This window comes from Bremerella sp. JC817, from assembly GCF_040718835.1.
Lineage (GTDB): Bacteria > Planctomycetota > Planctomycetia > Pirellulales > Pirellulaceae > Bremerella.
Genome location: NZ_JBFEFG010000266.1, coordinates 173,015 through 338,291, shown reverse-complemented (window position 1 = coordinate 338,291; position 165,277 = coordinate 173,015). Strand labels below are relative to the sequence as shown.

Annotated in this window: 133 protein-coding genes, 1 tRNA gene and 1 pseudogene (1 of these 135 only partly in view); 78 read left to right on the top strand and 57 right to left on the bottom strand. The window is 56.7% G+C overall.

The annotated features are described in order from the left end of the window. Window positions 1-246: 246 nt before the first annotated feature. The gene (locus tag AB1L30_RS08770; RefSeq protein ID WP_367013038.1) at window positions 247-2,223 is read left to right on the top strand and encodes a DNA methyltransferase; all 1,977 of its coding nucleotides are present in this window, start codon (window positions 247-249) and stop codon (window positions 2,221-2,223) included. A 174-nt stretch (window positions 2,224-2,397) separates the two neighbouring features. On the opposite strand, the gene AB1L30_RS08765 is transcribed toward AB1L30_RS08770, so the two are convergent. Beyond that, the gene (locus AB1L30_RS08765; RefSeq protein ID WP_367013037.1) at window positions 2,398-3,276 is read right to left on the bottom strand and encodes a hypothetical protein; all 879 of its coding nucleotides are present in this window, start codon (window positions 3,274-3,276) and stop codon (window positions 2,398-2,400) included. Window positions 3,277-3,823: 547 nt separating this feature from the next. On the opposite strand from AB1L30_RS08765, the gene AB1L30_RS08760 reads away from it, so the two are divergent. The 6 genes from AB1L30_RS08760 to AB1L30_RS08735 all read left to right on the top strand — a co-directional run bounded on the left by AB1L30_RS08760 (window position 3,824) and on the right by AB1L30_RS08735 (window position 10,368). Continuing rightward, window positions 3,824-4,534, top strand: a complete 711-nt coding sequence (locus AB1L30_RS08760) for a hypothetical protein (protein ID WP_367013036.1) — start codon at window positions 3,824-3,826, stop codon at window positions 4,532-4,534. Window positions 4,535-4,787: 253 nt separating this feature from the next. Beyond that, window positions 4,788-5,063, top strand: a complete 276-nt coding sequence (locus AB1L30_RS08755; RefSeq protein ID WP_367013035.1) for a hypothetical protein — start codon at window positions 4,788-4,790, stop codon at window positions 5,061-5,063. A 214-nt stretch (window positions 5,064-5,277) separates the two neighbouring features. Further along, a complete protein-coding gene (locus AB1L30_RS08750) occupies window positions 5,278-6,099 on the top strand; it encodes a hypothetical protein (protein WP_367013034.1) in 822 nt (273 codons plus the stop codon). Window positions 6,100-6,282: 183 nt separating this feature from the next. Continuing rightward, window positions 6,283-6,498, top strand: coding sequence for a helix-turn-helix domain-containing protein (locus AB1L30_RS08745; protein ID WP_367013033.1), 216 nt, complete (start codon window positions 6,283-6,285; stop codon window positions 6,496-6,498). Beyond that, a complete protein-coding gene (locus tag AB1L30_RS08740; protein ID WP_367013032.1) occupies window positions 6,488-8,926 on the top strand; it encodes a DUF3987 domain-containing protein in 2,439 nt (812 codons plus the stop codon). The genes AB1L30_RS08745 and AB1L30_RS08740 overlap by 11 nt, the downstream gene beginning before the upstream one ends. A gap of 143 nt (window positions 8,927-9,069) precedes the next feature. Further along, the gene (locus AB1L30_RS08735) at window positions 9,070-10,368 is read left to right on the top strand and encodes a phage integrase SAM-like domain-containing protein (protein ID WP_367013041.1); all 1,299 of its coding nucleotides are present in this window, start codon (window positions 9,070-9,072) and stop codon (window positions 10,366-10,368) included. On the opposite strand, the gene AB1L30_RS08730 is transcribed toward AB1L30_RS08735, so the two are convergent. Further along, window positions 10,331-10,403 (bottom strand) — tRNA-Glu (locus AB1L30_RS08730). The genes AB1L30_RS08735 and AB1L30_RS08730 overlap by 38 nt on opposite strands. Window positions 10,404-10,599: 196 nt before the next feature. Next, window positions 10,600-11,625 carry a bile acid:sodium symporter gene (locus AB1L30_RS08725; protein ID WP_367013031.1) on the bottom strand — a complete coding sequence of 342 codons (1,026 nt, stop codon included), beginning with the start codon at window positions 11,623-11,625 and terminating at the stop codon, window positions 10,600-10,602. Window positions 11,626-11,831: 206 nt separating this feature from the next. On the opposite strand from AB1L30_RS08725, the gene aroC reads away from it, so the two are divergent. After that, complete coding sequence (aroC, locus tag AB1L30_RS08720) at window positions 11,832-12,977, top strand: chorismate synthase (RefSeq protein ID WP_367013030.1); 1,146 nt, start codon at window positions 11,832-11,834, stop codon at window positions 12,975-12,977. A 45-nt stretch (window positions 12,978-13,022) separates the two neighbouring features. Further along, on the top strand, window positions 13,023-14,261 hold the full coding sequence (locus AB1L30_RS08715; protein WP_367013029.1) for a hypothetical protein: 1,239 nt from the start codon (window positions 13,023-13,025) through the stop codon (window positions 14,259-14,261). Window positions 14,262-14,395: 134 nt separating this feature from the next. Here the strand turns inward: AB1L30_RS08715 and ccsA are convergent, their stop codons facing one another. The 4 genes from ccsA to AB1L30_RS08695 form a co-directional block, all read right to left on the bottom strand. Next, entirely contained in the window at window positions 14,396-17,506 is a 3,111-nt protein-coding gene (gene ccsA, locus AB1L30_RS08710; RefSeq protein ID WP_367013028.1) for a cytochrome c biogenesis protein CcsA, read from the bottom strand. Window positions 17,507-17,520: 14 nt separating this feature from the next. Continuing rightward, window positions 17,521-20,649 (bottom strand): hypothetical protein, encoded by a 3,129-nt coding sequence (locus AB1L30_RS08705; protein WP_367013027.1) that lies wholly within the window; start codon window positions 20,647-20,649, stop codon window positions 17,521-17,523. 430 nt (window positions 20,650-21,079) lie between these two features. Next, window positions 21,080-22,465 carry a helix-turn-helix domain-containing protein gene (locus AB1L30_RS08700; protein WP_367013026.1) on the bottom strand — a complete coding sequence of 462 codons (1,386 nt, stop codon included), beginning with the start codon at window positions 22,463-22,465 and terminating at the stop codon, window positions 21,080-21,082. A 53-nt stretch (window positions 22,466-22,518) separates the two neighbouring features. Further along, window positions 22,519-22,857, bottom strand: coding sequence for a hypothetical protein (locus AB1L30_RS08695; protein WP_367013025.1), 339 nt, complete (start codon window positions 22,855-22,857; stop codon window positions 22,519-22,521). Between the two features lie 703 nt (window positions 22,858-23,560). Here AB1L30_RS08695 and AB1L30_RS08690 point away from each other — a divergent pair. The 7 genes from AB1L30_RS08690 (at window position 23,561) to AB1L30_RS08660 (ending at window position 32,731) form a co-directional block, all read left to right on the top strand. Next, window positions 23,561-24,889: a MotA/TolQ/ExbB proton channel family protein gene (locus tag AB1L30_RS08690; RefSeq protein WP_367013024.1), complete on the top strand. Its 1,329-nt coding sequence runs from the start codon at window positions 23,561-23,563 to the stop codon at window positions 24,887-24,889. Then, a complete protein-coding gene (locus tag AB1L30_RS08685; protein ID WP_367013023.1) occupies window positions 24,886-26,559 on the top strand; it encodes a hypothetical protein in 1,674 nt (557 codons plus the stop codon). The genes AB1L30_RS08690 and AB1L30_RS08685 overlap by 4 nt, the downstream gene beginning before the upstream one ends. After that, entirely contained in the window at window positions 26,556-27,641 is a 1,086-nt protein-coding gene (locus AB1L30_RS08680) for a hypothetical protein (protein ID WP_367013022.1), read from the top strand. Before AB1L30_RS08685 ends, AB1L30_RS08680 begins: the two co-directional genes overlap by 4 nt. 164 nt (window positions 27,642-27,805) lie before the next feature. Next, window positions 27,806-29,164 (top strand): adenosylmethionine--8-amino-7-oxononanoate transaminase, encoded by a 1,359-nt coding sequence (bioA, locus tag AB1L30_RS08675; RefSeq protein WP_367013021.1) that lies wholly within the window; start codon window positions 27,806-27,808, stop codon window positions 29,162-29,164. Then, window positions 29,157-29,882, top strand: a complete 726-nt coding sequence (locus AB1L30_RS08670) for a type 1 glutamine amidotransferase (protein WP_367013020.1) — start codon at window positions 29,157-29,159, stop codon at window positions 29,880-29,882. Before bioA ends, AB1L30_RS08670 begins: the two co-directional genes overlap by 8 nt. Before the next feature lie 271 nt (window positions 29,883-30,153). Then, complete coding sequence (locus AB1L30_RS08665; RefSeq protein ID WP_367013019.1) at window positions 30,154-30,804, top strand: hypothetical protein; 651 nt, start codon at window positions 30,154-30,156, stop codon at window positions 30,802-30,804. Further along, entirely contained in the window at window positions 30,791-32,731 is a 1,941-nt protein-coding gene (locus AB1L30_RS08660) for an ATP-binding protein (protein WP_367013018.1), read from the top strand. The genes AB1L30_RS08665 and AB1L30_RS08660 overlap by 14 nt, the downstream gene beginning before the upstream one ends. An 8-nt stretch (window positions 32,732-32,739) precedes the next feature. Here the strand turns inward: AB1L30_RS08660 and AB1L30_RS08655 are convergent, their stop codons facing one another. The 12 genes from AB1L30_RS08655 to AB1L30_RS08600 all read right to left on the bottom strand — a co-directional run bounded on the left by AB1L30_RS08655 (window position 32,740) and on the right by AB1L30_RS08600 (window position 43,621). After that, window positions 32,740-34,164: an amino acid permease gene (locus AB1L30_RS08655; protein ID WP_367013017.1), complete on the bottom strand. Its 1,425-nt coding sequence runs from the start codon at window positions 34,162-34,164 to the stop codon at window positions 32,740-32,742. After that, window positions 34,158-34,445: an adenosylmethionine-8-amino-7-oxononanoate aminotransferase gene (locus AB1L30_RS08650; protein ID WP_345087394.1), complete on the bottom strand. Its 288-nt coding sequence runs from the start codon at window positions 34,443-34,445 to the stop codon at window positions 34,158-34,160. The genes AB1L30_RS08655 and AB1L30_RS08650 overlap by 7 nt, the downstream gene beginning before the upstream one ends. A gap of 115 nt (window positions 34,446-34,560) precedes the next feature. Further along, window positions 34,561-35,370 (bottom strand): SAM-dependent chlorinase/fluorinase, encoded by an 810-nt coding sequence (locus AB1L30_RS08645; protein WP_367013016.1) that lies wholly within the window; start codon window positions 35,368-35,370, stop codon window positions 34,561-34,563. 314 nt (window positions 35,371-35,684) lie between these two features. Beyond that, the gene (gene gatB, locus AB1L30_RS08640; RefSeq protein WP_367013015.1) at window positions 35,685-37,157 is read right to left on the bottom strand and encodes an Asp-tRNA(Asn)/Glu-tRNA(Gln) amidotransferase subunit GatB; all 1,473 of its coding nucleotides are present in this window, start codon (window positions 37,155-37,157) and stop codon (window positions 35,685-35,687) included. 108 nt (window positions 37,158-37,265) lie between these two features. Next, the gene (gene gatA, locus AB1L30_RS08635) at window positions 37,266-38,804 is read right to left on the bottom strand and encodes an Asp-tRNA(Asn)/Glu-tRNA(Gln) amidotransferase subunit GatA (RefSeq protein ID WP_367013014.1); all 1,539 of its coding nucleotides are present in this window, start codon (window positions 38,802-38,804) and stop codon (window positions 37,266-37,268) included. Between the two features lie 297 nt (window positions 38,805-39,101). After that, window positions 39,102-39,395: an Asp-tRNA(Asn)/Glu-tRNA(Gln) amidotransferase subunit GatC gene (gene gatC / locus AB1L30_RS08630; RefSeq protein ID WP_367013013.1), complete on the bottom strand. Its 294-nt coding sequence runs from the start codon at window positions 39,393-39,395 to the stop codon at window positions 39,102-39,104. 130 nt (window positions 39,396-39,525) lie between these two features. Beyond that, window positions 39,526-39,801, bottom strand: a complete 276-nt coding sequence (gene rpmB, locus AB1L30_RS08625) for a 50S ribosomal protein L28 (protein ID WP_105329255.1) — start codon at window positions 39,799-39,801, stop codon at window positions 39,526-39,528. 109 nt (window positions 39,802-39,910) lie between these two features. After that, window positions 39,911-40,729: a histidinol-phosphatase gene (hisN, locus tag AB1L30_RS08620; RefSeq protein ID WP_367013012.1), complete on the bottom strand. Its 819-nt coding sequence runs from the start codon at window positions 40,727-40,729 to the stop codon at window positions 39,911-39,913. An 84-nt stretch (window positions 40,730-40,813) separates the two neighbouring features. Beyond that, the gene (locus AB1L30_RS08615; protein ID WP_367013011.1) at window positions 40,814-41,326 is read right to left on the bottom strand and encodes an Rrf2 family transcriptional regulator; all 513 of its coding nucleotides are present in this window, start codon (window positions 41,324-41,326) and stop codon (window positions 40,814-40,816) included. 548 nt (window positions 41,327-41,874) lie between these two features. Next, the gene (gene lspA / locus AB1L30_RS08610) at window positions 41,875-42,423 is read right to left on the bottom strand and encodes a signal peptidase II (protein ID WP_367013010.1); all 549 of its coding nucleotides are present in this window, start codon (window positions 42,421-42,423) and stop codon (window positions 41,875-41,877) included. After that, entirely contained in the window at window positions 42,416-42,826 is a 411-nt protein-coding gene (locus AB1L30_RS08605) for a TraR/DksA family transcriptional regulator (RefSeq protein ID WP_367013009.1), read from the bottom strand. The genes lspA and AB1L30_RS08605 overlap by 8 nt, the downstream gene beginning before the upstream one ends. 147 nt (window positions 42,827-42,973) lie before the next feature. Next, the gene (locus AB1L30_RS08600; protein WP_367013008.1) at window positions 42,974-43,621 is read right to left on the bottom strand and encodes a hypothetical protein; all 648 of its coding nucleotides are present in this window, start codon (window positions 43,619-43,621) and stop codon (window positions 42,974-42,976) included. A gap of 350 nt (window positions 43,622-43,971) precedes the next feature. On the opposite strand from AB1L30_RS08600, the gene thrC reads away from it, so the two are divergent. The 5 genes from thrC (at window position 43,972) to AB1L30_RS08575 (ending at window position 48,510) form a co-directional block, all read left to right on the top strand. Then, window positions 43,972-45,372 carry a threonine synthase gene (gene thrC / locus AB1L30_RS08595; RefSeq protein ID WP_367013007.1) on the top strand — a complete coding sequence of 467 codons (1,401 nt, stop codon included), beginning with the start codon at window positions 43,972-43,974 and terminating at the stop codon, window positions 45,370-45,372. Between the two features lie 196 nt (window positions 45,373-45,568). After that, window positions 45,569-46,363 carry a 4-hydroxy-tetrahydrodipicolinate reductase gene (gene dapB / locus AB1L30_RS08590; RefSeq protein ID WP_367013006.1) on the top strand — a complete coding sequence of 265 codons (795 nt, stop codon included), beginning with the start codon at window positions 45,569-45,571 and terminating at the stop codon, window positions 46,361-46,363. After that, window positions 46,363-47,178, top strand: a complete 816-nt coding sequence (locus tag AB1L30_RS08585; RefSeq protein WP_367013005.1) for a phosphatidylinositol-specific phospholipase C/glycerophosphodiester phosphodiesterase family protein — start codon at window positions 46,363-46,365, stop codon at window positions 47,176-47,178. Before dapB ends, AB1L30_RS08585 begins: the two co-directional genes overlap by 1 nt. 15 nt (window positions 47,179-47,193) lie before the next feature. Then, window positions 47,194-47,664 (top strand): hypothetical protein, encoded by a 471-nt coding sequence (locus tag AB1L30_RS08580; protein ID WP_367013004.1) that lies wholly within the window; start codon window positions 47,194-47,196, stop codon window positions 47,662-47,664. A 195-nt stretch (window positions 47,665-47,859) separates the two neighbouring features. Then, window positions 47,860-48,510: a hypothetical protein gene (locus AB1L30_RS08575; RefSeq protein ID WP_367013003.1), complete on the top strand. Its 651-nt coding sequence runs from the start codon at window positions 47,860-47,862 to the stop codon at window positions 48,508-48,510. 15 nt (window positions 48,511-48,525) lie between these two features. Here AB1L30_RS08575 and AB1L30_RS08570 read toward each other — a convergent pair whose 3' ends face one another. The 3 genes from AB1L30_RS08570 to AB1L30_RS08560 form a co-directional block, all read right to left on the bottom strand. After that, window positions 48,526-49,998 carry a sulfatase-like hydrolase/transferase gene (locus tag AB1L30_RS08570; RefSeq protein WP_367013002.1) on the bottom strand — a complete coding sequence of 491 codons (1,473 nt, stop codon included), beginning with the start codon at window positions 49,996-49,998 and terminating at the stop codon, window positions 48,526-48,528. Between the two features lie 251 nt (window positions 49,999-50,249). Next, a complete protein-coding gene (locus tag AB1L30_RS08565) occupies window positions 50,250-50,726 on the bottom strand; it encodes a hypothetical protein (protein WP_367013001.1) in 477 nt (158 codons plus the stop codon). A 57-nt stretch (window positions 50,727-50,783) separates the two neighbouring features. Further along, window positions 50,784-51,743, bottom strand: a complete 960-nt coding sequence (locus tag AB1L30_RS08560; RefSeq protein WP_367013000.1) for a DUF1559 domain-containing protein — start codon at window positions 51,741-51,743, stop codon at window positions 50,784-50,786. Window positions 51,744-52,198: 455 nt separating this feature from the next. Between AB1L30_RS08560 and AB1L30_RS08555 the strand changes: the two genes are divergently transcribed. The 5 genes from AB1L30_RS08555 (at window position 52,199) to AB1L30_RS08535 (ending at window position 58,392) form a co-directional block, all read left to right on the top strand. After that, a complete protein-coding gene (locus AB1L30_RS08555; RefSeq protein ID WP_367012999.1) occupies window positions 52,199-53,590 on the top strand; it encodes a sulfatase in 1,392 nt (463 codons plus the stop codon). Between the two features lie 294 nt (window positions 53,591-53,884). Beyond that, complete coding sequence (locus tag AB1L30_RS08550; RefSeq protein WP_367012998.1) at window positions 53,885-55,252, top strand: methyl-accepting chemotaxis protein; 1,368 nt, start codon at window positions 53,885-53,887, stop codon at window positions 55,250-55,252. Between the two features lie 93 nt (window positions 55,253-55,345). Continuing rightward, entirely contained in the window at window positions 55,346-57,538 is a 2,193-nt protein-coding gene (locus tag AB1L30_RS08545) for a hypothetical protein (protein ID WP_367012997.1), read from the top strand. A 112-nt stretch (window positions 57,539-57,650) separates the two neighbouring features. After that, window positions 57,651-58,010, top strand: a complete 360-nt coding sequence (locus AB1L30_RS08540) for a hypothetical protein (RefSeq protein ID WP_367012996.1) — start codon at window positions 57,651-57,653, stop codon at window positions 58,008-58,010. A gap of 40 nt (window positions 58,011-58,050) precedes the next feature. After that, window positions 58,051-58,392 carry a hypothetical protein gene (locus tag AB1L30_RS08535; protein ID WP_367012995.1) on the top strand — a complete coding sequence of 114 codons (342 nt, stop codon included), beginning with the start codon at window positions 58,051-58,053 and terminating at the stop codon, window positions 58,390-58,392. 3 nt (window positions 58,393-58,395) lie between these two features. Here AB1L30_RS08535 and AB1L30_RS08530 read toward each other — a convergent pair whose 3' ends face one another. The 5 genes from AB1L30_RS08530 to AB1L30_RS08510 form a co-directional block, all read right to left on the bottom strand. Beyond that, a complete protein-coding gene (locus AB1L30_RS08530) occupies window positions 58,396-59,361 on the bottom strand; it encodes an ROK family protein (protein WP_367012994.1) in 966 nt (321 codons plus the stop codon). Beyond that, window positions 59,358-59,966: an SIS domain-containing protein gene (locus AB1L30_RS08525; RefSeq protein ID WP_367012993.1), complete on the bottom strand. Its 609-nt coding sequence runs from the start codon at window positions 59,964-59,966 to the stop codon at window positions 59,358-59,360. The genes AB1L30_RS08530 and AB1L30_RS08525 overlap by 4 nt, the downstream gene beginning before the upstream one ends. Next, the gene (locus tag AB1L30_RS08520) at window positions 59,966-61,297 is read right to left on the bottom strand and encodes an MFS transporter (RefSeq protein WP_367012992.1); all 1,332 of its coding nucleotides are present in this window, start codon (window positions 61,295-61,297) and stop codon (window positions 59,966-59,968) included. Before AB1L30_RS08520 ends, AB1L30_RS08525 begins: the two co-directional genes overlap by 1 nt. 600 nt (window positions 61,298-61,897) lie before the next feature. Then, window positions 61,898-63,232 carry a phosphomethylpyrimidine synthase ThiC gene (gene thiC / locus AB1L30_RS08515; protein WP_367012991.1) on the bottom strand — a complete coding sequence of 445 codons (1,335 nt, stop codon included), beginning with the start codon at window positions 63,230-63,232 and terminating at the stop codon, window positions 61,898-61,900. 175 nt (window positions 63,233-63,407) lie between these two features. Beyond that, window positions 63,408-64,757 (bottom strand): cytochrome c, encoded by a 1,350-nt coding sequence (locus AB1L30_RS08510; RefSeq protein WP_367012990.1) that lies wholly within the window; start codon window positions 64,755-64,757, stop codon window positions 63,408-63,410. 195 nt (window positions 64,758-64,952) lie between these two features. On the opposite strand from AB1L30_RS08510, the gene AB1L30_RS08505 reads away from it, so the two are divergent. The 3 genes from AB1L30_RS08505 (at window position 64,953) to AB1L30_RS08495 (ending at window position 68,519) form a co-directional block, all read left to right on the top strand. Further along, on the top strand, window positions 64,953-66,206 hold the full coding sequence (locus tag AB1L30_RS08505; protein ID WP_367012989.1) for an NAD(P)/FAD-dependent oxidoreductase: 1,254 nt from the start codon (window positions 64,953-64,955) through the stop codon (window positions 66,204-66,206). Between the two features lie 82 nt (window positions 66,207-66,288). Next, window positions 66,289-67,365, top strand: a complete 1,077-nt coding sequence (locus AB1L30_RS08500) for a hypothetical protein (RefSeq protein WP_367012988.1) — start codon at window positions 66,289-66,291, stop codon at window positions 67,363-67,365. Between the two features lie 323 nt (window positions 67,366-67,688). After that, window positions 67,689-68,519 (top strand): CBS domain-containing protein, encoded by an 831-nt coding sequence (locus tag AB1L30_RS08495; RefSeq protein WP_345087458.1) that lies wholly within the window; start codon window positions 67,689-67,691, stop codon window positions 68,517-68,519. An 18-nt stretch (window positions 68,520-68,537) separates the two neighbouring features. On the opposite strand, the gene metH is transcribed toward AB1L30_RS08495, so the two are convergent. Next, window positions 68,538-72,248, bottom strand: a complete 3,711-nt coding sequence (gene metH, locus AB1L30_RS08490) for a methionine synthase (RefSeq protein WP_367012987.1) — start codon at window positions 72,246-72,248, stop codon at window positions 68,538-68,540. A 319-nt stretch (window positions 72,249-72,567) separates the two neighbouring features. Between metH and AB1L30_RS08485 the strand changes: the two genes are divergently transcribed. The 4 genes from AB1L30_RS08485 to AB1L30_RS08470 all read left to right on the top strand — a co-directional run bounded on the left by AB1L30_RS08485 (window position 72,568) and on the right by AB1L30_RS08470 (window position 77,519). Further along, the gene (locus AB1L30_RS08485) at window positions 72,568-73,857 is read left to right on the top strand and encodes a hypothetical protein (protein ID WP_367012986.1); all 1,290 of its coding nucleotides are present in this window, start codon (window positions 72,568-72,570) and stop codon (window positions 73,855-73,857) included. Window positions 73,858-73,949: 92 nt separating this feature from the next. After that, complete coding sequence (locus AB1L30_RS08480) at window positions 73,950-75,092, top strand: hypothetical protein (RefSeq protein ID WP_367012985.1); 1,143 nt, start codon at window positions 73,950-73,952, stop codon at window positions 75,090-75,092. A gap of 43 nt (window positions 75,093-75,135) precedes the next feature. Further along, window positions 75,136-75,960: an AAA family ATPase gene (locus AB1L30_RS08475; protein ID WP_367012984.1), complete on the top strand. Its 825-nt coding sequence runs from the start codon at window positions 75,136-75,138 to the stop codon at window positions 75,958-75,960. A gap of 50 nt (window positions 75,961-76,010) precedes the next feature. After that, window positions 76,011-77,519, top strand: coding sequence for a glycosyltransferase family 39 protein (locus AB1L30_RS08470; protein WP_367012983.1), 1,509 nt, complete (start codon window positions 76,011-76,013; stop codon window positions 77,517-77,519). Window positions 77,520-77,539: 20 nt separating this feature from the next. On the opposite strand, the gene AB1L30_RS08465 is transcribed toward AB1L30_RS08470, so the two are convergent. Beyond that, window positions 77,540-78,595, bottom strand: a complete 1,056-nt coding sequence (locus AB1L30_RS08465; protein WP_367012982.1) for a hypothetical protein — start codon at window positions 78,593-78,595, stop codon at window positions 77,540-77,542. Window positions 78,596-78,925: 330 nt separating this feature from the next. Next, window positions 78,926-80,131 (bottom strand): NAD(P)-binding domain-containing protein, encoded by a 1,206-nt coding sequence (locus AB1L30_RS08460; protein ID WP_367012981.1) that lies wholly within the window; start codon window positions 80,129-80,131, stop codon window positions 78,926-78,928. Between the two features lie 273 nt (window positions 80,132-80,404). Here AB1L30_RS08460 and AB1L30_RS08455 point away from each other — a divergent pair, with 273 nt between their 5' ends. Next, window positions 80,405-81,532 (top strand): chemotaxis response regulator protein-glutamate methylesterase, encoded by a 1,128-nt coding sequence (locus AB1L30_RS08455; protein WP_367012980.1) that lies wholly within the window; start codon window positions 80,405-80,407, stop codon window positions 81,530-81,532. 9 nt (window positions 81,533-81,541) lie between these two features. Here AB1L30_RS08455 and thiO read toward each other — a convergent pair whose 3' ends face one another. Further along, window positions 81,542-82,696 carry a glycine oxidase ThiO gene (gene thiO / locus AB1L30_RS08450; protein WP_367012979.1) on the bottom strand — a complete coding sequence of 385 codons (1,155 nt, stop codon included), beginning with the start codon at window positions 82,694-82,696 and terminating at the stop codon, window positions 81,542-81,544. Between the two features lie 72 nt (window positions 82,697-82,768). Then, window positions 82,769-83,053: a glutaredoxin family protein gene (locus AB1L30_RS08445; protein WP_367012978.1), complete on the bottom strand. Its 285-nt coding sequence runs from the start codon at window positions 83,051-83,053 to the stop codon at window positions 82,769-82,771. 301 nt (window positions 83,054-83,354) lie between these two features. On the opposite strand from AB1L30_RS08445, the gene AB1L30_RS08440 reads away from it, so the two are divergent. The 3 genes from AB1L30_RS08440 (at window position 83,355) to AB1L30_RS08430 (ending at window position 88,301) form a co-directional block, all read left to right on the top strand. Further along, complete coding sequence (locus tag AB1L30_RS08440) at window positions 83,355-85,133, top strand: serine/threonine-protein kinase (RefSeq protein ID WP_367012977.1); 1,779 nt, start codon at window positions 83,355-83,357, stop codon at window positions 85,131-85,133. A gap of 305 nt (window positions 85,134-85,438) precedes the next feature. Further along, complete coding sequence (locus tag AB1L30_RS08435) at window positions 85,439-86,155, top strand: hypothetical protein (protein WP_367012976.1); 717 nt, start codon at window positions 85,439-85,441, stop codon at window positions 86,153-86,155. Between the two features lie 211 nt (window positions 86,156-86,366). Continuing rightward, window positions 86,367-88,301 (top strand): c-type cytochrome domain-containing protein, encoded by a 1,935-nt coding sequence (locus AB1L30_RS08430; protein WP_367012975.1) that lies wholly within the window; start codon window positions 86,367-86,369, stop codon window positions 88,299-88,301. A gap of 89 nt (window positions 88,302-88,390) precedes the next feature. On the opposite strand, the gene AB1L30_RS08425 is transcribed toward AB1L30_RS08430, so the two are convergent. Together AB1L30_RS08425 and AB1L30_RS08420 are read right to left on the bottom strand one after the other, a co-directional pair. Beyond that, complete coding sequence (locus tag AB1L30_RS08425; RefSeq protein ID WP_367012974.1) at window positions 88,391-88,918, bottom strand: hypothetical protein; 528 nt, start codon at window positions 88,916-88,918, stop codon at window positions 88,391-88,393. Between the two features lie 165 nt (window positions 88,919-89,083). Further along, window positions 89,084-90,178 carry a tetratricopeptide repeat protein gene (locus AB1L30_RS08420; RefSeq protein ID WP_367012973.1) on the bottom strand — a complete coding sequence of 365 codons (1,095 nt, stop codon included), beginning with the start codon at window positions 90,176-90,178 and terminating at the stop codon, window positions 89,084-89,086. 205 nt (window positions 90,179-90,383) lie between these two features. Between AB1L30_RS08420 and AB1L30_RS08415 the strand changes: the two genes are divergently transcribed. Beyond that, window positions 90,384-91,454, top strand: coding sequence for a peptidase M42 (locus AB1L30_RS08415; RefSeq protein WP_367012972.1), 1,071 nt, complete (start codon window positions 90,384-90,386; stop codon window positions 91,452-91,454). Here the strand turns inward: AB1L30_RS08415 and AB1L30_RS08410 are convergent. Both AB1L30_RS08410 and AB1L30_RS08405 read right to left on the bottom strand, forming a co-directional pair. After that, window positions 91,373-93,034, bottom strand: a complete 1,662-nt coding sequence (locus AB1L30_RS08410) for a serine/threonine-protein kinase (protein ID WP_367012971.1) — start codon at window positions 93,032-93,034, stop codon at window positions 91,373-91,375. The two genes, AB1L30_RS08415 and AB1L30_RS08410, sit on opposite strands and share 82 nt — an antisense overlap. A gap of 190 nt (window positions 93,035-93,224) precedes the next feature. Continuing rightward, window positions 93,225-94,181 carry a hypothetical protein gene (locus tag AB1L30_RS08405; protein WP_367012970.1) on the bottom strand — a complete coding sequence of 319 codons (957 nt, stop codon included), beginning with the start codon at window positions 94,179-94,181 and terminating at the stop codon, window positions 93,225-93,227. Window positions 94,182-94,418: 237 nt separating this feature from the next. Here AB1L30_RS08405 and AB1L30_RS08400 point away from each other — a divergent pair, with 237 nt between their 5' ends. Further along, window positions 94,419-95,054 (top strand): hypothetical protein, encoded by a 636-nt coding sequence (locus AB1L30_RS08400; protein WP_367012969.1) that lies wholly within the window; start codon window positions 94,419-94,421, stop codon window positions 95,052-95,054. 443 nt (window positions 95,055-95,497) lie between these two features. Beyond that, a complete protein-coding gene (locus tag AB1L30_RS08395; protein WP_367012968.1) occupies window positions 95,498-95,872 on the top strand; it encodes a hypothetical protein in 375 nt (124 codons plus the stop codon). Window positions 95,873-95,896: 24 nt separating this feature from the next. On the opposite strand, the gene AB1L30_RS08390 is transcribed toward AB1L30_RS08395, so the two are convergent. From AB1L30_RS08390 to AB1L30_RS08370, 5 genes are all read right to left on the bottom strand, one after another. Next, window positions 95,897-96,367: a GNAT family N-acetyltransferase gene (locus AB1L30_RS08390; RefSeq protein ID WP_367012967.1), complete on the bottom strand. Its 471-nt coding sequence runs from the start codon at window positions 96,365-96,367 to the stop codon at window positions 95,897-95,899. A 4-nt stretch (window positions 96,368-96,371) separates the two neighbouring features. Further along, complete coding sequence (locus tag AB1L30_RS08385; protein ID WP_367012966.1) at window positions 96,372-97,265, bottom strand: PHB depolymerase family esterase; 894 nt, start codon at window positions 97,263-97,265, stop codon at window positions 96,372-96,374. Window positions 97,266-97,285: 20 nt separating this feature from the next. Further along, entirely contained in the window at window positions 97,286-98,263 is a 978-nt protein-coding gene (locus AB1L30_RS08380; protein WP_367012965.1) for a CNNM domain-containing protein, read from the bottom strand. 4 nt (window positions 98,264-98,267) lie between these two features. Then, complete coding sequence (locus tag AB1L30_RS08375; RefSeq protein WP_367012964.1) at window positions 98,268-99,524, bottom strand: CNNM domain-containing protein; 1,257 nt, start codon at window positions 99,522-99,524, stop codon at window positions 98,268-98,270. 67 nt (window positions 99,525-99,591) lie between these two features. Then, window positions 99,592-101,466 (bottom strand): ABC transporter permease, encoded by a 1,875-nt coding sequence (locus AB1L30_RS08370; RefSeq protein ID WP_367012963.1) that lies wholly within the window; start codon window positions 101,464-101,466, stop codon window positions 99,592-99,594. Window positions 101,467-101,738: 272 nt separating this feature from the next. Between AB1L30_RS08370 and AB1L30_RS08365 the strand changes: the two genes are divergently transcribed. From AB1L30_RS08365 to AB1L30_RS08330, 8 genes are all read left to right on the top strand, one after another. After that, on the top strand, window positions 101,739-102,275 hold the full coding sequence (locus AB1L30_RS08365; protein WP_367012962.1) for an RNA polymerase sigma factor: 537 nt from the start codon (window positions 101,739-101,741) through the stop codon (window positions 102,273-102,275). Window positions 102,276-102,296: 21 nt separating this feature from the next. Further along, complete coding sequence (locus tag AB1L30_RS08360) at window positions 102,297-102,881, top strand: hypothetical protein (protein WP_367012961.1); 585 nt, start codon at window positions 102,297-102,299, stop codon at window positions 102,879-102,881. A gap of 30 nt (window positions 102,882-102,911) precedes the next feature. Next, a complete protein-coding gene (locus tag AB1L30_RS08355) occupies window positions 102,912-103,601 on the top strand; it encodes a hypothetical protein (protein ID WP_367012960.1) in 690 nt (229 codons plus the stop codon). 68 nt (window positions 103,602-103,669) lie between these two features. Beyond that, a complete protein-coding gene (locus AB1L30_RS08350) occupies window positions 103,670-106,432 on the top strand; it encodes a DUF1549 domain-containing protein (protein WP_367012959.1) in 2,763 nt (920 codons plus the stop codon). Between the two features lie 138 nt (window positions 106,433-106,570). Then, entirely contained in the window at window positions 106,571-107,872 is a 1,302-nt protein-coding gene (locus tag AB1L30_RS08345) for a DUF1501 domain-containing protein (RefSeq protein ID WP_345087519.1), read from the top strand. A gap of 68 nt (window positions 107,873-107,940) precedes the next feature. Next, the gene (locus AB1L30_RS08340; RefSeq protein ID WP_345087521.1) at window positions 107,941-108,447 is read left to right on the top strand and encodes a hypothetical protein; all 507 of its coding nucleotides are present in this window, start codon (window positions 107,941-107,943) and stop codon (window positions 108,445-108,447) included. Window positions 108,448-108,694: 247 nt separating this feature from the next. Continuing rightward, window positions 108,695-110,257: a DUF697 domain-containing protein gene (locus AB1L30_RS08335; protein WP_367012958.1), complete on the top strand. Its 1,563-nt coding sequence runs from the start codon at window positions 108,695-108,697 to the stop codon at window positions 110,255-110,257. Next, a complete protein-coding gene (locus AB1L30_RS08330; RefSeq protein WP_367012957.1) occupies window positions 110,241-111,683 on the top strand; it encodes a GTP-binding protein in 1,443 nt (480 codons plus the stop codon). Before AB1L30_RS08335 ends, AB1L30_RS08330 begins: the two co-directional genes overlap by 17 nt. On the opposite strand, the gene AB1L30_RS08325 is transcribed toward AB1L30_RS08330, so the two are convergent. Next, window positions 111,684-112,106, bottom strand: coding sequence for a DUF1801 domain-containing protein (locus tag AB1L30_RS08325; RefSeq protein WP_367012956.1), 423 nt, complete (start codon window positions 112,104-112,106; stop codon window positions 111,684-111,686). Between the two features lie 263 nt (window positions 112,107-112,369). Here AB1L30_RS08325 and AB1L30_RS08320 point away from each other — a divergent pair, with 263 nt between their 5' ends. Continuing rightward, window positions 112,370-113,293 (top strand): sugar phosphate isomerase/epimerase, encoded by a 924-nt coding sequence (locus AB1L30_RS08320; protein WP_367012955.1) that lies wholly within the window; start codon window positions 112,370-112,372, stop codon window positions 113,291-113,293. A gap of 38 nt (window positions 113,294-113,331) precedes the next feature. Next, window positions 113,332-114,105 carry a deoxyribose-phosphate aldolase gene (gene deoC, locus AB1L30_RS08315; protein ID WP_367012954.1) on the top strand — a complete coding sequence of 258 codons (774 nt, stop codon included), beginning with the start codon at window positions 113,332-113,334 and terminating at the stop codon, window positions 114,103-114,105. Here deoC and AB1L30_RS08310 read toward each other — a convergent pair. Beyond that, window positions 114,099-114,812 carry a DUF1559 domain-containing protein gene (locus tag AB1L30_RS08310; protein WP_367012953.1) on the bottom strand — a complete coding sequence of 238 codons (714 nt, stop codon included), beginning with the start codon at window positions 114,810-114,812 and terminating at the stop codon, window positions 114,099-114,101. The genes deoC and AB1L30_RS08310 overlap by 7 nt on opposite strands. Window positions 114,813-114,977: 165 nt before the next feature. Between AB1L30_RS08310 and AB1L30_RS08305 the strand changes: the two genes are divergently transcribed. From AB1L30_RS08305 to AB1L30_RS08295, 3 genes and pseudogenes are all read left to right on the top strand, one after another. After that, window positions 114,978-115,331, top strand: a complete 354-nt coding sequence (locus tag AB1L30_RS08305) for an IS5 family transposase (protein WP_367012952.1) — start codon at window positions 114,978-114,980, stop codon at window positions 115,329-115,331. 13 nt (window positions 115,332-115,344) lie between these two features. Then, window positions 115,345-115,809 (top strand): annotated as a pseudogene (locus AB1L30_RS08300) (IS5 family transposase); the annotation flags it as partial. Between the two features lie 50 nt (window positions 115,810-115,859). Further along, window positions 115,860-116,870, top strand: a complete 1,011-nt coding sequence (locus AB1L30_RS08295; RefSeq protein ID WP_367012951.1) for a cytochrome c peroxidase — start codon at window positions 115,860-115,862, stop codon at window positions 116,868-116,870. A 6-nt stretch (window positions 116,871-116,876) separates the two neighbouring features. Here AB1L30_RS08295 and AB1L30_RS08290 read toward each other — a convergent pair whose 3' ends face one another. Further along, window positions 116,877-117,080: a hypothetical protein gene (locus tag AB1L30_RS08290; RefSeq protein WP_367012950.1), complete on the bottom strand. Its 204-nt coding sequence runs from the start codon at window positions 117,078-117,080 to the stop codon at window positions 116,877-116,879. Beyond that, complete coding sequence (locus tag AB1L30_RS08285; protein WP_367012949.1) at window positions 117,073-118,488, bottom strand: putative sulfate exporter family transporter; 1,416 nt, start codon at window positions 118,486-118,488, stop codon at window positions 117,073-117,075. Before AB1L30_RS08285 ends, AB1L30_RS08290 begins: the two co-directional genes overlap by 8 nt. 347 nt (window positions 118,489-118,835) lie before the next feature. Between AB1L30_RS08285 and AB1L30_RS08280 the strand changes: the two genes are divergently transcribed. Next, window positions 118,836-119,912, top strand: a complete 1,077-nt coding sequence (locus AB1L30_RS08280) for a phosphatase domain-containing protein (protein ID WP_367012948.1) — start codon at window positions 118,836-118,838, stop codon at window positions 119,910-119,912. Window positions 119,913-119,941: 29 nt separating this feature from the next. On the opposite strand, the gene AB1L30_RS08275 is transcribed toward AB1L30_RS08280, so the two are convergent. Further along, complete coding sequence (locus AB1L30_RS08275) at window positions 119,942-120,184, bottom strand: hypothetical protein (RefSeq protein ID WP_367012947.1); 243 nt, start codon at window positions 120,182-120,184, stop codon at window positions 119,942-119,944. Between the two features lie 231 nt (window positions 120,185-120,415). Further along, the gene (locus AB1L30_RS08270) at window positions 120,416-121,357 is read right to left on the bottom strand and encodes a tetratricopeptide repeat protein (RefSeq protein WP_367012946.1); all 942 of its coding nucleotides are present in this window, start codon (window positions 121,355-121,357) and stop codon (window positions 120,416-120,418) included. Window positions 121,358-121,560: 203 nt separating this feature from the next. On the opposite strand from AB1L30_RS08270, the gene AB1L30_RS08265 reads away from it, so the two are divergent. Both AB1L30_RS08265 and AB1L30_RS08260 read left to right on the top strand, forming a co-directional pair. Beyond that, complete coding sequence (locus tag AB1L30_RS08265; protein ID WP_367012945.1) at window positions 121,561-121,986, top strand: hypothetical protein; 426 nt, start codon at window positions 121,561-121,563, stop codon at window positions 121,984-121,986. Window positions 121,987-122,079: 93 nt separating this feature from the next. Further along, window positions 122,080-122,331, top strand: coding sequence for a winged helix-turn-helix domain-containing protein (locus tag AB1L30_RS08260; RefSeq protein WP_367012944.1), 252 nt, complete (start codon window positions 122,080-122,082; stop codon window positions 122,329-122,331). A gap of 56 nt (window positions 122,332-122,387) precedes the next feature. Here the strand turns inward: AB1L30_RS08260 and AB1L30_RS08255 are convergent, their stop codons facing one another. The 4 genes from AB1L30_RS08255 to AB1L30_RS08240 form a co-directional block, all read right to left on the bottom strand. After that, window positions 122,388-125,609, bottom strand: coding sequence for a hypothetical protein (locus tag AB1L30_RS08255; protein WP_367012943.1), 3,222 nt, complete (start codon window positions 125,607-125,609; stop codon window positions 122,388-122,390). 111 nt (window positions 125,610-125,720) lie between these two features. Continuing rightward, the gene (locus AB1L30_RS08250) at window positions 125,721-126,140 is read right to left on the bottom strand and encodes a biopolymer transporter ExbD (RefSeq protein ID WP_345087549.1); all 420 of its coding nucleotides are present in this window, start codon (window positions 126,138-126,140) and stop codon (window positions 125,721-125,723) included. Between the two features lie 80 nt (window positions 126,141-126,220). Beyond that, a complete protein-coding gene (locus AB1L30_RS08245; RefSeq protein WP_367012942.1) occupies window positions 126,221-127,135 on the bottom strand; it encodes a MotA/TolQ/ExbB proton channel family protein in 915 nt (304 codons plus the stop codon). A gap of 67 nt (window positions 127,136-127,202) precedes the next feature. Next, window positions 127,203-130,460, bottom strand: coding sequence for a tetratricopeptide repeat protein (locus AB1L30_RS08240; RefSeq protein WP_367012941.1), 3,258 nt, complete (start codon window positions 130,458-130,460; stop codon window positions 127,203-127,205). 412 nt (window positions 130,461-130,872) lie between these two features. Here AB1L30_RS08240 and AB1L30_RS08235 point away from each other — a divergent pair, with 412 nt between their 5' ends. The 3 genes from AB1L30_RS08235 (at window position 130,873) to AB1L30_RS08225 (ending at window position 134,276) form a co-directional block, all read left to right on the top strand. Continuing rightward, the gene (locus tag AB1L30_RS08235) at window positions 130,873-131,850 is read left to right on the top strand and encodes an SDR family NAD(P)-dependent oxidoreductase (RefSeq protein WP_345087555.1); all 978 of its coding nucleotides are present in this window, start codon (window positions 130,873-130,875) and stop codon (window positions 131,848-131,850) included. A gap of 287 nt (window positions 131,851-132,137) precedes the next feature. After that, window positions 132,138-133,805: a prepilin-type N-terminal cleavage/methylation domain-containing protein gene (locus tag AB1L30_RS08230; protein ID WP_367012940.1), complete on the top strand. Its 1,668-nt coding sequence runs from the start codon at window positions 132,138-132,140 to the stop codon at window positions 133,803-133,805. A gap of 69 nt (window positions 133,806-133,874) precedes the next feature. Then, complete coding sequence (locus tag AB1L30_RS08225; RefSeq protein WP_367012939.1) at window positions 133,875-134,276, top strand: hypothetical protein; 402 nt, start codon at window positions 133,875-133,877, stop codon at window positions 134,274-134,276. Here the strand turns inward: AB1L30_RS08225 and AB1L30_RS08220 are convergent. Continuing rightward, a complete protein-coding gene (locus AB1L30_RS08220) occupies window positions 134,230-136,140 on the bottom strand; it encodes a cation:proton antiporter (RefSeq protein WP_367012938.1) in 1,911 nt (636 codons plus the stop codon). The two genes, AB1L30_RS08225 and AB1L30_RS08220, sit on opposite strands and share 47 nt — an antisense overlap. Window positions 136,141-136,326: 186 nt before the next feature. Between AB1L30_RS08220 and AB1L30_RS08215 the strand changes: the two genes are divergently transcribed. Then, window positions 136,327-137,553, top strand: a complete 1,227-nt coding sequence (locus AB1L30_RS08215; protein WP_367012937.1) for a DUF1080 domain-containing protein — start codon at window positions 136,327-136,329, stop codon at window positions 137,551-137,553. 85 nt (window positions 137,554-137,638) lie between these two features. Here the strand turns inward: AB1L30_RS08215 and ispH are convergent, their stop codons facing one another. After that, complete coding sequence (gene ispH, locus AB1L30_RS08210) at window positions 137,639-138,577, bottom strand: 4-hydroxy-3-methylbut-2-enyl diphosphate reductase (protein WP_367012936.1); 939 nt, start codon at window positions 138,575-138,577, stop codon at window positions 137,639-137,641. A 190-nt stretch (window positions 138,578-138,767) separates the two neighbouring features. Here ispH and hpnC point away from each other — a divergent pair, with 190 nt between their 5' ends. The 4 genes from hpnC (at window position 138,768) to AB1L30_RS08190 (ending at window position 142,498) form a co-directional block, all read left to right on the top strand. Next, entirely contained in the window at window positions 138,768-139,715 is a 948-nt protein-coding gene (gene hpnC, locus AB1L30_RS08205) for a squalene synthase HpnC (RefSeq protein ID WP_367012935.1), read from the top strand. Further along, the gene (locus AB1L30_RS08200) at window positions 139,712-140,596 is read left to right on the top strand and encodes a squalene/phytoene synthase family protein (RefSeq protein ID WP_367012934.1); all 885 of its coding nucleotides are present in this window, start codon (window positions 139,712-139,714) and stop codon (window positions 140,594-140,596) included. The genes hpnC and AB1L30_RS08200 overlap by 4 nt, the downstream gene beginning before the upstream one ends. After that, entirely contained in the window at window positions 140,596-142,035 is a 1,440-nt protein-coding gene (gene hpnE, locus AB1L30_RS08195) for a hydroxysqualene dehydroxylase HpnE (protein ID WP_367012933.1), read from the top strand. Before AB1L30_RS08200 ends, hpnE begins: the two co-directional genes overlap by 1 nt. 67 nt (window positions 142,036-142,102) lie before the next feature. After that, the gene (locus AB1L30_RS08190) at window positions 142,103-142,498 is read left to right on the top strand and encodes a hypothetical protein (RefSeq protein WP_367012932.1); all 396 of its coding nucleotides are present in this window, start codon (window positions 142,103-142,105) and stop codon (window positions 142,496-142,498) included. A gap of 17 nt (window positions 142,499-142,515) precedes the next feature. Here AB1L30_RS08190 and AB1L30_RS08185 read toward each other — a convergent pair whose 3' ends face one another. Continuing rightward, entirely contained in the window at window positions 142,516-143,391 is an 876-nt protein-coding gene (locus AB1L30_RS08185; RefSeq protein ID WP_367012931.1) for a hypothetical protein, read from the bottom strand. 182 nt (window positions 143,392-143,573) lie between these two features. Here AB1L30_RS08185 and mnmG point away from each other — a divergent pair, with 182 nt between their 5' ends. From mnmG to AB1L30_RS08150, 7 genes are all read left to right on the top strand, one after another. Next, on the top strand, window positions 143,574-145,412 hold the full coding sequence (gene mnmG, locus AB1L30_RS08180) for a tRNA uridine-5-carboxymethylaminomethyl(34) synthesis enzyme MnmG (RefSeq protein WP_367012930.1): 1,839 nt from the start codon (window positions 143,574-143,576) through the stop codon (window positions 145,410-145,412). A 431-nt stretch (window positions 145,413-145,843) separates the two neighbouring features. Further along, complete coding sequence (locus AB1L30_RS08175; RefSeq protein WP_345087579.1) at window positions 145,844-146,422, top strand: response regulator; 579 nt, start codon at window positions 145,844-145,846, stop codon at window positions 146,420-146,422. 234 nt (window positions 146,423-146,656) lie between these two features. Next, window positions 146,657-147,226 (top strand): hypothetical protein, encoded by a 570-nt coding sequence (locus AB1L30_RS08170; protein ID WP_367012929.1) that lies wholly within the window; start codon window positions 146,657-146,659, stop codon window positions 147,224-147,226. 291 nt (window positions 147,227-147,517) lie between these two features. Then, complete coding sequence (locus AB1L30_RS08165) at window positions 147,518-148,075, top strand: hypothetical protein (protein ID WP_367012928.1); 558 nt, start codon at window positions 147,518-147,520, stop codon at window positions 148,073-148,075. Between the two features lie 175 nt (window positions 148,076-148,250). Next, complete coding sequence (locus AB1L30_RS08160; RefSeq protein ID WP_367012927.1) at window positions 148,251-149,006, top strand: HAMP domain-containing sensor histidine kinase; 756 nt, start codon at window positions 148,251-148,253, stop codon at window positions 149,004-149,006. Between the two features lie 4 nt (window positions 149,007-149,010). Continuing rightward, complete coding sequence (locus AB1L30_RS08155) at window positions 149,011-150,660, top strand: Na+/H+ antiporter NhaC family protein (protein WP_367012926.1); 1,650 nt, start codon at window positions 149,011-149,013, stop codon at window positions 150,658-150,660. 294 nt (window positions 150,661-150,954) lie between these two features. Continuing rightward, window positions 150,955-151,800, top strand: a complete 846-nt coding sequence (locus AB1L30_RS08150; protein WP_367012925.1) for a hypothetical protein — start codon at window positions 150,955-150,957, stop codon at window positions 151,798-151,800. A gap of 141 nt (window positions 151,801-151,941) precedes the next feature. On the opposite strand, the gene AB1L30_RS08145 is transcribed toward AB1L30_RS08150, so the two are convergent. Further along, a complete protein-coding gene (locus AB1L30_RS08145) occupies window positions 151,942-152,970 on the bottom strand; it encodes a dihydrodipicolinate synthase family protein (protein ID WP_367012924.1) in 1,029 nt (342 codons plus the stop codon). A 168-nt stretch (window positions 152,971-153,138) separates the two neighbouring features. Between AB1L30_RS08145 and AB1L30_RS08140 the strand changes: the two genes are divergently transcribed. The 4 genes from AB1L30_RS08140 to AB1L30_RS08125 all read left to right on the top strand — a co-directional run bounded on the left by AB1L30_RS08140 (window position 153,139) and on the right by AB1L30_RS08125 (window position 160,161). After that, a complete protein-coding gene (locus AB1L30_RS08140) occupies window positions 153,139-155,316 on the top strand; it encodes a hypothetical protein (protein WP_367012923.1) in 2,178 nt (725 codons plus the stop codon). An 84-nt stretch (window positions 155,317-155,400) separates the two neighbouring features. Further along, complete coding sequence (locus tag AB1L30_RS08135) at window positions 155,401-157,509, top strand: terpene cyclase/mutase family protein (RefSeq protein ID WP_367012922.1); 2,109 nt, start codon at window positions 155,401-155,403, stop codon at window positions 157,507-157,509. Then, window positions 157,506-158,627: an adenosyl-hopene transferase HpnH gene (gene hpnH / locus AB1L30_RS08130; protein WP_367012921.1), complete on the top strand. Its 1,122-nt coding sequence runs from the start codon at window positions 157,506-157,508 to the stop codon at window positions 158,625-158,627. The genes AB1L30_RS08135 and hpnH overlap by 4 nt, the downstream gene beginning before the upstream one ends. Window positions 158,628-158,781: 154 nt before the next feature. Continuing rightward, entirely contained in the window at window positions 158,782-160,161 is a 1,380-nt protein-coding gene (locus AB1L30_RS08125) for an SRPBCC family protein (protein WP_367012920.1), read from the top strand. On the opposite strand, the gene AB1L30_RS08120 is transcribed toward AB1L30_RS08125, so the two are convergent. Then, complete coding sequence (locus tag AB1L30_RS08120; RefSeq protein WP_367012919.1) at window positions 160,158-161,930, bottom strand: DEAD/DEAH box helicase; 1,773 nt, start codon at window positions 161,928-161,930, stop codon at window positions 160,158-160,160. The genes AB1L30_RS08125 and AB1L30_RS08120 overlap by 4 nt on opposite strands. Before the next feature lie 139 nt (window positions 161,931-162,069). Beyond that, window positions 162,070-162,534, bottom strand: a complete 465-nt coding sequence (locus AB1L30_RS08115; RefSeq protein WP_367012918.1) for a hypothetical protein — start codon at window positions 162,532-162,534, stop codon at window positions 162,070-162,072. A 340-nt stretch (window positions 162,535-162,874) separates the two neighbouring features. Between AB1L30_RS08115 and AB1L30_RS08110 the strand changes: the two genes are divergently transcribed. From AB1L30_RS08110 to AB1L30_RS08100, 3 genes are all read left to right on the top strand, one after another. Further along, window positions 162,875-163,342 (top strand): hypothetical protein, encoded by a 468-nt coding sequence (locus AB1L30_RS08110; protein ID WP_345087604.1) that lies wholly within the window; start codon window positions 162,875-162,877, stop codon window positions 163,340-163,342. A 225-nt stretch (window positions 163,343-163,567) separates the two neighbouring features. Beyond that, window positions 163,568-164,695, top strand: coding sequence for a hypothetical protein (locus tag AB1L30_RS08105; RefSeq protein ID WP_367012917.1), 1,128 nt, complete (start codon window positions 163,568-163,570; stop codon window positions 164,693-164,695). A gap of 105 nt (window positions 164,696-164,800) precedes the next feature. Beyond that, on the top strand, window positions 164,801-165,277 hold the 5' end (the start) of the coding sequence (locus AB1L30_RS08100) for an aldehyde dehydrogenase family protein (RefSeq protein WP_367012916.1). The gene runs 966 nt beyond the window's last position; only the first 477 of its 1,443 coding nucleotides appear in the window; it begins with the start codon at window positions 164,801-164,803; its stop codon lies beyond the right edge, outside the window.

The following is a 165,277-nucleotide window of genomic DNA, read 5'->3' as shown; positions in this document are numbered from 1 at the left end:
CCACCTTGGCCTTAAACGCCGCATCAAACCGCCGCCGCTTCCGCGCCATCTGAAACCTCCTGATGACGCCACGATACCCTCATCCACGAGCCAAAGAAATCCACCTTAACCCGTGGTCCGAAAATTGGGGTCCACTTCAGTGTAATCGCAGACAGGTTTGAACAGCTCCGGCAAACTCACGCCCAAAAGGCCAAGGGCACAGCAGTCAAGTCGTTAGAACAACCAACGGTCTACGACCTAGAGAAGTTGAAAAAGCCACAACGCGACGCCCTAGTGAAATTCTGGGAAGCCTGGCAGGACGAACTTGCCACGATTCGGATACTTGACCCTGCCTGCGGAAGTGGCGCATTCTTGATCGAAGCTTTCGACCAACTGCATTCCGCCTACCAGGCATCAAACGACCAACTTGAAGAATTACGAGGTCATAGAACATTGTTCGACCTCGATCGAAGGATTCTTCAAAACAACATATTTGGTGTCGATCTGAATGAAGAAGCAATTGAAATCTGTCGGTTAAGCCTATGGATCAAAACAGCTGAACGAGGGAAGACGCTTACGAGCCTGGATGAAACTATTCGCGCCGGCAATAGTGTTGTTTCGGATTCGCAAGTTCATACCAAAGCATTTAATTGGGAGGAATCATTTCCGGACGTCTTTGCGAACGGAGGCTTTGACGTTGTCGTTGGAAATCCGCCTTACATTCGGCAGGAATGGCTTGCACCTTACAAATCACACTGGGAAAAGCGTTTTAAAAGTTACTACGGAACGGCGGATATTTTTACCTATTTCTATGAGCTGGGGGTTGATCTGCTGAGTGTCGGAGGACGCCTAGGCTTCATAACATCTGGAAGTTGGGTACGCGGTAAGTTTGGTACACCGCTAAGGTCTTTTATATCTGAATCGGCTAAAGTTGAGTCGATCGTCGATTTCGGCGAATTTCAACCCTTTGATGGTGCTGAAATGATAAGACCGTCGATCACTGTTTTGTCAAAGCAGAATGCCGGCGGAAGCATGCGACTGTTTAAGTGGCTAACGAAAGGAATGCCGCCGACAAACCTTTCTGATGTGCTTACAGAGTCACCTACACTCTCAACTTCCCATCTCAGTGAAAAGGCATGGGAATTGGAAAGTGACGACGTATTATCACTCCGAAAAAAGCTCTTCAGTCAAGGTGTGAGCCTTAAGAAGTATGCGGGCAAGACGCTTTTATACGGGGTCAAAACCGGACTAAATGAAGTATTCTTGCTCCGAAATGAACAAAAGAACGCTATTGTAAAAAACGACCCGAAATGCTTAGACCTTTTCAAACCATTTCTTCGAGGTCAAGACATTAGAGAATGGCATGTCTCCTGGGATGGGTACTGGCTTCTTTGCCTAAAGTCGAGTGGAGATTTTGACTGGCCGTGGAAAGACGCTGGAAGCAACGCGGAAGCCATCTTCGAAGAGGAATACCCGTCAGTCTATGCGTACGTCAAAAAGTATGAGGATAGACTACGAAAGCGAAGCGATCAGGGAAAATACTGGTGGGAATTAAGAACGTGCAACTATTGGGATTCATTTGATGCCCCGAAGGTCTTTTGGCCAGATATCTGCAAGCAGCCCCGTTTTAATCTAGATACCCAACGTTACTATATCGGAGACACTGCTTTCATGGTCGCGCAAAACGATCCATTTTTGCTTGGAGTTTTGGCATCTTGGTCTACTTGGTTCTGTCTAAGCAAAACGGCTCAGCCGCTAAGACTTCGAGGAGATCGGTGGCAATATCGACTAAAAAAACAGTGGCTGGAGGCACTACCGATCCCCAATGCATCTCCCGCAGCTCGTGACTCGATTGGAAGCCTTGCAGAGTCTTGTAACCACCTTGGACAAGAACTATTCGATTTACAAGACAGTGTGCGGCAGAGACTCATATCAACGTTTGGAGAAACACCTGAGGGAACTCAGATAGCCAGACTCAACATCAAGTCGACGAGCTGGTGGACTCTCACGCTAAACCAGCTTGGGGAAGGCTTAAAAGCTAGTTTTGATCTCGATCGCAACCCCTTCCAGAACCCCAACTTGGCCGAGGATTGGGAACTTTATGTTTCTCAAAAAAAGCAAAAGGGCCGGCAACTAAAACAAATGCTGCAAGCTGCAGAGGCAGAGTTGAATGATCACGTTTATCGAGTCTTCAATCTAAACGAATCCGAAATCAAGCTCCTCCAACAAGAAGTTGAGCATTGATGGAGATACCTAAGAACATTAAGAAGTCACCGCACTTTAATAGACGGTCAAATAACTCACTCTAACCGGCCTAACTTGGCACAGACTTGAATTGCATATCGGTCGGAAACGTTGACAGTCAATTTCCTGATTCCAGAATCAGGCTTCACTAACCTTGAAACATTAATCATCGACTTAGTCACAGCGACTCTCAGACGGCAACGCGGCGAGCAGGCCTGACTCTCGCAAGTAATGAATGATTTTTTCAGTTTCACTAGAGGGAATCGCAACTCGACTTTCTCGTTCCAGTAGAACTCGGTCTTCGAAGAACTCATAGCCTACTGGCACTTCAGGGACAAACTTGCCCGGCGAAACCTTCAGCTCAACTAAATCTTTAAAATCCTTGGCACCAATGGGAACAATGGGGATTTGTCCAAAGTGATGGAACTCCATTGAATACCACCTCGCGATTGCCTTGGTATCTCTCCGAGCCGGCCAGTGTTGCCAGGGCCAAACGGTGTCCAGGAGCACATGACGGTATACTTCAGGCGCGTCATCATGATCAGAAAGAATCTGACGCGAGAAAACGATTGCGTATCGGTCTAGCGGCTCACCAAGTTCGCGACAGCCACACGCAACAATCGTCATCTTCAGAGAAGAATGAAGCCATTCTCCGACCTCTAAATACTGAGGGAGTTGATCTAAGTTCTTATAAGCTGGGAGCGGGCAAGCGACGGCCTTCTCTCGACCATCCAGCCAAGCTCGCTCAATGCCGAAGGTTGACGAGAGCCATTCCATTTGCTCTGAGCCCATTAACGAAGCAAGTCGTTTAGTATCGCCCACCCCTTCGGCCGTCCAGTTCCAACTACTCTTGGCAAAATAGAGCAATTCAAGGCCGGAAATTCGGTGCCATTCTAGGAGGTACTGCAGCCGCGCGGCTAAGCGGTCAAAGTCCGTTTCCTTTGCCGCTACATTCTTGCCACCTAACCACCTTGCTGGTACCCAATTATCCCAGAATTGGCTAACGGCCTTCCGTCCAATTTGATCCCACAACCATCCCTCGATGCTGATCATGACCGACACACCCTAAACCCATTTTCCGAGAACTCTCTATCTCTCAACCGCGAATACATTACCTACAATCAGTGGGGTACAAGAAGAGCAATTTCTGCGTTGTACGATTTACTCGAAATGCATAGAAAATCGACGCTGCGGGGCATTTCTCAACGGGTTTCAAATTCGCTTGCCAGGTATCCGTGAGCAATCTTGAATTCTGTTCATTCAGAAGGAAATGTCCGAATGCCGCCCTAAGATAGCTTCGCTGAGTTTTCGAGCTAGAATGGTGACCAACTTTGACCAATTGCCAAACGCAACATTAGTGAGCAACGCATGCTGTAAATCAGCGATAAACTGACAACCCGATATTCGTCGCTAGGTCGCAAAGCACTACCTAACGAGATGCACTTCTCGTCCGACCGAATTAGCACGGCGATGCATTTCCCCGGCCCATGGAGGCTCGGCGGAACGTGCATTTTTCGTGCTAAGCGGTGTAGTGCCCGCGCGACCGGAGAGTGTGGCGGCTGTCGGGCCTCCACCTTCTTTAGCATCGGGGAATTACGAGATGGGCAAGGCTAAAAGCGAATCAGGATGTTTGGGAACAAGTATGGGGTGCATGGCATTTGCTGGAATCGCATGCCTCATTTTCTGTGGTGGTGCCGGCTGGATTTTTAGTGGCCTATGGAATGAGGCGGCAAAGTTAGCTGAAGACAGCTATGCAGAAGCTGAAGCGTTGTACGAGGCCGGTGATACCCTCCAGGCAGTCGAGAAGTACAAACTTGCCTATTCACTGACTTTCGATCGGGCAAAGAGGAAACGGATCATTGAGCGCGTCTTACCCGTAGAATTCGAGCGAGGCCGAGATTCTGAAGCGACCATTTATTGGGCCGAAGAGGCATTAGATGGGAAAGTTTCGTTCAATAATGAATCCATTCAGGCGCTGATCGATGAACGGTCGAAACTCAAGCAAGAGCGTTTCGAGCAGTGGCAAGCGGAACGTGAAGAGAAAAAGGCCAAAAACAAGTTGGAGGTCGACACTATGGTTCGTCGCTCGGGCGACCTCAAGCGTTTTTTCGAGCACCCTAGCACTGTAAAGGTGGACTGGCTTCCCAATTCATGGTTTCTGGAAAATGGGGGTATCGCCTATTCGGGAACTGTGAAGGCGCAGAACTCTTTTGGTCTCGAAGTCGAGCAGCCTTATCACATTGAGTATTCGGCGTTGGGAGAACTGGTTTTCGTTGAGATCGGTGGAGAGGTTGTGTTGGGCAGCAAGTAAATCTGTGGCCCCAACTTCATCATCGTCAACCGCAGCAAACATTGCGGCAGTCTGTCGTGGATATCACCCGTCACTCTCCGAAACAATTCTCAACTGCAGACAATGCGACTTGCAAGGTTTTCTCTACTAATGGTAGAACCAACTGGAAAGGTGCCTTGCTCAAAACGCGATCTTCAGCGAGGTCCAGGGATGCGATGCGAAGGCCAATTCGCTATTCGCGCAGTGGATATTTTTCGTGATCGGGAAGAGGTTGATGGATGGCCAATCCACACGTGACACCAATCCGCTTCTCAGTAATGGTTGCAAAAAATATCGCTTGCTGAACGCCACAATCCGCCTTGGGTTGGATAGCATTCTCGCATCCGCAGGAAACGCGAAATCCGTAGCGGCCCTGATCATACCATCTGCGCGCGACCTTGAAGGTTTCGCTTTTTGGGAGGGGGTGGTGCGCACACTCGACACCTTTCCCACGGCTACGTATTTTTTTGAAGCAGTCACGGAAAAAATATCTTTAAGGCGGGCCGCATGACTTCCTGGCGAAGTTGGTTATGCTCAGTAGTGATCACTAGAGCGACTTACACTTTTTTCCGAAGCTCGCTCATTTTTTCCGACGATCGCAGATAGTCTTCGGGAAGGCTCGCTGGGTTGCAAACCAGCCTGCCAAGCGGCTTCGATCGGACTGGAGCGTTGTTGCCTTTCCCTCCGTCCGATCGTGGCCGGCCCGGTAAGTGAAAGGCAACTCAATGTCAGATACCTTCCAGACGGACTCCGGCGAGGATGATGCCGCATTAGCACTCTTTAGAATACTGGACGAATACGGTGACGAATCGGAGGAGCCTGGTCGGATTCACCGAGGCGATCCCTTGCATCACGCGATTTCTGAATATCGAAGGTCACTCGCTCCCGAACAGCTTCCAGACCCAGACAAGCGGCATATGCGATATATGCTCCGCTTCTCTCGCTCGAAGTCGCCGGCAAAACGCTTGACGACTCAGGATCTTTCTGACAGCTGGGCAGCGATACTCTGTAGGCGTTATCCACAAATTCGTAGCGAATACCCACATGCGTTTCAGCCACGAGAACAAGAGATGACACCTGAGCAATTCCAACGTTGGTTAATTGATTGCATAAAATCCAATAGCCAACTTGAAAATAGTCTTAGCGTTAGCACTAGTTTGACGAGTACAACGGAAAGCTCCGCGACCACTAGCCGTACCTCGGGAAAAGCTAAGCAGCCCAAGAGCGGTGTACGTCAGTATTCAGATGCGGAATTACGTTTAATCGCGGCGTTAACGAATTACCACGGATACGAGAATGGAGGCATTTCAACTTTCGAGCCGGTTGGCTGTCGTAAGTTAGGAAAACTAGCAGGTGTGTCAAGGACTGCTGCCTACAAGTTCTTCCGCAAGTACTTCGACGGTCACGATCGGTATAAACTTCAGTGCAATCAACCCGAGAAATTAACTGCTTCCATGAAGTTGTTTAACCTCGAATTTAGCCCGAAAGACTTCAACTCCGCTCGCACGCCGGCCGATCTTGAAGGTGAAGACGACCGCCTTGGTTAGGTGTCACCTGTCACCTATTCAAAGTGGTGACAACTGAGAAGATTCTTTTCTTTGCAATCACAGGCGAAAAGTGGCGTTTTCTTGCCATCTCCCAACTGTCACCTATGTCCGCTCAGGTGACATTCTCACAACAGGTATAGCGCCGCAAGTCGCGGTGAAACCTTCAGAAGTTGAGAGAAAGCTATGTCCAACCAAAAGGCCTCTGTCCCGCTCCTAATCAGCCCCCGAGAGGCCGCCAAGTTGCTGTCTGTCAGTCAACGCAAATTATGGGCGATGACTTTCGAAGATGAGCCGGCCCTACCGCACCTGAAGATGGGCCGTTTGGTCCGCTACTCGATGACCGAACTACAGCGATGGATTGAAGCCCAGCAACAGAAAGGGGGCAGCGATGCACGGTAGCGGACGGATCGATGCACAAACGGTCAAACAGGCCGCACGAGAACAATGGCCGGCGATACTTTCTCAGGTAGCCAGCATCCCATCAACGCACTTGGACGGCAAGCAACATGGCTGTCCGCTATGCGGAGGAAAGGACCGTTTTCGTCTGATCGACCTCAATGCCGGCGCTGTGCTTTGCAATCAGTGTTTCAATAAGGGCAACGGGGATGGGTTGGCGGCCGTAATGCACTTTCGCGGCGTCGACTTTCCCGAGGCGCTCCACTTGGTCGCAGAGTATCTGGGGATTTCCCCAGCTAACGGAAATAGGGACCCAGTCGAACAAGATTGGATTGGTCGCATGGCAACAGTGAAGAGTTGCCCGCGCCAATCCCTGGCTGTTTATGGAGCTGAGGGACAGAGCACGAGGAAAGCTGTTTCCTTTCCGGTTTATGCTCCAGACGGCCGGCAATGCTCCACCTTCACGGTTTGGCCATTGGCGAAACCAGGGTCGAAGGAACTGAAGGGAAAGCTTGCGCATGGCAAACCTTCCGGCGTTTTCCTACCGCATGGTGACGACAGAGAACCAATCGTCCCCAGGCCGGGGACAACATGGTTGGTTGTCGAAGGGGTCAAAGACGCTGCAGCCTTGCACGACTTGGGCTATTTCGTAATGGGAATGAATGGAGACAACTTTCCGCAAAAGTTCGTCCGCATGTTTCGGGGCGTTCATGTTTTAATTGTTCCCGACCGAACTACCTGTGCCGAAGCCAAGGCCCAAGAATCCGCGTCTCGGCTATCCGGGGTTGCCGCATCGGTCAAAGTCGCAAGCCTGCCTTTGCCTCTGGATGGGTCGAAGGGTGATGACACCCGAGACGCGTTAAAGCAGGCTGACGGGGAAAGCCTCCTCCGTGAGGCTATCGAAAACGCGCCGGCCTGGACCTCGAACAGTCGGGCTAAGAATACCATCGGAGAGTTTGTTCCCTTCCCCGTAGAAACTCTGCCCGAGCCCCTACGAGGATTCATTTCCAAGGGTGCTGCTGCTCTCGGCTGTGATTCAGCCTATCTGGCTCTACCGCTGCTGGCCGTCTTGGCTTCCGCTATCGGCAATACTCGGCGTATTCGTATCAAAGGTTGTTGGCATGAGCCGTGCATTATTTGGGCAGTCGTCATCGGGGAAAGCGGAACTTTAAAAAGCCCGGCTTTTGACTTGTCCGTAGCATTGTTGCGGAAACGACAAACGATAGCTTATCGCGAATACGAAGAGCGATTAGTACGATACGAACAAGACGAACAACTTTACGAAGCTGACTTTCTCGAATGGAAAAGGAAAGGTCGCAAAAACGGAGAGCCACCACCGGAGAAACCCGCACCGCCCCTGTGGGAGCAAATGGTTGCCGAGGACACGACGATCGAAGCCCTGGCGGAACTACTGGGAGACCAACCACGCGGACTACTGGTTGCCCGCGACGAACTATCAGGCTGGCTGGCTTCATTCGACGCATACAAGAAAACAAAGGGGGCGGACGTTTCCCATTGGCTGAGTATGCACCGAGGCGGGGAATTGTTGGTCAATCGGAAGGGAGGCAGAAAGCGAATTCGCATAGCGTCCGCATCGGTATCTGTCTGTGGGGGAATTCAACCGACTCGTCTTGCAAGTTTACTGGGTACAGAACACTTCGAGAACGGTTTGGCTGCCCGCCTGCTATTGGCCAAGCCACCGAGGAAACCGAAACGCTGGACCGATGATGACCTGACCCCATGCGATCGAGAACCAATTGAGCGGCTAATAGATCAGTTGCTCTCTCTCTCCATGTCCGAAGACGAATACGGTGAGCAGCAACCCATCAATATTCCCCTGACAAGCGAAGCCGAACAACGATGGATCAGTTTCTACAACGCCCACAACGAGGAACAAAACGATCTGTCAGGAGAGTTGGCGGCTGCCTGGTCGAAGTTGGAAGGATACGCCGCGCGTTTGGCTTTGCTTTGCGAACTGGTGAGCAATCCAGGCAGTGAAGTTGTCGGAGTTGATAACCTCAACGTGGGTATCTCGTTGGCCCGTTGGTTTGCAGATGAGGCGGCGCGTATCTATGGCGACTTAGGAGGTAGTGGAGATTCTGAAGCGGCAAGAGAGAAACGGGCACTGGATCGAGTTTCCGATTGGATAAGCAAACAGGGAGGTGAAGTCACCGCGCGGGATGTTCAAAGAAACCTTAGTCAATACTCGACCGCCAGAGAAGCGGAAGCCGTGCTCGATCGACTTGCAAGTACCGGCCTAGGCAAGTGGGAAGTGAGAGAAACGGGAGGGCGACCGGCGACGGTTTTCTGTCTGGCTGACATGACCGACACCGACACAACCCCCGAATATCCCCCAGAAATCGACCTTGCGTCTTCTGTCAGCACCGAGTCAACGGTCAGTTCAACAGAACAAGAGGTCCGTTCTTCGTAGGCGAATACTAACCTTCGATGCCGGTGACATTTCACGAATGCGTCTATCCTTCCACTCGGAACCCAAGAACGAAATTTGACTAGCTAGCCCGCACCAAGCGGCATACAATCGCATATATCAGCAACCAACGGAGATTTGAACAAATGGCGTCTTTAAGCACCGACAAAAACGGAAACCGAAAGATCCAATACGTCGATTCGAGCGAAGAACGAAGGACGATTTACTTGGGGAAGATTCCCAAAAAGACCGCAGCGACGATTAAGATCCGTGTGGAACACCTAGTTGTTGCTCAAAAAACTGGACTAGGTCTGGACTCAGAAACCGCCCTTTGGGTGGCCAACATCGACAATCGACTGGCTAAGAAGTTGGCCGATAAGGGACTGATTGAGCCACGTGAGAATTTTGTCGTGCCCAACTTGGAAGAGTTCTTGGATGGGTATATCGTCGGCCGAGCCAACTTGAAGCCCAATACGAAACGGAATTACAACGTCACTCGCGACCACTTGGTAAATCACTTCGGAGCCCAAAAGAAGCTGAAGGACATTTCCCCTGGCGATGCAGACCAGTGGCGAGAGTCCCTTCTCAAAACTCTATCGGCTGCAACCGTCTCGCGGGAAGTCAAACGGGCCAAGCAGTTCTTTCGTGCTGCAGTCCGTAAGCGATACCTGTCGGAAAACCCGTTCGCTGATTTAGCAACGCCGGCGCAGGTGAATAGCACCAGGGAGTACTTCGTTCCCAAATCAAATGTTTACAAAATCCTAGCCGAGTGCCCAGATAATCAATGGAAGTTAATCGTTGCCCTAGCACGCTTCGGCGGCCTGCGGACACCTTCTGAAACGTTGCTGTTGCGTTTCGGTGATGTCGACTGGGAGAAGGAACGAATCACCGTTCGTAGTCCAAAGACGGCCCACCACCCAGGCGGCGATCAACGGGTAATTCCACTATTTCCGGAGTTGAAACCCTACCTGAATGCTGTCTATCACGAAGCGGAGGATGGCCAGGAATTCTTTATCACAAGGTACCGAGACAAGGGGTCCAATCTCCGAACCCAATTCGAGCGGTTCATAGATCGGGCAAAGGTCGATCCCTGGCCAAAGCTGTTTCAGAATCTACGATCGAGTCGCGAGACCGAACTCACAGCGACCTTTCCCGAGCATGTCGTCTGTAAGTGGCTCGGGAACTCAGTCAGCGTTGCGCGGAAACACTATCTGCAGGTGACCGACGAGCATTTTTCCCAGGCTATCAAAAGCGACGCAAAATCCGACGCACTGATAACGCAGAATCCGACGCAGTCGGTAGCCGCTGAAGTAAGCAGCGACTCGCAAGAAACAAAAAAAGCCCGGAAAGACCGGGCTATTCTGCCGCCAGACACTGCTCAATGCGAGAGCACGCTGGACGGGCTAGCACCCCCTAGGGGAGTCGAACCCCTGTTTTCGGGCTGAGAACCCGACGTCCTGGGCCACTAGACGAAGGGGGCGTGGTGGTGCTGTTTGGTATCGGTTGACTGGCTGCAAAAGCAATAGCCAAGGGAACCAAAAGAGACTTAACCAAGTTATAACGGTTTTTCGCCTCTGTCTAGGGGCCGTCTGGCCCTTCAAGATTACCTGGTTTGAATCTTCATCCAACTCGTCAGACACAATCGGCGGTGGGCGGGTTCAGGCTCGGCGTTCTTTTCATTCGCTCTCGCCAGGCGAAGACTCAATCTTTTCGATTTCGGCGGCGATGTAGCTTTCGGCGACAGCTGTATCGAGAAGCAGTTGGCCGACGTGATAGGTCACCATCGGCAAGATCGCCAGGGGATTGGCGGTGTAGAACTCGGTGGCGATTGCCAGGCCGATCATCAACGTTTTCTGGCTCCCGGCGAATGCGATGGCAATCTCTTCCTGGCGTGGCAACCGAAGCTGCCGCGAGACACCGATCCCCAGCAGCAGCGTTCCGAAATGAAGTCCCAAAACCAGGACCATCATCACCGCGAACGACAGAATTGTCGGCATCTGATCGGTCGGTAAATTACGGAGTTTCAGGCCACAACTGATGCATCCCAGCAGCACCATGCATAGAACACCAAGCTGGGCGAAGATTCCGAGGGTGAACTTGTTTCGTGTCGCCCAATGGCCTGCGTACGGGATCAGCCGGGCAAGTTGTCCGGCCAGCATCGGCAGCATCACCAACAGCAGCAGCGAAGTCATCATCGAAACGAGTGAAAGCCCGCCGGACGCTTCATCTGGCCAAACTGTAATCGTGATCTGACTGCCTGTGGTCCAGAGCAGCCAGAACGGAGTGATCAGAAAGCAAAGCGAATTGGTCACGATCGTCACGATCAAGGCGACCGAGTCGTTCCCCCCTGCCCTCCGTGTCCAAACCGCCGCGGAGGCCAGTGTGCAGGGGATCGCGGCCATCAAGTTGATGCCGATGGCGAAGTCGCCGAAGGTCAGTAGCGAAACGATCCAGGCGAAGACCGGCAACAGACCGGCATTGATAAATGTGGCTAGCATCGCCGCCTTGGGGCGTTGAACCGCCTTATGCAGGTCGCCAAACGCCAGCGGGAATGCCATCAGGAACAAAACCGTCACCACGATCGTATTGCGAAGCAGCTTCAGCTCGGGCAGAACGCGAAGGTTCGGGGAGAACGTAAACCCTGATACCACAACCAGTAGCAGCGCGGCGAGAAACCAATATCGGCGAAAAATCGATCGCAATGGGGACTCGCTTCCTGATTTCCTGAGAGAGGATTGCCGGGCCGACTGTTTTGCCTAACCGATCTATCTGCCGATCGGGGTTGCGGTTAGAATCGAAGATCGGTTTGCACTTAACCTCGGTACCTGGGGTAGTCTATCCGATTTCAGCCCTTCCAACGAAGGCTCTGAAGGAGACCAGCTCAGGACCAAAGTCTTTATTTTGCATAATGTTGCGTTATTGGACAGCGGGCGAATCCCACGGTAAAACCCTTCTCGCCATGATCGACGGCTTCCCGGCCGGACTTTCGATCGACGAAGAACCCATCAATCGCGAGCTGGCTCGACGCCAGGGCGGGTATGGCCGCGGCGGTCGACAGCGGATCGAGACCGACAAGGTCGAGGTCATGACCGGGATCTGGAAAGGCCTGACGCTCGGCAGCCCAATCGCTCTGCAAGTGATCAATCGCGACTATAAACTGGAACGCCTGGACGATCTTCCTCGTCCGCGTCCTGGCCACGGCGACCTGACCGGTGCGATCAAGTACCTCGGTCCGATCCGGGCCATTCTCGAACGTGCCAGTGCTCGTGAAACGGCGGTTCGCGTGGCAACCGGTGCGTTGGCCAAACAACTGCTCGCCGAGTTCGGCATCCAGGTCTACGGTTTCGTGGACGAACTGGGTGGCGTCGCGATCGATCGTCCCAAGAACGTCGACGATGTCGATGCGATGATTACCAAGCGAGACGAGAGCATTATCTACTCGCTCAACCCAGAACAAGATCCGCAGTTCAAAGAACTGATCGACAAGACCGGCAAGGCGGGCGATACGCTCGGCGGAATTGTCGAAGTGCGCGTCGTGGGGGCCCCGTTCGGTTTGGGTACACATGCCCAGTGGGAACGCAAACTCGACGGCAAGCTGGCTCAAGCGGTCATGGCCGTTCAAGCGATCAAGGGTGTCGAGATCGGCATGGGCTTCGAGGCAGCACGTCTGCCAGGCTCGCAGGTTCACGATCCGATCCACTACGACGCCTCGCAACAAGATTCACCCAGCCTGGGCTACACACGGCCGACCAACAACGCCGGTGGCCTGGAAGCAGGTATGACCAACGGTCAAACGATCGTGGTGCGTGCCGCTAAGAAGCCGATCAGCACGCTGCGAAAGCCGCTGGAATCGGTCAATCTGGAAACCAAAGAGACCGACGCCGCGTCGTACGAACGTAGCGATGTCTGTGCGGTTTCAGCCGCCAGTGTGATTGTCGAAAGCGTCGTTGCTTTCGAGATCGCGGTGGCCATGGTCGACAAGTTCGGTGGTGACAGCCTCGAGGAAATGAAGGCCCGTTACCAACTGTTTCAAGAGATGGCTCGGAAGCGTTAATCCGCGGCCCACAACGTATTCGCACGCCAAGCAAGGATGTTCGGCATGCATGAATCAACCAGACGCCTGCTTTGCCGGTTCGCATTCCTGCTGGGATGCGTCTTGCCGACAATTTGTACGCTCAGTTGGATCATGTATCGCCAGTCTGCGTGGAGCGTCGATTCGGTCGAAGCGCGCTTGACCGATCTGATCGGCCTGAAGTGCCAGATCACGAAGTACTATAACCCCAAGCCCTCGAAGTGGGTCTTTGAAGACGTTCGCCTGGAAAGGGCCGGCACCGATGCGGTGACCATTCCGGTTCTGAAAGCGGAGTTGGTCGACGATACCTGGCAGCTTTCGGCCGACGAAGCCGAGGTCGACTTCACCTCTCGAGTCCGCCTCTGGGAAACGCTGCAGGAAGGCATCCTGCTTGATCGTTCCGGCGGACATTCCTTGCGACTTTGCGTCGGCACCATTCGCTTCCGCGACAGCTCTCTTCCGACGTTTCATCAGCTTGATGTGAAGCATCATCCTCATGCTCAGCCGGCACTCACCAGCAGCATGCTCGTCGGCAACGAGATCGATGCTCCGCCGCTGGTCGCGAATCTCGACACGTCGCATCCGCAGCACTGGAAGGTGTTTCTCGCGACTACTTTCGAGAAGCCAATCGATACCTATCCACTACGCGAAGCCTTGCCTGACCTGGCTGGGCTGGGTCCCGATGCTCGGTTTGCTGGGCAGATCACGATGGAACTGAACCATCCGACGCCCCACTTGGAGTTGGCCGGGAAGTTCGAGCAAATCGATCTGCAGACGGCGCTCGCCAGCAATCAGCAGCTTGGCTCCGGCAGTGCCGAACTGCACTTCCAACGCGTCGTCATTCGCGACAACGCTTTCATCGAGGGACGTGGCGGGATCTGGTCATACAACGGCTGGCTTTCCCGCAGCATGGTCGACCGGGCCATCGAGCACCTCAAGGTTCGCGTGGTACCAACCTTTCATCAGCAAGACATGGTGGCCTATCACAAGATGGCGATCGGTTTCGAGCTTGATCATGGCCGCATGAAGCTGACCGGGCTCTGCAGTTATGACATGACCGACATGCCGGTCGGAACGATGTTGGCCGGTCTGGAACAACCGCTGGTACTGGAAAGCGAAGTCGAACGCCTGCCGGCGACCAACCTGGTGAGCGTCTTCCACGACAACAACTCGTCGACCATTCCCGCCTCACAGCCGTCGGTCGACTGGGCTCGCTGGTTCACAGTGCCGATGTTGGCCGAACAGCCTAGCGGTACACGGCGATAGTCGTTCGCGTATAGTAAGAGCCCCAGCGGGGCGACACCTGCTGGCCGAATCTTGGCTGATGTCGCTCCGCTGGGGCTCTCGTTGTTCTTGCCATTCGCCAGGGGCGAATTCCCCTGGCGTCTCGTGAACGAAGGCTACGGGGCGTTCGCCAGCCCGGTGTCGTCCTTCGGCTCTGGCAGGTCGGTCTTGATGACCACTTCTTTGATCTCGTTGTCGTCGACCACTGACAGCTTGGATAGCTGGAATCGCAATGCGACTAGTCCCAAACCGACCCAGTTGGCAGCGACGAAACCCATCACCATGATTTCACTTCCCTTACCGCCACTGCCGTACGAGTGCAGACCAACGGCGTCGCCACCTTTGAACAGCGGCAACAGGAAGTTCACCCCGTACCAACTTCCGACGATCGCCGAGAAGCCGATGATCGTTCCCACGACCAGGCCGAAGTTGTTGAACCAGCCGGCGAACCGGGCATGCAGGATCGCGACATAGATCAACAGCGTCACCAACGCCCAGACTTCCTTCGGATCCCAGCCCCAGAAACGGCCCCAGGAAACGTCTGCCCAGATACCACCCAGAATCGTTCCCGTAGCCAGCAAAAGCACGGCGACCTGGATCGCTCGGTAACATTGCTGTCCGAGCGTGAAGCATTCTTCCGGCGGACGATAGCTCATCTGCGGTCCATGAGCATGGGCAGGTGCCAGGCCTTCATTCAGCGGGCTGGCCATGACCGGAGCACGATACTTGCCGAACATGTAATAGCCCAGGGCCAACCAACCAAGGCCCCATGCCAGGATCCCTGCCCCGTAGCTGGCGACGATGGTCAGCACGTGAATGGTCAGCCAGACGTTCGAGCGAAGCACCGGCTGAAGCGGCGAGAACTCGGTATTGAGCACGCGGGAAGAACCGGTGTCGACAATCGGAGCAATCGAAGCCACACATAGCAAAAACGTTCCGCACGCGGCGGCGGCCAGACCGTAGTAGTTTCGCTGATAGGTCTTCGAGAACCGATCGCCCAGGTTCTTATCGACGGCAAACCAGTCGTACACGCAGAACAGCGGCAAAGCCACGGCAGCTACCAGCAGACGCGGGATGTACCACAAGCTCAAGGCGAGCACTAAGACTTTCACCAGAAAGAAGATCGATGCATAGATCGGACCATGCGCACTCGACTGTTCCCAGAAGTCGGTCAGGTTGATGATCGGGCGATTACCATCGTAGACCGGCTGCATCGTCATGAAATTGAACATGCCGATCATCACCGGAACACGAATCAACGTTGAGCACCAATTGAAGATGCTCCAGACGCTCGGTGCGAACATCTCGAGTTGGCTACGTTCCAGCGGAGCGGCTTCCCAGGTGTAAGGAATCGCCGTCGCACGCCAGGCACCCAAGCGACCTCGTTCGATCAGTGGCAAAATCAGGAACACCAGGCCTAACGTGCAGACAACCCACGGCACGAAGATGACCGTTTCGTACATGTTGGTCACTGGTGCCCAACCAGTCACGACGACTCGCATGTAGAAGCCATAGCTCGACCAGATGATGCCCAGCACCAAGAACAGCACGCCGGTCCAGAACATTGGCTTACGCATCACGGCGAAAGCCAGACCAAAACCGATGGTCGCGATGAACGTGAAGACCCAGGCGTACATGAATGGGTCCATCGTGTTGTAACGAACTTCGGTCGCGATTCGATAGCTTCCGGCCGGCGGATACGCGGTATAGGCGAGGATGCCTGGATCGCGCTGGTCGGCCCCAATTGTTTCTTCCAACACGGCCACGCGTTGTTCGGTATCGACATCGCCCAGACGTTGCAGGCTCTGCGACAGCTTTTCCATCGGAGTACGAACGTCTTTGCCTTCCAGATAGGCCTGCTTGGTTGCCTTCCAATTGGCACGTACCGCTTTGATGAGCGACATGTCGTATTTGCTGAGCACCGCATCGGAACCATACAGCACGGTCGTCAAGCCAAGCCATGGCTGCGACAGGTCTTTCGGGTCACGCGACTTGCTCAGCGCGAAAGGGTTGAGCGAAGGCACGATCTGCAAGTGATTCCCGCTGCGATCCATAGCTGTCGACGAATTATTCGAGGCGGCGTTGGCGTTTTCATAGAGCCCCAAGTGGGTTTCCAACGCCATGTGTTCCAGATCTCTCACGCGAACCAGCATCGACTGAAACATCGGCTTGATGTTGTCATACTCGTCGTCGCTTAGCGTGGTGCTGTCGTTGACATTGTCACGCTGCTGCTCGAGGATGTCGGCCAGGTTATTGGCCGCATCCTGAAAACGCTGAACGACCGGCTCGGCTTCCTCGACGGTCGGTGGATGTTCGGGAAGAAAAATCTCTGGTGACTCATCTGCCAACAAATCGACCGGATTAACCCAGGCATCTCGCGATAACTGAAACAGCTCGTCGTACGATTCAAGCAGTTCCTTCGACGCAACACTCAATGGATGCGCGCCACCAAACTGCTGCAGCGTTTCTAACTGATCACGCAGAGTACGTTCTTCGCCAGGCTCGCCAAAGATAAGCTTACCAGCAACATAGACCTGTCCAACGAAACGATCACGATGACCTGGGGCAGGCAGTGGGCCGGTCGAGACGATGTCCTTCAGCGGATCAAGCGTCACTTCCCGGAATACTCCGTAGCGGAACAGCAGTTCTCGCCAGATGTGCGTATCCATGGCGGTCTCAACGAGATCGCCGGGTGTCTTTTGTTCCTCTCGCCGCTTGTTCATACCAAGCAGGTATTCCCGAAGCTTGACCGACGTCGCAATCTCGTGCGGCGAAACGAAGTTCAGCTTGATGCTGTTGGGACTGTTGATCGGCAGATCGAGTTCCTTGCGAACGTCTTCCCGGCCGAGGTAGATGAACGGAACGCGTTCCCACTTCTCGGGACGGACCAGCCAATCGTAAAGCAACTGGCTAGGCGTGAACTTGCGTTCTTTGCCTTCAGGGAAAATCTCCAGCGCGCCGGCCAGCTCAGGGCTCTTCAGCTCTTCAGCGGTATAGTAATCGACCAGATTGAACTTGGGCTTCGACTTGTTGAAGTCGGTGATCTTTTGGGTGACCTGGCGGGCATACGCATCCATCGGCTTCACGCGGCCGTGATGATAGACCGGGATCTGTCGCCAGATGTCATCCGGAAAGGCCTCGGCGGCGTTGACCGTGCTGCTTGCCAGCAAACTGCCACACAGCACCAGGGCTGCGATCCAGGTCGTTTGAAGGATACTGTTTTTCATTGCATTACCAGTCATTATCGCGAAACCACTTCTGACTCGATCTTGGCCGGATGAGCTTTCGCTCGGGCCTCGGGATCAGTCGAACGTTTTGTCTTAAAGAAATAGGCACGCATGTAGAACATGCACGCGATGCCCCCGATCACAAACAGACAGCCCCAATAACGAAGCGCTGTGCCCGGATCGTAATTGACCGAGAAGACCGACTTATAGACTTCTGGGTCGTTGCTGCGGCTCGGCACGAACTCGCGATACTGCGGCGTACCAGCCAGGTAAGGACCATCGAACGATTCCTGGAAGATACGCAGATCGCGTCGACCAGCCGGTTCCGTAAAGTCGTCCGGAGCGTTCATCGTGATCCAGATATCACGCTTCAACAGTGCGGTCTGCGTGAAATACAAATCGCCACTCTTGACATCGACCGCCAGTCCGTCCGGCTTGCTCAACAGCGAAGCTTCGTGCCGGGCGGGCTCGCGCGACTTGCCTTTCAAATCATACGCATAGATTACCGTGTTGATCTCTTGCGGCTTGCTGCGATCGAGACTTGGATCGCTCAGGTTCTTGCGAGCCAACGGATCGATGCCGTTCGGCGTATCGTCACTCCAGAACAGCATGTGGCGGTCGGTATCGATCGCGAGACTGTTGGGATGCCCCTTCTTGGTGTAGGTGTAGACGTACGACACGCGAGGCTCTTCGGTCGACGACTTGCCGATCGCGCTGTTGGTGACATCGGTGAAGTAAATCTGCTTGGCCGACGGATCGACCACCAGGCTGGTGACCACGCCGGTTCCCTTCAGCCATTCGACATCCATTTCGGTTCCGTCGGTCTTCATGCGACCGATCGACTTGGTAGCCGGATTGCCAAAGTAAACCCAGTCGGCCTGGGAATCGACGGCCAGCCCGCGCGGCGAACGCTCGAACATCGAAATCGCACGCAGACTACCGCCAGCGATATTGGCTTGCATCAACACGTCGACATCACCACGAGCCAGGCGGTTGGGCTGTTTCGACAACCACCACAGCTTGCCTCCTTCGACGTCGATGACTAGGTTCCGCGGATTCTTGCCTGCCGAGCGGATCAGTTCCGAGGCGGGCTCGGACGCGTCGCCCAGGTTCTTGGCGTAGATGGCCTGCGACTTCTCGGTATCGTCGATCCAATACAGAAACTCTCCGTGACGTCCCACGTAGGTTGGATTGCGGGAAGCAGGCACTTCGATCTTTTCCATCTGATCGCTGCCCTGCTTCAGCATCATCACATAGCGGTCGTGAAGTCGATCGATGTACTGCACGTCACTCGAGTAGTGCGACGGCTGCGACGTGCCAGGATCGAGGCGACGTTCAAATTGATCGAGATGAATGCGGAAACCGATCGGGTACGACTGGATCGGCATCGAGAGCTTCACCTGGCGATCGCCCACTTTTACGGTGTGCAGCGTCGAGCCTTCACCAAGGCCGACATCCGGTTCGTTCATGTGAGCCCGGAGCCAGAACTCTTCCGATTCCCCATCGACGGTCAAACGGACCTTCGCGGCCGGCGTATTGCCCATCGGACCCGAGACACCAAAGGCAACCGGCATCGGCTGCGGCTTCGGCTTATCGGAAGGGACGAAGCTTTTGACATACATCTTGAGCGTGGCGAATGGCATCTTGAATGCATCGACCGCGCTGGCTTCGGTTCCCTTTTCATCGAGCTCGCCGGAAGCGACAACCGCCTTACGATTCCAATAGCGATAGAAAACACGCTTCGATTCGGGGGCATCGGGATCGGTCGCATCTTTGGCGACACCTTGTATCACATCGATTCGCGAACCAGCTTCCCCACCACGCATCAACTCGGCCACGTCTTTCTCGCCGAAGTCGTACCAGTAGTGGCCATAGACATCCGACTCGAAGCCCTGCATGTTCATCTGCGGCATGTTCGCCAGCAGCGTCAACTGATCGACCTTTTTGTCCTCCTCGAAGATATCGACCACAACGGTCGGATTGCGTGGCTCGGCACCTTCTTCTTCTGGCACTTCCACCCAGGCAAACTCTTGCCCATCGACCTGATCGAGCTGGGCCGTCGGGTAGTAGGCTTTGATTTGATACTTGAGGTCGGTTCCTTCCAGCGGCTGCGGTTCTTTCTGTAAGTTCTCTTGAACCTGGATCACCGTTTTCTTGCCACCGGCGTACAGAATGAGCTGGCCGCTTTCGCCAATCGAACCTTCTTCCGGCACGCACTCGAGGAAGGCTTCCGTCGCGGCGCGATTGCCGGCCATGTGAAAGGTCATGTTGCCACCGCCGCTGCGTTGGCTATCGCCGATGCCGTACTTGTACTTCGGCTGCTGCGGTGCCTTGAAGACCGACATACGAATCGGAACCCACTGCTCGCCGACGGGCTTCATCGTTCCATCGGCGGCTCGTTCGGTGGTCTTGGGCATGCTCATCATCAACTGCACGGTCGGCGTGTTTTCCCACCAGTTGCAGTCGGCATAGTAGTCCAGCACTTCCAACTTCACGTCGTCCTGGTTGAACAAGACGTTGCCGGCACGATTCCGCATCGAGGAATACAAAACCGGTTTGAACCAGCGGGCCAGTTCCGGTTCGGCCACTTTCCAGTTGGCGAAGCCGTCGTCGTAGGCAGACCAGTTGAACATCCCAGGCTCGAAGTTGATCGTGTGCCGTTCGATCGTGGCTGGATCGGCCATCACCAGGGGATTCGATTGAGGATTGTCATCGATCCGCAGATCAAAGTAATAAGCATTGTCGAACGCAAGCTCTGACGAAGCGTGTTCCCAAACGTGAACCTGGGCGTCGATCCCCTTGGTCCGGCTGATGGCACCGCTCAGCAGCAACATCAGCAGACCGATGTGCGTGATCACGAAGCCGGTCTGATGCCGTTTCCAGGGATAGCGAATCGCTGCCGCGCAAAAAATATTGACCGCCAGCAGTCCGTAGATCAGCCCGAACCACCACGAGCGGTAGACGTAAAACTGCACGACGTCGGTATTGAAGGTTGCTTCGACAAAGGTTGCATAGATCAACGCAATTGCCATCGAGCTTAGCAGCACCACGGCCAGGCTAAGGGAAGCGGCAAACTCGTAGATATGAAGCAGTACCCGGATCGGCAGTGGTTGATCTGGGGAGACAAGTTTGGGTCTTGCCACGTTCTATTCCATGGAGGTCAGGAAGCACGCCAACGCCAGCGCACCGGCAGGATTGTGGTTTCGGGAATCCGAATAGGAAGGATCTTCACCCTTAGCCACGGCAGCGGCACCACGTTCGCGGCTTCGTTTGTTTATCAGGGGGTTGAACACCGGGAAGCGGGGCCCGATCTTCAGGTATCACTTGGCCAAAACGTCTCGTCAGCGAACGACTTACGCATAAGCGTATGTCGCTGCATGCCGAAACTATTCTCTATTATAGCGCCCCGCCCCCGGACGGATACATGGTCTTTGGGGTGGGATGGCCCAGAACAGCCGATTCGAGGTTCCGATTTTGCCGTTCCGGAACTTCGGGCAGAAACGAAGACAGCCGTGGATCGAAGAAGCTCGAACCACGGCTGTCTGGATTTCGATTATTTCCGCGACGAATCGCTTACGGAAGCATGCTCAGCACGCCATCCATCAGGGTGCTGCTCAGAGCGTAAGGCTCGTTGTAGCTCCACATGTTCCACATCAGGTCGGTGACCATCAGACCGCAACCGATCATCAGAACCGCGGTAAGCCCCAGGCTCAGGACGTTCATCAGCGAGTAAGGGACTTCCGCCGGAGCTGCTGCAACCGGAGCCGCCGCCCTGGAACTGGTGCCAGCCATCGCTGGCTCGTCAGCCTCCAGGCCATCGCCTGCATCGCCCAGACCACCGAAGTCGCCCCCTTCCAGGGTCGAACTACCGAATAGACCCGATTCCGACGACATCGAGTCGGAATCGAGGGCAATCACCTGCGATCCGCTGTCGTCGTCTTCCAGATCCCCTTCGATCGGCGTCAGCATGAAGTCGGCTTCGGCACCGCCGCCCAGGGCTTCGATACCATCGTCGTCATCGCCAGCACTTGCTGCCACAGCGACTTCTTCGGCGTCGTCGGCACTGATTAGTTCCAGGCCGCTGTCGCCGCTCGACAGGGAGAACTCGCTGTCGTCTGCCGAATCAGCCGCCAGACCGACGCCACTGTCGTCGTCGATCAGATTGATTTCGCTGCCATCGTCTGCCGAGACTTCGTCGTCGGCCAGACCGAGGTCGCTTTCGCTGACCAACAGGTCCATGCTGCTGTCTTCGTCATCTTCGATGTCGAGGGTCAGCTCGCCGCTGCTGTCGTTGTCTTCCAGGCCAATACCGCTGGTACCAAGGTCGAGCGAGTCATCTTCCAGACCGAGGCTCAAACCGCTGCCGGTGCCTTCTGGATCGGATGGTTCCGAACCGAGGTCAATGTTTGCGTCGCTGCCGTCGTCGACCAGGCTCAGCTCTTCGTCGTCGTCATCCGCCAGGCTGAATTCATCTTCGTCGACAGGCTTGTTGATCGACGAGCCTTCCAGAATGTCGGAACCTTCACCCAGCGAAAGACTGCTGAGGTTTGATTCGGCGGCTGGGTCGATGCTGCTGGAAGAGTCGCCCAGACCGATGTCGCTATCGAGGTTGAGCGAACTATCAGAGTCGTCGCCAATGATATTGGACGAGCCGGCATCGCCGTCACCTACGTCCGAGATCAAAAGGCTGTCCATCGAACCGGACGAACCTTCTTCAGGATCCGAAATACCGCTCAGCTCGAATTCCTGGCTTTCGCTGTCGCTGCTTCCGGCGTCCGAGATGCCAATACCTTCCTCGGCCATGATCGAGCGAGCTTTATCGAGATCGTCTTCCTTGAACTTCCAGCTGGAACCGTCACGGAAGGCACGAAGCTTACCACGTTCGCGCAGATCTTGAATCGTCTCTTCGGAAACGCCCAGCTTGGCGGCAAAGTCAGAAAGCGGAATATAGTCGGCCATGATGGCTCCCAAAGGTACCAACCTCGTAGAGAGCCACAGACCAACGCGGCGCCCTACGACTGATTGAGCAATGTGCGAATCTCACGCGGGCTAGGAGTGCCCCCGTTGAATTCCTCGATGAGTAAATCCCATTGTAAGTTGCGAACGCTGCGCAGGGAAACTTTTCCGTTGTTTCCATCGACGTGATATACGGCCATCACCCTCGTCTCAGGGTCGACCATAATCATCAACTGGCCACCGTCATCCGACTTCGCTGAATGCACGACCAAACCGGCCGAGACCGGTAGCCCGGCCTGCTTCTGGGCAAATACAGATGAGGTATCACGGAAAAGTTCTACGCAGAGCATCACAGCGACCATTACCACAGCCGCCGAGAGGATCGACTTCCACATAAATCACCTAGATCACGCGATTTACGGAATCGGACCTCTATGACCTATTCTAGAAGCCCATTTCCGAGATGCAACTATTTATCTGACGGTTGGTTAGGGAGATATGGGGGACCTCAACACCCGGTCGGGTGGAAAGCAAGCCCATCAGGCCCTATTTTCCGGAGAGTCGGGAGTTTACCAGCGGGCCGGAAACCGACAAACAGCGATATCGATGCATTGACGGCGGCGGGAGAAATCTCTGCGAGAAAGCCGCCATTTCGGGGAGAATGCTCGCGACGAGATTGCGTTGGCGAACGGGGGAGAAAAAACTTAGTCAAGAAAGAACATCGGCCGACGGACTAATCCGTCGGCCGAACATTCATTTCCCCCCCGGGATTTAATTCAAACACACTTACGTGCGTTGTCTTTTTAGGTAAGTCCGCTGTTATGCGGAGGTTATCGAGGTGTCATTTGCCCCGACGCTAAGAGTTATCGGCAGTCGGAGCGATCGTATTGAAGCTCTTTTAGCTTGAATCTCGAAAATTCCAACGGAGCCCCGCAACCCTCCCTTTCTACCCAGACCAACACCTGCAGCAAACGACTTGGAATTTTGTCTGATCTGTTGAGGGTCGAAATGTCGATTCTAACGATTAACGCGAGTTTCCCTATTGTTCCGCCTTCCTACCCCGGGACGAGCGGTGCCATATCGAGAAGGAGTTCGATTGTGCAACAGACGGACGCCCCCAAGATTTCCCAGTCGATTGCCGCAAAGCTCGGTTGGCCGATTCTGATCGGTTCCGCCCTGACGGTTCTCTTTTATGGTGCCATTCACTTTGGCGTCATTCCCCAACATTCGCTGCTGCGTTATGTCACCGCTCACCCGGTCGAATACGCGGAAGTCGGGATGTTCATGGTGGGTGTCGCCGCCTTGCTGTTGAAGGCAGGCCAGTTGGTTGGCGAGTTCCGCTCGTTGAGCCACGTCGATCTGCCTCCCCAAGAGAATGGCCGATCCAAGATCGAACATGCTCCAGCCTTGCTGGAATGTCTTTATCAATTGCCTGAGTCGCTTCACCCGACGCTGCTGTTTCAGCGGTTGTCGAAAGGACTTCGTCATGTCCATGCCAGCCAAACCGCGGCCGGCCTGCAGGATGAGATGAAGTACCTGGCCGATATCGACCAAGAAAGGTGCGAGCACGACTACTCGATGGTTCGGATCGTGATCTGGGCCACCCCAATGCTCGGCTTCTTGGGTACCGTTATTGGTATCACGCTGGCCCTGGGTAATCTGTCGCCAGAAGCCCTGGTGAATGAACCTAAGGTCGCGATGGAAAGCCTGCTGCAAGGCTTGAGTGTCGCGTTCGATACGACGGCACTCGCGTTGACCTTGAGCATCGGCCTGATGTTCGCTCAGTTCGTGGTCGGTCGCATTGAATCGGAAATCTTGAGCAGCGTCGACCAACTGGCCGCCGACGAGCTGACCGCACGCTTCGAAACCGAAGGCAGTGCTACCGATCCAAGTGTGTTGGCCGTGAAGAAGATGGCCGAACGCACCATTCAAACGACGCAAGATCTGGTCGTTCGCCAAACCGAACTTTGGCGAGACACCGTGTCGACCGCTCATCAGCATTGGCAACGCCTGCTGACGACGAGCACCGATCAAATGGAAACCGCACTGCACAACGCATTGTCGGAATCGCTGAAGACGCATGCCGAAGCCTTGGCCTCGGCCCAGCAGCATTCGATGCAGCGTTCGTCGGAGCAACTCAATGGCGTGGTCGACGCGTTGTACCAGGTCAGTTCCTCCATTCATGCCCAGCATGAACAAATGACCGAACAAGGCACGATCCTTTTGAAAGTCGTCGAAGCGACTGGCGAAGTGGCCAGCCTCGAAGACTCGCTCAACCGTAATCTTGCTTCGCTCGCCGGCAAGCAGCACTTTGAAGAAACGGTGCAAAGCCTGGCCGCGACGATCCATCTGCTTAACTCGCGTATGTCTGGCACCGGGCACAACGCGGTTCAACTCGATCGCAAGGACAAAGGTCAAGCCGCGTGAGTCGACGTCGTTCAGCACGACATACGGTCGAGATCTCGCTGTTTCCCTTCCTGGCCGTCCTGATCTGCACCATGGGAGCACTAATCGTGCTGTTTGTGGTGATGGTCTTGCAGGCCCGAACGGAAGCGGTCGCGGTCGAACTGCCGGCCCTTTCGGTCCCGGCTCCGGTTGAAGAACCTCAACAACCAGAGCCACCGGTGGAAACACCTGCACCGCAACCGCAGGTCGATTACACCGACAAGATGGCCGAACTTCAGCAACTGCGCGAGCAGCGTCTCGCTCAGTTGAAGGATGTCCGCTTGCAGTTGTCCGGTCTCGAAGACCATAGCCATCGCTTGACCGAGAAGATCAAGCGACTGCGAGGCGACATTGCCGTGCTGGAAGGGGAAACCAGCAACGTCACCGGTAGTGCCGACGACTTTGAAACCCAAAAGCAGCGGCTGCAGCAAGAGCTGAACCAGGCCCTTACCGAACTGGAAAAGGCTCGCAAAGACGCTGAAGGGCGTAAGCCAGCCTATGCCCTCGTTCCTTACGATGGCCGCAGCGGCACGCGTCGCCAGCCGATCTACATCGAGTGCACCGCCGATCGCGTGATCATTCAGCCGGAAGGCATCGGCCTGACCGGCAACGATTTCCAAGAGCCCCTCGGCCCTGGCAATCCGCTGGCGGCTTCGCTGCGGACGATTCGTGAATACCGACAATCGCAAGGCGTGCCAGGTCAAGGCAACCCTTACCCACTGTTGATCGTTCGCCCTGGCGGAGCCGAGTCGTATGCCGCGGCCCGCGAAGCCCTGGAAGGCTGGGACGACGAGTTCGGCTATGAACTTGTCGACGACGATACCGAACTGGCTTATCCGCCAGCCGACCGCATGCTGGGCAAACGTTTGATTGAAACAGTCGAGCTGGCTCGCCGACGCAAGATCGCCATCATCATGGCAGCACCGAAGAAATATGGCCGCGTCGAAGATCAGTACCTGGTCGCCAGCCGCAACGGCGGCTTCCAATCGGCCGGTGGCGACAGTGACGAACCGTTCCTCGAGAATCGTTTCGTCGAGGGTGCTAACGGCACCAGTGGCGTCGAAGGAGAAAAGTTCGGCGGGACTGGGCAGATGGGTACCGGCAAGGCAACCAACCTGCAAGAAGGCAGCCAGCCTCCGATGGAACAACAGGCCAACGGTCCTGGGTTCTATCCGCAGCAAGCTCCTCCTGAACAAAAGACCGCCGATGGCCGGCAGGGCTCGCCATACGCTCAACCACCAGGGCCTCAGGCACCACAAAATGTTTCTGGCGGCACCGGTGGAACGCGTTCGTCCACCAAGCCGATCGCGGCGACACGTGGTGGCAACTGGGCCTTGCCGAACGCTGGCCCGAAGAGCACAGCCATCACCCGTCCGGTCACCCTGGTGATTAGCGGTCAGCAGATGACCTTGGTTCAAGAACGTGGCGTACTGGGTCCTGCTGAAACCGTTCCGGTGGACGCGGATATGAAGGCAGCGACCGAGAAGCTGGTTCGCTTGATCCATACTCGTATCGATAGCTGGGGCATCGCCGGCCGAAACTTCTACTGGAAGCCAGTGCTGGAAGTGACCATCGAACCAGGCGGAGAGCCTGCGACTCAACAGCTCGAGACTTTGTTGTACGGTTCCGGTATCGAGGTGAAACGCAAGTGAGACGTCCAGCGAAGAAGTCGAGCGGCGATCAGAACGCCCCTAACCTCGATTCGTTTCTCGACGTGGTCACCAACCTCGTTGGCATTCTGATCATTTTGATCATGGTCGTGGGGATCACCGCGCGAGATGCCATCGTCGATGCCGCCGCAGGCAAGACCGAGTCGGTTGAACCGCCGACTCTTTCGATCCCTGCCCGATCCGCGACTCCCCCGGTGGAGCTCGCCCCGCCAACGCCACCCGAGCCCCGAGGTCCGTCGCTGGAAGAACTGAATGGTGTCGCCCAGGACATCGCTTCGATCCAGAACCAGATCATGCAGGCCCAAGAGCAGGCCAAGCTGGCGTTTGAAGAACGCAACCAATTGCAACTCTTTTTGACTTCGGCCGAATCGACGCTGGATCAAAAGCAAAGCGAGCTTTCTGACAGCAAGCAACGAGAGGTTATGCAACAGCGCGAACTGCTTCAGATCACGCAGCAGCTCGAGCAGATGTACGATCAAATCGAGAGCATCCACCAATATCAACCGGAAGTGAAAGAGCTGGCTCACTACCCGACGCCGCTGGCCAAGACGGTCTTCGGTCAGGAAGAACACTTTCGGTTGAAGAATGGACGAATCTCGTACGTACCGATGGAGCGTCTCGTGGAAGCGATGAAGAACGATGCACGCAACCATCTCGATCGCGCTCGCCGAGACGGCAAAGCGGTTTCACGCGTCGGTCCGATGAATGGCTTCATCATGGAATATACGTTGGTGAATCGTTCGTACGAAATGGATACAGCACTTGGCACCGCAACCCGCGGCGGTGTCGAGTTGCTGAACTTCACCCTCGAGCCAGAATCGGAAGAGGTCGGCTTCCCAGTGGAAGAAGCCTTGCGACCTGGTTCACGATTCCGCGACATCATCGCGTCGCTCGATCCAGGTCGCACGACGATCACGGTCTGGACGTATCCTGACAGCTATGCCAGTTTCCGTTCGGTCCGTGACGATCTGTACGAGATCGGTTTCACCACGGCGGCTCGTCCTCTGCCGAAAGACTACCCAATCGGGGGCAGCCCAAGCGGCTCGCGTTCGTCCGCTCAGTAGCTGCCTGCTGGCCCGTTGCCGCGGAATCGCTTGGGATTCCGTTAGAAAAATGGGGGCCGGACATCAAGGTCTCTTCTGGTTTGCGGCAGGCACCCGACTGACCTTCGCAAAGCAATGATCTACAATGATTGCTTTGCGAGACGCCTCTTTCCCCATCTTCTGGCATGAATCCGACCCCGCAGCAACTCATTGAATGGGACAAGCACTACGTTTGGCACGCCTTCACCCAGATGGCCAGTTACGATCCACTGATCATCGAATCGGCGGAAGGGTGCGAACTGATCGACCTCGACGGTCGACGGTTAATCGACGGCGTCAGCAGCATGTGGTGCAATGTGCATGGGCACCGTCATCCTGCCATCGATGCGGCAATCGTCGCTCAGATGGGTAAGGTTGCTCATGTAACCAACCTTGGCTGCTCGAACAGCACGACGATTCGCCTGGCCAAGCGTCTGGCCGACCTGACGCCTGGCGATCTCAATCACGTCTTCTTTTGCAGCGACGGCGCTTCGGCCCTGGAAGTTGCGATCAAGCTTGCCTTTCAGTATTGGCATCAATGCGACAACCCTCAGCCAGGCAAGACAAAATATATCGGCTTCGAAGACGCCTATCATGGCGACACGATCGGCACGATCAGCGTCGGCGGCGTCGACAAGTTCAACTCGGTGTTCAAGCCGCTGATGTTCCCGGTGCATCGCCTGCCGATCCCTGACCGGCGGACCCCTTCGTTGGAAACAAGCTGCGAGCATCACCTGCAAATTCTCGAAGACACGCTGGCTGAGCATCACGACTCGATCGCGGCTGTCGTGATCGAACCTCTCGTGCTGGGTGCCGCCGGAATGATCGTGCAGCCGCATGGCTACCTGCGCGGCGTTCGTGAACTGACACGCAAGTACAACGTGCTGCTGATTGCCGACGAAGTTGCGGTCGGGCTCGGCCGAACCGGGACCATGTTTGGCTGTCAGCAGGAAGAGGTCGTGCCTGATATTCTTTGCCTTGGCAAGGGTTTGACCGGCGGCTATCTGCCGATGAGCGCCGCGATTGCTTCCACCGAAATCTGGAACGCTTACCTTGGCGACTTTTCTGAGGCGAAGCAGCTTTGTCACGGGCACACGTTCGGAGGCAATCCATTGAGTGCCGCGGCGGCGTTGGCCACCCTCGACTTGTTCGATCAGGAAGCAACACTTGCCGGTTTGCCTGCCAAGATCGAGCGAATTGCTGATCACTTGCAAACCCTTGCCAACCATCCGCATGTCCGCGATGTCCGGCAATACGGTATGATTGCCGCGGTGGAACTGGTGAAAGATCGCACCACCGGCGAACCATTTCCTTGGACAGAACGCCATGGCCACCAGGTTTGTCAGTACGCGTTGAACCATGGCCTTTGGATTCGTCCGCTGGGCAACGTCTTGGTAATCATGCCCCCCCTGGCCATCTCTCTCGAGCAGATCGACACCATTTGTCAGGTAATCGGTGACGGCATCGACTTCGTGACTCGCAACAAGGCAGATGGAAATGAGTGAACCTCGCTACCTGCTGATTCAGATCCGAGATGCCGACGATCCGATTCGTCACCAAGAGATCGATTGCTTCGCCGCTGCCCTCGATTGCTCGCGGGACGCGATCACAGTGTTTGACCTACTCAAGCAGTCGCTTCAGCCAGCGGATTTAGCTGATGTCGATATGGTGATGATCGGCGGTTCGGGCCGATACAGCGTTACCAGCGATGCCCCATGGATGCAGGTCGCGCTAGGGAGCCTTCAGCGGCTTCTGGATGCAGGAAAGCCAACCTTCGCCTCATGCTGGGGCTTTCAAGCTTTAGCTCGGGCGGCTGGTGGCACGGTGATTCACGATCTTCCGCATGCGGAACTAGGAAGCAATCCGGTCTACCTGACCGAAGCTGGACGGCTCGATCCGATCTTCTCGCAGATGCCGCATCGCTTTCTTGCTTACATGGGGCACGAAGATCGCGTCATCGAAATGCCACCGGCAACGACCCTGCTGGCCAGCAACGACAACGTGGCCCAACAGGCATTCCGGTTCGACGATCGGCCGATTTATTGCACCCAGTTCCATCCCGAGCTGACGCTCGACTCGTTGATGGATCGCATAGCCGCGTATCCGGAATATTGCGAGAGGATTGCGAAGATTCCGTACGATGCTTTCCGTCAGCAGTGCCACGCAGCCCCCGAGAGCGAGACGCTACTCCGCGTCTTTCGCGATCACTTTCTAGGCAAGTAATTCGCGCACTGGTTCTTCCGTACACGAAGTTTCCCCCGCGCAGAGGGCCCCTGTTTTCAGGCCCCGTCTACGACAAAGTCGGAATGATCGGCAACATCGCTACAAAGCTCAGATGGTTACGGGTAACCCCGCCAGACGCGGGCTACGTCTCACTTGCTGCTAACCTAAGCTTTGACTCAGAACGTATTTTGATCCATTCGCGCGCCGAAGGGGCAAAAAGAAGTCGATGTTTGCAATCAGACACACGGGCAGTCCGTCTCCAACGACGGAAGTGTCGAAGAAATTCGGTTACGGCGGAGTGAATGAATTCATCACTCCGTTGATTGTGCTTGTATGGGGTTGCTTCATCGCGGTGGGGTTTATTGCCCTGCTCTTTTATCACAACACGCCGGGAACACGAAGTGATTCTAATCCGGTGTGGCAAGTGAATCGTCTGATCGAGTTAGATCCGTCGCGGGCCAACTTGCTGGTCTTCATTCACCCGCAATGTCCTTGCTCGACCGCCACGTTGGGCGAACTAGCCAGGATCCAAACGGCCTGTGGCAGCAACGTGTTAACCCACCTGATTTTGTATCAACCTGATAATGTTAAGTGGTCTACCGCTTCAATGATGGCCCAGGCAATCGAAATTCCGAACCTACATATCCTCGCTGATCCCAAAGGCAATTTGGCCAAGCAATTCGGGGCCGAGACTTCTGGCCATGTCATGCTGTTTGCGCCGGATGGTCATCGGATCTTCAGCGGCGGGATAACGGCCGGTCGAGGCTGCGAGGGAGACAACCCAGGCAGGCAAGCTGTCATCGGCTACGTGAACCAACACCAGGTGTTGTGCGACAAGGTGAATGTCTACGGATGTCCGATTGTTGAAGGCCTGACAGCAAAGCGGATGGAAACCAAGGAACCTGCTCGTGCCATTGAGTGAAGATCGCCCGATCAACGATCGCGCACTCGAGCTGCTCGAAGAGCACCGCGATGCGATTTATCGGCGAACCGATCGCATGTTTGCCTGGCTGATGCTGTTTCAATGGCTAGCCGGGATCGTGCTGGCGGTTTGGATCTCACCCTATTCTTGGGCCGGTCGTTCGTTCTTTGTTCATCCTCATCTGTGGTCCGCTGTGTTCTTGGGTGGGCTATTGAGCAGCCTCCCGATCTTCCTGGCGTATTTCCTCCCCGGACGTAACATCACCCGACTAACGATCGCGGTGGCCCAAGGTTTATATTCGGCACTGCTGATTCACCTGATGGGTGGACGGATCGAAGCACACTTCCACGTCTTTGGTTCGCTGGCGTTTCTCGCCTTCTACCGTGACTGGAAAGTGCTTTCCGCCGCGACGCTGGTGATTGCGACCGATCACATGGTGCGTGGCGTATTCTGGCCGGAATCGATCTATGGCATCTCGATGTTTGGCTGGCGCCGCTCGATCGAACATATTGGCTGGGTCGCATTCGAGGACGTGTTCCTCTTCTATTCGATCTGGATCAGTTGTCGCGAGATGACGATCATCGCCAACCGCCGTGCTGAAATGGAGCGAATGCAGACGGAAGTCGAACGCGAGGTGACCGACCGTACCCGGGAAATCGAACTCCAACGGCTTGTGCTGCAGGAATCGCACGAACGCCTGGAACGGCAAACCGTCGAACTGAAGAAAGCGATCGAAGCCAGCGAAGGGGCGAACCGCGCCAAGAGTGCGTTCCTGGCGAACATGAGCCACGAAATCCGCACGCCATTGACGGCGATCCTGGGTTTTGCCGATGTCTTGCTGGAATCGGGGGACATGAAGAAAGCGCCACCGGAACGTATCGACGCTATCGAAACGATTCGTCGGAACGGCTCGCACCTGATCTCGCTGATCAACGACGTGCTCGATCTTTCCAAGATTGAAGCCGGTAAATTCCAGGTTGAGAACCTGCCTTGTTCGCTGCATCGATTGCTATGCGATCTGCGGCACCTGATGCTCGTTCGAGCGGAAGAGAAGAAGCTGGCGATCAACATCCAATACGAAACCGCCATTCCCGACATGATTCTGACCGACCCAACCCGGTTGCGTCAGATTGTCATGAACCTGCTGAGCAACTCGATCAAGTTCACGCAAGAAGGCGAAATCAACTTGAAGGTCTCGTTGATCGGCAAGGGGGACCGGCGGCAAATTCAGATCGATGTCAGCGATACGGGAATCGGCATCTCGGACGAAATGCGCGATCGCTTGTTCCAGCCATTCACCCAGGCCGACGGATCGATGTCACGCCGCTTCGGTGGAACCGGTTTGGGACTGACCATCAGTCGCCACTTCGCCAAGCTCTTGGGCGGCGACTTATCGATTGTCGACACATCGCAGCGCGGCTCTACGTTTCGCCTGGTGATCGATCCAGGTCCACTACATGACGCGACGTTCGACCAACCTGAAATGTTGGAGAAGGCCCCTGCCGCGAAGCCAAAGGCCGAACCAACTCCGAAAAATGTTCTGGAAGGTCTGCGAATCCTGCTGGTCGAAGACGGCCCCGACAACCAGCGTTTGATTTCGTTTCTGCTGAAAAAGGCAGGTGCCCAGGTCGAACTGGCCGAGAACGGCGAGCAAGGCTACATGAAGGTGCACGAGTCGGAAGATCCGTACGACATCATCCTGATGGATATGCAAATGCCGATCATGGATGGCTACACGGCCACCTCGAAACTGCGTGCCGATGGATACGAGGTGCCGATCATCGCCCTGACCGCCCATGCCATGGCGGAAGATCGGAACCGCTGCATTGAAGCCGGCTGCACCGACTATTCGACCAAGCCAATCGATCGCACCAAGTTGATCGAATTGATTCGCTTCCACGTTCAACCGACGTGGGCCAATCCGTAGCGATCTCGTTACGACGCAGGCCGGGCACTTCTTCGTGCCACGAAATAAGCCACCGGCAAGCCCATCAAAATCGTCAGGATGCTGAGCATCGTCGTCGGCAACTGAGGCTCGTCTGCCTGGAGCCCTGAGATGTCTTGCATCACGCCGCTGGCTAAAATCCACGCGACCATCACCAGGTACAAGATTGGCGGCAGCGGATAAAGCGGCATTCGATAAGGATGTGGCAAGTCGGCCCTTCTTCGCAAGACGAAGACACTCGAAACGACCAAGCCAGAGATTACTGCCAGTCCGATGGCGGTGTAATTCAAGATCGATAGAAAGGGGCCGGACCAGATCATCACGATCGCGGTCAACCCTTGCACCAGGATCGCTGCGACCGGTGTCTGGCGATGGGCATGTAGTAGCGCCGCGAACTTCGGAAAGGCTCCGTCATGCGCCATGGCGAAGGCGATCCGTGGCCCCGACAACATGTAAGCACTCACGGAAGCCAACATGCCAAGCCCCAACAAAATCGAAACCGCATCGGCGACCTGGGTCCCAAAAAGCTTTTGAGCAGCAAGCTGAGCGACCGGGGTGACTTCAGGATAACTTAACTGCGTCATCTCGTGAGGATCGAGCGCGAAGACATACGTTAAATTCACCAGCAGATACAACAGCATCACTGAAGCACAACCAGCAATCAAACTTCGCGGCAGCAGACGCTCGGGATCGCGGACTTCGCCGGCGACGTAGGCAGCGGCGTTCCATCCGGTGTAGGCGTAGCTAACGTAAATCAATCCAACTCCCAGCGTGAAGAACTCGCTGGAGTCAGGCAGATGGCTGGCCTGGAAGTGCGACCAGTCGCCACTACCGAAGGTGCAGCCAATGATGACCAAGCTAACGAGAAAGCTGATCTTCAACAGCGTCGAGGCAACCTGCAGGCCGCTGCTCTCGCGGTGCCCCAGGCAATGAACCATCAGCAAGAAGACCACAAACAGCGTCGCCAAGGTTGGTTCCAGGTATTCAGTGAAGCCACCGAAGTCGATTCCCTGGGTCAGCGGGATCGAAAGATAGTTCGCCGCGAGTCTGCCGACAACCGCCGTGGGCGCGGCGAAACCGAGGACAAATGTCGCCCAGCCAACAACGATCCCGGCCGAGCGTCCAAACGCTTCTCGCACGAACAGATAGTCGCTGCCAGCGCGAGGCAGCATTGTGGCGAGTTCGGCAATCGTAACAGTGCCACACAGAGCGAGGATGCCGCCGAGCGTCCAGATGAACATCAAGCCGGCAGGATTGGCCGTGTCGTGAAGGGTGAAGCCGGAGGATGTCAGGATCCCGGCACCGACCATGCTGGCCACGACGAGAAAATAGGCCGCCCAGAAACCGAACTTCCGAGGTTGGTCCGGATGCGAAGTCGAGTCCTCTTCCTGAGGAGGCGGCGCGTCGTTTACCACTTGATTGTTACGCTGTCGTTGACTTTCAGGCCGAGAAACTTCGCCGCACTATCACCAATCAACGAAAGCTCCAAGCAACCACTGTTGCCCAGGATCGCAACGTAAGTCATCTCGGGCTGATCATGATCGGCCGGATAGATACCTAACGTCGTGTGGCCGCTGCATTCAATCGAAGTGCGATCATCCCCGGGCACGTCCACCAACTGGTCGTGCGTCAGATCGGTAATTGCGTCGCCTGACTCCGATATGGAGACGACTTTTCCGGAGATACGACTCGCCACGACTACAAATTCCTGATGTGGGGAAGAGAGGAATATTGCGAGCGATTCTAGCTATCTTCACTCAATTCGCCAAGCATCTTGTCACGGCTTATGGCGGACAACCTGCCAATCTCCGCTATTCATGCGTGATCTTAACGGGTCCTCCTGCCACAAACCCATACTTATGGGCCGCATCCCCTTGAACGATCGCCAGCTCTAATTGCCCCGTCGAACCAAACAGGGCCACCAGCGAGCCCGGCTCTCGATCGCCGTAAGTCGACACCACGCCGGTCAGCTCTTGCCCCAGTGCATCGATCCGGATCGTTCGCAGATTCCACTCTTCGGGAATATCTTCGGCGAAGATATTGGTGACCATGTTGCCAAACGAATCGGCGTAGACGAACTGACCATCGATCGTCTGGCCATCGCGTTTGGCCAGAATGTTAGCCGTGGTCACGGGCGAAACCAAGGGCGTGGTCAATGCTTCGCCCAGACTCTCGAGCGGAATTCCTCGCACCAGGTGCGCAGCGGCCGGGGCCATAATATCGCGACCATGAAACGTGCTCGAACGACGCGGTCCGAAGTAGACCTCGTTATTCAAATACACAGCCGCTTTGACCGGATAGCGCGAGGCGACGACATCGAATAAACCATTGTCCGGCCCGATGATCACTTGCCCATGGATGATGGCCGCCACGATCTTGCGATCGGTCCCGACGCCTGGGTCGACGACACAGACATGCACCGTTCCATCAGGAAACGATTCAATCGCGCGAAGCATCGTCCAACTGGCATGCCGCACATCTTGAGGCGGCACGGCATGCGTCACGTCGACAATCATGGCTTCGCGCGCCACCATGTGCGCCGCCACTTTCATCTCGGCCACATAGAACGAGTCGCCATGAAAATCGGTCGTCAGAGCAATGATTCCGCCAGGAGCAAACATGATGTGGACTCATCCGCGGGATAGAAGCCGTGGCCCTTGCCAGAGGAAGCCACCTTTCGGGAATTATACCTTATGGTATTTCGCGAGCGATGATCGACCACAATGCCGATCTTCGTTGCAGAGAATAGCCTGAAGAGCACCAGCGGTTTTGAATCGCACTGCTGATTGGCGAAAAAGAAGGTACCGCTCGCATGAATGCGACACTTTGCCAGACGTGCCACATCGGTCGAGAGATCCGACGCGGCTTTGATTATCCTTCGCGATCGCAGCAAGACACCCTATCAATCAGATTGTCTTGAACCTGCGATACCGGATTACATATCTTTGACCAACTCGATGCACTTCGCGCGGAACGTGCCGGGATCGATGTTGGGGTTCTTCTTCTTGGCCTGGCCGATCAATGCGCCCACGGCCTTCTGGATACCGTTCTTCAAATCTTCGACCGCCTTAGGGTTGGCTTCCAGGACTTCGCGAGCCAGGTCATCGATGGCCGAGTCGTCGACCTTTTCGATACCCATCTCAGCCATGATGGTCGGGGCGTCTTTGTCGCTCTCCAGCATCTGGGTGAAGACATCCTTGGCACGCGTCGTGTCGATCTCTTTGTTCATGATCGCCTTGAGCAGCGTTGCCAAACGCTCGGCAGTGATCGGGAACTGATCGAACTCAAGGTCGCGTTCCTTCAACACACGCAGCACGTCCTGCTGCACCCAGTTGCTCGACATCTTGGCGTCGCCCGTCTTGAGGGCGAGTGCTTCGTAGTAGTCGACAGCGATCTGACCTTGGTTCACGATCACGTCGGCGTCGTATTCTGGAATGCCGTAGCCATCGTGCAGGCGATCGCGAATTGCCATCGGCAGTTCGCACAAAGCGTTCTGAATCGCTTCGACTTCTTCTGCGGTCGTGGTCACTGGGGCGAGGTCGGGATCTGGGAAGTAGCGATAGTCGCTCGACTCTTCCTTCTCGCGCTGCGGACGAGTGATCTGGGCGGCATCGTCCCAACCACGCGTCGTCTTCGGAGCATCCTTGATCGTCTTGCCGGTTTCCTGCCACTCGTCGTACTGACGCGTCGCTTCGTAGGCGATGGCCCGCTCGACGGCGCGGAAGCTGTTCATGTTTTTGATTTCAACGATCGGCGTGGCGACCTTCTTCGGCTCTTCCGACTTGATATGCAGGTTCACGTTCGCGTCGACACGCAGGCTACCTTCCTGCATGTTACAGTCGGAAACCCCGAGGTAAGTCAAAATCAACTTCAGCTCGTTGAGGTAAGCCTTCGCTTCCAGCGGCGAACGCATGTCAGGCTGGCTCACGATTTCCAGCAGCGGTGTACCGGTACGATTCAAGTCGATTCGCGTGTCCGCCTTACCGGCGACTTCGTCGTGCATCGACTTGCCGGCATCTTCTTCGAGGTGGGCACGAATGATGCCAACCTTCTTCGGCTCGAACTGCCCCTTCGGATCGCGGATCAGCAGGAAGCCATCTTCCGACATCGGCAGATCGAACTGGCTGATCTGGTAACCCTTGGGAAGGTCGGGATAGTAATAGTTCTTGCGGTCCCACTTGGTGAAGCGAGGCACGTTCAAGTTCAGTGCACAGGCAGTCTTCAAAGCCAACTGAAAGGCTTCGCGATTCATCACCGGTAACGAGCCTGGCATGCCCAAGCAGACGGGACAGGTCTGCGTATTTGGCGAAGCACCAAACGTGGTACTGCAGCGACAGAAGAGCTTGGTCTTCGTCTGCAACTGCACGTGAACTTCCAGCCCAATGATGATGTCGTATTGGTCGCTCATGACTTTTCCTGATCTGCTACCTGATGCTCGATTGCCGAGCCAAGCTTCGTCCGCCCCTCCGGGGCTCTTCCACTTTTTCGCGTCGTTGGAACTTGATCGCGTCGAACTCTACATCGATGGCGACTTGGAGTGCCAGTCGGTTGCCTTCTGGAACATGTACGCCGCACGCAGCAGGCGATCTTCTTCCAAGGCTGGGGCCTGCATGTGGACGCCGACTGGCAGTCCGTCACTGGTCATTCCGCATGGAACCGAGATGGCTGGAATGCCTGCCAGGTTCGCGGTCACGGTGTACAAGTCTTCCAGGTACATCGCCAGCGGATCGTTGGTCTTCGATCCAGCAGCGAAGGCGGGATTCGGCGCGGTGGGTCCCATGATGATGTCGACCGACTTGAAAGCCTTGTCGTAGTCTTCGCGGATCAAACGACGCACCTTCAAGGCCTTCAGATAATAGGCTTCGTAGTAACCGGCGCTCAGCGTGTACGTACCGAGCATGATGCGTCGTTTCACTTCAGGACCGAAGCCTTCGGCGCGGCTCTTACGATACATACGGATCAGCGGGGTATCGAGCTTCTTCAACTCCGCTTCTTTGCCGGCGGCTCGCAAGGCGTCTTCTTCCGCCTTCAGTTCTTCCAACATGGTCGCTTCATCGCAGCGGTGTCCGTAGTGGGCACTATCGAAGCGAGCGAGGTTACTCGAAGCTTCGCTCGGGGCGATGATGTAATAGGTCGCGATGCCGTACTTGTTATGTGGCAGCGAGATATCGACGACCTTCGCACCCATCGATTCGTAGACGGCGACCGCTTCGCGAACTGCCTTTTCGACTTCGCCGTTGAGACCCTCGCCGAAGTGTTCTTTCACCAGACCGATTCGCAGGCCTTCCAGCGGCTTGTCGACCGTCTGGGTGAACAACGGGCAAGGAACATTGGCCGACGTCGAATCGTTCGGGTCGTAACCGCTCATCGCTTCCAGGAACAACGCGGTGTCTTCCGCGGTGCGAGCCATCGGACCGATCTGGTCCAGGCTGCTGGCGAAGGCGATCAAGCCGAATCGGCTAACGCGTCCATAGGTTGGCTTCAAACCGACAACACCACAAAACGAAGCTGGCTGGCGAATCGAACCGCCGGTGTCGGTACCGATCGAAAGTGGAACCATGCGTGCCGCCAGACATGCGGCAGCACCACCTGACGAACCGCCTGGCACGAGGCTGGTATTCCAAGGATTGCGTGTCTTGCCAAGGGCCGAGTTCTCGGTCGAACCACCCATGGCGAACTCGTCCATGTTGGTCTTGCCGATGATGACGGCATCGGCTTGCTCCAGCTTCTTGACGACGGTGCTGCTGTAAGGGGGCACGAAGTTTTCGAGCATCTTCGAAGCACAGGTCGTCACCTCCCTTTCGGTGCAAAGGAGATCTTTGACGGCGACCGGCACGCCAGCGAGCATACCGACCGACTCGCCTGCCTTACGCTTCTTGTCGACTTCTTCGGCCTTGGCCAAAGCCTTGTCGTCCATCACCTTCAAGAAGGCACCGACCTCGCCGTCGTGCTTGCGAATTTGCTCCAAACAGGCCTTGGTGACCTCAACCGAGGTAACTTCGCCCGATTCGAGCTGAGACAACAACTGGGTGGCGGACGCTTCGTACAAAGCCATCGTGCGTTTTGCCTTTTCTATCCGTCAGAGGTGCGAACGAGCCGCGTTTGCAAGTGGATATCACCGGACTATGCCAGTGCCGCATAAGCAGTTAAGTCTGCCAGACGACTATGATGGCGGAATTGGCCCGTGTTGACTAGTCGTCGTTGCGACATAGTTTAAGACACCGAGCCGCCAAAAGAGCGTAGCAGCGACGAAGAAGCCTGCGGCGAGAAGGTGACCCGCTCGATCAGACGCAGCACCGTAGCGCTACCGATATCGAAGGTCAGATTGATTCGCAAGCAATGGAGACGGCGACTAGTCGCCCAGCACAGCCGGCACGCGGAAGCATTCGCTGTCGCTCTTGGGTGCGTTGGCCAAAGCAGCCTCGCGAGGTAGCGACTGATGGGGTACGTCTTCCGCAAAGACGTTGTACTGCTCAACGGCGTGAGCCATTGGCTCGACGTCGTCTGTGTTTACTTCGTTCAGAAGTTCGACGTAGCTGACGATCTGGCTCATCTGCTCGGTCATCTTCGTTAGTTCGTCTTCCGACAAACGAAGGCGGGCCAGCAGCGAAACCTTCTCAACATCTTCTCGAGTCAACGAGGACATCGGACTTCTCCTGAATGATGCAGTGCCAGAACCCTCTTAGGCGAGAACTGCCTCCCATCAGGAAGCAGCCGATGATCTCGAAGCCATCTTGGGGTACGCCTGCTGGATTGTCCAGCAGAGCCGGCAAAGACTAGCGGCCGCGTTCTTCCGAAGGAAGCTTGAAGGGGCGATGACGCACAACCTTCTTCACGTAACCGCTGCGGATGCACTGGGTGCAAACCTTCAGCTTCTTGTGTTCGCCATCAGGCATCACTGCCTTGGCGGTCTGCAGGTTCGGCTTGAACTTGCGACGGGTGATACCCGTGATCTTGGTACCGACACCGCCCAGGTACTTCGCCTTACCGCGGAGGGTAACCTTATTTCCCATGCTGTGGCCCTTGCCACAAATTTCACACACGTTGGCCATTGCCAGCGACTCCTAGACGGTCGTCTATTGCTTGATACGAAACGGACTAGTTTACCGATTGACCCCTACTTACGCAAGGCACTGGCCCCGCGATCGGTCAATTTGGTAACTACTTGGGCATAGGGTACTTGCGGCAGACTTCCAGAATTTCTTCCAGCACCAGGCCATTCGTGCCGATGCCGTCGCCACTGTAAATCGTCGATTCTCCGGTCCAACTGGTAAAGGTTCCGCCCGCTTCTTCCATGATCGGCTGCAAAGCAGCAGCGTCCCAGATGCTCATCATCGGATCGATCATGCAGACGGCGCGGCCCGTCGCAACCAGCATATACCCGAAGCAATCGCCCCAAGTCCTGGTGACAAAAGATCTTTCTTCAAGCTCCAAGAAGCCTTGAACGGCGTTTCGCTTGTTGAAAGTACTGACCTGCGAAGTCACCATCACGCCATCTTTGAGCGAGGCGGTTTTGTTGACTTGAGCCTTCACTGGATCGTGGCCTGGCTTTTCGTACCATGCTCCCTGGCCTTCAGCGGCCGAGATCATTTCGTCCAGACCAGGAATGTAGACCACCCCCACACGCGATTTGCCATCTTTTTCGACGCCAATCATCGTGCCGAAAAGCGGAACGCCAGCAATGAATGCTTTGGTACCGTCGATCGGGTCGACGATCCAGTTGTATCCGGTGGTACCCTCTTCGCTGCCAAATTCCTCGCCGATGATTCCATCGTCGGGGAAGGCTTCTTTAAGTCCTTGGCGGATAATCTTTTCCGCATTCTGGTCAGCGACAGTAACCGGCGACTCGTCCTCTTTCTTTTCGAAAGCCAGGTCGGCACGCTGGAAGTGCTCCAGAGTGCTTTTACCTGCAACACGAGCCAGACGGCGGGCCGTTTCAAGACGCTTTTCGAGATCGGTTTGTGAGGTGCTCATGGACATGAGAATAGAACGGTGTCGCGCGGGGAACAAGCCCCCGCCACGACTTCACCGAACCTTAAACACAATCGCGATCCCTGCTACGCCTTAGGCGTGGTGGGCCCGGCTGGTCGCATGCGGAGCTCCGGCACCGATCGACTCGGTATGAGCCGGTGTCATCGCCACTTCCGCCAAGCTCGATTCTTCCTCAGCCGTCTCCAAAGCCGGGGCCTGGATCAGGTGAGCGATTTTGATCGATTCCAACTGAGTACGTGCGGTTGCGGTTACATCTTTAAGTGCCTGCTGAAGGTTCACTTGGGTGTGATCTTCAGGAGCAGCTGGCAGAGGCAACTTCGAGTCGAGCGGCCCTTCAATCGCTTCGATCACGTCGAGCAACGAGATTTCGTCTGGCGTGCGGATCAGCATGTATCCACCATCAACACCCCGCGTGCTACGCAGCACGCCGTGATTAACCAGACTACGGAGAACTTGGAGCAGAAAACGCTCCGGCATTTCGCCCTTGGCAGCAATCTGGCTGCAAGGAACGGGGGTATCCGAGTCGGATACCGCGAGTTGCATGGTCGCCTGCAAAGCATACGCGACGGTTCGAGAAAGTTTCATTCCACTGCCCTCTTGTTAAATGGAACGATCGTAAATTCAAACACACGAATGTCGGCCCTCCGGAACCTATCCCGATTCCAGTCAGCTCGACAAACAACACCTCATTGCATCAAAGTCCAACGATTTAACGCGACGCGAAATGTGTTTTCAGCCTAAATGTGCCACAGCCTCAGAGAAGCTTAGATCACATCTTGATACCAAAAGGGGGAGAAATTGACGAACATGAATCGACTATTTCACCCGCAGTGCAAAACGGGAAATCACAAACGATATTACTTACACCCCGAATGCGGTAAAACAAAGCTACACCCAAAATATGGGGGTTTCAATAGAAATCACTGGGGTAAAGGCTATTTTGCCGGAAATTATTCGACACCTATAGACGAAATGCCCAACAACCGTCCACAAAAGTACTTAGAACGGACAATGTTAGCCCGCTAAAAACCGAAAAACGCCAACTTTTGGTTACGCCGTACCCACCAGATCTTCGGGCGCATGGGCATGGGGCTCGAAAATGGCCAACTGGGGGCCCATCGAGCAAGGGCGTGCTAGGTTCCAGCTTCGGAAGAATCGGCCGGTTTCGACGCCTCGGGATTGGCAGTCAGAGAGTGCCAGAGCATCAGAGCAGCTCCGCAGACCAAAAGTGCGTCGGCGATGTTGAAGTTCGGCCAGACCCACTCGTGGTTGTACTGGAACAGGATAAAGTCGCGAACCGCCGGTTGGCCCCAGATACCGAGACGATCGTACAGATTGCCGAAGATCCCGCCGGTGATTAGGCCCAGGGCGATCGTCAGCATCAAGTCCTGGGCTGCCTTGAAGGCGAACAACCAGCACAGAATTCCGATCGCAGCGACGACCGAAAAAATGGCGAAGAGCGAGGTATACCCCTGCCCTAGCCCAAAGAGCGCTCCTTGGTTGAGCGATGTCTGAAAGCCGACGTATGGCTCAAGCAGCCAGAAATAGCGATTCTGTCCTGGCATTCCCAGCCAGGCGAACACTGCCGCTTTGCTCCACAAATCAACGCCACAGCCAACAATGGCCAGCCCGAAGAACCATACATAACGGTTGATCGGAACAGCGGTGGAAGGGCTATCCACGGGCTTCTTGGTCTCGCTCGCTGGCACAGTCGATGCAGTAGTGGGTGAAGGGGATGGCATTGAGTCGCGATTTCTTGATGCGGTGTCCACATTCAACGCAAGCACCATACTCGCCTGATTCGATTCGTGCCAGGGCAGAATCGATTTCGGCCAGTGTATCCTGCTCGGCGGCCAACAGGTTCAGCGAGAACTCTTGCTCGTAGTTGTCCGAGCCAATATCGGCCATATGGATCGGCATTTTCGATAGATCACCGGCCGCCTCGCTGCGTGTTCGATTCAAGGCGGACTCGGCCAAATGATTGGTGTCACCCACCAACCGGGCTCGCAAAAGCCGCAGCTTGTCGTGATAGGCTTTCGACTCTTCCGCCGAGTAGGCGCCTTTGCCTGCGTGTGTGCTTCCCATGGTGATTCTCTCAGATCATCAAGCCAGTGAAATTCATCGACACGTGCCGCTGAGGGCAGACTTGCCAGTGTAAAGCTTGGCCGAAGATATGGTCAAACTTTATCCACAAGTTTCCCCACCTCTGTGGAAATCATGCCGAGCGCCCAGCTAGAGGGAATAGCCGTTCTCCTGGATCACGTTCTTCACGTCTTTCCATGTCGACTCCGGAGCAAGCGACTGCCACTGCTCTTGGGAAAGGGGCTGATGCTCGAAGACCAGCTCGACGATCGCGGGTTCGATTTCCACTTCAAAGTTCTCTTCCAACCAATCAGTAAACGCCCCCGCATCCATCATCAGCTGCCCCATCAAGTAATCGGAACCATCTCCGCTCATTGAGTCAGGAAGCTCGATATCGCCCGTTTTCCAGATCGAATCCCCTTGTTCACGCCAGATGAAGAACGTGGTGCTGGGCACATCAAAGGCAGGTTCGTCGAGGGTCGATTGAAAGACCTCTGGAACGCTTTCCAGCAATCCAGGCCACAATTGCGGTGGATCGGTTCGATACGGGCTCATGACCGATTCGTGATCAAATCCGACGATACAACATCCCTGGGGTGTAAAGTGGCAGAAAACCTCGTCGCCAGCGCCGTTCTTGAAAGCTCCCATTTCCTCTTTCTCGTCCCATTTCGGATGGTATTCGTACGTGAAGTCGTCGTACTTGAGGCCAACGACCTGCCAGAGCGTCGCCATTTGCTGCAAGCGCTGACGAAATGCGTCGATTTCGGGCAAACCGGAGAGAATTCGAGGCGAAACCATCCGACAGGTTCCTTGGAAAGTTCGAGGGGTTTCCGTCGAGCGACGAGCAAACCAGCCAATTCATGGGATAGCTTACCCATCCCCCATTTGAATTGCACGCCCACGCGATCGGCTGCTTCCGCGTCCCATCGAACCTGGTCATCTGCGCGTTTTTACTTGCCCTGATCACGGTTTTTGCCGAAGTTGTCTGATATTTTTCCTGGCGAACCGTTCTTTTCGGAGGACGCTCTACTTCGGTAGAATCGCCAACATGTTCTAAACTCAAGGAAAACAACCATTCGGGCATACTGCGGCGCGGCGACGCGTCTCCCGTCACCACTGAAACCTCCTGACCCCAAGCAACTGTTAGCGTGACCACCACCTCAGCCGTGTTCCAACGCTGCATCTCGCCCGAGTGCGGCAGTACGTACGACGTTTCCCAAACCCTTGTTGCCTGTCCCTCATGTGGCGATCTGCTCGATATCGCCTACGACTGGGACCGCCTTGCTCCTCCCAAGACCTGGAAGGACATCGAAGCCAACTGGGCCAAACGCACCAACCCGCTCAACTTCAGCGGTGTGTGGCGTTTTCGTTCGCTCTTCCCTTTCGCCTCGGACGAACAAATCGTCACGCTGGGCGAAGGTCAGACGCTGCTGCAGCAGACCGACCATGTCGGCAAGTTCGTCGGACTCGATTCCGGCAAGCTGCATCTGCAGTACGAAGGGATGAACCCCAGCGGCAGCTTCAAAGACAACGGCATGACCGCCGCGTTCACCCATGCCCGGATGGTGGGTGCCAAGCGAGCTGCTTGTGCGTCAACCGGTAACACCAGTGCTTCGCTCGCGATGTACTGCAGCGTCACTCGCTTGATGAAGGCCGTCATCTTCATCGGCAGCGGCAAGATCTCGTACGGCAAGCTGTCTCAGGCACTCGACTACGGTGCGTTGACCCTGCAGATCGCCGGCGACTTCGACGACGCCATGGCCCGCGTGAAAGAAGTCAGCAAGGACATGGGAATCTACCTGGTCAACAGCGTGAATCCTTTCCGCCTGGAAGGCCAGAAGTCGGTCATGTTCCGCGTGCTGGAAGCCTTGCAGTGGGAACCGCCAGATTGGATCGTTGTTCCTGGCGGCAACCTTGGTAACAGCAGTGCCTTTGGCAAGGCCTTCGCCGAACTGAAAGAGCTGGGCCTGATCTCGCGTATTCCTCGCCTGGCGGTCATCAACGCCAGCGGTGCCGATACGCTCGACCAGTTGTACAACGTCCACAACGTTCGCTGGAACGATGGCAAGTATCCTCGCGACACCATCGGCGAATACTACTCCAAGATGGATGCCGAACAGCGCAAGGCTTCGACCTTGGCCAGTGCGATTGAAATCAATCGTCCGGTCAACTTGCACAAGTGCTTGCGGGCGCTGAACGACTGTGACGGCGTCGTTCGCCAGGTTTCGGATCAAGAGATCATGGATGCCAAGAGCCAGGTAGGTGCCGGTGGTATGGGCTGCGAACCAGCCAGTGCCGCGAGCGTCGCCGGCGCTAAGATTCTGCGGGAACAAGGGGTCATCGCCCCGAGCGATCGCGTGGTCTGCATCCTGACCGGTCACTTACTGAAAGATCCGACCGCGACGGTCGCCTATCACACGACCGACCAAGAGAACTTCAACAAAGTCCTCGGCAGTCGTGGTGTCAAACGAGCGACGTTCGCCAACCGCGCCGTTGCCGTGAAGAACGACATGAACGACATCGTCCAGGCCATTCAGCTTTACGGCTAATCTGGGCCGTCAGATCCACACGGGTGCGAGTCCGCTTGATATCTCGCACCCGCCAGATGGTTGGGCACGGGGGCGTATATTCGCCCCCGATCCTCGGTTGCCCGGTCTGTTGTAGAATAGTGTTCTGCTTTCCGGTGCGATCGCCTCTGCCGCGCGCACCTCTACCTTTGCATTTTCCGCACGAAAGTAATTCGCCATGGCTACTCGTATCGCCATCAACGGAGCTGCCGGACGCATGGGGCAACGCCTGGTTGCCTTGGGCAGCCAAGACAAGTCGCTTGATATCGTCGCCTGCTTTGAACACGCAGGGCATGCCAAGTTTGGTCAAGATGCCGGCGTCGTGGCAGGCATTGGCGAGTTGGGCGTTCCGCTGCAGGAAGAAACCGACGCTCAGTATTCCGCGATCATTGACTTCTCGGTTCCCGCCGGAGCCCATGCCGCCGTCGAACGCGCCGTGCATGCCAAGGCGGCCCTGGTGATGGCAACCACCGGTCTGGAAGAAGAACATCAGGCCAAGATTCGCGAAGCAGCCAGCGTGATTCCGGTCGTCTGGGCTCCGAGCATGAGCACGACGGTCAACTTGACCATGAAGCTGTGCGAGATCGCCGCGGAAGCCCTGAAAGACATTCCTGGCGGGGCCGATGTCGAAGTCCTGGAACGACACCATCGCTTTAAGGAAGACAGCCCGAGCGGTACCGCCCTGCGGTTCGGTGAACTGATCGCCGCGAAGATGGGCATTACCGAGTTCGTCCATGGTCGCGAAGGGCGCCCAGGCGCACGCCCTCATAACGAGATCGCCTACCATGCGATCCGCACCGGCGACAACCCAGGCGAACACACCATCATCTTCGGCCTGCTCGGTGAAACGATTGAAATGACCGTTCGCGCCAGCAACCGCGATTGCTATGCGACGGGTGCACTGCAAGCCGCCAAATTCGCTGCCGGCAAGCCGGCTGGCCTTTACAACATGAACGACGTATTGGGTCTGTAATGCTCTGCTCGATTGATCGAATCTTCAGCGCGGTGCTTCTGGCGACCGCGCTGTTTGCCGCTTCGGCTTTTGGACAAACGCCTCTGCCGCAAGCGCACGCTCATAACGACTATTACCACAAGCGTCCCTTGCTCGACGCCTTGGACCAAGGCTTTTGCAACGTTGAAGCCGACATCTACCTGGTTCAAGGACAACTGTTGGTTGGGCACGAACGCTGGGAACTGCGAACCAATCGTTCGTTGACTTCGCTCTACCTCGACCCGCTCAAAGAACGGATCGAGGCGAACGGTGGCCACGTCTATGAAACTCCGAAGCCATTCATTCTGATGATCGACATCAAAACGAACGGCGAAGAGGTCTACGCCGCGCTTGAGAAGTTGCTCGCCCAGTACGACTTCATCTCGGTCACCGAAGATGGCAAGCATCAAGAGAAAGCCGTGACCGTCGTGATCAGTGGCGATCGTCCCAAGAAAGCGGTCGCCGAGGCCAACCCACGTCGCGTCGGGCTCGATGGTCGCTTGTCCGACTTGAACGCCAACTGGCCTGCCGAACTGATGCCGGTGATCAGCGACAAGTGGGGCAGCCACTTCAAGTGGAAAGGCCAAGGCCCGATGCCGGATGCCGAACAAGCCAAGCTAAAAGAGATCGTCGAGAAGACACACGCCAAAGGTCGCCAGCTTCGCTTCTGGGGCACCCCGGAAGATCCGAAGTTCTGGGCAATGCTTCAGTCGGCAGGCGTCGACTTAATCGGCACTGACGACCTGGAAAAGCTGAGCGAGTTCCTCAATCACAGCGACTCCAGCACGCCTGAGTAGTCGACGGAGCGAACGATGGCGATCATTCACACGCTTGGTGTTGATTGTGCCTCGAACGCGGCGTTGGCAAGTCAGATCGCTCGACATTACGCTTCGCTGACGATCTCACTCGCAGGGATCGCCGACATCGCTTGCGAAGCATCGATTCATGAAATCGGGAAGCACCATCTGGTCGAGGTCTTCCCGGTCGGCATGGGTGTTGGTTTGCCGACGAGCCATTCCCCTTCGCGGCCCGAACTGCTTGAGCCAGCGAATGTCGTGGCGATTCGCGAATCCCTCTATCTTCCGCTGAAAAGCTTCCCTGGCTTTCACTACGCACGGTTCGATGTCGAAGCGGCCGGTCAGATGATGAGCCAGCTCGAAGACGAAGAGATCGACGTTTCGTATCCCTACACGATCTTCCACATCGACTTGGCAACAGAGCCTCACCAGCGGCCCGCTGCCAATTTCTTTATGACAGACTATCGCGTCGTGAACGCTGGTTGAAATCGGCTCATCCCGCATCGAACGCCGCCGCATGAACCTAAATCTGGTCGTAAGTTGAGGTATTCACGACCAGATTGAGGCGGATTGCAGGTCATTTCGCAGAAGAAGCGCCTAGGTCTTGGTTTTAGCCCTTAATGGCATAAGGCTTGCACTGACTCTTTTAGACGGAAACCCAACTTGAGAAGGAGAATAACGATGACCCCGCTACCTCAGAAGGCCATCGCCAAGGCAATTCTCAACAACCACGGACAAACCTACGCACAGCAAGCCGGTATTCGCTTACGCGATGCCCCTGCCCCATTGTTTCAATTGTTAAGTGCTTCGGTCTTGATGAGTTCGCCGGTCGAGAATGACAAAGCGCTTCAGGCGACCGCTGCGCTCCGAAAGGCAGCCCTCGATACACCGAAAAAGATGGCAGAAGCGTCGCGCGATACGCGGGCCGAAGTGATCGGCACGCATGGCTACGAGCAACTCAACCTGCAAGGCTCGAAGCAACTTGGTAAGACCGCCGAGTTCTTGCTGCGGCGATACTATGGCGATCTCAGACAGCTTCGAGCTGAAGCGGGGCACGATGTTGCGATGGAACACCGCTTGTTGCGGCAGTTTAATGGCGTCGGCAAATCGGGAGCTGATATCTTTCTCCGCGAGATTCAAGGCCTCTGGCATGAGGTCTATCCTTACGCGGACGACCGAGTCATGGCCGCCGCTCGAAAGCTGAATCTACCGGGTGACGCGTTTCGATTGTCGCGATTGGTTGCACGGGTCGACTTTCCACGGCTCGTTGCCGGCATTGATCGCATCGCGCAGTCCGACCACCCCAATCTACTGATCGCGGAAATGGGGTAAGCACCTCACCGTGGCCTAGTTCACCCAACCAGCGGCGCGGATCCCAGTGCCCTCGACGCCGTTGAGCGAATCCCCCAGATCAGCCCGGATTGGTTCTGCCAGCTTCTTTAAGCGAGCGACGACATCCGGATGCTGATCGGCGACGTTCTTGGTTTCGCCTGGATCGTTGCTGAGATCAAACAGGCTCAGTTCAATGTCTTCCACGCGGCCACCATGCCGACTGGCAATCCCACGGATGCCACTTTGGGTGATCGATTGGGCCTGATTGTTTCCCCAGTTCGAAGGCTTGCCACCTTTCCCTGGTTCGCCGGCTGGCGTAATGTAGGGATGGGGGAAGTGCAGCTTCCATTTGCCGCTGCGGACTGCCTGAAGTTCCGTGCCAGCGTAAAAGAACAACGCTTCATGCGGTGACTTCGCATCCGTTTTCGTTAGGACGTCGGTCACGTCGAGACCGTCGATCTTTTTCGTTGGCATCTGACCGCCGACAATCTGAGCAAGCGTCGGCAACAGATCGATCGCCATGATCGGTTCGTCGCAAACCTGGTCGGCTGGGATATGCCCCGGCCACCGCATGATGCACGGAACGCGAACGCCCCCTTCAAACGTGGTCAGCTTTCCTTCGCGGAAAGGCCCGGCATCGCCAGCATGCTCGCCGTAACTTGGCCATGGTCCGTTGTCGCTGAAGAAGATTACGATCGTGTCGTCGGTCAGCTTCAAGCGATCAAGCGTTCGCATTAATTGTCCCACCGACCAGTCGAGCTCTTCGATCACGTCGCCATACAAACCACGTTCGCTACGCCCCCGGAAGCTTTCCGACGCAAAGATCGGCACGTGCGGCATGATCTGGGGAAGATATAAGAAGAACGGGCGATTTTGATTCCGTTCGATGAACGAAATCGCTTTCTCGGTGAGTCGACGCGTGAACAAACTTTGGTCCGGGTCGAGCTCGATAACCCTCTCCCCTTCATACAACGGAAAAGGTGGCATCTCGTCGGCAAGCACCGGATGGTACTTCGTATTGTCGTTCGAGTAAGGCGTGCCGAACCACTCATCGAAACCGTTGCGTGTCGGCCAGAAATCGAGGACCGTGCCAAGGTGCCACTTCCCCATCCCGGCAGTCGCATAACCCAGATCTTTGAACATCTCGGGCAGCAGGTACTCGTCGGGATGAATCCCGTTCTTACTGGTATGGTTCAAGGCGCCCTGCAGACTGACTCGGTTTGGATAACAGCCACTCATGAAGGCGGCTCGGCTCGCGGTACAGACCGGCTGAGCAACATAAAAGCTGGTGAAGCGAGTTCCCTGGCCGGCCAGTTTATCGAGGTTCGGAGTGCTGAAGCCTTTCGCACCCTGGCTGCTCATGTCGGCGAAGCCCATGTCGTCTGGCACGATCAAAATGACATTGGGCAATCGGTCTGGCTTGCCTTCCGCAAAGCTAGAGGTCGCCAACAGACACAGCATTAACAGGGCACAGAAAGAACGCAGCATGGGTAGAGCTCGAGAATGGGGCGAGGAACAAGCATGGCTTGGTCCCTGGGGCGGGACGGGGAAGGCCCTCATTCTGGAATCTCAGCATCGGTGAGTCAACGAATCGCCCTGTTTTTCCTCGGTTCCGCTTGAAATCGAAAGCACCGCGCATAAATAAAGCGGACCGAGCGACTTTTCCTGTCTTCTGCCAGTTACCAGGAAAGGTGCTCGAGCCCGCTTGATGCTGATCGAGTTGATCAAAGCTCAGTCGTCTAGCGACGACCGCTCGTTTGCAAATTCATCTTGCGACGATCTTCTGCCGAGATACCGTTTTGCGGCTTCAGCTCTTCGCCATCCAGCTTGATATCGAGACTTGGGCTGTTCGCCGCGATATCGACTTCATACTTCGACTCCGAGTTGTACTTGGGTGGCACGAACTGAAACAGAATCGGCTTCGATTCCGGAATCCGTTCGGTTGGCTCGGTTTGGCCGATCACCTTTTCGGCGGTCACCTTCACCAGGCGTTTGCCAGGCGAGGTCTGCACGGTGAACTTTCCATTGGAGATCTCGGCGCTGGCAAAGTGCCCTTCGCCGATGGGCTGTAGTTCGATGTAGCCCTTTTCGATTGGCTCTCCATTCCAAGTAGCCGTCCCTTGGATCGCCACTTTGCCGTCACCGTTGCAGCCGACGAGGCCAACGGCAAGCAGCAGGGCCGCCAGGCTCAGGCTGCGTAGTGTGGTAGTTGCCATGACTATTGAACTCCGAATTTGATGATGGGCGTTTGAGGGGTTTAGGTGCCGTGTCGTTTAGAAGTCCGACAACACTTCGCCGCCGTTTCGGGTTCCCAGTCCACGCCAAACCGTCAGGTTGATCGTTTCAGGCATGAAGCGAACCGAGCCGTCCGACATGGCGACATTCACGCCGCCTGGATGCCAGCTGCGTGGCGCGACCACGTTGGCACCCCAATCCCAGTCGGCATGGGCGGTGCACTTGGCACCCAGGTTGCCCCCGAGGTTCAAGTGGCAACGATTGGTGCGATCGTTGGCGTCGGCATTTGGCGTCAGGTAAGTGGTGAAACCAGCACCCATCGAAACCTGCGTACGGCCGATGCTGCTCCAGTAGTCTTCTTCTGCTGGGGTGATGATTTCCGAGAACAACAGCGTGTTCGAGAGACCATCGGTGGCATCCCGCAGACCGGCTTGCTTCTCAGGAACGAACATGCCAGCCTTGCCCGCGTAGCCATCGACCTGATTCCATGGTGCGATGCCCGAGTTGAAGTTCGCATCGCCGTAGCACACCACATAGTTATGCAGCGAATTCTGCCAGTTGTCGGAACCTTGTTCCTGAATCTTCGAGTCGTCCGAGGGGCACAACATCGAGTCAAGCAGCTGCATACGAGCGTAGCTGCGAACCGAGGAACCGCCGTTGATCTTTTCGTTCAGGTTCAACTCTTCGTACATCGCGTTTTCTTCGATGAACGGCAGAATGAAGCAGTACCACGAGTACGAGTCGCGACCCCAGTCCGAGTTGCGGTAACTTCCGCCTGGCAACTTGCCGTAGGTGTCGTGATGGTTGTGCATGGCCAAGGCGAGTTGTTTCTGCTGATTGGTGCACTGCATACGTCGAGCTGCCTCACGTGCTTGCTGCACGGCAGGAAGTAACAACGCGATCAACACGCCAATGATGGCGATGACCACCAGCAATTCGACCAGAGTGAAACCGCGACGTGAAACACGTCGATTCCAGGTTTTCGTGGAAGCGCACATGGGATTGAACCTTTTGGATAAGAGGAGGCTGGACCACGACCAAGATTTATGAGGCGCTTAGTACGTGATTCATAAGGCCCGCTTATGCAGACCTCGATACGACAGGGAAGTAAAAAACGATACGGATAAGTCGTCAAATCGCATTGCGGGAATCAAGACAAGATAAGATGACCGACAAGGAGGCTGTCTTGCCGATTAAGTCTCGCTTACCGCGCCAAGCGATTTCTGAAGAATATCACCGGCTACGGCAAAATCCAATGAAACATTATTCATACAGTCCTTACTAATTTACATGTACATCCATAAGGTCTTTTGTTAAAAAACCGAGAGTGCCGATCTGATTCCCCCAATGCCAAGTCGGCCATCCACTTGCCTCTTTCCACTCTTCTGGGGAAGAATGCGTCTTTCTTCTCCACTACTTTCCACCTTTCTTGCTCCAAAGGGAAACTGCTCCCATGGCTCGTCCCTTCCTTGCCTGGATGCTGGTTGTGTTTCTTACCCCAACACTGGCCGCGGCCGATCGACCAAACGTGTTGTTTATTGCTGTCGACGACCTCCGTCCCGAACTCGGCTGCTACGGGAAGTCGCATATGGTGACACCCAATATCGACCGTTTGGCCGGCCAGGGAACCCTCTTCGAGCGAGCTTATTGCATGGTTCCGACCTGCGGTGCCTCTAGGGCGGCGCTGCTGACCAGCATTCGCCCTGCGCGCGATCGCTTCATCACGCACCTTGCCTCGGCCGAGGAAGAAGTGCCGAACATCACCACGCTGAACACCTGGTTCAAAGAGGCGGGCTACCACACGGTTTCCAACGGCAAGATCTTCCATCACCCGCAAGACAACGAGCATGGCTGGTCCGAAAAGCCTTGGCGTCCCAAGGGTCCGACCTTCAAGCTGAAAGAAAGCATCGCCGCGACGAAGACCACCACCAAAGGCTATGGTCCTCCGGTCGAAGCGGCCGATGTTCCGGACGACTTTTACCGCGACGGCAAGCTGGCTCGCAAGACGATTGAAGACTTGCAGCGTTTGAAAGAGCAGGACAAACCCTTCTTCCTGGCGGTCGGTTTCTTCAAGCCCCATCTGCCGTTCGTCGCCCCGCAGAAATACTGGGACCTGTACGATGCCGAGAAGATCGATCTTCCGGAAACATACCATCGTCCCAAGAATGCTCCGGATGCTGCGATCCACAGCTCTGGCGAACTGCGAGCTTACGCGGGGATCCCCAAGAAGGGCCCTGTCAGCGACGAAACCGCCAAGAGCATGATCCATGGTTACTACGCGTGCGTCAGCTATACCGATGCGAACATCGGACGCCTGCTGGACGAACTCGATCGCCTGGAACTGTCGGACAACACCATCGTGGTGTTGTGGGGCGATCATGGCTGGAACCTGGGCGAGCATACCCTGTGGTGCAAACATTCCTGCTTTGAAACTTCGATGCATGCTCCGTTGATCGTGAAAGTCCCTGGCAAGTACGCCGGACAAAAGACGGCAGCGTTGACCGAGTTCATCGATATCTACCCTTCGCTGTGCGAACTGTGCGGTCTCGATACTCCAGAACATTGCCAGGGCACCAGCTTCGTTCCGCTGCTGAAAGATCCGACCGCAGCCGGCAAGCCGTTTGCGATTGGCCGGTTCCTGGCAGGCGACACCATCCGTACCGACGGTTATCGCTACACCGAGTATTCCACCAAGCAGAACGGGGTTCACGCGACGATGCTGTACGACGAGAAGAGCGATCCGGCGGAAGACAACAACATTGTCGAGCAGGCCCAACAAAGCGCGACGGTCGAGCAGCTTTCCGAGCAACTTCAGAAGCAAATGGGCAAACCCACCAACCCGTAGACGATAGGTCCCCTCGCTAGAGGTTGCTTCCGATTGGCTGCAACCTCTAGCCTTACCCTGCACTTTGGGGAGAGTCACAAATCTCGTTTTTTCCAAGGAAACTTCACGCCTGAGGTTTCGTCAGACTTCTTCCGGTCATAGCGATTTTCTGGCCATTTTTCGGTGCAATTCGCCGCAATCATTCTTCTACACACTTCCAGCAGGCCCTGATCGTTCTAGTGTTTCGGGAACAAACGATGACACGCCGTATGCGGCGACAACACTCCGGTACTCTCACTGCGAACACGCCATACCATGTTTGGTTTGATCTCGACACGCCTTTACTCGTGGCGCAATAAGTCGGAACACGAAGCGAAAGCACGCCAGGCTGCACAGCAGTTGCACGAGGCACGAGCGATTGTTGATGCACTGCACCGCTCAAATGCGGTGATCGAATTCAATTTAGATGGCACGATCATCACGGCGAACGAGTTGTTCCTGCAAACACTCGGATACTCGCTGCCTGAAATCGTCGGCAAGCACCATCGTATGTTCGTGACGCCGGAGTATGCCGTCAGCGAAGAGTATCGGCAGTTCTGGGATAAGTTACGGACCGGAGCCGGCCTTCCCGGACGCTTCCTGCGGGTGGCCAAAGATGGCTCGAAAGTCTATATCCAGGCCAGCTACAATCCGGTCTACGATGTTGACGGCAACCTCTGCAAGATCGTCAAGTTCGCCACCGATGTCACCCAGCAGGTTGAAGCCCACCAAAAGGCAACTCGTCTGCAAAACATGTTGGAGCGTCTCCCGCTGAACATTATGTTCGCGGACCTCGACATGGTGATCCGCTACATCAATCCAGCATCGCTGGCAACATTTAAAAAAATTGCGGACTTGCTGCCGGTCAAGCCAGACAAAATTGTCGGAGCTCCGTTGAGTATCTTCCACAGCAACCCCCAGGTTCAACACAACATTCTCAGCGATCCTGGCAACTTGCCGATGAGCACAGAGTTCCGTCTCGGCCCAGAGGTGATTCGCCTGAACGTGAGCGCGATCTACGATGCCGAAGGCAAGTACATTGGTCCGATGGCCTGCTGGGGAATCGAAACGGAGAAGGCGGAGGTTCGCGGTCGCGTGAGTAACCTGGCCGAAGTCGGCAATTCAGTCGCGACCAGCGTCAGCGAAATGGCGATCGCCATGGACGAAATCGGGCTGCGAATCACCCGCAACGCGGAACTGGCCGAAGATACGAATCACCAGGTTTCCGATGCCGGATCATGGATTCGACAACTCTCGGAATCGAGCCAGGAGATTGGCGGCATCATCGGCACCATTCAAGAGCTGGCCGAACAAACCAACCTCCTCGCCTTGAACGCCACCATCGAGTCCGCTCGGGCTGGCGAAGCAGGTCGCGGCTTTGCGGTCGTCGCCAACGAAGTGAAGTCGCTCGCCAACAGCACTTCTGATGCGACCAAGAACATCGCGGAACGTATCAATAGCATTCGCGAAAACATCAATCGGGTGGTCGACACGAATACGCATATCACTGGTTCGATTTCGGAAGTGAATCAGAACAGCAACACGATCGCCGCCGCAGTGGAAGAGCAAAACGCGATCGTCCACGGCATGAAACAAACGGCGGACGAACTGGTGATGTTGGCGGACGAACTCAAGAAACTGTAACCGACGACCTGGGATACCGCGAACCTCTTTCCCCCTCCTACGGTCTGGTACATTCAAACAGAATGGTCACCAGCAGGCAGGGAGGGAAGTTCGATGGAATTGGCAGCAGTACTCGACGCCCTGCGTCCACTCGCCGACAAGTCTTCCGTCCGATGCCAGGAAGTCCTGGAAGGGCTCTGCCTGGAGTTCACCGACGCTTGCGACATCTTTGTGGTTGATCAGCGTCAATTTGAATCACTGCGTCAACGGATGCCTGCGACCGCTGCTCGGCATCTTGTCGCTCAGTTTCAGAACCTCGATCAGCAACGTTCTGCGGTCCTGCATGGCTTGCGACATTGGTGCCATGAAATGGAGATGACGGTCGAGCCCAGCCTGACCGGAATCTGGCAGGTCGATCGTAACGGCGGCATGTCCACAATCGACGTCGGACATCATCTAACGCGGCTTCTGCAGCGTCGATCACCAGCGGAAGCTCTTCAGACGCTCGCCCAGGGTCTGCACTTCGAGAAGCTCAGCCGATCGGAAGCAAAGCGTTTGATCGAGATTCCTGAGGCACCGCAACAAACGCCCGTTCACAAGAGGTCCGACGCAGAAACCATTTCACACTGGTCGGCTCAGTTCGAGCCACTCTTCACCGAGAGCTACGCCAAGCGAATGGCCCGGTATCGTCGAAAGAATCCGTGGTTCGATTTGTGTGAGCGACTGCGCGAACGCCTGGGCAACGAGAACGTCGGACCGGAGATTTGCAGTAAGAAGCCGGTCCTTTGGATCGAATTTCGTGATGGCTTCGATCAGATGAAGTTTCATTACGGCGGCCACTATTGGAAGCGTCTGTTGAATCGCTACGGTTCGCTGGAGGGCATCGAGGAGCATATCGTCCAGCAGTTCAACCGGCTTGATGCGGCACGAACGCAAACGATTGAAACCCTGGAAACGTTGCTGGCAGAATTAGGCTGCGTGAAGGATCGATTTCATTGGAATCGCTCCGGCTGGTGGTACGGCACGACGCACCAGCAGTTCCACTTCGATCCTCGGACGAGCCTGACGCGGCGACTCTATCGCCACGCACCGGTCGATTTTCTGAGTCGTTGGTTCCAGGAGCAAGGGCTTGGCGACCAGATCACGCCTTCCAAGATCAACGCCGCTGTGGCCCAGCCGAAGCAAGCGATCCCTGAACGGTTGCTGCCACCACAACCGTTTGAAAAGGGACCGCAGCTCGACGAGGTGGACGCCTTGGATTTCGAGGCAATCGATCGCATCGCCGCGCACTACATCGAAGCATTTCGCGAAGAGGCCCAATTGGAAAAGGTGCGGCGTCCCCTATTTACGCTTCCACCGATGAGCTTCTGGGAACTGCCGCAGTGGTTTGCCCGGGGACACGATACGTGGGTCGACGACGCGTGGTGGATCGATCAGGCCCGGACGCACTGGGACCGCTGGGAAGTCGAATCCAAACGTCGCAAGCGCCAGCCTCCTTTGGATCAGATGGTCGCGTTCATCTTGCTGGCCTACGGTGACGACAAACCGCGTGAGGCACTGGCCGACTATTACCCGGAAGGAAGCTTCTATCATCCAGAGGCAATCGACGATGGCTTATCGTGGGCGATGGAAGGGGAACTCCCGTGGTCGATGTTCGACTACGACGAAAGTATCTTTCCGGTTCAACTCGGCAAGCTTCCCCCTATCCTGGCACGGAAACGGGTCACGGAGTTCCGCGAAGAACAACGTCAGGCGGAACCACGAGAGTTGTTCGACGAAGATGGCCCGTTGCGTCTGATCGCTGCTCTCGATTCTGTTTCCGCGCATGAGTGGATGACGCCCACCGAGATCGCTGCGGTTCACCAGGTTTGCCTGCAGTGGGCATCGGCGACCGACGACATGACTCGCTTCTGGTTTCATGCTCCGCTGCAAATCGCGGCGAACTTTGGTTGGCGCGACGTAGTGGAACGCCTGGCTCAAAATCCTTCGGTCGCCACCTCGCTGACGACCGGCGTACTGGGGCGTTGGTACCACGCCGACTTCGTTTTGTGGGGAAGCCTCGTTTTGCCAGGGAGCTATATCGCCCGCTGGTCTGCCCGACTGTTGCTGCGAGATGAAGAAGCGGAAGCGGCCGCCGAGGTACAGCGGATCCAAAAGGATCTATTCCAAGTCAGCAACCGGAAGCTGTTTCCCAATCCAGAAGAAACCTTGCAGACGCTGATGGAAGGGCAAACGCGCGGGCAACGTCAACAGAAGCTGGCCGCAGCGGTCGCCTGGCATCGGTGCCGCGAAGCAGGCCTCCGTTAAACCGGTCTCCCAGACGGTGGGCTTCCCCCAAAAGCGACGTTTTCCTTTATACTGACCAGCGATGGGGCGTGGTACGTTCCCAGCAGTCGAGCCTGTTTCCCTGCGAATTTCTATGGCGAAGTGTGACGAAGGCTATCTGTGCGATGTGTGCGGGAAGCCAGTTGAACGGTTGTTCGAGAGCGACTTGTATCTGCGATACGTGATCGGCATACTCGATCCCGAGGTGCTGCATACCACGCCGGAACGCCATGTGAAATGCAATCCCGCGTTGGCCCAGTTTGTCGTGCACGAGAAGTTCGCTCCGGTCGAATGTGCTGGTGATTTTGACAAACGGAATCTCGACGCCAGCTTCGTGCAGCAGCGAGAAACGTTGGTGACGCGTGGCTACGAACGGCTACGCGAACTGGCCCGGCTTGACCTGCCGATCGTCGACTATCCGCTGCCAGAGTTCCGCGGCAAGTACGTGCGATAGGCTCTCTCTTTACCGATCTCCCTGATAAAGACCTCCTGGAATGAAATACTTCTTCTACGATCAAGAAACCCAAGAAGGCATCGATGCGGACGACGCCGCCGAAGGCACCGAAGTGGAAATCGTCGCGGCCTGGAACGCGTTGACACCCACCCCTGGCTCGTTCCTCGGAATCTTCGAGACCGACGACAAGCCGACCCTACAGTTCATGTGGGAAGAAGAAGAGGATGGTTTCGATAAGCCTTGGCTCGACATTCCGGTCCCCGATCGCCAAGGCTCTTATCGCAAGATCGTCACGCGGGAAGAGGCGGCCCAACTGCTGAAGCAAACGATCGAGGGATCCGATCCGATGGAGATCCCTGGTTTGGAATTTGAAGCCTGGTAACGACTAGTGCTGCGAAACGAATTGCTTCGCCAGCAACAGTGCCCCTTGCACGACGACCGCTTCGCCAAGCTGCGCCGGCACTAGTTGATAGCTGCCGGCCAGCGGCGGGAAGACATAGGTCGCGATCTGATCTTCCAGCGGCGTCCGAAACAACTTCTGGGGTATCAGCGACACGCCGCCGCCCAGGATCACGACCTCAGGGGCCAACAGCGTGATCACCTGAGCGATGGCCCAGCCGAGCGTCTCGACCGCGTCGCGCAGGACCACTTCACAGATGACATTGCCTGCCAGCGCTGCTTCGGCAATATCGCGGGTCGTCAGCTTTTCGAGATCCCCCTGGCAGCGAGCCAACAGGTCGCGGCAATCGTCGTCCCGTTCTTCCGGGGCGATATTCTTGATCCACTGGCGAACTTCGTTGGAGATGCCAAAGCCGGACGATTCCGCTTCGACGGTGTTGCCAGGTTCGGAATGCAACACGCCGGGTCGCAGATGCCCGATCTCGGCGAAGGCGGGGCGACTACCTCCCATCAGTTGTCCCTGATAGACATAACCGCCACCGATTCCACTGCCGATGGTCACGTAGAACGAGCTCTCTTTGCCCTGCCCTGCCCCGAGCGTCGCTTCCGCCAGAGCCGCCGTATCGCAGTCGTTGCGAATCACGGCTGGCAAACCGAACTGCTCCTGGCACCAGGCCACCATCGGAAACCGATCCCAGCCCTCGACCTGATGACTGGTGGTAATCACTCCAGCTGTTGCATCGAGCGGACCGCCGAACCCAATGCCGATCGCCGCGACGGTATGTTCAGACTGAAGCGAACGAATCATGCGCTGCAGTTGCTGCTGAATACCGGCTGCTCCGTTGGCCGGAACGATCTCTTCCCGGAGCGAAACGATCGTTTCCAGCGAGTCGGCATCGGCCAGGGCAACTTGAAGCTTGGTGCCTCCGATTTCAACGCCGATCACATTCATTTGGCGTAGCGGCCTTCGTCGTTGATCCGGGCAAAGACATCGTTCAGCACCCAGTGGAAGATCGCCAGGTGAATGCTCTCGACCATGCCCATATCGTCCAGCGGCACATGGAAGCTATGCTGAGCCATGTCGCGGAGCTTGCCGCCGCCGTAGCCGGTCAGGCCAAGCGTTTTCAGGCCATGCCGATTCGACCAGTCGACCGCCTTCAACACGTTGTCACTGTTGCCGCTGCCACTGATCGCCAGGACGACGTCCCCTTCCTGGCCGTAGTTCATCACCTGCTGCAGGAAAATCTGGTCGTAACCGATGTCGTTGCCAACCGCCATGATCCAGCCGACGTTATCCGTCAGGCTCAGCACCTTCAAGCGGCGGAGCGATTCGTCGCCGAGATCTTTCTCGCGGAGCGAACTCTTACCGAGATCTTCGGCCATGTGGCTGGCATTACAACCGCTGCCGCCATTGCCGAAGATGTACACGAAGTTGCCGCTCTCGTAGGCGTCGTAAATCAGGTCGGCCCACTTAGTGATTTGCGATTGTTCGAGCTTGTCGAGTTCTGTCTTGAAGCGATCGATGTAAGCCGCGATATCGAGAGATGCTCCGAGCATTAGTCGTCCTTTTCCGTGTCCAGCGCTTCCGACTTGGGGTGATATAACAAAGCCACCGGAAGCATGATGAGGAGGGTGAATCCAAACAAATAGCAGCGTGGCATGTTTCCCCAGATCAGAACCTGATCGAAGATCGAATACAAGAACCCTGACAGAAAGATCGCCAGCCAGTTGGCCCGCGACATCTCGGCGATCACTTGACCCTTCTGATCCTCGGGAGCCTTGGCCTGCAGATAAACTTGAATCGGAACCGAGAACATACCAGTGAAGATCCCCAGCAAAATCAGCACCGGCAAGCTTCCCCACAACCCAAGAAGCTGACCATGCTGTCCGCCGGGCAGGGCCATCAAACCAAGGCAACCGACAATGCCCCAGGCCCCGATTCGCACCAGCTTGAACTCGATCTTACCGCTGGAAAGCACGCCTGCCAGCATGCAGCCCAGACCGATCCCCAGACCAATCGCCCCGCCAAGCCAACTGGTCCGCGTATCGCTTAGTTCCAATTGAACCTTCCCCAGCGAGTTGACCGCCTGCTGCACAATGCCGGCACAAAGCCAGAACATGCACGAGGCCAACAGTGCCTTCAGGATCGCATGATCCCGCAGGAAGAGCTCACGAGTCTTCTTGGGAATGCCGGCGGCCTGGGGGGTGAACTTTACATCTGGCGTGGCTGGTGGCGTGTGCCGCATCGGGAGCGTTGTCAGTGTCCCGACAACCGCAACACCGACACACACGGTCGAGGCGATCCACAAGTTGTTGGGTAACCAGTCGCACAGGATGCCGGCCAGAACCGTGCCGAAGATGATCGCCAGGAAGGTGGTCATTAAAAACACACCGTTCACCTTCGGCAGATCGCGTCCATGAAACAGCTCGGGCAAGATTCCATATTTGGCGGGAGCAAACAGCGTGCTTTGAAAACCCATGAACGCCAGGACGATCATCAGCCCGGTCATGCCTAGCTGGTCGTACCAATAGAAGGCCGCCACGCCCAATACCATGGCAACGATCTCAAGCACCTTCGAGACGCGAATGATCGTCGTTTTGCTGAACTTATCGGCCAGGTACCCGGTCGGACCAGCGAATAACACGAAGGGGGCGGCGAACACCACCATCGCCAAACCTTGATAGTCGGTGCCGTCCTTTTCCTGTATGACCTGGTTCACCGCCACCAGCAGCAGCAACTGCTTGAAAATATTGTCGTTGAATGCCCCGAAGAACTGCGTGGCAGTCGTGGCATAGAACGAAGGATCGCCCGAGAGATGTTCCGGAATCGACTTGACCGAGGCGGCTTTGTTTCTCGGGGATTCGTAAGGGTTGTTGATAGCGTCCATAGCTGGGCATTATCAACGTTTCCAGCGAATGATCCTAGGCGAGTGTGTATAGAAATCGCGATGAAACGAGCGTCAGAGGACAAGTTTTCGCGAGATTCACCCCGCCTTCACCTTAGACAATAGGTGCCTTGCAGCCTGGGCAGCAAGTGACCCCTGGGCGAATACGCATACGTCGTGGTTTAAAGTTTTCACTACCGCAGTGCCAAAGCGATGTTCCACATGCAGGACAGCGGACACGAGGGATGCAATACCAGCGAGTCATCATCCACGAAACAAACAGTGGTAGCCCAAACATTCCCATGGTCCCCAACCACTCGAAATTCTTCGGCAGGATAAAAGCGAGAACCCCCGCAAAAATATCATCGAGGGAACGAAGCTCGCCATGGTTACGAGCGAGCGAATCTGAGCCGCTTTAACCAAGTCTTGCAGCAGCGATTGCGTGCTCAAACAAATTGACGGCTCAGGGTCGGTCGGCATGAGGAGAACTCTCATTCAGCGGCTGGAACTATTCCGCCAATCTTATCCCAGGCACGGACCGCGCACAAAAAAACGCGACGAACCACTTCGCCGCGTTTCTCTGATGAGTCGATCGATGCGGAACTAGCTCTTTTCGCTGTCCAAGGCGATCAGTTCGTCTTGCGAAGCCATCGCTCGGATTTCTTCGGTGATCTTCATGCTGCAGTACTTCGGACCGCACATGCTGCAGAAGTGAGCGCTCTTGAAGGTGTCTTGCGGCAAGGTCTGGTCGTGGTAGGCCTTGGCCGTTTCAGGATCGAGCGACAGACGGAACTGCTCGTTCCAATCGAACGAGAAGCGAGCCTTGCTCAAAGCGTCGTCGCGGTCACGCGCACCAGGACGATGGCGCGCCACGTCGGCGGCATGAGCAGCGATCTTGTAAGCGATCACGCCTTGCTTGACGTCGTCGGCTTCTGGCAGCCCCAGGTGTTCCTTCGGCGTGACGTAGCACAGCATCGCGGCACCATGCCAACCAGCCAGAGCAGCACCGATGGCGCTGGTGATGTGGTCGTAGCCTGGGGCGATGTCAGTCACCAGTGGGCCGAGCACGTAGAACGGGGCACCGTCGCAGACGTCCTGCTGACGCTTCATGTTCATCTCGATCTGATCCATCGGCACGTGCCCAGGACCTTCGACCATGACCTGGGTGCCATTGGCACGACCACGACGGGTCAGTTCGCCCAGCACGTCCAGTTCCGAGAACTGAGCGTCGTCGGAAGCGTCGGCCAGCGAACCAGGACGAAGGCTATCGCCCAAGCTCCAGGTCACGTCGTACTGACGCATGATGTCGCACAAGTCGTCGAAAGCGGTGTACAGCGGATTCTGCTTGCGGTGAGCCATCATCCACTTGGCAATCAGCGAACCACCACGGCTGACGATGCCGGTGACGCGATGCGTGGTCAGATGGAGATGTTCCAGCAGGATGCCACAGTGGATCGTCATGTAGTCGACCCCCTGCTTCGCCTGATGCTCGACCATGTCCAGGAAGTGCTGCGGGGTCATGTCTTCGATCTTGCCGCCCAGCTCTTCCAGCATCTGATACATCGGCACGGTACCAATCGGGACCGGGCTCTTCTCGATGATCTGCTTCCGGATCTCGTCGATGTTCTTGCCGGTCGACAGGTCCATGACGGTGTCGGCACCATGATGCACGGCGACGTGCAGCTTTTCGAGTTCGCCACCCAGATCGCTGGTCACGGCGCTGTTGCCGATGTTGGCGTTGATCTTGCACTTGGCAGCCAGACCAATCCCCATCGGTTCGAGCACACCTTGAAGGTGGACTTTGTTAGCCGGGATCACCATGCGACCGGAAGCGACTTCGTCCCGAACCAACTCAGGAGAAATGTTCTCCCGCTTGGCCACATACTCCATTTCCGGGGTGATCGTCCCCTCTTTCGCTGCAAGCAGTTGCGTCGACATGAAATTCAGAATCCTCGTTCAGGCCGCCGGCCTGTTTTGCGTGACGCGGTTTTGTGTCGTAACCGCTGGACTATCAATGGCTTTCGCTCTACGAATCATGGTATCGAGTCCCCCTACCGTGTCAATCTGGTAGCAGCGTAATCGTGGGGGCGGCAGCGTGGTTTTCGCCGCAAAATCAAAGGGTCTTCAAGTACTCAAGCACCGCTGATTTCTCCTCTTCGGTCAACGCGTTGGGGTAGTCGTGACCTGCCGCACTTTTCCCCAAACGAGTCGTATTAAATACCTCGCGCCGCTCCATTGCCGAGAGTCCCTGGGGGAACTCGTCCAGGGCTTCAGCATCGATCCCCATCCGTTGATGATCGTACGAACTGCCGGACCACCGCCAGATCTTCGGTCGCTGGTCCGGATGCAGCAAATGCCACAGCGTAGGGACCGATCCATTATGCAGATAAGGTGCCGTTGCCCAGACACCGTCCAGCGGAGGTGCCACGTAGCCTTCCGGGTCGGCAATCAGCCCTTCCTGCTGGCCATAACTGTTAAACCAACTGTCGCCATATCCTTGGCGATGGGCAGGAGTTAGCGAATCGAACCGGGCTCGATCGGTCTTAATTTCATCGATCGGAATCATCCGTTCCGGGTAGTCGGCCTGGTCGCCGTAAGTCCCATGGCACTCGCTACAGTGGCGGTTGAAAACGATCCGCCCAGTTTCCGCTTTCGCGGTATCGATCTTGCCGGGGTACTTGGGGGCTTCGAGCGAGGATAAATAGGCGTAAACGTCTCGAAAGTCGGCCTCACGGTCGCGGAAGGCCTGGGCGTCGTTTTCGCGGACGAGCGTGAACTGAAGCAGGCCGCGATGCCCCTTCGGAGCGAAGCCATCAAGGTAGATGTTTTCCTTCTTGGCGAAGTGCCACCAGGGTGGTGGTTCCATGTCGTGATGCAGCATTTTGGGGAAGCTCGCCCCCGGAACCACGTTCAAATCGGCATCACGCAGCGACATCAGCGCCACGCCAAAATTCACCGCATTCGTGGTCCCTTTGTTCTCGCCAAGGGGGAAGACCAGCGAGCTGTAGTCCCCGGGGATCAGCTTTTTGCCCAGCATCGCTTTGGTCATTCGGATTTCGTCGGTGATGCCGGCGAAGTCGAAACGATTGTTGGGGAGGCCAGGGATCGTCTTCCCTTCCATCTGCCCGCCATGGCACGAGAAGCAGTTGAGCGTCCACTCTCCATTTTTATCGACAACATACTGCAGCGGCTTGGTGGGGTCTTCTGGTCGACCTGTCAGGCCATAGCGATCGAACGCCATTTGGCGGCGTTCTTCCGGCGTAGCCTTCTCGGCCTGGCTCTTTAGTGGCTCGGGCCAGACTCGCCAAACATTGTCGAAGGTTTCCTGATCGAAGTATCGCGGGAGATACGGAGTATTGATCAGATGCTCGTAGCCCGCCTGAGGATCGCCGGCGGGACCTTCGGCCAGGACGAACGGCGACCAGGCCAGAAGCATCAGGAGTGAAAAAATTCGCCGTGTCATTCGTGATCTCGAAGCGTATTCGGGAAAATCGACTCGTCGCTTGTTTCCGAAAGAGAACCGCACCTTCCCTGCCGGCACAACCAAGAGTTCGATTATAGAAAATCGAACCAGCCGGCGACCAGTCACTCGTTTGCCACCCCTTGCCAGCATTCGACTAGGCCAGGACATTACACTGCTTGTTGGGGGAAGAACAACGTGAGCGACAATCTAGCGTCTGACCGAGCCGATGTGGCCATTGTGGGTGGTGGCGCTGCCGGTCTGTTCGCGGCGATCTGGGCGGCTCGAACCAATCACCAGCGACGCATTGTCATTCTCGACGGGGCACGCCGCATCGGTGCCAAGATCCTCATTGCTGGTGGCGGCCGCTGCAATGTAACGAATGAAAAGGTCACCCCGCGCGACTACTGGGGCAGTTCTACCAACGCCATCAAGAAGATTCTCGGCCGTTTCACCCAGCCGCAAACGATCGAATTCTTTGCCGAGCTCGGCGTTCGTCTGAAACGCGAACCGACCGGAAAACTCTTTCCCACCACCGACAAGGCCAAGACCGTCTTAGACGGGCTGCTTTCGGAAGTGGAACGCCTGGGAGTCGAGATCCGCATCGGGCATCGCATCGAGAACATCAAGTCGATTACGGTCGAACCCACACAGCCTTCCTTTGAACTGACTGGTCCCTGGGGACACTTGGTCGCCTCGAAGGTGGTGCTGGCAACCGGTGGTAAGAGCGTCCCCAAGACCGGCAGCGATGGGCATGGACTCGAACTGGTCCGCCGACTGGGGCATGAGCTGACACCGCAGATCTTCCCGGCCCTGGTTCCGCTTCAACTGGCTGACTCCGATCCGCTGACGCAGCTTTCAGGAATCGCTCTTCCGGTTCGCTTGGAACTGAACGAAACGAGCGGCAAGCGGATCGAGTCGATCGACGGGGACATGCTGCTGACGCACAAAGGGCTCTCTGGCCCGGCGGTTCTCGACATGAGCCGCCACTGGATCGCCGCTTCGACCGATCGCCCGGTCTGCCTGACGGCAAGCTGGTTGCCTGATCACTCGGCCGACAGTATTCAGGCCGAACTTCAAGCCCTGGGAAGACGATCGGTCCGAGCGATGCTGCGCGAGCGTTTACCTGATCGATTGGTCGAGCACCTGCTGATCTTCGCGGAAGTTCCGGTCGAGCAAACTGGCGTCGACCTGACCCGGGTTCAGCGAAAGAACCTGGTGACCGGGCTCACGGCGTATCCGTTGAACGTCAGCGGAACACTCGGCTTTAAAGTGGCCGAGGTCACGGCTGGTGGGGTCCCTTTGACACAGATCGATCTGAAGACGATGCAGTCGCGCGTCTGCCCTGGGCTGCATCTTTGTGGCGAGATCTGCGATGTCGATGGCCGGATTGGCGGGTTCAATTTTCAGTGGGCCTGGTCGAGCGGCTACGTCGTTGGAGTTTCCGTCTGAATTTGGAGGTGCCCTGCCATCAAAGTTCCCGATAGAATAGGCAGCACCCTGCTCGATTGATTTCTCCTGAGGACCTCCTGCCATGCGATCGCTGTTTCTGCTTGCCCTGGTTTTGCTGTTTGCCGGATGCCATTCCAGCGAAACGCCAGCGTCAACCAGTTCGGTGGCCGATACCGCTCCGACGCAGGATCAACTGGCCACCGAAGCGATGATCACCAATGCTGGCGGCCGGATCGAAAAGGATGGAGCCGGCGGAATCACGCTGGTCGACTTCGCTGGTAAGCCGATCGATGCCAACCTGATGAAGCGGATCGGCACGCTGCCGCGACTGCAAAAGCTTCTGCTGCGAGGCTGCCCGCTAACGGACGATATGTTCGCCAAGCTCGGCACGCCGGCCAGTGTGCAGGTTCTTGACCTGCGTGAGACCAGCGTCAGCGGTGCCTCGCTCCAGCAGATCGGCAAGTTCCCTGCCCTCAAGAATCTCCAGTTCCGCGGCAATGCGATCTCGGACAATCAGTTGATCTATCTGGCAGGTCTATCGAACCTCAAGGTCTTGGGACTGGATGAAACAGCCGTCGAAGGAATGACGCTTGAACAATTAAAAGGGCTGAAGCAGTTGGAAGAGTTGTTCCTGTTCGGAACTCCCTTTCGGGAAGCCAGTCTTCCGGGCCTCGCTCATTTGCCGAAGCTGAAAAAAATTCGCCTCCGCCGGACGTTGATTAATGGTCATGGCCTGGAGAAGTTGGACGAGCTGACCGCCCTAGAAGACCTCGACGTCAGCGAAACCGACTTCGATGACCAGGCAGTCGAACATCTGGCGGCGTTTAAGAACCTGAAGCGACTGAACCTGTGGGCGACCAAAATCAGCAATGATGCCGTTCCGAAAGTCGCCGAGATCACTTCGCTGGAATGGTTGAACCTCGACCGCAATGCGATTGGCGATGTCTACATCGGCGAACTGACCAATCTGGAAAACCTGGCCTGGCTGCATCTGGGGTCGACCTCGCTCTCGGATGAGGGACTGATGCAGCTTGCGCCTATGACGCACCTCAAAAATCTGATCGTGACCCGGACCGCGGTTACCGATGAAGGTGCCGCCAAGGTTGCGGCCAAGATGCCTGAAACCGAGCTCCAGCATATCTACGTCCCGGAAAACTGAGGCCGAATGCCGATCAGTCCTGGCGATCTGGCCATTCTCGCTCCCCCCTGCCCAACCAGCGGAGCCACTACAACCGGAACAAGCCGATTTCAGGTAACGGATGTCCGAATTGCGACCCGTTTTCCCAGTTTGCCGTCTCCGTCTATGTAAAAGTTTCGATGCTATAGTTTCACAAACCGACTGGGAGGTGAGAGGCGCAATTGCTGCGCAGGGCGCGACGGTCGGTTCTCATCGTGAAAAGCAATCAAGACGATAAGTTCGGGGACAGGTCGGGCTTACTGATCTCTCTCTGACCGTGGATTTTGACGAAACGCCAGGGAAGTATGACCGTTATCGAAACGATCTCGAAGCAACTACAAGGAAACGTCAAGGACGTGATGTCGGTCAAGGTTCACACCGCGACCGTGGGCACGCACGTAAATATCGTTGCTGATCTGATGGCTCGATATGCCTTGCGACGCGTTGTTGTGGTCGACAATACCAAGAAAGTGGTCGGTGTGGTCTCGCAGCGCGATATCGTTCGCGCGCTGATCACTTCTATGAAGACAGAAGAGACCGAAGACATTCAACACAAGCGTGTCGAAGAGCTGATCTCGGTTGAACGTCCCATCACCGTGGGTCCAGAAATCCCTTTGGCCCGCGCCGCGTACGTGTTGGCGACGAACAAAATTGGCTGCTTACCGGTCGTCGATCCTGAACTGACGCTGATCGGCGTGCTATCGATATCCGACATCATTCAGTTCCTGGCAGAAGACAACGTGGAAGGTATGGAAACCGCCTTCCAGATGTACTCGCCGAAGAACGATGCCAAGACACGCAGCCCGGCTTACGTCCGGAAGATGAATGGCGACCTGGTAATTCCGCTGAAGAACATCGAGAACAAGCGAGCCCGGATGGACTACGCGGTGCTCGGTTACGATCCGCCGACTGGTCGCATTCTGATCAAATTCGTGCGTGCCAATGCTGACGAAGCGATCGCCACCAAGGTCCAGGACGATAACTTGATCATCCCGGCCAAGGGGTTTGTACGGCACTTCAGCTTGATCGGGAAAGTGGCCGCGTTCGACGTGACCGACCACAACCAGAGCAAGTTCCTGGTGCTCTCGCCGAAGAATGCCGCTTCGGGCGCCGTAAATGCAGTGGGGACGACCTAAGCCGTCCCCTGGGCTTGCTTACGGATCGTACGACAGGTTCGGAGCAAGCCACTTCTCCATATCTTTCAGTGGCATGCCTTTGCGCTTGGCATAGTCTTCGACCTGATCGCGTCCCAGTTGATGGATCGCGAAGTAACGCGCGGCCGGGTGGGCGAAGTACATACCGCACACACTGGCTGCCGGCATCATTGCCAGGCTCTCGGTCAGTTCGATCCCGGTTTCCTGTTCAGCGTTCAACAAGCGGAACAACGTCCACTTTTCGGTGTGGTCGGGCTGCGCTGGATAGCCAGGCGCCGGACGGATGCCGCGATAATCTTCCTTGATCAGCTCTTCGTTCGACAAGTTTTCCTCGGCGCCAAACTTCCACTCGCGACGAGCTTCCTTGTGCAGACACTCGGCGAACGCTTCCGCCAGGCGGTCGGCCAAGGCCTTCGCCATGATCGAGTTATAGTCGTCGTGATCGGCGTCGAATTTGGCGGCCAGTTCGCTACAGCCGATGCCGGTCGTCACCGCGAAGGCGCCGAGGTAGTCGCGACGTCCGCTGCCCACCGGAGCGATGTAGTCGGACAACGCCCGGAAGTCAGACTGACCTTTGCGTTCCCACTGCTGTCGCAGTGTAAAGAAGCGTTCGATTTCTTTCTCAGGGTCGTTCGGATCATAGATAATGATGTCGTCGCCGTCGGAAGCTGCTGGCCAGAAACCAAAGATCCCGTTCGCCGTGAACAGCTTCTCCGAAATGATCTGATCCAACAGCACATTGGCATCGTGGAACAGCTTCTTCGCCTCTTCGCCGACGTATTCATCCTCGAAGATCTTCGGGTACTTACCCTTCAGTTCCCACGAGTTGAAGAACGGCGACCAGTCGATGAACTCGCGAAGCTTCTCGAGCGGGAAGTCTCGCAGCGTCTTTGATCCGGTGAACGATGGGGTCGGAATATCGACGTTCGCCCAGTCGGTCTCGAAGTGCTTTTCGCGAGCCGTCTTCAGCGGCACGAGCGTGATCGCTTGACGCTTGCGATACGACTCGGCCAGCTCGGTTTGCAGTTTGCGGTTCTTTTCCAGAAACGCTGGCGAGTTATCCTTGCTGAGCAATTGATCGACGACACCGACACTTCGCGATGCGTCGAGCACATGTACGACCGCACCTTCGTAAACCGGAGCAATCTTCACGGCGGTATGCTTGGCACTGGTCGTCGCACCACCGATCAACAGCGGGATGTTCATCCCGGCCGATTGCATTTCTTCCGCAACATGGACCATTTCGTCGAGGCTTGGGGTGATTAAGCCTGACAGGCCGATCACGTCGACGCCATGCTTTTTGGCGGCGGCCAAAATCTTGTCGCAGTGGACCATCACCCCCATGTCGATGATCTCGTAGTTGTTGCAGCCCAGTACCACGCCGACGATGTTCTTACCGATGTCGTGGACGTCTCCCTTGACGGTAGCCATCAAGATCTTGCCGCGGGCACTCACGTCGGTCGTGCCGAGTTCTTCCTTTTCTTTCTCCATGTAAGGAAGCAAATAAGCGACCGCTTTCTTCATCACGCGGGCACTCTTGACCACCTGGGGCAGGAACATCTTGCCGGCGCCGAACAGGTCGCCCACGATGTTCATCCCGTCCATCAACGGACCTTCGATAATGTGCAGACAGCGTTCCGCTTGCTGGCGAGCTTCTTCCGTGTCTTCTTCAATGTACCGGTCGATCCCCTTCACCAGCGAGTGAGCCAGGCGTTCGCGAACCGGAGCTTCACGCCACGCCAGATCTTCCACCTTCGGGCCAGCACCCTTCTGATGCTTGACCGTTTCGGCGAAGTCAACCAAACGTTCCGTCGCATCGGGACGCTTGTTGAAGAGCACGTCTTCAATCAGTTCTCGCAGGTCAGCAGGCACTTCGTCGTACACGGCCAACTGGCCGGCGTTGACGATCCCCATATCCAAACCAGCTTTGATCGCGTGATACAGGAACACCGCGTGGATTGCTTCCCGCACCACGTCATTACCACGGAACGAGAACGACACATTGCTCACGCCGCCTGAGATCTTCGCTCCGGGGCAGACTTGCTTGATCTTACGAGTCGCTTCGATGAAGTTGATCGCGTAGTCGTTGTGCTCTTCGATACCGGTGGCAACCGTCAAGATGTTCGGGTCGAAGATGATATCGGTCGGGTCGAATTCCAGCTTCTCGACCAACAGATCGTAGGCTCGTTTGCAGATCTCGACTTTGCGTTCTAGTTCGACCGCCTGACCAACTTCGTCAAACGCCATCACCACCACGGCGGCACCGTAATCGCGGCAGAGTCGGGCCTTATTCAGGAACTCCTCTTCCCCTTCTTTCAAGCTGATCGAGTTGACGATCGACTTGCCCTGGACGCAGCGCAGACCGGCTTCGATGACCGACCACTTCGAGCTGTCGATCATGATCGGCACTTTGCAGATGTCTGGCTCTGCGGCGATCAGGTTCAAATAACGAGTCATGGCCGCTTCGCCGTCCAGCAGCGCATCGTCCATGTTGACGTCGATCACGTTGGCACCGCTTTCGACCTGTTGCAAGGCGACTTCAATCGCGTCTTCGTACAGTTCTTCGCGAATGAGTCGAGCGAACCGCCGCGAACCAGTCACGTTGGTTCGTTCGCCGATCATCACGAAGTTGGTGGTCGGCGTGATCGTGAAAGGTTCCTGACCGCTCAAACGAGTCAGCTCTGGCTGCTGGTGCAAGCCACGTGGAGCATAGTCACGCATCACGTCAGCAATCGCCTTGATGTGCTGCGGCGTGCTGCCACAGCAACCACCGACGATGTTCAGCCAGCCATGCTCGGCGAACTCACGAATGGTCGACGCCATTTGATCTGGGGTTTGATCGTATTCCCCCATTTCGTTCGGCAAACCAGCGTTCGGATGGCAACTGATATAGCACGAAGCGATCGACGACAGTTCCTGCACGTAAGGCCGCATCAACTCGGCCCCTAAGGCGCAGTTGATGCCCACGCTGAGCATGGGGAAGTGCGAGATTGAATTCCAGAATGCTTCGACCGTCTGTCCGGACAACGTACGGCCCGAAGCGTCGGTAATCGTCACCGAGGTCATCACCGGCAGTTCGATTCCCTTTTCGCGGTAGTATTTCTCGATCGCAAAAAGGCACGCTTTCAGATTCAGCGTGTCAAAGGTCGTTTCCGGAAAGAGGATGTCGACGCCTGCATCGACCATCGCATCGATCTGCACCAGGTACGAAGCGACCAGTTGATCGAAGGTCACGTCGCGGAAGCCAGGGTCTTCGATCCGTCGCGAGATCGACGCCGTCTTACTGGTTGGCCCGATCGAACCGGCCACGTAGCGACGGTTGTCGGGATCTCGGTCGTTGAATTCGTCGACCACCTTCTTGGCCAGCTTCACGGCGGCCACATTGATATCGGTCGCCAGTGCGTCGCTCAACGAGAACTCGTCCATGGCGATCGGCGTCGCCCCGAACGTGTTCGTTTCGATGATGTGGGCCCCAGCTTCCAGAAACTGGCGATGGATCCCTTCAATAATGTCGGGCTTCGTCAGACAGAGAAGGTCGCTGAAGTTTCGCAGGTCCTTCTCAGCATCGGCGAACTGCTTTCCCCGAACATCCTCTTCGGTCAGCTTGAACTTCTGAATCATGGTCCCCATGGCACCATCGAGAATCAGAATTCGCTTTTGGATGTCGTCGAAGATTGGGTGCTGGCGGCCGGCGAATCGGGGACCTGGCATGAGTGGATTCCAGAAGACTGAAAGACCTGTCACAGCTTGGGGTTATTGCTGTCAGATAGCATGCTGTCTGACAGCGTCCCCAACTATGGCGGAAGGGATTTCTATAGTTCAAACCTGCTAAATATCCCAGATTTCCGGCTCCGTCACAACCAGCGCTCAATTGCCACTAATCGTCAAAGCTTGCCTAGCCCCGATTTCCGATTTTTCTTATCTAGAGCTAAAGACCGCTACAAACCGAACCGATGGATAGGACAACGGGCCACAACCAGCGCGTGGCCGCTGTGCGTCGATCTCAACGTCAGGCAAGGAAGCCGAAACGATGACGAAACCATTGGGAAACCCCAAATCACGTGAAAACCAAGACACTCAGGGCACCTTTTACGGACACCCCGTCGTGATCCGTGTGAAGGACCTGACCTGGGAACCTCCGGTTGAAGATCAACCGGCCGGCACCCAGGACTGGGTTTCCAACCTGCTTGGGGAAGACCCGACCGCCGATCTGGCGGAAGAAAGCCTTCTGGTCGAAGCGCCGAGCGCCCCGATCATGCCGCCCCAACCTGCTGCCGTGGCTCCGGCTCCGATGGAAGTCGCCTCTGCCCCAATGGCATCGGAGTCGACCGCTGCGCCGAGTTACATCCACCATAGAGGAGCAGAAACGCGACAGGCTCGTCGCGAATCGATCCTGAGTGGTCAGTGGAGGAATCGGATCTACCTGGCCGGCATGGCTGTCTCGCTGCTGGTGGCCAGTGCCTGGCTGCTCTCTGGCGATGACGATAGCATTCCACCAGTCGACGATGTCGATCAGGGATTGTTCGTTTCGACCGGCGAATTGGGAAGTGCTCCGAGCTGGGACGCGACTCCCGGGACCGACGCGGACAACGAGACCATCACCGTCTCGCCACTCGACACCGCCATTCCGATGTTGGCCAGCAAGCCCGACCGCACCGAGTTGACCAACCCAACGATGGGCAATCCATCGCAAGATACACAGATGACGAACATCGCTTCTGGTTACGAACCGGAAGGCTCGATCGCGCCACCTTTCAACAATCCAGCCTCGAACCATCAACTTCCACCTGAGCCAATGGCTCCGGAAGACGAGTACTACCAGTTCCGTCCTGAAGGGATGGAATCGGCTCCGACAGGTGCTGGTTCGTATTCGCCAAGTTTCAATCCAGCCACCGACGAAGACTACACGCCACAATTCGATGGTCGTCCGTCCGCTTCGCCTGGTATGCCTTCCGGCGGCCCCTCGCTGGAATTGAACGCTCCGGCTACCTCGCAGTATTCGGTTCCTAATGGCGATTCAGGTCGTCACTGGATGCAGCAGCCAACCGGCAACTTCGCCTATGAAGATGGCAAGCTGACCCAGCGAACCGCGGCCACCAATCCTGCGAATTCGCAGCCGCAAATGCCACAGATCCATGAAGGGTATCAGCCGCAGCCAGGCATGCCGATGATTGGCACGCCAACGCAGCCAACCTACTCGCAGACCGCTCCGCAAAATCCATCGCAGGGTGGCTTCGGGTTTACCCCTTACGAAAATCGCGAAGCGACTCCTCCAGGGGCCCGCCTGGGTAGCGTCGATCTCGATTCGGATATTCGGTAATGAGCCAGCTCGACCGCGCCTTTATTCGCGCCTACACGTCGGAAACAACCAGCACAGCGGCAGACGCCGTGCCCCCAACGTCGGATGCAGTTATGAATAAGACTCAAACTTCTCAGCAAACGTCTTCGACTCCGGTTCGCACGATGTCGCGTAAGCCGACCCTCAGCGAATTGCAGCACTGGAAGAACCAGGGAATCCGCATCGACATGCCTGGCTCGCCTCTGGTCGGCTCGTACGACGAGTCGGCCGCTGCCGCCAGCCTGGAAGATGGCCAGTCGCAAGACGAGTTCGAGCTGGCAGCGAAAAACACCGCCGCCGTCGCCGAAGCGCTCGATCGATTAATGTCGCGAGCCGGTCGCAAGCATACGCCAGTGCATCCAGTTTCGGCCTCGACTCCGAAACCGCAGCCTCAGCCAGTCGCTGAAATGCCGGCTCCTTCGATCGAAATCGAACCCTGGGAACCAGCACCGCTGAACGACCCCATCACGGAAGAAATCGAACAGCTGGCCACGGTCGCCCCTGAAGAAAAAGCAACCGACGAAGCTTCGGTTGAAGAGCCAGCCGAAACGATTGCGGTCGCTGCTCCTGCGAAACCAGCACCGGGCAGTGCGACCTATCGTCAGCGTCGCTTAGCGCATCCTAAGTGGGAAGCTGATTCGCTGAACTGGCCAGAAGAGATCGACATGATTCTGGATTTGCACCAGGATCAATGGCTTGGCCTGGCCGAAGGCATTTCGTCGAGCGTCAAATCGATGGCTCTCGTTTCGCTGGGCGAAGGTTGTGGTTGCACTACGCTGACCATCTGCCTGGCCAAGGTTATGGCCGAACAAAATCGCCGCGTCCTGATCATTGACGAAGGGGAAGGCAACGAAAGCTTGTCTGCCCGTCTCGGTCTGCAAGCCGACGCATTGCCAGTCGATGCCCACGCTTCGGACAATTTGTACGAAGCGATGATTCAGTCGGCCGCTCAGCCGATTGCCGTGCTGCCAGCCGGTTATCGAGCCCTGGGCGATCTTTCGACCAGCCAACTGCAGCAGTTCGCCAAAGACTTTGACGTCGTGCTGTGGGATGGTGGCGACCGTCCGGAAGTTTGGCAACGCCTTGCTTTGATGCACAGCGTGCTGATCGTCCGCGATGCCCGCGGAACCCACGACCACGAGTTGGGACAGATCCTGCCGAAGCTCGAACAACGTAAGATCAACGTGGTCGGTATCGCTGATAACTTCTGGCGATAACGTTCGTCGTGGCTAAATCAACGGGGCGAAAGAGACACTCTCGATGTACGAAGCGTACTGGAAACTGAAAACTCGCCCGTTCGAAAACACCTACTCGGAACTATTCTACTATCCTTCCGAGTCGGCTCAGGCCGCGCTGTTGAAACTTCGCTATGCGGTCGAAAATCGTCGCGGAGCCGCGATCCTGGCCGGAGCTTGTGGGCTGGGGAAAAGCCTGCTCGTGCGAACCTTGATGGTTCAATTGCCGGAGCAGTTTTCGCCAAAAGTCCATCTCGTCTTTCCGAAGCTTTCCAGCCACGACTTGATTCCCTATCTGCTGCTGAACCTGGGTCAGGGCAACCAGGCGAGTACCGCGCATCGCAACCCTAGCGAAACGATCTGGCAGCTTCAGCAGCTTCTGGCCGAGAATACCAGGGCCGGCAACCATGCAGTGATCGTCGTCGACGATGCCCACCTGCTGAGCGATCACGCTTCGCTGGAAACCTTGCGACTGCTCACCAATTTTGAAACCGACGGCAAGCTCGACCTGACCCTCATTCTGGCAGGACAAACGACCGTCATTCCAGCGGTCGAACGCTTTCCTTCGCTCGAAAGTCGGATCGGTGTGAAATCGCTGATGCGGAACTTCACGCCGGATGAAACGGCGGCCTACGTCACGCATCGACTTCGCGTGGCAGGCTCACAGGCAGAGATCTTCGCTCCCAACGCTTTGGAGCGATTGTTTCAGATCACTCGCGGAAATCCGCGTGAGATCAACCGACTGTGCGACCTTGCTCTGCTAATTGGTTATGCCGAGGAAATCCGCCAGATCGATGCCAACCAGCTCGAATCGATTCATGAAGAATTGGTCACCGTCGTTCCGGAATAGGGCTACCGCCAGGCTGGCGATCGAGCCGCTGCCGATTAGAATCAAGCAGCGTGAACGATTCTAACTCGCCAAGTCCGTCCTCCCCTGCTCCGTCGTGGTCGATCACGATGCTGCTGGGGCTTGCTCTGGCACTGCTGACGGTGATCGTTCGCTGGTCTTACCTGACCGAAAGTTTGTGGGTCGATGAACTGCATACGGCCTGGGTCGTTACTGATTCGGTAACCGACATTCCCCAGCGAGCCGCCATGGGCAATCAAGCGGCGTTGTACTTCTACCTGCCGTGGGCCTTCACGCAACTGGCCGGTCTGCACGAGTGGTCGCTCCGCTTTCCTTCGTTTCTGGGTGGGCTTGTCGCGGTCGCGTTGGTCACGATGACCGCTCATCGCTGGACGCACGACGTGGGGATCGCCCTGGCGGCCGGACTGGTCGGCGTGATCGATGTCGACTGGAACTTCTTCGGAACGGAAGCTCGCGTTTACGCCATCGCCCAAGCGATCGCCATCCTGCAAGTCATCGTCGCCTGGCAGATCCTGCAACACAATCGTCGACGCGACTGGGCTTACCTGGTCGGTCTGACCGTGGTGAACTTCTACTTTCACTACAGCACGCTGCTGTTTGGACTGTGCCTGGCTTTGGCGATGCTGATCTTGGCGAACGATCGTGCGACACGGATTCGCTTACTGGTGGCAGCGAGTTGCGTCGCGGCTCTTGGTGCGATCAGTGTGCCCCATCTGCTGACGATCTTCCAACGTCGCGAGAACTGGGCTAGGTTCATCACGGCCGACAATCCGAATGAATGGCTGCGTTGGCAAACCGTGTTGGCGGTGCTGCTGCCGATTGGTATCGCGGCGCTGTTAAGTTGTTGGTGGAAACGGGAGGCCCGGCCTGGTTCGGAAGGGAAGCGAATCGCACTGGTTGCCTTCGTGCTAATCATTCCGATCTTCGTGGCCTGGGCGAGCACCGCCAGCGGCGTGGCGGCACTGTTTTACGGTCGCTATTTGATCTCGTCAGAAAGCACGATTCCGTTGCTGGTCGCGGCGTTGGCGGCGGTCGTTTCGCCCAAGTGGCTGCGTGCCGGAGTGTTGGTGGTCGCGGTCGCGATCGTCTGGCAATGGCGAATGCCTACCGTTCTGCGCAGTGAGGACTGGCAGACCATCACCCAGGCCGTGGCTGCCGACATCGAAGCGAATAAGTCACCAACCGACGTGGTGATTTCGTCTGGTTTGATTGAAACCGATATCCTGTTGGACGAAGCCGCGACTTCGCCGGCCTGGGAAACGTATGCCCGGCTTCCGATCGAGTCGCTTTACGCTTTGCCCAAGCACGACGGGAACGACTTTGGTTTGACCTATTCGGACGCCGGCCAACCGACACCGCGCTACCTGGCGGAATCGAATCCCGAAGCAAGGATTGTCTTGTTGATCCGCGGAGGAAAAGCGTATGCCGATCAGGTCACGGCGACACTCCTTGAGTCATTGCCAAACCGCCAATACCAAATCGAGGAGCCAGAAACGCAAACAGCACTCGTTCAATGGCGAGTGCTGGTACCGCAGAATTAGTTTGGCTGAGAAGTGTTCGCTTACGAGGCTTCGAGCGTCGACTCGATTTGCTTCAGCGCTTCGTCCAGGCGATTTAGATCGACCGCATCGATGCCATCGAATTGCGGGTCTTCCATCTTCTTGAGCATCTCGCCCAATCGAACGCGAACTGCTTCCAACTGCTTGGCATGGGGTTCGACACGAATGACCTGGTCACGAGGCGGAGCGAAACGACGATCGAGTTGCTGCTGCATTTCGCCCAGCATTTCTTCGTGGCGAGCTCGCATCGCTTCGACACGTTCGGTAATATCCGAAAATGGATCGAAGCCCGCACGTGGTCGCGGAGCTCGAACATGGATCCGTGGCATCTGCTCGAGGCCTGGGATCCGAGCTGGACCGGCATCGGCGACTTCGCGAACATGATTCAGTCGTGCGAACGCTTCGGCATCTTTCTTCTTCAGTTCGTCTTCACTTGCTGCTTCGACCGTCTTCTGCTTTCCGTTGGGCAAGTCCCACGTCACGCGGATATGGCCATCGCGGGAAGTCCGAGTAACCGTTCGCTGGCCATTCTCAGAAATGTCGATCGTCTTTTCGCCATTCACGTTCGAGATCTGAACGGACTGCTGAACCTGACCATCCAGAGGTTGCCGCTCGACTTCGAGCTCGTCGCCAATGATTCGGTTCGGACCGATACGACGCTTCAAAATGGAAATCGCTTCTTTGGCGAGATGACTGGCCGTTTGATTGCCACTGGCGGCAAGTCGCTGGAGCGAAGATAACGCCATGGTCGCGGTTTCTTCCTCTGGCGATCCGGCGAACAGTTTCAACAGGTCGACCGAGCGACTGGCAACTTCACCACTGCCGGTGACCGCAGCGCGTTCGATCGCTGGGACAGCATCTTTACCGAACTTCGCCAATTCAGTCGCCGCTTGCTGGCGCTGGGCAAACTGATCGGCGTCCAATTTCCGAACCCATTGACGAATGAGCTGATCGCGATCGACACCTTCTTCGACAGGATCGGCGGCTCCGGTCGACACCATGCCGATCAACAGGAACAGTACTCCGAATAGTCGTAGCGATACCGCAGGCAGACTCATTTTCAGGCCTTCGTGGACTCGGTGAGGGACAACATGGTGTGAGGACAAAGGTAAGACGATCCCCGAAATATAAAGCATTCAACGCTCGAACGCACGCGAACCTTTACGCACGTTTTCGGGAAATGGTTGACGCTATCGGCGTGGAAATTCCTCGATTTTCCGGGGATTAATGCCGGATTGAACCAACGCTACCAGAAGTTTTGGTCAAGATTGACCAAACTTTGATCACAAATATTTGGTGATAGCTATGCAATTCCGACGTGGCGACTGCACATTGTTCTGGCGATATCCCGGGCCAATCACGGTCAACGAACAATCGGCCGGCGCCGCCTAGTTGGAATCGGTCGATGGGCGAGCGTACAGGTTCAAATTCTCGCGGTCCCCGATAATCGAAAAGACCTGCCGGATCTGATCGAATCCGTTACTCAGCACGAAGCCAGGATCGCGGCCAAAGCTCTTCGCGCCCAAGATATAAAAGTTGGGCTCCGGATGATGGACCGTCGCCGCGGTGTGCGATTCGTTGGCGTAGCTCGTTTCGATCTGCAATTCACGCAGCATATCGAGGTTCGGGCGAAAACCGACGTTCGCGACGATCCGGTCGAACGTATGGACGCCTGAGTGCTTCCCTTCCAGCGTGACATGAAAATGATCGTTCTGCGGTTCGTAATGAACGGCCTTGATTGTCGTTTCAGGCCAATGATCGATGTGCCCGTCATCCTCACATGCAAGTCGATTCGCCTCGGCAATCATTTTATTACGTTCCGGCAGGTTATCGTCGGGCGGCAATGCAATCGGCCCGCTCTCCCCTTTCGGCTCGCGAGTGATCCAGGTCACGTGCGTTTCCATCGATTCGCGAGCGAGCTTGCTGAGTAGGCACACGTTGGAAGCGGCGAGGTAACCGGCACCGATGACCAGCGTTTGCTGGTTCGCGAAATGCTGAGCATCGCTGCCTTCCAGATCGAGCACCCCGCAATGGATATGATCGCGGGCGGCGAGCTCTCCCAGGGCTGGATTGCCGCCAGAGCCGATGTAGTTTGCCTGACCGTAAACACCACTACAGTCGAGAACCACTTCGCTCTCGAACAAGTGTTGATGTCCATCGGCATCTTCCACCAAGGTCACCAGCGGCGTTTCCGCACGCTGCTCGCGATCTTCACTATCCTCGGTCTTGATCTTTTCTTTCCGGGCGATCGAAATGACCTTGTGGTTCAGCTTGAAGCAATCGGCCACCAGGTCAGTTTGCGACAATGGCTTCAGGTAGTGTTCCAAGAGCTGGCGACCGGTCAGCAGTTGCTCGTCGGCTGGCGGCTGATAGTTTTCGTCCTGGGCTTGCAGGGCCGACTTTCCCAACGGAGTGCTGTTCTGCTCGAAGGGAGTAAACAGAGGCACATGGCCCCACTTCTGCAGGTTGGCCCCCACTTCGCCGGAATCGAACACGATGACTTCGTAGCCGAGGAAGCGAGCGTAAAGTGCAGCTTCGATGCCAATCGGGCCGGCACCGACAACGATCACGCGAGCAGGAGTATCTACTGCCATAAGAAAATGGTTTCCGAGAGATCTACAAAGTTGGCTACCACCCACCCAAGAGGCATTGGGGCGGTCTTCTGGTGACGATTATACGGAAGATTCCGGTCTCTACGCCCTGCTGCGCCAGGGAAACAAAAAAAACTATGTGGTTTCGCGAGGCGCTCATTCCACTCCTTTGGTGTGACCTACATTTTCCCCGGGGCAGTGTTAATTAATTTGCATCGGATAACGCGTTTTCCCCAACCGCCTCGATGCGGATTTGGAACAGACTCAGGGCAGAACATGTACCAACGCACACTTCGAGTACTTGTCGTCGACGACTCGAAACTGATTCAGACTTTGATCTGCGATCTGCTGGAAGAATTGCCAGACATCGACGTGGTCGGGACTGCTTCGGATGGGAAGGAAGCGGTTCGACTCGCGAAATCACTGAAGCCGGACGTTATCACGCTCGACGTCCAAATGCCAAAGATGGACGGGCTCGAAACGCTCGACGCCATTCTGTCGGATCAGGCGATCCCGGTGATCATGGTCAGTGCCACGACACAGTTGGGCGGCCAAATCACTCTGGAAGCGCTCGACCGGGGCGCGATCGATTATATCGCCAAGCCGGAAGGGCTGAAGGAAGCGGAAACCACGCTACGCACCGAACTGGTTCGTAAGATTCGCCTGGTTGCCGATACCGACGTCAAGAAGGTTTTGACCATCCGCCGCGAACGCGCTGCCAAACGGAAAGAACGTCGCGGCAAGCTGGCCCTGAACCAGGAAGTCAAAACCACGCCACCACCGGTGGCACCGGCAGACCTCAAGGCTTCGGACAAGTGTATCGCCCTCGGTATCTCGACCGGCGGTCCTCCGGCCCTGGCCTCGATGTTTGAAGTGTTGCCGACCGGCCTCCCGCCGATCGTGATTGTGCAGCACATGCCAGCGAACTTCACCAAGGCATTCGCCGGGCGATTGAATTCGCTATCACGCGTTCAGGTCAAAGAAGCGGAAACAGGGGACATCCTGGTTCCGGGACATGCGTACCTGGCCCCAGGCGGCATGCACTTGGAAGTGCAGAAACATGGCCGCGATGGTGGCAAACTGCTGGTTCGCGAAGGGGACTATGTCAGCGGTCACCGTCCTTCGGTCGACGTGATGATGACTTCTGCCGTGAAGATTTATAAAGACCGCTTGCTCGGCATTATTATGACCGGCATGGGTCGTGACGGATCGGATGGCTGCAAAGAAATCCGTGCCGCGGGCGGTTTCGTGCTCGGACAAGACGAAGCAACTTCGGACGTCTATGGCATGAATAAAGTTGCCTACTCAGAAGGCAACGTTGATCGCCAGTTCTCGTTGGACGATGCGGCCACCACGATCGCATCGCAAGTTCGGCGTATGTGGGGTTCGGCCGCGGTTTCTTAAACCGACGGCCTAAGCCCGATTCACACGGAAGGGATGCAGATCGATCATGGTCTGCTCCCCACGCATCAACTGCGCGAGGACCACGGCCGTCGCCGGTGAAAGATGCAGTCCGCTGCGATAGTGCCCTGCCGCCAGGAAGACATTCTCGAGCCCTGGCAATTTGCCGATATATGGTATCCGATCAACGCTGGCTGGCCTTAGCCCAGCCCAGGCCTTGACCACCTTGGCATCTTCCAGCCGAGGAACCCATTGCCGAGCAAACTGGGTCAGATCTTTAACCGCCTCTTCGGTATTCGATTTGTCGAAGCCTGCTTCTTCCACCGTCGCACCAACCAGCACCAGGCCATCGCGGCGCGGTACCAGGTAACGAATGCCTTCGTTGACCGGGGCTTCAAAAAATCGCTCGCCGGCATCCAGCAGTACCATTTGCCCTCGAATCGGTTCAATCTCGGGACGTTGCATCCGTCCGGGAAAGTCTCCCTGATCGAGAACATGATCGGCGACCAATTGCGACCAGGCCCCTGTCGCCAGGCAGGTTGCCCCGGGCGAGATTGTTTCGTCCACGGTGCTGACCGACTGAAGCCGTTCGCCAGCGAAGTTCCAGGTCTGGATTTCGGTGTGCTCGACGATTTCAACACCTTGCTGACAACATGCCGTAGCCAGCGCTTGCAAGTGCCGCGGATTTCGCACCACTGCTTCGCCGGGCAGGTACATCGCCTCCAGGATCGAATGGCTCACTTGCAGATAAGGGAACCGCTGAGCGATCTGGCCAATCTCGAGCTTTTCGGCATCGACTCCTTCTTCTTCATATTGAACCCGAGCCATCCGCAGCGAAGCCGCCTCGCCTGGGTCGCGAGCCAAATAGATTCCGCCGGTGATCTCGAATTCGTTATCGATACCGGTCTCTTCCCGAAGCTGGGCAGACCACTGGGGGAAGAGGCGATGGCTGAGACCACGAAGCTGCTCTTGAGGATCCCAGGCATGCTGCTGATTCGCCGGTGGCAGCAAGCCAGCACCGGCCCACGATGCTTCGCGACCGACTTCGCCTTTATCGACCAGGGTCACATGATCGCCACGGCGAGCTAGTTCCAGGGCAAGCGAGAGCCCGATGACTCCGCCACCCACGATCAGAAAATCAGGACAATTCGACGAGAACGCCGGCACCGCAGCACACCTTGCAAGCAAGTGGTTGATAGCCCTGGCGTCGTTGCTCGATCGAGCCAGGCTCAAAGTCGCCTACAAGTTGGCGTCGGTCGGAATCGAGTTCGCTTCCGCTTCCAGGACACGCTTCAGTAGCATCGGTGAAACTTTGCCACGGAAGCGGACTTTGCCATTAATTTCGACCACCGGGACACACGTGTTAAACTTCTGAACCAATTCAGGCTCTTGATCGATATCGACCAGGCGAATGTCCGACACGAAATTTCGTACGAGCACCTCGGCATCGTCGCACAGATGACATCCTTGCCGCGTATAGATCACGACTGCCGCATCGTACTGAGGGTGAGAAGTTGGGTTCACCAATGGATTGCCTTATGAAGATTCGTTGAAGCTTCGATTCCTGACTTCCCCTGGCGTCCCCTACAAACTAGCGTAGGGACTCCATTTTTCCCATTGATTATGGGGGGACAGATTAGGAAAGATTCAATTCAGCGAAATTCCCCTTGGATCGTTGTTCAGGGGAGTTCGACTCTGTAGTCTATACCTTGAATCAGTCTACTGACTTTCCCTAACCTAGGGAATGATTGGCCTTTGCGAGACGAATGTACAGGCCGCCATTACTCGCCAAGTTCCATCTATTCCTGCCCCGTTTTAGGTTCGCATGCCCGCAGTCGTCAACTCCGATCGATTCATCGAGCTGATCGGTAAGAGCAAGCTCGTCCAACCTCCTGCCCTCGAGCAGGCCTTGGAAGAACTGCGCGCAGCTCACGATGGCGAGATTCCCAAGGACCTGGACGTTCTGCAAGAGTTCTTCGTCGGCAAAAACCTGCTGACCAATTGGCACTGCGAGAAGCTCCGTAACGGGAAATACAAAGGGTTCTATCTCTCGAAATACCGGCTGCTGAAGCACTTGGGCACCGGCGGGATGAGTAGTGTCTACCTGGCCGAGCACATCCTGATGAACCGTAAGGTTGCCATCAAAGTGCTGCCGCGCCGCCGCGTGAACGACGCCTCGTACCTGGCTCGCTTCCACTTAGAAGCCCAGGCCGCCGCCCACCTCGACCATCCGAACATCGTCCGAGCCTTCGATGTCGACAACGAGGACGACACCCATTACATCGTGATGGAATATGTCCCCGGTAGCGACCTGCAGCAGTTGGTTCGTGCCAACGGCCCGGTCCCTTTCGAGGCGGCCGCCGATTACATCGCCCAGGCTGCCGACGGATTGCAGCACGCCCACGACAAAGGGGTCGTACACCGCGATATCAAACCAGCCAACTTGCTGCGAGATGATCGGGGTGTCGTCAAGATTCTGGATATGGGCCTGGCTCGGCTGAAAGATGATGACTCCGCCTCTCTGACGATTGCTCACGAAGAAAACGTTCTGGGAACGGCCGATTACCTCGCTCCGGAACAAGCGGTCAACAGCCATCAGGTCGATCATCGTGTCGATATATATAGTCTCGGCTGCTCTCTCTATTATCTGTTGACGGGCCATCCTCCGTTTCCTGAGGGAAGTTTGGCTCAGCGGATCGCCAAGCATCAGAGCGTGATGCCGGAGAAGATTAAGAAGTCTCGGCCGAATTGCCCCCCTTCTCTGCAGCGCATCTGCGAGAAGATGATCGCCAAAGATCCCAACGACCGGTTTGCTCACGCTTCAGAAGTTGCCGCCGAACTTCGAAACTGGATGGAATCGCGGGGCCAAGAGCCTACCCTCGTTGACGAAAAGCCTGGCTCGGCTGTCCTTTCCAAAGCCGCCGTTGAGGCCGCCAACCGTTCGCGAGCCGTTCAGCAGTCGAATCGCAAGGGTCCTTCGCAGTCATCCTCGGACGATGTCGACGACTTGTTGCCGCCCGATCTGCGCGAATCTCCTTCCTCCAGCAACTTCGATCCTGCCATCGGCGATACGATCGCAGATCGCTCGAATGACACGTCGCCTCGCCCACGACCGAAGCCGCCAGAAGCGAATTCGTCGGAATCGCTGCCAGTCGCCAAGCCGCTTGAGGGTGATGACCTGAACGAGTTCCGCTCGGCGGAGATGTCGTCGACCTCGAGTTCGTCGCTATTCGACTCGAAAGAATTCACGGGCGAAGATCCGTTCGCCATGGATGTACCTACCTCGGAAGTCGCAGGTTCGCTTTTAGTGTCCTCGGCCACGCTTCGCCAACAAGCGGAAGTACGTCAGGCGGCTGCCGATGCGAAACGTAACCGAGCCGCGTCGAAAACAGATGGTGGTGGTTCGGCCTTGAACACAACGATCCAAGGCATCCCTGCGATCATTTGGATTGTCGTTTCAATTCTCTTCATGCTGATTGGCGTTCTGATCGCCATCAGCTATCAAACCGCCGAAGAAAACGCGGAACCAACCGATCCGAAAAAGGGTCGTCTGGAAGGACGGCTTTGGGATTCGCCCGGCCACACCCCTCGGGTTATTGGGTAGACAATACACCTGCAGAAGTATCTTGACATCCCCTCTTGCGCTCGCCTTGCAGGGGTTGGCCCCCTTCAACGCCCCTGACTGGACACACATAAGTCATTTCCAGGAAGCCACTTATGCAAATCGCTTGAAATCTCTTCGGACCGCGACGTAGGATAAGGTAGAAGACTAGAGGCTCACTCGAGCCTTCCTACAGAAGCGATGTGAAATGGAATTCGCCGTTCCGCGAGTCGCAGGACGATCGACACCAATCAACACCACGAGCGACGACTTATCGGTCGCCCGACAGGCCAGACTAAGAGAATTCCATGGCACGCATGTCTTATCGAGGCATTACGCATACGAAAGTGGCGAAGACGAAAGTCGCGTCACGAGATTTTCGTTTGCCGACGCAAGCTTCGCGACGCCGTGGAGGCGAGGCCGCTCGCACAACGAAGACGTGCGGGTACTTTGCTCCGCCGGAAGATTGGCACGAACCAACCGGTGAAACCGGCCAGAGCTACAAGTTCATCTATCAGTCGCCCGGTGAAGGCTTTCGGCACGTTTTGACTGAAGAAGAGATCCGCGCACGGCTCAACGAACTTCCTTCCTGGATGATCGAAGGGCTGGAAGTGGTTCAACTCAGTCGCCTGACGCGTAAGAAGCTGAGCTTTCCATGCTATGGCATGCAGTGGGGTGCGGCGATCTATCTGTACCCGATGGACGAGTCGCTGATCGAGTATTTCCCTCACCCGCCACGCCCGGAACAGTTGGTGGAAGCCAACATGTTTGGTGCAAACTGGGAAGAAGATGCCGATGGATACTGGCGACTCGAGTGGACCGAAGAGACGATCAAGGACTTCTACCTGAATAACGTCCTGGTGCACGAGCTGGGGCACCTACTTGATACACGCAACAACAGCTATGTCGCTCGCGAGCGATACGCCGAGTGGTTCGCGATCGAATATGGCTATCGTCCTAGTCGTCGCAAGCAGTTGGCGAAGCGAGCCACCCAAAAGGTCGTCCGTCGCCATCATCGCACCTAAGCCCGATCGATGGGCTAAGCTCTTAAATAAGTGCCGATGTAGATTAGGTTTACGCGGTCCAGACGCTGGGACTCAACGCGTTTTTGGGTACAAACGCCCCAATGTCACGTTCATTCCTAATGCATCGACTCTGGGTTATCGTTACCATGGCCTGCAGGCAGACACGATTCCCGGCTTCCCCTCGTTTCCAGAGATCAGACAGGGCCTGAAATTGAATTCCTTCAAATCCCTAACGACCGTCGCGATCGCCGTTCTTCTGGCTGGTCAGCTTGTTTCCACCGTCTTGGCCGCTCCGAACGACGAGCAGAAGATGCAGTTGCAAGCGTTGAAGCTCGATATCCGCAAGACGTCGAACTACCTGAAGCGGGGCATGGTTACAGAATCGGTCGAACTCGTGCGTGACATTCAGTCGCGCATGGAAAAGCTGGGCACCTCGGGCGATGCCGAAGTAGCCGCGGAACTACAAAGCCTGGCCGAGTCGTTGGCGGCTTCACACGGCTTTCTGGAAATCGAAGGGTACACCCTCAAGCCACTCGGGGCTCCGACCCCAGGTGCCGCCCCAGCCATGATGGCCAATGCCCCGGCTGGCCTTGGCACCCCTGTCCCACCGGCTGGTGCTCCGACTCCGCTGCCAACCGCGTTCCCTTCTGCCAATCTTAGCTTCACCAAGCATATTGCTCCGATCATCGTCGCTCGCTGTGGCAACTGCCACGTGACTGGCAGCCGGGGCGGCTTTGGTGCTCCGACCTTCGCCGCCTTGATGAAGGGCCCGGCTGAAGGGGTCGTCATCTTCCCCGGCGACGACATTGGTAGCCGCTTCATCGAAACGATTGAATCTGGCGACATGCCTCGCGGTGGTGGCAAGGTTCAGCCCGCCGAACTGGCAGCGCTGAAGACCTGGATCAAGGAAGGTGCCAAGTTCGACGGCACCGACCCGAACGCTCCGCTGAGCCAGTCCGCCCCTGCACCGAACCCAGCCGAAATGGTTCGCCTGGAAGTGACCGAAGCTTCCGGCAATGAAAAGGTGAGCTTCAGTATGGACGTGGCCGGCGTACTGGCCAACCGTTGCGTTAGCTGCCATAGCGGGAACAACCCACGGGGTGGATTGGGCATGGAGAACTTCGCTCGCTTCCTTCGTGGTGGCGACAGCGGTGCTCCTTTCCTGCCGGGCAAACCTCAGGAAAGCATGCTGGTCCGCCTGATCAAAGCGACCGGCAACGAACGAATGCCACGCAACGGTGCGCCGCTGACTGCCGACGAGATCGCCAAGATTGAAACCTGGATTCAGGAAGGTGGCAAGTTCGACGGCGCTTCGGCCCAAGATGATTCGATGCAGCGAACGCATCAGATTGCCCTGGCAAAGAAAGCAACGCACGACCAACTCGCCGCTATGCGAGCCGAAAGCAGCCAGCAGAAGTGGGACCTCGGCATGCCGAATGTGAAGTCGGCCAAGGTCGATTCGCCCAACTTCCTGGCTTACGGCACGATGGGGGAAGAGTCGTTGAAGGAATATGTCGCTACCGCCGACAAGGCAGCCGATAAGGTTCGTGGCCTGATGAAGATTCCGGCCAGCACTCCGATCGTCAAGGGGAAGATGACCCTTTACTTCTTCAAGCAGCGTTACGACTACGCCGAGTTTGGCAACATGATCGAACGCCGCGACCTGCCAGCCGACTGGAAAGGTCACTACCGCTACGATGTGACCGACGCCTACGGTTCGATTCAGGTTCCGGCAGAAGATGGCTACGACTTGGATGTGCTGCTTGGCCAGCTCATCGCTTCGTCGCACGTGGCTTCCCTTGGTAATGGCACCGTGCCCGAATGGTTCTCCGATGGCGTTGGCCGGGTCATCGCTTCGCGGATCAGCAAGAGCGATCCGCGCGTAGTGGCGTGGGACAACCAGCTTGAAGGGGCGTTCGCTTCGATGAGCAAGCCGGACGACTTCGTGAAGAATCGCATGTCGCCGGAACAGAACTCGGTAGTCAGTTACGCCTTCCTGAAAGCGATCATGGGACGCGGCAATTCGTTCGACGCCTTGATGAACTCGCTTCGCCAGGGACAAGACTTTGATGCCTCTTTCCAGTCTGCCTTCGGCATGGATCCATCGAAGCTGGCGGCTGCCTGGGCGATGTCGGGTCGACGTTAAACCAACCGGAACGAACGACGGAACATAAAAGCGGGATGCCAATTGGCATCCCGTTTTGCTTTTACTGACCAATCGAACTAAGTCGCGACTTAGTGATGGTGATGTTCCAGCGTACCGTTGTACGGCGTGCCTTCGATTTCGAGCACGACCGTCGCCTTGGTGTCTTCATCTTCGATCAAAGCGAACAAGTCCGCGTCGGCCGACTCGAAGGTGGCAGTCGTCGTTTCCCCTTCCTTGCGGACAGCAGGGATCTCGTACGGCTTGGTGTCTTCACCCACGGTGATATTCACCATGATCGCTTCAGCTGGAATTGCCACTTCTTCCTTGGCATCGGCGTCCAGAACATAGAACGTCAGCAACTTGGCTTCGTCGTCATGGGCCCATTCCAGGTGATACTTTTCACCCCCCAGCTCGATGAGGTGACCGCCGTGAGGACCTTCGTCATGGCTGTGGCCACCATGCTCGTGTCCGTGGTCGCCGTGATCATGATCACCATGGTCGTGATCGTGGCCATGTTCGCCGCTGGTGTTGTCCGCGGCTTTCTCGCTATTGCAACCGCTCAGCGTGAAGGGAACCGCCAGCGCGCATAGGACCAAAAGAAACTTCCCGATCTTCATAATGCCAGACTCCTGTAGTGGCAACGATGGATATCAAACAGGCAAGTCGCCTGGGCAGAGCGAACTTTCCGCCTCTCCCGTTTTCTACGCGGGAAAACGTCGATTATTCGGCAGGAAAACTTCTGCGCCAATCACAGACGCCCAAATCGGATGTCTGGTCGCGTTCTAAAGATCGAGCCCTTCGGCGGTTGTCACCGTCTTGTTAAGCTGCATCGCGAAGGGCTGAATGAACTGAGGATCGCCCCCGGCACGCTGGCAAGCGGCAAAAACTTTGGTCGCTTGTTCGTCATCGCCATCGAAGAAAAGCAGCACCGCCACGCAGAAAAGATACTTTGGATTTTCTGGATCCGTAACCGCGCGGCGGGCATTGGCCTCGATGATCGAGGACTTCGCCAGGCCGTTATTGCCCAGCATCCCCTGCAAAGTCAGCGAGGTATCGACCACCTTCGGATCTTGCTGGATGGCCCGCTCGATTGCTTCCACGGCTTCATCCGGGCGATTGGTCGCCAGGTAAGCCAACCCCTTTCGCAGGTAGGCTTCGGCAAAACCTGGTGCGGCCGCGATGGCATCTTTGTAGCGGCCCAAAGCTTCCTGGTATCGCTGCTGGGCGAACAGATTGTCTCCCGACTCGATGAAGTGAGCAGCCCGCTGAATCGCTTGCGGGGAAGGCTGTTCGATCACGACCGGCTTGGCCGACTCAACCTTCGACGACGTCGGCAGCGGAGTCACGAGCGAATCAAAGGTCCCCGTCCGCTGTGGCTGAATGGCAAAATCACGCGGCAAACCCATGAACTGCTTCATGGCTTGCGGACCATAATTCAGCTCGGCCGGTTCGGTTGGCGGCAGGTAGTATTCCAAATACTGATCGCCCGGGCGGTAGTACGTTCCGTAAGGGTAGATGGTCGAATAGCCTCCGCCGTAGGCGAACGGATAGGCATAGGGATTCACGTAACCGTAAGGAGGCGGCAGAACGCCGATCGACAAGCCAGCCCCAAACCAGTTGCCACCGTAGTACGGATAGTTTCCGCCCCAGTTGCCTCCCCAATTTCCGCCACCACCATGATGGTGATGATGTCCGCCATGGTTACCGCCGGAATGGTGCGATCCGCTCCAACCAGGACTGGTGACGTCGGCATAGCCACCTCGGCCAACCGAGATGTTGCCGCGGCTTTTGTATTGGTACTGCCCCAGTCCTTGGGCTTGCGCAGTGGTCGCCACAGCTAAAATTGAGAGACCGACCAGGTAAGTTAAGGTGCGCACTGCAATTTCTCCATCACATTAAGAAGCGATCTTTTGTATTATCTGCCCGATTTCGAAGAAGGGCAAAAGAAAAACCAGCTTTTCGTCCCGACTTACGCCTTCGTTCTGCTGAACAGAATCGGCTCAGCTCTTTCAAACGAGGGGGCTAAGAAATTACACTGAGCTTCTAAGGGATTTCCCTTTATTCATCGATATCGCCTGTTGAATGCATGCCGTGACCAAGTCTGACCTCGACGATTTTCTCGATATCCTGAAGCAACTGGTTCGGCACCCGGCCGTGGTCGGCTCCGAACATGCTTTCTTCCGCTATCTGCAACGAGAATTGGAAGAAACGCACGCCAAAGTCACCTTGTATGAAGGTCTTTTGGTTGCGTGCGGGACGAACCCCGATCGGATGCATATCTCGGCCCACGTCGATCGGCACGGGCTGATCTGTACCGGACCAAACGAGTTCCAGTACGCGGCCTTCGTCGCGCGGAACCGTGGCGACTTGCTGGGGGACTCGGTCTCGGAACAAACCTTCCAGACCATCGCCGAGCGTTTTCACGAACGTTTCGTTCAGGCCTATGTGCCTTGGAGCGGAACCTACCTGGGCAAAGGGACCATCAAGCGGTCCTACCTTTGCGAGCGTCGAGGGAACCTGGTGTTCGAGGTCGAAGGGCTTGATCATGTGCTGCCTGGCACGCCGGTCGCCTACCAGGATCGCCTTTCGGTGAACTATGGCCGGGTCTCGGCTCAACTCGACAACGTGCTGACGACCGCCATGCTGGTTTACTTGTTCCGTCATGGCTTCCAAGGCACGGTCCTCTTTACCGCTCAGGAGGAAGCAGGCCGAAGCTGGCGTTTCCTTTTGGAATGGTTCCGTCGCTGCGGGATTGAAACGCAAGACCTACTGGTGCTCGATACGAGCCCCTTCCCAGACATCCCGACTGCCGATGCCCAGCAAGTGGTGCTGCGTCGCCGCGATACGAACGCCATCTTCAATCCGCAGATGGTCGACAAGTTGGAAGCCGCGTGCAACAAGTTCGGCATTCGCTACAGCTTCAAAGACGAATACATCGCGAAGCAGAACGAAATACGCGTCGCAGAAGGCAAATCGCCGACGTCGCTCGGTAGTACGGAACTAGGTCGCGTGGCGTCTGCTTCCGGCGGAACGATTCAAGGGGCGACGCTTCAGGTCCCCACCACGGGTTATCACACGCCGGAAGAATCGGCCGCGTTGTCGTCGATCGAAGCGATGCTCGACGTTCTGTGCGAGGTCGCACTGGAAGACTGAGTCTGCCCGGTCAACCGATTACGGATGACCTCGAACGTCGCCAAGAATTCAGGGTCGGTCTTTCGCAGAATGTTGAGATACTCTTCCGAGGTCGCCTCGGCGGCAGCTTGTTCCGCGGCGGAAGTCTGGCCCATTTCCGAAAGGCAGATCGCCTTGCCGGCATAGCCGAACGCCTTGGCTTCGACCTGAATGACCGGCTGCGTTGCCATTTGCTCAAAGACTCGCAGGGCTTCGCGGTACCGCTGCTGATTGAGCAGCAAGACCGCTTCCTGCTTCATCGCCTTCAGCCCCCACATGCGATTCTCGTCACTCAGTTCCATGGGGAAATGGCGATAAACGCTGGCGAAGTACTCAGGCCGCTGATCGGGGCCGCGGTTCTTATTTTTGAACATCGCGAAGTCAAACTGCTCGCTGGCCGTCAGACCCACTTTCGCCAAGGGTTGCTCTTGCTGCTCTTGAGGCACTTCCAACAGGTTTGGCTGCTTCGAGGCCACCGCCAGTGCGCCACCCACCACCAGGCAAACCAGCATGACGCCGCTAATCGCGACGAAGCGTTTGCTCCACGACGGGCGACGATAGACCGTCATGGCCGATGTTTTCATCACCTCGGAGAGATCTTTGAGGCCGTCGCTACGGATGGCGGAAAGGGACGCCAGTTCCGCAATCGACCAGTCGGAAGGATCGCTCCCGAAAGCGTCGGTCCCCAGGCTCTTCTGAACTTCGCGAAGCTCTCGCAGCAGATCCGAGGCGTTCTGATAACGATCGTCCGGTTTCTTGGCCAGCATTTTATGAATCACGCGAGCCAGCGACGGCGGAACGCCTCCTCGAACTTTCTCGAGTCGTTCCGGCTCGGTGTTCAAGTGCTTCACGGCAACCGTCAGCGGATTGTCGCCCTCGAACGGAGGGCGTCCTGCGAGCAGCTGATAACAGGTCACCCCCAGCGAGTAGATATCGCTGCGTTGATCCAGCACCTTGCCTTCGGCTTGCTCGGGGCTCATGTACAGCGGCGTCCCCATGGTGATCCCGACCTGAGTCAGGTTCATCCCGTCAGCCCCTGGGGCAATCACACGGGCGAGGCCGAAGTCGGCTACCTTCACTTCGCCAGTCGCGGTAATCAAGATGTTTTCGGGCTTGATGTCGCGATGCACGATCCCCTGCTCTGCCGCCTTGTAAAGCGCGGCGGAAACCTGTCGCAAGATCGCGCCGACCAGCTTGACCTCGAGCGTGCCTTGCTTGTTGAGCAGTTGTTTCAGATTCTGCCCCGGAACATATTCCTGAGCGATGAAGTGCAGGCCATCGGCGTTGCCCACTTCGTAGATCTGGACAATGCTGGCATGGGTCAGTGCGGCGGCGGCTTGAGCTTCGCGATGAAAGCGCCGGACGTAGGCGTCGTCTTTGGCGAGTTCCGGCAGAAGAATCTTGACGGCGACGTTTCGCTTCAGGCTTTGCTGCTCGGCCAGAAAGACCTCGGCCATCGCCCCACGCCCCAGACGACGAAGGACTCGATAATCCCCGACGGAGCGTCCGGCTAAATCGAGTTCCGACGCGGCATCGCCGTTGCTGTTCTTCAGTTCCGTCACTGCGTGTCTCAAAGGGGCATCGCGGATAAAGGGCCGGGGCTGCGGAATTTTAGAACGTCTTCGCTGCCGAGGCCAATGGTTTTACCTCGCAAGGAGGCCGATTGATTCGTCGATTCAACCAGATTTAAGTATCGACCCCCTTTCGATGCTTGGCAACCGATCTGTCATCAGGACGGAATCATTTACTTGCCTATGCTTCCAAGTCTTCTAAACCCTTCTTCTGCTGGGTGGGTCGAGGCAAACGGGCATCGAGCCATTGCTGATCGACGAAGTCCCCCAGAAGTCGCCGCAGGCAACTCACCAGGGCATGCCGTACCTCATCTTGATAGTCGGGGTGAGAACCGACGATCTCGACCTGGGAAAAACCATTCCAGCCAAGCCATAACCCCCAATCAAAACGCACGGCGGACTCGTTGACGCGATACATGACTCGCGCTGCCCAGAACCCACCATAGCTGTCGCGGAAATCGATCCAGGCTCGATCTTCGGCGCGCATCGTCTCTGGCCGAGTCGGCCAGCCGAGCAGAACCATCATCATTCCCACCACCAACATCACCATCGAGGCCAAAACACCGCTCGATGTCAGGTCCAAGCCGGTCCCTGGCAAATACGAATAAGTCATCAAGACCTGGGCCGAGGCGAGGCACAGTGCGGTGCATCCGAAGCGGGTCGGTCCGTTGTTCAACACCCCTGCCAGGATCAAAACCGCCAGGAAGGTGCCCCAAAGAGGACCTGGGTTCATGTGCCCAGTCCCCGCCGAGAACCAGGCCCGCCAGACCGGCAGGCAAAGTATCACCCAAAAGAGGACCACCACCAATTGCCACAGAAGCGTCTGAGAGCGTTTCGCACCAATTTGGGATAGTTGCGGGCAAAACAGTCCCATGGCCGCCAGATAACGCCACTGCTCGTCGTTGACGGGGATCTGCAGCCCATGCAGCGTGCCGATTGCCACTTCGCTGCCAAACAGAGCGACCCAGGCCACAAAACACCACCCCCAGGGGGCAAGCAGCGTCGTTCCTTTCAGGCCGGACCGTCCCCGCAGCAAGATCACGCACCCCACGAGCCCCAATAGCAAGGCCGCGATGGCAGGAAGCCAGCCAGGATCGAGTTGCCATTGGGCCAGAAGCATCAGTGCGAGCGATTCCAAGGGTGTTTTCTGGGAAGTCTTTCCTGCCCGTCATTCTAGCGAATCGAGCCGTAAGGGTGCGTTTTCATCGGTTTGGAACGATTGTTCCGGTCAGGGATAGTTGATCGACCACGGAAGGACTAACGACGAGGCAAATTTTTTCGATGTTGCGTTTGCACAACGCGAAACGCGTGGCATGTTTCGGCAGTGCAACAAATACTCCCTCACTAAACTCCCCAACCCTAAGGAAACAGAAACATGATTCGCCTTGCCATTGCTTCGTGCTTTGTCGTTCTCTCGGCCGCTGGAACCGCTTCGGCCGGCATTTGGGACGCCATGACCGTCAGCTATCCAACCTCGCACACGCCCGTCAGCAGCGAATATGTTGCCGCCATGGGTGCCGCTGGCTGCGGTTGCAACCAGGGTGCCTACGCCGGCTCCAGCTGCTCGACCGGCAACTGTGCCGATCTGTGGAGCAACTACTGTGCTCCTCGCCCAGTTTCGAGCTGCCGACCTAAATTGCACACTCGTTACCACTGGTTTGGTTCGCCATCGTGCGGCTGCGAAGTCGAAACGACCATGCCTTGCTGCGGCGACTACCCCATGTGCGGTTGCAACCATGGTCGCATGGTCAAAGGCTGCGGCCATGCCTGCACCAGTTGCCTGGGCATGAACCTGCGTGGCTTCTGGAACAAGTGCAACGATTGCGGCATGTCGGGCTGCGACACCTGTGGTAGCACCACCGAAATCATCAACCTGGAACAATCGATGGAACACAACGTTCCTCAGGTTGCCCCAGCCATCGAACCAACCCCGGCCGCTGCACCGGCCAAGCCAGAAGCGAAAGAAGCTCGCCTTCTGCCATCGCTGCAAGCTCTGCTGCCGCGAAACTAACGCTCTCACGAAAAACGCGATGGCTCGACCAAGCTACCTGGGGAGTGTGGTTTGCCTATGAGCCCAAGCGTCTTGCGGGCGGATCCTGGATGGGGATCTGCCCGCATATTTTTGCTAGCCGCTTCAAATCGAACAAACGATGGTAGGTGCTAGCACGAAAATACCAGATTTTCAGTCCAGAACTTCTTCAGAACCGGACGATAAGTATTACTGATCGAACACCGGGAGGACGGGACGCAGGATGCGGCCCCGTGAGATCAAAGGTCAAAGTAGGCGATGGATCGACTACTTCTGGCCTTTTTTAATGCGCTTCTCGCACTCGCCAGGATTTTGCTTGCCACCCCCCAAATGGCAAATTAAAATCACCCTCTAACTGGTGAAGGACCACCCCCTGATTTGCCACGACGGCTATGGCCAGTTTTCATGTTTGGGGGAAAGCAGAAATGCCCACGAAGACTCTTGCGATTGCATCGTTGATGTTGCTGGGAATGGTGGCTTATTCATCTCTTTCGGCTCAGGAAGCCGAGCCCACCACCAAGTCGGAATTCAAAGGCCGTCTGCCGGCCTACTGGGGCGATATCGTCACCAATGATCAGCGTGCCAAGATCTACGAGATCCAAAAGGAATACGACTCGCAGATCGACAAGCTGAAGGCAGAAATCGAAAAGCTCGAAGACGCCATGAAGAAGGAATTCGCCAGCGTTCTGACCAAACCGCAGCTCGACCGCATCAAGGAAATGGCAGCCGAAGAAGAACTGCGTCGCCAGAAGAACGAAACCGCCAAAAAAGCTGCTGCCGCGGCCGCAGCCAGCAACTAAGGCTTACCATGCTAACCAGGCAGCCTACCCACCGGCAGGCTGCTTCCATCTTAGGTGCAACAGTGGAAATGGATTCCCCTGCCCATCCACTTCGCTTCGACCGAACCGCTCGAAGCCGAGAGCCTCATAAAAAACGATCGCCTGAGGATTCTGTTCGTTGACGTCGACTTCGTCCACCTTTTGTACCTGGACCGCGTAGTCGACCAGCAGTCGTCCGATCCCCTGCCGGAGGAAATCGGGATGCACGAACAGCATCTCGATTCGATTTTCAGCCGTACCAATGAAACCTGCGATGCGTCCTTTCGGCGAACGCACGCTCGCCAAGGTGACCGCAGCAAAGTAATGGTCGCGGATCAGCGGTCGCAGCTCGTTGATCTTGGCTTCCGGCAGAAAATCGTGCGTGGCCCGGACCGATGCCTCCCAGACTTCGATCAGTTGGTCGAACTCGTCCTGGCAAACGGGCGTGATCGCCAGCGATCCTTCACGCTGCGTCATGGGCTTAACCGTTCAATCGATACTGCTGAAAGAAGTTCCAGATCTCGGCATTCGCATCGAGATTGTGCGTGGTCGGGCCCAGCAGATCGAGCCGGCTTTCCTTGCCTGGCCAGGTATGCCCGCCCCCATGAATCTTAAGCAGCACCACCTCGGCCGAGCCTGGTCCAGTCGCCGCATAGGTGAACTTCTCGACGGAAGTTCCATCGTCGACGGTCACCGGAAGCTGCTCGACCGTCGGCGTTTTGTTGGCATGGTTGGCGGTTACCCAGTTTTCGATCGCGTGATCGACTGAGAAGAAATCGAGCTTCGATTTGCTTCGAGGACCAACGCCACCTTCCCAGCGAACAAACTGATCGTCGGTGCCATGCATGTGCAGCACCGGAACCGGTCGACTCGGGCTACAGGTATCGTTCCCCATCGTGCCGCCCACCGGGGCAATCGCGGCGAAGCGATCGGCCAGCCGGTCGCCCAGCAGGTACGACATCATTCCGCCGTTGGACATACCGGTCGCATAGATGCGTGCCGGATCGACAACCAATCGCTGCGGTAGATCGGCCAACAGTTCTTCGACAAAGTGGACGTCGTCCACTTCTTCGCGTTTGGCATAGCCGCAGCACATACCGGCATTCCACGTCTTCATCGTGGGAAGCCGACCGGTGCCATTGGGAAACACCGCGACGAATCCGGCGGTATCGCCGTAGTCGTTCATTTCGCAGAATCGCACCATCGTCGGGGCGTTCGACAGGCCACCATGGAAGATGAAGACAACGGGCCAGCCGTCAACCGGCTCTTCAACTTGTGTCGGAATGTAGACCCAGAATTCTCGCTCGCGCCCGTCGACATCGATCGTCAAACGATGCCGTCCCGGAGGCAGGGCTTTAATCGGTGTGGTTGCCATGGACTCTTTCGTGATCACTACTAAGCAGGCTGTTTCTTGGCGTCGAGAACGGCCCGTTGCAGTTGCTGCATGGTGACAATCCCCACAGCCAGGCCGCTGCGGCTGACGACTTTCGCCATCAATTCTCCGGAAGCATGCAGCTGGGTGATCGCCGAAATACAGGTATCGCTCGCCTTGATTTCAGGCAACGGATGATAGTTGCAGATGTCTTCTCCGTTCCCCATATACAAGTCGCAAATGCGAATGTATCCAATGGGGATCGTACGCTTCCCTTCCGTTTCGACAATAGGAATGACCGACAGCTGCTTCCGCTTGGCGACCCGCAGGATATTGTTCACCTTGGAACCAATCTTGGCGGTCCATACTCGAGAAAGAGGGGTCGAGACCGAGGTCACGCGGCGATTGGCGACTCCAAACACGCCCTGGGCGACACGCCGTTGGGCTTTATTCAAAATGCCAAACTCGCCTCCTTCTTCCAGGAAGTCTTCCAGTTCTGTACGTGCCAACGCCAGGCGAACTGTTTCCGGCGATTCCCCCAGAAGCTGCTGCAGCGCTCGCCCTAAAACCCACAGCAAAGCCGAGCAAGGCGCGAACAGCACGGTGAACAAGAAGAAGATCCAACCGGTGCGCTGTAACAAAAAGTTGGGAGCCCGATAGAAGAAGTACTTCGGCAACAACTCGCCATAAACAAACAGAACCGGGGCCATCACCAGCGGCAACACCATTTCCGCCGTCCCGCTGCCAGGGAAGACATCTTGCGTGAACAACACGATCGACAACGACACCATGTAGTTGGCCAGGTTGTTGCCAATCAGGGTGGTTGCCACAAACAGTGCCGGATGGTTGGTTAGGAACAATAAGAACCGAGACAGCCAGTTTCCACCCAGACCATCGAGCACCAACCGCACGCGCGTGACGCGATAAAACCCTGTCTCTGAGCCGCTAAAGAACGCACTTAAAAGCACGCCGAGGAAGAACAATATGGCAACCGTCATCATCCTATTAACTCTCCTCCGGTAGAAGCGTTAAACGGACGAGGATGTGTCCCTCGGAATATTGCTCGATCACCTCGAAGTGGAACGAGCCCCAGTCGACTTCGTCTTCCACTTCCGGGATGCGTTCCAGTTCTTCCTGCAGAATCCCGTTAATCGTGGCGTGCCGCGTTTCGGGAAGCTCTCGATCGAAATGCTTCGACAAACGGCGCACGCTGGTCATGCCAGAAACCAGGTAAACCCCTGGCTCGACTTCTTCAAACGTCTTCCGCTGCAAGATCCGCTCGCTGCGTCCATGCGAGTACGAGAAGATCGTCTCCATCAGGTCGCGAAGCGTGATCACACCGATCGTTTCGCCCAGTTCGTTGACGACGGCAGCGACTTCGTTCTCGGTCGACAGCATCTGTTGAAAAACTTCGGACGCCTTGGCACACCACGGGAAAACGAGTACTTCTTGGGCGAATGTTTCGAGGTTTTCTTCCGGCAACTCGGTCGCGTCGATCAAATTGATCGCGCTGACCACGTCATCCCCTTGCTCGTCGGCGATCAGCAAATAGCCGCTCGGGGTCATCTCGCTATCGAGATCTTTGAGCGAAACCGGCGGCTGAAACATCTTGAATCGCATACGTGGCCGCATCATTTCCTGGGCCAGCGAATCGGACAGACTGACGATCCCTCGCAGTGCCATCTCTTCCTGTTCGAGCACCGTGCTGCTTTGCATCGACATCTGAATCGCACGTTCGAGGTCCGATACCTGCATGTAAGGCTCCGCCTCGAAACGGGGCCAGATCAATCGCTGCGACAGCGTGCTCACGCCCCGCATGATTGGTCGAATCGGGTCGACCATCCGCACCGCAAAGGCGATCGGTACCGCCAGCAGCGCGGCCAGGGCTGGGGCTCGCAGCACGGCGAGACTCTTGGGCAACATTTCGCTGAAGAAGATGATCACCAGCAACGAGACTGACGAGAAAATCGTCGCGTAGGTAGTCCCGGCCATGTCGGTCAGACGTATCCCCACGATCGAAGCGACCGCGAAGTAGGCCACGTTGATCATCAGGTTCCAGAACAGCACCGCCGAGAGAAGTCGATCTGGATCGTTCAGCAATGCCGCGGCAGCACGCTGCGCGGTGGTTCCACGACGGAATCGCTTTCGGTCTTCCAGCTTCAGATAGAAGAACGCCGCTTCCGAAGCGGAGAACATTCCAGAGGCGGCGACCAACAGCAGCATTGCCACCAACCAAGGTGCAATGGCCACAATGACGTCCAACCCGCCGCTCCTTTCCGACTACATAATCCTGGTGCGAATCTACGACCTCCATGCGTGGGAGGCGTGACTAATCTTCGTCGTTGCCTGACCGTCGGCCAACTTCGATATCGAAATCGCTGAGGGCCGGAATCATCATGGCAATCGTGGTGAACCCGTAGGCAACGGCGGTGGCAATCGCCACTTCAAATCCCTTGCCCAGCAGGAAGCTGACAATCGCGAAGAACGAAATGCCCGGGAGCAATAACGTCGCCATCAAGATTGCCGGCGACGGATTGCGGTGCCCGATCGCCACGTACAAGCCCAAGCCACCCCCGGCGACAAATCCCAAAAACGGGAAGAGCTGGAAGTGGAACGACTCTGTAAAGCTGATCATCAGCAAGATACACGTTATCACGCCGAGAAACAAAAAGAAGACCGTCCCCAAACTCACACCAATGGCAGTTCGGCTGTTGGCGTAGGTCATCCCGCAGTGCAGCCCCAGCATCGTGACGAAGAAATTCATCACCGTCAGGCCGGCAAACAGAAACAGGAAACTATCCAGCTGCATCGCCCCAGCGAACCACAGATACCCGGTCACGAGCAGCGGAGCCAGGATCATCTCGCGGGTCACCCACATCACGCCCCACAGCTTGCCAAACGTGAATTCTTTCGGGGTCAGGTCGGTCACCAGCAACAAGTCGAGAGCTTGCCCGTCACGCTCGTTCGTCACCGAAGTTACCGCCAAAGCGTTCACAATCACCAGGCTGATCAGGTACAGCGGAACCACGCCCCAGGCGATCGGTGGAATGGTCGTCCCGAGTTGATCGCCTCGATAAACGGCGGTGCCCGAAGCGACCATCGCGTACAGCATATAGGTCGCCGCTGCCGCCAGCATCAAGTACACAAACTTGATGATCAGCACCTTGCGGCCATAGGCCCAGGTCTGTGTCTCGCGCCACAGAATCGGGTTTTCCCAGACTTTGCGGTGGTCTTGTTTGACTTCAGTGGTGCGGGCATCGACGTGCCCGGAGCGAAGTTTTTCGTTCGAAGCGTTCTGCGAGGCGGCCGCGTCGATCTTGGCCATGTCGTGTTCGGCGCCCCAGATGCTTTCTTCAAGCTGCTGGGCTTCCATATCCTTACCACGACGAGTCTCACGCGATGGATTCCAGACACGCACCAGGGCAATCGCGATGCCGTTCATCACGACAATCCCGATCGTCATGATCACCACGTGCAAGCCAATAATCCCACCAATCGCCGCTAAATTGCCAGCCGACGAAGGAAACGGATTGGCCGCTTCCATCACCGCCCAGATCGGATTCATCGCCGTGCCCCATTGGGCGGCGGAAATCCCGAACAAGCGATCAAAGAGAACTCGCTGCGAGACCACCACGCTGAAACCAAGCAGCACGGTGATCAGCATCGCGGTCAAAGCCAGCGTCTGGAACGTCTTTTCTCGCCACAAAGCGATCGTGCTGCCGATGCTTCCAGCCGCCAGGGCGGTGATGAAGGTCACCAGCAGGACGCGCAAGACCTGGCCGGTCGAAACACCGCCGAACAGAAACAGGGCACAAAAGACCGGGGCCGCGGCCATGATCAGCGCAAAAACGTTGATCAAACTGGCCAGCATCTTACCGAGAACCAGCTCGGAATTATTCAAACGAGTCATCAGCAGCAAGATCAGCGTCTTGCGGTCTTTTTCCTGGGCGACCGCACCGGCAGCGCTAAATGCCGCAAAGAAAATCACCAGGCAAAGCTGAATCGGGGCCAGAATATGGAAGATACTCGCTCCGAAGCGGGCCATATCTCCAACACTGGCAATGACTTGCGTTCCCGCCAAGACAAGCCAGGCGGTGCACATCAATAGAAACAGAGCCGCCACGTAGACAGCTCGGTAGACGTAAAACTTGCTGCGACGCGGAGTTACCGCCGCTTCGCGAGTAAAAACCGGACCAATAAACAAGTCCAGACTCCCAAAGGGGTTACGCACATGCGAGAAAAGGATCCATTATAACACGAGCCGCTTAAGCGAAACCCATCGCAACTTTCCCAGGTTCAATTTAAGCGAATCTTCCTATTCCGGAGGGCGGCTTAAACTCACCTTCCCTCCTCCATATTACTTGCTCGTAACTTTTTTGGATCGTCTGGCCATTTTTAGACAATAACCGATCCGGCTTATTCCTCTTATCTACAGAGCTGTCGCGGAACGCTCGCGGCACTAGGACTTACAAGGCTTTGACTTCACCTGCTTCTCACCGGCTCACCGAAGCCGACATCGCCGCACTGCACCAGTTGCATGCGGAAGAGCTGCGCAGGTTCCTGATCGGTGTGGTCGGTGAAGCCAACTTGGCCCAAGACATCGTGCAGATCGCTTTCCGCAAGCTGCTGGAAGTCGGGCACGAGACCCAGGCCGAGAGCCGCAAAGCCTGGCTGTTTCAAGTTGCTTACCGTGAAGCCCTCCATCATCGCAGGCGAAACGCGACGCAGAAACGCATTCTGCAGCAACTTCACCAACAGCCTCGCACCGCCCCGGAAAGTCCTGCGGCAGACGACTCGATCGTCCGCCAAGAGACTGCCGAGTCGGTCCGGCAAGCGATCGAGCAGCTTTCGCCAGATCTCCAGCAGATTGTGCGAATGCGAATATACGAAGACAAGACATTCGCCCAGATCGCCGAGGAACTTGGCATCCCCCTGGGAACCGCACTGGGCCGAATGCGAAACGCCATGAACCGGCTCCGCGAAAAGCTGGCTCGGGCACAAGGCGAAGATTAACCCCCAATCGGGCATCGATTCATGAATTCTCACGTCAACCAGAACGATCCTTCGGCGGACGACGACCGCTTCTTCGAGGCGGTACGCTACCTCCTCGACGAGATGTCGCCCCCGGAAGCGGAACAGTTCGAGTCGCAACTGGCCGAAGACCAGTCGCTGCGAGAGCTTCTGGCCGAAGCGGTCCTGCTGACGGAAACAACTTATCAGGCGATTGTGCCTCAATCCGTTCCAATGGAGCCCGTCCAGGTCGCCTCACCGCAAGATGCGGCTCCTTGGAACGGCTATGTGTGGGGCATTCTGGCCACGCTGGCCGCCAGCCTGGTTGTGGCAGTCACCCTGGGAATTTCGCACTTCGGTGGCGACACTTCGTCCGATCTGACCGCCCTTTCCCCCAACGAAATGAAAGACGTTCAGGTCGCGGCCGCCTGGGTCGAGAACATCGAGTCACAAACGACCGAACTGGATGGCTTGTGGGAAGAACCACTCGCCGACGAAACCGACTCGCTCGACCAGCTTCTGGCCGGCTCTACCGACAGCCCACCATCGTGGATGCTGAAGGCGTTGGCCGCCCAACAAGAAGACGATCCTATCGCCCCGGCGATGTAAGTTCCCTCGAAACATGATTTGCTTTTGCTCATGAAGAATGCCTCGTTCCTGCCACGATCTTTCGCCTCCTTCGGCCTCGCATTGCTGGGCACGATGTTGATGGCGTCGTTGACGATCGCCCAGGAAAAGACCGAACAGAAAATCACTTCCCCGGTTCGCTCGCGAACAACCCCTGTCACGTCCGGTTCTCCGAACGCGCTGCCACCACGCCAGATCGCTCAGGGTGCGGAAAGCAGCGACTGGAAGATCACCGCGGAAGAACGTAAGCGTCGCGAAGAAGCTGCGTTGGCGTTCGCTCGCAAACATCATCCAGCGCTCGAGAAACTTCTGCGTCAGTTGCGTGGTATGGATCAGAAGGAATACGGCAAAGCGGTCCGCGAGTTGTATCGCGTCAGCGAGCGTCTCGGCCAGATGGAAGAACGCAACCCATACCTGTACGACATCCAGTTGCAACTGTGGAAAGCGAGTAGCAGCGCGACGCTGTTGGCGGCTCGCCTGCAGTTGAATCCCGGTGATGAAGATCTTCGCGACGAACTTCGCAAGGCACTCGAGCATAAGCTCGCCACGCAGAAGCGAGTCAGCGAAGAAGAACTACGTCGAGCCGAAATTCGGGTCGAACGCTTGAAACAAAATCTTCAGCGACTCGACCAGGAGGGTTCAGCGCTGATTGAACGCCAGATGCGTCAACTCGATCCCAATCGTAAACCGGATCGCAAGTAAGTCGCGTCATCCACAAAGCCCCTATTCATCTCGTCCCATCACTCAACCACGCGAAGGATAGCAACCCAATGCACGCCACGTTCGCTCGCCACATGCTGGTAACGCTGACCGCTTTTGCGTTGTCCACTTCCGCTGCTCGGCTGCAAGCCGAAACGTTGACTGGCACCCAGCCAGGCGCCGAGATCTCGCCCAACATCATCGACCGCTATACACCGGCCGACGTGACCGAAACGCCTGACTTTCAGAAGCACGTGATTCCGCTGCTGGGACGCTTGGGCTGCAATGGCCGTAGTTGCCATGGTTCGTTCCAGGGACGGGGCGGCTTCATGTTGTCGCTGTTCGGTTACGACTTCAAGGCAGACCATGCCGCCATGACCGAAGGCGAAGCTCCACGTGTGGACCTCGAGAAGATCGACGACAGCTTGATCATCGCCAAGCCAACCGACGAAGACATGCATGAAGGTGGCCAGCGATTTGAAATCGATAGCTGGGAACACCGCATCCTGCACAACTGGATCAAATCAGGTGCGAAGTTCGACGAAAAAAGCGTCGCCGTGCTCGATCACCTCGACGTTTCGCCAGAAGAAATCGTCTTCAACAACCCGTCCCAACAAGCTCCGCTGACGGTGATTGCCGTCTGGGCCGATGGTTCGCGTGAAGATGTCACGCCACTCTGCCGCTTCACCACCAACGACGAAGCCGTCGCCGCGATCGACGAGAACGGCAAGGTCAGCAGTGGCGAGCCAGGCGACACGCACGTCGTCGTCGCCTACGACAAAGCAGTGGTTGCCATCCCGGTGATTCGCCCGGTCAGCAAGCTGATCGGCGACAACTATCCGGCCGTTCCCACCCCAACCAAGATCGACCAATTGGTTGTGCAGAAACTACGTAAGCTGGGTGTCGTGCCAAGTGACATCTCGTCGGACGAACAGTTCCTCCGTCGCGTAAGCCTCGACATCGCCGGCACGTTGCCAACTCCGAAAGAGATCGATCAGTTCCTGGCCGATCAGGATCCGGACAAGCGAGCCAAGAAGGTTGACCAGCTTCTCGAAACGCCTGCTTACGTGGCCAAGATGACCACGCTGCTGTGCGACATCACCGGCAACAACGATCAGCAATTGGTCAACGTTTCGCCGATGCGAACCGGCCCAGCTCAGGAATGGTACGACTGGATCTACGACCGCGTCGCCAAGAACGAATCGTACGACAAGATCGCGGCCGGCATCATTCTCGCTCGTAGTCGCCTGGAAGGGGAAAGCTACCGCGAGTACTGCGAAGAAATGAGCGACCTGTATCGTGATGGCGGCACGTTCGCCGATCGCGAGTACATGACGCACTATTGGGCTCGTCGCGAGTTCCGTCAGCCAGAAGAACGTGCGATTGCGTTTGCCTATGCCTTCATGGGCGTTCGCATCCAGTGTGCCCAGTGCCATAAGCACCCCTTCGATGTCTGGTCGAAAGATGACTTTGATGAGTTCAAGACGTTCTTCACCGGTGCCCGCTTCACGGCTCAGCCACCACGGTTCGATGCCGAAGCGTTCGCTGAATACACCAAGATGATCGAAGAACTCGACATCGACAAAGAACTGCGAGGCAACCAGCAGCGTCGCGAGTTCGCCAAGAAGCTGGAGAACGGCAAGACGGTTCCTTTCCCGGAACTGGTCGTCACGCCAGTTCGATCGACCAACGCCAACAAGAACGCCAAGAACAAGAAGAACCGCAACGGCATCGCCGCTCGTTCGCCAGAAGCTCGTGTTTTGGGTGAAGAAGCGATCGACCTTCGCGACTACGAAGACGTTCGCGAGCCGGTCATGGATTGGCTCAAAGAACAAGACAACCCTTACTTTGCTCGTGCGATCGTCAACCGTATCTGGGCAACGTACTTCAGTGTTGGCATCGTTCACCCAACCGACGACTTGAGCCTGGGCAATCCGCCGAGCAACGAACCGCTGCTCGACTACCTGGCCAAGGGCTTCATCGCCAACAACTACGACCTGAAATGGGTTCATCGCGAGATCGCGACCAGCCGAACCTATCAACTGTCGTGGACGCCGAACGAAACCAATCGTCTCGATACCCGCAACTTCAGCCGAGCGATTCCTCGCCGCCTGCCTGCCGAAGTTGCTTACGACATCATCCAACAGGCCATCACCGGTGATAAGGGTATGGAGAATTACCTGACCGATATCGACAACCGGGCGATCGCCATCCCCGGCACTCGAATCAATGGCAGTGCTTCCTACCCGCTGCAGATCTTCGGTCGTAGCGAACGGGCCAGCAACTGCGATTGCGACCGGAGCGAAGAAGCAACGCTGCTGCAAACGGTCTTCCTGCAGAACGACTTTAGCCTGCACAGCTCGATGGCGAACGGTAACAGTTGGATCGGTGAAGTCGAGAAGTCGATGAATCCGAAGCTCGACAAGCGTTCGACTCAGTCGCAACAGATCCAAGCCCAGATCAAACGTCTGTACGAAATGATGGGCAAGGGTCGCGATGCACTCCAACGCCTGGAAGCCAACGGCAATAAAGAGAAAATCGCGGAAGTTCGCGAACGTCTGGCCGCCGGTAAACGACGCCTGGAAGTTCTGCGGAAGCAACTCGCCAAAGCGAAAGCCAGCGAAGAAGAAGTCGCCCAGGCAGCTCCTTCCTCGTTTGAATCCCCCGCCCAGATGGTCACCCAGGCCTATCTGCGGACCCTGAGCCGTCAGCCCAACGAAAAAGAGATGACCATTTCGCTGTCTCACTTGAAAGAGGCAGACGATCCGGTCGACGGTTTGCATGACCTGATGTGGGCTCTGCTCAACACGAAAGAGTTCATCGTCAACCACTAGTCGGTTTGAACCGGTCGGTCTGCAACAGATCGGCCGGGCCCCGCGATAACCTCGACATGCCTCCGCCAGCGCCGGCATGCCCCGTAACTTTCGACGAAATCAAAACACCCAAAATCGAACTCGTAAGGATCACTGGTTATGCCGATCAATCAAACGTGTGACGGAGTACGCCGCCGCGACTTCCTGAAAGTCGGTGTTATGGGCGGTATCGGGATGAACCTGGCTTCCTACATGTCGATGGCCGAAGCAGGTGCCATCGCCGGCAGTGGCAAGGCGAAAGCTGGCATCTTCGTTAACTTGAACGGTGGCCCAACGCATATCGACACGTTCGATCCGAAGCCCAACGCTCCGAGCGAATACCGCGGTGAGTTCAACCCAATCAAGACGAACGTGCCTGGTATCGAGATCAGCGAGCATTTGCCGAAGCTGGCCCAACAGGCCGACAAATATGTGATTCTGCGTGGTGTTTCGCATACGCTGGCTGCCCATCAACTGGGTACTGAGTACGTCAATACCGGAACACGACCGATCGCTTCGCTGCAGTACCCAGCGTACGGTTCGATCGTTACGAAAGAACTCGATTCGCCCGAAGATCTGCCACCATTCGTGGCCATTCCACGAAGCTCGCATTCGGCTGGCTACCTGGGCGTGAAATACGCTCCCCTGGCCACCAACAGTACGCCCAAGCCCGGTCAGGCTTATTCAGTGCGCGGGATAAGCCTGACCGGCGGGCTGACTATCGACACCGTCGAACGTCGCCACAAGCTGCTGGCCCAATTGGATCAGACCTTCGCCGGTTTTGAATCGGACGATCAACTGCTGGATGGTCTGGATCGCTTCAGCCACCAGGCCCACGCGATCATCACCTCGAAGCGTGCTCGCGATGCCTTCGATGTCGCCCAGGAAAGCCCTGCGTTCGCCAAGGACTTTGAAGCCGACGACTTCAGCATGAGCTGCTTGCTGGCGATTCGTTTGATCGAGAGTGGCGTTCGCTTCGTCACCATCACCAATGGTGGCTGGGACACGCACACCGAGAACTTCACCCGTTTGAAGGATAACCTGCTGCCAAAGCTGGACAACGGCCTGGCCGCACTCTTCAATGGACTGCATACCCGTGGCTTGCTCGATTCGACCGGCGTCTTTGTAACCGGCGAATTCGGTCGTACGCCGAAGATCAACGGCCGTGGTGGTCGCGATCACTACCCACGCTGCATGACCATGCTGATGGCTGGCGGGGGTGTTCGTGGTGGTCAGGTGATCGGCGAGAGCGACGAGAAGGCCACGCTGCCCAAGGATGGAGAAGGAATCAAGCCAGACGATGCCGCGGCTTCGTTCTTCTACAACCTGGGTATCGACCACACCAAGGAATATCACACCAACACCGGTCGCCCGATCACGATCGTGCGCGACGGCAAGGTCATTCGCCAGCTCTTCTCGTAAGAGAACGGCCGGCCGCCCCCGCTTCTGACTTTGTTACTTTTCCCTACCCTATCGGAGTCCCGATCGTTATGTCCCGTTGTCACACCCTGTTGATGTTCGCCCTGGTGGCGATCCTGTCTGTTGGTACCGCCCTGGGTGCCGACGAAGCCAAGCCCAAAAAGAAGAAGCAGGAAGGGGGCAAAGCTGCCCAAGCCGGCATCTTCGCTCGCGTCCAGAAGCTGGACCTGACCGCCGAACAAAAGGAACAGGTCGCCGCGATCCAGAAGGAATTCGGCCCCAAGCTGCAAGAGCTGACCAAGGCCGTTGGCCTGACCAAAGAAGACCGCCAGGCCCGGATGGCTGCCATGAAGGAAGGCAACGAAAAGGGTCTCAAGGGCAAAGAACTGCGTGAATTCGTCGAGGCCAAGGCCCCGCTGACCGATGAGCAGAAAGAAGCCCAGAAGGCTGTCAACGAGCTGAACGGCAAGATCCGTGAGAAGCTGGCCGGCGTGCTGACCGAAGAACAGAAGAAAGAACTCGGTTTGGGCGGCAAGAAGAAGGGCCCAGGTCCGAACAAGAAGAAGAAGCCTGAATAGGCTCTTCCCCGAACCATTGCCTGACCGACGATGGCTAAATGTCGCAGTCGTTCAGGGTCGATCCCCAGGCGGACCGGACACGTTTCGGTCCGCTTTTTCGTTTCTTGGGCTTAATATTCCCAAGAACTGACAAAATCGGACCGAAACCGAGGTTGTCGGGGTGGCCCCCCGTTGGCGATGATTTCCCTCGACGCGTAACCTAAACTATTCCATGAATTTCCTTCGCCATATCCTCAAGCGATTCGCTATGCCCACCCCGTGGAAAAACCAGGGTCTTGGACTGATTGTGTTGCTGGTCCTGATCGGGCTGGCCATGATCTACGTCCCTGGCTGGGTTGCCGGAATCATCCGCGAAGGCAACGACCTCGGGACGGTCGGCAAATGGATCTACTTCTCGATCGTCGGCCTTGGTGCGGCAATCTTACTCGGCCTGGCTGGCTGGGGAATCTGGAAGCTGGTCCATGCCAAGATCCGCAAAGATCATCGCCGCGAAATGCGAAGCCGCAGTCCGCATGAACTAACCGCCGATCAGCGTCGTTCAGAACTGCAAGAGAACCTCGACAGTATCAACGATCTTCGCGACGAGATGTCCGATGGCGACTTCCGCGATCTGATCGATCCGATGATCGACCGCATTGAAGCCAAGCTCGAAGGTGGCAACCTCGAGATCATCGCCTTCGGCACCATCTCGAGCGGGAAGTCATCGCTCCTCAACGCCCTGGCCGGACGCGATGCGTTCAGCACCGACGTGGTCGGCGGTACAACGGTTCGTCGCAACCAGGTCGAATGGCCTGGCAACAACAAGATTCAATTGATCGACACGCCGGGACTGGGCGAAGTCGATGGCAGCCTGCACCAAGAGATCGCGACCCATTCGGCCGAAGATGCCGATGTCGTACTGCTGGTGGTCGATGGCCCGCTGCGGCATAGCGAGTTCGAGCTCCTTGAACTGCTCGCCAAAATGGACAAACGGGTGCTGATCTGCCTCAATAAAGAAGACTGGTTCACCGATAGCGACAAAGCGAAACTGCTTCAGCAGATCACGCAGCAAACCAAAGACTTGGTCCAAGCTGAAGACATCCTCTCGGTTCGTTCGCGGACGACCAAGCGACGTCGAATCCGCGTGCTGCCCGACAATACCGAAATCGAAGAAGAAGTCGAAGTACCGCTCAGCATCGAAACACTTGCCCGGCGGATGCTGCAGGTCGTTAAGAAAGATGGTACCGACCTTTTGCTGGCTAACCTGTTGATGCAATCGCGTGGCCTCGTCGAGAAGGCTCGGCTCGAGGTGGAAGCCGCGATCGATCGCCAGGCGAATCAGTTGATCAATCGCTATATGTGGGCTTCTGGCGGAGCGGGTGCTCTGGCCAATCCCCTGCCCGTCCCGATGGTCGACCTGGCCGCTGGCGTGGCGATCTCGACCAAGATGGTCATCGATCTGGCGAAGGTATATCGTCAGGATGTCGACCTCGACGTGGCGGTCAACTTGCTCGGTCAATTGGGTAAACAGTTGATTGGATACCTTGGCGTGCAGATGGCCGCCCCGATCGTGACGATGGCCTTTGCCTCGCTGCTGAAGACCGTCCCCGGGATCGGCACCATCCCTGGTATGCTGCTCAACGGCATTGTGATGGCGATCGTGACCCGCTGGATCGGTAACGTTTTCATGATCTATTTCAAGAATGGTATGCAGGAACCGGAAGGTGGCCTGGCGGGTCTGGCTCGTCGGGAATGGGCAAAAGTAACCAACACCGAAAACCTGCGTAAACTGGTTCAGGAAGCCCGCGAACGTTATGTCGAACGAAAGTAACGACAACCCAACCTCCGAACTGCCCACGTCGTCGGCTCCACCGACCGATCAGGCTCCTGCTTTGGATTCAGCAAGCAGCGATGCGCTTCACGCGGACGATCGCCGCTACCTGGATGCCTTGCAGTCGGTTCGTCATACGCTCGATCGATTCCGCGGCTGTAGCGAGCAGGAAAAGGAACTTCTGCGGCGCGACTTATCGCAGTTGCAGACGATGGAAACCAAGCTGACCAGTGGCCGCGTCGAGATCGTTGTCTTCGGCGAAATCTCGACCGGCAAGTCCGCCTTGATCAACGCTTTGGTCGGCAAAGCAGTCACCCAGGTCGATATCCAAGGTGGTTGGACCAAAGAAGTCTGGCACGTGGCCTGGGATGGTGCCGGCTATCGCATTCCTGGGCTGGCAGACAGCGAAGTCGTGCTGATCGACACGCCAGGGATCAACGAAGTTGGTGGCGCCGATCGTGGCGAGATGGCCCAAGACACCGCTCGCCAGGCCGATGTGATCCTGTTTGTCATCGACTCTGACTTGAACGAGACGGAGTACTCGGCACTGGTCGCCTTGGCTTCGGTCAACAAGCCAATCATCGTCGTCCTCAACAAGATCGACCTTTACTCTCCTCGCGAACGAGAACGGTTGGACGAGATCCTGGAACAACGTCTTTCCGGGATCATTGCCAAGGAAAGCATCGTCGAGACTTCGGCCCAGCCGAAAGAAGTTGAGTACATCATCCAACAGGCCGATGGCACCGAACGGAGCGAATGGCGGAATCCTCCGGCCAAGGTCGAAGACCTGAAGCTTCGCTTGCTGGAAGTGCTGGAAGAAGATGGCTTGGGTCTGCTGGCTTTGAACGCGGCGATGTACGCCGCCGACAAATCGGACCGGGTCGCTTCGTTGAAAGTGAAGATCCGCGATCACCGCGCGAACCAAACGATCTGGAGCTTTGCCGTCGTCAAAGCGACCGCCGTCGCAGTGAACCCGTTGCCGGTCTACGACGTGATCGGCGGCAGCGCCGTGGATGTCGCCATGCTGCGAGCATTGGCACACATCTATGGGATCGAGATGACCTGGTCGAACATCGAGAAACTGGTGACCAGTATTCTTCAAGCGGCTGGTTGGGCAATCACGGCAGAACTGGGCACCCATGCCATCAGCTCGGTCGTGAAGACATTGACCTTGGGCTGGGGCACCGTGCTGACAGCCCTGCCACAAGGTGGTGCGGCCGGTTATGGTTCGTACATTGTCGGCAAGGCGGCGAAGTATTACTTCGAGCATGGTGCCAGCTGGGGCGATGAAGGCCCTAAGACCGTCGTCAAACGAATCCTGGAAGAGACCGACAAGAAGTCGGTTGTGCAAGGTTTGAAAGACGAGATCCAGAAGAAGCTGCACCTCAATCGACACGCCAGTGGCGGCAACGAAGCGCGTCGTTAGTTACCGCTTGGGATAACGCTGCTCCACTTCTTCAATACCTCGCTGAATCAATTGCTCCAGCACGTCGCGATCGACTTCCGCCAGCTTGCGGATGTATAAGCATCCCTTGCCAGTTTTATGCGTCCCTAACTGAGCCAACAGATCGGCATGCTGCAGGATATCGCACGATAGATAAATGCTGATTTGTCCTTTGCGGGGTGCGAAGCCTAGAATGGGAGAATCTCCTTCGCGGCCCGACTCGTATTTGTAGTGATACGAACCAAACCCAATGATGCTAGGCCCCCACATGACGGCACGTTCGCCGGTTGCGGCCCGCATCATTTTCATCAACTGCTTGCAATCTTTCTTCTGCTGCGAGTCTTCCAGGGCGTCGATAAACTTCGCAGCACTCTCCTTGGTTGGTTGGGTCTTATTTTCCGACATCGCTTCCCAAACTCCGTCACGGCTGATCACATCGTCGGCAACGTCTACGCCACCGATCCGGGGTCAGGTTTATCGTTAGCAATCCCGCAGTGGCAAACAACGACCCCAGGAGGAATCAAGATACCCCCTCGGAAACGCCAATTCCAATCATTTTCACGGGCGACAGATCTTTCGTCGCAACGCGAATCGACCAGGAACGTTCGTTATACTGAACCGACGCTTGGAATCGATCGACGCGATATACCCCAAGAGGAGGTCACACCATGATGCAACTCGGATTTGTCAGTGCCATTTTGCCAGATGCGAACCTGGAAACCGTCTTTGAAAAGGGCGCGGCCTATGGCTATGACTGCGTCGAAATCATGTGCTGGCCCGACCAGGGCCCCAGCCGGAAGTATGGGGGCATTACCCATATCGATGTCGCCAACATCAGCGTGGCCAAGGTAGCCGAAATCAACGCGTTGATTCAGAAGTATGGAGTAAGCATCAGCGCACTCGGCTATTACCCGAATCCTCTTTCCCCGCGTGAAGAAGAAGCTTCCCTCGCCGCCGGTCATATCCGCCGAGTAATCACCGCCGCCGCCGAGCTTGGGATCGGACGCATCAACACCTTCATCGGTCGCGACTGGACGAAGTCGGTGGAAGACAACTGGCCACGCATGCTGGAGATCTGGGGGCCGTTGGTCGAATTCGCGGAAAGCCATCAGGTACGGATCGGCATCGAGAACTGTCCCATGCTGTTCACCAAAGATGAATGGCCCGGCGGAAAGAACCTCGCGATTTCGCCCGCAATCTGGCGGAAGCTATTCACCGATTTGCCGAGCCATAGCCTGGGCTTGAACTACGATCCGTCGCATCTAGTATGGCAACAGATCGATTACTTGTTCCCACTACGAGAGTTCGCCAGTCGACTGGTGCATGTGCACGCCAAAGATGTCCGGGTCGACTATCACGCATTGAACGATGTCGGAACGTTTGCCTTGCCGACGGCGTTTCATGTGGACAAATTGCCGGGACTGGGCGAAGTCGACTGGGGGGCTTTTGTCGCGGCACTCAGCGCGGCAGGCTACAACGGCCCGGTCTGCGTGGAAGTGGAAGACCCTGCCTACGAAGGCTCGCTCGAAGACCGTTACCTGGCACTCAAGCAAAGCAGCCATTACCTGCGAAACTTTATTCCGCAGCGATAACCCCACGGAAGCTCCCCCATCACTGCAAAGGATACCCTATGTCGTATCGCTACGAAGACCTCGCGAAGATGATCGACCATTCGCTGCTTCACCCCACGATGACCGACGCCGAGCTGGAAGCGGGCTGCCAGGCCGCCGTGAAGTATGGGGTCGCTTCGGTATGCATCAAACCGTATTACGTCGCCCGGGCCGCCGAATTGCTGCAGGGCACCGGGGTGCTTGTCGGCACGGTGATTGGTTTCCCGCATGGCAGCAACCTGACCGAAGTGAAGCGATACGAAACCGAACTGGCCTGTCGCGATGGCGCCGTCGAAGTCGACATGGTGATCAATATCGGCAAGGCGATCAGCGGCGATTGGCAATATGTCCTGAATGATATTCAAGCGGTTTGCGACGAAGCCCATAAGCATGGGGCCAAGGTCAAAGTCATCATCGAGAACGACTACCTGAATCAAGGTGGCGCCGGTCTCGATAGCGATGCCTTGAAGCAGAAGCTTTGCCAAATCTGCGAAGCGGCGGGAGCCGACTGGGTGAAGACATCCACAGGCTTCGGCTTCGTGAAACAACCGGACGGAGCCTACAACTATCTCGGTGCGACCGAACACGACTTGCAACTGATGCGAGCGACTTGCTCGGAGGCGGTCGAAGTAAAGGCGGCCGGTGGTGTACGCGATCTGCCAGGATTGATTCGCGTGAAACAGCTCGGCGCGTCACGCTGCGGAGCAAGTGCCACGGCGGCGATTCTCGATGCGTACGATGCCGACAACGTGGATAGTGCTGCCGAAGGAAAACTGGGAGGCGGCGGCTACTGAGCGGCGGCCACCTCGCGCGAATCCTGTTGGCGTAGTTGCTCCAGAAAACGAAGCGTTTCGTCTCGCTCGCGCACGGTCACTTCGCTGCCGACTTCGAACGAGCGGACGATCTGATCTTGAATGTCCGCCAAGGATAGCCAGTTCGGAAACGGCTTCTCGAACAAAGCGACATCGCAGGGCTCCATCCAGTGAATGTCGCTTTGCTTCAGTTGCAGAACCACCATTGGGATCCCTTGGGGTAGGTAGTATCCGATGTGACCATCAGCGTCGCGACCTCCATAAGGCTTGGCTTCCAATGGTGCTTGAACCAAGGCGACATAGATGGTGTCCCTAGAGTCACCAGTTCTCGGCTCGCGGTAAAAGGTACTTACCGAAGCAGGATCTGAACCTTTCTCGGTATCAAGTCGTCTCGTCCCATCCGCCAAATCCTGGTTCTGAGGGCTATCCCAGGCGGTCGTCAAATCGTACTCATCAAAGAACGAGTTTTGCATCACAAACGGTATGAGCAGACTCCGCCAGCTATGCAGTAGATTCCCGTCTTGATCCGCGACGACGATGGGTGGCCCCGCGTCGAGAAAGGTATCTCGATAGTTGGGGATGGCGTAGCTAAATATCTGAGCGGTCTGCTTAGCCCGCGCGGCTTCTCTTCCTTCGCATCCAACGCAGAAGGCTAAGAGAAAAGCACCGACAATGATGGGGCGAGACATGAAAGCCTATCCGATAGAGGAAAAGATTCAGCAGCCACATGCTTTCTGGCATTGTACAATCAACGTGACATTCTAGGCTCTGTCAGAAAACGGTAATTTGACTTTCAATTCCGGACCTCCAACCGTTGAAGAGCACATTCTCTTTTCAACACACAGAGGTCCATCATGGCACGCCATTGCCTTACCGATGATCAATGGGAATTGATTGCTGGCATCTTTCCGCCGCCTGCTCGTACCGGCCGACCGCGAGTCGATCGGCGGATGGTTGTCGATGGCATTCTGTGGATTCTGCGAACCGGGGCTCCCTGGCGTGATCTGCCGGAGGTGTTCGGTAAATGGGGCACGGTGTACGACCTGTTCGCGACGTGGAACCAGGATGGAACGCTTAATGAAATCCTGGATCTGCTGCGTTCTGCTCATGTCGACGCAGGAGCGATCGACACCGAGTTGTGGTGTGTCGATGGAACGACCGTTCGAGCGGCCAGATGTGCTGCCGGAGCCGTGAAAGGGGGCGGATGAAGAGGCTAGCTGTGAAGCCTTAGGCCGCAGTCGTGGGGGATTTAGCACGAAGATCCACCTGCTGTGTGACTCGCATGGCCATCCTCTACACGCCGTTCTTTCGCCCGGCCAAGCCCACGAGTCCACGTGCTTGCAGACGCTGCTGGAAACGTGTGAAGTGCGCGACGATGAGGCGGACGAGTTCATCGCCCCCGTCTTTCTCGCTGGCGACAAAGGATACCGAGCCGAGTGGATCGACGAGTACCTGATCGAGTTTGGCATCTTGCCGATCATCCCCAGCAAATCGAACGAAGAGCGAGTTGCTCGACTGGTCGAGTTCGATAAAGCCACGTACCGAAGGCGGAACATCGTCGAGCGTCTGATCGGCTGGCTGAAAGAATGCCGCCGCATCCTAACCCGCTTCGAAAAGCGAGCGAGAAACTTCCTCGGTATGCTCAAATGGGCATTCATTCAGCGGTACTTGAAAACCATGTGTTGATAGGGTTTTCTGACAGGGCCTAGTTGATTTAATGTGGCCTATCTTCGCCTATGCCTCGCCTGATTTTATTGCTGCTGCTCGTATTGCTGCCAGAACCGGTGGCAACTTATGCACAGTCGACCTTCGTCAGCGACGTTCCGCTGGGGATCGACTGGATCATTGTTCCGGACGACAACCCACAGTCCGCGGCGAAGGTTCAGCTCGGGAAGCAACTTTTCTTCGACCCTCGGCTGAGTGGCAATGGCACGACCAGCTGTGCGACCTGTCACGATCCTAACCAAGGCTGGGCCGACAATCAGCGTTTTACGGCCGGGGCCCATGGAGAACCCACCGTGCGCAATGTTCCCAGCATCGTGAACGTTGGTTTGCATCGCACGTTCTTCTGGGATGGCCGGGCCCGTTCGTTGGAAGAGCAGGCACTTTCGCCTCTGCAGAATCCGATCGAGATGGATATCGATCTCGGCGTGCTGGAAGATCGCTTGAAATCGATCGGCGGTTATCGCCAGCAGTTCGAGGCGATCTTTCCGGATGGAGTAACCGCCCAAAATGTGGCTCGCAGCCTGGCGGCGTTTCAGCGAACGATCGTCGCGGGCGAGACCCTGTACGATCGCTTCCGTGGCGGGCACGCCGATGCGTTGGATGGCGAAATCGGTATCGGCAGCGGCTTGTTCTTCGGCAAAGCGAACTGCGGCAACTGCCACATCGCCAAGGTCTATACCGATCATCAGTTCCACAATATTGGCACCGGGCTCGATTCGTTACCGCAAGATCGTGGACTCGCGGATCAGACAGGCCGACAAGAAGACGTCGGCAAGTTTCGCACGCCCCTGCTCCGCGACCTGGCGTTGACGGCGCCGTACTTTCACGACGGCAGCAAGGCGACGCTAGAAGAAGTGGTCGACTTCTATAGCGAAGGAGGCGGTAAGAACCCGAACCTCGATTCGCACATCGTTCCGCTGAAGCTAACGCCGGAAGAGAAGAAAGCACTCGTCACGTTCTTGCGCGAAGGCCTTCGCAGCAAGCAGTATCCACAGGTCGAGAAGCCACAACTGCCGGAGTAAACGACGTTACTTCTGCGAATCGTCCAGGCACTCGAGTTCGGTATAGAACATCGCGGCCGGATTGATGCGGTGGGCTTCGAGGAAAGCTTCTCGCTCTTGAACGACCTTGGTCTGGGCGACCCGGGGCAAGACGATCCCCCAGATGCCTGCCATCACCAACGTGATCGCGGCCAAAGCGACCCAACCTCGGTAGTTACTTTCCTTAGCCACCGGCAGCCTCTGGGAAGACAATCTTAAACGCAAAATAAGCCATTGCCAGGGTCAGAATCAGATTCAAAGTTTGACCGCAAACGTACAGTACCAGCGGTTTGCCACCATGAAATTGATGGGCCAACTGACGGAAGTTTAAGTCGATACCAATGCAAACAAATGCCAGGCAGAACAACCAGCCTCGCAGTCCTTTGGTAACCGACGTGGTCGCTCCGACGAGCATCTCGCCTTGATCCGAGGACGCGTAAAGAACCGAAGCGATAATCGACGCCGCGACGAAGCCGAGCACGAACTTGGGGAAGCGTTTCCAGATTTCGCCGAGGCCGATCTTAGGAGCTTCGCCCCCTTCGGTTTCCACACGAGTCGTCCAGTAAGCAGCCACCCCGAAGGCTATGACGCCAATCAAGATGTTCTGAATCATTTTCACCGTCGCGGCAACTTCCAGGGCGGTCTCGCCGAGCAAACCACCTGCCACGGCAACGGCCCCGGTTGCATCGATCGTGCCACCAATCCAAGCCCCACCGACCACCTGATCAAGTCCCATCACTTCAATCAACGGTGGCATCACCACCATCATCGCGGCCGTGAAGCAGAGCGAGAGACCAATCGCGACCGAGAGCTCTTCCTTCTTGGCGTTACATGCCGCGGCGGTCGCGATCGCCGCCGAGACACCACACACCGACATATCGGCCGAGATAGTCATGTTCAGCGAAGCCGATTTCATCTTCAGCACGCGTTGGCCAAACCAGAAGGTCGAGATCAGCACGATCGGTGTCACCACCCAGGCAATCATGATCCCTGGCATGCCAAGTTCCATCAGGCGGCTGAAGAGCACTTCGGCCCCCAACAGCACGAGGCCTGTCTTAATGTACAGCTCGGTACGCATGGCGGCCTCGCCCATGGAGCCAAATGCCGACTTGCCGATGGTGTTGCCGATGATCAATCCGACCAGCAGCGCCCATAGCGCGTACTCGAGGTTGTAATTCTTAATGGTTGCCTGTCCCGCCAACAGGTAAGAGAGCGCCGCCAGCGCAAACAGAATAAGGAAGCCACCAATAAAGGCTCCTGGCTTGGCGAATGGTCGCATCACTGGGGCTATGGCGGTCATGAAGACTCCCAGGATCAACATCGCGCCCAACATGCCTGGCCAGGTCGTCTTCGGCTTCTCGGCCGTCCCCACAAAGGACTCGACGGGGTTCGCCTTCCATCCGCCGGGCTTGTCGACCCAACCCTTCAGCGGGCTGGTGATAGCGGTGACCTGGTCCCCTTCCACCTTCGGTTTGCCCATGACCATGGCGGCCGTAAAGCACATGGCCAGCAGCAAGATACCGACAATAATGGCGATCACATCCTCGGTGAGGCCTGGTTTGACGCTAACGGGTTCTACGGCGGTATCCGAGTCGTTCATGGCGGGCATTGGTCGAGGAAGGCATGAAAGGCGGGAAAAAGGGAGCTACTGGGAAATATAACCAAACCCGTAGGACTTCCCAACCCAACCCCCATATCACCGTAGTCTTCGGCGTCGATCACCACCTAGAAGAAATAGATCGCAGGAAATTGAGAAGATGAATGCGGTCTCAATGGCAAAGAATCTCTCAGAGATCGCTGCAAGGGATGCCTCGAATGGAGTAGAATACGTCATGGCCAATCCCCCTCGCCAGGCTTATGGGATTTCCGCACATGGCCTTTGGACCATTTGCGAGGGAAAGTAGCTTTGTTTTCTGGTTCGGTCAGGAGGTCCTTCGTAGGCAGCGCATGGTTCCCGATGAGACTGCCCTCAGCAACTTGAAGGACAACGAGCGCGTTGTGCTCTATCCTTCGTATGCCTATCCGGCGCCGGACGAGAGCGGCTGGATTTTGCAGGTGCATGGAACGGTCTTCGAGGCGGTTCCCGAGAATCTTGCGCGCAAAATCATGATCCGCCTGCTGGCCCGTATGATGGGGGCGAACCAGGAACAGCTCGAGACCAGCATCTTTCGCCAGCGGATCCTTGGCTTCACCGTCTATCAACATGGCGGCAAGCAGATCGCCGTGAAGATTGGGGATAAGGTCTATCAGCTGCGCGATAAGACCAAGAAGAATGGTCAGTTCCGGGGGAATATCTTCATCCCCAAGGAAGACGTCGACACGCTGGCCATGACCCTTGGAGCGACCCGTCATGTGCGGTATGCGATCCACTCGAAGCATGATGTGGCCACCCCGCTGGAAGGCCTCGTCCGATTGATCGACGACCAAGGTGTCTCGGTTATCTCCGATATTGACGACACCGTAAAACATACCGAAGTCTCGACCCGCAAAGACATGCTAGCCAATACCTTCCTGCACGAGTTCGCCACCGTGCCAGGCATGGTCGAGCTGTACCAGAAGTGGGAAGAGCAAGGCGCCGCGTTCCATTACGTGACCAGCAGCCCGTGGCAATTGTTCGAGCCGCTGTCCGATCTTTTCCGCGAGAAAGGCCTGCCGGAGGGATCGTTCCACATGAAGAGCGTCCGTTTCCGAGACCCAACCGTGCTGCAGCTTTTCATTGCCCGCCGTTGGGGCAAGCGCAAGGCGATCAAGCAACTGCTGAAGACCTTCCCAGGCCGCAAGTTTGTGATGGTGGGTGACTCTGGCGAGAAAGACCCTGAGACCTACGGGGCAATGGCTCGCAAATATCCGGACCAGGTCGCACGGATCTTCATTCGCGATCTGGGAGGCAAGAAGTCGTCTCCACAGCGATTCGCCAAAGCATTTCGCCGGGTACCCGAAGAGAAATGGAAGTGCTTTACCTGCGCTTCAGAATTGCAGGATTACGACATCCCCGAAACGGCGCCGACCAGCAGCGCCGAATAGCGACTTCTCCAAGCGACGTCTTATGTCGCTTACGACTGGGTGTAACCCAGTGAAGTGATGATCTCGTACATTTCTTCGTACGTGATGAACCGACGACGATTGCGAAGCTTGTACTGATCGATGGCCAATGCCAACTCTTGAGCTTTCGGCGACAACCCCTCGTGGCTATTGGTGAACTGACGGCGTTCGAACACCGGCGTTTCTGCTGGCGGTCGAGTGCTACGTCGATCGACAAAGGGAGCGGTCGTCACAGTGGCAGTTTGGTTCATCATGGACATCTCCGACTATCTGTCGTTTGTCTAGGCGTGCTCGGAAGCTATTTCCGGGGCTGGTCTTGAAAAACCTAGATTGCTCGTCCGCCATGTCAAACGTCCATGTTCCGACACGACATGCAATGCGGGGGTCACCGATTTCCTAACCTGCATAATCGATATAACCGTTAGCCTTCAGCAAGGCAAAGCGGAAATGGCGCAAGTTCGACTCACTCCAACCTAGCAGCGCTTTTAGCGCCGCATCGCCTGTTGGGCTTGCTGCCGATAGGCTGGCATCTGGCCGACCAACTGAATCGCTGGGGCGTATTGCGGGTCGGTTTGCAGAGCCTGGTTCGCCGCGTACTCGGCTCGGGCCAGACGACCAGCGGCCAGTTCGCATTCCGCCCAGACACACAACAGGTCGGCCGGCAAAGGCGTGCCATCGGCGATCTCGGCCAAAGTGTCAGCGGCTTCAAGATTCCGTCCAAGGTCTCGATAGGCGAGGGCCTGTTCGATGCCGACTTCGCTTGGCAAACGCTGCCCGAATTCAATCTGTTCGACCAAAGAGATGCATGCCAGCGATTGCCCTGGCTGTCCGAGGCGGCGATAGGTCGACGCTAACTTGAGCTGCACATCGCGATCAGGCCCCTCGCTATGCGTGGCAGCTCGAATGTAGGAAAGCTTCGCGCCGTCGAGGTCCCCACGCAGTAAAGCGAGGTCGCCTTGAAGTTGCCAGGCCGGGGCATGCTTCGGATCGCATTCGATCGACTTGTTGGCCGCGATGTGGGCTCGGGTCGGTTCGCCGGAGTCGAGATACATTCGGCCCAGTCGAGCATGGAGCGTCGGATCGTCGTTGGCGAGAGGAAGCGTGTTTTCGATTTCTTTGATGGCTTCGGCCTGCTTGCCGGTCTTCCAGAGGGTCTCAGCATAGTGAACGCGGGCCTGCAAATCGTAAGGGGCGTTCTGCTTCGCTTCCGCCAGATACTTCTCGGCGTTCTCCCAGTCGTCGCGGTGCATCGCTTGGACACCACGCTGGGTAAGCTGCCGTGCTTGCACGACCCGGTCGTGAGAAGCCTTGGCCTGGCTGAAGGTGCTACATCCACTCAGCAGTGCTAGCATACAAAGTCCCAGGACGATTTCGCTTCCGCGAAATGCACCAGGGCGTGCTTCCTGCGAGGATGGCTTCGAGATCATAAAGCTTCCAGCGATTCCGTTCGCTGCTTTGGACCAACTGGCAGAGACTACCAAACTGCCTCCGTTCGTCCTAGATCAGGCTCGGCAGTCTGGCTCAACCGCCGATAGGCAAATAGGCCGAACGCGTTAAAATACGGGAAATAGAACAGTTACCGCCAAGGCAGCATGCCCTGGTCACCCCCTCTTACGCATCGAAGGCTGCCGTGGTTGCCACTTACGACAATTTGGGCGTCAAGTTTTCGTACCCAGAAAACTGGCGAGTCACCGAAGATCAAACCAACGCCTGGCCGCGCAGTGTGTCGGTTCATAGCCCGACCGAAGCCTTCTGGACGCTGATGATCTATGAACCAGGCACTGAACTGGAAGCCCTGGTCGACGCGGTTCGCGATGCGTTGAGCGAAGAATACACCGATTTCGAGTCGGTCCCAGCCACGCAAAAGCTGGACGATGTCGATCTGATCGGCTGCGATCTGAACTTCTACTGCCTCGACTTCCTGGTCCAGGCCAAGATCCGCGCCCTTATGCTAGGCGTACGTCCGTGTGTGATCCTTTATCAGGGGGAAGATCGCGAATTTGAAGATCTCGATCCGGTCTTCAACGCGATCACTTACGACCTGATTCGTTCGTAGGCGAATACTGGAAATCGCACCTTTGGGTTAACTATAATCGACTCTGTTGGCGGATCCTTACATCTACGATTCTCAACTGAGGAGAGCCTCTCGATGTCGATTTCCACCGATCTCCACGACGATACGATGCAGAAAATCGGGGAAACCTCGGGGCTGGTCTGGTCGTATCTTGCCACCGAAGGTCCTGTCACCATTACCAAGCTGACCAAAGAAGTGGGCGAAAAGAAAGACATCGTCCTGCAAGCAGTCGGCTGGTTGGCCCGCGAGAACAAGCTGTTCTTCTTTGAGCAGGGCCGTAACAAGCTGATCGGCCTGATTGACGAACATTCGTCGAGCGAAGCCTAACCTGCCGCTCGATCTCGGCAGAGTTGTCGACCCGAAAGCTTCTGGACGACGTCGGCCTAGTTAGCCACGTCGTCGTAAATTGGCAGATGACGGTGATAGACTTCCAGCGAGAGCAGGTTCATCGTCGTCACATAGATGCGACCGGCGAAGCCACCCCACCGATCAGGTACCTGTCCTTTGGGATCCCAGCTTCCGGCCGTGGGGCCTTCCAGTTCCTGGGTTTGCTCTAGCATGACATGCAGCTTGCTGTCCCATGCTTCCCAGTGCTCGCCCCGCATGTGGAACATAACCTGGGTGGCGTAGTACCAGTAATACGTATCCCGCAACGGCATCTGAGGCGTCCCAATCGCCGGCAGGTTCTCTTTCAAATAGTCGGCACTGTCTTGCAAGATGCGGCTATCACGACGATTACCCAAATAAAGCTGAATCAACGCCCCAACCGCCGTCATGGTCTGCGTCGGCACACGTCCATGTCGCTGTTGATCGTTGTCCGGGGCATGCGGATTGTAAACATAAACCGCTCGGCCATTGCGTCGTGATTCGGCCGAAGCCAGCCAGCGGCGAATGCCATCGAACGTGCCAGGATCGACCCGCAGGCCTGCCAGTTGACCACTCTTGAGCGCCAAGGTCATCCAGCCGGTTACCGAGGTATCGGTGCCATGTCCTGGCGTATATCGCCAGCCGCCAAGCTGCCGATCTTGCGACGCTTCAATGAAGTCGAGTGACTTCTGCGCGGCGACACGTAAGTTCTCGTCCTGCGTCATCCCGTACGCTTCGCAGAGCGACAAAGCCGCGATCGCATGGCTGTAGAGCCGGCAACTCGAGTTCGACGCGGCATCCATTTCGATGTATAAGTCGCCGTTGGGCTTTTGATTTTCGACCAGGAACATCACACCATTGCGAACTTCGTCTTCGTACTTGTCGCTCAGGTGATCGTAGCCAGCGCCGAGAAACGCCAACAGTGCCAGCCCAGTTGCGGCGGTGTCAGAATTCAAGGTCGCCAGTTCATCCTGATAAATCGGGAAGTTCTCAGGGTGAACGGCTGCGAAGCCACGCAAGCTCCACCGTCCGTCGGCCGATTGATGTCGTGCCAGGAAGGCTAAGCCACGTTCGATTGCTTCTTCCGTTTCGCGGCTAGGTCGGACTGCTCCGTCCCCTGCCCCGCCCCCTTTTCGCATCGCTCGGCGGCTGAAGGCTTCGGTAGGAACCGCCGCTTTGGTACTTAGCAGCGGACCTCGTCGACCGGGCGAACGCACCGGAAGGTTGGCCATATTCGTGGTGATTTGTGGAGCGTCGCTTGTTCGGCGACGTCCGATGAATCCTGGCTGGGCCGACGTTCCGATCGGAGCCCCGGCCAAGTCGTTCACGCCTGGGCGTCCCGATGGCATGGCAGGTCCGCCGAGGTCACGCCGTCGGATCTCCGGCACATTGCCAATGCCTGGCAAGTTCCCCACCAGATCGCCACCGCCAGCAGGCATGCCGCCACCAGCTCCGCCAGGGATACCTTCCGCACTCGCTTGCGTTCCGACCATCGGCCCGGCAGCAGGCGTTCTTCCTCGTCCACTGGGCAGGCCCTGGGTTCCAGAAGCCATTTCGGCCAGCGATTCACCATCGTTGCCGCGGTTTCCGGTCCCGCGCGAGAGGGCCGAGAAATCGGTCCCAACGTTCGCTCCCGGCGAACCAACATCGGCAGCACCGACCTGACCGTTGCCGTACTCATCGTTCGCGTTGCCGGTGGCTTTGCCAATGTTCATCGAAGGAGTCGAGAACTGACCGGAAGCCAATGCGTCGGCATTGGCGGCCGCTTGATTACCGTTGGCTGGTCCCTGGAATTCGATCCGCGAGCTAGGGCCGACCATTGCCTGGGCTCCGGTGGCCGGCGAGCGACCGATCGAAGGATTCGACAGATCGCTGGTCACGATCCCTTCGTCACGCGAGGCAGCACTGCGTGTTGCCCCGTGACGTTCGACCATCTCGGCCGTTCGGGCCGCGGTGGCTGGCTTCGCCCAAAGTTGCCCAGGGTTCACGGCATTGGCCGCCACGCCATCGCCACCCACATCTTGCCGTGCGATCGATCCGGCGGCTGGTCGAAGCTGCGAACTGTTGGCCTGCCCCACCGTCGGTCGAGGAAGGTTCTCACTGATGTTGGTCCGAATCGTCGGCATGTTGCTGGAAGCGGCGTTGCGAGCGAGATCGTTACTCGAAGCGGATGGCGCGATCTGCTGATCGTTCTGCTGCTGGCTACGCGTTAACGCCATGCTGGCGGCCATCGCCGTCGACGTGGGGGACTGAACCGATGCCCGCGGCTGATTGGCCGGATTGGCGGCTTCCTGACGGGCCAGATCGGCAGCATTGGCCTGGGCTCGAACACGCTGCGGATTGTTTCGCTGGACATCGATGGCATCGGCCTGGGTGCGAGCCGGGTTGTTGGCTTGCATCTGCTGACGCTGGATTTCTTGAGCCTGGCTAGGAGAAAGCTGCGGCATGTCGGCGGCCGTGCTTCGACGCTGCACTTCGGTGGCGCGCTGCACGGCATCTTGAATGTTCGATTCCTGCCGCTGCATTTCCAGGGCCTGGGCGGCTCGTTGAGCGGCCGCTTGGGCGGCGGATAGCTCGACCTGGCGATCCTCTTGCTGCTGGACTTCGATCTGCTGGGCTTGCTCCAATTCGCGTTGCATTTCACGCGACTGCTTGGAAAGTTCGGAAGGAAGTTCTTTCAGCGATTCCTGCTTCGGTTGCTCGACTTGCTGCTCTCGCTTTTGAATCTTCTCTGGTTCGACTTCCCGCGGCAGTTCTTCCTGCGAGACGTCGTTTTCTTTCATCTTGGGCTGTTCGTGCTCGATCTTTTCCTGCTCCAGCGGGTCGACTTGCGCTTCGGCCTGTTTGGTTTCGATCGGCTGTTCGTACTCTTTTTCCGATTCGCGATCTTCGTTGATCTGGGCCGGGCTGTAGTCAGGGATGACCACCGGCTGCCGCTTGGGGCTTTTCTCGCGGTTCTCGTTCAGCGCGGTGTCGTTCACATTACCAACATCAATCGCCACCATGCCGAGAAACATGCTCAGATGCAGCACCAGGCTAAGCACGATCGAAAGCTGAATCCCGCGTCGCACGCTGCCCAGATCAAGCAGCGGAATGATCGCCAGCCCGACGAGCCAGGCAACCGCAGCCGCCAGAATGTAGGTCTGGGCGTTGTAGTACCACAGCTCGTGTTCCCAGTCGAACAACAGATAGCTGGCCGCACCGAAGTAGAGCATGAAGAACGTGTACGCAGTGTACACCGGCCAGGCCTTTTCCTCGGTGGAAACGGTCGGTGGGCGAGGTTCGTCAGATCTCCAAATTTGGGCCATAAGGTTTCCGCTGAGCTCCTGAATGAACGGAGCAGTTGCTACTTAGTTTGGCTCAATGGCGGCGGTGCTAATCGAGTAATTGCTGAGCTTTGCCTTGTTGCAGGCATTCATCACTTGGACACTGAATTCGATCTTACTGTTTTTATCGGCTCGAATGATGACCGAACTCTCTGGATTGTCGGCGGCAGTTTGTTCCAGCAGGGCTTCAATCTCTTCGATCGAACGCTGATCCCCCCGGACAAAAAAGCGACCTTCTTCGTCGATGTTGATAAACAGCTCGCGTGGCTGCGAAATTAACGGCTGGGCTTCGCTAGCAGTCGGTAGGATGACATCTAGCTTGTAATCTTCTTCATCAAAGCGAGTCATCACCATAAAGAAGATCAGCAGCAGAAACACGATATCAATCAACGGAGTGATATCGAGCATCGACCGAGCGCGACCGCGATTTAGTTTGACTGACACTAGTGGCTACTCTGCAAGGAACGATGAACGAAAGGAATCCAGCACGGCAAGCGGACGATATCAACTTCGCCCACGATCGATCATTGCGACCTCGGCAAGACCTGGGGCGAGGAACCTTCCAGCGGACCTCCTGGAGCGGCTCCGTGCGGAACGTCCTTCGGCCGAGCGCTGGTAGCGGAAGGCGTATCGTACGTGCGATGCTTGGCCCGTAGCTTTCCTTCGTAATGCTCGAAACCAGGAATCAGGTCGAACAACACTTCGTCCATCTCGTGAAACAACGCCACGATGCGGCTCTCAAAATACTGCGCGAAAATCATCGCGGGAATCGCAATCGTTAAACCACCGAGGGTCGTCACCAGGGCCACGAAAATACCGCCTGCCAACTGGTCGGCTCGGTCGGCTCCGATCTCGAGTTGGGTCGTTTTATAGAACGTCCAGATGATCCCCCAGACCGTCCCCATCAGCCCTAGCAGCGGCGCGACGCTTCCCATCAGCGAGATCCAGCGGACATTGCCATACAGCCGATCCGCTTCGCGTTCGGTCGCCTCGGCCACGGCGTGTTCCACTTCTGACTGCGGCCGCCCAATCCGGTGCAGCATTGCTTTAACCACATTGGCCATCGCCGACGGATACTTCTTGCACAGTCGATATGCTTCGCGTGGGTCGAGCCCTTTTTCGCTGAGTCGAAGTTGCGATAGCTCCCGCTGCAGCTTGTAAGGCAGGATGCGTCCGCGTCGCAGAGCAAACAAGCGTTCGAGCGTCAACGCGACGACGATCACCGACATCACGCCGAGCGGAATCATCATCTTGCCGCCGCGCAGCACGAGGCTGACCAGTGTGAGTGAGTCGGTATCGCTCAAGCGCTGTTCGATGATGGCCGGAGCTTCTTCCGGCTCTGGCTCGCCTGCGGCAGGACCGGCATCTTGAGCCCAGACAACAGCCGACATCGCCAGCCAGGTAATCAGCACGAGCGAAAGGCCAGTGGCACGTTTCATAAGGGTTCGCGTTTCTTGCGAGGATGAATCATTCATATCGAACGGTCGCTTTGCCTCTTGCAGGCGTTTAAAGTTTCGCCAGGGCATCCAGCCGGGCTTGAGCCAGTTTCGCTTCGGGTGCCTGCGGGTATCGCTCGACAACCATCGTGTAGAACTTCTTGGCTTCTTCAATGAATTCTGCCTTCTTGGCCGCTGCCGCCTCGCGGATCTGCACTTCGTTGCAGCGTCCCACTTCATAGGCACACTTGGCTTGCCATGGCTTTACGCTGTCGAGCGATTGCTCTCCGCCGAAGCCAAAGACCACGCGTTTGAACTGCCCCAAGGCATCTTCGTACTTCTTTTGCTCGAAGTAGATTTCACCCAGCATGAAGCGGGCTCGAGCACCTGCTAGGCCGCGAGACTGCTCGGCAGCTTTCTCGAAATCGGCGATCGCCTCCAGCGTCTTGCGTTCGTTATAAGCGGCCCAGCCTAGCTCGTAATAGGTTTCGCCCAACAGCGGTGAGTCAGGCAACTGATCGACCAACTGCGAGAACCACTTTCGCGATTCGGCCCACAGCTTCTGCTGGCTGGCCGATTGGCCGGCGTGCAGAAACAAGAGCGAACGCATTTCGTCGCTGGAGAGGCGTTTGGGATCGACGCGGCCGTAGCTATCCAAGGCAGTGTCAAATGCTTTGTCTTTGAAGAAGCATTCCCCCTGCATGAAAATCGCATCGGATGCGAGCGGGCCATTGGGATACTTCATCATCTGCTGGCCGAAGCCATCCAAGGCCTGCTGCGTCTTGCCTTGCTGATACAGCGACCACGCCTGCTTGTAGATCGCCTTCTCGCCGATCTCGGCCGACTGGGCCTGATTCGCGGACCGCGTATACCAGGTCTCGGCTTCGGCGTAGTCCTCTTTTCCATAGAACGCTTCGCCGACGTGGTACATCGCTTCCGGCGCCAGTGGGCTTTCAGGATGCGCCTTGGCAAGTTGCTGGAAGGTCGCGACGGCGGCGTCTCCTTTATTTTGAGCTCGTTGAGCCCAAGCCAACTCGTACAGCACCTTATCGTCGCTGGCGAAGTTCGGGTTCTGCTGATGCAAGGTAGTAAAGACCTTCTCTGCTTCCGCCGGGTTCTTGCTATCGACCAGGCTCACCCCTTTCAGGTACTCCGCTTCCTGACGCTGGCCAGGGTCGGTGCTCTTGGCGATGACGGTGTTCAAGTCGTCGATCGCTTCTTTCAGCTTTCCTTCGGTTCGCCGCGCGATCGCTCGACCGGTGTAGGCATCGACAATCAGTTCATGCTTGGGATGGCTGGTGATCAACGCACTGAACGCCTGATCGGCCTTCGCCGGGCTGGGCTGCTTGAGGAAGGCCCATGCCTGGCCGTACAACGCATGCGGAACCAACGCCGACTGCGGCGACTTGGCCAGCACCTCGGCATAAGCCGCGGCCGCATCAGGATAACGCTCGGCAGCGAAAAGGAACTCACCGAGTCGGAAGTTGACCTGATCGAGAATCTGACTCGACGGATACGAGGTGATGACCGACTGCGCCTGACCGATGGCGGACTCGGTCTGGCCGAGAGCGAACAGCGTGCGAGCGAGCATCAGTCGAGCTTCGTCGGCCTGGGCCCATTTACTGGAAGCTTTCACCGAGGCTTCCAGCGTTGCCTTGGCTTTCTCGAACTGTTCTTGCTGGAACGCGCTGGCCCCGACCAGGTAATTGGCCTGGGCGAGCAGTTCTGGATCTTTCAACGTCAATTGAATCGCGGCGACCGTCGTTTCGACATCGGCGTACTTGTTCTGGAGGTATTGTGTCAAAGCCAAACGCATCTGCCAGCGAGCGGCCTCTGGGCGGCCTTTGCCATCTTTCAGAAGTATCTTGAGGGCTTGCTCGGCTTCGGCCAGTTTGTCGGTTTGCAGCTTGGCTTCCGCTCCGACGTACATGGCATCGAGACGCGATTCATCCTGCGGATAGTTCTTGGCGAACTGGTCCGACAACGCGGACGCCTTCGCGAAGTCGCGGGTCTCGAGCGCAGCGAATGCCGCGTTGTACAACGCTTGTGGAGCTTCGACCGCTTGGGGGTGATCTTTGGCGATGCTCTCGTACAGCGCGATCGATTCCTGACGACGGTTTGGCTGTTCGTAGATTGCGTCGGCCAAGTCCATCTTCAAGTCGACCTGAAACTCGCTATCCTTCGCCTTGGGCAGCAGGGCTTTGGCCAGGTTCTCGGCTTCGGCTGGCTTACCTTGTTGCAGGTAGACACGCGTCAGCCAGTGAGCCGCTTCGACTTCGTACTTGCCCCCCTGACGCCCTGCGGCGGCGAGCCAACGTGCGGCATCGTCGAGGCGACCAGCACGATAGAAACAGCGCCCCGCCAACATCGTCGATTCGGGAGCATAGGCCGACTTTGGAAAGGTCAACGGGATTTGAGCATATGCGTTGCCCGCCTTCAGCAGTTCGTCCCGCTGCAAGGCACAGAAGGCAAGACGATACATCGCATGGTCGGCCAGTTCAAAGCCTTGCTTCTTCGAGGCAGCCTCGAACAATTTCTCTGCAGCTTCATACTGATTTTGCTGCAGCAGGGTCTCCCCTTTTCGCATGGTGACTTCGGTCGCCAGCGGATTGTTTCCGTAGCTCGTCAGGAACTGATCGAAAGTCTTCTGGGCGTCGGGATACTTTTGCAGTTCTTCCTGAGTGACCCCTTTGGCGTAGAGGGCATCCGGGGCGAGCGGACTTTGAGGGTACGCTTTGACGAGTGCTTCGTACGCGGCGATCGAAGGTTCCTTCTGGCCGGACAAGTACAGCGATTCGCCGAGGAAGTATTGAGCCTGATCGGCGAACTCGGTCTTCGGGAACTCTTTCAGTAACGCGGTGAACCGCTCGGCGGCGTCTTTATACTTCGCCGGATTGCCATTCTGTGCCCACGCATAGTTGGCCGAAGCGAGGTTCAACATCGCTTCTTCGCGGAAGTCGGCTTGGGGGTACTTCTTCAAGACCGTCTCGAAGTTGGCGGTGGCATCCGAAAACTTCTTCAACTGCAACTGGCAGACGGCCAGGTAGTTTTGTGCTTTGGCGGCGAGCGGATCGTTGGGAAACTTCTCGACGAACTTCTTCCATTCGTCGGCGGCCAACTCGAACTCGCCGGCATTCTGGTAGTTGACGACGTCGGAAAAGAAGAGGGCCGCTTCGCGCGAGGACTCTTGGCCGACTGCGGGAAATCCGCAAATCAGTACCAGCAACAAGGCGACGCTAACAACGCGACTTGCGAGATGCTTCCGCGGGGCTCCCTGAGGTGCGCTTCGTGCGGACAGGGAAACTTGGCCTGGGAACAGAGACAGCATGGAACAACGGTCCTCGTTATGGTTCAGCACGATGCAGGCAGTTGGGGTGGGTCTTGATGTCTATCTATCCACTTCCATTGTGACGGAAATTCCGGGAAGTTTCATTATTCCGCCTTGGTAAACCTTTTCTAAAGCTAAATTTGCGTGCCGAAAAGGAGTTTGCAGCAAATTTGAGCGCATTGTCGATCATGATAGAAAGAGTCGCCGAACCACCCAAGGGAAAACGTTGTAACATGACCAATGGCTTCTCTTAGGCGTGAAGTCGCGACATGGCGTGCCTGGCAGGTGATACTCGGCCCAGCTTTCTAGGGAGCTGCCCTCCCCCTAAGGTTCGCATCACTGGGGCATACGCACTACGCAAGATTTCGAGGATGGATCGCGCAACGCGGTCTTTGAGCAAAGCAATTCACGAATGGCAACTTCTCTTATCACTGGCGGCGCTGGCTTCATTGGATCGCATTTGGCGGAAGCCTTGCTCGATGCTGGCCACCAGGTGATCGTCGTCGACGACGAATCGACCGGCTCGAAGAAGAACATCGAACCGCTCTTGGATCATCCCAGCTTTCGCTTCGTGCATGGCACCGTTTCTGATCGCGACCTGGTGAAAGACCTGGTCAATCAGTCGGACGAAGTTTACCACCTGGCGGCTGCGGTTGGGGTGGCCTTGATCAATCAAGAGCCGATTCAGACGATCGAACGCAATATTTATCCGACCGAACTGCTGCTGGCCGAAGTGCAGCGACGTCACGCCGAAGGAGACAACGTGCGGCTCTTTTTGGCCAGCACGTCCGAAGTCTACGGCAAAAACCCGAAGGATAAGTGGACTGAAGAAGACGATTTGGTCTTTGGAGCCACAACCCGACCACGCTGGAGCTATGGAGCGTCAAAGGCAATCGACGAGTTCCTGGCACTGGCCTATTGGTACCAAAAGCAGACTCCAGTCGTGATTGGCCGCTTCTTCAATGTGGTGGGGCCGCGGCAGACTGGGGCCTATGGGATGGTTCTGCCTCGCTTCGTCGATGCCGCTTTGGCGGGCAAATCGCCGACGGTTCACCACGATGGCAGCCAGATTCGCTGTTTTGCCCATGTTGCGGACGTGGTGGGTGCCGTGATCCAACTGATGCGGACCGATGCCGCCGTGGGCCAGGTCTTCAATATCGGAAGCGACCGCCCGGTGACTATTCTGGAACTCGCCAAGATGGTGATCTCGCAGGTCAATCCGGAACTGGAAGTAACCTTCCAAACCTATGAAGAAGCTTACAGTTCCAACTTCGAGGACATCAACCGCAGGGTGCCTGACCTGACGAAGATTAAGAACTGTATCGACTACGCTCCGCAGTTCACCCTGGAAGACATCGTCGCTGACGTGATTCGGCACCAGAAGGGTTAGTTTCCACCAAACCTAGCTTCATGCCACTACAATTGGGGGCATGCGAAGCCGCAATGGTCAAATTGCTTGACCTGCCGGGCGTTTCCCGGTGGAATATCCTTTCGCGACGCAATATACTTAAACAGCTGGAATATCAACGAGTTCCAGCGATTCTATCGCCAGCTAGTCGACACGCAACTTATCTCCATTCGCTCGCATGGGCCGCCGTTCGGCCAGTGAGAAAAGGTACCTGATTTCAGCTTTGGGCAAGCTGAGAGGTCAGGCGCAACCAACAGGACGCACTCCGTATGTGGAATACTCCCAAACCGCTGTCTGCGATGAAAGCGCGCGGGCTGACGCTCGTGGAAATGTTGATGGCGACCGCCCTCACATTGATCATGTTCGCCGCCGTGGCTCAGATCTTCGGCATGATGGGGGCCAGCATGCGAGACGCCCGAGCCACCATCGAGCTCTCTGGCAACTTGCGAACTGTCGCCAATACGCTGCAGCAAGATCTCGATAACATCTCGGTCGATGTGCTGCCTTGGGTGCAGCCAGGAGCGAACCAAGGTTACTTCGAGATCATCGAAGGCCCAGATCGTGAAGTTGACTTCGCCACGTTGAGCGTTGTTCCAGCGGTGACCGATTCCGGATCGATGTGCGGCGATGCCGACGACATCATCTGTTTCACCGCTTACAGTAAAGACCAACCATTCACCGGCCGCGTTTACGGCACTCTGGCGACACGCCCCGCCGCGAATATCACTCCCGATCGTCCAGAGAAGTTCTACATCGATACGTCGTCGGGCAACTTCAGCACGATTGAATCGCACTATGCGGAAGTGGTCTACTTCACCAAGCTGACCCCGGCCGACGACCGTAATTTGGAAGCGACCGATACCGTCGACTATCGCGACGCGACGGAAACAGTCACGCTCTACCGCCGCGTGTTCCTGATTCGCCCTGATATCTTGATTGGCGACTCAACCGGTTTTAGCGGCCTTCAAACTTCCAATGCGCTGTCGAATGCGGAAGCTCGTAACTACTACGATCTTTCGCTTCGCAACGGCACCGGTGCCAACAATCGATGGCAGACGAACTCGCTGGAAGACCTGCAAAGCCGCGAGAATCGAATTGGCCGAGCGTTCGTGGGCCCCTCGACACCCCCGCATATCTTTCAACCAGCAACCTTGCTGACGTTCGAGCAGTTGAACGGCTCGCTGGGTGCCGGCAACTTGCTGAACCGTACCGGCGAAGATGTGATCCTGGCGAAAACCCTCGCGTTTGACGTAAAGGTCTACGACCCACGGGCCGTAGTGCTGGAGGAGCTCTCGGCCGGTACCATCGCGATCACACCGAACGATATCGGCTACGACGGGACGGACGCCACGAACTACAGCACCGTCGACTACATGACCGGTACGTTTGTCGACTTGAACTGGCAAAGCCGAGCCAATGCGGTGGCCGGTTCTGGCAGTGTGCTGGGTGGCATCCCAACCACGAAGTCGATGCTGAACAACATCGAGGTCAATTCGGCTTCGCTATACGGAACGGCTCCGACCACGTTTGCTGACCTGCAGACGAGCTTCCCAGGCATTCCTTCCCGCCTGACGCCTGCTACTCCGGGCGTTCCTGCTGCGGCCGGTACTGGTCCCGATCTAACGCTGACGTATGCCTATTACGACACTTGGCCGTTTCTGTACGAGATGGACGGGATCGATCAAGATGGCGACGGCGTGGTGGATGAAGGGACCAACGGTTTTGACGACGACGGCGATGGCGTGGTCGACGATAAGTACGCCACCGACTTAAACGGCGACGGCGACACGTTAGACGCCGGCGAAGCCAGCGAACTGGAAACCTCGCCGCCCTATACCGTGCCGCTGCGAGGCGTTTCTGTCATGATTCGGGCGATCGAACCAGCAACGCGTCAGGTTCGCCAAGACACTGTGGTGGCCGACTTCATTCCGGAATAAGCCAATCTCAGACAACTCGATCTTCAACGATGGCGGGCACACTCATCGAAGCGTGCCCGCTCTTTTTTTATGACGCCAGAACCTCACCTCATTCGCTTGAACGGCCCTTGGGAAATGCTCGCTGGATTGCCAGACGAGCCAGCACGGGTCAAACTTCCCGCCGATTGGCCACAGATCGTCGACGCGGCCCAGCAAGGCCCAGTGGTCTTACAGCGTTGGTTTCATCGTCCGACCGGTATCGATGATGGCAGCCAAGTGCAACTGCGGCTCGAGAACTTCCCGTTCGGGGGCAACGTGTCAGTTAACGATGTCAGTCTTGGGGCCTTTCCAGCTTTGGAAGAGCAAGCAATGGCGATCGAGATGCACCTCGAGGTACGCAACTGCCTGACGATCACCGCCGGCACGATGGCCGACCTGGAAGGCCTTACGAAGATTCCGCTGGTTTCGCTGGCGATTCTTCCGGCGGGCTAGAATCGCCGTCACCATCGCTCTTCGGCGGAAGCTTGATCGGTTCCGGGCGAGCATCGATCAGCGCGATGATCGTCTGGCCAGCCTTCGGCACGAAACTGTCGTCGGCCGTCACCATCCGCAAGCGGTTGGTTTCTGTGATGACAAATAGCAGCGTGGCCGACTCGCCATGTGTCTGCTGGAAGTCGTGGTAGGTGAACTCTTCGGTGATCGACGTCTTCTTGAACTGAGCACCAGCGGTCACGCGGCGAGCGATCTTATAGAAGTCGAGCCCGTGCCCGAAGATCACGCGGCCCCGCAAGTGATCCGAAACCGACTGACGCTTGCCAGAACCGGAGTCCCAGGGGCTAAGCTGGAACACTTCTTTGCGTCCGAACAGGTGCGTGAACTCCATACAGGCGAGCGAGTTCACCTCGTCATTCGGAGTCGCGGCCAGCAGTCGACCGACACCACCAAGGTTGAGTTCTTCGCTAACAAAGTCGGACAGAATACTCGCACACTGGGCGGAAAGCCCCTGCATACGTGCGGCAGTGATGTTGCGGAAGTTGGTATCGACCAGCACGACATGGAAGCCGGCGTTCTTAATCATCACCGCCAGTTCGCGGATCCAACGATCCGCCCCGGCGATTAGCACCCCCTGGGGTGCCGGACTGGCCAAGCCGAGCCACCGCGAAACGGGCGCCGCCGTAAGACCGTAGAAGGTCACCGTGCCAACAATCACCATAAAGACGACCGGCACGACCAGTTCGCCTTCGTTCAGGCTTCCGATCTGCTTCAGGTCGAGGTTTTCAGCATGGTGAGTCAGCTCGAACGAGAAAATCGAACCGACCGCAGCCGCCACGATCCCGCGCGGAGCCATAAAGCAGAGAAACGTCTTCTCCCGCCAGTTCAAACCACTTCCGAAGGTCGACAGGAAGACCGAAGCCGGACGCACCACCACAATCAGCAGTGCGACAAACAGCAGGCCAACCCAGCCCACTTCGATGAGTGTCGACAGCGGAATACGAGCCGCCAGAACGATGAACAAGCACGAGATCAACAGAACGCGGAGGTTCTCTTTGAATTCGAAGATATGGCGCACCGGAATCTGCTTTTGATTGGCCATCAACAGACCGAGCACGGTCACCGTTAACAGACCTGATTCCGATTGAATGTAGTTCGAGGCCGCGAACACCAGCAGCAATACCGCCAGGATGAACGCGTTGTGCAGGAAGTCGGGAATCCAGTAGCTCTTCAGCGAGAAGATCATCATGTAGGCGGTCAGCACACCCAGCACCACGCCGACCAGAATGGTCATGGCGATCGACCAGAGAGGCGTCACCCAGGTCGCCCCTTCGCCCGTCTTCATGATGAACTCGAACACGAGAACCGCCAGGACGGCCCCGATCGGGTCGATCACGATCCCTTCCCACTTGGCCAGCGAGCCAATCTTTCGAGAAGGCCTGATATGACTTAACAGCGGCCCAACCACCGTCGGACCGGTCACCACCACAATCGCCCCCACCACCGCGGCAATGGCGGGCGAGAAGCCCACGACGAAATAAGCCGCCAAAGAGGCGAGCCCCCAAACAATGAGCGCACCAATGGTTACCAGGCCGCCTAGGGCTGGGCCCACTTCACGGAGTTCCGCAAAGCGCAGGCTCATCCCTCCTTCAAACAGAATGACGGCGACCGAAAGCGAGACGATGGGAAATAAAACTTCCCGCCCGATCATTTCGTCTGGGTTTTGAGGCAAGAAGCTGGCCAAAAACCCAAATGCCAACAGCAGCAGGATGGAGGGGAGTCGCAATCGCCAGGAGAGCCACTGCGCGCTAATGCCCAGGGCCAAAATACCGGCAAAATAAAGCAGGTAAAGCTTTTCTTCCACAACACCATCTCCCGATCGCCGGCGCAATAGAGGGCGCTGGCATCCCCACGGACCTTTAACCTACCTTACGCCCCGCTCAGAGCAAACCCCGCGGATCTTCCCAAACCCTAATCATTTCTTTAGGTTAGAGACTTCTACCTATTGGCCCGATTAGGTCCTTTTATTCCCGCCCAGGAACGACACGTCATGCCTTTTGCCGCTCGCTTTTCCTCCAAAGCTCCGTTTTTATCGATCTTGCTGCTTGGGTTGATCGGGAGTGGCATCGCTCCGCAGGCCACGGCCTGGGGTCAAACGCCGGGACTGACGCCGGAAGAAATCGAAGATGGCTGGATTTCGCTATTCGACGGCGAAACCCTCTTCGGATGGAAAGCCATGGCCAAGAATGACTGGAAAGTGGTCGACGGTACCATCCAGGTCACCAGCGGCGATGTCGGCTTGCTCTGCACGACGACCCAGTTCGCCGACTTCGATCTGAAGGTCGATTTTAAAGCGGATAAGGATACCAACAGCGGGATCTTCCTGCGGTCGAGCCCCAAGCCGAAGAGTCCTTCCTACGACTGCTATGAACTGAACATCGCCCCGCCCAGCAACTCGTTCCCGACCGGCAGCCTGGTGGCTCGAGAGAAGGTCACGCCGGAATGTAAACCTGGCGAGTGGCATACCTTCGAGGTCCGCTGCCAGGGTCCGCTGATCGAAGTGAAGCTGGACGGCGAAGTTGTCTCGACGCTCGAAGACCGAGATTACCTGGGCAAAGGATTCATTGGCTTGCAGCATAACGGTGGCAAGGTTCAGTTTCGTAACATCGCCTTGAAACCGCTCGGGCTGAAATCGATCTTCAACGGCAAAGACCTCAGCGGCTGGAAGACTTACCCGGAATACGCCACCAAGTTCAGCGTCACCGAAGAAGGCGAGATCCATGCCGAGAACGGTCCTGGTCAGCTCGAAACAGAAGGCGTCTACGCCAACTTCGTCTTGCAGATGGATGCCAAGACCAACGCCGAAAACCTGAACTCAGGCCTCTTCTTCCGCAGCATCCCTGGCGAGAAGATGAATGGCTATGAAAGCCAGATCCATAACGGCATCGAAGGGGACGATCCGACCAAACCGCTCGATAGCGGAACCGGAGCGATCTTCCGCCGCTGTGTCGCCCGAAAAGTGGTGAGCAAAGACAAAGAATGGCTCACCAAGACGCTGATCGCCGAAGGTGCCCACATCTCGGTCTGGGTGAACGGTTACCAGGTGACCGATTGGACCGACGATCGCAAGCCTGACGCCAACCCTCGCAAAGGCCAACGCCTGGAAGCGGGCACGATCATCCTGCAAGGGCACGACCCCACCACCGACGTTCTGTTTAAGAACTTCGAGATTCAAGAACTGCCAGAACGCTGGCCTTTGAATCGCGTAAGCGAGTAATCCCCGAACAGAAAAAGCCCACGATCACGTGGGCTTTTTTTACGAATGGATTTCGAGCGGATGGCTCGATTTCGTGCCGTTCGTGCTACGTAATCGAAACCAACTTTCGCAGTTCCTTCGGCAGTGGGAAGTGCACTTCTTCTTCGCGGATCGAACGGGTTTCGATCGTGGCGTCGAACTTCTCGACCAGGTAATCAAGGCATTCCTGAACGACATCTTCCGGAGCACTCGCGCCGGCGGTCACCAGAACGTTTTCCACGCCCTCGAACCATTCGCGCTGAATGTCGTTGGCGCCGTCGATCAGGTAGCCAGGAATGCCTGACTCTTTGGCCAGTTCTTTCAGACGTTGGCTGTTCGAGCTGTTCTGGCTTCCCAGAACCAGCACCAGCTGCGCTTCCGATCCCAGGATTCGCACGGCTTCTTGGCGGTTCTGGGTGGCGTAGCAGATGTCGGCCTTCGGTGGGCCTTTGATTTCGGGGAAGCGGGCCTTCAGCCGATTGATGATGCGTGTCGCGTCGTCGACCGACAGCGTCGTCTGCGTCAGGTAAGCCAGCTTTTCAGGATCGGCGATCTCGAGCTTGTCGACATCTTCTTCGGTCTCGACCAGGACGATCGCTTCCGGCGCTTCGCCCATGGTGCCGATCACTTCGTCGTGGCCTTCGTGACCGATCAGACAGATCGTGTAACCCAGCTTGGCGAATTTGATCGCTTCCAGATGGACCTTGGTCACCAGCGGGCAGGTCGCATCGATCGCCGTCAGATCGCGATCTTTGGCCGCCTTGCGGATCTCGGGCGAGACCCCGTGAGCGCTGAACAGCAAGATTGACTTCGGAGGGACCTCTTCCAGGTCGTCCACAAAGATCGCGCCCTTCTTTTTGAAGGTTTCGACCACGTATTTGTTGTGGACGATCTCGTGATAGACGTAGACCGGCGCACCAAACGACTTGAGGGCCAAATCGAGGCACTCGATGGCCATGTTCACCCCGGCACAAAAGCCGCGTGGACTTGCTAAAATCACTTTCATGGGTCTGAGATCCTCCTCCATACCTTGCATCTTACCGCAACCCTTCTAGAGGGAATAGAGCGGCGGTCGCTGGCCAATGCCAGCACCCATCAAGGAATCGGCCTTTCTTTGGTGGGTAAATTCCCGCAAAATTGGAAGTTTGCGATCGCCCCCAGGACAGCAACCGACGGCCAACCTTTCCGGATAACGCGTGACTCCTTTCTTATATCAACTGGTGAATTACGGTCCCCAAGCCAGTTGGCAAACGCCCAGCACGCAGGACGCCTACGCCTATTGCCAGGACTTCACGGCCTCTTCGTACGAGAACTTCTCGGTCATCAGTTGGTTCCTGCCGACCGAATTGCACCCCCATTTTGCGGCCATTTACGCGTATTGCCGCTGGGCAGATAACCTGGCGGACGAGATCGCTGACGATGCCGAAGGGCTCAAGCTGCTTGCCTGGTGGGAAGAACAGCTCGAGTCATGCTATCAACAGGAAGCCCACCACCCGGTCTTTGTGGCCCTGAAACGAACGATCCACGAGTTCAAGATTCCGATCACCCCGCTCCGCAATCTGCTGATCGCTTTCCGGCAAGATAAAACCAAGAAACGCTACGCGACTTATCGCGACCTGCTGGCTTATTGCCGCAACTCGGCCGATCCGGTCGGCCGGTTGGTGATGTACCTCGGGCGATGCTATACGCCGGAAGCGGTCGTTTATTCCGATCGCGTTTGCACTGGGCTGCAATTGGCGAACTTCTGGCAAGATGTTCGCCGCGACTTCGAGATGGGACGTATCTATATCCCGGCCGAAGACTTCCAGCAGTTTGGTCTTTCCATCGACGACATGCCGAAGTGTGCCGAAGACGAGGCCTTCCAACAGTTGATGGAGTACCAAGTCCGCCGAGCCGACCAACTGCTGGCCGCTGGCGCACCGATCGTCGATTACTTTCCCTCGAACCTCAAGGTCGACATCGCCTTGTTCGTTCGTGGTGGCCAGGCCATCTTGAAGCAAATTCGCCAATACGAATTCGATACCTGGAATCATCGTCCGAAGGTCAGCAAGGCGACCAAGGCGAAGCTGCTCATGCGTTCCTGGTGGGACATTCATGTCCGAAAGAAACCGTTTGGCAGTCATGCCTACGAGGTGCCGGCATGACGACAACGCTCGCCGATAGCTATGCCCTGTGCCGACAGCTTTCACGCCAGTCGCGATCGAACTTCCTGCTATCGTTCTGGTTCTTGCCGCGTGCGAAACGTCAGGCGATGTACGCTTTATATGCATTCTTCCGTCACACCGACGACCTGGCCGATGCCGAAGGAACCGAGCAGTCGATCCAGCTCGAAGCCTGGCGTCACCAACTGAAAGCGGCCCTCGCCGACGATTACCTCGATGCCCGCCTACCAGCAGTCGTCGACACGGTTCGGCGGTACGAGATTCCACCGCAGTACCTGTTCGAGTCGATCGATGGCGTGGAAAGCGACCTGACCCGAACCCGCTTCGCCGACTTTCCGGAACTGAAGCACTACTGCTACCAGGTAGCATCGGCGATTGGCCTAAGCTGCTTGCCGATCTGGGGCATCCGGCCCAACTTCAATCGCGAGGCAGCGATCGCTGCCGGCATCGCGTTTCAATTAACGAACATTCTCCGCGACATTCGCGAAGACGCTCAGCGTGGCCGCATCTATTTGCCGCAGGACGAACTGGCACAGTTCGAGGTGTCCGAACAATCACTGCTGGAGGGTAAGCTGTCGCCGGGGTTCGAGCCGATGATGCGGTTCCAGATCGAGCGAGCCGAAAGTCTCTTCGCCCAGGCCCAGGATTTATGCGGCGATTTGCAACCTGATGGCCGGAGCATCTACGATGCGATGACCGAAACGTATCATCACCTGTTGGTTCAAATTGCTCGGCAACCGACGGAAGTCCTTCGTCGCAAGATCCAAGTTGGGTCGTGGCGTAAGGTCACCTTGCTGGCCCGACTGGCCATGTCGCGAATGCCGCTCGGTTCGCGTCGAACCTTATCGACGGAGGGAACCTGATGGACTTCAGCGCCATGCGAGGCCAACGCGTCGCGATCGTCGGAGGCGGCCTGGCCGGGATCGCCGCGGCGGAAGCGTTGTCTCGTTTCCCGTTCGAGATTCATCTGTTCGAGGCGAAGCGTTCGCTCGGAGGTCGCGCCGGAGCGTATCGCGATTCAGACCATCCCTCGCTGATCGATCGCTGCCAGCATGTGGCGATGGGCTGCTGTACCAACTTCCTGGGGCTTTGCGAACGCCTTGATTTGAAGTCGTGCTTTCGTCGTGATACGAAGCTGCACTTCATCGACCGCGAAGGACGCGTTCATCCATTCTCGGGCAGTAACTGGCTTCCTGCCCCGCTGCATCTGGCATCGGCATTTCGGCGGCAGAAGTATCTTTCGCGTCCAGATCAGAAGCGGATCGCGGCCGCCTTGTGGGAGATGGCTCCTCCGTCGGCAGTTAAAAAGTATCACAACTACAAGATGTACGACTGGCTGAAAGAACAGCTTCAGTCGGAAGAAGCGATCAGCCGATTCTGGGAGATCGTGTTGGTCAGTGCCTTGGGAGCTCCACTGAGTGAAGTCTCGTTCTCGGCGTCACGGAAGGTATTCGTCGATGGCTTTCTGCGGAATCGTCAGGCGTACCAGATCTACGTCCCGCGGATTCCCCTGCAAGATGTCTTCGACGTGCAAGCCGCCCAGCGTCTCGGCGAAAAGGGCGTGCAGTTTCATCGCCAAGCGACCGTGCGTCAGGTCGCTTATTTCAACTCTCGGTTCAACGTTCGCGTTGGGCAGGGTGGCGAAGGAACCTACGAGAATTTCATTGCGGCCGTCCCATGGCATCAATCGCCCAAGCTGTTCTCGACCGTGCTGAAGAACCTCATCCCGAAGCTCGACAACGTCGACGAGATCGACTCGTCGCCAATTTCAAGCGTTCATCTTTGGCTCGATTCACCTTTAACGAAGCTGCCCCATGCCGTGCTGCTCGACCGAACCAGCCAGTGGGTCTTCAACCATGGTCCTCGCCAACTGAAAGACACGACCGGCTATTACTACCAGGTCGTCATTAGTGCCTCGCAAGATTTGGCCGGCATTAAGCAGGAAGAACTGGTTCGCAAAGTTCTGGCGGAATTAGTCTCGGCCTTCAATGTGCCGCAGTCCCCTTACCTGCTCGATCAGCAAGTGGTTACCGAGAAGCAAGCGGTCTTCTCGGCCACGCCCGACCTGGAACGACTCCGCCCATCGCAAGGGACGATTTTGCCTGGTCTGGCCTTGGCAGGCGATTGGACGAAGACCGGCTGGCCTTCGACGATGGAAGGAGCCGTCCGTAGCGGTTACCTCGCAGCGGAGGCGATTTTGCGAAAATATGGCTATCACCAGCGGGTGATGGACGCCGATCTTCCCACCAGCTTGCTCTCGAAAATGCTCTGGGGGCTTCGGAATAACGACGACATCCGTTAGCTTCTGATTTCTTTTGCGGTTCTACTCTGCTGGGAGCTTTGTTTCCAGGCAACTCGAAAGGACCGCTATGTTTCTCGCTCGTATATTTCTGGCCGTCGTTGGCGTCGCTTACATGTTTCTTGGAGTGTGGTGCGCGTCGGCTCCAGGACAGACCTCCAACTCGGTCGGATTCGACCTGCAGAAAGGGAGCGGCCAGTCCGAATTCTTCGTGGTGTATGGAGGTGTCGAGCTTGCGTGGGGACTGATCTTCCTGCTGCCGCTCTTAATGCACGATGCCACGCGTCCGCTACTGATTGGCTGCGTTTTGATCCACGGTTTATCGGTGATCTTCCGTGCGATCAGCTTTGGACTCTTCTCCGACATCGGCACAACGACCTACGTTCTGGCCGCAGTCGAATGGGTGATCTTCCTTGCCTCGGCCGGACTTCTGGCTTACGTCGGTTTCGGTACGAAAACTACGTAGGCGACAGAAGCCATTGGCTAGTCATCGTCACGAACGGCGAAGTCGAGCTGCGGAACAACTCCTTCGAGAAAGCCGGCCAACTTGTAGCTGGCTTTATTGGCCATTGTATTCAAGTTCCACATATCTTTGATGCTGCCCGGCCGATTGAAGATAGTCGCGGCAGCGGCGCCGATCATGCCGGAGGTGGTCTTCTGGCCCATTAGCTTTTCCAGATCCTTCGGAAGCGGCTGATCGACCGTGTCGGAAATGATCCGCACCGAAAGCATCTTCGTATCTTTCTCCTGGCAGACCTGAGCGATCGCGAGCGTTTCCATCTCGACCGCGACCACCCCATGCTCTTCCCCCAGTTGCCGCTTCTCTTCGACCGTTCCGATGATCCGGTCAACCGTCAGCAGCTTTCCACTCGCCAGTCCTTGGGTCGCCTCGATTTGTTCTGAGGTGAGGTTCAGCGGGATGGCGACTTCGCCCCCTTCGATATCGCGGACGCAGTTAGCCATCACGACATGTCCCCGCTTCAGTTCCGACACGAGACCACCGGCGAACCCGGCCGAGACAATCCACTTGGGCTGGATGATATCGATAATGTCGCGGACCGTTGCCCCGGCAGCCTTTCGGCCGACACCTGACTCGACGACACCGATCGCATGCGGACCAAGCTTGCCGACCGTGACCGTTTTCCCCTCCATCTTCACCGGAGTGGCCGACTGAAGCCGCTCTTTGAAACCGGCCGATTCGACCCCCAAGGCAAACACGACCACCACATCTGGCTTCGGAATATCTTCCGGCGCAACCTCGGCCGTGTTGTGCTCGGCAAGCTGCTGAGTCACCAGATCGCGAACCACGGTCTGGCCCTGTTGTCGAAGAAAGTTGGAAACGAGGTAGCGTAACAGCATGATGGTCCAGGATGATGGTCAGAGGGAATTGGCAGGCCCAGGCAGGGCTACTTCGTGCGAAAACAGGGCCAAACGCCGAGGAAATCGGCCTCGTTTGCGGGATTCGCCCCTTCGCGAAGGTGGCCTGAGGGATCTACAATACCAGCTTCGCTTAAACAGCAGGTCGATTGCAAGGTGATTGAATGTCGGAGTGTCGTTATCAATATGACGTGATTGTCGTGGGAGCCGGGCACGCAGGTACCGAGGCCGCCCTAGCGGCTGCACGCCTGGGTGCGAAGACCGCTCTGCTGACAACCAACCTCGACACGGTCGCCCAGATGAGCTGTAACCCAGCAATCGGCGGGATCGCGAAGGGTCAGATCGTGCGCGAAATCGACGCCATGGGTGGTGTCATGGGGCAAGCGATCGACGCGACCGGCATTCAGTTTCGCTTGCTCAATCGCCGCAAAGGCCCGGCGATGCACAGCCCGAGAGCCCAAGCCGACAAGAAGGCTTACCAGTGGTGGGTCAAGTTGGCGGTCGAAGATCAGCCAAACCTCGACCTGTGCCAAGAGATCGTCAGCGATCTGGTCACCGAAACCGTCGACGGTAAGCAGCGAATCATCGGCGTCAGCGTGCACGGGGGTGCCATCTATGCTGCATCGCGCGTGGTGCTGACTACCGGTACGTTTCTCGCCGCGATCATGCACATCGGCGAATCGAAAACGCCAGGCGGTCGTGGTGGCGAAGGAACCAGCAGCGGCATTAGCAACGCCTTGAATCGACTCGGCTTTCGGCTCGATCGCTTCAAGACCGGTACGCCGGCACGGTTGAACTACAACTCGATCGATTTCGATAAAACCGAACTGCAGCCCGGCGACGACGATCCTCAGCCATTCTCGTACCTGACCGAGAAACTGACGCTCGAGCAGATGCCGTGTCATATCACGTACACCAATGAAAAAGTCCACGACCTGATCCGGGCCAACTTGCATCGGGCCCCGATGTATAGCGGTCAGATCGATTCGCGCGGGCCACGCTATTGCCCGAGCATCGAAGACAAAGTGGTTCGTTTCGCCGACAAAGATCGGCATCAGCTCTTTCTGGAACCGGAAGGCCACAACACCCGCGAAGTGTATGTGAACGGCATCTCGACGAGCCTTCCACGCGACGTTCAGGACGAGATGTTCAAGCTGATCCCAGGGCTCGAAAACGCCCAGATCATGCGGTATGGCTACGCCGTCGAGTACGACTTCTGCCCGCCTGATCAGTTGTGGCCTTCGCTGCAAACCAAGGAAGTGACCGGGCTCTATTTCGCCGGACAGATCAACGGAACAACCGGCTACGAAGAAGCTGCCGCCCAAGGGCTGATGGCGGGAATCAATGCCGCCCTGGAAGGTCGCGGGGAAGAGCCGCTGATCCTGGGCCGCGAGCAGGCTTACATCGGCGTGCTGATCGACGACCTGGTGACGTGCGGCGTCGACGAACCTTACCGCATGTTCACCAGCCGGGCCGAACACCGCTTGATGCTTCGCCAAGACAACGCCGATCGCCGCCTGACGCCGTTGTCGAACGAGCGAGGACTAATCACACCGCAGCGTTGGGAAGCCTTTTCAAGCAAGCTGCAGCAGATCGATTCCGCCCTGGAAACGCTCTCGACGACCCGGCACCAGGGAACGCTGCTCTCGAATATCCTGCGTCGGAACGATTCGACCTGGGAACAAGTCTGCGAATTGGCACCGCAATTATCGGGTATCTCGGACGAAGCCTCACTGCAGGTCACCTACGACCTTCGGTACGAAGGCTACGTTGCCCGGCAACAGGTCGAGATCGAGCGTCAAAAACGGCTCTCGTACAAGCGAATTCCGGAATCGTTCGATTTTACGCGGCTTACCCAGATGCGGACCGAAGCCCGTGAGAAGCTGGGGCGAGTTCGCCCGACGACGGTCGCCCAGGCCGAACGGATCAGCGGCATCACCCCTTCTGACATCGCCCTGCTGCTGGTTTATCTTGACGGGCGGATGGGGTCGAAGACCTCCTAACCTGGGGATTCCCACGGCGTTGCTATCAGTAGCATGCCACCAAAAACGGCCCTAAATTCAGGGCCGTTCGCTCTTGCATCTTCCCAGATTGTGATTAGGCAAAATATTGGCCAGCCGACCCCTTTGTGCTGCAAAGTGTTGTCCTGTTTAAGTTTGCGCATTCGACATCAATCTTGACGTGGCAATCTGGGACGATATAATTCCGACATCTGGCAAATTCGGTAAATGGGGTATATCCGGACGAACAGCGGAAATACTCATTTATCGTGGGGTGCAGCGATTACACACCTTCCAGAAAATCAGAGTTTTAAACGGGATGTACTCGTTTGACACGGATGCGCAGAGCGCGAGGATGCTCAACATACTTGGCGGCCCTCAACAGCCACTCATCGCATTGGTTGCCAAACACGCTAGGGATAGGATGACAGCAAATGAAAACAGTCTTTACGACCGGTGAAGCGGCGAAGATCTGCAAGGTCAGCCAACAGACCATTATTCGTTGCTTCGACTCGGGGCAGTTGAAAGGATTTCGCGTCCCCGGCAGCCGGTTTCGACGCATCCCGCGTGATCAGTTGTACAACTTCATGCGAGAGAACGGCATTCCGACCGACGCTCTCGAGAGTGGCAAGCGTAAGGCCCTGATCGTTGACGACGACGTCGATCTGGTGGAACTGCTGGTTGACGCCTTCGAACGCGATGGCCGTTTCGAGCTGCGAACCGCCAACAACGGCTTCGACGCCGGTATGCTGGTCAAGGAATTCCACCCAGACATCGTCGTGCTGGACATCATGCTTCCCGATATCAACGGCAAGGAAGTCTGCCAGCGGGTCCGCATGGACAAGACGATGGAAGACGTCAAAATCCTCTGCATCTCGGGCATGATCGAGCAGGACAAGGTCGCCGACCTGATGGCTTGCGGTGCCAACGAGTTCATGCAGAAGCCATTTTCGGTGGAAGCCCTGGTCGACAAGGCTTGCCACATGCTGGACATGGAATCGGTCAACTCTTAGACCGCCCTTCCCTATTCCTGGCACATCTCTTCACCGCGCAAGTCGGACTCCCGTTGCTTGCGCGGTGCCGCGTGTCGTTGACCATACGAGCGACTGCTTCTCCACGCGCCCCCCTGTTTCTTCGGCGGCTTGTTGACTTCTCGTTGCCAGCAGGTATCCTGACTGCCTTAACCCACCCGCCAGAGGTGGCCGCGATCGCGACGTCATGTCGATCCTCTCCTTACTGAACGAACCATGGCTAATCTTCGATTTGTGCTTCTGCTGCTTGGCGTGATGCTCTGCTTCAACTCGTGGCGCGAATTTAGTCTCTATTCGACAGGCACATCCGAACCAGAAATCATCCAGCTTGATGCGCTCGGCTCGAACGAGGACATCAGTAACATCCACCTGACAGTGACCGATTTCATTTTTGCGGATGAGTACGTCTTCGAAGAGGAAGAGGACACCGGCAAGGTTACTCGAGCCTGGATTCCATTGCTGCTGGAAGGGGACATGCAGGAACTGAAGCAACCGAAGTTCCCGGTCGTCGCTCGCGTGAGTGGTCTTAAAGGAAACGAACAAAAGCTTCAAAGCGTCTTCCAACGCCACCAACTCACGGGCGTCGTGGTCAGCAATATTGCCGGCCTGAAGTCGGACGAGAAAAAGCTGATGAGCACGATCGTCCCAGGCAGCGATCTCAGCAAGGCGGTGATCTTCGATGTCGATCGCTCGTTTCCGACTGCCGGCTCGATCGCCGGGTTCTTCTTCGGCGGACTCGCGTTGATTGGCGTCTTCGTCTGGTGGCAGTTCTTCAGCGGCCGGTAATCGCCGTGGGATAGAGATCCTCACCAGTCCACTGCGCCAATCGCGCCACCTGAGATGGCTTCATAACAGAAGAGAACCGACCTGAATCTCCTGAAAACAGGCCTGGGCGAACGAGCAAAGCCCCCTCTAGCGAATTAATTTGACCCTCCACATTCATGGGCCATATTTCAGATGGCCTTGCGACGAAGCACTGCCCTGCGGACCGCTTCGTCTGCCGGGCCGGTCTGCTGAATCGTGCCATGATCCAGCATTCTCGTCTTCGCCCCTGCTCTTCTCGTGGAGTCTCTTTCCATGCATTGGCTATCCGACTTTCGTTTCATTATCGTCGTCGCGGTATCGGCGGGTTGGTATGGCTATCAAGAGGCAACGCTGTGGTGGGACTGTGGTGGTCAGCCTCAAGAGGTCACCCTGTTTGAACTGACGCAAGAGAGCGTCAACAGCGGCAATCGCCACGTATGCATCTACGACTACGAACTGGCGGAGGACTATGTTTATCTCGATGAAGACGACGACGGCGAATTCGAGGAAATCGAAATTCCCTTACTGACGCTGCAGGGCAACTTCACCAAACGCCCGGTCATTGCTCGTTATTATTGCCCGCCCGGCGCGACCGAGTATCTCTTCGACGACCCGCTCGTGGGCGTCGTCACCAGTGGCGTGAAAGGGATCGATATCGAGACACGTTCACTACTAAAGTCGAGATTTCCGGATGTCTCGTTCGACGATCCGTTGGTGATCGAAGTGAATCGCTCGCTTCCCAATCCCCTCCTCTTTGTGCCAGCACTAGGCGTCGGCCTGGCCAGTATTGGCTGGGGCTGCGTGGTCGGGCTCCGCAGTATGGTTGCTTGAACCCGCGTTCCCGACGATTCCGAAACGTTTCGTTTTTTGGCTGACAGCAATCAAGCGAGTTTTGAGCCGGTTTCTCAGCCAGAAACGCTGAAACACGTAGGATTCCAGGCGGAATCGCACTAAGATAGGGCACTTCAAACCAGATTGATTGTTGCCTCTTGATTGCTCCCCTGGCATGGCTTCTCGCGAAATCGATTCCTCGTCTTCCCAATCGTCGTCCGCTCAGGACGAGCGTCGTTTGCGTAACGAGAAGCTGCAAAGTCTTCGACGACTGGCGTATGGTGCCAGTCACGAAATCAACAATCCTCTGGCCAACATCGCCAGCCGTGCCCAGGCACTTCTCAATGGCGAAACCGATCCAAATCGGCGGCACGAACTCGCGACCATCTACGCGCAAGCGATGCGTGGTCACGAGATGATTGCCGACTTGATGCTCTTCGCTCGGCCATCGCAGCCCCAACTTGCCGATTGCCGCCTCAGCGAAATTGCCCAGGCCTGCTTCCACCAAATGAACGAAGCGGCCCGGCAACAGCAGACCTTGCTGAAACTGGAAACTCCCCATCCCGACATTCGCTTGAAAGCCGACGCCAATCAATTGGTGTTGGCTCTTTGTGCGATCGTTCGCAACGGACTGGAAGCCCTCAAACAAGAAGGGCAGATCGAAATCAGCCTTGCCCAGGCCGACCACATGGCCACCGTTTCGGTTCAGGACGACGGTCCTGGCATCCCGGATGAAATGGCCGAGCTTGTCTTCGATCCATTCCATAGCGGACGTGAAGCTGGTCGAGGCCTTGGATTTGGCCTCACCAAATGCTGGACGATTGCCCACGCCCATGGCGGCGATGTTTACATCGACACCGCCTATGGTCCTGGGGCGCGGATCGTTCTCGAGATTCCAATTTCACCAAGTTCCACAAGCCCTAACGAGTAGCTGGATGGATCCGCATCCCTTTGGATGGTTGAGTCTTGTTCCTCCGTTGGTTGCCATCTTTCTGGCGATCTTAACTCGGCGGACGTTGTTATCGCTTCTCGTTGGCATCGTGGTTGGTGCGTTGATCCTGCACCATGGCAATCCGATCGCTGGCCTGCAGTCAGCTTGGGTCGACTACCTTTGGGCCAAGCTGATCGACGAAGATAAACGCCAGGTCTATACCTTCACCCTGCTGACCGGCGGGATGATTGGCGTCATATCGGCATCAGGTGGCATGCGAGGCCTGGTGAACTTGATCGTTCGTTTCGCCGACACGCGTTTGAAAGGGCAACTTACTGGTTGGCTGATGGGGTTAGCCATCTTCTTCGACGACTACGCCAACATGCTGTTGCTGGGCGGAACGCTGAAAGAAGTGACCGATCGCCTGAAGATCTCACGCGAGAAGCTAGCGTACATCGTCGACTCGACCGCCGCCCCTGTGGCTGGCCTGGCGTTGATCTCGACATGGGTCGCAACCGAAATCAGCTTCATCGACGAAGGCATCAAGCTGATCGATGGCGACGCCAAGCCGGATGCGTTCCTGCTGTTCGTCCAAAGCATTCCCTACCGCTTTTACACCTGGTGGGCGCTGCTACTGGTGCCACTGATCGCGATCACTCGCCGCGACTTCGGCCCGATGCTCAAGGCTGAGATCGACATGCTCAGTTCGCAAAAGCCTTCCAACGAAGAGGTCGCCTCCGCCGAACAATTGCCCGAAAGTTCCAGTTGGCTGAATGCCGTCATCCCGGTGATGACCATGCTGGTGGTTGTGGTCGGCGTGCTGTATCAAACCGGCTATGCAGCCGCGATGGGGGAAGGTGAACCACCGTCGCTGCTGGAAATCATTGGCAATGGCAACTCGTACAAAGCACTCGTCTATGGTTCCGCGGCCAGCCTGGTGGTGGCCTTGCTGCTGATCGCTCCGCAGCGGCTTCTTTCCGCTTCGCAGTTTGTAACCGCGATCCTCAAAGGCTTCTACGCGATGATGCCAGCCTTGTTGATCTTGTGGTTTGCGGCGGCGCTGGCAGCCCAGACCGAGCGCCCCAAGTTCGATAAGGATATGCAGATGACTCAGAATGGCTTGAACACGGCCGGCTACCTGGAACAGGTACTCGAGCCAAGTCTGCCGATCGAGATGCTGCCGACGACCATCTTCCTACTCGCCGCCGCGGTGGCATTTTCGACCGGCACAAGCTGGGGCACGATGGGCATCCTGGTGCCGCTTTCCGTTTCGCTGACTGCCGCGATGCTGACGGCCGGTGGCCAGGCCCTCGATATCGCCGATCCGATTTTGTTGTCGGTGGTCGGAAGCGTTCTGGCCGGAGCGATCTTCGGTGACCACTGCTCGCCGATTTCGGACACGACGATTCTTTCTTCGCAAAGCTGTGGCTGTCATCACATGGCCCACGTGCGCACGCAGATGCCTTACGCACTTCTCGGCGCCGGACTTTCGGTCGTGGTGGGTACGGTGCCGGTGGCGTTTGGCGTGCCGGTTTGGTTGTGTCATGTGCTGGGAGTGGCTGCGTTGATCGGCACGCTTTTCCTGATTGGCAAAGTCCCAGAGCAGATCCTGCAAGAGGCCGATGCCCTGCGAGCCAACGAGACCGCCGAGTGACCGATCTCCCCTTTTCGATCGCAGTCGATTTGGGAAACGTGTTGCAATTCTTACAACGATCGCCAGACGAAGGGTGATGGTGTCATGCTGGCACCAGGCAATCGCTGACGAAACTTTCGATTTCTTCGATCGACTTGAAACCTCGATTGCCGCTGGACTTAAGCGGTTATGCTGGCAATGCCGTCTGGCGATGCTGTCAGGGACATTTGGCGAATTGTTTGCCTTCTCGGCATAGCGGTTGCACTATGGAAGTGCGTTCCCCAAATGACCCTGTTAAAGAAATGAGGCTTTACGATGTTCAGGAAGACCACGCTTGCCGCCTGCGTTATGTTTGCGGCTCCTGCGGCGATTTATGCCCAGGCACCAACTTGGAAGTGGGTCGACGCCACGTACAACGAAGGTCGCCCCATCACCCAGATGGCCGCCCCTGGCGACCTGAAAGATCCAAACGCGATCGCTCTTTCGTCCTCGAATGGTACCGCCGACCAGACCGGGACGATTCAGCGAACTTCCGCCATGCAAAACATTGCCGGGCAGCCAACGCCAGCCCAGCGAAATCCCACCATGCGGACTTATGTTGGCGAACCGATTCAGTCGTTGACTCCGACTGCTTACACGCCGCCAAGCTCGCAGGAAACGATCGTGCAGTATTCCAATGAGCCGCGAACGGTCATCTACGACAACCCTCAACCACTGCAGCAGCAGACGACTGTTCAGCGTGTTGAGTACGGTACCTACCCAACCGAGTCGACCTACTATGTCGAACCTGTCCAGCCGAATGCGTGGCATACAATCAACAACTCGGTGCAGCGAGTTCAGTACAACACGCCGGCGGCTTATTCGACGCCGGTCTACAGCACCACGGGCACCCCAGTAACCGTTTATCGCCCGGTTACTCAGGTGACCTACAACAATCCGCCCGTCGGTACCGCTCCAGTCCTGAGTCCACCGATCGTGTCGGCCCCGGTCGCCGTTCCTCCGGCCGCGGTCTACCCGGTCGATCGCACATCGTTCCGCCCGGTGTTGCCGATCTTCTCGATGAGTGACAACTCGTACGTGGGCCGGGGCCTGTTGGGCCAGCCAAAGGTGTACACCGAAGGCCAACCAATCCGTAACAGCCTTCGCTACGTCCTCCCATAACCATCCAATTCCCAGGAGGGCAATTAAGGGCGTTCCCACTTCGGAACGCCCTTTTTTGGTTCTTGCCTCTCATATATTCCGCCACGAAAAAAGGGTGCCACTGGGGCACCCTTCTGTTTTGGAATTGGCTGGCGAAAAACCTTAGGTGGTCATGCCCAAGCGGCGCAGCTCTTCGACCACGCCGGCCACAATTCGGGCAACATCGTCGGGGTTGGCATCGGTCTGACCGGCTGGGCAGCCACCGACCGGTTCATCGACAAAGCCTTCTGCCGAGAGCAGGCACTGCAATTCTTTCCGCAGGATCTCGACTCCCATTTTCTGGCTATCTGACTGCGGCTGACGACCACTACCTGGCTTGAATCCACGCAGCGCGAGTGCGGCCCGGAAACCTTCTGGAAACTCGCAGTTTTGAATCATCGCATCGAACAACGTCAGCAGGCGATATTGCAAGTCGCGAGCTTCTTCGATTCGGCCCAGCAGCGTCAGGTCGTACAGACGACGGGTGATCTCGGGCACCACGCCACTGGTCGCGTTCGTTCCACCATCGCAGCCAATCAGCAGCATCGGCATCAGGGCGGCATCCCAGCCGGTCATGAAGCTGAAATCTGGACGCAGGGGCCGGACCGCCGAGATCATTCGCATCATGTGTGGCAGATCGCCTGACGAGTCTTTGATCGCCACGATCTTCGGGCATTCCTCGGCCAGCCGCTGGACGGTTGGCACGTCGATCGGCGATGCGAACATCGGAATGTTGTACAGCGTGACATCGATCGGCGTGTTGTCGCCGATCTCTTTGAAGTAAGCGTAAACGGCCGAAGGGCTCAGCTTGTAATAGAACGGCGAAACGATCGCGACCGCTCGGCAGCCCATCTCGTGATACGCCTCACAGGCCCGGAGAGTTTCTTTGACATTCGCTTCCGCCGCACCAGCCAGAATCGGCACTCGTCCGCGGGTCTGATCGGCGATGATGGCAATGATCCGTCGACGTTCTTCCACGGTGAACCGGAGGAACTCGCCGGTCGAGCCATTCGGATAGAGCCCGTGAACTCCCTTGGCAATCAACCAATCGACGTAACGTCGCAGTTCGGCCTCGTTGATGTCGCCAGAAGCGTCCAGAGGCACGATGTTCGGGGTAAAAATGCCGGAAAGTCGCGTCGATTGAGGGGCCATTGGCACGTTCCAAGGGGCATGGGGAAGGCGGGGCGGTGGGAAACTGGTTAGAATCTACAGGCCGTGCATGTCGCCGGAAACCGTTGATTCCACAAACTTAGCATAGTCCGCAGTCGAGGGCGCGTCAGCTACTCTCCTGCCTGCTTCTCTTATCGTCACTCAGCCATCGTGTCTCGTAAGAAACGTACCGAACGCTCAGAACCTTCCCAGTCGCTCGTGGGGGACGCCACGCTGTGCGTCTGGCTGTTGATCGCCGGTGCCCTGATTTACGCGTACTGGTACTTCTCGCTGGCGATGCCATGGCCTGCTCCGGGTCCCGGCGAAACGGCCTATGCCCCCACACGGGGCGACCTTGTTCGCGATGGCTTGCTGCTGTTGCCCGAACTGCTTGGCCTCTGGTGGGGCGGCGGTGAGATGCCTTTGGGAATCTTCGACCGCGTAGGCATCCTGGCAGGCGTGGTGGCGATGCTGCTCTTCGCGTATGCCCTGGGCGAGTTCCTGCTGTGCCGCTTGAAGCTACTGAAGTTCTTCGGCCAGATCGATGGCGCCGTGCTGCGACTCGGCATCGGCCTGACACTGCTCTCTTGGTCGACCTGCATCCTTGGTCTTTGTGGCCTGCTGCAACGTCCGCTGGCCATCGTGCTCTCGCTGGCGATCTTGTTTGTCTCGCTGGGGACTGCCTGGAAGAAACAACTGGCTCGTGGAAGCGACCCGAGCGAAGCGACTGCTCCGTCGTCGGTTGCCGATGTCGAATCGCGCTGGTGGCTGCTGGCCACGGCGCCGCTGCTGATATTCATCGTGGGCGTGTCGATCGTGCCACCTTACGAATACGACGTCGTCGAGTATCACCTGGAGGTTCCCAAGGAGTGGTACCAGGCAGGCCAAATCAGCGTCTTACCAGGCAACGTCTACAGCGGCATGCCGATGGGTGCCGAGATGTGGGCTTTGCTCTCGATGGTCTTCGTGCCGAGCGAAACAATCTGGTTCCATGGATCCCTGATCGGCAAGACGATAATGGGCCTATTCACCTTGTTCATCGCTGGCCTGCTCTATGGTGCCGGGAAACGGCTGGCAGGGCCTTGGTGCGGAAGAGCCGCCGCGTTGTCGGCGATTGCCGTTCCCTGGCTGACCTATCAAAGCGGAACCGGACTGGTCGATGGTGTCTGGGGCTTCTTCACGCTCGCCGCGGCCTACCCCGTTTTGATCGTGCTGACGACCGACAACGAAAAACGCGCGGCGCTGCCTTGGGATGGCCTGGCCATTCTGTCGGGCATGATGGCGGGCATGGCTTTCGGCGTGAAGTACCCTGCCCTGCTGCTGGCGATCGTTCCCGTATTTGGCCTGTGGGTTTACGCGGCGCGGACCGATTGGAAAGTGCTTGGCCTTCAGGTCGCTGCCGTTCTCGTGATGACCGCCCCATGGCTGGTGAAGAACACGATCGACACCGGCAACCCGGTTTACCCGCTCGCCGGGAATCTGTTTCCGACCGACATTCGTACTGCCGACCAAATCGCCCAGTGGAATCAGGCACATCAGGTACCCACCAATGCCGACGGAAGTCGCTACTCGATCTCGCAACTGATGCATGGCATCACTACCTTGATCGGTGGCAGCCCCTGGGCTGGGTTGGCAATCGTTCCGCTGGCGATTTGTGGACTGTTTTCGGCTCGGCGGCGACTCGTCGTTCCAGTCGTGATTTTACTGGTCGTCTGCTGGGTCGTTTGGTGGGGAATGTCCCATCGCCTGGAACGCTTTTTGATTCCGGCCATTCCTTTGGGGTGCTTGTTGGCAGGAATCGGAGCCGAGATGGTCTCGCCGTATGCCTTGGGACGTTACGCCCTGCGGGCCTGGCTGGGACTGAGCTTGCTGGTCGGCTTTGTCCTGGTGAATCAAAGCCAGTCGATCAAGCTCGATCCGCGGATCTTCGTTTCGCTTGAATCGCTGGCCAATTCTCACACCGCGCAAGGCGTGCAGTGGCTCAACGAGCACGTTCCAACGGGCGATACAGTTCTGGCAACCGGCGACGCTGCGTTGTTTTATTTAGAGCCGCCGGTGATGTATCACACCTGCTTCGACGATCCACCCTTCCAACCGCTGGTAAAGATGACCGCCGACGAACGTCGTGCGTGGCTTGCCGAGCGGGATATTGGCTGGCTGTATGTCCATTGGGGTGAGATCGATCGTTTCCGCAGTCCTGGCAACTACGGCTTTCCTCGTGATGTGACCCGCGAGTTGTTTTCTGAGATGGAAAATCAGGGGATTCTCGAGGTCACCGAGTTCCAAACTGGCAATCCCGAAGCCCCCACGGTGGTCATTTGTCGCGTGCATGAAACGAACCAGCCATAGGTCTGACTTGCTCCATTTGCCGATCTGGCATAGGCTGACGATTCCAATGCACTAATTCTCCCCCTAGTTCGCAAACAATTAGTCATGATGGATGGATCCTACTCACTCGCCCGAGATCGGCGGCCCGGCCAAGATGAAACCGGCGCCAACGGCGATGCCCCTTCTTTGACAACCGCCATCGAGCGGACCTCGAACTGGTTGCTTTCGCAGCAAGCCGACGAAGGTTATTGGTGCGCCGAACTGGAAGGGGATTCGATTCTGCAGAGCGAATTCCTTCTGCTGTTGGCGTGGGCTCGACGCGAGAAAAGCGAGATTGCCCAGCGTGTCTCCAAGCAGTTGCTCGCCCAACAACGAGCCGACGGTACGTGGGCTCAGTACCCGGAAGGTAAGCTCGACATCAGTTCGTGCGTGAAGGCTTACTTCGCCCTGAAGCTGACCGGGCACGAGCCAACCGCTGACTATATGGTCAAAGCTCGTGACGCGATCCTGGAAGCAGGCGGCGCCGACGCGGTGAACAGCTTCACGCGTTTGTACCTCGCGCTGCTGGGCCAGATTCCGCTAGAGATCTGTCCGGCGATTCCGCCTGAGATGATCCTGCTGCCGAACTGGTTCCCCCTGAACATCTATCGCATGAGCAGTTGGTCGCGGACGATCTTCATTCCGCTGGCGATCTGCTGGGCATTGCGTCCGGTCGTCGATCGCTCGGAAGAATGCTCGATCCAGGAACTGTTCATCAACCAGCCCGAGAACTGGCCGGAACTGCGTTGCCCAGGGCAAGAGAAAGCGACCGGCCTCTTCACGTGGGATCGCTTCTTCCGCACGGCCGACAAAGGCTTGAAGACCCTGGAAGCATATCGCTTCCGTCCGCTTCGCAAACGAGCCCTCAAGGCGTGCGAACAGTGGATCCTGGCCCGCATGCCGAAGAGCGATGGCCTGGGTGCGATCTTCCCGCCGATCTTGTGGAGCATCGTCGCGTTCAAAGCGTTGGGCTACGACGACAACGATCCTGCCGTGCTTTCATGCTGGAGCGAGATCGACAAGCTAATGCTACACGACGACGAGAACCAGACCACACGGATTCAGCCCTGCAAGAGCCCGGTCTGGGACACGACGATCACGCTTCGTGCGATGGCGGCGGCTGGTCATGGCAGCGATGCCCCGCGCATGCGAAAGTCGATCGACTGGATTCTGTCGAAAGAAGTTCGCGACAAAGGTGACTGGACTAACAATGTCCGCTGTGCCCCAGGGGGCTGGTTCTTTGAATTCAACAACGAGTTCTATCCAGACCTCGACGACACCGCGATGGCGTTGATGGCCTTGCAGGAACAACTTGGCGAGGCGGGAGTCGCTCTGGAAGTTCATCCCGGTCAATCGTGGGAAAACACCACGATCGTCACGACCTCGAACAAGGTCGCGGCAGAAGACGCCGTTGGCCAAGCCATGCTGCTCGACAAGGTCACCAGTGCCACCAAGCGAGCGTTGGCCTGGAGTGCCGAAATGCAGAACCATGACGGGGGCTGGGGCGCGTTCGATAAGAACAACGACGCCGAGTTCCTCTGCAAGGTTCCCTTCGCCGACCATAACGCGATGATCGATCCCAGCTGGCCCGACTTGTCGGCCCGCGTGATCGAATCGTTCGGGCAACTGGGCGTTCATCACCAAAGCCGCGGCAAGCTGGGGGATGTCGTTCGTAAAGCGGTCGACTACATCCGCGATAACCAATACGAAGATGGTTCGTGGTATGGTCGCTGGGGCGTGAACTATATCTACGGCACCTGGCAATGCCTGGTCGGCCTGGCCGCCGTCGGTATCTCGCTCGACGATCCGATGATTCAAAAGGGAGCCGAGTGGCTGATCGGTTGTCAGCAACAATCAGGTGCGTGGGGCGAGACCTGCGACAGCTACGAGAACCCGAACCTGAAAGGGATCGGTACCCCGACACCTTCGCAGACGGCATGGGCCATCCTGGGGCTGATTGCCGCCGGCAAGGAAGATAGCGAAGCGGTCCGCAAAGGGGTTCGCTACTTGCTGCAAACGCAGAAGGAAGATGGCACCTGGGACGAAGAGCCTTACACCGGCACCGGCTTCCCACGCGTGTTCTATCTGCGTTATCACTATTACCGAATCTATTTCCCTCTGTTGGCTTTGGCCACGTGGGCCAAGAAATCTAACAGCACCGAGGGTTCGCGATGAGTGTCCCAGTTTCCCAAATGTGGACCGTCGCGTCGTACGTCCTCAAACAAAAGATCCTCGGTCGCAAACGCTACCCGCTGGTCTTGATGCTCGAACCGCTGTTTCGCTGCAACCTGGCCTGCGCCGGCTGCGGCAAGATTCAGTTTCCGGTCGAGATCTTGCGGAAGCAGTTGACCCCGGAGCAATGCTTCCAGGCCGTCGATGAATGTGGAGCCCCGATCGTTTCGATCCCAGGTGGTGAACCACTGCTGCATCCGCAGATGCCAGAGATCGTCGAAGGTCTGGTCAAACGCAAGAAGTACATATACCTCTGCACCAACGCGCTGCGTCTGGAAAAGGCGTTGCCGCAGTTCAAGCCGAGCAAGTACTTGACCTTCTCGGTTCATATGGATGGTCCGCGTGAAGAGCACGACCATGCCGTCTGCCGCGAAGGAACGTACGACATCGCCGTCAGCGCGATCAAAGCGGCGCTGAAGCAAGGCTTCCGCGTCACGACCAACACCACCCTGTTCGACGGAGCCCAGCCGGAACGTATTCGTGGTTTCTTCGACGAGATGATGGAGTTAGGCGTCGAGGGGATGATGCTTTCGCCAGGGTACAGCTACGAAAAAGCCCCAGACCAGGAACACTTCCTGAAGCGGAATCAAACGTACCGCTTGTTCCGCAATATCTTGTCGTCGCCTAAGAAGCTGTGGCAATTCAACCAGAGCCCACTCTTCATCGAGTTCCTCAAGGGGAATTACGACCTGGAATGTACCCCGTGGGGCAACCCCACGTACAACATCTTCGGCTGGCAAAAGCCTTGCTACCTGGTCGACGAAGGTCACACGAAGACATTCGCCGAACTGTTGGAAGCAGTCGAGTGGGACAACTACGGGACTCGCAGCGGCAACCCCAAGTGTGCCAACTGCATGGTGCATAGCGGCTATGAACCGAGCGCCGTCGACGCGACGTTTTCTTCGCTGAAAGGCCTGCTGAAGACGGCGCGGCTGACGATGTTTGGCGCACCGAAAACGAATCGTCCGCTGCCGCAGTTGGAAAGCGACGACCGGATCGACGATGCCGAGTCGCCGCAGCGACCCGGTCGAAAACAAACCGAGCTGCCTGTCTTACAGTAACGGCAATTGTCGCCTATTTGCGCGACAAGCACGGAAGTTTCCTCGATCGAATCGGCGATCGAGGTATTTTCTGAAACAATCGCGATCGCCAGTTACCAGGCGTTGCGTTTCTCAGTTGGGCTGAAGTCCTGACCTTCAACCCGGAGAGATCCGCATGACGCGACTCGACTCGCGTGGGCAGCTTCTACTGCTGCTGTCCACGCCTCTTAATCGCACGCAGTACCTCGGCTATGGTTTTCTGCTGATTGGCCTGAAGTATCTCGTCGAGACGATACTGGTTCGCGTAGTGACCGGCAAGTTCTTTTCAATCTTCGAGTTCTTCAATCCAGTCCTGACGACGCGCATCGAAGACTTCGCCGACTATCCGATCTTGGCCTGGGGGATCTTCCTCTGGTCGTTGCCATTTCTCGGTTTGGCTTTGAACCTGTCCGTTCGACGAGCGATCGACAGCGACGGTATCAGCCCCTGGATGTCGCTGCTCATTCTGGTCCCAGGACTCAACTTCGTTTTGGTAATCGTCCTGGCTTTGACACCTTCCGACCCGCGACGTGCCTATCCCAACGAATTCGCCGACGATCAAGACGACCTGATCCATCACGAAACCTCGGTCGTTACGGCAATTGTGGTTGGGCTTGGTATCGGAGCGATGATGATGGCGGTAAGCGTGCTTTATTTGAAGACCTACGGCAGCGGACTCTTCGTGGCGACACCAATCGTCATGGGTGCCGCAACCAGCTTCTACTACAACCGCCGCAAGCTTCGATCGCTGGGAGCTTCCGTTGGAATTGGAGGCCTGGTGATCGTGATCGGCTCGGTCGCCTTACTGCTGTTCGCCCTGGAAGGTGCCGTTTGCATTGTGATGGCATTGCCACTGATTGTGCCGCTGGGTGTAATCGGCGGGCTGATCGGAATGTTGCTTGCCCAGGTCGCCATCGAAGATGATCAGTTCCCCCACATCTCGGCCGTAGTGATCTGCTTGCCGATCTTCGCCGGCATTGAAACGTACCTTAATCAACCTCGCGAAACGGTCGTGATGACCTCGATCGAGATCGATGCACCGCCAGAGAAAGTCTGGGAAAGCGTCGTCGCATTTCCCGACATCGATTCGCCGCCGCCATGGTACTTTCATCTCGGCATCGCGACGCCGCTTCGGGCTCGGATCGAAGGGCATGGACCAGGGGCGATTCGCTACTGCGAGTTCACCACGGGAACGTTCGTCGAGCCGATCACTCAGTGGGATCGACCCCGGCGTCTTGCCTTCCAGGTAACCGAGCAGCCAGATCCGTTGATTGAAATGAGCCCAATCGGCCACATCCATCCGCCGCACCTCGATGGCTACATGCAGAGCAATCGAGGCGAGTTCCGGTTGATTGAGTTGCCCAACGGACGAACGCGTTTAGAGGGTCGTACCTGGTACGAACTGAAGATGTTCCCTCAAGCGTTCTGGATGCTTTGGAGCGATGCCATCGTCCATCGCATCCATCAACGCGTGCTCGAACATATTCGAGACCAGGTGGAACCAGCGACAGACTAAGCGGCCAGGCGAATCGGTCCCTTGGGACTACGCAGATCGAACAGGCCGAAGATGTCTTCCTTCGAGAAACCAATCTTTGGCGGTTCTTCGGTCTGGCTGAATAGCGTGTTGAACAACTCGCGTTTTTCTTCCAGCACCTTGTTGATGCGATCTTCGATCGTGCCGACTGCCAGGTAGCGACTGATCGTCACGGCCCCGGCCGCACCGATGCGGTGAGCCCGGTTGATCGCCTGATCTTCAATGGCGGGGTTCCACCAGCGATCAAATAGAAAGACGTACTCGCAGAACTGCAAGTTTAGCCCCACGCTGCCGGCACCATAGCTCATCAGAATGACATGCTTCGACGGATCGTGCTTGAACTGATCGATCACCCCTTCCCGCTGCTTGTGCGGAACCTTGCCGTGATATTCGAGCGGGCCGAAAGGCTCGACATGCTTGCGAATCTGCTGGATCGTTCGCGTCCATTGGCTGAAGAGAATCGCCTTCTTGCCACTGGCCGCGACTTCTTCGAGATCGGCCTTCAACTGATCCATCTTCGCACTCTCACCGGTGATCGGTTCGAAGTTGCAGATCTGCTTCAAGCGAAGCACCAACTCGAAGACGTGCTGCACCGTCAGCTCTTGCCCCATGTCTTCCAGACGAACGATGCCTTCCTTCTCGGCGATTTCGTAAGCCTCTTGCTGGGCCGGCGACAGGTGCAATTCCGCGTCGCGATAAAGTCGCGGCGGCATGTCAGTCATCACCAGGTCTTTCGTGCGGCGAATGATGTACTCGCCGGCTGTCGAACTCATCGACTTGATGTCCATCCCCTTGGTCAACAAGCCAGGTGCCAGAAACTCGAAGACCCCGACCAGGTCGTCGGTGCTGTTTTCGATGGGCGTGCCGGTCAGTGCCCAGCTACGGGTACGAGGAATGTTCTTGGCGATCTCAGCGGTGGTGCTGTTCGAGTTCTTGATGCGTTGGGCTTCGTCCAGAACGACCAGGTCGAAATGCAAACCACCTTCTTCGCCCACCAGGTCATGGTCGCGCATCAGCAGTTCGTAGTTGGCGATCTTGATCGGTGTCTGGTTATCGCGCCACAACCAACTTCGCTTGGCCGAATCCCCTTCGATCACACTGATCGGGATCTCAGGCGCCCAAAGGTTGAACTCGCGTTTCCAGTTGCTCACCAGCGGCTTGGGACAAACCAGCAGCACGTTGCGGATCTCGCCGGCACGTAGCAGCATGCGCATCGTGCTGATCGACTGCATCGTTTTGCCGAGCCCCATTTCGTCCGCCATCACCGCGGCATGACGCGGGTACAGAAAGGCGATCCCTTCAAACTGGTAAGGGAACGGCTCGAAGGGGAACTCGAGGGCACCACTGGTAACCAACGATTCGAGCGAAGGTTGTAGTAGGTAGTACAACCGATCTTCCAGCTTGATCACGTCGCCAGGTGGGCGAATGTGCGTGATGCGCTTGGGCTTCGGCTTCTTGGCCTGCGGTTCGGTTCCTTCTTCGCCCTCAGGCTGGTCGCCCCCTCCTTTTTTAGGAGGAACCTTCTTTTCCAACGCTTGCAGCCAGGCGGGTGCTTCAGGAAAGACAAAACTTTTGACCGGAACTTTGGTCGCGTTGCAGCTCAGGGTAACCGCTTTGGGGCGGGCGGCTTTCAAGTTTTCCGAGGTGATGGTGATCTGCGGGGCACGTGCCAACGCAGGCGTCCAACCGAGAGAGAGAACCTCGGTCTTGATATTGAGGTCGAGTGATGTGGTATCGAGGTGTTGAGTCATTTCGCTTTCACGACGCTTCGACGGCCGAGGCCGACTTGGCTGGAAGTTGGTGCGCAGGACAGACCCTCGGTTTCGCCTCGCTGAAATTTCGAGCGAGGCGAAAAAATTTGAGGGGGGGATTTCTCGTCAGGGCTTCGGTCTACTTCGCCACTCCATGGGCTTCTTCGATCGCTTCGTGGATTCGCGTGAAGGGCTCGTTCAAGTCGAGATCGATCGACTTTTCTCGCCACAACTGCTCGAGCACGGCACAATCGGCTTCGTGACTGGCACTGACGGCAACTTCATAGCTGCCAAGCTTGATGGATCGAATGTGGGGGGGAGCGACTGCCACCTGGGCGGCAACGGAACCATATGCGGAGGAGGACTCAATGCCAGCGGCTTCCTCTTTTCCAACGGGGGGAACCAGGATCACCGGGATGTCGGCATGGTCACGAAGTGACAGCACGTGTTCGCTATCGGTACAAATCGCGAGGGCCGGGGTTTTAAGCTTTGCCAGCAGTGCTCCGCCGATTTGTTCTCCGTACAGGTAAGGCTTTAGCGTCGGTCCGTACAGAATTTCCTGAGCTCGGTTTGCTTTTACCGGCGCAGTGCAATGAAATTCCAACGGTCTTCCCGCCAGATTCAAAACCAAGAGTCCACCAAATAGTGCACCTGGGGTATGCTCAACCACGGACAAAAACCCGAGGGTGGGCACTGATTTCTCGTTCCGGTTCGACATAGGCACTCCATCTTGCCCATTTGCATATCATGACAGCATATCGTGTTGGGGCGGCGTGGGCGCGCGGCCCATTGCTTTGAATCGGTGCGAAGAAAGGGGTGACTTTAACAATCGTAACGGCGGTTATCCTGCCGCTAGCTATGGCAGCTATTCACGAAATGCTCGACAGGCGATAGCGTCGGCGACTATACTGAGTTACTTGACCCACCTGGAGAAGAATCAAACTATGTCGCTCGACCCGAAAGATCTTTCCACTCTCTTCACCCACGTCGACGTCAGCTCCAACCCAGCTCCCATGCAGCAAACCATTCAACAGAATGAAACCAACACGTTGCTGAAGCGGATGATTGAGCTTCAGGAACGCCAGACTCTGCTGATGGAAGAACTCCTGCAGCAGCAGGTCCACACGCAAAAGCAACGCACTGCCGAGCTTAACGCCTGGCGGAAGGCGCATCCGGAACTGGCCGAGAAATGCCGAATGGCAGCCGAAGCACTGAGCAAGGTCCACGCCGACTTCCTCGATACGCTGGCCAGTGAAGTGGACGATACGGCCGAGGATATGATCGACAGCGAATTCATGTTAAGCGAGTTCGTCGATCGCTTTGGGCCACGCATTGCCCACCTGAATGGTGTACTGCAGATGCTCGCTCAACTGGGTGCCCCAGCCCAGGCGATCAAGACCAATGCTCCGTGATTCGGAGCGGTTAGCCTCCGACACCAGCCGCGCCAGTCGACTTAAAACCTGCCCTTTCGCAGGTTTTTTAATGCGCGAAAAAATTACTGGAGTCACCAAAGGTTGTCAGAACAAGTTTTTCTCGGTACCATCCGTAAAGTCACATCCCTCTGCTCGATCGACGGTCGAGACCTTCGTCCGCGACGAGTCCTATCTTCCCATTCCTTCTTGGCTTGAATTGGAACTATGGCAAGCGACACGCTGACCCCTGAAGTCGAAGCGGCGGTGAAGGCCGCCAAGGACCGCCTCGATGCTCACACGTATGAGATCGTGCAGTGGCATTTTCACGAGTCGACCGGCTGCCCTTTCTGGCTGGAAAAGAAGAAAGAGTTCAACTTCGATCCCCTGACCGAAGTGAAAACCTTCGACGACCTGAAGAAGTTTCCTCTGTTTGAAGACGAATGGCTGCGTGGCGGCCCGGTCCGTCGCTGGGTGCCGCAAGCATTTGCCGACAAGCCGATCTACGTCTTTGAAACGGGCGGCACCACCGGCATTCCGAAGAGCCGTATCGCCATCGACGACTTCCGCACCGACTACTCGCTGTTCAGCGAAACGCTGCCGGATCAGTACTTCCCGAAAGGTGCCAACTGGTTGATGCTCGGCCCATCGGGTCCGCGTCGTCTGCGTTTGGCGGTCGAACATCTCGCTCAGGTTCGCGGCGGTATCTCGTTCTGCATCGACCTCGACCCACGCTGGGTGATCAAACTGATCAAGAAGGGTCAGATGGATCAGTTGGAAGCGTACAAGAAGCACTGCATCGACCAGGCCATCACCATTCTGACCGCCGGTCACGATGTGAAGTGCATGTTCGGTACGCCGAAGCTGATCGAATCGCTCTGCCTTGGCCTCGAAGAAAAGGGAACGACCCTGGCCGAAGTCGGCATCACCGGTATCTTCAGTGGCGGCACCGAGTTCACTCCTCAGTGGACGCGTTACTGCATTGAAGAACTGTTTGGTGGCGGTCCGGAAGAAAGTGGCATCTACATGACGCCTACCTACGGCAACACGCTGATGGGCCTGGCCTGCAGCAAGCCAGTCACTCCGGAAGATGGCTACAAGATTTCGTACTACGCACCACAGCCACGTGCGGTAACCGAAGTCGTTTCGTTCGACGATCCGAACGAACCAGTGCCTTACGGCGATACCGGCCGTGTCAAGCTGACCACGCTGACCAAAGAGTTCTTCGTGCCAGGCTTCCTGGAACGTGACGAAGGCGAACGTGAAATGCCATACTTGCAGTACCCCTGGGAAGGTGTCAGCGGCGTTCGTCCGTTCCATGGCTTCGCCAGCAGTACGACCGTCGGCGTGTACTAAACGCCTGTCTGCTATCCCGCCACAGAGAACGTTTGCACTGCGTTGTTCTCTGTGGCCATATCCGAACGAACACTCTAATTCCTCGAATTATCTCGGACGCCAATCATGTTGAATATTCCAGCCATCCGTTGGGGCAAGCCGTACGACTCGCTCGAGAAGGAAGACGTCGTTCACTTCAGCACCGGCGAACCAATCGCCCGACTGAGCCAGGTCGGCGGTGGAATCCTGAAACGCGACATGCGATTCGCCCAGAAGGCCCGCGAAGCCTTGCTGCAGTTCACGCCGGCCGAGATCCTCGAGAAGCTGGCCGTTGCCGGCAAGCTGTACCTGGAAGCGGAATTGCCGATCGGCGATGGCACGCAAACCCCGGAAGAGTTCGTCCATGCCCAAAGCGCGACGACCGGTTTACCGGAACACATGTGCCGGGCCAACATGACCAAGAATGCGTTCGTGCTGCAAAACATGGATCAGATCCTCGACTCGCTCACGCGTGGTCTGGATCTCAATATCCTGGCCCGTGGTTATGGTAAAGAGCCAGGCCGCGACGTCATGCTTAGTTATCAAGCTCAAAGTCCGGTACTT

What these genes read in the sequence shown, in the direction of transcription:
- AB1L30_RS08535 (WP_367012995.1), top strand. Translation starts at nt 58,051, where the DNA reads ATGAAATACTTCTTCTACGATCAAGAAACCCAAGAAGGCATCGATGCG.
- AB1L30_RS08335 (WP_367012958.1), top strand. Translation starts at nt 108,695, where the DNA reads ATGCCCACCCCGTGGAAAAACCAGGGTCTTGGACTGATTGTGTTGCTG.
- AB1L30_RS08150 (WP_367012925.1), top strand. Translation starts at nt 150,955, where the DNA reads ATGTTCAGGAAGACCACGCTTGCCGCCTGCGTTATGTTTGCGGCTCCT.
- AB1L30_RS08295 (WP_367012951.1), top strand. Translation starts at nt 115,860, where the DNA reads ATGCCTCGCCTGATTTTATTGCTGCTGCTCGTATTGCTGCCAGAACCG.
- AB1L30_RS08425 (WP_367012974.1), bottom strand. Translation starts at nt 88,918, where the DNA reads ATGAAGATCGGGAAGTTTCTTTTGGTCCTATGCGCGCTGGCGGTTCCC.
- AB1L30_RS08495 (WP_345087458.1), top strand. Translation starts at nt 67,689, where the DNA reads ATGACCGTTATCGAAACGATCTCGAAGCAACTACAAGGAAACGTCAAG.
- AB1L30_RS08670 (WP_367013020.1), top strand. Translation starts at nt 29,157, where the DNA reads ATGAGTGAACCTCGCTACCTGCTGATTCAGATCCGAGATGCCGACGAT.
- AB1L30_RS08170 (WP_367012929.1), top strand. Translation starts at nt 146,657, where the DNA reads ATGGCTAATCTTCGATTTGTGCTTCTGCTGCTTGGCGTGATGCTCTGC.
- AB1L30_RS08380 (WP_367012965.1), bottom strand. Translation starts at nt 98,263, where the DNA reads ATGATGACGGTTGCCATATTGTTCTTCCTCGGCGTGCTTTTAAGTGCG.
- AB1L30_RS08580 (WP_367013004.1), top strand. Translation starts at nt 47,194, where the DNA reads ATGGCGATCATTCACACGCTTGGTGTTGATTGTGCCTCGAACGCGGCG.
- AB1L30_RS08325 (WP_367012956.1), bottom strand. Translation starts at nt 112,106, where the DNA reads ATGTCGGAAAATAAGACCCAACCAACCAAGGAGAGTGCTGCGAAGTTT.
- AB1L30_RS08165 (WP_367012928.1), top strand. Translation starts at nt 147,518, where the DNA reads ATGCATTGGCTATCCGACTTTCGTTTCATTATCGTCGTCGCGGTATCG.
- AB1L30_RS08260 (WP_367012944.1), top strand. Translation starts at nt 122,080, where the DNA reads ATGTCGATTTCCACCGATCTCCACGACGATACGATGCAGAAAATCGGG.
- gatC (WP_367013013.1), bottom strand. Translation starts at nt 39,395, where the DNA reads ATGTCCTCGTTGACTCGAGAAGATGTTGAGAAGGTTTCGCTGCTGGCC.
- mnmG (WP_367012930.1), top strand. Translation starts at nt 143,574, where the DNA reads ATGTCGGAGTGTCGTTATCAATATGACGTGATTGTCGTGGGAGCCGGG.
- AB1L30_RS08175 (WP_345087579.1), top strand. Translation starts at nt 145,844, where the DNA reads ATGAAAACAGTCTTTACGACCGGTGAAGCGGCGAAGATCTGCAAGGTC.
- gatA (WP_367013014.1), bottom strand. Translation starts at nt 38,804, where the DNA reads ATGGCTTTGTACGAAGCGTCCGCCACCCAGTTGTTGTCTCAGCTCGAA.
- AB1L30_RS08735 (WP_367013041.1), top strand. Translation starts at nt 9,070, where the DNA reads ATGGCGTCTTTAAGCACCGACAAAAACGGAAACCGAAAGATCCAATAC.
- AB1L30_RS08285 (WP_367012949.1), bottom strand. Translation starts at nt 118,488, where the DNA reads ATGAACGACTCGGATACCGCCGTAGAACCCGTTAGCGTCAAACCAGGC.
- AB1L30_RS08275 (WP_367012947.1), bottom strand. Translation starts at nt 120,184, where the DNA reads ATGATGAACCAAACTGCCACTGTGACGACCGCTCCCTTTGTCGATCGA.
- AB1L30_RS08575 (WP_367013003.1), top strand. Translation starts at nt 47,860, where the DNA reads ATGACCCCGCTACCTCAGAAGGCCATCGCCAAGGCAATTCTCAACAAC.
- aroC (WP_367013030.1), top strand. Translation starts at nt 11,832, where the DNA reads ATGTTGCGTTATTGGACAGCGGGCGAATCCCACGGTAAAACCCTTCTC.
- AB1L30_RS08455 (WP_367012980.1), top strand. Translation starts at nt 80,405, where the DNA reads ATGTACCAACGCACACTTCGAGTACTTGTCGTCGACGACTCGAAACTG.
- AB1L30_RS08530 (WP_367012994.1), bottom strand. Translation starts at nt 59,361, where the DNA reads ATGAATGTGATCGGCGTTGAAATCGGAGGCACCAAGCTTCAAGTTGCC.
- AB1L30_RS08740 (WP_367013032.1), top strand. Translation starts at nt 6,488, where the DNA reads ATGCACGGTAGCGGACGGATCGATGCACAAACGGTCAAACAGGCCGCA.
- AB1L30_RS08765 (WP_367013037.1), bottom strand. Translation starts at nt 3,276, where the DNA reads ATGATCAGCATCGAGGGATGGTTGTGGGATCAAATTGGACGGAAGGCC.
- AB1L30_RS08755 (WP_367013035.1), top strand. Translation starts at nt 4,788, where the DNA reads ATGGATGGCCAATCCACACGTGACACCAATCCGCTTCTCAGTAATGGT.
- AB1L30_RS08320 (WP_367012955.1), top strand. Translation starts at nt 112,370, where the DNA reads ATGATGCAACTCGGATTTGTCAGTGCCATTTTGCCAGATGCGAACCTG.
- AB1L30_RS08440 (WP_367012977.1), top strand. Translation starts at nt 83,355, where the DNA reads ATGCCCGCAGTCGTCAACTCCGATCGATTCATCGAGCTGATCGGTAAG.
- AB1L30_RS08120 (WP_367012919.1), bottom strand. Translation starts at nt 161,930, where the DNA reads ATGACTCAACACCTCGATACCACATCACTCGACCTCAATATCAAGACC.
- AB1L30_RS08400 (WP_367012969.1), top strand. Translation starts at nt 94,419, where the DNA reads ATGATTCGCCTTGCCATTGCTTCGTGCTTTGTCGTTCTCTCGGCCGCT.
- dapB (WP_367013006.1), top strand. Translation starts at nt 45,569, where the DNA reads ATGGCTACTCGTATCGCCATCAACGGAGCTGCCGGACGCATGGGGCAA.
- AB1L30_RS08305 (WP_367012952.1), top strand. Translation starts at nt 114,978, where the DNA reads ATGGCACGCCATTGCCTTACCGATGATCAATGGGAATTGATTGCTGGC.
- AB1L30_RS08600 (WP_367013008.1), bottom strand. Translation starts at nt 43,621, where the DNA reads ATGGTTTCGCCTCGAATTCTCTCCGGTTTGCCCGAAATCGACGCATTT.
- AB1L30_RS08225 (WP_367012939.1), top strand. Translation starts at nt 133,875, where the DNA reads ATGACGCCAGAACCTCACCTCATTCGCTTGAACGGCCCTTGGGAAATG.
- AB1L30_RS08245 (WP_367012942.1), bottom strand. Translation starts at nt 127,135, where the DNA reads ATGAAACGTGCCACTGGCCTTTCGCTCGTGCTGATTACCTGGCTGGCG.
- AB1L30_RS08415 (WP_367012972.1), top strand. Translation starts at nt 90,384, where the DNA reads ATGCATGCCGTGACCAAGTCTGACCTCGACGATTTTCTCGATATCCTG.
- AB1L30_RS08345 (WP_345087519.1), top strand. Translation starts at nt 106,571, where the DNA reads ATGCCGATCAATCAAACGTGTGACGGAGTACGCCGCCGCGACTTCCTG.
- AB1L30_RS08555 (WP_367012999.1), top strand. Translation starts at nt 52,199, where the DNA reads ATGGCTCGTCCCTTCCTTGCCTGGATGCTGGTTGTGTTTCTTACCCCA.
- hpnH (WP_367012921.1), top strand. Translation starts at nt 157,506, where the DNA reads ATGAGTGTCCCAGTTTCCCAAATGTGGACCGTCGCGTCGTACGTCCTC.
- AB1L30_RS08355 (WP_367012960.1), top strand. Translation starts at nt 102,912, where the DNA reads ATGAAGAATGCCTCGTTCCTGCCACGATCTTTCGCCTCCTTCGGCCTC.
- AB1L30_RS08500 (WP_367012988.1), top strand. Translation starts at nt 66,289, where the DNA reads ATGCGATCGCTGTTTCTGCTTGCCCTGGTTTTGCTGTTTGCCGGATGC.
- AB1L30_RS08385 (WP_367012966.1), bottom strand. Translation starts at nt 97,265, where the DNA reads ATGGCAACCACACCGATTAAAGCCCTGCCTCCGGGACGGCATCGTTTG.
- gatB (WP_367013015.1), bottom strand. Translation starts at nt 37,157, where the DNA reads ATGAGCGACCAATACGACATCATCATTGGGCTGGAAGTTCACGTGCAG.
- hpnE (WP_367012933.1), top strand. Translation starts at nt 140,596, where the DNA reads ATGGACTTCAGCGCCATGCGAGGCCAACGCGTCGCGATCGTCGGAGGC.
- AB1L30_RS08615 (WP_367013011.1), bottom strand. Translation starts at nt 41,326, where the DNA reads ATGAAACTTTCTCGAACCGTCGCGTATGCTTTGCAGGCGACCATGCAA.
- AB1L30_RS08560 (WP_367013000.1), bottom strand. Translation starts at nt 51,743, where the DNA reads ATGTGCGCTTCCACGAAAACCTGGAATCGACGTGTTTCACGTCGCGGT.
- AB1L30_RS08525 (WP_367012993.1), bottom strand. Translation starts at nt 59,966, where the DNA reads ATGCTCGGAGCATCTCTCGATATCGCGGCTTACATCGATCGCTTCAAG.
- AB1L30_RS08330 (WP_367012957.1), top strand. Translation starts at nt 110,241, where the DNA reads ATGTCGAACGAAAGTAACGACAACCCAACCTCCGAACTGCCCACGTCG.
- AB1L30_RS08190 (WP_367012932.1), top strand. Translation starts at nt 142,103, where the DNA reads ATGTTTCTCGCTCGTATATTTCTGGCCGTCGTTGGCGTCGCTTACATG.
- AB1L30_RS08160 (WP_367012927.1), top strand. Translation starts at nt 148,251, where the DNA reads ATGGCTTCTCGCGAAATCGATTCCTCGTCTTCCCAATCGTCGTCCGCT.
- metH (WP_367012987.1), bottom strand. Translation starts at nt 72,248, where the DNA reads ATGCCAGGTCCCCGATTCGCCGGCCGCCAGCACCCAATCTTCGACGAC.
- AB1L30_RS08145 (WP_367012924.1), bottom strand. Translation starts at nt 152,970, where the DNA reads ATGGCCCCTCAATCGACGCGACTTTCCGGCATTTTTACCCCGAACATC.
- AB1L30_RS08235 (WP_345087555.1), top strand. Translation starts at nt 130,873, where the DNA reads ATGGCAACTTCTCTTATCACTGGCGGCGCTGGCTTCATTGGATCGCAT.
- AB1L30_RS08110 (WP_345087604.1), top strand. Translation starts at nt 162,875, where the DNA reads ATGTCGCTCGACCCGAAAGATCTTTCCACTCTCTTCACCCACGTCGAC.
- AB1L30_RS08230 (WP_367012940.1), top strand. Translation starts at nt 132,138, where the DNA reads ATGTGGAATACTCCCAAACCGCTGTCTGCGATGAAAGCGCGCGGGCTG.
- AB1L30_RS08105 (WP_367012917.1), top strand. Translation starts at nt 163,568, where the DNA reads ATGGCAAGCGACACGCTGACCCCTGAAGTCGAAGCGGCGGTGAAGGCC.
- AB1L30_RS08545 (WP_367012997.1), top strand. Translation starts at nt 55,346, where the DNA reads ATGGAATTGGCAGCAGTACTCGACGCCCTGCGTCCACTCGCCGACAAG.
- AB1L30_RS08550 (WP_367012998.1), top strand. Translation starts at nt 53,885, where the DNA reads ATGTTTGGTTTGATCTCGACACGCCTTTACTCGTGGCGCAATAAGTCG.
- AB1L30_RS08270 (WP_367012946.1), bottom strand. Translation starts at nt 121,357, where the DNA reads ATGATCTCGAAGCCATCCTCGCAGGAAGCACGCCCTGGTGCATTTCGC.
- AB1L30_RS08540 (WP_367012996.1), top strand. Translation starts at nt 57,651, where the DNA reads ATGGCGAAGTGTGACGAAGGCTATCTGTGCGATGTGTGCGGGAAGCCA.
- AB1L30_RS08700 (WP_367013026.1), bottom strand. Translation starts at nt 22,465, where the DNA reads ATGGCCGACTATATTCCGCTTTCTGACTTTGCCGCCAAGCTGGGCGTT.
- AB1L30_RS08200 (WP_367012934.1), top strand. Translation starts at nt 139,712, where the DNA reads ATGACGACAACGCTCGCCGATAGCTATGCCCTGTGCCGACAGCTTTCA.
- AB1L30_RS08520 (WP_367012992.1), bottom strand. Translation starts at nt 61,297, where the DNA reads ATGGACGCTATCAACAACCCTTACGAATCCCCGAGAAACAAAGCCGCC.
- AB1L30_RS08750 (WP_367013034.1), top strand. Translation starts at nt 5,278, where the DNA reads ATGTCAGATACCTTCCAGACGGACTCCGGCGAGGATGATGCCGCATTA.
- AB1L30_RS08585 (WP_367013005.1), top strand. Translation starts at nt 46,363, where the DNA reads ATGCTCTGCTCGATTGATCGAATCTTCAGCGCGGTGCTTCTGGCGACC.
- hisN (WP_367013012.1), bottom strand. Translation starts at nt 40,729, where the DNA reads ATGTCCATGAGCACCTCACAAACCGATCTCGAAAAGCGTCTTGAAACG.
- AB1L30_RS08350 (WP_367012959.1), top strand. Translation starts at nt 103,670, where the DNA reads ATGCACGCCACGTTCGCTCGCCACATGCTGGTAACGCTGACCGCTTTT.
- ispH (WP_367012936.1), bottom strand. Translation starts at nt 138,577, where the DNA reads ATGAAAGTGATTTTAGCAAGTCCACGCGGCTTTTGTGCCGGGGTGAAC.
- AB1L30_RS08605 (WP_367013009.1), bottom strand. Translation starts at nt 42,826, where the DNA reads ATGGGAAGCACACACGCAGGCAAAGGCGCCTACTCGGCGGAAGAGTCG.
- AB1L30_RS08280 (WP_367012948.1), top strand. Translation starts at nt 118,836, where the DNA reads ATGGTTCCCGATGAGACTGCCCTCAGCAACTTGAAGGACAACGAGCGC.
- thiC (WP_367012991.1), bottom strand. Translation starts at nt 63,232, where the DNA reads ATGTCGACGCAACTGCTTGCAGCGAAAGAGGGGACGATCACCCCGGAA.
- AB1L30_RS08760 (WP_367013036.1), top strand. Translation starts at nt 3,824, where the DNA reads ATGGGCAAGGCTAAAAGCGAATCAGGATGTTTGGGAACAAGTATGGGG.
- AB1L30_RS08340 (WP_345087521.1), top strand. Translation starts at nt 107,941, where the DNA reads ATGTCCCGTTGTCACACCCTGTTGATGTTCGCCCTGGTGGCGATCCTG.
- AB1L30_RS08360 (WP_367012961.1), top strand. Translation starts at nt 102,297, where the DNA reads ATGAATTCTCACGTCAACCAGAACGATCCTTCGGCGGACGACGACCGC.
- AB1L30_RS08745 (WP_367013033.1), top strand. Translation starts at nt 6,283, where the DNA reads ATGTCCAACCAAAAGGCCTCTGTCCCGCTCCTAATCAGCCCCCGAGAG.
- AB1L30_RS08715 (WP_367013029.1), top strand. Translation starts at nt 13,023, where the DNA reads ATGCATGAATCAACCAGACGCCTGCTTTGCCGGTTCGCATTCCTGCTG.
- AB1L30_RS08435 (WP_367012976.1), top strand. Translation starts at nt 85,439, where the DNA reads ATGGCACGCATGTCTTATCGAGGCATTACGCATACGAAAGTGGCGAAG.
- ccsA (WP_367013028.1), bottom strand. Translation starts at nt 17,506, where the DNA reads ATGAAAAACAGTATCCTTCAAACGACCTGGATCGCAGCCCTGGTGCTG.
- AB1L30_RS08485 (WP_367012986.1), top strand. Translation starts at nt 72,568, where the DNA reads ATGACGAAACCATTGGGAAACCCCAAATCACGTGAAAACCAAGACACT.
- AB1L30_RS08395 (WP_367012968.1), top strand. Translation starts at nt 95,498, where the DNA reads ATGCCCACGAAGACTCTTGCGATTGCATCGTTGATGTTGCTGGGAATG.
- AB1L30_RS08390 (WP_367012967.1), bottom strand. Translation starts at nt 96,367, where the DNA reads ATGACGCAGCGTGAAGGATCGCTGGCGATCACGCCCGTTTGCCAGGAC.
- AB1L30_RS08240 (WP_367012941.1), bottom strand. Translation starts at nt 130,460, where the DNA reads ATGCTGTCTCTGTTCCCAGGCCAAGTTTCCCTGTCCGCACGAAGCGCA.
- AB1L30_RS08185 (WP_367012931.1), bottom strand. Translation starts at nt 143,391, where the DNA reads ATGCTGTTACGCTACCTCGTTTCCAACTTTCTTCGACAACAGGGCCAG.
- AB1L30_RS08460 (WP_367012981.1), bottom strand. Translation starts at nt 80,131, where the DNA reads ATGGCAGTAGATACTCCTGCTCGCGTGATCGTTGTCGGTGCCGGCCCG.
- AB1L30_RS08695 (WP_367013025.1), bottom strand. Translation starts at nt 22,857, where the DNA reads ATGTGGAAGTCGATCCTCTCGGCGGCTGTGGTAATGGTCGCTGTGATG.
- AB1L30_RS08645 (WP_367013016.1), bottom strand. Translation starts at nt 35,370, where the DNA reads ATGTTTGCTCCTGGCGGAATCATTGCTCTGACGACCGATTTTCATGGC.
- AB1L30_RS08480 (WP_367012985.1), top strand. Translation starts at nt 73,950, where the DNA reads ATGAATAAGACTCAAACTTCTCAGCAAACGTCTTCGACTCCGGTTCGC.
- AB1L30_RS08510 (WP_367012990.1), bottom strand. Translation starts at nt 64,757, where the DNA reads ATGACACGGCGAATTTTTTCACTCCTGATGCTTCTGGCCTGGTCGCCG.
- bioA (WP_367013021.1), top strand. Translation starts at nt 27,806, where the DNA reads ATGAATCCGACCCCGCAGCAACTCATTGAATGGGACAAGCACTACGTT.
- AB1L30_RS08155 (WP_367012926.1), top strand. Translation starts at nt 149,011, where the DNA reads ATGGATCCGCATCCCTTTGGATGGTTGAGTCTTGTTCCTCCGTTGGTT.
- AB1L30_RS08570 (WP_367013002.1), bottom strand. Translation starts at nt 49,998, where the DNA reads ATGCTGCGTTCTTTCTGTGCCCTGTTAATGCTGTGTCTGTTGGCGACC.
- AB1L30_RS08135 (WP_367012922.1), top strand. Translation starts at nt 155,401, where the DNA reads ATGATGGATGGATCCTACTCACTCGCCCGAGATCGGCGGCCCGGCCAA.
- deoC (WP_367012954.1), top strand. Translation starts at nt 113,332, where the DNA reads ATGTCGTATCGCTACGAAGACCTCGCGAAGATGATCGACCATTCGCTG.
- AB1L30_RS08565 (WP_367013001.1), bottom strand. Translation starts at nt 50,726, where the DNA reads ATGGCAACTACCACACTACGCAGCCTGAGCCTGGCGGCCCTGCTGCTT.
- AB1L30_RS08310 (WP_367012953.1), bottom strand. Translation starts at nt 114,812, where the DNA reads ATGTCTCGCCCCATCATTGTCGGTGCTTTTCTCTTAGCCTTCTGCGTT.
- AB1L30_RS08215 (WP_367012937.1), top strand. Translation starts at nt 136,327, where the DNA reads ATGCCTTTTGCCGCTCGCTTTTCCTCCAAAGCTCCGTTTTTATCGATC.
- AB1L30_RS08125 (WP_367012920.1), top strand. Translation starts at nt 158,782, where the DNA reads ATGACGCGACTCGACTCGCGTGGGCAGCTTCTACTGCTGCTGTCCACG.
- AB1L30_RS08465 (WP_367012982.1), bottom strand. Translation starts at nt 78,595, where the DNA reads ATGAGTCTGCCTGCGGTATCGCTACGACTATTCGGAGTACTGTTCCTG.
- AB1L30_RS08475 (WP_367012984.1), top strand. Translation starts at nt 75,136, where the DNA reads ATGTACGAAGCGTACTGGAAACTGAAAACTCGCCCGTTCGAAAACACC.
- rpmB (WP_105329255.1), bottom strand. Translation starts at nt 39,801, where the DNA reads ATGGCCAACGTGTGTGAAATTTGTGGCAAGGGCCACAGCATGGGAAAT.